This window comes from Dactylosporangium sp. CA-092794 (genome assembly GCF_050948465.1).
In the GTDB taxonomy this organism is placed as follows: Bacteria; Actinomycetota; Actinomycetes; order Mycobacteriales; family Micromonosporaceae; genus Dactylosporangium.
Map to the genome: position 1 here is coordinate 57,672 of NZ_CP192044.1, position 230,686 is coordinate 288,357.

At 71.4% G+C, this 230,686-nt stretch carries 199 protein-coding genes, 2 tRNA genes, 2 pseudogenes and 1 riboswitch (2 of these 204 only partly in view); of the genes and pseudogenes, 121 read left to right on the top strand and 82 right to left on the bottom strand.

Annotated elements, in window-relative coordinates; genetic code table 11:
- The 3 genes from ACQPXD_RS00240 to ACQPXD_RS00250 form a co-directional block, all read right to left on the bottom strand.
- Positions 1-994: the start of a helix-turn-helix domain-containing protein gene (locus tag ACQPXD_RS00240; RefSeq protein WP_432833597.1), read on the bottom strand. 1,721 nt of this gene lie to the left of the window's left edge; the window shows 994 of its 2,715 coding nt (coding positions 1-994); its start codon is at positions 992-994; the stop codon falls past the left edge of the window.
- A gap of 71 nt (positions 995-1,065) precedes the next feature.
- Complete coding sequence (locus ACQPXD_RS00245) at positions 1,066-3,183, bottom strand: MMPL family transporter (protein ID WP_432833599.1); 2,118 nt, start codon at positions 3,181-3,183, stop codon at positions 1,066-1,068.
- 51 nt (positions 3,184-3,234) lie between these two features.
- A complete protein-coding gene (locus ACQPXD_RS00250; RefSeq protein ID WP_432833601.1) occupies positions 3,235-4,608 on the bottom strand; it encodes a hypothetical protein in 1,374 nt (457 codons plus the stop codon).
- A gap of 139 nt (positions 4,609-4,747) precedes the next feature.
- On the opposite strand from ACQPXD_RS00250, the gene ACQPXD_RS00255 reads away from it, so the two are divergent.
- The gene (locus ACQPXD_RS00255) at positions 4,748-5,464 is read left to right on the top strand and encodes a PASTA domain-containing protein (protein WP_432833602.1); all 717 of its coding nucleotides are present in this window, start codon (positions 4,748-4,750) and stop codon (positions 5,462-5,464) included.
- 108 nt (positions 5,465-5,572) lie between these two features.
- Here the strand turns inward: ACQPXD_RS00255 and ACQPXD_RS00260 are convergent, their stop codons facing one another.
- Positions 5,573-5,845, bottom strand: coding sequence for a hypothetical protein (locus ACQPXD_RS00260; protein ID WP_432833604.1), 273 nt, complete (start codon positions 5,843-5,845; stop codon positions 5,573-5,575).
- A 374-nt stretch (positions 5,846-6,219) separates the two neighbouring features.
- Here ACQPXD_RS00260 and ACQPXD_RS00265 point away from each other — a divergent pair, with 374 nt between their 5' ends.
- The 4 genes from ACQPXD_RS00265 (at position 6,220) to ACQPXD_RS00280 (ending at position 8,636) form a co-directional block, all read left to right on the top strand.
- Positions 6,220-7,020 (top strand): helix-turn-helix domain-containing protein, encoded by an 801-nt coding sequence (locus tag ACQPXD_RS00265; RefSeq protein WP_432833605.1) that lies wholly within the window; start codon positions 6,220-6,222, stop codon positions 7,018-7,020.
- Positions 7,020-7,247, top strand: a complete 228-nt coding sequence (locus ACQPXD_RS00270) for a DUF397 domain-containing protein (protein ID WP_432833607.1) — start codon at positions 7,020-7,022, stop codon at positions 7,245-7,247. The genes ACQPXD_RS00265 and ACQPXD_RS00270 overlap by 1 nt, the downstream gene beginning before the upstream one ends.
- Before the next feature lie 175 nt (positions 7,248-7,422).
- Positions 7,423-7,974, top strand: coding sequence for a hypothetical protein (locus ACQPXD_RS00275; protein WP_432833609.1), 552 nt, complete (start codon positions 7,423-7,425; stop codon positions 7,972-7,974).
- A gap of 365 nt (positions 7,975-8,339) precedes the next feature.
- A complete protein-coding gene (locus ACQPXD_RS00280) occupies positions 8,340-8,636 on the top strand; it encodes a hypothetical protein (protein ID WP_432833611.1) in 297 nt (98 codons plus the stop codon).
- Positions 8,637-8,793: 157 nt separating this feature from the next.
- Here the strand turns inward: ACQPXD_RS00280 and ACQPXD_RS00285 are convergent, their stop codons facing one another.
- The 3 genes from ACQPXD_RS00285 to ACQPXD_RS00295 all read right to left on the bottom strand — a co-directional run bounded on the left by ACQPXD_RS00285 (position 8,794) and on the right by ACQPXD_RS00295 (position 10,954).
- Positions 8,794-9,597, bottom strand: coding sequence for a WecB/TagA/CpsF family glycosyltransferase (locus ACQPXD_RS00285; protein ID WP_432844354.1), 804 nt, complete (start codon positions 9,595-9,597; stop codon positions 8,794-8,796).
- A gap of 14 nt (positions 9,598-9,611) precedes the next feature.
- Positions 9,612-10,685 (bottom strand): NAD-dependent epimerase/dehydratase family protein, encoded by a 1,074-nt coding sequence (locus tag ACQPXD_RS00290; RefSeq protein WP_432833613.1) that lies wholly within the window; start codon positions 10,683-10,685, stop codon positions 9,612-9,614.
- A gap of 186 nt (positions 10,686-10,871) precedes the next feature.
- Positions 10,872-10,954: transfer RNA gene (locus ACQPXD_RS00295), tRNA-Leu, on the bottom strand.
- Positions 10,955-11,123: 169 nt separating this feature from the next.
- On the opposite strand from ACQPXD_RS00295, the gene ACQPXD_RS00300 reads away from it, so the two are divergent.
- The 7 genes from ACQPXD_RS00300 to pknB all read left to right on the top strand — a co-directional run bounded on the left by ACQPXD_RS00300 (position 11,124) and on the right by pknB (position 20,450).
- The gene (locus ACQPXD_RS00300) at positions 11,124-11,897 is read left to right on the top strand and encodes an FhaA domain-containing protein (protein ID WP_432833615.1); all 774 of its coding nucleotides are present in this window, start codon (positions 11,124-11,126) and stop codon (positions 11,895-11,897) included.
- A 40-nt stretch (positions 11,898-11,937) separates the two neighbouring features.
- Positions 11,938-12,417 (top strand): FHA domain-containing protein FhaB/FipA, encoded by a 480-nt coding sequence (locus ACQPXD_RS00305; protein WP_432833617.1) that lies wholly within the window; start codon positions 11,938-11,940, stop codon positions 12,415-12,417.
- Complete coding sequence (locus ACQPXD_RS00310; protein ID WP_432833619.1) at positions 12,414-13,835, top strand: BofC C-terminal domain-containing protein; 1,422 nt, start codon at positions 12,414-12,416, stop codon at positions 13,833-13,835. The genes ACQPXD_RS00305 and ACQPXD_RS00310 overlap by 4 nt, the downstream gene beginning before the upstream one ends.
- Positions 13,836-13,897: 62 nt before the next feature.
- Complete coding sequence (locus ACQPXD_RS00315; protein WP_432844356.1) at positions 13,898-15,367, top strand: FtsW/RodA/SpoVE family cell cycle protein; 1,470 nt, start codon at positions 13,898-13,900, stop codon at positions 15,365-15,367.
- The gene (locus tag ACQPXD_RS00320) at positions 15,364-16,884 is read left to right on the top strand and encodes a peptidoglycan D,D-transpeptidase FtsI family protein (RefSeq protein WP_432833621.1); all 1,521 of its coding nucleotides are present in this window, start codon (positions 15,364-15,366) and stop codon (positions 16,882-16,884) included. Before ACQPXD_RS00315 ends, ACQPXD_RS00320 begins: the two co-directional genes overlap by 4 nt.
- A gap of 13 nt (positions 16,885-16,897) precedes the next feature.
- Positions 16,898-18,628, top strand: a complete 1,731-nt coding sequence (locus ACQPXD_RS00325; protein ID WP_432844358.1) for a serine/threonine-protein kinase — start codon at positions 16,898-16,900, stop codon at positions 18,626-18,628.
- Positions 18,629-18,716: 88 nt separating this feature from the next.
- The gene (gene pknB / locus ACQPXD_RS00330; protein ID WP_432844360.1) at positions 18,717-20,450 is read left to right on the top strand and encodes a Stk1 family PASTA domain-containing Ser/Thr kinase; all 1,734 of its coding nucleotides are present in this window, start codon (positions 18,717-18,719) and stop codon (positions 20,448-20,450) included.
- A 722-nt stretch (positions 20,451-21,172) separates the two neighbouring features.
- Here pknB and ACQPXD_RS00335 read toward each other — a convergent pair.
- Positions 21,173-23,320, bottom strand: a complete 2,148-nt coding sequence (locus tag ACQPXD_RS00335) for a (Fe-S)-binding protein (protein ID WP_432833623.1) — start codon at positions 23,318-23,320, stop codon at positions 21,173-21,175.
- Positions 23,321-23,510: 190 nt separating this feature from the next.
- Positions 23,511-23,795: a cell division protein CrgA gene (locus ACQPXD_RS00340; protein WP_432833625.1), complete on the bottom strand. Its 285-nt coding sequence runs from the start codon at positions 23,793-23,795 to the stop codon at positions 23,511-23,513.
- A gap of 189 nt (positions 23,796-23,984) precedes the next feature.
- On the opposite strand from ACQPXD_RS00340, the gene ACQPXD_RS00345 reads away from it, so the two are divergent.
- The 5 genes from ACQPXD_RS00345 to ACQPXD_RS00365 all read left to right on the top strand — a co-directional run bounded on the left by ACQPXD_RS00345 (position 23,985) and on the right by ACQPXD_RS00365 (position 27,551).
- A complete protein-coding gene (locus tag ACQPXD_RS00345) occupies positions 23,985-24,734 on the top strand; it encodes a DUF881 domain-containing protein (RefSeq protein WP_432844362.1) in 750 nt (249 codons plus the stop codon).
- Positions 24,735-24,748: 14 nt separating this feature from the next.
- Positions 24,749-25,732 carry a class E sortase gene (locus ACQPXD_RS00350; protein ID WP_432833627.1) on the top strand — a complete coding sequence of 328 codons (984 nt, stop codon included), beginning with the start codon at positions 24,749-24,751 and terminating at the stop codon, positions 25,730-25,732.
- Between the two features lie 7 nt (positions 25,733-25,739).
- Positions 25,740-26,006, top strand: coding sequence for a hypothetical protein (locus ACQPXD_RS00355; protein WP_432833629.1), 267 nt, complete (start codon positions 25,740-25,742; stop codon positions 26,004-26,006).
- A gap of 8 nt (positions 26,007-26,014) precedes the next feature.
- On the top strand, positions 26,015-26,659 hold the full coding sequence (locus ACQPXD_RS00360) for an aminodeoxychorismate/anthranilate synthase component II (RefSeq protein WP_432833631.1): 645 nt from the start codon (positions 26,015-26,017) through the stop codon (positions 26,657-26,659).
- Between the two features lie 103 nt (positions 26,660-26,762).
- The gene (locus ACQPXD_RS00365; protein WP_432833632.1) at positions 26,763-27,551 is read left to right on the top strand and encodes a hypothetical protein; all 789 of its coding nucleotides are present in this window, start codon (positions 26,763-26,765) and stop codon (positions 27,549-27,551) included.
- Here ACQPXD_RS00365 and ACQPXD_RS00370 read toward each other — a convergent pair.
- A complete protein-coding gene (locus ACQPXD_RS00370) occupies positions 27,484-27,717 on the bottom strand; it encodes a hypothetical protein (RefSeq protein ID WP_432833634.1) in 234 nt (77 codons plus the stop codon). The two genes, ACQPXD_RS00365 and ACQPXD_RS00370, sit on opposite strands and share 68 nt — an antisense overlap.
- 230 nt (positions 27,718-27,947) lie before the next feature.
- Here ACQPXD_RS00370 and ACQPXD_RS00375 point away from each other — a divergent pair, with 230 nt between their 5' ends.
- The 4 genes from ACQPXD_RS00375 (at position 27,948) to ACQPXD_RS00390 (ending at position 32,588) form a co-directional block, all read left to right on the top strand.
- A complete protein-coding gene (locus tag ACQPXD_RS00375; RefSeq protein ID WP_432844364.1) occupies positions 27,948-29,273 on the top strand; it encodes a hemolysin family protein in 1,326 nt (441 codons plus the stop codon).
- Positions 29,270-30,286 (top strand): hemolysin family protein, encoded by a 1,017-nt coding sequence (locus ACQPXD_RS00380; RefSeq protein ID WP_432833636.1) that lies wholly within the window; start codon positions 29,270-29,272, stop codon positions 30,284-30,286. The genes ACQPXD_RS00375 and ACQPXD_RS00380 overlap by 4 nt, the downstream gene beginning before the upstream one ends.
- Positions 30,287-30,515: 229 nt before the next feature.
- Positions 30,516-31,340: a LamG-like jellyroll fold domain-containing protein gene (locus ACQPXD_RS00385; RefSeq protein ID WP_432833638.1), complete on the top strand. Its 825-nt coding sequence runs from the start codon at positions 30,516-30,518 to the stop codon at positions 31,338-31,340.
- Positions 31,341-31,449: 109 nt separating this feature from the next.
- Positions 31,450-31,581, top strand: a riboswitch (cyclic di-AMP (ydaO/yuaA leader).
- Between the two features lie 11 nt (positions 31,582-31,592).
- Positions 31,593-32,588, top strand: coding sequence for an NlpC/P60 family protein (locus ACQPXD_RS00390; RefSeq protein ID WP_432833640.1), 996 nt, complete (start codon positions 31,593-31,595; stop codon positions 32,586-32,588).
- A gap of 33 nt (positions 32,589-32,621) precedes the next feature.
- Here the strand turns inward: ACQPXD_RS00390 and dcd are convergent, their stop codons facing one another.
- Positions 32,622-33,200 (bottom strand): dCTP deaminase, encoded by a 579-nt coding sequence (gene dcd / locus ACQPXD_RS00395; protein WP_432833642.1) that lies wholly within the window; start codon positions 33,198-33,200, stop codon positions 32,622-32,624.
- Positions 33,201-33,274: 74 nt separating this feature from the next.
- Here dcd and ACQPXD_RS00400 point away from each other — a divergent pair, with 74 nt between their 5' ends.
- The 4 genes from ACQPXD_RS00400 to ACQPXD_RS00415 all read left to right on the top strand — a co-directional run bounded on the left by ACQPXD_RS00400 (position 33,275) and on the right by ACQPXD_RS00415 (position 36,494).
- Positions 33,275-33,781 carry a pyridoxamine 5'-phosphate oxidase family protein gene (locus tag ACQPXD_RS00400; RefSeq protein ID WP_432833644.1) on the top strand — a complete coding sequence of 169 codons (507 nt, stop codon included), beginning with the start codon at positions 33,275-33,277 and terminating at the stop codon, positions 33,779-33,781.
- Positions 33,782-33,791: 10 nt separating this feature from the next.
- Positions 33,792-33,862, top strand: a tRNA-Gly gene (locus tag ACQPXD_RS00405).
- A gap of 1,018 nt (positions 33,863-34,880) precedes the next feature.
- A complete protein-coding gene (locus ACQPXD_RS00410; protein WP_432833646.1) occupies positions 34,881-35,354 on the top strand; it encodes a hypothetical protein in 474 nt (157 codons plus the stop codon).
- Positions 35,355-35,819: 465 nt separating this feature from the next.
- Positions 35,820-36,494 carry a nucleotidyl transferase AbiEii/AbiGii toxin family protein gene (locus tag ACQPXD_RS00415; protein WP_432833648.1) on the top strand — a complete coding sequence of 225 codons (675 nt, stop codon included), beginning with the start codon at positions 35,820-35,822 and terminating at the stop codon, positions 36,492-36,494.
- A gap of 1,053 nt (positions 36,495-37,547) precedes the next feature.
- Here the strand turns inward: ACQPXD_RS00415 and ACQPXD_RS00420 are convergent.
- On the bottom strand, positions 37,548-39,149 hold the full coding sequence (locus ACQPXD_RS00420; protein ID WP_432833650.1) for a hypothetical protein: 1,602 nt from the start codon (positions 39,147-39,149) through the stop codon (positions 37,548-37,550).
- A gap of 166 nt (positions 39,150-39,315) precedes the next feature.
- Between ACQPXD_RS00420 and ACQPXD_RS00425 the strand changes: the two genes are divergently transcribed.
- Complete coding sequence (locus ACQPXD_RS00425) at positions 39,316-39,843, top strand: SigE family RNA polymerase sigma factor (RefSeq protein WP_432833652.1); 528 nt, start codon at positions 39,316-39,318, stop codon at positions 39,841-39,843.
- Positions 39,840-40,643 carry a hypothetical protein gene (locus ACQPXD_RS00430; protein WP_432833654.1) on the top strand — a complete coding sequence of 268 codons (804 nt, stop codon included), beginning with the start codon at positions 39,840-39,842 and terminating at the stop codon, positions 40,641-40,643. Before ACQPXD_RS00425 ends, ACQPXD_RS00430 begins: the two co-directional genes overlap by 4 nt.
- A 156-nt stretch (positions 40,644-40,799) precedes the next feature.
- Here ACQPXD_RS00430 and ACQPXD_RS00435 read toward each other — a convergent pair whose 3' ends face one another.
- Positions 40,800-42,728: a DUF6541 family protein gene (locus ACQPXD_RS00435; protein ID WP_432833656.1), complete on the bottom strand. Its 1,929-nt coding sequence runs from the start codon at positions 42,726-42,728 to the stop codon at positions 40,800-40,802.
- Between the two features lie 481 nt (positions 42,729-43,209).
- On the opposite strand from ACQPXD_RS00435, the gene proS reads away from it, so the two are divergent.
- Together proS and proB are read left to right on the top strand one after the other, a co-directional pair.
- Positions 43,210-44,616: a proline--tRNA ligase gene (proS, locus tag ACQPXD_RS00440; protein ID WP_432833658.1), complete on the top strand. Its 1,407-nt coding sequence runs from the start codon at positions 43,210-43,212 to the stop codon at positions 44,614-44,616.
- A gap of 103 nt (positions 44,617-44,719) precedes the next feature.
- On the top strand, positions 44,720-46,027 hold the full coding sequence (gene proB / locus ACQPXD_RS00445; protein ID WP_432833660.1) for a glutamate 5-kinase: 1,308 nt from the start codon (positions 44,720-44,722) through the stop codon (positions 46,025-46,027).
- Between the two features lie 14 nt (positions 46,028-46,041).
- On the opposite strand, the gene ACQPXD_RS00450 is transcribed toward proB, so the two are convergent.
- From ACQPXD_RS00450 to ACQPXD_RS00460, 3 genes are all read right to left on the bottom strand, one after another.
- Positions 46,042-47,451 carry a toll/interleukin-1 receptor domain-containing protein gene (locus ACQPXD_RS00450; protein ID WP_432833662.1) on the bottom strand — a complete coding sequence of 470 codons (1,410 nt, stop codon included), beginning with the start codon at positions 47,449-47,451 and terminating at the stop codon, positions 46,042-46,044.
- Entirely contained in the window at positions 47,448-49,730 is a 2,283-nt protein-coding gene (locus ACQPXD_RS00455; RefSeq protein WP_432833664.1) for a methyltransferase domain-containing protein, read from the bottom strand. Before ACQPXD_RS00455 ends, ACQPXD_RS00450 begins: the two co-directional genes overlap by 4 nt.
- Before the next feature lie 320 nt (positions 49,731-50,050).
- The gene (locus tag ACQPXD_RS00460) at positions 50,051-50,422 is read right to left on the bottom strand and encodes a hypothetical protein (protein WP_432833666.1); all 372 of its coding nucleotides are present in this window, start codon (positions 50,420-50,422) and stop codon (positions 50,051-50,053) included.
- Positions 50,423-50,961: 539 nt separating this feature from the next.
- Between ACQPXD_RS00460 and ACQPXD_RS00465 the strand changes: the two genes are divergently transcribed.
- From ACQPXD_RS00465 to ACQPXD_RS00475, 3 genes are all read left to right on the top strand, one after another.
- Positions 50,962-51,543, top strand: a complete 582-nt coding sequence (locus tag ACQPXD_RS00465; protein ID WP_432833668.1) for a septal ring lytic transglycosylase RlpA family protein — start codon at positions 50,962-50,964, stop codon at positions 51,541-51,543.
- Between the two features lie 65 nt (positions 51,544-51,608).
- Positions 51,609-52,715 carry a PP2C family protein-serine/threonine phosphatase gene (locus ACQPXD_RS00470; protein ID WP_432833670.1) on the top strand — a complete coding sequence of 369 codons (1,107 nt, stop codon included), beginning with the start codon at positions 51,609-51,611 and terminating at the stop codon, positions 52,713-52,715.
- Positions 52,716-53,206: 491 nt separating this feature from the next.
- Entirely contained in the window at positions 53,207-55,060 is a 1,854-nt protein-coding gene (locus ACQPXD_RS00475) for an acyl-CoA dehydrogenase (protein ID WP_432833672.1), read from the top strand.
- A 78-nt stretch (positions 55,061-55,138) separates the two neighbouring features.
- Here ACQPXD_RS00475 and ACQPXD_RS00480 read toward each other — a convergent pair whose 3' ends face one another.
- Complete coding sequence (locus ACQPXD_RS00480; RefSeq protein ID WP_432833674.1) at positions 55,139-55,624, bottom strand: SixA phosphatase family protein; 486 nt, start codon at positions 55,622-55,624, stop codon at positions 55,139-55,141.
- 89 nt (positions 55,625-55,713) lie between these two features.
- Between ACQPXD_RS00480 and ACQPXD_RS00485 the strand changes: the two genes are divergently transcribed.
- A complete protein-coding gene (locus ACQPXD_RS00485; protein WP_432833676.1) occupies positions 55,714-55,974 on the top strand; it encodes a DUF6458 family protein in 261 nt (86 codons plus the stop codon).
- Positions 55,975-56,454: 480 nt separating this feature from the next.
- Here ACQPXD_RS00485 and trhA read toward each other — a convergent pair whose 3' ends face one another.
- A complete protein-coding gene (trhA, locus tag ACQPXD_RS00490) occupies positions 56,455-57,084 on the bottom strand; it encodes a PAQR family membrane homeostasis protein TrhA (RefSeq protein WP_432843523.1) in 630 nt (209 codons plus the stop codon).
- Positions 57,085-57,201: 117 nt separating this feature from the next.
- Here trhA and ACQPXD_RS00495 point away from each other — a divergent pair, with 117 nt between their 5' ends.
- Genes ACQPXD_RS00495 through ACQPXD_RS00505 form a run of 3 tightly spaced genes read left to right on the top strand, consistent with a single transcriptional unit; the run spans position 57,202 to position 59,373 of the window.
- Entirely contained in the window at positions 57,202-57,795 is a 594-nt protein-coding gene (locus ACQPXD_RS00495; RefSeq protein WP_432833678.1) for a 5-oxoprolinase subunit B family protein, read from the top strand.
- On the top strand, positions 57,792-58,652 hold the full coding sequence (locus ACQPXD_RS00500; RefSeq protein ID WP_432833680.1) for a biotin-dependent carboxyltransferase family protein: 861 nt from the start codon (positions 57,792-57,794) through the stop codon (positions 58,650-58,652). Before ACQPXD_RS00495 ends, ACQPXD_RS00500 begins: the two co-directional genes overlap by 4 nt.
- Entirely contained in the window at positions 58,636-59,373 is a 738-nt protein-coding gene (locus tag ACQPXD_RS00505; RefSeq protein ID WP_432833682.1) for a LamB/YcsF family protein, read from the top strand. The genes ACQPXD_RS00500 and ACQPXD_RS00505 overlap by 17 nt, the downstream gene beginning before the upstream one ends.
- On the opposite strand, the gene ACQPXD_RS00510 is transcribed toward ACQPXD_RS00505, so the two are convergent.
- From ACQPXD_RS00510 to ACQPXD_RS00560, 11 genes are all read right to left on the bottom strand, one after another.
- The gene (locus tag ACQPXD_RS00510) at positions 59,365-61,194 is read right to left on the bottom strand and encodes an NHL domain-containing thioredoxin family protein (RefSeq protein WP_432833684.1); all 1,830 of its coding nucleotides are present in this window, start codon (positions 61,192-61,194) and stop codon (positions 59,365-59,367) included. The two genes, ACQPXD_RS00505 and ACQPXD_RS00510, sit on opposite strands and share 9 nt — an antisense overlap.
- 1,323 nt (positions 61,195-62,517) lie before the next feature.
- Positions 62,518-64,059: a recombinase family protein gene (locus ACQPXD_RS00515; RefSeq protein WP_432833686.1), complete on the bottom strand. Its 1,542-nt coding sequence runs from the start codon at positions 64,057-64,059 to the stop codon at positions 62,518-62,520.
- A 44-nt stretch (positions 64,060-64,103) separates the two neighbouring features.
- Positions 64,104-64,253, bottom strand: a complete 150-nt coding sequence (locus ACQPXD_RS00520; protein WP_432844382.1) for a hypothetical protein — start codon at positions 64,251-64,253, stop codon at positions 64,104-64,106.
- Positions 64,250-65,782, bottom strand: a complete 1,533-nt coding sequence (locus ACQPXD_RS00525) for an LppU/SCO3897 family protein (protein ID WP_432833688.1) — start codon at positions 65,780-65,782, stop codon at positions 64,250-64,252. Before ACQPXD_RS00525 ends, ACQPXD_RS00520 begins: the two co-directional genes overlap by 4 nt.
- A 150-nt stretch (positions 65,783-65,932) precedes the next feature.
- Positions 65,933-66,067: a hypothetical protein gene (locus ACQPXD_RS00530; RefSeq protein WP_432833690.1), complete on the bottom strand. Its 135-nt coding sequence runs from the start codon at positions 66,065-66,067 to the stop codon at positions 65,933-65,935.
- Positions 66,068-66,276: 209 nt separating this feature from the next.
- Positions 66,277-67,692 carry a dihydrolipoamide acetyltransferase family protein gene (locus tag ACQPXD_RS00535; RefSeq protein WP_432833692.1) on the bottom strand — a complete coding sequence of 472 codons (1,416 nt, stop codon included), beginning with the start codon at positions 67,690-67,692 and terminating at the stop codon, positions 66,277-66,279.
- A 13-nt stretch (positions 67,693-67,705) separates the two neighbouring features.
- Entirely contained in the window at positions 67,706-68,689 is a 984-nt protein-coding gene (locus ACQPXD_RS00540) for an alpha-ketoacid dehydrogenase subunit beta (protein ID WP_432833694.1), read from the bottom strand.
- Positions 68,689-69,822 carry a pyruvate dehydrogenase (acetyl-transferring) E1 component subunit alpha gene (gene pdhA / locus ACQPXD_RS00545; protein ID WP_432833696.1) on the bottom strand — a complete coding sequence of 378 codons (1,134 nt, stop codon included), beginning with the start codon at positions 69,820-69,822 and terminating at the stop codon, positions 68,689-68,691. Before pdhA ends, ACQPXD_RS00540 begins: the two co-directional genes overlap by 1 nt.
- Before the next feature lie 319 nt (positions 69,823-70,141).
- Positions 70,142-70,369: a hypothetical protein gene (locus tag ACQPXD_RS00550; protein WP_432833698.1), complete on the bottom strand. Its 228-nt coding sequence runs from the start codon at positions 70,367-70,369 to the stop codon at positions 70,142-70,144.
- A gap of 256 nt (positions 70,370-70,625) precedes the next feature.
- Positions 70,626-70,805 carry a hypothetical protein gene (locus ACQPXD_RS00555; protein WP_432833700.1) on the bottom strand — a complete coding sequence of 60 codons (180 nt, stop codon included), beginning with the start codon at positions 70,803-70,805 and terminating at the stop codon, positions 70,626-70,628.
- Positions 70,806-70,818: 13 nt separating this feature from the next.
- The gene (locus tag ACQPXD_RS00560) at positions 70,819-71,076 is read right to left on the bottom strand and encodes a hypothetical protein (protein WP_432833702.1); all 258 of its coding nucleotides are present in this window, start codon (positions 71,074-71,076) and stop codon (positions 70,819-70,821) included.
- A gap of 213 nt (positions 71,077-71,289) precedes the next feature.
- Here ACQPXD_RS00560 and ACQPXD_RS00565 point away from each other — a divergent pair, with 213 nt between their 5' ends.
- The 3 genes from ACQPXD_RS00565 to ACQPXD_RS00575 all read left to right on the top strand — a co-directional run bounded on the left by ACQPXD_RS00565 (position 71,290) and on the right by ACQPXD_RS00575 (position 73,177).
- A complete protein-coding gene (locus ACQPXD_RS00565; RefSeq protein ID WP_432833704.1) occupies positions 71,290-72,090 on the top strand; it encodes a helix-turn-helix domain-containing protein in 801 nt (266 codons plus the stop codon).
- 29 nt (positions 72,091-72,119) lie between these two features.
- Positions 72,120-72,320: a DUF397 domain-containing protein gene (locus ACQPXD_RS00570; RefSeq protein ID WP_432833706.1), complete on the top strand. Its 201-nt coding sequence runs from the start codon at positions 72,120-72,122 to the stop codon at positions 72,318-72,320.
- 335 nt (positions 72,321-72,655) lie between these two features.
- Positions 72,656-73,177 carry a GNAT family N-acetyltransferase gene (locus ACQPXD_RS00575; RefSeq protein WP_432833708.1) on the top strand — a complete coding sequence of 174 codons (522 nt, stop codon included), beginning with the start codon at positions 72,656-72,658 and terminating at the stop codon, positions 73,175-73,177.
- On the opposite strand, the gene ACQPXD_RS00580 is transcribed toward ACQPXD_RS00575, so the two are convergent.
- Complete coding sequence (locus ACQPXD_RS00580) at positions 73,153-73,338, bottom strand: hypothetical protein (protein ID WP_432833710.1); 186 nt, start codon at positions 73,336-73,338, stop codon at positions 73,153-73,155. The two genes, ACQPXD_RS00575 and ACQPXD_RS00580, sit on opposite strands and share 25 nt — an antisense overlap.
- 53 nt (positions 73,339-73,391) lie before the next feature.
- Here ACQPXD_RS00580 and ACQPXD_RS00585 point away from each other — a divergent pair, with 53 nt between their 5' ends.
- A complete protein-coding gene (locus ACQPXD_RS00585) occupies positions 73,392-74,663 on the top strand; it encodes a DUF4192 domain-containing protein (protein WP_432833712.1) in 1,272 nt (423 codons plus the stop codon).
- Positions 74,664-74,771: 108 nt separating this feature from the next.
- On the opposite strand, the gene fdhD is transcribed toward ACQPXD_RS00585, so the two are convergent.
- Positions 74,772-75,626: a formate dehydrogenase accessory sulfurtransferase FdhD gene (gene fdhD / locus ACQPXD_RS00590; protein WP_432843525.1), complete on the bottom strand. Its 855-nt coding sequence runs from the start codon at positions 75,624-75,626 to the stop codon at positions 74,772-74,774.
- 407 nt (positions 75,627-76,033) lie between these two features.
- Between fdhD and mobA the strand changes: the two genes are divergently transcribed.
- The 3 genes from mobA (at position 76,034) to ACQPXD_RS00605 (ending at position 78,807) form a co-directional block, all read left to right on the top strand.
- Complete coding sequence (mobA, locus tag ACQPXD_RS00595; protein ID WP_432833714.1) at positions 76,034-76,975, top strand: molybdenum cofactor guanylyltransferase; 942 nt, start codon at positions 76,034-76,036, stop codon at positions 76,973-76,975.
- Positions 76,972-77,208 (top strand): DUF6457 domain-containing protein, encoded by a 237-nt coding sequence (locus tag ACQPXD_RS00600; protein WP_432833716.1) that lies wholly within the window; start codon positions 76,972-76,974, stop codon positions 77,206-77,208. Before mobA ends, ACQPXD_RS00600 begins: the two co-directional genes overlap by 4 nt.
- Before the next feature lie 501 nt (positions 77,209-77,709).
- Positions 77,710-78,807 carry a T3SS (YopN, CesT) and YbjN peptide-binding chaperone 1 gene (locus ACQPXD_RS00605; protein ID WP_432833718.1) on the top strand — a complete coding sequence of 366 codons (1,098 nt, stop codon included), beginning with the start codon at positions 77,710-77,712 and terminating at the stop codon, positions 78,805-78,807.
- Here ACQPXD_RS00605 and ACQPXD_RS00610 read toward each other — a convergent pair.
- Positions 78,804-80,666, bottom strand: coding sequence for a beta-propeller domain-containing protein (locus ACQPXD_RS00610; RefSeq protein ID WP_432833720.1), 1,863 nt, complete (start codon positions 80,664-80,666; stop codon positions 78,804-78,806). The two genes, ACQPXD_RS00605 and ACQPXD_RS00610, sit on opposite strands and share 4 nt — an antisense overlap.
- 4 nt (positions 80,667-80,670) lie before the next feature.
- On the bottom strand, positions 80,671-81,159 hold the full coding sequence (locus ACQPXD_RS00615) for an Lrp/AsnC family transcriptional regulator (protein ID WP_432833722.1): 489 nt from the start codon (positions 81,157-81,159) through the stop codon (positions 80,671-80,673).
- 86 nt (positions 81,160-81,245) lie between these two features.
- Here ACQPXD_RS00615 and ddaH point away from each other — a divergent pair, with 86 nt between their 5' ends.
- Positions 81,246-82,031: a dimethylargininase gene (ddaH, locus tag ACQPXD_RS00620; RefSeq protein WP_432843527.1), complete on the top strand. Its 786-nt coding sequence runs from the start codon at positions 81,246-81,248 to the stop codon at positions 82,029-82,031.
- A gap of 124 nt (positions 82,032-82,155) precedes the next feature.
- On the opposite strand, the gene ACQPXD_RS00625 is transcribed toward ddaH, so the two are convergent.
- The 6 genes from ACQPXD_RS00625 to ACQPXD_RS00650 form a co-directional block, all read right to left on the bottom strand.
- Positions 82,156-82,656 (bottom strand): hypothetical protein, encoded by a 501-nt coding sequence (locus ACQPXD_RS00625; protein WP_432833724.1) that lies wholly within the window; start codon positions 82,654-82,656, stop codon positions 82,156-82,158.
- Between the two features lie 35 nt (positions 82,657-82,691).
- Entirely contained in the window at positions 82,692-83,321 is a 630-nt protein-coding gene (locus tag ACQPXD_RS00630; protein WP_432833726.1) for a hypothetical protein, read from the bottom strand.
- Between the two features lie 9 nt (positions 83,322-83,330).
- Complete coding sequence (locus ACQPXD_RS00635; protein WP_432833728.1) at positions 83,331-84,692, bottom strand: sensor histidine kinase; 1,362 nt, start codon at positions 84,690-84,692, stop codon at positions 83,331-83,333.
- Positions 84,685-85,371 carry a response regulator transcription factor gene (locus ACQPXD_RS00640; RefSeq protein WP_432833730.1) on the bottom strand — a complete coding sequence of 229 codons (687 nt, stop codon included), beginning with the start codon at positions 85,369-85,371 and terminating at the stop codon, positions 84,685-84,687. Before ACQPXD_RS00640 ends, ACQPXD_RS00635 begins: the two co-directional genes overlap by 8 nt.
- A gap of 52 nt (positions 85,372-85,423) precedes the next feature.
- On the bottom strand, positions 85,424-85,918 hold the full coding sequence (locus ACQPXD_RS00645; protein WP_432833732.1) for a hypothetical protein: 495 nt from the start codon (positions 85,916-85,918) through the stop codon (positions 85,424-85,426).
- 160 nt (positions 85,919-86,078) lie between these two features.
- Positions 86,079-86,651 (bottom strand): hypothetical protein, encoded by a 573-nt coding sequence (locus ACQPXD_RS00650; RefSeq protein WP_432833734.1) that lies wholly within the window; start codon positions 86,649-86,651, stop codon positions 86,079-86,081.
- A 190-nt stretch (positions 86,652-86,841) separates the two neighbouring features.
- Here ACQPXD_RS00650 and ACQPXD_RS00655 point away from each other — a divergent pair, with 190 nt between their 5' ends.
- From ACQPXD_RS00655 to ACQPXD_RS00685, 7 genes are all read left to right on the top strand, one after another.
- The gene (locus ACQPXD_RS00655; RefSeq protein WP_432833736.1) at positions 86,842-88,017 is read left to right on the top strand and encodes an efflux RND transporter periplasmic adaptor subunit; all 1,176 of its coding nucleotides are present in this window, start codon (positions 86,842-86,844) and stop codon (positions 88,015-88,017) included.
- Between the two features lie 11 nt (positions 88,018-88,028).
- Complete coding sequence (locus tag ACQPXD_RS00660) at positions 88,029-88,760, top strand: response regulator transcription factor (protein ID WP_432833738.1); 732 nt, start codon at positions 88,029-88,031, stop codon at positions 88,758-88,760.
- A complete protein-coding gene (locus ACQPXD_RS00665) occupies positions 88,757-90,379 on the top strand; it encodes a sensor histidine kinase (RefSeq protein WP_432833740.1) in 1,623 nt (540 codons plus the stop codon). The genes ACQPXD_RS00660 and ACQPXD_RS00665 overlap by 4 nt, the downstream gene beginning before the upstream one ends.
- Before the next feature lie 36 nt (positions 90,380-90,415).
- The gene (locus ACQPXD_RS00670; RefSeq protein ID WP_432833742.1) at positions 90,416-91,654 is read left to right on the top strand and encodes an efflux RND transporter periplasmic adaptor subunit; all 1,239 of its coding nucleotides are present in this window, start codon (positions 90,416-90,418) and stop codon (positions 91,652-91,654) included.
- Between the two features lie 13 nt (positions 91,655-91,667).
- Entirely contained in the window at positions 91,668-92,387 is a 720-nt protein-coding gene (locus ACQPXD_RS00675) for an ABC transporter ATP-binding protein (RefSeq protein ID WP_432833744.1), read from the top strand.
- Positions 92,384-93,601: an ABC transporter permease gene (locus ACQPXD_RS00680; protein WP_432833746.1), complete on the top strand. Its 1,218-nt coding sequence runs from the start codon at positions 92,384-92,386 to the stop codon at positions 93,599-93,601. Before ACQPXD_RS00675 ends, ACQPXD_RS00680 begins: the two co-directional genes overlap by 4 nt.
- Before the next feature lie 99 nt (positions 93,602-93,700).
- On the top strand, positions 93,701-94,384 hold the full coding sequence (locus ACQPXD_RS00685; protein WP_432833748.1) for a hypothetical protein: 684 nt from the start codon (positions 93,701-93,703) through the stop codon (positions 94,382-94,384).
- 606 nt (positions 94,385-94,990) lie between these two features.
- Here the strand turns inward: ACQPXD_RS00685 and ccsB are convergent.
- Genes ccsB through hemL form a run of 6 tightly spaced genes read right to left on the bottom strand, consistent with a single transcriptional unit; the run spans position 94,991 to position 100,801 of the window.
- Entirely contained in the window at positions 94,991-95,971 is a 981-nt protein-coding gene (gene ccsB / locus ACQPXD_RS00690) for a c-type cytochrome biogenesis protein CcsB (protein ID WP_432833750.1), read from the bottom strand.
- Positions 95,971-97,542: a cytochrome c biogenesis protein ResB gene (gene resB / locus ACQPXD_RS00695; RefSeq protein ID WP_432833752.1), complete on the bottom strand. Its 1,572-nt coding sequence runs from the start codon at positions 97,540-97,542 to the stop codon at positions 95,971-95,973. The genes ccsB and resB overlap by 1 nt, the downstream gene beginning before the upstream one ends.
- Positions 97,542-98,285: a cytochrome c biogenesis CcdA family protein gene (locus ACQPXD_RS00700; RefSeq protein WP_432833754.1), complete on the bottom strand. Its 744-nt coding sequence runs from the start codon at positions 98,283-98,285 to the stop codon at positions 97,542-97,544. Before ACQPXD_RS00700 ends, resB begins: the two co-directional genes overlap by 1 nt.
- Position 98,286: 1 nt before the next feature.
- A complete protein-coding gene (locus ACQPXD_RS00705; protein ID WP_432843529.1) occupies positions 98,287-98,823 on the bottom strand; it encodes a redoxin domain-containing protein in 537 nt (178 codons plus the stop codon).
- Positions 98,824-98,825: 2 nt separating this feature from the next.
- Positions 98,826-99,461: a histidine phosphatase family protein gene (locus ACQPXD_RS00710; protein WP_432843531.1), complete on the bottom strand. Its 636-nt coding sequence runs from the start codon at positions 99,459-99,461 to the stop codon at positions 98,826-98,828.
- A 5-nt stretch (positions 99,462-99,466) separates the two neighbouring features.
- A complete protein-coding gene (hemL, locus tag ACQPXD_RS00715) occupies positions 99,467-100,801 on the bottom strand; it encodes a glutamate-1-semialdehyde 2,1-aminomutase (RefSeq protein ID WP_432833756.1) in 1,335 nt (444 codons plus the stop codon).
- 101 nt (positions 100,802-100,902) lie between these two features.
- Between hemL and ACQPXD_RS00720 the strand changes: the two genes are divergently transcribed.
- Complete coding sequence (locus tag ACQPXD_RS00720; RefSeq protein WP_432833758.1) at positions 100,903-101,244, top strand: STAS domain-containing protein; 342 nt, start codon at positions 100,903-100,905, stop codon at positions 101,242-101,244.
- A gap of 9 nt (positions 101,245-101,253) precedes the next feature.
- Here ACQPXD_RS00720 and ACQPXD_RS00725 read toward each other — a convergent pair whose 3' ends face one another.
- Together ACQPXD_RS00725 and ACQPXD_RS00730 are read right to left on the bottom strand one after the other, a co-directional pair.
- Positions 101,254-101,832, bottom strand: coding sequence for a response regulator (locus ACQPXD_RS00725; protein ID WP_432833760.1), 579 nt, complete (start codon positions 101,830-101,832; stop codon positions 101,254-101,256).
- A 39-nt stretch (positions 101,833-101,871) separates the two neighbouring features.
- Complete coding sequence (locus ACQPXD_RS00730; RefSeq protein WP_432833762.1) at positions 101,872-106,248, bottom strand: HAMP domain-containing protein; 4,377 nt, start codon at positions 106,246-106,248, stop codon at positions 101,872-101,874.
- A 92-nt stretch (positions 106,249-106,340) separates the two neighbouring features.
- On the opposite strand from ACQPXD_RS00730, the gene ACQPXD_RS00735 reads away from it, so the two are divergent.
- Positions 106,341-108,284 (top strand): SpoIIE family protein phosphatase, encoded by a 1,944-nt coding sequence (locus tag ACQPXD_RS00735; protein WP_432833764.1) that lies wholly within the window; start codon positions 106,341-106,343, stop codon positions 108,282-108,284.
- Positions 108,285-108,288: 4 nt separating this feature from the next.
- Here ACQPXD_RS00735 and ACQPXD_RS00740 read toward each other — a convergent pair whose 3' ends face one another.
- The 5 genes from ACQPXD_RS00740 to ACQPXD_RS00760 form a co-directional block, all read right to left on the bottom strand.
- A complete protein-coding gene (locus ACQPXD_RS00740) occupies positions 108,289-109,758 on the bottom strand; it encodes a mannosyltransferase family protein (protein WP_432833766.1) in 1,470 nt (489 codons plus the stop codon).
- Between the two features lie 238 nt (positions 109,759-109,996).
- Complete coding sequence (locus ACQPXD_RS00745) at positions 109,997-110,458, bottom strand: PH domain-containing protein (RefSeq protein ID WP_432833768.1); 462 nt, start codon at positions 110,456-110,458, stop codon at positions 109,997-109,999.
- 16 nt (positions 110,459-110,474) lie between these two features.
- Positions 110,475-111,671 (bottom strand): mannosyltransferase family protein, encoded by a 1,197-nt coding sequence (locus tag ACQPXD_RS00750; protein WP_432833769.1) that lies wholly within the window; start codon positions 111,669-111,671, stop codon positions 110,475-110,477.
- A 10-nt stretch (positions 111,672-111,681) separates the two neighbouring features.
- Complete coding sequence (gene mqnP / locus ACQPXD_RS00755) at positions 111,682-112,602, bottom strand: menaquinone biosynthesis prenyltransferase MqnP (protein WP_432833771.1); 921 nt, start codon at positions 112,600-112,602, stop codon at positions 111,682-111,684.
- On the bottom strand, positions 112,599-114,059 hold the full coding sequence (locus ACQPXD_RS00760) for a menaquinone biosynthesis decarboxylase (RefSeq protein ID WP_432833773.1): 1,461 nt from the start codon (positions 114,057-114,059) through the stop codon (positions 112,599-112,601). The genes mqnP and ACQPXD_RS00760 overlap by 4 nt, the downstream gene beginning before the upstream one ends.
- Before the next feature lie 198 nt (positions 114,060-114,257).
- On the opposite strand from ACQPXD_RS00760, the gene ACQPXD_RS00765 reads away from it, so the two are divergent.
- Both ACQPXD_RS00765 and ACQPXD_RS00770 read left to right on the top strand, forming a co-directional pair.
- Entirely contained in the window at positions 114,258-115,835 is a 1,578-nt protein-coding gene (locus ACQPXD_RS00765; RefSeq protein WP_432833775.1) for an LPXTG cell wall anchor domain-containing protein, read from the top strand.
- 70 nt (positions 115,836-115,905) lie between these two features.
- Positions 115,906-116,538: a UbiX family flavin prenyltransferase gene (locus ACQPXD_RS00770; protein WP_432833777.1), complete on the top strand. Its 633-nt coding sequence runs from the start codon at positions 115,906-115,908 to the stop codon at positions 116,536-116,538.
- On the opposite strand, the gene ACQPXD_RS00775 is transcribed toward ACQPXD_RS00770, so the two are convergent.
- Positions 116,501-116,728: a BldC family transcriptional regulator gene (locus ACQPXD_RS00775; RefSeq protein ID WP_363343122.1), complete on the bottom strand. Its 228-nt coding sequence runs from the start codon at positions 116,726-116,728 to the stop codon at positions 116,501-116,503. The genes ACQPXD_RS00770 and ACQPXD_RS00775 overlap by 38 nt on opposite strands.
- A gap of 185 nt (positions 116,729-116,913) precedes the next feature.
- Between ACQPXD_RS00775 and ACQPXD_RS00780 the strand changes: the two genes are divergently transcribed.
- Positions 116,914-117,360: an Lrp/AsnC family transcriptional regulator gene (locus tag ACQPXD_RS00780; protein ID WP_432833779.1), complete on the top strand. Its 447-nt coding sequence runs from the start codon at positions 116,914-116,916 to the stop codon at positions 117,358-117,360.
- A 5-nt stretch (positions 117,361-117,365) separates the two neighbouring features.
- Here ACQPXD_RS00780 and ACQPXD_RS00785 read toward each other — a convergent pair whose 3' ends face one another.
- The 4 genes from ACQPXD_RS00785 to ACQPXD_RS00800 form a co-directional block, all read right to left on the bottom strand.
- The gene (locus tag ACQPXD_RS00785) at positions 117,366-117,971 is read right to left on the bottom strand and encodes a putative glycolipid-binding domain-containing protein (protein WP_432833781.1); all 606 of its coding nucleotides are present in this window, start codon (positions 117,969-117,971) and stop codon (positions 117,366-117,368) included.
- A gap of 60 nt (positions 117,972-118,031) precedes the next feature.
- Entirely contained in the window at positions 118,032-119,306 is a 1,275-nt protein-coding gene (locus tag ACQPXD_RS00790) for a DEAD/DEAH box helicase (RefSeq protein WP_432843533.1), read from the bottom strand.
- 122 nt (positions 119,307-119,428) lie between these two features.
- A complete protein-coding gene (locus tag ACQPXD_RS00795; RefSeq protein WP_432833783.1) occupies positions 119,429-124,933 on the bottom strand; it encodes a hypothetical protein in 5,505 nt (1,834 codons plus the stop codon).
- A gap of 266 nt (positions 124,934-125,199) precedes the next feature.
- Positions 125,200-126,855, bottom strand: coding sequence for a C40 family peptidase (locus ACQPXD_RS00800; RefSeq protein ID WP_432833785.1), 1,656 nt, complete (start codon positions 126,853-126,855; stop codon positions 125,200-125,202).
- A gap of 195 nt (positions 126,856-127,050) precedes the next feature.
- Here ACQPXD_RS00800 and mqnE point away from each other — a divergent pair, with 195 nt between their 5' ends.
- The gene (mqnE, locus tag ACQPXD_RS00805) at positions 127,051-128,220 is read left to right on the top strand and encodes an aminofutalosine synthase MqnE (RefSeq protein ID WP_432833787.1); all 1,170 of its coding nucleotides are present in this window, start codon (positions 127,051-127,053) and stop codon (positions 128,218-128,220) included.
- Here mqnE and ACQPXD_RS00810 read toward each other — a convergent pair whose 3' ends face one another.
- Complete coding sequence (locus ACQPXD_RS00810) at positions 128,221-129,207, bottom strand: FAD-dependent oxidoreductase (protein WP_432843535.1); 987 nt, start codon at positions 129,205-129,207, stop codon at positions 128,221-128,223.
- Positions 129,208-129,341: 134 nt separating this feature from the next.
- Here ACQPXD_RS00810 and ACQPXD_RS00815 point away from each other — a divergent pair, with 134 nt between their 5' ends.
- Together ACQPXD_RS00815 and ACQPXD_RS00820 are read left to right on the top strand one after the other, a co-directional pair.
- Entirely contained in the window at positions 129,342-130,244 is a 903-nt protein-coding gene (locus ACQPXD_RS00815) for an SCO2521 family protein (protein WP_432833789.1), read from the top strand.
- A gap of 11 nt (positions 130,245-130,255) precedes the next feature.
- Complete coding sequence (locus tag ACQPXD_RS00820; protein WP_432833791.1) at positions 130,256-131,287, top strand: DUF6879 family protein; 1,032 nt, start codon at positions 130,256-130,258, stop codon at positions 131,285-131,287.
- Here the strand turns inward: ACQPXD_RS00820 and ACQPXD_RS00825 are convergent.
- Genes ACQPXD_RS00825 through ACQPXD_RS00835 form a run of 3 tightly spaced genes read right to left on the bottom strand, consistent with a single transcriptional unit; the run spans position 131,284 to position 134,967 of the window.
- A complete protein-coding gene (locus ACQPXD_RS00825) occupies positions 131,284-132,222 on the bottom strand; it encodes an SCO2522 family protein (RefSeq protein ID WP_432833793.1) in 939 nt (312 codons plus the stop codon). The two genes, ACQPXD_RS00820 and ACQPXD_RS00825, sit on opposite strands and share 4 nt — an antisense overlap.
- Positions 132,219-133,136, bottom strand: coding sequence for an SCO2523 family variant P-loop protein (locus ACQPXD_RS00830; RefSeq protein WP_432833795.1), 918 nt, complete (start codon positions 133,134-133,136; stop codon positions 132,219-132,221). The genes ACQPXD_RS00825 and ACQPXD_RS00830 overlap by 4 nt, the downstream gene beginning before the upstream one ends.
- A 1-nt stretch (position 133,137) precedes the next feature.
- Positions 133,138-134,967 carry an SCO2524 family protein gene (locus tag ACQPXD_RS00835; protein ID WP_432833797.1) on the bottom strand — a complete coding sequence of 610 codons (1,830 nt, stop codon included), beginning with the start codon at positions 134,965-134,967 and terminating at the stop codon, positions 133,138-133,140.
- Between the two features lie 359 nt (positions 134,968-135,326).
- On the opposite strand from ACQPXD_RS00835, the gene ACQPXD_RS00840 reads away from it, so the two are divergent.
- From ACQPXD_RS00840 to ACQPXD_RS00865, 6 genes are all read left to right on the top strand, one after another.
- Positions 135,327-136,181, top strand: coding sequence for a methyltransferase domain-containing protein (locus tag ACQPXD_RS00840; protein ID WP_432833799.1), 855 nt, complete (start codon positions 135,327-135,329; stop codon positions 136,179-136,181).
- A 237-nt stretch (positions 136,182-136,418) separates the two neighbouring features.
- Positions 136,419-137,177, top strand: a complete 759-nt coding sequence (locus ACQPXD_RS00845) for an SCO2525 family SAM-dependent methyltransferase (RefSeq protein WP_432833801.1) — start codon at positions 136,419-136,421, stop codon at positions 137,175-137,177.
- Positions 137,178-137,268: 91 nt separating this feature from the next.
- On the top strand, positions 137,269-138,168 hold the full coding sequence (locus tag ACQPXD_RS00850; RefSeq protein ID WP_432833803.1) for a 50S ribosomal protein L11 methyltransferase: 900 nt from the start codon (positions 137,269-137,271) through the stop codon (positions 138,166-138,168).
- Positions 138,169-138,210: 42 nt separating this feature from the next.
- Positions 138,211-142,017 (top strand): P-loop NTPase fold protein, encoded by a 3,807-nt coding sequence (locus ACQPXD_RS00855; RefSeq protein ID WP_432833805.1) that lies wholly within the window; start codon positions 138,211-138,213, stop codon positions 142,015-142,017.
- A gap of 57 nt (positions 142,018-142,074) precedes the next feature.
- A complete protein-coding gene (locus tag ACQPXD_RS00860) occupies positions 142,075-142,344 on the top strand; it encodes a DUF4229 domain-containing protein (protein WP_432833807.1) in 270 nt (89 codons plus the stop codon).
- 49 nt (positions 142,345-142,393) lie between these two features.
- Positions 142,394-143,671: a M14 family metallopeptidase gene (locus ACQPXD_RS00865; protein WP_432833809.1), complete on the top strand. Its 1,278-nt coding sequence runs from the start codon at positions 142,394-142,396 to the stop codon at positions 143,669-143,671.
- A 160-nt stretch (positions 143,672-143,831) separates the two neighbouring features.
- On the opposite strand, the gene ACQPXD_RS00870 is transcribed toward ACQPXD_RS00865, so the two are convergent.
- A complete protein-coding gene (locus ACQPXD_RS00870) occupies positions 143,832-144,584 on the bottom strand; it encodes a VOC family protein (RefSeq protein ID WP_432833811.1) in 753 nt (250 codons plus the stop codon).
- A gap of 71 nt (positions 144,585-144,655) precedes the next feature.
- Positions 144,656-145,504, bottom strand: a complete 849-nt coding sequence (locus tag ACQPXD_RS00875; RefSeq protein ID WP_432833813.1) for a menaquinone biosynthetic enzyme MqnA/MqnD family protein — start codon at positions 145,502-145,504, stop codon at positions 144,656-144,658.
- A gap of 74 nt (positions 145,505-145,578) precedes the next feature.
- Here ACQPXD_RS00875 and ACQPXD_RS00880 point away from each other — a divergent pair, with 74 nt between their 5' ends.
- Together ACQPXD_RS00880 and ACQPXD_RS00885 are read left to right on the top strand one after the other, a co-directional pair.
- On the top strand, positions 145,579-146,454 hold the full coding sequence (locus ACQPXD_RS00880; RefSeq protein WP_432833815.1) for a hypothetical protein: 876 nt from the start codon (positions 145,579-145,581) through the stop codon (positions 146,452-146,454).
- A 69-nt stretch (positions 146,455-146,523) separates the two neighbouring features.
- Positions 146,524-147,291, top strand: coding sequence for a VOC family protein (locus tag ACQPXD_RS00885; protein WP_432833816.1), 768 nt, complete (start codon positions 146,524-146,526; stop codon positions 147,289-147,291).
- Here the strand turns inward: ACQPXD_RS00885 and ACQPXD_RS00890 are convergent.
- Together ACQPXD_RS00890 and ACQPXD_RS00895 are read right to left on the bottom strand one after the other, a co-directional pair.
- Positions 147,257-149,257 carry a HelD family protein gene (locus tag ACQPXD_RS00890; protein ID WP_432833817.1) on the bottom strand — a complete coding sequence of 667 codons (2,001 nt, stop codon included), beginning with the start codon at positions 149,255-149,257 and terminating at the stop codon, positions 147,257-147,259. The genes ACQPXD_RS00885 and ACQPXD_RS00890 overlap by 35 nt on opposite strands.
- Positions 149,258-149,444: 187 nt before the next feature.
- Positions 149,445-150,008, bottom strand: coding sequence for a Uma2 family endonuclease (locus ACQPXD_RS00895; RefSeq protein WP_432833819.1), 564 nt, complete (start codon positions 150,006-150,008; stop codon positions 149,445-149,447).
- A 181-nt stretch (positions 150,009-150,189) separates the two neighbouring features.
- Here ACQPXD_RS00895 and ACQPXD_RS00900 point away from each other — a divergent pair, with 181 nt between their 5' ends.
- On the top strand, positions 150,190-150,327 hold the full coding sequence (locus tag ACQPXD_RS00900; protein WP_432833821.1) for a hypothetical protein: 138 nt from the start codon (positions 150,190-150,192) through the stop codon (positions 150,325-150,327).
- Positions 150,328-150,437: 110 nt separating this feature from the next.
- On the opposite strand, the gene ACQPXD_RS00905 is transcribed toward ACQPXD_RS00900, so the two are convergent.
- Genes ACQPXD_RS00905 through ACQPXD_RS00920 form a run of 4 tightly spaced genes read right to left on the bottom strand, consistent with a single transcriptional unit; the run spans position 150,438 to position 158,579 of the window.
- Positions 150,438-151,625, bottom strand: a complete 1,188-nt coding sequence (locus ACQPXD_RS00905) for a TIGR02679 domain-containing protein (protein ID WP_432833822.1) — start codon at positions 151,623-151,625, stop codon at positions 150,438-150,440.
- Positions 151,600-155,634: a TIGR02680 family protein gene (locus tag ACQPXD_RS00910; RefSeq protein WP_432833824.1), complete on the bottom strand. Its 4,035-nt coding sequence runs from the start codon at positions 155,632-155,634 to the stop codon at positions 151,600-151,602. The genes ACQPXD_RS00905 and ACQPXD_RS00910 overlap by 26 nt, the downstream gene beginning before the upstream one ends.
- Positions 155,635-155,643: 9 nt before the next feature.
- Positions 155,644-156,984 (bottom strand): DUF2398 family protein, encoded by a 1,341-nt coding sequence (locus ACQPXD_RS00915; RefSeq protein ID WP_432833826.1) that lies wholly within the window; start codon positions 156,982-156,984, stop codon positions 155,644-155,646.
- Positions 156,981-158,579: a TIGR02677 family protein gene (locus tag ACQPXD_RS00920; RefSeq protein WP_432833828.1), complete on the bottom strand. Its 1,599-nt coding sequence runs from the start codon at positions 158,577-158,579 to the stop codon at positions 156,981-156,983. Before ACQPXD_RS00920 ends, ACQPXD_RS00915 begins: the two co-directional genes overlap by 4 nt.
- 124 nt (positions 158,580-158,703) lie before the next feature.
- Between ACQPXD_RS00920 and ACQPXD_RS00925 the strand changes: the two genes are divergently transcribed.
- Together ACQPXD_RS00925 and ACQPXD_RS00930 are read left to right on the top strand one after the other, a co-directional pair.
- Positions 158,704-159,876, top strand: a complete 1,173-nt coding sequence (locus ACQPXD_RS00925; RefSeq protein ID WP_432833830.1) for an NAD(P)/FAD-dependent oxidoreductase — start codon at positions 158,704-158,706, stop codon at positions 159,874-159,876.
- A complete protein-coding gene (locus ACQPXD_RS00930) occupies positions 159,873-160,757 on the top strand; it encodes an RNA polymerase sigma-70 factor (protein WP_432833832.1) in 885 nt (294 codons plus the stop codon). The genes ACQPXD_RS00925 and ACQPXD_RS00930 overlap by 4 nt, the downstream gene beginning before the upstream one ends.
- 30 nt (positions 160,758-160,787) lie before the next feature.
- Here ACQPXD_RS00930 and ACQPXD_RS00935 read toward each other — a convergent pair whose 3' ends face one another.
- From ACQPXD_RS00935 to ACQPXD_RS00945, 3 genes are read right to left on the bottom strand one after another with little or no spacing between them, the layout of a single operon-like run.
- Entirely contained in the window at positions 160,788-161,099 is a 312-nt protein-coding gene (locus ACQPXD_RS00935; protein WP_432833834.1) for a type II toxin-antitoxin system PemK/MazF family toxin, read from the bottom strand.
- Between the two features lie 35 nt (positions 161,100-161,134).
- Entirely contained in the window at positions 161,135-161,350 is a 216-nt protein-coding gene (locus tag ACQPXD_RS00940) for a ribbon-helix-helix domain-containing protein (RefSeq protein WP_432833836.1), read from the bottom strand.
- Positions 161,351-161,401: 51 nt separating this feature from the next.
- Positions 161,402-162,292 (bottom strand): hypothetical protein, encoded by an 891-nt coding sequence (locus ACQPXD_RS00945; RefSeq protein ID WP_432833837.1) that lies wholly within the window; start codon positions 162,290-162,292, stop codon positions 161,402-161,404.
- Between the two features lie 246 nt (positions 162,293-162,538).
- Between ACQPXD_RS00945 and paaA the strand changes: the two genes are divergently transcribed.
- The 9 genes from paaA (at position 162,539) to ACQPXD_RS00990 (ending at position 169,444) form a co-directional block, all read left to right on the top strand.
- Positions 162,539-163,558 (top strand): 1,2-phenylacetyl-CoA epoxidase subunit PaaA, encoded by a 1,020-nt coding sequence (paaA, locus tag ACQPXD_RS00950; protein ID WP_432833839.1) that lies wholly within the window; start codon positions 162,539-162,541, stop codon positions 163,556-163,558.
- Positions 163,551-163,829: a 1,2-phenylacetyl-CoA epoxidase subunit PaaB gene (paaB, locus tag ACQPXD_RS00955; protein ID WP_432833841.1), complete on the top strand. Its 279-nt coding sequence runs from the start codon at positions 163,551-163,553 to the stop codon at positions 163,827-163,829. Before paaA ends, paaB begins: the two co-directional genes overlap by 8 nt.
- On the top strand, positions 163,826-164,530 hold the full coding sequence (gene paaC / locus ACQPXD_RS00960) for a 1,2-phenylacetyl-CoA epoxidase subunit PaaC (RefSeq protein ID WP_432833843.1): 705 nt from the start codon (positions 163,826-163,828) through the stop codon (positions 164,528-164,530). Before paaB ends, paaC begins: the two co-directional genes overlap by 4 nt.
- The gene (paaD, locus tag ACQPXD_RS00965; protein ID WP_432843537.1) at positions 164,524-164,976 is read left to right on the top strand and encodes a 1,2-phenylacetyl-CoA epoxidase subunit PaaD; all 453 of its coding nucleotides are present in this window, start codon (positions 164,524-164,526) and stop codon (positions 164,974-164,976) included. The genes paaC and paaD overlap by 7 nt, the downstream gene beginning before the upstream one ends.
- Positions 164,973-166,088 carry a 1,2-phenylacetyl-CoA epoxidase subunit PaaE gene (gene paaE / locus ACQPXD_RS00970; RefSeq protein ID WP_432833845.1) on the top strand — a complete coding sequence of 372 codons (1,116 nt, stop codon included), beginning with the start codon at positions 164,973-164,975 and terminating at the stop codon, positions 166,086-166,088. Before paaD ends, paaE begins: the two co-directional genes overlap by 4 nt.
- Before the next feature lie 64 nt (positions 166,089-166,152).
- Positions 166,153-166,761 (top strand): sigma-70 family RNA polymerase sigma factor, encoded by a 609-nt coding sequence (locus ACQPXD_RS00975; RefSeq protein WP_432833847.1) that lies wholly within the window; start codon positions 166,153-166,155, stop codon positions 166,759-166,761.
- Entirely contained in the window at positions 166,761-167,462 is a 702-nt protein-coding gene (locus ACQPXD_RS00980) for an anti-sigma factor (protein WP_432833849.1), read from the top strand. Before ACQPXD_RS00975 ends, ACQPXD_RS00980 begins: the two co-directional genes overlap by 1 nt.
- Positions 167,463-167,519: 57 nt before the next feature.
- A complete protein-coding gene (mqnC, locus tag ACQPXD_RS00985; protein ID WP_432833851.1) occupies positions 167,520-168,755 on the top strand; it encodes a cyclic dehypoxanthinyl futalosine synthase in 1,236 nt (411 codons plus the stop codon).
- Positions 168,752-169,444 carry a demethylmenaquinone methyltransferase gene (locus tag ACQPXD_RS00990; protein ID WP_432833853.1) on the top strand — a complete coding sequence of 231 codons (693 nt, stop codon included), beginning with the start codon at positions 168,752-168,754 and terminating at the stop codon, positions 169,442-169,444. The genes mqnC and ACQPXD_RS00990 overlap by 4 nt, the downstream gene beginning before the upstream one ends.
- A gap of 844 nt (positions 169,445-170,288) precedes the next feature.
- On the opposite strand, the gene ACQPXD_RS00995 is transcribed toward ACQPXD_RS00990, so the two are convergent.
- Positions 170,289-170,606: a hypothetical protein gene (locus ACQPXD_RS00995; RefSeq protein ID WP_432833855.1), complete on the bottom strand. Its 318-nt coding sequence runs from the start codon at positions 170,604-170,606 to the stop codon at positions 170,289-170,291.
- Positions 170,607-170,880: 274 nt separating this feature from the next.
- Here ACQPXD_RS00995 and ACQPXD_RS01000 point away from each other — a divergent pair, with 274 nt between their 5' ends.
- From ACQPXD_RS01000 to ACQPXD_RS01090, 19 genes and pseudogenes are all read left to right on the top strand, one after another.
- Positions 170,881-172,155, top strand: a complete 1,275-nt coding sequence (locus ACQPXD_RS01000; RefSeq protein ID WP_432843539.1) for a geranylgeranyl reductase family protein — start codon at positions 170,881-170,883, stop codon at positions 172,153-172,155.
- 147 nt (positions 172,156-172,302) lie between these two features.
- Positions 172,303-172,668 (top strand): NADH-quinone oxidoreductase subunit A, encoded by a 366-nt coding sequence (locus tag ACQPXD_RS01005; RefSeq protein WP_432833857.1) that lies wholly within the window; start codon positions 172,303-172,305, stop codon positions 172,666-172,668.
- Between the two features lie 3 nt (positions 172,669-172,671).
- Complete coding sequence (locus tag ACQPXD_RS01010) at positions 172,672-173,358, top strand: NuoB/complex I 20 kDa subunit family protein (protein WP_432833859.1); 687 nt, start codon at positions 172,672-172,674, stop codon at positions 173,356-173,358.
- 74 nt (positions 173,359-173,432) lie between these two features.
- A complete protein-coding gene (locus ACQPXD_RS01015; RefSeq protein WP_432843541.1) occupies positions 173,433-174,053 on the top strand; it encodes an NADH-quinone oxidoreductase subunit C in 621 nt (206 codons plus the stop codon).
- Positions 174,050-175,366, top strand: coding sequence for an NADH-quinone oxidoreductase subunit D (locus tag ACQPXD_RS01020; protein WP_432833861.1), 1,317 nt, complete (start codon positions 174,050-174,052; stop codon positions 175,364-175,366). The genes ACQPXD_RS01015 and ACQPXD_RS01020 overlap by 4 nt, the downstream gene beginning before the upstream one ends.
- Positions 175,366-176,055 (top strand): annotated as a pseudogene (gene nuoE / locus ACQPXD_RS01025) (NADH-quinone oxidoreductase subunit NuoE); the annotation flags it as partial. The gene ACQPXD_RS01020 and the pseudogene nuoE, both read left to right, overlap by 1 nt.
- A 5-nt stretch (positions 176,056-176,060) precedes the next feature.
- Entirely contained in the window at positions 176,061-177,389 is a 1,329-nt protein-coding gene (gene nuoF / locus ACQPXD_RS01030; RefSeq protein ID WP_432833863.1) for an NADH-quinone oxidoreductase subunit NuoF, read from the top strand.
- Positions 177,389-179,869, top strand: coding sequence for an NADH-quinone oxidoreductase subunit G (locus tag ACQPXD_RS01035; RefSeq protein ID WP_432833865.1), 2,481 nt, complete (start codon positions 177,389-177,391; stop codon positions 179,867-179,869). Before nuoF ends, ACQPXD_RS01035 begins: the two co-directional genes overlap by 1 nt.
- Entirely contained in the window at positions 179,866-181,218 is a 1,353-nt protein-coding gene (nuoH, locus tag ACQPXD_RS01040) for an NADH-quinone oxidoreductase subunit NuoH (protein WP_432833867.1), read from the top strand. Before ACQPXD_RS01035 ends, nuoH begins: the two co-directional genes overlap by 4 nt.
- A 1-nt stretch (position 181,219) precedes the next feature.
- Complete coding sequence (gene nuoI, locus ACQPXD_RS01045) at positions 181,220-181,768, top strand: NADH-quinone oxidoreductase subunit NuoI (RefSeq protein ID WP_432833869.1); 549 nt, start codon at positions 181,220-181,222, stop codon at positions 181,766-181,768.
- Positions 181,769-181,782: 14 nt separating this feature from the next.
- On the top strand, positions 181,783-182,553 hold the full coding sequence (locus ACQPXD_RS01050; protein WP_432843543.1) for an NADH-quinone oxidoreductase subunit J: 771 nt from the start codon (positions 181,783-181,785) through the stop codon (positions 182,551-182,553).
- Positions 182,550-182,849, top strand: coding sequence for an NADH-quinone oxidoreductase subunit NuoK (gene nuoK, locus ACQPXD_RS01055; RefSeq protein ID WP_432833871.1), 300 nt, complete (start codon positions 182,550-182,552; stop codon positions 182,847-182,849). The genes ACQPXD_RS01050 and nuoK overlap by 4 nt, the downstream gene beginning before the upstream one ends.
- Positions 182,850-182,859: 10 nt before the next feature.
- The gene (gene nuoL / locus ACQPXD_RS01060) at positions 182,860-184,770 is read left to right on the top strand and encodes an NADH-quinone oxidoreductase subunit L (protein ID WP_432833872.1); all 1,911 of its coding nucleotides are present in this window, start codon (positions 182,860-182,862) and stop codon (positions 184,768-184,770) included.
- Positions 184,767-186,296, top strand: coding sequence for an NADH-quinone oxidoreductase subunit M (locus tag ACQPXD_RS01065; RefSeq protein WP_432833874.1), 1,530 nt, complete (start codon positions 184,767-184,769; stop codon positions 186,294-186,296). The genes nuoL and ACQPXD_RS01065 overlap by 4 nt, the downstream gene beginning before the upstream one ends.
- Positions 186,293-187,828 (top strand): NADH-quinone oxidoreductase subunit NuoN, encoded by a 1,536-nt coding sequence (gene nuoN, locus ACQPXD_RS01070; RefSeq protein ID WP_432833876.1) that lies wholly within the window; start codon positions 186,293-186,295, stop codon positions 187,826-187,828. Before ACQPXD_RS01065 ends, nuoN begins: the two co-directional genes overlap by 4 nt.
- Positions 187,829-187,940: 112 nt before the next feature.
- The gene (locus tag ACQPXD_RS01075) at positions 187,941-188,963 is read left to right on the top strand and encodes a polyprenyl synthetase family protein (RefSeq protein ID WP_432833878.1); all 1,023 of its coding nucleotides are present in this window, start codon (positions 187,941-187,943) and stop codon (positions 188,961-188,963) included.
- 466 nt (positions 188,964-189,429) lie between these two features.
- The gene (locus tag ACQPXD_RS01080) at positions 189,430-190,206 is read left to right on the top strand and encodes an IclR family transcriptional regulator (protein WP_432833880.1); all 777 of its coding nucleotides are present in this window, start codon (positions 189,430-189,432) and stop codon (positions 190,204-190,206) included.
- A 145-nt stretch (positions 190,207-190,351) separates the two neighbouring features.
- Positions 190,352-190,864 (top strand): sigma-70 family RNA polymerase sigma factor, encoded by a 513-nt coding sequence (locus tag ACQPXD_RS01085; RefSeq protein WP_432833882.1) that lies wholly within the window; start codon positions 190,352-190,354, stop codon positions 190,862-190,864.
- 32 nt (positions 190,865-190,896) lie between these two features.
- Complete coding sequence (locus tag ACQPXD_RS01090) at positions 190,897-191,670, top strand: anti-sigma factor family protein (protein WP_432833884.1); 774 nt, start codon at positions 190,897-190,899, stop codon at positions 191,668-191,670.
- A 52-nt stretch (positions 191,671-191,722) separates the two neighbouring features.
- Here the strand turns inward: ACQPXD_RS01090 and rarD are convergent, their stop codons facing one another.
- Positions 191,723-192,670, bottom strand: coding sequence for an EamA family transporter RarD (gene rarD / locus ACQPXD_RS01095; protein WP_432833886.1), 948 nt, complete (start codon positions 192,668-192,670; stop codon positions 191,723-191,725).
- A gap of 186 nt (positions 192,671-192,856) precedes the next feature.
- Positions 192,857-193,204: pseudogene (locus ACQPXD_RS01100) on the bottom strand (phage holin family protein); the annotation flags it as partial.
- Positions 193,205-194,222: 1,018 nt separating this feature from the next.
- Between ACQPXD_RS01100 and ACQPXD_RS01105 the strand changes: the two are divergent.
- Positions 194,223-194,744 (top strand): hypothetical protein, encoded by a 522-nt coding sequence (locus ACQPXD_RS01105; protein ID WP_432833888.1) that lies wholly within the window; start codon positions 194,223-194,225, stop codon positions 194,742-194,744.
- A gap of 42 nt (positions 194,745-194,786) precedes the next feature.
- Here ACQPXD_RS01105 and eccE read toward each other — a convergent pair whose 3' ends face one another.
- Positions 194,787-196,775 (bottom strand): type VII secretion protein EccE, encoded by a 1,989-nt coding sequence (gene eccE, locus ACQPXD_RS01110; RefSeq protein WP_432833890.1) that lies wholly within the window; start codon positions 196,773-196,775, stop codon positions 194,787-194,789.
- A 68-nt stretch (positions 196,776-196,843) separates the two neighbouring features.
- Between eccE and eccB the strand changes: the two genes are divergently transcribed.
- The gene (gene eccB, locus ACQPXD_RS01115; protein WP_432833892.1) at positions 196,844-198,190 is read left to right on the top strand and encodes a type VII secretion protein EccB; all 1,347 of its coding nucleotides are present in this window, start codon (positions 196,844-196,846) and stop codon (positions 198,188-198,190) included.
- A gap of 7 nt (positions 198,191-198,197) precedes the next feature.
- On the opposite strand, the gene ACQPXD_RS01120 is transcribed toward eccB, so the two are convergent.
- Complete coding sequence (locus ACQPXD_RS01120) at positions 198,198-198,995, bottom strand: DNA adenine methylase (RefSeq protein WP_432833894.1); 798 nt, start codon at positions 198,993-198,995, stop codon at positions 198,198-198,200.
- A 138-nt stretch (positions 198,996-199,133) separates the two neighbouring features.
- Between ACQPXD_RS01120 and ACQPXD_RS01125 the strand changes: the two genes are divergently transcribed.
- Positions 199,134-199,457 carry a WXG100 family type VII secretion target gene (locus ACQPXD_RS01125; RefSeq protein ID WP_432833896.1) on the top strand — a complete coding sequence of 108 codons (324 nt, stop codon included), beginning with the start codon at positions 199,134-199,136 and terminating at the stop codon, positions 199,455-199,457.
- A gap of 14 nt (positions 199,458-199,471) precedes the next feature.
- Complete coding sequence (locus ACQPXD_RS01130; protein WP_432833898.1) at positions 199,472-199,777, top strand: WXG100 family type VII secretion target; 306 nt, start codon at positions 199,472-199,474, stop codon at positions 199,775-199,777.
- 315 nt (positions 199,778-200,092) lie between these two features.
- Here ACQPXD_RS01130 and mycP read toward each other — a convergent pair whose 3' ends face one another.
- Positions 200,093-201,328, bottom strand: coding sequence for a type VII secretion-associated serine protease mycosin (mycP, locus tag ACQPXD_RS01135; protein WP_432833900.1), 1,236 nt, complete (start codon positions 201,326-201,328; stop codon positions 200,093-200,095).
- Between the two features lie 210 nt (positions 201,329-201,538).
- Here mycP and ACQPXD_RS01140 point away from each other — a divergent pair, with 210 nt between their 5' ends.
- Both ACQPXD_RS01140 and ACQPXD_RS01145 read left to right on the top strand, forming a co-directional pair.
- Positions 201,539-205,984, top strand: a complete 4,446-nt coding sequence (locus ACQPXD_RS01140) for an SseB family protein (RefSeq protein ID WP_432833902.1) — start codon at positions 201,539-201,541, stop codon at positions 205,982-205,984.
- Positions 205,981-206,346, top strand: coding sequence for a hypothetical protein (locus tag ACQPXD_RS01145; protein WP_432833904.1), 366 nt, complete (start codon positions 205,981-205,983; stop codon positions 206,344-206,346). Before ACQPXD_RS01140 ends, ACQPXD_RS01145 begins: the two co-directional genes overlap by 4 nt.
- 155 nt (positions 206,347-206,501) lie before the next feature.
- Here ACQPXD_RS01145 and ACQPXD_RS01150 read toward each other — a convergent pair whose 3' ends face one another.
- Positions 206,502-207,425, bottom strand: coding sequence for an alpha/beta fold hydrolase (locus tag ACQPXD_RS01150; RefSeq protein ID WP_432833906.1), 924 nt, complete (start codon positions 207,423-207,425; stop codon positions 206,502-206,504).
- 61 nt (positions 207,426-207,486) lie between these two features.
- On the opposite strand from ACQPXD_RS01150, the gene ACQPXD_RS01155 reads away from it, so the two are divergent.
- The 3 genes from ACQPXD_RS01155 (at position 207,487) to ACQPXD_RS01165 (ending at position 212,176) form a co-directional block, all read left to right on the top strand.
- Positions 207,487-208,575 (top strand): C45 family autoproteolytic acyltransferase/hydolase, encoded by a 1,089-nt coding sequence (locus tag ACQPXD_RS01155; RefSeq protein ID WP_432833908.1) that lies wholly within the window; start codon positions 207,487-207,489, stop codon positions 208,573-208,575.
- Between the two features lie 245 nt (positions 208,576-208,820).
- Positions 208,821-210,779, top strand: coding sequence for a DUF1800 domain-containing protein (locus ACQPXD_RS01160; RefSeq protein ID WP_432833910.1), 1,959 nt, complete (start codon positions 208,821-208,823; stop codon positions 210,777-210,779).
- 23 nt (positions 210,780-210,802) lie between these two features.
- Positions 210,803-212,176: a DUF1501 domain-containing protein gene (locus ACQPXD_RS01165; RefSeq protein ID WP_432833912.1), complete on the top strand. Its 1,374-nt coding sequence runs from the start codon at positions 210,803-210,805 to the stop codon at positions 212,174-212,176.
- Positions 212,177-213,077: 901 nt separating this feature from the next.
- On the opposite strand, the gene acs is transcribed toward ACQPXD_RS01165, so the two are convergent.
- The gene (gene acs, locus ACQPXD_RS01170) at positions 213,078-215,042 is read right to left on the bottom strand and encodes an acetate--CoA ligase (protein WP_432833913.1); all 1,965 of its coding nucleotides are present in this window, start codon (positions 215,040-215,042) and stop codon (positions 213,078-213,080) included.
- Between the two features lie 120 nt (positions 215,043-215,162).
- On the opposite strand from acs, the gene ACQPXD_RS01175 reads away from it, so the two are divergent.
- Positions 215,163-215,900 (top strand): oxidoreductase, encoded by a 738-nt coding sequence (locus ACQPXD_RS01175; RefSeq protein WP_432833915.1) that lies wholly within the window; start codon positions 215,163-215,165, stop codon positions 215,898-215,900.
- Between the two features lie 314 nt (positions 215,901-216,214).
- On the opposite strand, the gene ACQPXD_RS01180 is transcribed toward ACQPXD_RS01175, so the two are convergent.
- Positions 216,215-217,048 (bottom strand): HAD family hydrolase, encoded by an 834-nt coding sequence (locus tag ACQPXD_RS01180; RefSeq protein ID WP_432833917.1) that lies wholly within the window; start codon positions 217,046-217,048, stop codon positions 216,215-216,217.
- 720 nt (positions 217,049-217,768) lie between these two features.
- Here ACQPXD_RS01180 and ssd point away from each other — a divergent pair.
- The 7 genes from ssd (at position 217,769) to ACQPXD_RS01215 (ending at position 223,022) form a co-directional block, all read left to right on the top strand.
- On the top strand, positions 217,769-218,845 hold the full coding sequence (gene ssd, locus ACQPXD_RS01185) for a septum site-determining protein Ssd (protein ID WP_432833919.1): 1,077 nt from the start codon (positions 217,769-217,771) through the stop codon (positions 218,843-218,845).
- Positions 218,842-220,161, top strand: a complete 1,320-nt coding sequence (locus ACQPXD_RS01190) for a TadA family conjugal transfer-associated ATPase (RefSeq protein ID WP_432833921.1) — start codon at positions 218,842-218,844, stop codon at positions 220,159-220,161. Before ssd ends, ACQPXD_RS01190 begins: the two co-directional genes overlap by 4 nt.
- A complete protein-coding gene (locus ACQPXD_RS01195) occupies positions 220,158-221,033 on the top strand; it encodes a type II secretion system F family protein (RefSeq protein WP_432833923.1) in 876 nt (291 codons plus the stop codon). Before ACQPXD_RS01190 ends, ACQPXD_RS01195 begins: the two co-directional genes overlap by 4 nt.
- Positions 221,033-221,638: a type II secretion system F family protein gene (locus tag ACQPXD_RS01200; protein ID WP_432833925.1), complete on the top strand. Its 606-nt coding sequence runs from the start codon at positions 221,033-221,035 to the stop codon at positions 221,636-221,638. The genes ACQPXD_RS01195 and ACQPXD_RS01200 overlap by 1 nt, the downstream gene beginning before the upstream one ends.
- 99 nt (positions 221,639-221,737) lie before the next feature.
- Positions 221,738-221,917 (top strand): DUF4244 domain-containing protein, encoded by a 180-nt coding sequence (locus ACQPXD_RS01205; RefSeq protein ID WP_432833927.1) that lies wholly within the window; start codon positions 221,738-221,740, stop codon positions 221,915-221,917.
- A 326-nt stretch (positions 221,918-222,243) separates the two neighbouring features.
- Positions 222,244-222,675, top strand: a complete 432-nt coding sequence (locus tag ACQPXD_RS01210) for a TadE family type IV pilus minor pilin (protein ID WP_432833929.1) — start codon at positions 222,244-222,246, stop codon at positions 222,673-222,675.
- Positions 222,676-222,710: 35 nt separating this feature from the next.
- Positions 222,711-223,022 carry an Rv3654c family TadE-like protein gene (locus ACQPXD_RS01215; RefSeq protein WP_432833931.1) on the top strand — a complete coding sequence of 104 codons (312 nt, stop codon included), beginning with the start codon at positions 222,711-222,713 and terminating at the stop codon, positions 223,020-223,022.
- A gap of 39 nt (positions 223,023-223,061) precedes the next feature.
- Here the strand turns inward: ACQPXD_RS01215 and ACQPXD_RS01220 are convergent, their stop codons facing one another.
- A complete protein-coding gene (locus ACQPXD_RS01220; RefSeq protein ID WP_432833933.1) occupies positions 223,062-225,269 on the bottom strand; it encodes a DEAD/DEAH box helicase in 2,208 nt (735 codons plus the stop codon).
- Between the two features lie 153 nt (positions 225,270-225,422).
- Between ACQPXD_RS01220 and ACQPXD_RS01225 the strand changes: the two genes are divergently transcribed.
- The 6 genes from ACQPXD_RS01225 to topA all read left to right on the top strand — a co-directional run.
- Positions 225,423-225,785 (top strand): STAS domain-containing protein, encoded by a 363-nt coding sequence (locus tag ACQPXD_RS01225; RefSeq protein ID WP_432833935.1) that lies wholly within the window; start codon positions 225,423-225,425, stop codon positions 225,783-225,785.
- 8 nt (positions 225,786-225,793) lie between these two features.
- The gene (locus ACQPXD_RS01230) at positions 225,794-226,270 is read left to right on the top strand and encodes an ATP-binding protein (RefSeq protein WP_432833937.1); all 477 of its coding nucleotides are present in this window, start codon (positions 225,794-225,796) and stop codon (positions 226,268-226,270) included.
- A gap of 209 nt (positions 226,271-226,479) precedes the next feature.
- A complete protein-coding gene (locus ACQPXD_RS01235) occupies positions 226,480-228,837 on the top strand; it encodes a sodium-translocating pyrophosphatase (protein ID WP_432833939.1) in 2,358 nt (785 codons plus the stop codon).
- Between the two features lie 93 nt (positions 228,838-228,930).
- A complete protein-coding gene (locus ACQPXD_RS01240) occupies positions 228,931-229,455 on the top strand; it encodes a hypothetical protein (RefSeq protein WP_432833941.1) in 525 nt (174 codons plus the stop codon).
- Positions 229,446-230,435: a hypothetical protein gene (locus tag ACQPXD_RS01245; RefSeq protein ID WP_432833943.1), complete on the top strand. Its 990-nt coding sequence runs from the start codon at positions 229,446-229,448 to the stop codon at positions 230,433-230,435. Before ACQPXD_RS01240 ends, ACQPXD_RS01245 begins: the two co-directional genes overlap by 10 nt.
- A 243-nt stretch (positions 230,436-230,678) precedes the next feature.
- On the top strand, positions 230,679-230,686 hold the 5' portion of the coding sequence (topA, locus tag ACQPXD_RS01250) for a type I DNA topoisomerase (protein WP_432833944.1). It continues 2,821 nt past the right edge of the window; 8 of the gene's 2,829 nt are visible here — the first part of the coding sequence; its start codon is at positions 230,679-230,681; its stop codon lies off the right edge, out of view.

Here is a 230,686-nt window from a genome sequence, read left to right on the forward strand (position 1 = left end):
CGGCGATCGGGCGGCGGCTGGTCACCAGGATGCGCACCGCCGGGACCCGGGCGCGCAGCCAGAGCAGGGCCTCGATCGCCGCCCGGGGCGAGCGGTCGATGCCGTCGAGGACCAGCAGGGCGGGGCGGGTGGCGTAGCGATCGGCCAGCTCGTCGGCCCTGGCCACGCCGAAGACGGCGGCGACGGCCGAGAAGATGTCGGTGGGCTGGGACACGTTCGTGACGGTCACCGAGACGGCGGTCCAGCCGGCCGTCGCCGCGGCGTGCGCCACCGCGTGGGCGAGACCGGTCTTGCCGACGCCGGCCATGCCGATGAGGGCGATGAGCCCGGCCTGGCCGGGCGACCCCGCCCGTGAGGCCGTCGGGCCGAGTGGCCCCAACGATGAGGGCGTCGGGCCGAGTGGCCCCGGCCGCGAGGGCGTCGGGCCGGGCGCGTCGATGAGGGTGAGCAGCTCGGCGATGTCGGCGTCGCGGCCGATGAGCGGCGGCAGGGTCGGCAACGGCAGCGTCGCCGGTGCGGATTGCGGTTCGGTCGAGCGCGGCCCGGGAGGTCGCGGAGTGCGGGCGGCGGGCACGGCGGGCGGGCCGTGCGGCGGCGGGGTCGGCGGTCGGCCAGGGTTGCGGTCGGTGGGGTGGCCGGTGAAGGTTGCCGCGGCGGGGCGGCGGTGCGGGGTGCCGGCCGTGCCGCGGTCGTGCCGGCCGGTGTTCGTGGGCAGCGGCAGTGGCAGTGGCAGCGGTGGGCGGCCGGCGGCGGCGGTGAGGAACGCCTCGCGGTCGGCGCCCGTCAGGTCCAAGGCGTCGGCGAGCAGGGCCACCGTGTTGCGCTGTGGCCGGGCCACCCGGCCGCGCTCCAGCTCGCGGAGGGTGCGCACGCCCAGGCCGGCGTGGGTGGCGAGCTCGTCCTGGGTCAGTCCCCTTGCCAGGCGGCGGGCGCGCAGGGTGGCGGCGAAGCCGGCTCCGGCGGCTTGCGGATCATGATCCGCATCTGGAGACATGTTGTGGAAGGGTACTGACGGAGTCGGGTCGGAAACAGGCGCGCGTCGGAACCACGACCATTGTCAATATCTCACGTATGGGCGGGTTCGGGCGTTACCGACCGGCGGCGGCGCAGGAACCCCGGGGCCCACCAGTTCCACCGGTCCAGCATGGCCATCAGGGCGGGCAGGAGCAGGCCGCGCACGATCGTCACGTCGATCACGATGGCGACCGTCATGCCGACGCCGATCTCCTTCACCGCGACCAGGCCGCCGACGGCGAAGCCCAGGAAGACGATGCCGATGCAGATCGCGGCGGCGGTGACGACCCGGCCGGAGCGGGTGATGCCGCGCAGGACGGCCCGGTTGGTGTCGGGGCGGAGGTCGTACTCCTCCTTGATCCGCGCCAGCAGGAAGACCTCGTAGTCCATGGACAGGCCGAAGATGAACACGAACAGCAGCACCGGCGTGGTCAGGTCCAGCCCGCCCCACGAGTCGAAGAACAGCGGCACCTGGCCCCAGCCCCACTGGAACAGCACGATCAGCACGCCCAGGGTGGCGGCCAGGGTCAGCAGGTTCATCAGCACGGCCTTGAGCGGGATGACCAGCGAGCCGGTCAGCGCGAACAGCAGCACCAGCGTGACCAGCAGGACGATCAGCGCGGCGGCGGGCAGCCGGGCGGCGAGCGAGGCGCGGTAGTCGACGACCTCGGCGGCCGGGCCGGTGACCCACTTCGGGAACGGGGTGGCTATGGCGCGCACGCCGCGCACCAGGGCGTAGCCCTGCGGGCCGCCGACGTCGCCTTTCGGGGTCAGGTCCAGGATCGTCCAGCCGTTGGGCACGTCCTTGCGCACGTCCTGGCGCATGACGTAGACCTGCAGGTCGCTGTTGATCCGGTTCATCAGCGTGCGGACCTCGGGTCGCTCCGGTCCGGCCTGGATCAGCACGGTGACCTGGTCCGGGGAGTTGTTGAAGAACTCGGACTGCATCGCGTCGTACGCCTGGCGCGCCTCGTTGCTGTGCGGCAGCGCCCGGGCGTCGGAGTTGGCCAGGTTGGCCCCCAGCAGGGGCGCGGCCAGGACCAGCAGGCCGACGGTCACGACCAGGGCGACGCGGGCCGGGTCGCGCTGCGCTCTCGCGGCGAGCGCGGCGAGTACCCCTTCCCGGCTCTTGAACGGCATCCGCCAGGGCAGCCGGAAGCCCTCGCCCAGCGGGCGGATCCGGCGCTTGGCCAGCGCGATCAGCGCCGGGACCAGGGTCAGCGCGGCCAGCGTCGCCAGCGCCACGACCGCGGCTCCGCCGAGCGCGACCGCGGCCAGCAGCGGCTCGGCGAAGGCGGTCAGGCCGGCCATCGTCAGCGTCACCGCCAGGCCGGAGATCGCCACCGCCCGGCCGGCCCGGTCCATGGCCACGACCAGCGCCTCGCCGGGATCGTGGCGCAGCAGCTCCTCGCGGTAGCGGGCGACGATGAGCAGCGAGTAGTCGACCGCCAGGCCGATGCCGAGCAGGGTCACCACGTTGAGCGAGTACTCGCTGACGCTGGTCGCGTGGCTCAGCCCGAGCAGCACCAGGAAAGAGCCGGTGACCCCGGTGATCGCGACGGCCAGCGGGAGCGTGGCGGCGACCACGCCGCCGAAGATCAGCAGCAGCGCGATCAGCAGCGCCGCGAACGCGATGCTCTCGCCGACGGCGAGGTCGCTCACGGACTGGTCGGCGAACGCGCGCTCGGCGAGCTTCGTGCCGCCCACCTTCACGCTGGGCGCGTCGATCTGCTCGAGGCGGGCCCGGACCTGGTCCTCGAGCGCCTCGCGCGGCGCGTCGGCGAGGCCCGGTTCGAGCTCGACCTCCACCTCGACGCTGCGGTTGTCCGCGCCGATCCGGCCGCCGGCACCGGTGTAGAGGTCCTTGACCTCCTTGACCCCGTTCATCCGGCGGATCTGCTGCGCCGCGTTGCTGACGGTGGTGACCAGGCCGGGGTCATACGGGTCACGGCCCTGGACGACGGCGATGACCAGCGAGCCGGTGGGGTCGAGCTCGTCGATGCGGTGCTTGCCGATGGCGGACTCGCTGTCGGGGCGGTTCGTGCTGGTCGTGGCCAGCCGGTCGAACAGGCCGCCGCCGAGGACGGCGCCGGCGATCGTCACCGCCAGCCAGGCGCCGACGACGACCCAGCGATAGCGGTCCATGAGCCCGCCGAGTTTCGCAAACACCGCAGTATGCAAGCACGCCGGGTGTACGGCGGGCCATCCTCCGTCCCGCTGCTACTCGCTGTTCTTGCCGCGCCCCCGGCCCCGGCCGCGGCCGGGCTTGCCCTGCGTCTGGGCCGGCGCCGGGTCGGTGGTCGACTCGGTGGGCCAGAGCGGGGTGACGGCGGCCCGGCCCGAGCCGCTCGCCGAGCCGGTCGTGGCCGCCGGCGCCGCCGGCTCCTCGTCGACGGTGTCCTCGGCGTAGGCGCGGTTGGCGGACTCGGAGGCATAGGTGCGGCCGGTCGGCTCGCCGCCGTAGGCCCGCGCCGGGGCGTAGGCGTCGGACTCCAGGTCCTTGGCCGAGTCGAGCTCCTGCACGGCGCCGACCGAGACCGGCTCCTTCGAGCGCTTCGCCGGCACGGTGGGCGACTCGTCGTCGTCCTTGCCGCGGCGGGACTCGGCGGCGTCGGCCTCGGCCAGGGCGGAGGCCCAGTCGGAATACTCCGAGGCGGCCCGGGCGTCGCGGTCGGCGGCGGCGGCCCGGCGCTCGGCCCGCGAGCGGGCGAGCGAGCCGCGCGGGCCGATCGCCGCGACGATGACGGAGCCGGCGAGGCCGGCCAGGACCGCATACGGCGTGATGACGAGCGCCGACAGGTGCTGGTCGTGCTCGTCGGGCGTGGGCATGGCCAGCAAGTATGCGACGGCGACCAGCAGCGGGCCGATCAGGCCGGAGATCGCGACGCCGACCCGGTTGTCGCCGCGGCGCCCGGCGGGCCAGGCCGCCAGCACGCCGAGGACCAGGGCCGCCGCGAGCATGAGCACGGCGGCGGGCAGGTTGACCATGCCCTTGATCCACACCGCGTCGGTGAACTGCCAGGTGCCGAGCTGGGCGGCGGCCGCGGTGTCGCCCTCGGCGTGCACCACGTCGGCGACGGCGACCACGGCGAGCGTCCACAGCCAGGCCGACGACGCGATGACGTTGGCGGCGACCGCCCGGGCGGCGAGCGCGCCGATGGCCACCAGCAGGCCGACGATCAGGCCGGCGATCGCGTAGCCGCCGGCGGTGAAATACGGCGCGGCGTTGTCCGGCCGCGGCGTGCGGGCCGGGATGGCGACCAGCGGCACGATGATCAGCGAGCCGACGGCGGCCGCGAGCGCGATGACCACCCTCCAGGCGGCGATCAGGGCCTGGCCGCCGACGCTGGCCGGGTTGGCCGGGGTGGGCCCGGCGCCGGCCAGCCGGTCGGCGCAGACCGCGCCGATCACGGTCGAGGACGCGGCGAGCCAGCACACCCAGGCCAGGCTGCTGACCCAGACGGTCGCACTGTTGCCGGTCGGCTGCCACGTGATGATGCCCAGGCCATAGCCCAGACCGAGCTGTGCGGCACCCGCGCCGGCCGCTACGCCGATCGCCGTGAATATTGAGGTTGCCCAGCTTCGTGCGGCCATGCCGCGCAGCGTACGCCCAGCCGTCCACCCCGGCGAGTTGGTGTCGTGGGAATGTCAGGCGGCGTAAAGGTGAGCGTTAGCCATGGCGCGCGGCGGGGCAAGTACGCGGACAAGCCGGACAAGGTGGTGAACTGGACGTATGTCGAACAGCCCTGCCGAAGCTTCCGGCCCGGCCGACGAGACGCAGATCCAGCCGAGCGTGGACGAGACGCGGGTGGTGCCCGGCGGCGATGCAACGCGGGTCGAGCCGGAGGCGCCGCGGTGGACGGCGCGAGCCGGGGTGCCCTCGCCCGGTGACCCGAGGCTGCGGCAGCCCGCGCCCCCGCAGGAGTGGGTGGGGGAGGAAGAAGAGGATCCGTATCAGGGGCGCGCCTGGTACACCCCGGTCGTCGTCGGCGTGGTCGCGGTCGTGCTGGTCGCCGCGCTGAGCGTCGGGCTCTGGCTGATCTACCGGGCGACCGTCAACGGGGAGAACGCGCCGGGCGAGGTGGTGGCGCCGTCCTCGGCGTCCAGCGCTGCGCCGTCGGCGGCCCCGTCGAGCGCGCCGCCCGAGTCGTCGGCGCCGCCGTCCTCGGAGGCGCCGCCCCCGTCCAGCGCCCCGCCGCCCGGCCTGGTCGTGATCCCGCCGCTGCGCGGGGACTCGCTCGCCGAGGCCACGGTGAAGCTGCAGGTGCTCGGGCTGAACGTCGAAGTGCAGCGGCGGCCCGACGACTCCCTGCCGCCGGGCGAGGTGCTGGCGACCGAGCCCGACACGGGTCAGCAGGTGCCGGCCGGCTCCACGGTCACGGTGATCGTCGCGAGCGCGCCGTCGCCCGCGCCCCCGGCTTCCCCGGCGGGCTCGCCTTCGGCCGGCTGACCCCCGGTCGCCGGCCCGGTGCTGGGGGTTGCCGCTGAACCTCGAGCCGGGCGGGGAGGTCGGTTCCCGCCCGGGCGGTCGAGGTCGAGATCTGGGGGCGGCCCGGGGTCAGCTCACGGTGGCGGGCACGCCGGCCCGCGCGGGGGTCGTGGCACGCTGGCCGCGGGCGACGTAGCCCGGCTGCAGGCCCTGGAGCTGGACGAAGATGGAGCGGCGTTCGACGGCGTCGCCGGCCGCGTTGAGCTGGTAGCCGTCCAGCCAGGCCCAGCCGTCGTAGGTCTGCCAGTCGAGCAGTCTGATCACCCGGAACAGCATGGGCTGCGTGAACTGGACGCTCGCGGCCTTCGTCACGCGCAGGACGTCACCGGTCCTCGGTAACACGGTGTGGACTCCCGTTCTTCCGTCGGCTTGTGGGGGAAGGTCGGTTTACGGCACATTCGCGGGTGCAGGGCCGTAACCGCCGACCGGTCCGATCGTTTGTCGCTGCGTCCGCCCGAGACGGATTGATCGGCCAAATGAACAATCCGTGACCCCAGCCACACGCACAGGTTGCCCGAGAACGGTGATCAATGCAACTTGCAAGACGAATATTCCACCGCAGGTATGAGTCGCCGATTGTCGTATCGGTCGCCTTGCGCGGCTTTACGATGTTGCGCTGATCTATACGTAAGTATCTACGTAGGTTCGGCGGCTCGGAGGTGCGACACGTGGCAAGTCGGCGAGGCAGCCCAACCCTCCGCCGTCGCCAGCTCGGGATGGAGCTGCGCCGGCTGAGGGAGGCCGCGCACGTGACCATCGACCACGTCGCCGAGCGGCTGGAATGCTCGGGATCCAAGATCTCCCGGATCGAGACCGGGCAGACCGGGGTCACTCCGCGTGACGTCCGCGACATGCTGGACATCTACGGGGTGGACCCCGAATACGCGGACCAGCTGCTGAAGATCGCGCGGGAGGCGCGACAGAAGGGTTGGTGGCAGCTGTACGGCGACGTGCTCACGAGCGCCTACGTCGGGCTGGAGGCCGCCGCCGACCACATGCGCTCATACGAGGCGCTCGTCGTCCCCGGCCTGCTGCAGACCGAGGAGTACGCCCAGGCCATGATCCAGGCCGCCCGCCCCGACATCGGCGCGATAGATGTCGAGAAGCGGGTGCGTGTCCGGATGGGCAGACAATCGTTACTCACTCAGGATGACCCGATTGATCTCTGGGTGGTGCTGGACGAGGCCGTCCTGCGCCGCCCGGTCGGCGGAAGGGCGGTCATGCGCCGCCAGCTCGAGCACCTGAGCCTGGCGGCGAGCTGGCCGAACGTGACCCTGCAGGTCCTGCCCTTCTCCGCCGGCTCACACGCCGGGATGGACGGGGCGTTCACGATGTTGCTGTACGACGAGTCTGCCGGGCAGAACTTCGTGTTCGCCTCGAACGCGGCCGGCGGCCTCTTTCTCGAGAAGGACGACGAGCTTCAGCGCTACGGATTCATCTTTGACTACTTGCGCGCCAACGCACTCCGTCCGGACGAGTCAGTGTCGATGTTCGTGAAGCTGACAAAGGAGCTGTAGTGGAAATCGAAGCCAAGGGCTTCAGCGTGAACCTCGAGGGTGCCGCTTGGCGCAAGAGCACCCGAAGCGGTCCGTACTCGGACAACTGCGTCGAGGTCGCGTTCGTCGGCGGAGCGGTGGCCCTCCGCGACTCGAAGGACCGGGCCGGGGCGGTGCTGCTGTTCACCCCGGAGGAGTGGCTGGCCTTCGTTGAAGGTACCAAGGACGGGGAGTTCGACCTGGCGTGAACCCACGCCGGAACCTCACCGACCGGCCCGTTTCCGCGGCATAACGCCTGCGGAGCGGGCCGGTCGTTTTTGTCGGCGAGCGTGGCCGTCGGACCGGGACCGTCGTTATAGGTATGAGTGCCGCGAATCGCACCGTATTGCGGCACTTCCCCCGAGTGAGATAAGGCTTCCTACCGTGAACATTGGCCCCGAAAATTTCGGCAACGGATCGTCGAAGACCGACGACCGTTTCTCCGGGCAACTGGGTAGCTACCGTCCGGGCGGTCGCCGGGACGGCCTCGGCGACGGGCCGCTCGACGACCTGTCCCCGCGCAACGGCTCGCCGCTCGACCGGGCGACGATGCCGCTGGACATGACGCCGCCCAAGCTGCCCGAGTCCTCGCTCGTCGCGGACCTCGGACCGCTCACCGGGGGCTCGCTCAGCTCCGGCTCGCTCGGTGGCAGCTCGCTGGGTGCCGGTTCGTTGAGTGGCAGCTCGTTGGGTAGTAGCTCGTTGAGTGGCAGCTCGCTGGGTGGTGGGCCGCTGACCGAGCCGATGTTCGGCCGCGACTCGTGGCTCGACACGCCCAGCGGGTCGATGGCCGACCACCCGCTGCTGCGCGGCCTGCTCATGGAGCTGCCGCCGAAGGGCACCATGCCGCAGCAGGAGTGGCTGGACCGCTGGTTCGAGGCGGCGCGCAGCATCCTGGAGCTGATCTATTCGCAGGAGGCGCGGTCGCTGAAGTGATGCGATGTGCGCACCTGGCTGTCTATCGACAGGTCGAACCGCACCCTGTACAAAGCAGGGAGGACTCGACCTGGGGAGGTCGGACGGGCTCCGGGTGTGCCGATCCGCGACCGGGGCCCGTCATGCACCCCGCGCCGCCCAAACCCTTTGCCCGCGCCGCCTTCGGGGCGCGGGGATGCCTCAAGACCGCCGGCCCGCGGCCGATGTGGGCAGTTGCGCAAGATCAGTGAAATCGGCCGAATGTCCGATTGGTCGCGCCACCTTCGGCGGAGGGGCGTGTCGCAAAGTTGATGGTCGACCGTGAAATGTCCGCTTAGCTTGGGTCGAGTTCGCAGGTGGTAACGGGGGAGGCAAGGGTGGTAGACGTGACCGATCTGATCTTCGCTTTCGTGAGCGGCTTCGGCCTGCTGGCCCTCAGCGTCGGCGCCTTCGGCGTGCTGGACGCCTACAACAAGCGCGGGCTCGGTGAGAAGCGGGTCGACTGGCTGATCGGTCTCTACGCCCTGGGCGTCGTCGCCAACATCGTCGCCTACGTGATGCTCGACCGCTGGTACATCGCCGCGCCGCTGGCGCTCATGCTGTGGCCGGCCGAGCGTGCCTTCGACAAGCGCGGGACCTTCAAGCGCCGCACGGCCAAGGTCGACGCGATCACCGGCCGCTGAAACGTCCGGAACCGTCCGGCCAGTTCGTGAAATATCCGACATTTTCGGATCGCGCCGGCCGAGGTAGCAGCGCCTCGGGGGACGACGAGTACGGCGCGCAGCCCCCGCCGGCCGAGGTCGCAGTGGCCGTCGACGGCCGGGCGAGTCTGCCGGGTGGCTACACGGCGAAGGTCGTGAGCGGTTCCGTCGCCGGGGGCGGCGGGGCGGCGCGCCACAGGCGGGCCTTCTGCGCGCCCAGGCGGGCCAGGTAGTTGGGGTTGAGCAGGATGTACCGGCGCCAGAGGCGCTTCGGCTCCAGGCCCAGCCGCCACAGCCACTCCAGCCCGTTGCGCTGCATCCAGGGCGGCGGGTTCTTCAGGGCGCCGGCGTGGTAGTCGAACGCCGCGCCGACCGCCAGCATGGGCGCGGCGACCAGGGGCTTCATGGCATACACGAAGATTTCCTGGCGCGGGCAGCCCAGGCCCACCATGACCACCCGCGCGCCCGAGGCCTTGATCCGGGCCGCGATCTCCTCGGGCTCGCCCGGCCGGGCCGCGCGGAACTTCGACGGCTCCGCGCCGGCGATCTTCAGGCCCGGGAAGCGGTCGTGCAGCTTGCCGGTCAGCCGGTCCAGGGTGTCCTGGGTCGAGCCGTAGAAGTAGACCGGCAGGCCCTCGGTGGCGCAGGCCTCGAGGACCTTCAGCGTCAGGTCGGGGCCGTAGACGCGGTCGGCGAGGCGGGCCCGGTGGAGCAGGTTGAGCGCCCAGCGCACCGGCTGCCCGTCGGGCGTCACCAGGTCGAACGAGTTGAGCCGGGCGCCGTGGGCCTTGTCCTGCACGCCGGTCATCACGCCGTGCACGGCCAGCGCGGTGACCGCCAGCGGCCGGCCCTCGCGGGCCGCGCTCATCACCTTGTCGACGGCGCTGTCGTAGTCGACGGCGCTGACCTCGACGCCGAGGACGTTCCGCTTGCCCTGGTCAATCACTGGCGCGCGCCTCAGGCTTCCGGGGTCCACTTGTCGACGTTGGCTTCGTAGATTTCCTGGCAGATCATCGGTACGTCGTAGACCTGCTTCCACTCGGGATAGTCCAGCTGGAAGCGCTCGTTGGACCCGATCCACCAGATGTGGTCGCCGACCCGGTTCGCCTCGTGATACTCGGTGATCATCTCGTTGCCGGTGATGCTCCCCGCGAGCGCGAAGGCCTCCAGCATCGAGGTGTTGGAGTGCCGGCCGCCGCCGAGGTTGTAGACGGCCCCCGACCGCGGGCTGCGGAAGAACGCCTCGAAAGCGTTCGTCACGTCGTGGCTGTGGATGGCGTCGCGCACCTGCTTGCCCTTGTAGCCGAACATCCGGTACGTCCGGCGCTCCATGTTGCAGCGCATCACGTATCCGAGGAAACCGTGCAGCTCGGTGGCCGAGTGGGCGGGGCCGGTCAGCGTGCCGCCCCGGAAGCAGGCGGTCTTCATGTCGAAGTAGCGCCCGTACTCCTGCACCATGACGTCCGCGGCCACCTTGGAGGCGCCGAACACGCTGTGCAGGCAGGCGTCGATCGACATGTCCTCCTTGATGCCGCTGAAGTAGGCGTGCCCCGGCTCGAGCTCCCACCGCGTTTCGAGTTCCTGGTACGGCAGCGAGTTGGGCCGGTCGCCGTAGACCTTGTTGGTCGAGCAGTGGATGAACGGCGCGTCGATGCAGTGTTCCCGCACGTTCTGCAGCAGATTGAGCGTGCCGCCGGCGTTCACGTCGAAGTCGGTGAACGGGTCCCGCACCGCCCAGTCGTGCGACGGCTGCGCCGCGGTGTGGATCACCACCGCGATGTCTTTGCCATACCGCCTGAAGATGGCGCCCAGCGCGTCCCGGTCGCGAATGTCCACGTCGTGGTGGGTGTACGACTCGCCGAGGTCACTCGTGAGGCGTACAACGTTCCACGCGGTGGAAGCCTCGGCCCCGAAGAACCGCTTCCGCATGTCGTTGTCGATGCCGACGACATCCAGCCCCAGCGAGGCGAAGTGCCGCACGGCCTCAGACCCAATTAGTCCGGCCGAACCGGTCACGAGTGCAACGCTCACGAGACCGGAGCATACAGTGAGCCCCGAGAAGGCCCTTGGCACCGCGGACCCGCCAGGGAGGCGCGCCAGCGCCGACCGGTGTCTGACGGGAGCAACGGTCGCGCGTTGCACGGACCGGAGTCATTTTTTGTACTGATGGTGTAATACCGAGAGGCCCGGTCCGAACTGGACCAGGCCTCTGACCGGTGGGGAAGGGGGGAGTTGAACCCCCACGCCCTTTCGGGCACACGGACCTGAACCGTGCGCGTCTGCCATTCCGCCACTTCCCCTTGGAGCCCTGAGAAAATACCTCCGTGAGCTCCGGCGCGCCAAAGCATAACTCTGAGCCCGACTCGGCGAAATCACCGGGTAGGCACTAGGCTCTCCTGGGCGCCACGGAAGAGTAGCACGGGCCGACCGGTCAGCTTGCATACGGGCGTGCGACGTCCGGATACCATCATGACCTCGGAACCCGAGGAGGAACCGGTGAGTGTGCTGCAGCGCTTCGAGAAGCGCCTAGAGGGCCTGGTTGAGGGGGCCTTCGCCAAGGTCTTCAAGGGGGTCGTCCACCCCGTGGAGATCCTCAACGCCATGCAACGGGAGGCGGAAGCCCACAAGGCGATTCTGGCCGGCGGGCGCACGCTCGTGCCGAATCGCTACGTGATCGACCTGTCGCCCTACGATCACAGCCGGCTGGCGCCCTACGCGGCCGCGCTCGCGCAGGAGCTCGCCCAGTCGCAGGCGGAGTTCATCGGCGAGCAGGGCTGGACGGTGTATGGCGACGTCATCGTCGAGATCGAGCGCGGCGACGGCCTCGACACCGGCATGTTCCGGGTGACCGCGGAGGTCTACACCGGCGCCGACGTGGCGCCCCCACCCACCCCGGATCCGTATGGCGGCTACAACCAGGGTGGCGGCTACGGGCCTCCGCCCGGCCCCGGCGGCCCGGCGCGCAACGTTCGACTGGTGTCCGGCGACGGGCGAAGCTACCCTCTGTCGATTGGTTCGACCGTGATCGGGCGGGGCGACCAGGCCAACATGCGCCTCCCGGATGTCGGGATCTCGCGTCGTCACGCGCGACTCGACTTCGACGGGGCGCAGGTCGTGCTGACCGATCTCGGCTCTACCAACGGCACGATGGTCAACGGTCAACGCGTCTCCGCGGTCGCGTTGAACCCGGGTGACATGATCCAGCTCGGCACGACCACGCTGACCTACCGCGTGGATGGATGACCGTACTTCACGTAGGCGGATCAGAATGAGCGCGTCGTAGATGGAATTCGTCATCACCGTTGCCCGGTACGGGCTGCTCGTGCTGCTGTGGATCTTCGTGTTCACAGTGGTGGGAGTGATCCGCCGGGATCTGTTCGCGGGCTCGCGTTCGAGCCGGATCGTCGCCGCGCCTCGGGGGGTTGGTGCGGTGTCGGCTCCTGGCCGTCCGGCGAAGGTCAAGCGGGGCAAGACCGCGAACCAGCTCTTCGTCACCGCCGGTGCGCTGGCGGGCACTCGCATCACCCTCGGCGAGGCGCCCATCACCATCGGCCGGGCGGAGGACTCGACGCTGGTGATCACTGACGACTACGCCTCCTCCAAGCACGCCCGCCTCGTGCCGCGCGCCGGCCAGTGGTATCTCGAGGATCTCGGCTCGACCAACGGGACCTACCTCGACAAGACCAAGGTCAGCGCACCGACCCCCGTCCCCCTCGGCGTGCCGATTCGCATCGGCCGCACTTCTCTCGAGTTACGGCCATGACCCTCACCTTGCGCTATGCGGCTCGCAGCGACCGCGGTCTGATTCGGAGTGGCAACCAGGACTCCGTCTACGCCGGACCGCGGCTGCTTGCTGTGGCCGACGGCATGGGCGGCATGGCCGCCGGTGACGTCGCCAGCAACATCGTCATCGCCACTATGGCGCCGCTCGACGAAGACGTGCCCGGCAACGCCATGATCGACACGCTGCGTGGTGCGGTCGATCTGGCGAACCAGCAGATCCGGGATGCGGTCGAGGAGAACCCGGCCATGGAGGGCATGGGTACAACCCTGACCGCCATGCTGTTCTCCGGCACGAAGATGGGCATGGTGCATATCGGCGACTCCCGGGCGTACCTCGTGCGCGACGGCGAGTTCGCCCAGGTCACCAAGGACGACACGTATGTCCAGATGCTCGTCGACGAGGGCCGCATCAGCCTGGAGGAGGCCAACAGCCATCCCCAGCGCTCCCTGCTGACCCGGGCGCTGGACGGCCGCGATGCCGATCCCGAATATTCGGTACGGCAGGTCAAGCCCGGCGATCGCTACCTGCTCTGCAGCGACGGGCTCTCCGGGGTGGTGAGTGCCGAGACCATCGAGGCGACGCTGCGCGAGTACGTCGACCCCAACCAGTGCGCCGGCCGCCTCATCGAGCTGGCCCTGCGCGGCGGTGGCCCCGACAACATCACCGTGATCGTCGCCGACGTGACCGACGAGGACATCGTCGAGGAGCGGCCGATCGTGGGCGGCGCCGCCGCCCAGGACCGGGGCATGGCGACGTCGGCGGACCAGTCGATGTCCTCGGCCCGGGGGGCCGCGCTCGCCGCGCCCCGCCCGCCGGTGCCCGAAGGCGACCCGGACCCGCGCTCCCACGTGAACGCCGCCTCCCGCGACCCCGAGGACGACGAGCGTCGCTCCCGGCGCCACCCGGTGCGCACGGCGGTCCTGCTCGTGGTGCTGCTCGGGCTGCTCGGCGGTGGGCTTTGGTACGGCTGGACGGTGACCCAGTCCCGCTACTACGTGGGCGCCACCGAAGACGGCCGTGTCGCGATCTTCAAGGGCGTGCCCGGCCGGATCGCGTGGCTGAAGCTGAGCACGGTCTACCAGGAGAGCGCCACGCTGCGGGTGGAGGACCTCACGCCGGCCGCCCAGGGCAATGTCCGGCAGGGCATCCAGGTCGACACGCTCGACCAGGCGCAGCGGAAGCTCACGGCGCTGGAGGACCCGGCCGACCCGGCCCGCAAGCAGCTGTGTCCGACGGGGCAGCCCTCCGCCTCGGCCTCGGAGTCCGCCTCGTTGGCGGCCCCACCCGACGGCAGCGCCTCCCCGCCGCCCGGCGGTGATCCGGCCGTGCCGCCGTCGCCGACCGTCGACGCGTCCCTGACCTCCTCGCCGACCCCGACCCCCGTGGCCAGCTGCTGAGACGTGCTGAGGCGAAAAGGAAGCCAGTCGTGACCGCCACTGCCATCCCGGCTCCGTCGCCCATGGGCGGCGGGGCGGGCATTTCCGCACCCGCCCGCCCGCGCACCCGGCGCAACGCCGAGCTGGGGTTGCTGCTCTTCGTCATCGGCATCCTCACCGTCTATGCCGCGGCCATGGAGGGCAACGCGGTCGGCTCCGTCACCCCGGACTTCTGGGTGCAGACGGCGTGTGTCGCCGCCATCTTCGGCGTCGCGCACATCGCGGTGCGCTTCCTCGCCCCCTACGCCGACCCGGTGATCCTGCCGGGCGTCGCGCTCATCAACGGCCTCGGCGTGGCGTTCCTGCGCCGGCTCGACCTGGCCAACACGAAGGCCGCGCAGCGGGCCGACCTCAGCGTGTTCACCGGCGACGGGTTCCGCCAGCTGGGCTGGACCGCCATCGCCGTGTTCGGCGCGATCGCGCTGATGTTCATCGTGCGCGATCACCGGTCGCTGTCGCGCTACGCCTACACGCTGGGCCTCACCGGCATCGTGCTGGTGCTGATCCCCGCCGTGCTGCCGGCGCGGTTCTCGGCGATCAACGGCGCGAAGCTGTGGATCATCCTGCCCGGCTTCACCATCCAGCCCGGCGAGTTCGCCAAGATCTGCCTGTTGGTGTTCTTCGCGTACTACCTGGTCCGCAAGCGCGAGGTGCTGTCCCTGGCGAGCAAGCGGTTCCTCGGCATCGACTTCCCCCGTGGCCGCGACCTCGGGCCGGTGCTGCTGGTCTGGCTGCTCTCGCTCATGGTCCTGGTGTTCGAGAAGGACCTGGGCACCTCGCTGATGTACTTCGGCCTGTTCGTCGTCACGCTCTACGTCGCCACCGAGCGGGTGAGCTGGCTGATCATCGGCATGGGCCTGTTCCTCGGCGGGGCGTTCCTGGCGTACTTCCTGGGCAAGACGGTCGGCGGGCCGTTCCTGAACTTCTCCGAGCGCGCGACCACCTGGCTCGACCCGTTCGGCGACGCGAACGACAAGGGCTACCAGCTGGTCCAGTCGCTGCTCGGGCTCGGCACGGGCGGGCTCACCGGCACCGGCCCGGGCGCCGGCCAGCCGACCAAGGTGCCCGAGGTCCGCACCGACTTCATCTTCTCCGGCATGGGCGAGGAGATCGGCCTGTTCGGGCTGACCGCGCTGCTGGTGGTCTACCTGCTGCTGGTCGAGCGGGGCCTGCGGTCGGCGATCAACGTGCGGGACTCCTTCGGCAAGCTGTTCGCCGGTGGCCTCGCGTTCACGCTGGGGTTGCAGGTGTTCGTCATCGTTGGCGGCATCAGCCAGCTCATCCCGCTGACCGGGCAGACCACGCCGTTCCTCTCGGCGGGCGGCTCGTCACTGGTGGCCAACTGGCTGCTGATCGGCCTGCTGCTGCGCATCTCCGACGCGGGTCGCCGCCCGGCCGGCGGGTCCCCGTCGATCGGCCTCGGCGGCATTGCCGGCGGGGGCGGCGGCGCACCGGTCCAGATCAAAGAGATGCCCACGGAGGTTGTCCGATGAACGCCCCGCTGCGCCGGGTCGGTGTCGTGGTCCTGGTCCTGTTCGCCCTGCTCTTCCTGAACCTGAACTACCGGCAGGTGGTCAAGGCCGACGACTACCGCACCAACTCGCACAACGGGCGGGTCCAGTCGACGGAGTACGAGCGGGCGCGCGGCAAGATCGCCGACTCCAAGGGCACGATCCTCGCCGACGCGCAGGCCACCGGCGACCAGCTGAAGTTCCTGCGGACGTACCCGCTCAAGGACGAGTACGCACATGTGCTGGGCTACAAGCCGGTCAACCTCGGCACGACCGGGCTGGAGAAGCTCAACAACGACTTCCTGATCGGCACCTCGGACAAGCAGGCGGCGGACCGGATCGCCGGCATGTTCACCGGCAAGCAGCCGGCGGGCGGCAACGTGTTGCTGACCCTCTCCAAGGCCACGCAGGACACCGCCTACCAGGCGCTGGGCACCAACAAGCTCAAGGTTCCCAGCGGTGCGATCGTGGCCATGGACCCCACCACCGGCCAGTTGCTGGCCGAGGTCTCGCTGCCGAGCTACGACCCCAACCTGCTCAGCACCCACGACACCGGCGCGGCCCTGGCCAACTACAAGAAGCTCGACGCCGACAAGTCCAAGCCGCTGCTCAACCGGGCGGTGGCGGAGATCTACCCGCCCGGCTCGACCTTCAAGATCATCACCTCGGCGGCGGCGATGACCGCTGACTCGAGCCTCACGCCCGACTCGGTCGTGCAGGGCGGCGAGCTCTACAAGCCGCCGCAGGTGTCGGACTTCCAGATCAAGAACTCGCACACCGGCGTCTGCCCCGACCAGATCACGATGCGCCAGGCGCTGACTGTGTCATGTAACACAGTCTTCGCCCGGATCGGCGTCGAGCGGGTCGGCGCCGACAAGCTCAAGTCGATGGCCCAGGCGTTCGGCTTCGAGCAGGAGCCGCGCCTCGTCGAGGACCAGGACAAGAACTACTGCGGCATCGTGGCCAGCCACACCGGCCCCATGACCGCCGGCTCCGACAACCGCGTCGACCCTCCCGCCGTGGCTCAGTCGAGCATCGGACAGCGCGAGGTGAAGATGTCTCCGCTGCAAGGCGCCATGATTGCGGCGACGGTCGCCAACAACGGCAAAGAGATGCGCCCGTATGTTGTCGACCGGCTGCAGAACGCCGACCTGTCCATCGCCGACCACACCGAACCCAAGACGCTGCGCACCCCGATCACCGCCGATGTGGCCCACGAGCTGCAGGACATGATGTTCAGCGTCGTGTCGTCCGACGACGGTACCGGTAAGAGCGCTCGCATCCCGGGTTTGCAGGTCGGTGGTAAGACCGGTACGGCGCAGGACGGCGAGGACGCGGACGACCACGGCTGGTTCATCGGCTTTGCCCTCAAGGACGGCAAGCCGATCATCGCGGTCGCGGTCTTCCTGGAAAACGCCGGCAAGGGTGGCAGCGCCGAGGCGGCTCGCATCGGTGGCGTGGTCATGAAGGCATACGCGGACGAAAAGGGCATTCGATAATGAGGTGCGCGACATGTTGAGCGCCGGCACCACCCTGGGCGGGCGCTACCGCCTGGACGAGCGCATTGCCGGCGGCGGGATGGGCGACGTGTGGCGGGGCACCGACGAGGTGCTCGGCCGCACGGTGGCGATCAAGGTGCTGCTGCCCGCGCTGCTGGAGGAGCCTGGCTTCGCCGAGCGCTTCCGGGGCGAGGCGCGCACCATGGCCACGATCAACCACCCCGGCGTCGTGGACATCTACGACTACGGCAGCGAGAACGGCACCGCCTTCCTGATCATGGAGTACGTAGAGGGCGACGCGCTCTCCCGCACCCTGTCCCGGGTCGGCCGGCTCACCCCGGCGCGGGCCATGGCGCTCATCGCCCAGGCCGCCGACGCGCTGCAGGCCGCGCACGAGAAGGGCATCGTCCACCGCGACGTGAAGCCCGGCAACCTGCTCGTCCGCCCCAACGGCACGCTCGTGCTCACCGACTTCGGCATCGCCCGCTCGGCCGCCGTGGCGCAGCTCACCGCGGCCGGCTCGGTGCTGGGCACCGCCTCCTACATCTCGCCCGAGCAGGCCTCCGGCGCGCAGGCCACGCCGCTGTCCGACGTGTACGCGCTCGGCGTGGTGGCCTACCAGTGCCTGTCCGGCGTGCGGCCGTTCGAGGGCGAGAACCCGCTCGAGATCGCGATGCGGCACGTGCGCGACCTGCCGCCACAGCTGCCGGTGGACATCCCGCCGCCGGTCGCGCAGCTGGTGGAGCGGTCCATGGCCAAGGACCCGGCGGCCCGCTGGCCGAGCGCCGCGGCGATGGCCCAGGCCGCCCGGCGCGTGTCGGGGCAGCTCGCCGGCGGCACGGCCACCGGCCCCGCCGTGGCGCCGCCGGTCGGCGTGCCGATGGGCCCGCCCGGATCGCCGGCCGGGCCGCGCAACCCGATCTCCGGGCCGCCGATCTCCGGCGGTCCCGTCTCGCCCGGCTACGGCCCGGGGCCGATCTCCGGCGCGCCGATGTCCGGCCCGCCGACCTCCGGCGCGGGCGGCACCCGGATCATGCCCGGCGCGATGCCGGCCGGGTCCGGCGCGGCGGCCGGCCTCGGCGGGCACCAGGCGCGCGGCGCGGCCGGCGTGCCTCCGCCGCCGTCGCGGGGCGACACCGCGACGTTCCTCGGCTCGACCGGCGGCTACCAGCCCCCACCGCCCTCGGGCGGCGGTTCCGGTTCCGGTCCCGGCCGTCCGGGCAAGCGCAACAACAACCTGATGATCATCGGCGTGGCGGCGATCGTGCTGCTGGTGCTGATCGGCGTCGGCGGCATCTACCTGGCCACCAGCGGCAACGACAAGCCGGACAGCAACGTCGGGAACAACGCCACCTCGGCGGCGGCCACGCAGGCCGCCTCGCCCACGCCGGCCAAGGGCACCGGCCGGCCGGTGAACGTGGAATGCAACCCGCTCCAGCCGGCGGACATCTTCGCCAACGAGCTCAAGCGGCGCAACATGACGGTCAACCAGGTCGACCAGCCCACCAAGGGCAGGTTCCCGAACCAGATCGTCAAGGTCGACCCGTGCGGCCGGAACGTCCCCGAGGGCAGCACGATCACGCTGTACGTCAACCGGGGCACGATCGACGAAGAGCCGACCTCGGCGCCGGCCGGCGGCGGCCAGCCGCCCGCTTCGTCGGCACCGGCCGGGCCGGGCCCCGATGCCAGCGTGACGTGCGCGCCGCCGAAGATCCTCGTCAACGGCCAGTGCCTCGGCGCGTGAACATCCCATAACGGCCGGAAAAGATCGGAATGTGTTCTCGTCGCAAGACGTGGCAAGGTAAGAGTCGATGACCGAAGGACGACACGACATGACCGCCCAGCCGCGCCTCCTCGGCGGCCGTTACCAGGTCGGGGAGCTGCTCGGCTATGGCGGTATGGCCGAGGTCCATCGGGGTCGCGACCTGCGGCTCGGCCGCGACGTCGCGATCAAGACGCTGCGCACCGACCTCGCTCGCGACGCCACCTTCCAGCTGCGGTTCCGCCGGGAGGCGCAGAACGCCGCCTCCCTCAACCACCCCGCGATCGTCGCCGTCTACGACACCGGCGAGGAGCGCGGGCCGGCGGGCGAGGAACTGCCGTACATCGTCATGGAGTTCGTCAACGGCCGCACCCTCAAAGAGGTGCTCGCGGCCGAGGGGCGGCTCATGCCCCGGCGGGCTCTGGAGATCACCGCGGACATTTGCGCCGCGCTGGAGTTCAGCCACCGGCACGGGATCATCCACCGCGACATCAAGCCGGGCAACGTGATGCTCACGCAGACCGGCCAGGTCAAGGTGATGGACTTCGGCATCGCCCGGGCGCTGGCCAGCGGCGCGACCACGATGACGCAAACGTCGGCGGTGATCGGCACCGCGCAGTACCTCTCGCCGGAGCAGGCCCGCGGCGAGCCCGTGGACGCCCGCAGCGACGTGTATGCGACCGGTTGCGTGCTGTTCGAGCTGCTCTGCGGCCACCCGCCGTTCGTCGGTGACAACCCGGTCTCGGTGGCGTATCAGCACGTGCGCGAGGATCCGCGGCCGCCGAGCGCCAGCAACCGCGACGTCACGCCCGAGATCGACGCGGTCGTGCTCAAGGCGCTGGCGAAGAACCCGCTCAACCGGTATCAGTCGGCCGGCGAGATGCGCGCCGACGTCATGCGCGCCGCCGCCGGCCGCCCGGTCTCGGCGCCGCCGGTGATGACCGAGGAGGAGATGGCCTCGGTCATGGCGGCGCAGCAGACGACGGCATACCGGCCGTCGCCGACCTCGCGCCAGCCGTCCCGGGCCAACCAGCGGCAGAAGCGCAAGAGCTCCACCGGCTTGGTGGTGGCGCTGACCGCCCTGACACTGGTGGCGGTCGCGGCGCTGTCGATCGGGCTGTACCTGGCCAACCAGGAGCCGCTGGTGCCGGTCCCCGGCATCACCGGGCGCTCCGAGACCGATGCCGCGGCCGCGCTGGGCCAGTCCAAGCTCCGCGGCGACCCGCGGCCCGGCTCGACGGAGAACTGCACGGCGGGCACGGTGCTCACCCAGAGCCCGATCGCCGGCGAGAAGGTCAAGCAGGGCACGCAGGTCGACTACACGGTGTGCGGCGCGCCGTCGAAGGTGGCCGTGCCGGCGCTGACCCGGCTGACCAAGGACGAGGCGAACCGCCAGCTGCAGCAGGCGAACCTCAAGCCGCAGTTCATGGATCGCGACGGGGTCGAGCCGAAGGACGAGGTGACCGGGTCCGAGCCGGAGGCGGGCACGCAGGTGACGCCGGGCTCGACGGTCATCGTCTACATCTCCAGGAACAACCAGGCGGTCCTGCCGAACATCGTCGACAAGACCCCGGCCCAGGCCGAGGCGGCTCTGGAGCAGGCCGGCTTCATGAACCACACCACGACCAACGTGGTGGTCACCGACGACAGCAAGGTCGGCCTGGTGGTGGGCGCGAAGCAGAGCGTCGGCAAGACGTATCTGAAGACGGAGCAGATCGTGCTCCGCATCGGCCAGGCGGACAACAGCAGCCCGACGGCCAACCCCTCCGGCTCGGTCAAGCCGAGCGGCAGCGCGACCCCCTGACATCTGCTACGTTGCGTGCCCTGTGGATAACTGGCTAGTTATCCACAGGGTTGTCCACAGCTCTCCCCGCCCCTGTGCGTTCTGGCGCGCCTTCGAGGCGACCCGTCATGACGCTTCGAGTTGTGCCCGTCACTGAGTGAGCGGCCGATGGCCAGACACGGCTCGGGTCTGCACCCGCCGGTGCCGGTCGTCGTGCTGGCGCATCGGCGACGGCTGCGGTGGCAACCAACCCGCGCGAGCCCTCGCCCGCGTTCCGCCCGGGGCGGTCGGCAACTCCACCGGACACGGGGCATAGCGACTGGAACTCTCCGCGATCATGCCGCAGCCACCGTCCGGATTACACGTTTTCCATGATCGTGGAAGGATTATGTACCCATAGGTACCATATGGTTCCGCGATCATGAAAAACCCGCCGCGCACTAGCGAGCGCCGCATGATCACGGAGAGATTCGTTCGCTCCGGCCGCGGCCGACAGTCACGACGCCTCGGCGGCGTGCCTGCCGGACGGTTGCGATCATCCGACCGGGACCGGCAATTTCCGGCTCGACCGCGCCGAGCGACTTGGCCGTGGCGGCACCGCCCTTCGAGCGAAGCCGATCGAGGGCTGGGCTTGGGGGCTTGGCACCGCGGGCCTGGCAGGGGCGGGGCCGCCCTTTAGGCAGGCCCCGGCCCGGTGTCTGGCGGGAGCAACGGTCTGTCAGTGACGCGGCCCGAGCCAGGAATTATTTCTGGACGGCCCGGAGCAGGACCGATGCCACGTCCACGACCTCGACGTCCTCCGGGGCGGCGCCGGCGGCCTTCTTGCCGGTGACGCCGTCGCCGAGCATCGTCAGGCAGAACGGGCAGGCGACCGCGACCGTCTTGGCGCCGGTCGACAGGGCCTCCTCGACGCGCTCGACGTTGATGCGCTTGCCGATGCGCTCCTCCATCCACATGCGGGCGCCGCCGGCGCCGCAGCAGAAGGAGCGTTCCGCGAAGCGGTCCATTTCTACCAGGCCGGAGTCGTCGCGGGAGGGGCCGGCCACCGCGCCGAGGACCTCGCGGGGTGGGGCGAAGACGCGGTTGTGGCGGCCCAGGTAGCACGGGTCGTGGTAGGTCACCGCGCCGTCGAGCGGCTGGACCGGGGTCAGGCGGCCGGCGCTGACGAGCTGGGCGAGCAGCTGGGTGTGGTGTATGACCTCGTAGTGGCCGCCGAGCTGGCCGTATTCGTTGGAGAGCGTGTTGAAGCAGTGCGGGCAGGTGGCCACGATCCGCTTCACGCCGGCCTCGTTGAGGGTCTCGACGTTCTGCTGGGCGAGCATCTGGAAGACGAACTCGTTGCCGATGCGGCGGGCCGGGTCGCCGGTGCAGGTCTCGCCCTGGCCGAGGATCGCGAACTTCACGCCGGCCTCGTGCAGCAGGGTCGCCACGGCGCGGGTGGTCTTCTTCGCGCGGTCCTCGAAGGCTCCCGCGCAGCCGACCCAGAAGAGGTACTCGTAGTCGCCCTCCTCGACCTCCGCCACGTTGGGGACCTCGAAGCCCAGGCCCTTGGTCCAGTCGTCGCGGGTGGATTGGGCGGCGCCCCACGGGTTGCCCTTGTTCTCCAGGTTGCGCAGCATGACGCCGGCCTCGGTCGGGAAGTTCGACTCGATGAGCAGCTGGTAGCGGCGCATGTCGACGATGTGGTCCACGTGCTCGATGTCCACCGGGCACTGCTCGACGCAGGCGCCGCAGGTGGTGCACGACCACAGCACGTCGGGGTCGATGACGCCCTGCTCGTCGACGCCGCCGATGAGCGGGCGGTCCTTCTCGGCCAGCGCCAGGACGTTGACCTTGGCCAGCGCCTCCTCGGTCGCCGTTTCGCCGCCGGCCAGCAGATACGGCGCCTTGGCGTAGGCGTGGTCGCGCAGGTTGAGGATGAGCAGCTTCGGCGACAGCGGCTTGCCGGTGTTCCAGGCCGGGCACTGCGACTGGCACCGGCCGCACTCGGTGCAGGTGGTGAAGTCGAGCATGCCCTTCCAGCTGAACTGCTCGACCGTGGCGACGCCGAACTGGTCCTTGTCCGGGTCGGCCTCCTCGAAGTCCAGCGGCTTTCCGTTGCTGGTCATCGGGCGCAGCGCGCCCAGGCCGGAGCCTTTGCGGCCGGGGGCGCGCTTGAAGAAGATGTTGAAGAACGCGAGGAACCGGTGCCAGGCGACGCCCATCGTGATGTTGCTGGCGATCACGATGACCCAGGCCATCGAGACGATGATCTTCACCATGGCGATCAGGCTCACCGCGGCCGGCCAGGCCGGCAGCACCGAGCCGAGCGCGTGGCTGAGCGGCGCGGCCCAGACCGGCCACTCCAGCTCGCCGTTGGCGGCCTTGAAGCCGCGGATGAGGAAGCCGCAGATCAGCACCGCGAGGATCGTGTACTCGACGTAGTACGCCTGCCACATCGTCGAGCCGGTGAAGCGGGACCGGCGCTCGGGCTTGCGCGGGAGGTTGCGCAGCCGGATGCCGATCAGCACCAGGATGCCGATGAAGCCGAGCGCCCCGATCCACTCGGTGACCAGGCCGTAGAGGCCCCAGCCGCCGATCAGCGGCAGACCGTTGGACGGCTTGACGGCCTCGAAGTAGGCCTCGAGGACCAGCAGGGAGAGCGTGATGAACGCGACCATCACGAACCAGTGCGCGGCGCCGACCACCGTCCAGCGCAGCATCCGGGTGTGCCCGAGGGTCTCGGCGAGCATGTTCCGCAGCCGCAGGCCCTTGCGGTCACCGCGGGTCGGGTCGGGCTGGCCCAGGCGCACCACGGCGAGCATCCGCCGCACGGTCCGCACGACGAGGACCACCGCCACGACGGTGATCGCCGCCGCGACACAGGTCGCGACGATCTGGACTGCACCCATGCGGAATCCTCCCAGCGATCCGGGGCCGAACCACCTCTCAAGAGACCTTAGTCCCCTTGTTACCCGTGGGTAACGTGAGGTGGGTCGCAGCAAACGCTAGGTCACGGGGCCGGGGGAGACCATCTCCACACCGCAAGTTGTGACACATTCGGCCCCCTCGGCGGACCGAGGGGGCGGACGGCTCAGCGGCTCAGCGCCACTTGGAGAAGACGGCGAGCGACGCCACCAGGAACCCGAAGCCGATGGCGAGGTTCCAGTACTTCAGGTCGGCCAGCGTGGAGAGCCAGTCGACGTCGAAGAAGCCCTGCGTCAGGTAGTAGGACACCAGCCACGCGATGCCGATCACGACGAACGCCACCGCCAGCGCCGGCACCCAGGTGGGGCTCGGGCGGCGCCTGACCGCCGCCGTCTCCTGCGGGCGCAGCTCCGCGGGGGGCGTGTAGACCTTCTTCTTGCGAACTGTCGACTTCGGCACGGCGCTCTCCTGGAGGGGTCGTCTGGCCAACACTATCCATTGACGCCGCCACCTCCGCCAGCGTCGGCCTGAATAATGTTCTGCGACTAGCGTAGTCAAGTCGGCACGCGCGCGTGGGGAGGGGTCGTGGTCGAGTACACATCCGGCGGCTCCTCGTGGTCGCGCGCCGTGCGCCGGCTCGGCCGGGCCATGCTGCCGCGCCGCCGCTCGCGCCGCGGTTTTGCCTGGTCGGTGCTCACGCCCGTGGTGCTGGTGGTGGCCGGGACGCTGTTCTCGCTGAGCGCCAAGACCGCCCAGGGCACCGATCTGCGCGACGATCGCCGGCCGGAGCTGACCAACCTGATCAGCCAGCGCAAGCAGGAGATCGCCGCGGCCCGGGACCGGGCCGCCCGGCTGCGCGCCCAGGTCGACGCCCAGCAGCAGCGCCAGGCCGGCGCCGACGGCCAGGTCGACGCGCAGCGCCGGCGCGGCGACGCGCAGCAGGCCGCCGCCGGGCTGACCGCCGTGCACGGCCCCGGCGTGCGGGTCGTGCTCGACGACGCGCCGCGGCGCGCGGACGGCACCCGGCCGGTCGGCGCCACCCCCGACGATCTGGTCGTCCACCAGCAGGACGTACAGGCCGTGGTCAATGCGCTGTGGTCCGGCGGGGCGGAGGCCATGACGCTGATGGGGGTCCGGGTCATATCGACGAGCGCGGTACGCTGCGTGGGTAACACCCTGCTGCTGGACGGGCAGGTCTATTCGCCACCCTTCGAGATCGCCGCGATCGGCGACCAGACGCGGCTGCAACGCGCACTCGAGACCTCCGCGGGGGTCCGGCTGTTCAGCGAGGCCGCCGAGACCTTCGGGCTCGGCTACCAGGTGACGTTGGAGGCAGACGTGCAGGCCAGGGCATACGACGGCTCGACGGCGCTGCGCGCCGCACGGTCCGGGTCCTGACCGGGGCGGCACCTGTGGAGCACCTTCCCCGCCACCGCGCGCTCGACCAGGACGACATCGCCACCACGGTGATGCCCCGGCTCATCATCGAGGATCCGGGTGACAAGACCGCCGTGATTCCCAAAGTCGCCCCGGAGCCGGCGGAAACCGCCTATATTCCGAAAATTAGTGAGCCTTCCGCGTCCGCCCCTGCCGCGGAACCGAAACTTCCACCGACTCCCCCCACCCCCGACGCCAAGCCGGACGCACCGAAGGGCACCATCGTCGTGCCGCTGCGCCCGGTCCGCACCGAGGAAGGGTACCGGAGCGTGTACTCCGAATATACGAGGACGACGGCCGGCTCGGTCATCCGCGCCATCAGCCGCGGCACGGGCGAGGTGCTGATCACCTTCGGCCTGATCGTCCTGCTGTTCGCGGGCTACGAGGTGTGGGGCAAGTCGGCGATCGTCGACGCGCACCAGGACGAGCTCAACCGGCAGCTCGAGCAGCAGTGGGCCCAGCCGACGGTCGGCCCGACGGCGGCGCCGGCGGTGGTCAAGCCGGCCAACGGCGCCGTGATCGCCTCCGTCCACATCCCCCGGCTGGACAAGAAGTGGGCGGTCGTGCAGGGCGTCACCCCGGCCGACATCCGCTACGCGCCCGGCCACTACCCCGACACGGCCCTGCCCGGGCAGATCGGCAACTTCTCGATGGCCGGCCACCGCACGCCGGCCATCTGGTGGGACCTCGACCAGCTCAAGGCCGGCGATTCGGTCGTCGTCAAGACCGCCGATACCTGGTACGTCTACACCGTCACCGGCCACGAGATCGTCGTGCCGACCGCCGTCCAGGTGGTGGCGCCCGTGCCCGACAAACCGGGCGAAACACCCACCAAAGCGATGCTGACGATGACCACCTGCAACCCGAAGTTCAACAACTACCAGCGGCTCGTCGTGCACGCCGAGCTCACCCGGACGCAGCCGGTCTCCGACGGCGACCCGGCCGAGCTGAAGGGCTGAGCGCGGCATGTATTCCTGGATCTGGCGGCACATCCCGTTTCGGCAGTGGCAGCTCAAGACGCTCGTCTCGGTGGTGCTCGCCGCCGCGTTCGGCGCGCTGCTGTGGTATCAGATCTTCCCGGCCGTCGAGCCGCTCCTGCCGTTCGACGACGTGCAGGTGGAGACCACCGACCCCGGCGCGGACACCACGATCGAGAGCCCGGCCCCGCGGCCGTCGGCCCCGGCCAGCGCGCCGGTCACGGGCACTGTCCCGCCCGCCGTGCTGCCGAGTTAGGCTGAGCCGTGCGCGTCCTCGTCATCGACAACTACGACTCCTTCGTCTTCAACCTGGTGCAGTATCTCGGCCAGCTGGGCGTGGAGTGCGACGTCCGCCGCAACGACGAGATCGACGTGGCCGACGTCGGCGCCATGCGCCCGGCGGGCGTGCTCCTCTCGCCCGGCCCGGGCACGCCGGAGCGGGCCGGGATCTGCATGTCGGTGATTTCGCGGTACTCCGGGGAGCTGCCGATCTTCGGCGTGTGCCTCGGCCACCAGGCGTTCGGCGCCGCCTTCGGGGCGACCGTGACCCGCGCGCCGGAGCTGCTGCACGGCAAGACGTCGCTGGTCACGCACTCGGGCGAGGGCGTGCTGGCCGGCCTGCCGTCGCCGTTCATCGCCACGCGGTACCACTCGCTGGCCGTGGTCGAGTCGACGCTGCCGCCGGAGATCGAGGTGACCGGCCGCACCGAGTCGGGCGTCGTGATGGCGATGCGCCACCGCACCCTGCCGATCGAGGGCGTGCAGTTCCACCCCGAGTCGGTGCTCACCCAGGGCGGTCACCAGATGCTCGCCAACTGGCTGGCCGTGTGCGGGCTGCCGGACGCGCTGGACCGGGCACCGGAGCTGGTCGCCGAGGTCGAGGCCCGCCGGGTCGCGGCCTTCGCCTAGGGCCTAGCTGACGGATCTTGCGGGTTGGTTGGTCGCCGAAGGACCCGTGACGGCAGGCCATGTGGTCCTGCCGCCCGCGGCCCGTGAGCGGGACGGTGACCTCATGCGGACGTCTGCCGTGCCTGACCTGAGCGCGGTGCCGGCGCCCACCGGTCCGCGGTGGAACTGGCTGCACCGCGTGGCCGCGGTAGCCGCACTGCTGTCAGCGGTGTTCATCCCGATCCAGATCGCCGTCTTCCTCGCCTGGCCACCGCCGCTGGACGGCACCGCCGTCGACTGGTTCAGGCTGCTGCGCGAGCACCGGCTCGCCGGCCTGATCGACCTGGACCTGCTGCTCGTCGCCGACAACGTGCTGCTGATGCCGATCCTGCTGGCGTTGTACCTCGCGCTACGGCGCGCGTATCCGTCGGTCATGCTGCTCGCCGTGACGTTGGGCTTCGCCAGCGTCGGGATGTACCTCACGACCAACCCGGCCGTCCAACTCGCGGCGCTGAGCGACCAGTATGCGGCGGCCACGACCGATGCCCAACGGGAGACGGCCACGGCCGCGGGCACCGCGATGCTCGCGATGTGGCAGGGCACGGCGTTCCACGCGGGCTACCTCGTCGGCTCCACCGCGGGCATCCTGCTCGGCGCCGCCATGCTCGGCAGCGGCGTGTTCAGCCGGCTGACGGGGTGGCTGGCGATCGCCGGGAACGTGATGGCGCTCGGCCTGTACGTCCCGGCCGCCGGCGTGTTCATCGCCGTCTTCTCGGTGCTGTTCCTTGAGGCGTGGTACGTGCTGATCGCCGCCCGGCTGTACCGGTTCGGCTTCGCGGTAGGCCCTAGCGCTGCCCGATCACGTTCATCGCCAGGCCCAGGGCGACCAGGACCCCGGCGGCGGTGGCGATGATGCGCAGGCCGCGCAGCCCCTCGACCCAGGCGGCCTTGCGGGCGCCCGGGATCAGCGCCTTCGTGCGCCGGTAGTCGAGGCGGGCCCGCTTGGCTCGCGTGCCGGCGCTGCCGATGGCAATGCCGGCCGCCAGCGCGATACACGCGCCGATCAGCGCCGTCCCCATCAGGTCCTCCTCACCCGGTCGCCCCCGTGCGTCAGTGCCCTGCCGCATCAGCATCAGTGCCGGTCAACTCGGTGCAAAGTCCCCGAAAGTGGGAGGGTGATCCACGTATCCCGATCATCGTCCGGCTCGTTCATATCGGCCCGCGTCGGTGACGCCGGGCGCCGTGGGCGTCGCTTGGGTTCACGTGGAACAATCGGGGCCACACCTGAAGGGACCATCGCGCGAGCGTGCTGACCACACTGTTGCCCCTGCTGGCGTTCGTGCTGCTCACCGCCGCGAACGCGGGCTTCGTCGCCGCCGAGTTCTCGCTCGTGACCGTCGACCGGGCGGAGATCGAGCAGCGGGCCAACGCCGGCGACCGGATGGCCCGCACCGTGCGCCACGCACTGCGCGAGCTGTCGTTCCAGCTCTCCGGCGCGCAGCTGGGCATCACCCTGGCCGGCCTGCTGACCGGCTACCTGGCCGAGCCCGCGCTGTCGCGGCTGTTCGCGCCGCTGGTGCGCCCCGTGGCCGGAAACGTGACCGAGGGGATCGCGCACGCCATCGGCCTGATCGTGGCGACCCTGGTGTCGATGCTGTTCGGCGAGCTGGTGCCGAAGAACGCGGCGCTGGCCAAGCCGATGCCGCTGGCCCTGCGCACGGCCGGGCCGCTGCGCGTGTTCGCCCGGTTCTTCTCGTGGCTGATCGGGCTGCTCAACGGCACCGCCAACTGGGTGGTCCGGCGGCTGGGGGTCGAGCCGCAGGAGGAGCTGGCCAGCGCCCGCTCGCCGGAGGAGCTCGGGCTGCTCGCCGCGATCTCCGCCCAGGCCGGCGCGCTGCCGCGGGAGACCGCGGTGCTGCTGCAGCGCACGATCCGCTTCGGCGACAAGCGAGCGGCGGAGGCGATGACCCCCCGGGTCGACGTCGTGTCGCTGCGCGCCGACGCCACCGTCGCCGACCTGCTGGCCACCTCGGTGCAGACCGGCTACAGCCGCTTCCCGATCTACGTCCAGACGCTCGACCAGGTCACGGGTGTGGTCACGGTCACCGACGCGCTCAGCGTGCCACCGGTGCGCCGGCCGACCACCAAGGTCGCCGCGGTCGCCCGGGAGCCGGTGTTCGTGCCGGAGAGCCTCGACCTCGACGGCGTCCTCGATGCGCTGCGCAAGGGCAACTCCGACGTGGCGATCGTGGTCGACGAGTACGGCGGCACCGACGGCGTCGTGACCGTCGAGGACCTCGTCGAGGAGCTGGTCGGCGAGATCGCCGACGAGCACGACGTCGAGGAGGAGCCGACCACCGCGCACGGCATGCCCGACCTCACCGCGCCGGGCGCGGAGCGGACCGTGCTGGTCGACGGGGTGCTGCGCGAGGACGAGCTCGCCGAGCAGACCGGGTTCCACGTGCCGCCGGGGCCGTATGAGACGCTCGCCGGCTTCCTCATGGCGCGGCTCGGCCACATCCCGACGGTCGGCGAGAGCTGGAACGAGGACGGCTGGGAGTTCACCGTGGTCGAGGTCGACCGGAGGCGCATCGAGCAGGTCCGGGTCGTCCGGCCGGAGGTGCCGGCCGAATGACCCTGCTGCTCACCATCCTGCTGCTGATCGGCAACGCGTTCTTCGTGGCCGGCGAGTTCTCGCTGATCGCCTCCCGGCGCACGGTCATCGAGCCGATGGCGGCGACCTCGCGCCGGGCCCGCACCGCGCTGCGCGCGATGAACGAGATCCCGCTGATGATCGCCGGCGCGCAGCTGGGCGTCACGATCTGCACCCTGGGCCTGGGCGCGCTCGCCGAGCCGGCCCTGGCGCACGGGCTGCAGGAGCCGTTCCACGCGCTGCACCTGCCGGAGCGGCTGGTCCACCCGGTCGCGTTCGGCCTGGCGCTGGTCGTGGTGGTGTACGCACACACCGTCGCCGGCGAGATGGTGCCGAAGAACCTGACGCTGGCCTCGCCGGAGCGGGCGGTGCTGTGGCTGGGCCCGCCGATGTATGCGTTCTGCATGGCCACCAAGCCGCTGCTGGCCGCGATGAAGTGGCTGTCGCGCACGATCCTGTCGCTGTGGCGGATCGAGGCCACCGGGGCGGTGAAGACCGTGTTCACCGCCGAGGAGCTGGCCGGGCTGGCCGCGCAGGCGACGACCGAGGGGTTGCTGGCGCCGGAGGAGCATGCCCGCATCACCGGCGCGCTTGCGCTGTCGCGGCGCACCGCCCGCGACGCGCTGCGGCCCTGGGCGGAGATCACCACGGTCGCGGAGGACGTCTCGCCGGCGTCGCTGGAGGTCCTCGCCACCCGCACGAACCGCTCGCGCTTCCCGGTCGTGGAGCGCGCGAGCCGCCGGGTGCTCGGGTTCGTGCACGTCAAGGACGTGCTCGGGTTCGTCGGGCCGCAGCGGCGGGCGCCGATTCCGGCCGAGCTGATCCGGCCGCTCGGGATCGTTCCGCCGACCCGCACGCTGGCCGAGCTGCTGCTGGCCATGCGCCGGGAGCGTCGCCACATCGTGCTGGTCAGCGACGGGCGGGTGCCGATCGGCGTGGTCACGCTGGATGACGTGCTGACCGCGGTCGTCGGCGAGCCCGTGCACACGGCTTGATCTTTGTTCTTGGCACTTTTGGTTTTGGCACCGCGGACCTGGCAGGGCCGGGGCCGCCCTTGAGGCAGGCCCCGGCCCGGTGTCTGGCGGGAGCAACGGTCGGTGAGTGACGCGGTCCGAGCCATATTCATGCTGGCGGGTTACCGCGGGCCGGAACCGCGGCGGCGGTCGATGGTTCGCGGCATCATGTCCGGTTATGCACCGACGACGACGGTTATGGCTGTGTGCCGTGATCGTGCTGGTTGTCGGGCTGGCCGGCTGGGCGGGGCAGCGATCGGCGTTCTTCGCCGGGCGGGGCCTCGGGGAGCCGGCGACCGGCGTTACGTCGGCGGTGCCCTTCGCGTCCGGCACGGCGCCGGGGATTCCCTCGGGTGGCCCTACGGCCTCGTCGCGGCCGCCGGGTCGGGGTGGGACGGCGGCGGTCCGGTATACCTTCGACGGCGGGCTCGGCGAACCGGTCCGGGACGCCGACGGGCGGCTGGAGCTGCGGGCGCGGCGGGCCGAGGGCGGTGAGCTGGCCGCGGTGGCGCACGACGGCGGACTCGCGGTGCGGTTTCCGGCCCGGTGTGAGCATTACGGTGCGGACAGTTGCGCTCGTGCGATCCTGCAGAGCGGTCCGGCCGGCTTTCTCAATCCCGGCCGCGGATCGTTCGGCTATGGCGCGAGTGTCCTTGTCAAGGCCGATGAGACTTCCAAGGGCGCCAATGTGGTGCAAAAAGGGTTCTCGGTCGGTGACAGTCAGTTCAAGCTGCAGATCGACGGGGTGGCGGGAAGGCCGAGCTGCGTGATTGTCGGCGCCCGTTCGGATGCCATTTTCGTAGCGTTGGCATCGCGGTCCGTCGCTGACGGGCGGTGGCACCGGATCGCGTGTTCGCGCGGTAACACACTGCTCACGGTCGCTGTGGACGGGGCCGAGGAGGGACGCACCGCAATTCCTTCGTCACTGTCCATAGTGAACGAGGATCCGCTGTGTATTGGCGGCAAGGGAACGAGCGCGAACAACGACCAGTTCGTCGGTGTAATCGATGATGTGTACGTCACTCGATACGCGTGACCTTTCCGGACGAATCGGACAAGAATCGCGCACTGACTTGAACCTGGGAACGGCTCACCCTTAACGTGAATCCCCGTCGGCCGGATGTCCGCACCCAGCACGGGCGCACCGGTCGGCGCCGCCGAGTCGATATCGGAGCCGGGGACCCACGCGCACCATCGGGGTGAATCCGCATTTGCGGTAGGGCGACCTTCCCGCCCGAACCCGTCAGCTAACCCGGTAGGCGGCCACGGAAGAAGGAGTAACTCCTCGGTGGAGACCCATCTGAGGTGGACGAGGTGGCCCAGCCGTCCGGTCAGGCTTCTTGTCGCGATCCTCGGCGGCCTGTCCCTCGCCGTCGGGATCACGGGGCTCGCGCACGCGGATCCGACCCCGGCCGAGATCGAGAAGCAGATCGACGACAAGTGGAACGAGATCGAGCCGATCATTGAGCAGCACAACCTGCTCAAGAGCCAGCTCGCCAGCAACCAGACCAAGCAGAAGCAGCTCGAGGCGCAGATCGCGCCCCTGCGCCAGCAGGTCGACGCCGCCTTCGACAAGGTGAGCGCGTTCGCGGTGCTGCAGTACAAGACCGGCCGCGTGTCCAAGCTCGACGCGATGCTCACCACGGGTTCGCCGGACACGTTCATCGACCAGATGACGATGCTCAACATGCTGGCGAAGGACGAGCAGGCGCGGATCCAGGACGTGCTGACGGCCAAGCAGCAGTATGACGCCCAGAAGGGCCCGATCGACCAGCTCGTCGCGCAGCAGGCCGAGCAGGAGGCCGCGCTCGCGAAGCAGGAACAGCAGATCAACGGCGAGATCAAGGCGCTCAACGACATGCGCGTCAAGGCGTATGGCTCGAGCGGCAGCACCGGCAACCTGCGCCCCGTGGCCTGCCCCGTCGAGTACTTCGGCGGCCCGGGCGCGAAGGCGGCCCAGGTGGCGTGCGCGCAGATCGGCAAGCCGTATGTGTTCGGCACCGAGGGCCCGAAGACCTTCGACTGCTCCGGGCTCACGCTGTATTCCTGGAAGCAGGCCGGCTACACGCTGCGGCACTACACGCAGTGGCAGTACTCGGACACCAAGCGCGTATCGCGAGCCGACCTCAAACCCGGCGACCTGGTGTTCTTCTACGGCGACCGACATCACGTCGGGCTGTATGTCGGCGGCGGCTGGATGGTCCACGCACCCAACGCCAGCGAACCGGTACAGATGAAAAAGATCGATTCAGAACCGATCAACGGGTACGGCAGAGTCGCATAGATTGCAGGGGGCGGGCCTACCGGGCCCGCCCTTTCAGCGTGTCGGCCACGTTCGCCAGTTCTGCCACGAGCGGCTCGGCGTGGGCCCGCGCTGCCCTTGGTAGCGCGAGCCGTAGACCGCCGAGCCATACGGGTGCTCGGACGGCGACGACAGCCGGAAGATGCACAGCTGCCCGATCTTCATGCCCGGCCACAGCCGGATCGGCAGGTTCGCCACGTTGGACAGCTCCAGCGTCACGTGCCCGGAGAACCCGGGGTCGATGAACCCAGCCGTCGAGTGCGTCAGCAGGCCGAGCCGCCCGAGACTGGACTTCCCCTCCAGCCGCCCGGCCAGCTGATCCCCGAGCGTGATCACCTCGAGCGTGGACGCGAGCACGAATTCCCCGGGGTGCAGCACGAACGGCTCCCCGTCGTCGACCTCGACCATCGACGTGAGCTCGTCCTGCTGGATCGCCGGATCAATGTGGGTATACAGGTGGTTGTTGAACACCCGGAACCACCGGTCGAGCCGCACGTCGATGCTGGACGGCTGCACCAGCGCCTGGTCGAACGGCTCGAGGCGCAACTGCCCGCCTTCGAGCTCCTTGCTGAGGTCACGGTCCGAAAGCAGCACCCTACGAGGTTACGTTGCGACCCTGGTTGGTGAAATTCGCCTCTATCGTACACATGTACGAGTAGATTTGACCCATGGCATCGTGGGCCCACTTCGCCGCGGCCGAGCCCTCCCTCGCCGCGGCCATCCGCACGCTGATCTGCCAGTACGGCCCGGGCCTGGGCTACCTGGCCACCGTCCGCCCGGACGGCGCTCCGCGCCTCCACCCGGTCTCCCCGGTCATCACCGACGCCGGCCTGTTCTGCTTCGTGCTGCCCTCCCCGAAGCGCCACGACCTGGACCGCGACGGCCGATACGCACTGCACAGCTTCCCGTCGACCGACTCGGACGACGAGGCCTACCTGTCCGGCCGCGCCGTGCCGGTCACCGACGCCCCGCTGACCGCCCACCTGGCCACCACGATGCGCGCCGCCCCGGGCATCGACTGGAGGCTCTACGAGCTGACCGTCGACCTCGCCTTGCTGGTCCACCACGACACACCAACCACCGCCACCCACACGGTCTGGAAGGCCACCCAACCCCACGTGCCACGCCGAAGGCAAAATGGCCCGTGCACGACGCCCGCGGATTCGGTACAGTAGGCGTCGCCTCGCGGGTGTAGTTCAATGGCAGAACATCAGCTTCCCAAGCTGACAGTGAGGGTTCGATTCCCTTCACCCGCTCGATCCTGGGATCCCCTTGTTCGCCGAGAGCGCGAACCTGGGGATCTCGCCATTTTTCCTGGGGCCGAGCCCCAGACCCCACGGTGGGTGGGCGCTCTCCGCCGGGGTGGGCCGGCCTCCGGGGTGGGTTGCTCTCTGGGGTTCGGTCATTGTTCGCAGTTGCCGTGCCGTTGGCGGTCCAGGTTGGTCCACTGTCGGCTGCGCTGCTGATGGTGGGGGCGCCTGGGGGCCATTGCGGCAGGTTTCGTGAGATCACTCCAGGCCGCTCGGGACGGCTCCGCATCGCCAACGCCTTGAACCGGTCGGCGATGACCTTGTCCAGGGTCTCGGCGTCGAGGAGTGCCCCATGCTGGCCGGGCTGCGACAGGATCGCAGGTCGACGCGCGCGATGAGGGCATCGCGGTTCAGCGGGTCGTCGAGATTGGCGGCCGCCGGGCGGGGCTGGAACTCTACCGCGGGGCTGATCACGTCCGCTGGTGTGGTGTATGAGGCTAGCGCCTGATCGTGCTTGGTTGATGTCGGCCGCCGGCGGCCGACGCAGACTGGGTGCCGGTGGCTGCCGGCGGGGGCACGAGCGGTCATCAGCGCCGCCGAGCCGGACGTATGTCTCCGTGATCATGATGCCCGTACTGACCGCACACCGGGTTGCCATGATCCCGGAGACTTTCGGTACACAGGGGTACATCACCACTCCGCGATCATGAAAAACCGTTGGTGTCGATGCAGGGTTGCGCATGATCACGGAGACTTCCGGCCGCTGCGGCGTGCCTCGCGGGCCGCGGCGCCCGACGGGTGGGACGTGATTGCCGATCGCGGCCGCCCCGGGGCGTTGGGGCGCGCAGGCCGGGCACCGCTCGGTCGCCGGCGGGCACGGCGGCCAGCAGCGCCGGTTCCCGGGTGGCGCCGGGCGGTGCCGGGGGAGTGAAGGAGCCGGGAGAAGCGCGGCGCCCCCAGCCACGCTCAAGGCCGCCGACTCCTACATCCAACCGTCGTCTCCAGACTGGCTACGATCCGCGCTGTGCGGCTCCCGGAAGTCATCCCGATCAAGTACATGCCTGACTATCGCACCGACCGCATCGGACGGCATGAAGGCGGACAGTTCTTCGCTGACGTCACTGGCGCGTACCAAGAAGGCGTCACCCTGGGGCGTGATTGGCGTCACCAACAGCGGATCTATGCGGTTCTCCATCGCTTCGACGACAGTGGGCATCACATGGGCTCGGACATATGGTTCGCCGGCGTCAGGGCCGACAGCCCTGCAGTCGTCGAACGAGCCGAACAGGTGCTGTCGGGCTGGCTGTCGAACCTTGGGGCAGTCACCTACTGCAACATCGCCATCCGGCCCTTCCGGGCGGACTTCGACGGCGTCGTCTTTGGGCTCGCTGACGAGACCACCGACGATCCGGACGAGGGCCACGGCGGCCCATGGGCCGAGCTCTACCCTCAACGGCTTGGGTTCCACGAGCCCTGGGACGGCAAGTACGACACCTAAGCGTCCGCCGACCTGACTATTTCAACAGGCTTCCCAATGGCGTGTCTCGTCATGGCTGGTCGTGGACTACCGTGAACATGAGTCACGTGACGATGGAGGTGCAGGGATGAGCAAGCACGGCGCCCGAGCGCCGCTCGGGTCGCGCTACGCGGATCAGCGTCCATACGTCGTCGTGACTGATCTGGGCGAGTTGCGCGGGCCTACCACTGGTGAGGCAAGACTTGATCGGCGGTTGAACTGGTCGGGGCGGGCTGTTGTCTACGACCTCGGTAACCCCCGGCGGTTAGCGAGCATGTACGAGGCAGTACTTCGCGAGGCCACGCACGTTGAGGAACTGCAGATGTGGCTTGACGGGCCGACGTTGCTGCGACTCTGGCCTGATCTCGTGTTGCCACCGCAGGTTCGACAGCTCTGGGAAGCCCAGTTCCCCGATCTGGCCATCACACGGCGGCCAGCTGCCTAGTGATGCACGACAAGGCGCCGACGCATCGACGTCTCGCGGAGATCGGACTGCAGGCTGGCGGACCGCACGGATTCGCCTTGGCCGGCGGTCACGCCGTTGCCGCCCACGGCATCTTGCAGCGGCCGAGCGAGGACGTCGATCTCTTTGCCGACTGGCAACGACGGGCCGACTTTCCTGCCGCGGTTGAGGTCGTCATCGCTGCTTACGTGGCAGCTGGCTACGAGGTGGAGATAGACCACCGCACGGAGACCTTTGCCCGGCTCTACCTCACGGACCCGGCAGAGCGAGGCGAACACCACCGCGTCGAGCTGGTCGCAAACTGGCGCTCGCAGCCGCCCGTGCAGATGGACATCGGCCCGGTATTGCATGCAGACGACGTCATGGCCGGCAAGGTGGACGCCCTGTACAACCGCGCCGCCGCACGCGACTTTCTCGACATCGATGCCGCGATCGCGAGCGAGCGCTACACGCTGGAGCAGTTGTGCGAGCTAGCCGAGGCGGTTGACGCAGGCTTTGACCGAGCAATATTCGAACAGATGCTGCGGTCGATCGTCCGCTTCGATGACGAAGATTTCGCCGAGTATGGCGTCGCACCCGCCGAGGTTTCGGCACTCCGGGAGCGCGTCGACGCATGGCGGGGGCAGCTGTCGAAGGCCCGAGACGCGGCGGGCCATTAGCGGGCCATTAGCCCAGGCGAACGCTGGCCGCTCCAGCCCGCTTGCCGCACGCGCGACCTGGAGGTACATGCGCTCTCCGCAGTTGGGGCGCCCTCGGCGGTGGGGTTGGTCGCTCTCCGCGGTTCGGTCATCGTCCGCAGTCGCGGGTTCGGCTGGGCGGAGGAGGCTCACGGGGCCACTGTGGTCGCCGGCCCGGCGATGCAGTGGCGCGCCTTGGTCAGCGCGGCGCTGATCACGTCCGCTGGTGTGGTGTATGAGGCCAGACTGATCGTGCTGGTTGATATCAGCCGCCGGCGGCCGTCGCACGCTGGGTGCCGGTGGCTGCCGGTGGGGGCACGAGCGATCATCAGCGCCGCCCCGCCGGACATATGTCTCCGTGATCATGATGCTCGCGGTGACCGCACCACGGGTTTGCCCTGATCCCGGAGACTTTCGGTACACAGGGGTACATCACCACTCCGCGATCATGAAAAACCGTTGGTGCCGATGCCGGGTTGCGCATGATCACGGAGACTTCTGGCCGCTGCGCCGTGCCTCGCGGGCTACGGCGCCCGACGGGTGGGACGTGATCGCCGATCGCGGCCGCCCCGGGGCGTTGGGGCGCGCAGGCCGGGCACCGCTCGGTCGCCGGCGGGCACGACGGCCAGCAGCGCCGGTTTCCGGGTGGCGCCGGGCGGTGCCGGGCGGGCGGAGCACGGCGGCCGCGGGCCGGACACCTCCGGACCGCGTGCGACGCGATGACGGGGAGCCATGGCCATGGCTGGCCACTATGCCACGCATCGCCAACTGTGGTTCCCCCCGTTGTTTCGACCGCCGTGCTGGAGGGTGGTCTTCGGTGGTCGACCGGTCGCGGCGGCCGGGTCCGCGCCTGTTACCACGCCGATTCCGGCCGCCGCGACGATCGTCGCGAGTTCGACCGCTGATCTGGTCAACGCAAAGGGAAACGGCAGGGTCTGCGTCACCGCGAGCCCTGCCGTTGCGTTCGAGCGCCTCGACCTACTTGATGGTGAACTGCTCCCAGCTTTGGGCTCGCGCTCAGCCGACCATGAGGTTCTAGCCGGCCGCCGGGGCCGTGGTCAGGGACCAAAGTCCGTGGCCCGCGGGCGACACCCAACCGTTCGCGCTGCGGCTATAGACGTCGATCTGGAGCGCGCCGGCCCGATCGGCCGTGACCTCGACGGACGCCGTGCCGTCGGGGGTCGCGGGGACCGTCTGCTCGGCGCCGCCGTTCACCGTGTAGACGTAGTCGGTGATGGTGCCCGTGTTCGGGCCGGGCGTGAAGTCGACCTGGAACGGTACGCCGATGACCGGATCGGCCGGGCTGGTCACCGACGGTGCGGTGTTGGCGACGATCACCCGGTATGACGTGACCGGCGAGAGGTTGAACGCCCGGTCGAAGCTGCGCACGCTGAGGGTCACGAATCCGCTGTTCGGCGGCGACAAGGTGAGCGTCGAGCCGCCGTCGACCTGGTCGGCGTGCACGACGCCCGGCATCGAGAACGGGTCGATGAACTCGGGCACGCCGTTCGGGCCGATATTGGCGCCGAACCCCGAGAACACGCCGTCCCAGCTGTACTGGTAGCCGTAGACGTCGTCGGCGCCGTTCGGGGCCAGGTTGTAGACGATCGGGTCGCCGCCCGGGTAGCGCGTTGTGTGGCTGGGGTAGTTGGGTGAGGTCACCGTGGGCGCGTTGGCCGGCGCGGTGGCGTCGGTGGTGAAGTAGCACGTCTGCGACCACGGCGAGTCGTCCGTGCCGTCGTTGACCCGCGCCTGCCACGCGTAGGTTGTGTTGTCGGCGAGCGTGCCGGCCGGCGGGGTGGCCGATCCGAAGTATCCGTTCGGTATGAACTGCTGGGTGACTGTAGTCCGCTGGTCGGGGTGGTCGACCGGCCAGATCGCGAACTCGCCGGTGAGGTGCGCATCGTCCGGGTCGGCGTCGTGCACCTGGGCCGCGAGGTCCGGCGTGAGGCCGCTCAGGTACGGATAGGGGGCGCCGGTCGCGCACGGCCGGAGGGCGTTGAACATCGGGCCCGGCGCGGGTGGCGGCGTGTTGTAGCCGAGGTACAGGATCGGCGCGGCCACGCGCCGGCCGAGCGGCACACGATGCTCGAGCGCCTCGGGCAGCCGCACCTCGAACGAGATGTGCGACGGCAGGTCGACGCCCGCGGCGGTCGCCCGGTTGACGAGGTCGATGAGGTCGAGCAGCGGGTAGGTGGTCGGGCACTGGTCGACCGGGCCGAGGGTGCCCAGCTTGAGCAGCTCGCGCGGCGGGTTGCGCCACGTCGGGCGCGCGTTCTCGGTGGTGGCCCAGACCTCGATCTGGCGGTGCGCGCAGTCGGTGGCCTGGGTCTCCGGCACGGCGAGCTTTGCCGACAGAATGTGCTTGCTCAGCACCGCCGCCACGTCGAAGGTCGCGTAGACGCGCGAAACGTGCGGCCGGTTGGTGGCGTCCCGCCAGGCGCCGAGCGGCGCGTCGCCGCTGGGGTTGCGGTAGCTGGTATCGGGATGGGCCGAATCCGTGTAGGCCCAAGAGATCCGGGGAGCGTCGATGTTGGTTTGGCCGGCTTGAGCCGGCGCGGCGGTGCCGAACAGACCGGCAGCCGCGGACAGCACCACGGTGGACACCAGCACACCGAGGCGCGGACGTCGTGACACAGGACCCACGTCCTCCCGTTACCGCAGGCGGCGGATCCTCCTGCGGATCGTGATGATCGTAAATCCTGCTGCCGATCCCGCGCTGTCCCGCTGCGCGTACCACCGCGTGGCGATACGGCGGTTGAAAACGTGTCAACCCGCTGCAGGGCGGTGGCGTGTGAGGGGTATGTACGACGTCAGGGGTGAGCCGGGCGCTGGTGAAGCCGGATACGTCGCCTTCGTGGAGGTGGCGTGGGGCCGGTACCTGGGGGTTGCCCGGCTGCTCACCGGGGACCCGCACCGGGCCGAGGAGCTGCTGCAGGACTGTCTCGTCAAGCTGTACCCGCGCTGGCGGCGTGTGACGCGCGGTGGGGACCCGCACGCGTACCTGCGGCGGATGCTGGTCAACGGCAACGTGAGCCTGTGGCGGCGGGCGCGGCGGGAACGCTTGGTCGCCGAGCCGCCGGACGGTGAGGACGTGCGGGCGGCGCCCGGCGATCCGGATGAGGCGCTGCGCCGTGCGCTGGCCGTGCTGCCGCGCCGGCAGCGGGCCGTGGTCGTGCTGCGCTACTACGCCGACCTGTCCGAGAAAGACGTGGCTGCGGCGCTGGGGTGCGCGCTCGGCACCGTCAAGATTCACCATGCTCGAGCCATGGCCCGGCTGCGTGAGTTGCTGCCGCAGCCGGATCAGCGCAGTGAAGGGGTACGGCGATGACCATCGACACCGACGAGTTGTCCGCCACGCTGGGCCGGCTCGCGAACCGTGACCCTGTGCGGGCCGCTCCGGTCGGCGCGGTGCTGGGCCGGGCCCGCCGGGCGCGGCGCGCGCACACCGCCGTAACGGCCGGCGTGGTGACCGCGCTGGTTGCCGCCGGCGCCACCGCCGGCGGGATCGCCTGGACGGCTCGGGAGGACAAGGCGCCGGTCGTGGCCGGCGGGGACACCCCGGATCTGCGCCTGGCCGCCGCCGTGCGGGCGACCGCGCAGGCCAGCTACCGGTTCACGATGACCTGGACCTGGGACGGTGAGCCGGCGGGGGCACCCCAGGAGGGCGCCTTCGACCCGGCCGGCCCGACCGGGTACCTGCGGGGGACCATCGGGACGCTGTACATCGACCAGCGGGTCGTCGACGGTGACTGGTACACCGGCACCCGCCCCGAGGGCATGGCACTGTTCTGGGTCAAGGAAAAGCCCGGCTTCACCGGCTTCGCCCTGCACGCGGGCACCGAGCTCACGGCCGACCCGAGCGCGCTGCTGAAGGCATTCACCAGCCAGGGCACCGTCACCTATACCGGCCGCACCGGCACTGGCGGCGACGCCGTCGACGTCTACGCGTTCAGCGCGCGGCCGCCGGGCGGGGACGCCGTGCCGACGACCGGCACGATCGAGGTCGGCGTCCAGTCCGGCCGGGTCCGGAAGATCACCTGGAGAGCGCAGGCGGACCGGCGCTGGTACACCGACACCGCCGTGTTCTCCGACTACGGCACCGACGTCGAGGTGGAGCGGCCAATGTAACGCCGGCACGAGCAAGGCCCGGGCCGGGGAGATGGCCCGGGCCTTGAGTGCGAACGCCTACCAGGCGCCGATCTGGGTGCGGTTGGCGATCAGCGGCTGGTTACCGCCCGCCTCGGCGGTGGCGAACCGGCTGTCGGCGTGGGAGTGCAGCGGGGATCAGCCGGCGCCGCTGATGGCGCGGACGTCCCACAGCCAGACGCCGTCGACGAGTTGGCCGGGCGGGCAGTCCGGGGCGACCAGCTTGTCGACCGTGCGGCGCATCACCTCGACGTTGGGGTAGTTGGCCGGGATGACGAGGTTGGTCGCCTTCCAGAACCGGATGTCGGCCCACACGTTGGTGCGCTGCTCGGCGGTCGGCTCCGGGACGGTGCGCTGGCCGCGGACCCAGTTCATGTACATCACGGTCGGGCGGTAGCCGGGGCCGAAGTGGCCGTACTTGTCGCCCGGCACGGTGTCGTTGGGGCCGAGGAAGTAGCCGGCGGTCAGCTTCACCTCGAAGTTGGTCGAGGTCGACCAGGCCATCATCGCGATGTTGTCGTCCCAGCCGCCGGGCAGCGGCGCGACGACCGGGTTGGGCGGCAGCTTCGTGCGCCAGTTGCCGTCGGTGAACAGGGCCGGCGGCGGCGTGCGGCCGTTGACCGGCTGGGGCAGCGGGAAGAGCGGCACCAGCGCGGCCAGCACGGCCACGCTCCACACCACCGCGGGCAGCCGGCGCCGGGCGCGCCCAGGGGCGGGCGAGGCGGGCGGGGCCGCCGGACGGGCCGGTGCGGCGGGCGGGGCCTCGAGGGCCTGGGCGGTGCCGACGAGCGCGGGCACCTTCTCCAGCTCCGGCTCCGGCTCGGGCTCCGGGGTGACCGGGGCCGGGTCCGGCGCGGGGCGCAGCGGCTCGACGATGAGCCGGTCGACGAGCAGCGCCAGGCTCAGGCCGACGACCACGGTCACGATCAGGCCGAGGCGGGTCGGCACGACCGAGTCGAACAGCGGCAGCCGGCTGATCCACCGCCACGGACCGTGGACGTGGGTGTGGTCGACGCCGTTGACCCGGATGATGTCGCCGAGGGACATCACGGCGAACACCGCGCCGGTGATGAACAGCGCGCGGAACAGCCGGTTGCGCCACAGCACGATCACGGCGGCCACCAGCAGCAGCACGAGCGGCCAGCCGAAGAAGCTGTTCTCCTCCGTGGCCGCGTTGCGGTTGAGCCGCACGGCCTCGGCCAGGTCGCCGGCGATCGAGAAGCGGCCGAACGTCACGTACGACAGGGCGTCGAGGTTGATCGCCCGGACGCCGGCGTCGAGGCCGTGGTACGCCTGCGGCCCGAGGAACTGGAAGTGGAGCGGGTATGCCAGCACCACCCCGGCCGCGACCAGGGTCACGCCGAACTTCGGCAGCACGGTGCGTGTCATGCCGGGCAGCTGCCGCCACGGCACGTAGGCGAGCACGAACACGGCCAGCGCGAGGGCGGTGAAGAACACCATCTCCTCGTTGATGCCCGCCTGCAGCACCACCAGCGCGGCCAGCGTCAGGCCCTGGCGCCACGTGCGGCCCGGGTTGCGCATCCGGAACACCACGGCCACGATCAGCGGGATGAGGTACAGCCCGGCGATGTTCGGGTGGCCGGCGCTCTGCGAGATCATGCCGGGCGCGAAGCCGAGGAAGGCGCCGCCGACGGCCCCGGCCAGGCGGCTGCGGCCGAACTCGCGGGTGAGGACGAAATACCACGCGATGGCGGTCCCGGCCAGGGCGAGCGTGGAGAGGATCGCGAACGTGACGCCAGGGCCGAGCCAGAGCGTGATCGGCGTCATCGGCAGCGACAACGTGAGCACGGACGTGTTGGCCATGAGGTTCACGCCCAGGGGGGAGTTGATGTCGTCCGAGAAGAACGGCGACTCGCCCCGCGTGAAGACCTGGCTGGCGTGTGTGAGGAACCACTCGAATTGCATGTGGTCCTGATAGTTGAGATCCAGATAGCGGCCGGTAGGGTCGGCCCAGAGGCGGATCAGCACATAGACCGACCCGACCACGTAGCCTAGGGCGACCAGCACGTCAACGGCCCTGGCCGGAACCCGCACCCGTATCGTCACCCGACGGAGTGTAGGCCAGCGGTCTGACGGGTCAATAATCCAGCAGGTCACTCGCCAGCCATCTGGGCCAGGCAATTGCGCCGCGCGCAGCCGTTGGTGACGCCGCCGTCGTGGAGGGCAGGCGACGCGGTCGCGGCAGAGGCCGTCACGACTCGAGCGCGCCCGCTGCCGGCGCGGTTCGCCGACCGTGCCCCGTGGTCAATCCGGACCGGACACCGGTCGTCCCGGCCCGGCCGGCCCGCGGGCCCCGGGTTGCACGTGCATTTCACCTCGACCGGCTCATCCTGGATCAACCGGGACGAGCAAATGCTTTACGAAGCGGAGGCTGCCGCGACGTAGTCGCAGGTAAAACGCGATCATATCGCGTCGATGTCCGGACTCATCCACCCGACGGTTCCGTCGCCGCCGACGAACGTACCGACTTCGCACGCGCCCAAACCCTCAAGACTCCGAAATGCTGGGCCCGGTATGATACGGCCCCATGAGTAGTGTGCTTACGCCCCAGGCGGTGGACTTCCCTCGCTGGTACCAGGAGGTGGTGGCAAAGGCCGAGTTGGCCGAGCCCGGTCCGGTCCGGGGGTCTCAAGTGATTCGCCCGGTCGGTTTTGCGATCTGGGAACGCATGACCGCCGAGATGGACACCAGAATCAAGGCCGCGGGTGCGCAGAATGTTTCATTTCCGCTGCTGATTCCCGAGTCGTATCTGCGGCGGGAGGCCGAGCACGTCGAGGGTTTCGCCCCGGAACTCGCCGTGGTCACTGTCGGCGGTGGAAAGAAACTCGACGAGCCCGTGGTCATTCGTCCCACGAGTGAGACCGTGTTCGGTGAATACATGGCCAAATGGATTCAGTCGTACCGGGATCTGCCGCTGCTGCTCAATCAATGGTGCAACGTCCTGCGCTGGGAGATGCGCACCAGGCTATTCCTGCGAAGTGCAGAGTTCCTGTGGCAGGAAGGGCACACCGCCCATGCCACCGAAGAGGACGCGAAAAACTACGCTCGACGGATCCTCTACGGCACCTATCGGGACTTCATGACCGAAGTGCTGGCTATACCTGTGCGGGTCGGCCTCAAAACCAACAGGGAGCGGTTCGCCGGTGCGATCCGTACTTACACCTGCGAGGCGATGATGCGCGACGGCAAGGCATTGCAGATGGGCACCTCGCACGAGCTCGGTCAGAATTTCGCCAAGGCCTTCAACATGACCTACCTGTCCGACGCGGACAGGCTCGAGCACTGCTGGACCACGTCGTGGGGAACCTCCACGCGCATGGTGGGCGGGCTGATCATGTGCCACGGCGATGACAACGGGTTGCGCGTGCCTCCCAAGCTTGCGCCGATTCAGGTGCAGGTGACGATCGTGAAGGACGGGCCCGGCATCACGGAGACCGCGACCCGCCTCCACAAAGCCCTGTCGGACGCCGGCATCCGGACGGCTCTCGACGACCGCACCGACACACCATTTGGGCGGCGAGCCGTGCAGGCGGAACTGCGGGGCTACCCGTTGCGTGTCGAGATCGGGCCGAGGGAACTGCAGAACGGCAACGTGATGCTCGCCCGCCGAATCGACGGGCGGAAAGAACCGGTCGCCATCGAAAAGTGTCTGGACGAGGTTCGGGCCGCGCTCGAGACCGATCAGTTGGCGCTGCTCGACGAGTCGGTCCGGCGGACCGAAGAGCGGACCGTCGAGGCCGCCACCCTCAAGGACGCGATCGCCGCCGCGGAATACGGGTGTGCGAAGATCCCGTGGTCGAACGTGGGCGTTGACGGCGAGGAGAAGGCCAACAAGGCCGGTGTATCGGTTCGCTGCCTCACGCGGGAGGACGGAACGCTTCCCGACAGCGAGTCTGAGTCGGACCTGATTGCCTACATGTCCCGGTCGTACTGACGATGGCGACGTGAATGGACCGCAGGTGCCATGCCTGTGCGATCCGGCGCGGGAGTTGCAAATGAGTGTCCGCACTTCACGATGACAGGAGTCGGCTCGATTCATGCGAACCCTAGTGGTCAAGATCGGATCAAGCTCCGTAACTCGGCCGTCAGGACCTGATCCCGTCTTGCTGGCATCCGCCCTCGAAGCTGCGATCACCCTGCGCAGCGAGGGATGGAATGTCGTCCTGGTTTCGTCAGGAGCCGTATCGTCCGGACGAGCTCACTTGTCCCGGGCCGGCTACGACGGCTACACCAGCCGGATCGCGGCGGCCGTTGGCCAGCCATTTCTCATGGCAATCTACGGATCGATATCGGAAATCTCTGGCTCGCGGGTGTGCCAAGTCCTCGTGTCAGAGTCCGATCTTCGGTCCGCGGCCCAGATGGCCACCATCGCGGGGGTGCTCACCGAGGCTCTTTCCGGCGGGATAGTTCCGATTGTCAACGGCAACGACGTGGCGGACCCGCTGGGATCGGACAACGATACGGTGGCCGCCGGCATCGCGATAGCGGTGGGCGCCGACAAGTTGTTGTTGCTGACGGATGTGCCGGGGGTCTATACGGACAAGGAGGGCGGTCGCAGGTATCTGACCGAAATTCCGCTCGGCGAGCTGCACGGGATCATGATTGGTCCGGGCGGGACCGGCCGCGGCGGCATGCGCTCCAAACTGCGCGCGGCAGAACTTGCGGCCTACAACGGCATCGAAACCACCATCGCCGATGCCAAGGCGCGGCACGTGATCGAGAATACGGCGAACGGGCGAGCCGTCGGGACGACCGTCCGGCCGGTCAATGAGCGGCTGCCGAGCGAAAGTCGGTGGATAGCTGGCATCGCGGCCTGCCGCGGATCGCTGATTGTCAACCGGCAGGCCGAGGAGAGCATCAAGGCCGGTTCGAGCCTGTTCGCGTCCGGGGTCAAGAAGGTCCACGGCAACTTTCTGCCGGGCGCGATCGTGGAGATCAACTCGCCGAAGGGAACGATTCTGGCTCGCGGTGTGACCCGGCTGTCTTCCCTGCTGGTGTCGTACATCAGAGCGATGAACACAGAAGAAATCGCGATGGTGCTCACCGCGATCATCGCGCGCTATTTGATTGCCGCGGAGCTGAGCGAACCGACGAAGCTCGACCTGTCGTCGCTGACGCCGTCCGTGCGTGAACGCACGGCGCGTGCTTTCGCCTCCATCGAGTACCTGTCGTTCGACACCTCACGGAGGCTGGCGGTGGAGATACTCTGCCTGTTTCCCAATGTCGTGCTCCAAGGCACGGTCGAGCGACACGACGGGACGTGGGCGAGCTATCTCTACGACCGCTATGTGCGGCTGTCGAGCGATCTCAGCCTGATCGACCGGGCCAAAATTGTCGTGTTCTGACCGGTGGCCGGGCGTCAACTGGACTGATCGCGGCTCGCATAGCCTCGATAGATCGCGGTGCAGAGCCTGCGCAGACCGCCTTCATCGGCAAGGTTCACCCACTGCCGCTTCCTGAGTCCCTCCGGCATCGGCGCGTCATCCAGCCTGACCGGTATCAGGAATATCTCGCCCTCGGGGATCTCCTCCAGGAGCTCCAGGGCTCGGCGTACCTCCTTCTGGATGTACCCACGCTTGTTCACGGACCGCTCTGAGATGCAGACCAACGCAAAGTCGCTCTCGTCCATGGCGCGCCGGATCTCGTGGTCCCAGTCCTGTCCCGGTAGCAGGTCGAACCTGTCCATCCACGGTATGCAGCCGACCGTGCGCAGGAACCGATACAGATCCGCGACGACCTCGAAGTCCTCGCTCGCGTAGCTGAGAAAGACCTTTGCCCCGCCGAGTGAGCCGGGACCGAACTGCACCGACTCGACATCGCTCATCGTCGAGGAATTGAGCAGCTCCGTCGTGTTGTACTCGGCCAGGAAGCCATCGCCGCGGGCGACGAGCACGGCATCGGTGGAGACGCTGTTGACGATGGTCCAGATCGATGACTCGAGATTCGAGTACCCCAGCGTCACCTCCGGACGGGAGGGCCTGCTGACCTGCAGGATTCCGTTGAGGCTCCCAAACAGGCACAGTGACTCGGTGGTGAGGACCGCGGCCGTGTCCTGCAGCAGCGATCGGAACGATCGGGTCGCATAGGTAGCGGCCGCCGCGCCGGTCTTCTGGCCGTAGGCGAGCACCGGGTTTGAGGATCCCGCGAAGATGCGGAGACGGTCCGCCGAGAACGCGTGGTTGTAGCACGCGTGCGAGTTGCGCACGAGTATTGACTGGTCGACGGGGCGGAGCGGTCCGGACTCCGTCTCGGGCGAGAGCGTTATGCCGATGACTCCGACACCCGCGACCGTGACGCCGAGCATCTTCGTCGTGGCATCGATGTCATGCAGCGACAGACCGAACAGATGACGATCGCCCAGGTCGATGGTTCCGCCCGTCTTCGACCCGGCGTGGTACCAGACGATTCCCTCACCCCAGGTGGAGGTGAAGACGGTACCGGTGTCGTGGTCGATCACGGTGTCCCACGCCGGCGCGTTGAACTCGGCCGAGTAGACGGTCTGGCCGGTCTCGAAATCCAGTATCTGCAGACCGCCGTTGAAGTCCTGCTTGACCGCGAGTGCGATGGAGACGATCCCCAGTTTTTCGCTGATCGCCGCTCCCCAGATGGGCATGCTCGCGGGGAACTCGAAGACCTGCTCGAACGACTGGTTCATGACCACGCAGCGGCCGGACACGTCACCCGCCACAATCAGCTCGGCCGAGCCCTCGCTGACCGCGCAGTCGATGACACCCGATCCGATTTCGACTTCTCTGACCGAGTCGATCATGCCGTGCTCCCGTTCGCATCGCGATAGCAGACGGCCAAGTACATTTGACCGTGGTCGGACCTGGTGCGTCCCCGTAGCGCGAAGTCGGTGTCGGCGAGCATCTCAACGTCGCGTCTGCTGGCCATGTCGAGGTGGAGCGCTCGGATGGTTCCGTCGGCCGGCATGGCGAACGGCACGCACTTTACCTTGGCGAAGCCCACCTTCAGCGCCAGGGCGCTGAAGGACGCCTGGCTGATCGCGCCCCGGCGCAGCAGCTCCCGCTGGTGGTCCGAATACATCGCCAAGTAGGAGACATGGGGACATTCGGGGTCCCAGAGACCGAGAATTGCGACTCCCTGCGGGTCGAGCACCCTTCGGCACTCGCCCAGGAAGTCGCTGCGATCGGCGTCGCCGACGTGGTTGAAGGTTCCCATCATGCACGTCAGCAGCTGAAAAGCGCTGGACCGGTATGGCAAGTGGGCGCCGTTGCCCTGGACGAACCGCTGGAACGTGCCGCCGGTGCTTCGGTGGTAGTCGAAACCCTCCCGGCTCACGTCCACGCCGTGGGTCTCGATGCCGAAGTTCGCGAGCAGGGAGGGATACCGGCAGGTGGCGGTGCCGATGTCGAGGGATCGCGTCACGGTGCGGTGATCAACTTCCGCCAGCAGGTTGATGGCCTCAAGGTGCTTCTTCGCGGCATCTTCAACCGGCGAGTTGTCGTACTTGTGGTAGTCGAGCGAGTCGTACTGCAACTGGGTTGCCGCGGCGCGACCGCTGACGAACGCGTCCGCGTTCGCCAGATTCAGGATCGCGGCGCGCCGCCGGTGGTGGTCCTCGTTGGAGATGCCAAGCTCCCGAGCCCGTGCGGTGAGCACCGAATGCAGGCGCGCGTCGGTCTCCGGGAGTCGTGGGACATTCGGTCCCAGGAAGCCGGTGATGGGCGGCAGCTGGCCCAGACCGCCGTTGCCGACGGCGGCCTCAGGATCGGTCTCGGAGCGCCGAATGAGCATTGTCAACCGCTCGAGTGCGTCCCGGTAGGCCGCGTCCCACTGGACTACCGCTTGGTATGCGCGAATCGCACGGTCCGATTGGTCCAGATCCTCGTACAGCCGGCCGAGGTCGTAGAACAACGACGTGTCCACGTCGGTCGGCGGCGGCTGCGTCGCGTGTTTCAAGATTCCGGCCGTGACGCCGGGCAGGCCGAGTTGATCGAAGCATCCGCCCGCGGCCGTCAGCGCGGTCGCATACAGCTCGGGAGCCTCGGCCGCCCGCTGATAGCTGCGGAGCGCATCCCGATGTTCGCCGATCCGCTCGTAGAGCTGCGCGGCCCGGTACACCATGATCGGATTACCGCTTCGCTCGGCAAGCAGGGCGAAATATTTCAGGCCGTCTTGCGGCGCACCCTTGCTGATGAGTTGATCGAGAGTCTGAAACCCGTATTCGAAAGCGCCCGCGTCGTAGATCCGGTCGGCGAAACGGCGGATCGCACTGGGGTCGTGTTGTACCACCGCTGACCAGATGCGCAGTTCAGATACGTCCGGCGAGTGCTTGGCCTGCTGGAACACCTGGATGTAGCCGCCGCCTGAGGCCGCGGCCAGCAGTCGTCCGTCGGCCGAGGCCGCTACCGACCACAGCTCGTTCCGTGAATTCGCCCGCCACAGCACCTCCCCGCGCTGCGTCAACGTCAGCAGCGTGCCGTCGAATCCGGCGACGTAGATGACGCTTCCGGACGTCGCGCAGGCTACGCCGGACAGCGGACCTCGGCTGTGGATCTCCGAGATCGTGAGGGCAGGCTCGCCGGCCAGCGCGGCTTCAAGGTCAATTTCGGCGAACGAACCCTCGCGTAGCCCGACGAGAGCCGTGGCCGCGGCCGACACTCTCGAGACGTTGTACAGCCCGGTCTCGAGCGGGACCAGGACACTGCGATCGGTGGCCACGTCGCGGACAAATATCCCGGTGTCGTATACGGATGCGACAACGCGTCCGGCATCCGTGACCTTGATCCCGTAAATCCCGGAATCGCCCAGCGGCCGGGGAGTTTTCCAGACCAATTCCGCGCTGTTGCTGGTCCGTTGGTATACCTCGATTTCACCGCCCCATGTGCCGTAAGCGGCATACCGGCCGCTGGGTGAAACCGCGACTCCCCACACCGGCGAATTGGCGTCGACCTCGATGATCGGCTGTCCCGAACGGCGACGCCAATGGAAAGCGCCGCCTTGCGGGCTGCGTTCCGCACTGCCGACCGCGATTGTCTCGCCGACCGCGTCGACCGCGACCGACCACACTTCGCCGCGGTTCATTCGCCAAGTATCGATGTGCGCGGTAGGGGAGAGAAGGTGGACTCGCCCGTCGGTGCATCCCCCAACGATGAGGTCGCCGCTATACGTGCAATCCACAGAAATTACTGCGGCATCGTAGTTGAAGGTTCGACAGTCGATCATTGTTGACACCCATCGCCCCTTTTGCCGCAGGGGAGGTTCCAGATTCGATAATGTGTTGTCCAGGATCGGTCATGGACACGGGCGAAACGCGCCGCGGCTCGCGCTGGCAGGCGGCACGCATGGCCTGCTGACGCGGCCATGCGTGCGACTGGTGAAGGCGCCGTGTGTTGACGAGACGACTAGAAGATTGCCGCGCCGGGCTCTGCTATGTCGTCGACGCGCAACGGAGTGGCCTGGTCCTGGTCCTCGGGGCTGTCCGGGTGCGGTGCGCCGAGAACAAGCGCCTCCGACTTGTACGGCCCCATTTCGCGAACACCGAGGTTGATGCACACAATGACGTTCTTTCCGACCAGGTCCTTCTCGTCGATGAGCGCATACTGCCCCACTGATGTCCGCTGGCCCAGGGGCCCGAGGTCCAGCTGAATCACCCGGGCGGGGTTGCGCGTGCCGTCGGCGAGTGGTGCAGCCAGAATGCGGGCGACCCGGAGATCGACGTTTTGGAATTTACCAAACGTGATCTGACTCTTCGGGGGCGTTTCTTTGCTTGACAACTCGGCGTCCTCCTGTTATCTGTGGTTCGGGTTGTACGGGTAAAGGTATCAAATAGTCCGTTTGGTCGCAATGTCCGATTGTGCTCAGGGTCAATCAGAGGACGTTGAGACTTGTCAGTATCTTCAGGTTCCGTCGCGTGCCACCATCGGATGATCGGTTGCCTATGTCGTTGTGCAAGGTGCCGGTTCGGTGGGTGAGTTCCGGCTTTAGCTGTGCACTAAGATACGAGCACTCGCCGGGGCCGCCGGCTCGGGAGATTGCGGTTCATTCGTGCGGCGATTATGTCGGCCTATATTTCGGGCCGGGTGGGTGCGGCGGGGGCGCCGGAGGTGACGGGTCACGCGGCGTCGTCCGAACGGCTCCTTGGTGGGTCGGCCGTTCGGTCAGATCTATGCGGCCAAATCACCACATGCTTCGCGCTTCGGTTGACTGGCGTCCGGGAGTGACCGATACGTTCGGTCACGGCCTTTGCAGTCGACGAAGGGTGTAGACGTTGTCCGGCCGACATTCCGTCGCGAGTCGCCGTCACCTCGTCCCATTGATCGCCGGTCTGGCCGCCGTCGTCGTCCTCGTGGGCGGCGCGGTCGCGACCGTCAACCTCGGCGCCGACACCAAGCCCACCGGTGACATCGAAGCCGATCGCAGCCCGCAGGAGCGCGCCGATCGCGGCCAGCGTCCGTCGCCGTCGGCGCAGCCGAGCCTCGCGCCCTCGGCCGAGGGCGGGTCTGCGCAGGTCAACGCCGTTTCGCCGAGCGCCTCGCCGACCCCGTCGAAGAGCCCGGCCCGCTCGAAGTCGCCGACCAAGACGGCGACCACGACGGCGCCGGCCGGGGTGGCGAGCAGCGGCACGTGCGAGGTGTCCTTCTATGCCGACGGCCAGACGACCGCGAGCGGCGAGGCGTTCGACCCCGACGGGCTGACCGCCGCGCACAAGACCCTGAAGTTCGGCACGATGGTCCGGGTCACGAACCTGGCCAACGGCAAGTCGGTCGACGTCCGCGTCAACGATCGAGGGCCCTTCGTAGCAGGCCGTTGTCTTGATCTTGCTCGCGGCGCCTTCGTGAAGATCGCCTCCATCAGCGCCGGAGTGATCGACGCCAAGTATGAGGTACTCAAGTAAGCCAGACCCGGCCGTTTGATGGAGCGGTCCGGCGGTCGGTTGGTGGCATGCTGTTGGCCGGACCTATGAAACGTCAGTTGCTTCCCGAGGCCCGCGCCGGTGTCGGCGCGGCCTTCGTGCTGCTCTGCCTCGTGCTCGCGGCAGAGGTCGCCGACGGGTTCCGGGCCGACTACGTGGGCCTGCTGGCCGCGGCGCCGTTCCTGGCCGCCGCGTTCGCGTCCTGGCCGGAGGTGCTCGCGGTCGGCAGCGCCTCGACGCTGTTCGCCTTCGTGTTCTGCGCGATCGAGCTCATGCACACCCGGGATCGCGCGCTGGTGCTGATCCTCAACCTCGGCGGGGTGATCGTGGCGAGCGGGATCGCCTCCGCCGTGGGGGCGATCCGGCAGCGGCAGATCGCGCGGTACGCCGAGTTGTCCCGCCTCGCCTCCGTCGCCCAGGGCGCGGTGCTGCGTCCGCTGGGGCCGCAGGTCGGGCCGCTGACCGTGGCCGCGCGGTACATCTCGGCCACCGCCGCCGCGGACATCGGCGGCGACCTGTACGAGGCGCTGGACACGCCCTACGGCGTCCGCATGATCATCGGGGACGTGCGTGGCAAGGGCCTCGATGCGGTCCGCCTGGCGAGCATCGTCCTGGGCTCATACCGCCACGTGGCCTTCGAGCGAGCCGACCTGCGGGCGATCGTCGCCGACCTCGACCGGGCCGTGGCCCGTTCGCTGGGCGACGAGGACTTCGTGACGGCGGCGCTGATCGAGGAGCGCGGCGGGACGCTGACGATCGTCAACTGCGGCCACCCCGCGCCGCTGCTGCTGCGGCGGGGCCGGGTGATCGCGCTGGACCCGCCGTCCAACGCACCGCCGCTGGGCTTCATGCCGGTGGTCAAGCCGCGGGTCGAGCGCCTGGAGCCGGGTGACCGGCTGCTGTTCTTCACCGACGGGCTGGCCGAGGCGCGCCGCGACGGGCAGTTCTTCCCAACGGCCGAGCGGGCGCAGCGGCTGCTGGGCCACGGCACGGTGGCGGACGGGCTGAAGTCGCTGGAGAGCGCGCTGCTGGAGTGGGTGCGCAACCGGCTCGACGATGACATCGCCTTGGTGCTGGTGGAGTACCAGGGGGTCAAGCCGCCGGCGCCGGTCCCCAGCTGGGAGATCGGCGGTGCCGGGGTCGCCTCGTCATAGCGCCGCTCGGGTTTGTTCTTGGCACCGCGGACCTGGCAGGGCCCGGCCGCCCGTTCAGGGCAGGCCGGGCCCGGTGTCTCACGGGAGGAACGGTCGTGCGTTGCACGGACCGGAGTCAAAAATCTCTACACCGGACGCGGCCGGGGGATGATCAGGCGGCGCATGGGAGCGCGGTGGCGGCCGGTGTAGAAGCGGGGGTACTTCGGGGCGAACATCGAGCCCATGAGACGGACGATCATCGCGCGGCCTCCTCTTGACGGCGAGTAACCGGTCAACGACCGCGCCATACCGGAGTGACGGCAGGACTGCTCCGCAACTACTCCCATTTCGGACTCTTCGGACCTGGGTGTGGCCTGCTTCACTCGACGGGGCCACTTGTCGACCTTACTGGCGAGTAATAAGGTTGCTGTTACCGACTGGTAACCTCGGTCGGCCATGCTCCACTGGCGCGTTAGAACATCCGCGAACCTACGGACGGGGGCCACTCCGCGATGACCCACTACAAGAGCAACGTGCGGGACCTTGAGTTCAACCTCTTCGAGGTCTTCGGTGTCGACAAGGTCCTGGGTCAGGGCCCCTACGCCGACATCGACGTGGACACCGCGCGCAGCTTCCTGGCCGAGATGGACCGGATGGCGCGCGAGAACCTGGCGGCCAGCTATGCCGACGGGGACCGCAACCCGCCGGTGTTCGACCCGGCCACGCACTCGGTGCGCCTGCCCGAGACGTTCCGCCGGTCGTTCGAGACGTTCATGGCGGCCGAGTTCTGGCGGCTCGACCTGCCGGCGGAACTGGACGGGACGCCGGCGCCGCGGGCGCTGTGGTGGGCCCTCGCCGAGATGGTGCTCGGTTCGAACGCTCCGATCTGGATGTACGCGTCCGGCCCCTCCTTCGCCAACACCCTGCGGGTGGAGGGCACCGAGGAGCAGCGGCGCTGGGCGAAGATCATGGTCGACAAGCAGTGGGCCTCCACGATGGTGCTGACCGAGCCCGACGCCGGCTCCGACGTCGGCGCCGGGCGCACCAGGGCGGTCCCGCAGCCCGACGGGTCCTGGCACATCGAGGGCGTCAAGCGGTTCATCACCAGCGGTGAGCACGACCTCGCCGAGAACATCGTCCACTACGTGCTGGCCCGGCCGGTCGACACGCCCGGCGCCGGCGGCCCGGGGACCAAGGGCCTCTCGCTGTTCATCGTGCCGAAGTTCCACTTCGACCCCGAGACGGGCGAGCTCAAGGACCGCAACGGCGTGTTCGTGACGAACGTCGAGCACAAGATGGGCATCAAGGTGTCCACCACGTGCGAGGTGACCTTCGGCGGCCACGGCGTGCCGGCCAAGGGCTGGCTGCTCGGCGACGTGCACGAGGGCATCCGGCAGATGTTCCTGATCATCGAGTACGCCCGGATGATGGTCGGCACCAAGGCCATCGCGACGCTGTCGACCGGCTACCTCAACGCCCTCGAATACGCCAAGAGCCGCGTCCAGGGCGCCGACCTGATCGTCAACGACAAGGCCGCGCCCCGGGTCACGATCATCAACCACCCGGACGTGCGCCGGTCGCTGCTGACCCAGAAGTCGTACGCCGAGGGCCTGCGCGCCCTGGTCCTGTACACGGCGTCCTGGCAGGACAAGGTGGCGCTGGCCGAGGCGGCCGGCGACGAGCCGGCGGCGAAGCTCGCCAAGCGGGTCAACGACCTGCTGCTCCCGCTGGTGAAGGGCGTCGGCTCGGAGCGCGCCTACGAGCTGCTGGGCAGCGAGTCGCTGCAGACCTTCGGCGGCTCCGGCTTCCTGCAGGACTACCCGCTCGAGCAGTACGTGCGCGACTCGAAGATCGACACCCTCTACGAGGGCACGACCGCGATCCAGAGCCTCGACCTCGTGTTCCGCAAGATCGTGCGGGACCAGGGCAAGGCGCTGCTCACCGTCGCCGGCGAGATCCAGCAGTTCCTCGAGGCCGAGGCCGGCAACGGCCAGCTCAAGCTGGAGCGGGTGGCGCTGGGCAAGGCGCTGGCCGAGGTGCAGCAGATCCTGGGCGTGCTGACCGGCTGGCTGGGCGAGGCCCAGGCCGGCGAGCCGCAGGCGCTCTACAAGGTGGGCCTGAACACCCGCCGCTTCCTGCTCGACCTCGGCGACGTCGTGGTGGGCTGGCTGCTGCAGCGGCAGGCCGACATCGCGCTGAAGGCGCTGGCCGGCGAGGTGTCGCCCGCGGACAAGGCCTTCTACGAGGGCAAGGTCGCGGCCGCGAAGTTCTTCGCGCACGAGATCCTGCCGCGGGTCGGCGCCGACCGGCGGATCGTCGAGTCGACGACGCTCGACGCGATGCAGCTGGATGAGGCCGCCTTCTAGGCCCTTCCAGGCCTTCTAGGTCGAAAGGGTGGAGGGCAACGGCGCCCTCCACCCTTTCGTTGTGCCTCGTTCTGGTCGTCAGCCTCGGGCCGTGTGCTGATCGACCAGCGGGGCCTCGGCCTCGGCGAGGTCGCGCCAGGTGGTGTCGAAGCGGTGGACCGCGATGCCGGACGTGGCCAGGGCGCGGTCGCGGAGCGCGCTGGGCGCCAGCAGATCGGATAAATCCGTAACTGTGGGATTGTGGCCGACCAGGAGGAGGGTCGCCACCGCCGGGTCGGTCTGCTGCAGCAGGTCCAGGGTGTCGGCCGCGGGGCCGACGTAGATGCGCTGCTCGTAGATCGCCGGGGTCTCGGCCAGGCCGAGGTCCTCCAGCGTTTCGCGGGTGCGCACGGCCGTCGAGCAGAGTACGGCGTCGGGGGCCAGCGCGGCCCCGCGCAGCCACTCCCCGGCGGCCCGGGCGTCGCGGTGGCCGCGCGCGGTCAGCGGCCGCTCGATGTCGGTGGCGTATTCGTCCGGGTCGGCGGCCTTCGCGTGGCGGAGCAGGATGAGCGTGCGCACGGTCATGGGGACAAGCGTGCCCGATTGAAGGATGTCGCGCGTGGGTAACCCTGCCTCGGACAGGTTTACCCAAACAGACAGCCGGGAGGCCTTCGATGGGTATCGGCGGAAGTATTCTCCTGATCGTCGTCGGCGCGATCCTGACGTTCGGGCTCAAGGACACTGATCTTGGGCCGTTCAACCTCGACACGATCGGTTGGATCCTCCAGATCGCCGGGCTCGTGGGCCTGGTGCTGACGCTCTACTTCTGGAACTCGCGCCGGCGCACGGTCGTGACCCCGGCGCCGCCGGCGGGCGGCACCGTGATCCCGCCGACCACCGACGAGGTGGTCGAGCGCCGCGAGCGCCGCTACTGACACTCACCGCGCCGGCGCCGCGACGCCCCGCCCGCGCCGCGGCGCTGGCGTGGTGTGTCAGGCCAGCGCCTGATCGACCCCTCGGCGCCGGCCCCTCGGCCCGGCCGGGCGGCGACCAGAAGTCTCCGTGATCATGATGTCCGCGGTGACCGCGCCAGGGGTTTGCCATGATCCCGGAGACTTCTGGTACACGGGGGTACATCAGCGCTCCGTGATCATGAAAAACCGTTGGTGTCAGTGCTGGGTTGCGCATGATCGCGGAGACTTACGGTCGCTGCGCCGTGCAGCGCCCGACCGTGCTCACCCTGGGACGCGCGGATCGGGCACCACGTGGCCGCCGGCGGGCATCGCGGCCGGCGCGACCAGTTCGGCCGCCGGTCGAGTCGCACCTCGCCGCCGGTGGGCCCGTGAAGCTCCGCCGGGTCGGCAACTACGACGCAAGGCCGCTGATCGCGCTGACAGCCTCCGTCGTGAAGGCGGTCAGTGGGCGTAGAGGGCGAAGTAGATGGCGATGTGGTGGCAGATGGCGGCGACCAGCGTGCAGGCGTGGAAGAACTCGTGGTGGCCGAAGACGGTTGGCCACGGGTTCGGGCGGCGCAGGGCGTAGAAGACCGCGCCGACCGTGTAGAAGGCGCCGCCGGCCAAGGTCAGCACCAAAGCGGTCACGCCGCCCGCGTGCAGGATGTCGGGGAGGACCGCGATCGCTACCCAGCCCAGCGCGATGTACAGCGGCGCGGACAGCCAGCGGCGTTTGCTCATCGCGCTCCACTGCTTCATCCCCACGCCCAGGACCGCGCCGCCCCAGACCGTGGCCAGGATCGCGATGCGGGTGTTGCCGGTGAGCAGCAGGACGCTGAACGGGGTGTAGGTGCCCGCGATGAAGACGAAGATCATTGAGTGGTCGAGGCGGCGCATGACCTTGTACCACCGCTCGGTCCACACGCGGCGGTGGTAGAGCGCGCTCGTGCCGAACAGTGCCACCACCGAGATGCTGTAGACCAGGCAGCTGACGAACGGGGCCCAGCCGGGGCGGGCCGCGGCGAGCGAGCACAGCACGATCCCACACACGACGGCCACGCCCGCCGCGTATGCGTGCAACCAGCCCCGCATGCGGGGTTTGCCGAGGTCAACCGGGCGCAGACGGGTTTCGGTCCTCACGGTCACGCCGTCTAGGTTACGGTACCGTAAGTTACTGGCAAGTATCGGGATGGCGTCTATCGTGACGGGGTGCAGCTACGCCGCGTCGGCGCCGACGCGCTCCTGATCGAGGTCGACAATCCGCTCGACTGGTTCGCCGCGCTCGACGCCGAGCGGGGCGCCGGGCGGCTGGCGGTGGTCGACATCGTGCCCGGAGCACGCACGGTCCTGCTCGACGGGGTGTCCGACCCGGTCCGGCTGGCGGCGCGGCTGCGCGACTGGTCGATCGATCCCGCGGCGGTACCGCACGAGCCGCCGATCGTCGTCGACGTGCGCTTCGACGGCGTCGACCTGCCGTTCGTCGCCGAGCACGCCATCACCACGGTCGACGCGGTCGTCGGCGCGCTCACCGGCACCGAGCTGACCGTCGCGTTCTGCGGGTTCGCGCCGGGCTTCGCCTACCTGCGCGGGCTGCCCTGGAGCGTGCCGCGGCTGGAGGAACCGCGCACCCAGGTCCCGGCCGGCTCGGTCGCGCTCGCCGCCGAGTTCGCCGGCATCTACCCCACGCCGTCGCCGGGCGGCTGGCGGATCGTCGGGCACAGCGACGCCGACCTGTTCGACGTCGACAAGAAGCCGCCCGCCCTGCTCACGCCGGGCCGCAGCGTCCGGTTCCGGGCCGCATGATCGCCGCGGTGCTGATGGTCGAGGCCTCGGGGCCCTTGACCACCGTGCAGGATCTGGGCCGGCCCGGATACGCCCACCTCGGCGTGCCCCGCTCCGGCGCGCTCGACCGGCCCGCACTGCTCGTGGGCAATCGGCTGGTCGGCAACCCGCCGGACGCGGCCGGGCTGGAGATCACGCTCGGGCCGTTCGTGGCGATCGCCGGCGCGGCCGGCACGGTCGCGCTCACCGGGGCCGCCGCCCCGCTGCGGGTGGGCGGGCGGCCGGCGCCGCTCAACGCGCCGGTGCCGGTGCGGGCGGGCGAGCGGATCGAGGTGGGGCGGGCGACGCTGGGGCTGCGGGCGTACCTCGCCGTGGCCGGCGGGCTGGCCGCCACGCCGGTGCTGTCCAGCCGCTCCACCGACACGCTGTCGCTGCTCGGCCCGCCCGTGGTGCGGGCCGGCGACCGGCTGCCGCTCGGGCCGGCGACCGGCGATCCGGCCGCGGTGGACGTGGCACCCCGGGCCGCGCTCGGCGGGCCGATCGTCCTGCGGATCACGTGGGGGCCACGCGCCGACCGGTTCACCGATGCCCGGGCGCTCGCCTCAGGGGAGTACCAAGTCCGAAGCGAGAGCAACCGGGTCGGGGCCCGGCTGGACGGACGGGCCCTGACCCGCGCGGACGCCGGGGAACTGCCCAGCGAGGGCATCGTGCTCGGCGCGGTGCAGGTCCCGGCCAACGGCCAGCCGCTGGTCTTCCTGGCCGACCATCCCACCACCGGCGGGTATCCGGTGGTCGCCGTCGTCGACGCCGCCGACCTGCCGCTGCTCGCGCAGGCCCGGCCGGGAGATAGCGTTCGGTTTCGTGGACCTCAACAGTGACCTCGGCGAGGGCTTCGGGGTGTGGCGCCTCGGCGACGACGAAGCCCTGCTGTCGATCGTGACGAGCGCCAACGTGGCCTGCGGCTTCCACGCGGGCGACCCGTCCACCATGCGCCGGGTGAGCGCGCTGGCCGGCGAGCGAGGCGTGCTGGTGGGGGCGCAGGTGAGTTACCGCGACCTGGCCGGCTTCGGCCGCCGGCGGATCGACGTGCCGCCGGACGAGCTCGCCGACGAGCTGCGCTACCAGATCGGCGCGCTGTCGGCGTTCGGGCCGGTCGCCTACGTCAAGCCGCACGGCGCGCTCTACAACGCCGCCGCCGTCGACGAGGAGCCGGCCTCCGCGGTCGTGGCGGCCGCCGCCGCGGCCGGCCGCCCGCCGGTGCTCTGCCAGCCCGGCTCGGTCCTGGCCCAGCTCGCCGCGGAGGAGGGACTGCGGGTGGTGGCCGAGGGGTTCGCCGACCGCGGATACCTCCCCGACGGCCGGCTCGTCCCCCGCACCCGGCCGGGCGCCCTGGTCACCGACGTGGCCGCGGTGGCCGCGCGGGCGGTGCGGATGGCGGTGGACGGCGTGGTCGAGGCGGTCGACGGGGCGGCGATCCCGATGCACGTGGAGTCGCTGTGCGTGCACGGCGACACGCTGGGCGCGGTCGAGATGGCCCGCGCGGTGCGCGCGGCGCTGGTGGAGGCCGGTGTCGAGGTCGCCCCGTTCGTCTCAGTCTGAGGCGTCCATGCCCCGCAGGATGAGGGGCAGCCGCGCGGCGCCGTCGCCGGTCACCCGGATCGGCACGCCCCAGTCCTGCCGGGTCAGGTGGCAGGCCGGGAACTCCGCGTCGACGTCGCAGGTGGCCGCCTGGGCGACGACCTGGAGCACCCCCTCGGTGACCTCGGCGGAGAGGACCAGCCGGCGGCGCAGGTCGGTGCTCACGCCGGCGCCCTGCAGTAGCAGCTCCGGCGGCGACGCGGACACCTCCAGCCGGGTCGACGGGCCGAACGACTCGTCGAGCTTCTGGCCGGGCGCCGGCTCGAAGATCAGGTCGAGCTCCACCGCGCCGGGGGCCAGCATGGTGGGCGGGCGCTCGGTGCGGTGCCGCACGCCGGCCACGTCGACGCCCGCCGCGGCCAGGGTACCCGCGCCCAGCCGGACCAGCCGGTGCGCGCCGGACTCGACCACGACGACGTCGCCGTCGGCGGTCAGCACCAGGTCGCTGGGCTCGCGCAGCCCGTCGGCGACGGTCGAGACCTGCCCGTCCGCGACCCGGCGCACCGCGCCGTTGTAGGTGTCGGCGACGAGCACGCTGCCGTCGGCGAGCGCCAGCACGCCCAGCGGGTGCTGCAGCAGGGCGAGCTCCGCCGGGCCGTCCACGTGCCCGAAGTCGAACAGGCCCCGGCCCACGGCGGTGTGCATCTCGCCGCTGCCGACCCAGCGCACGGCCGAGGACTCGCTGTCGGCGATCCACAGCCGCTCGCCGCCGGGCGCGGCGGACAGGCCGGACGGCTGGGCCATCCAGACCTCGGGCAGCGGGCCGTCCTTGAGCGCCTCGACGGTGGTGCCCGCGTAGACGCCGGCGGTGCGCTTGATCGGGTCGAACCACCACAGCTGGTGGATGCCGGCCATGGCCACGATGACCTTGCCGTCGTACCAGGCCACGTCCCAGGGCGAGGACAGGTCCACGGCCAGCGAGTCGTGCGCGTCGAAGTCCACGGTGCCGCGCCACTGCCGTCCACTGCCGGCCACGGTGCGCACCTCGCCGGTGCCGAGCGTCAGGCCGCGCAGCAGGTGGTTGACGGTGTCGGCGACCACGACGTCGTAGCCGGCGACCTCCGCGACGTCCGGCGGGAGCAGACAGAGCCCGCCCGGCTCGGAGAACTCGGGCTCGGTGCCGTCCTTGCGGCCCCGCCGGCCGGTGCCGATGCGGCGCACGAGCGTCTCGTTGTCGGCGTCGAGCTCCACCAGCGACTGATGGGTGGAGTCCGCGACCAGGAAGTGGCCGCCGGGCAACGCCAGGGCCTTGCCGGGAAACCGCAGCGGTGTCGAGTCCGGATGTGGTACGGCATGAGGCGAGTCGCCCCGGCGCAGCGTCCCTCGCGCCTCGTGCACCCGGACCAGCTCCTCGACCAGCCGGGCGAGCCCCTCGGCGTGGCCCTCGCCGGCCATGTTGGCCACCACGTAGCCCTCCGGGTCGAGCACCGTGAGGGTCGGCCAGGCCTTCGCGGTGTACTGCTGCCACATCCCGAGCTCGGGATCGTCCAGCACCGGGTGGTCGACCCCGTAGCGCTCGACGGCGGCGGCGAGCGCGTCCGCGTCCTTCTCGTGCTCGAACTTCGGGCTGTGCACGCCGATCGTCACCAGCACGTCGGCGTAGCGCTCCTCCAGCGGCCGCAGCTCGTCGAGGACATGGAGGCAGTTGATGCAGCAGAAGGTCCAAAAGTGAAGCAAGACGCAGTGACCTTTGAGCTGCGCCAAGGTGAGTTCACGGCCGCCGGTGTTCAGCCATGCGCGACCGCGAAGCTCAGGTGCGCGGACCCGGGGGGAAAGGTTCACCGAGAAAGCGTGCCACGCCGGCGCCGAAGCCTTTGCGCGGGTCAGCGGCGAGCCGGTCAGCCGCAGCGGAAGCAACCCCAAGAGTTGAACCGCGGAGCGTCTCGGCGTCCACGTGCGCCATGGTCCGCGACTGGTTGGTCTGGGCCTGACGTGCAGCCGGTCGGCTGATCGCCCAATAGCCCGGCCGCTCGGGTCGGGCCTGCCGAGGCGAGGTCGCGGAGCCGACAAAATGGCCCGGCAGCGCGGGCCGGCGAGGTGCTGAGTGCAACGTCCGCCGCCGATGGCTGATAGCCGTCCGTGTGCATGCCAGACTGATGCGGTGATGGACTCGTTCGAACGAAAGGCCGCAGAGATCAAGGCCGAACTCAACAGGTACCGAAAGTTGGACCGGCTGACGTGCGACTGTTCGCAACCCAACAGCACCATCGCGATCGTGTACGCGAGCCAGGATGGGCAGATGTGGCTGTGGACCCCCGGAGGGCGCGGGCCAGCCAACTACCCTGGGCAGAGCGACGAAGGGTCGATCACACCGCAGCGTTACTTGCCGCAAGCTACGCCGTTGCCGCGCAGTCCTGGGGATGTCGCCTATACGGCCGTCTCATCGTGCCCCCGTTGCCGTAAGGGCCGTCTCCTGATTCCCGGCGTCGGCTTCATCCATCAGGTCCCACTCGGTGCGCCGACGTGGGCGCGCGTGACAGAGTAGCGGAGGACTGCGCTAGTGTCCTCGAAGAACTCCATGCCTGACCGGGATCGGCGAACCTGACCCGCATGCCTTGGCCGCTGCGGGACTGAACCCCAAAAGGGGTTGGTTCGCCGTGCTCGCGTTGGAGCGGCTTCTTTCAGCTGGACCCTGGGCGCTAATCGTTGTCGCGCTTATCTATGCCGTACCTCGGCTCGTCATCGCCTTGGTCGCCCTGTTCAGGGTGCCCCCGGACAAGCTGCCGGCCGTACTCCGTGCGTTGGCGGAGCTGTTCAATATTCGGCGCCGCCCCTGATCGCGCTGGTGGCTGGGGGCCGGTCGGCTCGCTACCGCTCGACTAGGGCGGCCGGGTTGAGAGCGACGACAGGCACGCCGTAGAGCGCAAAGCTCGGAAGCGTCGCCGTAGTGACGAGGACGTCGGCGACGGTCAGCGCGTCGAGAGCAAGTCGTCGACATCAGCGCTGGCGCCGAGGGTGTCACGGCGTAGCCGAGGGCGGCCGACTCGCGGGCAGGCGACGTACATACGGTCGGGAGTAACGTTGCACATCGCGGAACCTCCAGCATTCTGCAAGGGTTCGGCCTGCGGTGAAGTCGCATGTTCGAGGTCTGCCTATTTGAGTCGATTACGCGTCTGCGGGCTCGGGCTCGTCGGCCCAAGCGAAACGAAGGCGCGAAGCCGGGTCGAATCGGAAGCCACGGCGGCCGTTTGCGGGCAGGACATAAACGGCGTCGAGGGCCAGGGCGAGGAGGTCACGGCGGTCCTCGGTGGTCGCCGTCTCCCACGTGGCGCGACTGACTTCGGGGTCAATCAGGGCGCCGATGTTCGCCTCGGGGAGCGGGTATTCGGCGAGGTTTCGGCGCAGACCCTCGACGCGGGCGCCTAGCTGTTCGTGTAGGCGATCCCAGCGCTTAACGGCGTCAGGGCCGTCAAACTCGCCGCGCAGATAGCGGGCGTCTTCGAGGTCGGCTAGACGAGCGGTCGCGTCGTTGAGCGCGGTTTGGATTGTTGCGCGCTCGCGGATGACCTCGGGATTGTGTCTGGCGATCCACCGCTCGGCGATGCGATCAAGGAGTTCGTCGCCCGGTTTCAAGGCCGCGAGGCATCGAATGAAGGCTTCCGCGACAGCCTTGTCCACGGCTGCGATGAACGCCTGCGAGTAGACCCCACAGAGACGGCCGAGGCGCCGGGCCTGGCACACGTACGACCTGCCGGATGCCGACATGCGGTTCTTGCAGCCTGAGCAGCGTAGAAAACCGGTCAGAAGATGCGAGGTTTCGGCGCGCACGCCACGAGGGCGCCCCGACTTGTCGGCCGCAGTGCGGGCCTTCAGGATGCGGACGATCTGCAACTGCTCGGCGGGGGTGATGATGCCTCGGCCGATTTCGACCGTTTCGCCCGTCTCGGGGTTACGCCAGGGGACGACCTTCGCGGTGTACTTGCCATCGCGTTTGACCGTCTGAGGCAGGAGGCCAGCGAAAGCGGGCGCTTTGACGAGTTGCGAAAGCGTCCCGACGTTCCAGGCCCCGCCGCGCGGCGACGGGATTTCGCGCGTGTTGAGGTCGCGGGCAATGCGGACGAGCGGCTCGCCGGAGATGGCGCGCTCGGCGATCTCCCGGGCGGTTGGCGCGGTGTGCGGGTCGTGATCGAGCCGGTTGTCGGTGCCGATCATGAGGCCGTAAGGCGATTGTCCGCCGATCCATCGGCCCATGCTGCGAAGGTGCGCCTTCGCCGAGGCGACGCGGAGCCCGATGTTCGCGGACTCACTGCGGGCGACCTCGGAGAGCAGTGCGAGCACGAGCCGCGATTGCGGCTGCGAGGTGTCGAGGCCATCTTGTACGAAGACGATTCGACCTCCGGCCTTCTCGACGTCATCGAGGACTTGGCCGGCCTGGCCCATGCCTCGGCGCGAGAGGCGGTCGACCTTCCAGACGATCAGGGTTCCGACGGTGCCTGTCGTGAGCGCGGAAATCGCTGCGTCGAAGCCCTTACGGTCGACGGGCTTAAACCCAGACCGGCCACGGTCGATGTGGACAGAGCGCACTTCAAGACCGTTTCGCGCGGCCCAGGCCCGGCAGTCCGCCTCTTGGCGCTCGATCGCGGTCTTGCCCTCGCGGTCGAGTGACAGGCGGAGGTATAGGTCGGCTAGGTGTTCATGGTGCGACATGGCGGGGACGCTACGGTCCCCGCGCGCCGAGTTGCAAGATTCTTCTAGGAAAACGAGAAGTCGAGCAAGACGATCTTGCCGCGCAGGTCGGCGAGGCGCAGGTCCTTGCCGCCGGTGTTGAGCCAGCCGCGTCCGCGCAGCTCGGGGGCGCGGACGCGGGCCTTGAGCAGTGGTGAGCCGGACAGCTCGGTCACTTCTGGCTCGCCGGGCGGAGGCAGAGGACCTGCTCCTTCTGCCCCTTGTGTTGCAGCACGATGTACGGCTGAGCGGCGTCCGAGCAGCTCTCCGGCTTGTCGACCCTGGAGACGATCCGGAACGCGTCCTCGTCGGAGCAGCCGGCCTTGGTCGCCGAGTCGCCGTCCTGCTTGACGCAGGAGTTGACCGCGAAGCTCGTGCCGCCGGCGTCGCTCAGGGCCACGACGATGGCGGTGCCGGCCACCGCGAGCAGGAACACGGCCACCACGATGACGAGGCCGACGAGCAGGCCGCGCCGGCTCTTGGCGGGCGGCTCGGGGGTCGGCACCGGGGCGTCGCCCTCGGTCGGGAACGCGGGCGGGTTGTCGCCCGGCATCGTCACGAGGTCGCCGTACCGCGGCCCGCTGCCCTGGTACGTGCCGCTCGCCGACGGTGCCGAGGTCTGGTACGTGCCGGTCGCCGGCGGCGCGGAGGTCTGGTACGTGCCGGTCGCCGGCGGCGCGGAGGTCTGGTACGTGCCGGTCGCCGGCGGCGCCGACGTCTGATATGTCCCGGTAGCGGGGGGTGCCGAGGTTTGGTACGCGCCGACGGACGGCGGCGGACCCGCCTGGTAGCCGCTCATGGCCGGCGGGGCGGAGGCCTGGTAAGCGCTCGTCGCCGGCGGCGCGGACGCCTGGTAGAGGCCGGTGGCGGGCGGCGCGGAGCTGGGCGGCGCCGAGGTGGGCGCGCCGGCCGGGCCGGCGGGCGGGACGGACACCTGCGCCCGGGCCTGGTACGTGCGCGACGCCGGGCCCGGATCCGACGGGATCTGGCCCAGGCTCGGCGGGGCGGGCACGCCGGGCACCGGCGAGGCGGGCACGCCGGGGATGGGATGGGCCGGCACGTCGGGCACGACCGGGCCGGGCACCTGTGCGGAGCCGGACGGCGGCCCGGAGACCTGGGCCGAGCCGGTAGGAACCTGGGCGGATCCGGTGGGGACGCGGGCGCTGCCGGTGGGGACGCGGGCCGAGCCCGAGGCGGATCCGGGGGCGCCGGCGCCCGAGGACGGTGCCGCGTTGGGAGCCGGCTGGGCGGCCCACGGGCTCGCCTCCGGAGCGGCCGCCGGGCTCGCCGACGCCTGCGGGGTGAAGCCGGGGAAGCTGCCGGGCGGACCGGGCGGCGTGATCTGGCCGGGCACCGATGCCTTGCCCGAGGCGCCGGGCACCGACGCGGAGCCGGAGACCGATGCCGATCCGGAGGCCGGCGTGCTCGCGCCCGCGGCGGAGGTGCCGTAGGTGGCCGGCGGGGCCGAGGGCACGCGCGGCGGGAGGGGGCCGGCCGGCGGGAACGGGCCCGGGCGGGCCGGCTCGGCGTCGCCGGTTTCCTGCGGCTGACCTGGGGGCTGGGGGGTGGGCGGTGGGGGCGTCGCGGGCGATGACGGGACAGGGACCGAAGCGGTCGCGCGGACGGCCGGGGCCCGGCCGACCGGCGGGGTGCTCGCCGCACTCTCGTCCGGCTGCTCGGACGGGTGCTGCTGGTCGGGCGTCATGCGTGCCTCCTGTAGGTCTGACCCCTGCGACCGTAGTCGACCCGGGAGAGACATGGCAGAGCCGGTCCCGAGGTTCGTCGCATAGAGCACCGCCCCGGTCCGGGGAGGGAGCGGACCGGGGCGGCCTGGGGGTGTGCCTACGGGCAGGGATTAACTGCGGTTGATCATGGCGTGGAGTTCGTCGCGCAGGGCGGACGACGGGTTCTTGGCGATGGCGCGCTCGATGGCGTCCATCCGGCGGGCGGCGGTGCGGCGGGCCTTGAAGCGCTCGAAGAAGGTACTCACGGCGGTGCTCCTCTGGACGGTATGTAAGGACGGCTATGTTTCCCATCCATTACACGGCGCCCGGGAGATCCATTGCCAGCGAATATGAAGTGATCCGGCCCACCCGCCGACGAATCGTCGGTCGATTGGCAGGATGAACACCCTGTTCGTCGGCCATATGACAGTGGCCCCGCGCTCAGCGCGGGGCCACCGGGTGCGGATTGGCCTGGTCAGCCCCAGGCGAGCAGGGCGGCCTCGGGGTCGTCGAGGAACGCGCCGACGTCGCGCAGGAACTTGGAGCCGAGCTCGCCGTCGATGATGCGGTGGTCGAACGACAGCCCGAGCGTCGTCACCTGCCGGACCTTGACCTTGCCCTTGTGGACCCACGGCTGCTCGCGGACGGCGCCGAAGCACAGGATCGCCGCCTCGCCCGGCGGCAGGATCGGGGTGCCGGTGTCGACGCCGAAGACGCCGACGCTGGTGATCGTGAACGTGCCGCCGGCCATGTCGGCCGGCGGGGTCTTGCCCTCCCGGGCGGTGCCGACCAGCGCCGACATCGCGTCGGCCAGCTCCCGCGTGGTCAGGTCCTGGGCGTCCTTGATGTTCGGCACGATCAGGCCGCGCTGGGTGGCGGCGGCGATGCCCAGGTTGACGTAGTGCTTGACCACGATCTCGTCGCCGGCCCAGGTCGAGTTGACCATCGGATACCGCCGCAGGCCCAGCAGCGCGGCCTTGGCCACCATGAGCAGGGGCGAGACGCGCACGTCCCGCCAGTCGCGGTGGGCCTTGAGCCGCTCCAGCGCCTTCATCGACCGGGTGACGTCGACCGTGAGGAACTCGGTCACGTGCGGCGCGGTGAACGCGCTGGCCACCATGTTCTCGGCGGTCAGCTTGCGCACGCCCTTGACCGGGATGCGCTCCTCGCGCTCGCCGGGTCGCCGCGGCGCGACCACGGCCCGGGGCGCCGCCGCCGGTGCGGATTGCGCGGTCAGCACGTCGTCGCGGGTGATCGAGCCGCCGGGGCCGGTGCCGTCGATGCCGGTGAGGTCGACGCCCAGGTCGCGGGCGAGCTTGCGGACCGGCGGCTTGGCCAGCACGCCGGCGCCCGCGCGCGGTGCCACGGCCGGCGGCGCCGCCGGGGGCGCGGGCGGCTGGGGCGCCGGCTCGCGCGGTACCGCTGCGGGCTCTTGAACCGGCGCGGGCGCCGCGGCCGACCGCGGACGCCGCTTGGCCGCGGTGGTCCGGGGGCCGTAACCCACCAGCACCGCCGTGCGGCCCCCCGGAGCGGGACCACCGATCATGCCGGGCTCGACCGGCCCGTCGCCGGCCACCTCGACCGCGGCGAGCGACGCGGCCGACGGCGCGGGCACGTCGGGCGTCTCGGGCAGGTCGCCCGCGCCGGGGTCGGTGTCGATGGCGATGATCGGCTGGCCGACCTCCACCATCGTGCCTTCGTCGTGGAAGATCCGGGTCACCTTGCCGGCCCACTTCGCCGGGATCTCGACCGCCGCCTTCGCGGTCTCCACCTCGACGATCGGCTGGTTGAGCGCGATCACGTCGCCGACGCCCACCAGCCACTTGAGGATCTCGCCTTCGGTGAGGCCCTCGCCCAGGTCGGGCAGGTTGAACTCCTTGACCCTGGTCATGTGGCGCGGCCCCCTAGAACCCGAACGAGCGGTCGACGGCGTCGAGCACCCGGTCGAGGTCCGGCAGGTACTCCTCCTCCAGGCGCGCGGCCGGATAAGGCGTGTCGAAGCCGGTGACCCGCAGGACCGGGGCCTCCAGCGAGTAGAAGCACTCCTCGGTGATCCGGGCGGCGAGCTCCGCGCCGATGCCGACGTTGCCGGGCGCCTCGTGGACGACGACCGCGCGGCCGGTGCGGCGCACCGACTCGTACACCGGGCGCATGTCCAGCGGCGAGAGCGTGCGCAGGTCGATGACCTCCAGCGAGCGGCCGTCCTCCTCGGCGGCGGCGGCCGCGTCGAGGGCGGTGCGCACCATCGGGCCGTAGGCGAGCACGGTGACGTCGGTGCCGGGGCGGGCGACGCGCGACGCGTGCAGCGGCAGGCTCGCGCTGTCGACGTTGACCGGGCCCTTCTCCCAGTAGCGGCGCTTGGGCTCCAGGAAGATGATCGGGTCGTCGGACTCGATCGACTGCTGGATCATCCAGTAGGCGTCGTCCGGGTTGGCGCACGTGACGACCTTGAGGCCGGCCGTGTGCGAGAAGTAGGCCTCCGGCGACTCCGAGTGGTGCTCGACCGCGCCGATGCCGCCGCCGAAGGGGATCCGGATGACGATCGGCAGGCTGACCTTGCCCTGTGAGCGATAGTGGATCTTCGCCACCTGCGAGACGATCTGGTCATAGGCCGGGTAGACGAAGCCGTCGAACTGGATCTCGCAGACCGGACGGTACCCCCGGATCGCCAGGCCGACCGCGGTGCCGATGATGCCGGACTCGGCCAGCGGCGTGTCGATCACCCGCTCGTCGCCGAAGTCCTTCTGCAGCCCGTCGGTGATGCGGAAGACGCCGCCGAGCTTGCCGACGTCCTCGCCCATGATCAGGACCTTGTCGTCGCGCTCCATGGCGCGGCGCAGGCCGTTGTTGAGCGCCTTGCCGAGGGTCAGGTTCTCCGCGGCGGCCATCAGTGCCCACTCCCCTCGAACGACGCAAGGTACTTGGCGAACTGTTCCTTCTGCTCCGCGAGCTCGGGGGAGCCGTGCGGATACACATGGTCGAACAGCTTCAGCGGGTCGGGGTTGGGCATGTTGAGCACCCGCTGCCGCAGGTCGGCGGCGGCCACCCGGGCCTCCTCGTCGATCGCGGCGAAGTAGTCGTCCCCGGCCATGCCCTGCTTGGTCAGGAAGGTGCGCAGGCGCTTGATCGGGTCCTTGGCCTGCCAGGCCTCGACCTCGCTGGCGATGCGGTAGCGGGTCGGGTCGTCGGAGGTGGTGTGGGCGCCCATGCGGTAGGTGTACGCCTCGATCAGGGCCGGTCCCTGGCCGTGCCGGGCGTCGTCGAGCGCCTTGCGGGTCACCGCGTAGCAGGCCAGCACGTCGTTGCCGTCGACGCGCAGGCCGGGGAAGCCGAAGCCGCTGGCCCGGTGGTAGAGCGGCACCCGGGTCTGGCGCTCCAGCGGCTCGGAGATCGCATACTGGTTGTTCTGGCAGAAGAAGACCAGCGGCGCGTTGAACACCGAGGCCCAGATGAACGCCTCGTTGACGTCGCCCTGGCTGGTGGCGCCGTCGCCGAAGTACGCGATGACCGCCTCGCCGTCGTCGGAGCCGACCTTGCCGTCCTTGACCACGCCCATGGCGTAGCCGGTGGCGTGCAGCGTCTGGGCGCCGATGACGATCGTGTACATGTTGAACTTGAACTCGTTGGGGTCCCAGGCACCCTGGTCGACGCCGCGGAACAGGCTCAGCGGCATGATCGGGTCGATGCCGCGGCAGTAGAGGACGCCGTGTTCGCGGTACGTCGGGAAGGCCATGTCCTGCGCCCGCAGTGCCCGGCCCGAGCCGACCTGGGCCGCCTCCTGGCCCAGCAGACTCGCCCAGATGCCCAGCTCACCCTGGCGCTGCAGGGCGGTCGCCTCGGCGTCGAGCTTCCGGACCACGACGAGGTCGTGGTAGAGCGAGCGGTACTCATCGTCGGTGAAGTCGACCGCGTAGCCGGGGTGGTCGACCCGGTCTCCGTCGGGGGTGAGTAGCTGCACGAACGCGGGTTCAGGCGCGGCCCGTGTTCCTGACGCCCGGGCCTTTACTTCGCCCTTCGCCATCCGTTTCTCCCTGTCGTCTCTCGCGTCGGCAGCGGGGGTGACCCTGCCGCGCGGCGGGGGGTGGCTGCCGCGCGGCGACCCTGTGGGGTCGGCACGTGGCAATTGGGCATGACCGCGGCCATGCCCGGGAGCCGGCCCCAGGATCTCTGCCTCGCAGGGTATGCGGAGGCTACGGCCCCGTTGCCGGTGTGTGTCCAGCATCGCAGAAGGCGTGTCGATCGACACCCTGGAGTCCGGCATGCCCGCCGGGCTAATCCCGAAAAATCCCCCTAGGATGGGCATCCCTTTTGGGGAAACGTCGCGTTAGTCCGGGTGCCATCTAGGGTTTGGAGCATCCGTTGTCGTCCGACGTGCGCAACCATCGGCCCTTCTCGCCGAATCGGCGCCCGCTGCTGATCTCCGCGCTCCTGGTGCTGCTCACCTCGGTGCCGACGATGATCGTCGTGGCCGCGGGCAGCGCGACGCTGGACAGTGCGCCGCCGACGCGGGCCCCGGCCGTCGCCGACCCCGAGCCCGGCCCGGTCGTGGTGGACTCGTCGCCGCCCACCGACCGCCATTCCCTGGGCGCCGCGCCGACCGCGCCTCAGCCGCCGTTGCCGCGGATCTCGCCGCGACCCTCCGGGGGCTCGGGAGCCGGCGGCGACCTTCCGCGGCCCAGCGCATCGGGCCGGCCGCCTCGGGGTCCGTCCTCGGCGGCCTCTGGCTCGTCGGGGTCCTCGGCGTCCTCGGGGTCCTCGGCGGCGGAGGCGTCTCCGCCGGAGGTGCCGATCCAGGATCGGGCCTGGCCGGGCTGGCGGAGTGAGCTAGCGACCGGCGCGAGTGTTGGAGTTGCGGGTGACCACCGCCCACGCCGTGGCGAAGGGTTTGCAGGGCCACGCCTCGCAGCCGGCCGTGCAGCCCTGCGCGTGACGGCCGACGAGTGGCTGGTGCCGCTCGACCCGGCGCCGCGCGTCGGTGATGGCGTGGTCGTAGATAACGGGCATTGAGACTCGCTCCTCAGACGCCCTGGGCCGCGGGCGCGGTCCACAGCAGGCGGGCGTTGTAAAGCTGCTGCGCGGTGGCCAGCGCCGCCTCGGCCGAGCGGAAGACCGCGACCTCGGTCTTGCCGTTGCCGAGCCGCCAGCTGAGAACGGCCTGATCCGGCAGCTCATGCCCCCAGGCGACGACCTGGGGATGGTCGTCGTCGAGCGGATCGGCGACAATGCCGAAGAGCCGTGGCGCGCCCTCGAGCAGGAGCGTGTCGTCCTCGAACACCACTCTCTCCCTCCGGCCGAGGAGCGATCTGACGGCTCCAGAATGCACGTGCAGGTTTCGCGCGGCAATACGTCGGCCCGAAGTTGAGTAGAGCAAGCCAATCGCTCATACATGGAGGCGCTTGCGCACCACCCCGGTAACGGACACACTCGTCTTGAGTAATGGAGGTGAGCGGTGTCCAGCGCCCAGAGCCCCACGTTCCCTAGATTCCAGTTGGGCAAGCAGCTGCGTGAGTTGCGCGAGCGCGCCCGGCTCACCACGGAGGACGTAGGGCTGCAACTGGACTGCTCACCCAGCACGATCAGCCGTATGGAGGGCGGGAAGGTCGGAATCCGCCGCAGCACGCTGGAGAAGCTGCTCGAGATTTACGACGTTCGCGACGCGGAGCAGATCAGCACATTGGTCGTGCTGGCCAAGGAGGGCAAGACCCGAGGCTGGTTCGCCCGTTACGGTGATCTGCCGGCGAGCTACTCGCGGTACATCGGCCTGGAGTCCAGCGCGATCGAGATGCGCGACTACGAGGCCCTCGTGGTGCCGGGCATGCTGCAGACCGAGGAGTACACGCGCGCCCTGCTCGCCGCCTCGCCCGGCGAGTCCGAGGACGCCGTCGAGGCGCACGTCAAGGCCCGCCGCGAGCGGCAGCACCTGCTCAACCGCCCCGACCAGCCATTGCAGTTCATCACGGTCCTGGACGAGAGCGTCATCCGGCGCAGCATCGGCGGACCCGACGTCATGCGGTCGCAGCTCAAGCACCTGGCCGACATGGGCCGGGCGAGGAACGTGACGATCCAGATCCTGCCCTTCTCCGGAGGGGCGTATGCCGGCATGGCCGGGTCGTTCGCGATTCTCAAGTTCCAAGATGCACCAAGCGTCGTGTATGCCGAGGCCATGACCGGGGACATCTACCCGGCCGCCGATGATGTGCAGCGGTACCACGACGTGTTCGAAAATCTGCGAGCTGCCGCGCTCAGTCCACTCGAGTCCATCAAGTTGATCGAGGATCTCCCGTTCTGAGCCCGGCCCGGACCCAAAGGAGTGCGCAGATGGCTGCGCTGAACGAGCGGTGGCACAAGCCCACCCGAAGCGGCAACAACGGACAGTGCGTCGAGGCGCGGTTCGTCGACGGCGTCGTCGAGGTCCGCAACTCCAACGCCCCGGACGCGGGTCTGGTGCGCTTCACCCGCGCGGAATGGGACACCTTCATCGTGGCGGTCGACCAGGACGGCGAATTCCGCCTTCCGTAAACTGATCTTCGGCCCCCGCATCGGAGTTTCTGCATCGGAGTTCCCGGGTCGGGGGTTTTCGCATGGGGGGTTCTTGCATCGGGGGTTTTCGCATCGGGGGTTTTTGCAAACGACGAAGGGGCGGCCCCGACCGGCCGTCCCTTCGTCGTAGCTGCGAGCTGTTTTTGATGTTAACGCTCATTTCCCGGCGCCGGTACCGTGCGGTTCCAGTCCGCGTGATGTTGTTCAGCCCGCGCGTGATGTTGCAAAAGTTGCGAATCGGGCCGGGGAGCAATCCCGCGATGTGGGTGTCGCCGGGGCGGGTGACGGAGTAACTATGAGTTATGACCACTCAGGTGTCTCCGGCCGCGCCGGTCGCGGCCCTGACGATCCGGGCGTACCGACCCACTGATCACCGGGAGTGCCGGCTGCTGTGGGCGGAGCTGACGGCGGCCGACGCGGTGCTCTACGGCGGCCGATCGGGTGACGACTCGGGGGCGGCGTTCGAGGAGTACCTCACGCGGCTCGATCTGTCCGGGATGTGGGTGGCCTCCGACGCGGGCGGGGCCGTGGTCGGCATGGTCGGCCTGGTGCTCGACGGGCGCGGTGGCGAGGTGGAGCCGCTGGTGGTGGCCACGGCGCGGCGCGGCGAGGGGATCGGGCGGGCGCTGCTGGCGCACGTGGCGGACCAGGCGCGGCGGCGGGGGCTGGGGCAGTTGACCATCTCGCCAGCGGCCCGCAACACCGATGCCATTCGATGCTTGCATGCGGCGGGTTACGACGCGCTGGCGCGGGTGACGCTCGCCATCGACCTCAATCGGAAGGGGTCGGTGTGGCGGGATGGGATCGATCTCTACGATCTGCGTTTCCGCTGCTGATCCTTTTGTTTCTGATCCTCGTTGATTTGCTTTTGTTTGGCTTCGTCTTCGTCTTCCGCCTTGGTTTCGTCTTCGGCCTTGGCTTCGGCCTTGACTTGTCGGCTGTAGCTTGTCGGCGCGGTTTTCGCCAGGCCTGTGGATGGCCGGCCCGGGTTATCCACAGCCGAAAACCGCTCGTTCCCCGCGCCCGGCCCGGCGGGCGAGGCTCCTTCCCATGCGTTCCCGAATGCTCCTGCGCGGCCCGGCCGAGCTCCTCTCCGCCATGCCCTACCTGCTGGGCTTCCACCCGTCCGACAGCCTCGTCGCCCTGGGCCTGCGCGGCTCCGGCCTGCACCTGCAGCTGCGCGGCGACCTGCCCGACGACCGCGAGGCCGCGGAGACGCTCGCCGAGCACTACGCCCGGCTGTTCCGCCGCAACGGCATCGACGGCGCGCTGCTGATCGGCTACGGCCCGCCCGAGCGGGCCGAGCCCTTCCTCCACGCGGTCGGCGCCGCGCTCGCCGGCTGCGGCATCCCGCTGCTCGACATGCTGCGCACGCACGACGGGCGATACTGGTCGCTGCTGTGCGAGGCCGCCGAATGCTGCCCGCCGGAAGGCCGGCCGTTCGACCCGCAGACCTCGGTCGCCGCCGCCGAGGCCATCGTCGCCGGGATGGTCGCGCTGCCCGACCGCGACGCGGTGGCGTCCGGCTTCGCGGGCCCATCCGGCCCGGCCCTGGCCGCGATGGAGGACGCCGGCAACCGGGCCAACCTGCGCGTGCTGCGCCTGGTCTCGGGCCGCGACCCGGCCGGGGTCCGCACCGCGGCCGTCGCCGCCGGCCGTGCGGCGCTCGAGTCGGCCCTGGCCGGCTGCACCGCCGAGCGCCGGCTCACCGACGACGAGGTGGCCTGGCTGCAGGTCCTGCTGCACGTGGTCGACTTCCGCGACCGCGCCTGGGAGCGCCTGGACCGCGACCTGCGCCGCGGCGGCGACGCGGCCGAGGCCCACCGCCGCCTGTGGACCGACCTGGTCCGCCGCTGCGAGCCGGCCTCGGCCGCCCCGGCGGCGGTGCTGCTGTCGTATCTGTCCTGGCGCACCGGCAACGGCATGCTCGCGACCATCGCGCTCGACCGCGCCCTCAACGCCGACCCCGGCTACTCGGCGGCCGGCCTCATGGCGGAGATCCTGGGCCGCGGCCTGTCTCCCGACCAGGTGCCCCCGATCTCGCAGACCCGCCGCCGGCGCCGCCCACCGGGCCGCCCCCGCCGCACCGCCACCCGCCCGGGCCGCCGCCCCGACCCGGTCCGCCCCGGCGCCACTCCTCCTCGGCCCGGTGGCGGGCCCGAACCCAGGGTTGAGTCACCGAGGGTTGTCGATCCGCCGCTCGCGCCGGAGCCGCCCTTGGTGCTCGAGCCGCCGCTCGTCGTCAAGCCCCGGCTGGCCGTCGATCCGCCGCTGCTCCCGCGCCCGTCGCCGCAGGACGGTCGCGGTGCTTCGCCGCCTTGAGTGGTCTGGCTGGTCAGGCGGGCGCGGGGCTTCGCCGCCTCGGGTGGCCTGGCTGGTCAGACGGGGGTGGTGCTTCGCCGCCTTGGCCGTCCTGAATGGCCTGGCTGGTCAGCCGCGGGCCGCGACGGAGGGCCGGGCCGGCGACGGGAGGCCGGGCGAGGGCAGGTCCTGGACGCGGTGGGTGCCGGCGTAGACGTTGAAGGTCTGACCGCGCAGGAAGCCGACCAGCGTGAGGCCGGCCTCGGCGGCCAGGTCGACGGCGAGCGTGCTCGGCGCCGAGACTGCGGCCAGCATCGGGATGCCGGCCATCCAGGCCTTCTGGCAGAGCTCGAAGCTGGCCCGGCCGCTGACCATGAGGATGTGGCCGGCCAGCGGGAGGCGCTCCTGGCGCACGGCCCAGCCGATCACCTTGTCGACCGCGTTGTGCCGGCCCACGTCCTCGCGGAGGCAGACCAGTTCGCCGTCGGGCGTGAACAGCCCGGCCGCGTGCAGGCCGCCGGTGGTCTCGAAGGCCCGCTGCCGGCGGCGCAGCGCGTCGGGCAGCGCCGCGAGCACGCCCGGCGCGACGCTCACCAGGTCACCGCTCACGTCAAACGCGGACCGCGTGCGGACCGCCTCGATGCTCGCCTTGCCGCACACGCCGCAGGAGGAGGTGGTGTAGAAGTTCCGCGCGGCCGGCCCGCCGTCGGGCATAGGCACGCCGGGCGCGAGCTTGACGTCCACGACGTTGTACGAGTTGGGCTCCTCGTCGCCGGCGCACAGCTTGGCGGTCAGCACGTCCGAGGTCCGCTGGATGATGCCTTCGGTGAGCAGAAACCCGATGGCCAGGTCCAGGTCGTCGCCGGGGGTGCGCATGGTGACCGCGAGCGGGCCCCCGACCCGGATCTCCAACGGTTCCTCGGCCGCGAGCGTGTCCGGCCCGATCCGCGCCTGCACCACCCCGCCCCCCGCTGGCGATGCCAGTCCCGCCCCTGCCGCCCCTGCGGCCCGGGCATCGGCGACGGCCTGAGGGTCTGCGGCGACGTGGCTGCCCTCGGCGGCCTGGGCCTGTGGGGCTGCCTGGGCCTCCGCGGCGGCGTGGCCGCGTTTGGCGGCTTGGGCCTGCGCGGCGACGTGGCTGCCGTCGGCGGTGTGGGCCTGCGGGGTGGCGTGGGCGTCTGGGGTCACCGGGGCATCTGGTGCCGTCTGGGCATGCCGGGAGCTGGGGGCTGTCGGGGTGGTCGGGGAGTTTGCGGCGGCTGGGGCGGCCGGAATGTCCGGAAATGTAGGGATGGTGACGCGGACGATCGTGCGGCGTTGCGTGACGCGGCCCATAGGGCGCCCTTCTCCCGGATCGGTTCGCGGTTCTCGCTCGACGGTAAGTTCTGTTTGTGCGTGACGGCCACCTGGAACCGGGTTCGGGTCGGCTTGCGGCCGTGATCCTGGCCGGCGGGCGGGCTCGACGACTCGGCGGGCGGGACAAGCCGATGGTGGCGGTCGGCGGGGTGCCCATGCTCGGGCGGGTGCTGGCCGCGGTCGCCGAGGTCGGGGCGGCGCCTGTTGTCGTGGTCGGCCCGGCGCGGGACGGACTGCCGGCGGGTGTCAGGTTCGTGCGGGAGGAGCCGCCCGGCGGCGGCCCTGTTGCCGCGGCCGCCGCCGGGATCGAGCTGCTGACCGCCGGCGACTTGCCCGCCGCCGGCGAATCGCTGACCGCCGGCGACTTGCCCGCCGCCGGCGAATCGCTGACCGCCCGCGACTTGCCCGCCGCCGGCGAATCGCTGACCGCCGGCGACGCGGGTGAATCCGCTGAGCTCCGCGCCGCTGCGGTGGCGGGTGACGGCGCTGCGGTGGCGGGTGGTGGTGCTGTGGGCGGTGGGTTCGGGCTGTCGGCCGGTGGTGGCGTGGGTGTGTCCGTGGGCCTGGGTGCGGCGGCGGGCTTGGGTGCGGCGGCGGGCTTGGGCGCGGCGGCGGGGGCGGTGGGTGTCGGCGGTGTTGCGGGCGGTGGGCGCGGGGGTGGGCTTGTGGCGTTGCTGGCCGCTGACCTGCCGCTGCTTACCGGGGAGGCGCTGCGGAGGCTGGTGGGTGCGATGGGGGCGGGAGATCAGGACGGAGCGGTGTTCGTCGACGGGGACGGGCGGCGGCAACTGCTGTGCGGTGTGTGGCGGGTCGGCTCGTTGGCCGGTGCCGTCCGGGGGTTGAGCGGGGTGGACGGGGTTTCCGTGCGGGCGCTGGTGGACGGGTTGCGCGTGCGGGAGGTGCCGTGGGCGGGGGAGCGGCCGCCCTACTTCGACTGCGATACCGACGAGGACCTGCGACAGGTGGAGATGCCGTGAGTGAGAACGCGCTCGAAGGGTGGCTGGCCGAGGTGGCCGAGGTGCTCGGGGTCGAGGCGATCGGCGAGGAGGAGCGGGATGCCGTGCTCGGGCTGGCGCGGGACGTGGCCCACAACGTGGCTCGGCCCGGGGCGCCGTTGACCGCATTCCTGCTCGGGATAGCGGTCGGGCGCGGGGCGGATCTGCAGCGCACGCGGGAAGAGCTTGGCCGGTTGGCCGCTCGCGCCGGGTGACCGGCCACCCGCAGCGGCACGCGGAAGAGCGTGCCGCCGGGTGACCGGGCGCCCGCAGTGGCACGCGGAAGAGCGTGCGGGTCTGTCACGGCCGGTCATCGGCGCCAACCCCCGGGCGCACCATCCGATCTGCACGGCCGGGGCCGGACGTATGTCTCCGTGATCATGATGTCTGCGGTGGCCGTGCTGCGGGTTTGCCATGATCCCGGAGACTTTGAGTACACGGGTGTACATCACCACTCCGTGATCATGAAAAACCGTTGGTGTCAGTGCCGGTTCGGCATGATCGCGGAGACTTCCTGCCGCCGCGCCGCGCCGTGGTCGGCGGCCGGTCGCGGCCGGCTGAGTGGCCAATGCGCAGGGCGGGCCGGAATGCGGCGGGTCGGCGCGGCACCAAGGTCACCCGCGTCTGGGTGAAGGGGTGTGACGGGTGATCGGCTACCCGCTCCGAGTGAGCGATCGTCTCTGGATAGGGTGAGGGTGGGGGATAGGGAGGCGATCATGGCTGGTGACCCGGACGACGCCGCGTCGTACGAGACCGCGCTCTTCGACGACGAGGACCCCGCCGGTGGCAACCTCAAGGAAAAGGTCGCCGAGGCGTGGCGGGACTTCGCGCGGCATCTGGTGGACGGGCTGCGCGGGCTCGAGCCTGGCACGACGCTCGACCTCACGCTCGATCCCACGGCGTCCGGGACCGGTGACGCTGTGTACTCGGTTCAGGTTACCGGGGAGGACGGCGACCAGCTCGCGGCCACGGCGGTGAGCAATGCCGACCTGCCGACGGCGTACCGGCTCGACCGGACGGTCATCGCGGAGGTCGTGGCGCTCGGGTGGTCGCCGCCGGGAGTGGTGGCCGGGTCGGGCGAGTCGTTCGGGCTGCGGGTCGGTAAGGGCGAGTCGACCCAGCTGAGCCGCCTGATCACGCGCACCCTGCGGGACATCTACGGCGCGCCGCACCCCGCCTTCCTCACGTACCTCGCGCACGACGCCGAAGGGCGGGTCGCGCCGCTGCCCGCGCTCGGGGTGGCGCGCTCGCTCGCCTCGCTGGTCGACGGGGACGGGGACGGGGTCGTCGACGTCGTGTCGCCGGTGTCCGGCGGCGGGCTGCCGGCGATCACCGAGGCGATCGACGAGCTGACGCTGCACGAGAAGGTGACCACCGTCGTTGCGCGGCTCATGAAGACCGCGCCCGAGGAGTTGCCGATCGACCCCGACGGGGACATCGGCATCCGGTCGGGGTCGGCGATGGTGTTTGTGCGGGTCCGTGACAACCCGCCGCTGGTCGACGTGTTCTCGCCGATTCTCACCGAGGTCGAGCCGACCGAGCGCCTCTACGTCAAGCTGTCCGAGCTGACCAACCGGATGCCGATCGGCCGGCTGTACTGCACCAACGACACCGTCTGGGCCAGCGTGCCGGTGTTCGGCCGCGACTTCCAGCCGACCCACCTCATGCTCGCCGTGCAGGTGATGACCGGGCTGGCCGACGAGCTCGACGACCGCCTGCACGGGGAGTTCGGCGGCAAGCGGTTCTTCGGCGAGGGCGACAAGCCCAAGCAGGCCATCACCGGCGACGGCGAGCGGACGGGGATGTACCTCTAGGCGAAGGGCAGCCACGCCTGCCGGGCCAGCGTCGACAGGTCGCTGGCCTGCAGGCCCTGGTCGGACACGGTCCACAGGGTGCCGCCGATGATCAGGGAGCGCTGGATTCCGCCGCTGCCGGCCGGATGGGTGATGGTCCCGGCCTGGCCGATCGATGTGTCGGACACCGACAGGGCGAGGGCCTGCGCGGTTTTGCCGGCATTGAGCGGTACCACCAGCAAACCGGTCGCCGGCCAATAGAGGAACGCGTGCGGGTCGAACTCCGCGGGTGAGCCGGCACCGGGCACCTGGAACTGCGACAGGCGGGCCGGCCTGGCCATGTCGTGGACGTCGAACAGCGAGACCTGCAGGCCCTGCACGCGGCCCCGGTCCGAGGCCTCCTGGCCGACGCCGATGAGCCGGCCGTCGCCGGCCGGGTGCAGATACGCGGAGTACCCCGTGATCTTCAGCTCGCCGACCGCCCGGGGCGCGGACGGGTCGCTCAGGTCCAGCGTGTAGAGCGGGTCGGTCTGGCGGAACGTGACCACGTATCCGGCGGTACCGATGAAGCGGACAGAGTAGATCCGTTCACCCTTGCCCAGGCCGCCGACCCGCCCCGTCTCGGCCAGGGCGCCGCCGCGCTGTTCGAGCACGTAGACGGTCGAGGCGTCACTCTCCGTCGTGGCCACCCGCAGCCGGCCGTCCCACTCCGACAGGGAGTACTGGTTGAGCAGCCAGCCGGGCACCTCGCCGCCGGCGACGTAGCGGGGGCGGGCGGCGCCCGCGATCGCGAACTTGAACAGCTGCGTGCGCTGCGGCACGACCACGCCGCTGCCGCGCTTGATCAGCGGGCCGGGGCCGGCTACGGGGGTGCGCCAGCGCTGGTCGTTGGCGACGTAGAGGCTCGGGCCGTTGGCGTAGACGATGCCGCCGTCGGCGACGACCGAGACCGGGTCGCCGTCGCCGAGCGCGGGCGCGGCCAGGTCGAACGTGGCGATCGTGAGCATCGAGGTGCCCGAGTACACCTCCGGACGGCTCACCGCCGTGCAGTCAACCTGGCCCTCGCTCTCCTTGCCGGCCGCGTCCGTCGTCGTCCACCGGGGCAGCCAGGCGGAGATCGGCGCGGCGGCGACGGCGGCGCGGTTGGCCGCGAGCCGGGTGTCGTTGTCGGCGTCGGGGGACTGCTCGGGGAGCTCGAACTGCGGGGCGGAGCGGACCACGACCCGGGCGACGCTGCCGATCTGCCGCGCGTCGACGAGGAGGCCGTCGATGCGGTAGCGCCCGGCGACCTTGGGCGGCCCGGCCAGGTCGACCAGCGTGAGCTGCGTGCCCGGCTGGCGCCGGTCGCGGTAGTCGTAGCCCAGGACGAGCGCCCGGTCGCCCGAGAGCAGCAGCGTGCCGTCGAAGATCGTGCGGCGGACGGCCTCGAGGGCCAGCGTGCCGGTGATCTTTCGAGAGGCCGCGTCGACGACCGTCAGCGTGCCGTCCGGGGCGATGGTGACGATCCGCTTGCCGTCGGTCTTGACCAGATCCGGCTCGTCGACGCCGGCCTCGTGCGTATTGGTGCCGGAGTAGTCCACGCCGGCCCCGGCGGCGCTCTTGGCGTCGCTCGCGGTGGCGGCCCGGTTGTCGGCCGGCGCGGGCACGGCGCCGACCTTGAGGTCGGTTTCGCCAAGTGCCCACGGGCCGACCGCCTCCTGGGCCGCGGCGCGCAGATCCTTGAGCAGGTCGTCGCAGGAGTCGAAGGCGGCGAGCCGGAGCGCCGGTGCCGGCCCGGCATCAGCCGATTTATCGGATTTATCCGATTTGATGGTACCGGCGGTGCAGCCCGACAGGGCCAGCAGCACGAGGGCGCTCAGCGTCACGGCGGCGCGATTCATGGCTCTAGGACGGCGCGGCGCCCCCTGCGGTTCCCGGCTGCTCCACCATTCGCGGCGCGAGCGTTTCCACCAGCCTCGACAGCACGATCATGCTGCGCGTCGAGGTCACGAAGGGCTCGGCGCGCAGCCGCTCGAGCGCCTCCTCCAGCCCGGCCATGTCGACCGCCCGCAGGTGCACGAGCGCGTCGGCCTCGCCCGAGATCGTGTAGGCGCCGACGACCGCCGGATGGCGCTTGGCCGCGGCCCGGATCTGCTGCGGCGACGTGCGGCCGGTGCAGAAGAGCTCGACGAACGCCTCCGTCGTCCAGCCGACCGCGCCGGGGTCGATGAGGGCGGTATAGCCGCGGATCACTCCACTGGATCGGAGCCGGTCGACGCGGCGCTTCACGGCCGGGGCGGAAAGCGCGACCTTCTCGCCGATCTCCGCATACGATGAGCGGGCGTCCTCCTGCAGGTACGCAATGATTCGCTGGTCAGTGACGTCGAGGCGCAACGAATCCCTCCTCAAAAGCAACTTTTCTCGCTGTTTTGTGTAACACACGTTATCTACGGTTTGATCTCGTGACGAGGTCATATCTGATGTCGCCACCGGAGCACTTCGCGGTGGAGTACGCGATCAATCCCTGGATGGACATCACCGCGCCGGTCGATGCCGAACTGGCCCTCAAGCAGTGGGAAGGCCTGCGGGAGGCGCTGGTCCGGCTGGGCCACGAAGTGCACGTGCTGCCGCCCGAGATCGGCCTGCCCGACATGGTCTACGCGGCCAACGGCGCCTTCTCGGTCGACGGCGTCGTCTACGGCGCGCGGTTCAAGTACCCGCAGCGCACCGCCGAGGCCTCAGCCCACCGCCGCTTCTACGACCGGCTCGGCTGGCGGTACATCACGCCGGCCGCGACCAACGAGGGCGAGGGCGACTTCACCTACCTGCCCAAGGCGCTCGGCGGCCTGGTGCTGGCCGGCCACGGCTTCCGCACCGAGGTCGGCGCCCACGCCGAGGCCCAGGAGGCGCTCGGCCGGCCGGTGATCTCGCTGCGCCTGACCGACCCGCGGATCTACCACCTCGACGTGGCGCTCGCCCCGCTGGACGACGAGAACGTCGCCTACTACCCGGGCGCCTTCTCGGAGTCGTCGCGGACGGTGCTGCGCCGGCTCTTCCCGCACGCGATCCTGGCCACCGAGGAGGACGCGCTCGCGTTCGGCCTCAACCTGGTCTCCGACGGGCACAACGTGGTGCTCAACGCCGAGGCGACCGGCCTCGCGGCCCAATTGCGGGCGGCGGGCTACACGCCGGTGCCGGTCGAGCTCACGGAGCTGAAGAAGGGCGGCGGCAGCGTCAAGTGTTGCGTCGCCGAGTTGCGCTCATGACTCGTTAAATCGTGAAATGTACGAAAAGTCCGGCGACGGAGTCGCCGGACTTTTCGATGGAACCGCTGTTGCAGATAGAGATGCCGCCGTGGTGCGCAGGGGCAGCGATCTCAGCGGGCCAGGGTCAGGACGCAGTGCCGGTCGGTGCCCCGGTCGGTGAACCGCCGCTGGAGCGGACCACGACCCACTTCGCGGTGTACTGCACCGCCCCCGGTGAAGCGGTGCCCGCGTTGGCCGGCGCGGTGCCGGCCACGGTCAGTTCCGCCCCGGCCTGCAGAGCGTTGGGCTGTAGCGTGTGCCGCTTGTCGTACACCTTCAGGTTGGCCGGCAGCTGCCACGTGCGGGTGTAGCCGTCCGACGAGCGGACCGTGACCTGCGTCGAGGTCAGTCGCGTCGCCGAGCCGTTCTGCAGCGCCACCCGGATCGGGCCGTTCTTGGTCTGCACCAGGCCTTCGCCGTGCAGCACGCCCGAGAGCATGTCGTGGCCGTGGTCCGGCGCTGACGTGGTCGGCTCGGGCGTGGGGGGAGCGGGCGTGGGCTGCGCCGATGCCGTCGCGGGCGGCAGTCCGCCGACCACGGCGAGCGTGACGGTAGCGCACAGCATGCCTATCCGCGAGCGTCTCATGGGGTTACCTCCTCGGAATCGCGCAGATCAGCGCACTACCTCCGATCCCTTGTGGCAAACCTGACATAAGGGGTGCCGAGTGCCCGGAACGCATCGCCGGGGCGCTCGTGGCCGTCGGTCGAGTGGCCCAGCGCGTCGGCCGGGTCCTGGCACATCGCGACGTGCGAGGCCTGCGCGCCGAGCGCCGCCAGCGGCCAGAAGAGCAGGTGGATGAGCAGGCCCAGGACTTTGATGGCGATCACGTCGGCGACGTGCCGGCCGGTGTACTCGTGGCGGTACCAGCTGCGGACCATGCGCCAGTAGGGCTGCGTGTCGACCTGCACGCCGTCGCGGTCGACGACCGGGCCGTGCTCGTAGCCGACGCCGCGCACGATGACCGCGATCGCCTTGAGGTTGAGCAGGCGGCGGACCGGGACGCTGAGCACGGTCACCACGCCGCCGAGCCACCAGCCGGGCTGGTCCAGCTGCGCGAGCAGCAGAAACAGGGCCACGTGCAGCGCCGCGAGCGGCACGCCGACCCAGCGCAGCGCGACCCCGAGCGTGAAGACGCCCACCGGGTCGGCGCCCACCCGGCGCAGCCGCTGCCAGGACTGCACCTGGACCAGCAGGATGCCCAGCGCCGCGCCCGCGCCGCCCAGCCCCGTGACCACCCACCAGGCATGCATAGAAATGCATCATGTCACGGGGTGCAGCCGGAACGTCACGGTAAATTTGGCGCCGCCCTCGGGGGCGTGCCCGGCGTCGATCCGGGCGCCCAGCCGCCGGGACAGCCGCGCCGCCAGCGCCAGCCCGAGGCCGCTGCCCACCTTGCGCACGCCCTGGTACCGCCGCGACAGCGCCCCGCGCTCGAACGCGACCGCGAGGTCCTCGTCGGTGAAGCCCGGCCCGCCGTCGCGCACCTCCAGCCAGGCTGACGACGGCCCGGTGTAGAGGGCCAGGACCAGTGGCGCCCCCTCCGGGACCACCCGCAGCGCGTTCTCCAGCAGGCCGTCGATGATCTGCCGGATCCGTCCCGGGTCGGTGCGCACCGGCACCGGGAACGGCGGCAGCTCGGTGCGCAGCACCAGCCCGGCCGCCGCGACCCGCCCGCCCCACGCCTCGGCGGTCGCCGCCAGCAGCCGCGTGAGGTCCACGTCGACCATCTCGATCGGCAGGTCGGCCGCCTCCAGCCGGGCCAGCACCAGCAGATCGGCGATGAGCCGGTCGAGCCGCTCGGCCTCGTCCAGCATCGTCTGGCCGGCCCGCTGGGCGCCGTCGGTGCCGACCACGCCGTCGGCGAGCGCCTCGGCGTAGCCGCGCAGCGTGGTCAGCGGCGTGCGCAGCTCGTGCGACACCGACAGCAGGAACTCCCGCTCCCGGCCTTCGCTGGTGGCCAGCGCCTCGGTCAGCGCGTTGACCGCGTGCGCGAGGTCGGCGACCTCGGTCGGGCCGTCGGGGTCGAGCCGCACGCTGCGGTCGCCCGCGCTCAGCCGGGTCGCGGCGGCGGCGACCGTGCGGATCGGCCGGGAGATCCGCCGGGCCAGCAGCGGGCCGGCGATCAGCCCGGCGGCGAGCCCGGCCAGCAGGGCGATCCACAGCTGGCCGAAGAACCGGGCCAGGATGCCGCCGGGCGGCGGCTCGGTGAGCACGACGCCGTTGCCGTCCTTGCCGATGGCGCGCCCGGCGAGCAGGCGCAGCTGCCCGCCGACCGAGCCCAGCCGGGGGGCGACGTCGATGCCGGCGGCGATCTGCTTCACCACGCCGGGCGGCAGGCCGTCGCGGTCGGGCGTGCCGGCCCTGATGAGGTACACGGTCAGCCCGCGATCGCTCAGCCGCTTGGCGATGGCCTCCTCGTCGGCGGCGTTGCGCGGGGTGTTGGCGAACCGGGGCCGCAGCAGCTCGGCGGCGAACGCGGTGTCGTCGGCGAGGCGCTTGCGGGCGTCGCGGTTGGCCTGCGTGCCGGTCAGCGGGATGCCGACGACGGCGGTCACCAGCACCGACACGACCGCCACGACGCAGGTGACGATCACCGTGCGGCCCGCGAGCGACCTAAGCATCGGCGGTGTACCCCACGCCGCGCACGGTGCGGATCACGCCCGCGGCGTCGCCGAGCTTGCCGCGCACCTGGGCGACGTGGACGTCGACGGTGCGGGTGCCGGTGTGTGCGGCGTACCCCCAAACGGAACTGAGCAGCTCCTCCCGCGTGAACACCCGGCCCGGCCGCCCCATGAGGTGCGCCAGCAGGGAGAACTCGGTGGAGGTCAGTGGCACCGGCTCGCCGCCGACCAGGCACTCGCGCCGCGCCGGGTCGATGGTGATCGGGCCGACGGTGCGGACCTGCTCCGCGCCGGGCGGCGGCCCCTGGGTCCGGCGCAGCACCGCCTTGACCCGGGAGACCAGCTCGCGCGGGCTGAACGGCTTGGTGACGTAGTCGTCGCCGCCGAGCTCCAGCCCGAGGATGCGGTCGATCTCGTCGTCGCGGGCGGTCAGGAACAGCACCGGCGTCCAGTCGCCGGCCTCGCGCAGCCGCCGGCAGACCTCCGTGCCGTCCATGCCGGGCAGCGCGATGTCGAGCACGCACGCGACCGGCCGCAGCCGGCGCGCCGCGGCGAGGCCGGCCGCGCCGTCGTGCTCGACGTGCACGCCGAAGCCGTCGCGGGCGAGGTACATCCGCAGCAGGTCGGCGATCGGCCGCTCGTCCTCGACGACGAGCACGAGGCCCTTGCCCTGATCCACCGCCTCATTCTGACGGCAAACGGGTGCGGGCCGTGTTCGGAGAACGTTCGGGTCAGGCGAGACTGAGCGTGCGGCCGGCCGCCCGGGCCGGGAGCGCGGCCGCCCGGGCCGGCTCGATGACTCCCCACGGCGTGCGGAAGGCCTGGCGGAGGGCCTCGTCGAGGCGCCACATCTCGGCCGCGCTGCCGGGGCGCACCCACAGGTTCTCGCGCACACCGTCGATGGCGGTGAGGCCGAGCTGCAGCCCGGCCCGGCCGGGCTCGGGCGTCCAGGTGACGTCGGCGAGCTGGTGCAGGTCGGCGTTGAGGTGCAGCCCGACCCGGCGCAGCAGCCCGGACTCGCAGGTCACGACGAGCCGGCTGCGGGTCAGCATGAGCACGTTGCGGCGCCCGCTGCGGGTCGTGCACCGGGCGACGACGGCGACCGCGTCGCGGTTACCGGCGCAGGAGCGCAGCACCGGCACGTGCCGCGCGACCGTGCCGCCCGGCAGCTTCGCCAGCGCGGTGGCGGGCAGGAACGTCCGTGAGAAGGTGTCCAGCGCTTCCATACCGTGCGCAACGACCTGCCCCGCGCAGCGACACGCGTCTCCGGCGTCGATCTCGCAGCCGCTGCATACCGGACACTCCCACAATGTCCGGATTATGCGTGAGCGCGACTGCAAGATCGACGCACAGAGGGTGCGACGCCGACGCACCCAGGGAGTGAAGTCAGCTGGCCGACGGCTGTGGGTTGGGCTTGAGCGCCGCACACGCCTGGATCGCCGCCGCCACCTTGGCGTCGGAGGTGTCGAGCTGGTTCGTCGAGCCGGTGACCGTCACGCCGTGGTCGTTGAGACAGTTGCGGTAGGCCGCGTCCCGCCCGCCGCCGTTGCCGCCGCCGCGGTTGCCACCGCTGGGGAACGCCGTCGGCCGCAGCGAGGCGCACGCCTGCTGCGCCTTCTCCCAGGTCTGCTGGTCGACACCGTTGGGCGCCTCGGAGCCGAAGAAGCCGCCGAAGCCGCCGCCACCGGGACCGCCACCGCGGAACTCGCCGCTGCCCGACGGGCGGGGCCGGCCGGACGGGAAGGCGGTCGCCATGCCCGAGGGCCGGGCCGTCGGGCGGTTCGAGGCGTTGAACTGCGGGAGGTCGACACCGTTGTTCCGCAGGCACGACGCGTAGTCGGTGCCGCCGGAGGCCCCGCCGGCGGCCGGCGCCTCGGCGTTGTCGGAGGAGCCGCAGGCGGCGGCGAAGAGGGCCGCCGCGGCGAGCGCGAGCACGGCGCCGCCGATCCGCTTGTTCATCACATGTGTGATGCAACGGTGCGAACCTCGACGGTAAGTCGACCGAACCTCAAAATTCGCTCACAACCGGGCGGGGTGATCCGCCCGCGTATGCGGCGAATTGCCGGGCACCTCTCGGGGGTACCCGCTCTCAGGGAACTTTGAGGTCGGGCCTAGGTGGTCGGGAGGAGAACCGGCTGAACTATCGACCATGAAGGTCTGGTGGCTGGCCGGAGGCGCCGCCGTGCTCGCGGCCGCGGCCGTGACGGTGGTCGTGCTCACCGGCGACGACAAGCCGGCTCCGGTGCAGGTCAGCACCGCGAAGGTGGTCCGCGGCGCGGTGAGTACCACGGTGTCCGCCTCGGGCACGGTGCAGGCGCAGGCGAGCCGCAGCCTCGGCTTCACCTCCAGCGGCACGCTCACCGAGCTCGACGTCAAGGCGGGCGACGTGGTCGCCGCCGGCGCGGTGCTCGCCAAGATCGACGACTCGAGCGCGCAGGACGCCGTCGACCAGGCCTCCGAGAGCGTCTCCAACGCCCAGGACGCGCTGGACAAGGCCGAGACGGCGCACGACACGGCGGTGGCCCTGCCGGTCACGGCGCCTACGACCGCGGCACCTACGACCGCGGCCCCGCAGACGTCGTCCTCGTCTCCGGCCCGCGCCGCCGGCGGGGGTGGCTCCCAAACCGGCGGATCACAAGGCCAGGCCGGTTCCGGACAAAATACCACTTCCGGACAAAACACCACGCAGAACTACGCGCAGAACCGGGCCAACCAGATCCAGCAGACCAGCGACAACCTGATGAGCGCCCAGCAGCGGCTCAACAACGCCAAGCTCACCCTGACCCAGGCCAACGCCAAGCTGGCCGGCACCGTCATCACCGCGCCGGTCGGCGGCAAGGTGCTCGCGGTCAACGGCACGGTCGGCAGTCAGGCCGGCTCCAGCGTGATCACGCTGGCCGGCACCGGCGACGTGTCGGTCAAGGCGGAGTTCACCGAGGCCGAGGTGGCGGATCTGAAGGTCGGCCAGACCACGAAGATCACGCTGCCGGACAATGCCAGCGCGAAGTTCGACGGCAAGGTCATCCAGATTGATCCGGCCGGCACGGTGTCGAACCGCCTGGTCCGCTACGCGGCGCTGATCTCGTTCGACAAGGTGCCCGATACGCTGCTGTACGGCCAGAGCGCTACTGTCGCTGTAGTCACCGCGTCCGTGGACAACGTCCTGTTCGTGCCGTCCACGGCCGTGCACGGCGGCTCCGTGACGGTGCGGGTCAACGGCAAGGATGAGCAGCGGCCCGTCCAGACCGGGTTGCGCGGCGACGTCAACACCGAGATCAAGAGCGGACTTGCCGAAGGCGACGAGATCGTTACGGCGGGTCAGTGACGATGGAGCCGATGCCCGTAACCGCGTCCCAGGCGACCGAACGCCAGCCCAAGGTCCTCGTCGTGGACGACGAGGCCAGCATCCGCGCGCTGCTGTCCGCCACACTGCGGCTCACCGGCTTCGAGGTGCGGGTGGCCACCGGCGGCCGGGAGGCGCTGGCCGCTGCCGCTGAGTACTGCCCCGACCTGGTCGTTCTCGACGTGATGATGCCCGACCTGAACGGCTTCGAGGTCGCCCAGCGGCTACGCACCAGCGGCCGGCCGGTGCCGGTGCTGTTCCTGACCGCGCGGGACTCGGTCGAGGACCGCATCTCCGGGCTGACCGTCGGCGCCGACGACTACGTCGCCAAGCCGTTCAGCCTCGAGGAGGTGGTGCTGCGCATCCGCGCGATCCTGCGTCGCAGCCTCGGCGAGCAGCAGCAGCTGGTCGACGGCGGGGTGCTGCGCTACGCCGACCTCGAGATGGACGAGGACGCCCACGAGGTGCGCCGCGGCGGCAACCGGGTGGACCTCTCGCCGACCGAGTTCAACCTGCTGCGGTACCTGCTGACCAACGCCGGCCGGGTGGTGAGCAAGGCGCAGATTCTCGACCGGGTGTGGAACTACGACTTCGGCGGGGACGGGCGGATCGTGGAGTCCTACGTGTATTACCTCCGCCGCAAGATCGACAAGTGGGACCCGCCGCTCATCCACACCGTGCGCGGGGTCGGCTACGCGCTGCGATTGCCGAGATCCGAGGCGTGAAGCTGCGGCCCTGGCGGCACTGGACGGTCCGGACCAGGATCGTGGTCTCCGTCGTGTCGATCTCCGCGGTCGCGCTCATCGCCGCCAACGTCATCGGCGTGCTGTTCCTCAACTGGTACCTCATGCAGCGCATCGACCGGCAGCTGAACGACGGCGGCCGGCTGCCCCGGCCGCAGGCGGCCCCGTCGGTGGCGCCCAGCATGCCGACCAACTTCCAGCGCCGCGACGGCGAGTTCTCGCCGGGCCCCGACTTCCAGGTGTACCGCTTCGACTCCACCGGCCGGCTGACCGCCCCGGATCCCGACAAGGTCCTGCTCGACCCCAAGCTGTTCGGCGACCTCAAGACCCGGGCGGCGGCCGGCACGCCGTTCACCGTCGACGGGCCGAAGTCGCAGTGGCGGGTCCGGGTGTTCCAGCCCACCTTCCCGGCGAACGATCGGGGCTACGCGGCGCTGGCCATCTCGATGGCCGACGTCAAGCAGACCCGGGACCAGATGATCCAGTACACCTCCGGGGTCAGCCTCGCCCTGCTGCTGCTCGTGGGCATGGCCACCGCCACCCTGGTCCGGGTCGGCCTGGCGCCGCTGACCCGCATGGAGGACGCCGCGGTCGACATCGCCGGCGGCAACCTGTCGCGGCGCGTGGACGACGCCGACCCGCACACCGAGTCGGGCCGGCTGGGCATCGCGCTCAACACCATGATGACCCGCATCGAGGGCGCGGTCCAGGAGAGCGCCGGCTCGGAGCGGCGGCTGCGGCAGTTCCTCGCCGACGCCGCACACGAGCTGCGCACGCCGCTCACCAGCGTGCAGGGTTTCGCGGAGTTGTACCGCCGGGGCGGCGCCCCGCCCGGCCCCGCCCTCGACGAGGCGATGGAGTGCATCGAGGCCGAGGTCAGCCGGATGCGCCTGCTCGTCAACGACCTGCTCACGCTGGCCCGCCTCGACGAGGAGCGCCCGCTGCAGCAGGCCCCGGTCGACCTGCTCGCCGTCGCCGCCGACACGGTGCGCGACGCGCACGTGCGGGTGCCGACCCGGTTCGTGCAACTGGCCGCCCTCGACGAGCGGTCGATGACGTTCGAGCCGGTGACCGTTGAAGGCGACGAGGCCCGCCTGCGCCAGGTCGTGGCCAACCTGGTCAGCAACGCGCTGCAGCACACGGCCGAGGACACCCGGATCGTGGTCCGGGTGGGCCGGCCCGGGCCGCCGAAGATGCTGCCGATCGCGACCGTCGGCCCGGCGCTGCCCGCGGGCGTGCCGCTGGCCGCCGTCGAGGTCGCCGACACCGGGCCCGGCATGAATCCGCAGGACGCGGTGCGGGTCTTCGAGCGGCTGTACCGCGCCGAGGGCTCCCGCTCCCGCCGCTACGGCGGCGCCGGCCTCGGCCTGTCGATCGTGGCCTCGATCGTGCAGGCGCACGGCGGCCGGGTCGAGCTGTGGACGGCTCCCGGGCAGGGGGCCACGTTCCGGGTGTTGCTGCCCGCGCTGGAGATGCCGGAGTTCGGCGACGACGAGGAAGAGTGCGTCGACGAAGAGGCTGGCATCGACCCGGGCGAGCTGGCGGACGAATCCGCTGAAACTCGGGCAACCGGATTCCGAGGCAACTCCGAGGTTCGCTGAGGGTCGCTCCGAGCGACGGCCACGACGATTCCCCTCATGCGTTTGTCGCTGCCGTCCGTGCGCCGGCCACGGTTCAACTCCGTGACCCTCGTGAACTCCGTGCTCGTGGTCGCCGCCGCCGGTGGGGCCTTCTGGGCGTACCAGATCGTGAGCGGTCCGGCCGCGTCGGCCGACGCGGGCACGACGACCACGCGCAGCCGGGTCGTCGCCGCCACGCAGGGCACGGTGTCGCAGACGGTCTCCGCGTCCGGCTCGGTGGCCAGCGCCGCCACGGCGAACGCCAACTTCGCCACCTCCGGCACGGTGACCGAGGTCGACGTGAAGGTCGGCGACGTGGTCACCAAGGGCCAGGTGCTGGCCAAGGTGGACCCGACGGCGGCCCAGGCCGCGCTGAACACCGCGCAGGCCAATCTCACCGCGGCGAAGGCGGCGCTCACCCGCGACGAGAACAACAGCGCCGACGACGCGACGATCGCCTCCGCCGAGGCGCAGGTCGCCACCGCCCAGTCCAACGTCACCTCGGCGCAGGCGACGGTGAACGGCACGATCCTCACCGCGCCGATCGCCGGCACGGTCACCGCGGTCAGCGGCGCGGTCGGCTCCTCCTCGTCCGGATCCGGTTCATCGGGCTCATCGGGGTCGTCCGGAGCCGGCGGCGGCAGCTCGTCGGGCTCGGGTTCCAGCTCCTCCGGCTCGAGCTCCGGCAGCGGCTTCATCCAGCTCGCGGACCTGAGCAAGCTGCAGGTCGACGCGAGCTTCGCCGAGGCGGACGCGACCAAGCTCAAGGGCGGGCAGACCGCCAACATCACCTGGAGTGCGCTGTCCGGCACGCGGGCGACGGGGAAGGTCAGCACCATCTCTCCCACGGCCACGACCAGCAACAACGTCAACAGCTACGCCGTGGTGATCACGCTGGACTCGCTTCCCGAAGGGGTACGGCTGGGGCAGAGCACGACCGCCGTCGTCACCGTCGCCGAGGCGCAGAACGTGGTGCGCATCCCGAGCACGGCGGTGCGCACGGCGGGCGGCCAGCACACGGTCACGGTGCAGGTCAACGGGCAGAACGAGGACCGGCAGGTGGAGGTCGGCATCACCGGCGGCGGCTTCGTCGAGGTCAAGTCCGGCCTCGCCGCCGGTGACCAGGTCGTGGTCACCACGACCACGACCACCTCGACCAACGCCCCGGCCAACCAGTTCCCGGGCGGGGCGGGCGGCTTCACCGGCGGCGGGGGCTTCAATGGTGGCGGCGGCGGCACCGTTCGGCGGGGCAACTGACATGAGTTTGCAGATGACTGAAGCCGGCCTCGCGCCGCGGCCGGGTGTGAAGCCGGTCCTGGACATTCGCAACGTCACGAAGACCTACGGCCAGGGCGAGACCGAGGTGCACGCGCTGCGCGGCGTGACGCTCACCGTCGAGCGCGGCGACTACGTCGCCATCATGGGCTCATCCGGCTCCGGCAAGTCGACCCTGATGAACATCCTGGGCTGCCTCGACATCCCGACCACCGGGCGGTATCTGCTCGACGGTGTCGATGTCAGCCGGCTCAACGACCGCCAGCTCGCCCTCGTGCGCAACCGGCGGATCGGGTTCGTCTTCCAGGCGTTCAACCTCATCGCCCGGACCACCGCCCTGGCCAACGTCGAGCTGCCGCTCGCCTACGCCGGCGTGAAGTCGGCCGAGCGGCGCCGCCGAGCCCGGGCGGCGCTGGCCATGGTCGGCCTGGCCGAGCGCGAGGACCACGAGCCCAACCAGCTCTCCGGCGGCCAGCAGCAGCGCGTCGCGGTCGCCCGGGCGCTGGTCACGGCGCCGGCCCTGGTGCTCGCCGACGAGCCGACGGGCAACCTCGACACCCAGTCCACCGGCGACGTGCTGGCCGTGTTCGACCGGCTGAGCCACTCGGGCCGGACCATCGTGCTGATCACCCACGAGCCGGACGTCGCCGAGCGGGCGAAGCGACTGATCCGGCTGGTCGACGGACGCATCGTCCAGGATGAGCGGCTCAAGTGAACATCTTCGAGACCATCCGCTTCGCGCTGCGCGCGATCACCGCCAACAAGCTGCGCTCGAGCCTCACCGTGCTGGGCATCCTGATCGGCGTCGCGGCCGTCATCCTGCTGGTCGCGGTCGGCAACGGCTCCGCGCAGGCGGTGCAGAACCAGATCGAGTCGCTGGGCACCAACACGCTGACCGTGACCGCCGGCGCCGGCGGCGGGGCCCGCGGCGCCGCCGGGACGCAGAACACGGCGCTGACCATGGACCTCGTGCCGGCGCTGTCCAACAAGGACGACGCGCCAGACGTCAAGAGCGTGTCGCCGGTGGTGACCAGCTCGCTTTCGGCGACCTACGAGGGCACCGACCACACGATCCCGAGTTTCGTCGGCACCTATCCCGGGTACGTCGGCGCCTCGAACTTCAAGGTCGCCAAGGGCTCGCTGTTCACCGACGACGACGTCAAGGACTCGCGCAAGGTGGTCGTGATCGGCTCGACCGTCGCCGAGGAGCTCTTCGGCAACGTCGACCCGCTGTCCAAGCAGATCACCGTCTCCGGCAAGCTCTTCACCGTCGTCGGCGTGCTCGCGGAGAAGGGCGGCGCCGGGTTCAACGACCCCAACGACGTCGCCATGGCGCCGGTGAGCGCGGTGCAGGAGTCGCTGACCGGCTACGGCTCGCTCAACCAGCTCCTGGTCCAGGCGACCTCGCCGGACGCGGTCTCCGAGGCGCAGGCCGAGATCACCGCGATCCTCGACGAGAAGCTCAACGTCAGCGGGTCGTCGACGACCTCGGCGTACCGCATCCTCAACCAGTCGCAGCTGCTGGAGACCCGGGCCAACACCGCGGAGACCTTCACCCTGCTGCTCGGCGCCGTGGCCGGCATCAGCCTGCTCGTCGGCGGCATCGGCATCACCAACATCATGATGGTGACGGTCACCGAGCGCACCCGCGAGATCGGCATCCGCAAGGCGCTCGGCGCCCCGCGGCGCACCATCCTCACCCAGTTCCTGGTGGAGGCCACGGTGCTCAGCGTGATCGGCGGACTCCTCGGCGTGCTGGCCGCGGTCGTCGGCAGCCAGTTCACCATCGTCAGCATCAAGCCGATCATCGTGCCGAGCTCGGTCGCCCTCGCGCTGGGCTTCTCCGTCGCGATCGGCCTGTTCTTCGGCAGCTACCCGGCCAGCCGGGCGGCGGGGCTCCGTCCCATCGAGGCCCTTCGTTATGAGTAGGTTTCACCGCTGTGCCGGTGGGTCCTGGTTGCGGTGCCCGACCCCCGACGGGCATCGCAACCCGGTCCCACCCGCACGGCAGTCGACGAGGAGTTTTCCGTGACCCACGCCGCTTCGCCCTTCCGCCGTCCGGACGCGCAGCCGTCGTCCGGCGGTGACGGGTCCTCGCCTTACAGCCGGCCGTCGGACTCGTCGGCCGATACGGACGTCCTGCCCGTGGTGACCACCATTTCGGATATTTCGGAAATAGACGACGGGGATCTGCTCTCCGAACCGCCGCTCGACGACGACCTCAACGAGCGGATCGCCAAGTCCGGCCCGCGCCGCCTGGCCAACCGCGCCACGTTCGTGCTGGCCGGGCTGGCCCTCATCGTCGTCGGCTTCGTGGCCGGCGCCCAGGTCCAGAAGAGCTACGGCACCGCCCCCGCCGCCGCCGGCCCCGGCGGCGTCAACCCGGCCGCGCTGGCCAGCGCCTTCGCCAACCGCGGGGCCGGCCAGGGCTTCCAGGGCGGCGGCAATGGCGGCGCCGGCGGCACGGGGACGGGGACGGGGACGGGCGGCAGCGCCCGCGGCGGCGTGACGGGCACGGTGAAGCTGGTCGACGGGACCACGGTGTACATCGAGACCGCCGACGGCAGCACGGTGATCGTGAAGACCACCGACAAGACGACGGTGTCGGCGCCCGGCGCGCTGAAGGACCTGACCGCCGGCTCGACCGTGACGGTCCAGGGCCAGAATTCCGACGGCACGGTCGACGCCACCGCGATCACCAAGACGAAGTAGCCTCGCCGGCGTGCGCCGCTTCGGGGTCAGGGACCGGATCGCCGGCCTGGACCCCGTCCACGACCACGACCACGACCACGAAGAGTCCAGCCGGGACAAGCCACCGCGCGAGTCCTGATGAGCCGCCCACGTGCGGCCGAGCGTGGCCGTGGCCGTGCCGGCGCTCCGTAGCCCGGCTCGAGCAGTAGCGGGTCGCCGCCGAGCCCCATACCGAACGTCCGCCGGACCGTGACGGTGCCGTCGCGGCCAGCCGGTCGGCACCATCGCGGCGCGGTCGGGTGGGTTGCGTGCCGCCGTCCCCGGGCCGCTGGAGACCGACTGCGCAGCCGGTCGGCGACCGGCCCGCCTTATCCCGCCTTATGTCTCCGGGATCATGCTCGACCGGCCGTGCGCACCACGCGTTTTTCATGATCGTGGAGTGGTTGTGTACCCATAGGTACCGTATGTCTCCGCGATCATGAAAAACGCGGGCGTTCGCGTGGAGGCGTGCATGATCGCGGAGTGTTGTTGCCCGCTCAATCCGACATATGACCTGTCGGGGTATAAATCCGAAAAGTCGTGGCGCGGAGCGCCCGACTTTTCGGACGGCGGCGGGATCGAGTGGGGCTACACGCCGGCGTAGGAGTGCAGGCCGTTGGCGAAGAGGTTGACGCCGAACAGGTTGATCAGCATCGTGGCCCAGCCGACGACGGCGATCCACGAGGTCAGGCGGCGGCTCACGCTCGGGGTCGACCGCGCGTGCAAGTAGCAGGCGTAGACGACCCAGGCGATGAAGGACCAGACCTCCTTCGGGTCCCAGTTCCAGTAGCGGCCCCAGGCGGCCTCGGCCCAGATGGCGCCGGCGATGACGCCGAAGGTCCAGATCGGGAAGGCGAAGGCGTGGATGCGGAACGTGACCCGCTCCAGGGTCGCGGCCTGCGGGAGGCGCTCGCCGAGGGAGTACGGGAAGCGGGTCTTGCCCGCGTCGTAGCCGGAGCGGATCAGGTGCATCGCCGCGGCCACGAAGCCGACCAGGAAGATGCCCGATGCGGTCGAGGCGGCGCCGACGTGGATGACCAGCCAGTACGAGTGCAGCGCCGGCACCAGCGGGCCGACCGGCACGTAGAGCGTCATGCCGGCGATCGCCAGCAGGATCGAGGCGACCAGCGTCACGAACAGACCGAGGTGGCGCAGCGTCCGCCAGCGGACCAGCACGACCAGCCAGGCCGTCACGCCGACCAAGGTCGCCGTCATGACGAACTCGTACATGTTGCCCCACGGCGCGCGGTCGGCCGCGATGCCGCGGGTCACGAGCGCGCCGATGTGGGCGGCGTAGCCGAGGACGGTCAGGATGACCGCGGCGACGCCGGCCCGGTGGCCGCCGGACGATGCTGACGCCGGCGTTTCCGACATTTCCGGATTTTCCGGAAAGTAGGAGATCGAGGGGCCGGTGTCGGCGCCGACCAGGGCCGGGACGGCCGCCGGGGTGGCCGCCGCGCGGGCGATGATGCTGCGGCCGCCGAAGGCGTACTCGATGGCGTAGGCCATCATCGCGACGACGTAACACAGGATCGTGACGACCAGCAGCTGGTTCGACAACTCACCCATCACACAACCTCCTCAACGTCCTCAGTCTGCGGCACCTGCTCGGGCACGCTCACGGCGGGGGAGGCGGCGCGCACGATCTCGGCGAACTCCTCGGCGAAGCCGGGGTAGTCGCTGCGCGGCAGGCCGCCCGCCGTGATGCCGGTGGGCGCGATGCGGAAGAAGATCCGGCGGCGCTTGCCGCTCAGCGAGCCGAGCAGTCCGACCAGCAGCGCGATGGCGCCGCCGAGAACGATCGGCTGGCCCGGGTCGTGCCGGACCGAGATGCTGATCCACTGCTGCGTCCCGACGAACTGCACGGTCGTGCCGTCCGGCAGGGTGCCCGTCTGGCCGGGCTTGAGCATGAGCGGATCGCCGAACTTCACCAGCCGGCCCGCCGCGATCTGCCGGGTGTCCAGGGTGTACACGCTCAGGGGCGCGCCCGCGTCGAACCCGAGCACCCCGCGGTACGGCTGCAACATCAGCCGCGGATCGTTCTCGGCCGGGAAGGCCGACGAGTTCGCCGACGGGTCGGCCGGGAGCGTGGGCAGGTAGATGCCGGAGAAGCCGATCTGTGCCTTGTCGTCGCGGGTCTTCGTCTCCGGGTTGATGTTGACGTCCGGGAACGTGGCGACGCCCTCGCTGGTCAGCAGCCCGTCGCGGGGCAGGAACGGCGCGACGTTGGTCGAGGACCGGCCGTACTTGTCGGTGTACTTGAGGATCGGCGCGTAGCCGTGGCCGAGCAGCGAGACGTTGGCGCCGTCCAGCCGCAGCGGGTCGTTGACCTCCAGCCGCCGCTCGGTCCTGGTCCCGTGCTCGGTAACCCCCACTCTGGCCTGATACGTCACCGGCTGGCCGTTGGGCAGGTAGGTCGCGGTGAACTTGTCCAGCCGCAGGCAGAAGCGGGGCAGGTCGTTCTCGCCGACCTGGGCGCCGAGCGCGTGCTCGTCGTAGTTGAGCAGCGTGTTGCAGAAGGCGAAGTCGTCGCCCTGGACCAGCAGGCGGTTGCCGTGCCAGCCGAACCACGACCCGTAGGCCACGCCGATGAGCAGCGACAGCAGCGCGAAGTGGAAGACCAGGTTGCCGGTCTCCTTGAGGTACCCCTTCTCGGCCGAGATCTCGGTGATGTCCCCGTCCTGCCGCACGACCGTGCGGAAGCGCCGCCGCTTGAGCACGCCCCGGATGCGTTCGGCGGTCTCGGGGGGCGCCTCGCCGGGCACGGTGGCGTGCTCCGCCAGCCGGTCGAGGCGCTTCGGTGCCTTTGGGGGTACCCGCACCAGCGCCGCGATGTGCCCACGGAACCGCGGCACCAGGCAGCCGACCAGCGAGACGAACAGCAGCAGGTAGATCGCGGAGAACCAGGGCGAGCCGTAGACGTCGAAGCAGGAGAGCCGGTCGAGCGTCGGGCCCCACTGCTTGTGCGTGTCGAGGTACGCCCGCACCTTCTCCGGCGAGACGTTGCGCTGCGGCAGCACCGAGCCCGGGATCGCGGCCACGGCGAGCAGGAGCAGCAGGACGAGCGCCGTGCGCATGCTGGTGAGCTGGCGCCAGGCGCGGCGGCCGACCGCCACGGCCGTGTGGTAGGCCCAGCGCATCAGATCGGCACCGATCCGGGCCCGATGTTGGCCTGCAACGCGATCATGAGGGAACTCCAGACGCCGGTGACCAGGGCCAGCCCGACCAGCACGAGCAGCGCGCCGCCGATGCGGGTCACCCAGCGGCTGTTGCGGCGGATGAACTTGATCACCCCGATGAGCCGCTGGAAGCCCAGCCCGACGGCGATGAACGGCAGGCCGATGCCCAGCGAGTACGCGACGGCCAGGGTAACCGCCCGGGCCTGCGAGCCGCTGGTCGAGCCGAGCGCGATGACGGCGCCGAGCGTCGGGCCGGTGCACGGCGCCCAGGACAGGGCGAAGACCATGCCGAACACCGGCGCGCCGACCAGGCCGGCGGCCGGCAGCCGCTGGACGCGCCACTGCCGTTCCAGGCCGGGCACCAGGCCCATGAAGGCCAGGCCGAGCACGATCACGACCCCGCCGACCACCGCCTCGATCAGCCGGCGGTGCACCATCAGCGACATGGCCGCCTGCGTGGCGAGCACGATGAGCCCGATGAACACCGCGGCGAAGCCGGCGATGAACAGCCCGACGCCGGCGAGCACCCGCCCGCGGCGCTGCCCCGAGTCGAGGTCGGCGCCGGCCAGGCCGGTGACGTAGGACAGGTAGCCCGGCACCAGCGGCAGAATGCACGGCGACAGGAAGCTGGCCAGGCCCGCCAGGACGGCGATCGCCACCGCGCCCAGCAGGGGCCCGCTCGCGGCGACGGTGCCGGCGTCCACGTCAGGCCTTTTCGGCCAGCAGCTCGCGGACCACCGGTTCGAGCAGTGCCTGGTCGACCTCGGAGCGCATGACCGCGGCGATCCGGCCGGAGCGGTCGATGACCAGCGTGGCCGGGATCGAGTTGGGCGGCACGTCGAAGTCCAGCGCCAGCGAGGCGGAGGGGTCGAAGATGCTGCCGTACGTCGGCTTGATGTCGGCCAGGTAGGCGTTGGCCGGGTCGCGCTGGTCGTGCACGTTGACGCCGATGAAGGTCACGCCCTGGTCCTTGGTCGCGGCCAGGACCTTCTCCAGCTCGGGTGCCTCGGTGCGGCAGGGCGGGCAGTACGACGCCCAGAAGTTGACCACCACGACCTGGCCCTTGTGCGCGGACAGGTCGAAGCTGCCGCCGCCCATCAGGTCGCCGCGCATGGCGGGTGCGGAGACCCGGTCCTGCGCCGCGATCTTGCGGCTGCCCATCGCGTTCTTCGGCGCGCCGCTACTGCAGGCGGCGAGCGCCAGCAGGGTCACGGTCAGCACGGCGGCGAGCAGGCGGCGCATCCTCACGCCCCCTTCGCGTCGCGCGCCGTGGCCGAGAGCGCGATGAGGTGGGCGGCTGGCTCGGAGTACCCAATCCCGACGATCTTGGTGTCGTCGAAGTGGAAGCTCGTGAAGCTGGCCAGCCCGCACTCCCGCCGCCGCGGGTCGTGCCACAGCCGCTTCTTCTCCACGTGCCGGCGCAGCGTCCAGATCGGCAGCTGGTGCGAGACACACACAGCCTCGTGCCCCTCGGCCGCCTCGCGGGCCGCCATCAGCGCGGCGAACATGCGCGCGGCGATCACCGTGTAGGGCTCGCCCCACGACGGGGTGCGCGGGTCGCGCAGCACCCACCAGTTGCGCGGGTCGCGCAGCGCGCCGTCGCCCACGCCGACCCGCTTGCCCTCGAAGAAGTTGGCGCTCTCGATCAGCCGCTCGTCGACCGCGATCGGCAGCCCGAGCTGCTCGGCGAAGGGCGCGGCGGTCTGCTGCGCGCGCTCCAGGGGGCTCGCCACCAGGTGCGTGACGTCCCGGCCGGCCATCGCCTCGGCCGCGGCCTTGGCCATCTGCACGCCGAGCTCGGAGAGGTGGTAGCCGGGCAGCCGCCCGTAGAGGACCTTCTCCGGGTTGTACACCTCGCCGTGGCGCAGCACATGGACGATGGTCTTCACGGGGCCACCTGCGCGGCCGCGGCCCGGGCCGCGTGCGGCAGTGCCGCCTCGATCACCGACAGCGCCTCGTCGTCGATCGCCGTGGAGACGAACCACGCCTCGTAGGCGCTGGGCGGCAGGTAGACGCTGCGGGAGAGCATCTCGTGGAAGAACGCCCGGAAGGCGGCCACGTTCTGCGTCTGGGCGTCGGCGAACGCGTGCACCGGCCGGTCGGTGAAGAAGATCGAGAACATGTTGCCCGCGGTCGACAGCACGTGCCGTACCCCCGCGGCGGCCAGCGCGTCGGAGGCCAGCTTGCTCACCGTCGCCGCGGTCGCGTCCAGGCGGTCGTAGACCTCCGGAGTGGCCAGGCGCAGCGTCGTCAGGCCCGCGGCGCAGGCCAGCGGGTTTCCGGACAGGGTGCCGGCCTGGTACACCGGGCCGGCCGGGGCCAGCCGCGCCATGATCTCGGCCCGGCCGCCGAACGCCGCGGCGGGCAGGCCGCCGCCCATGACCTTGCCGAAGGTGAAGAGGTCGGCGTCCACCGGCTCGAGCCCGGCCCAGCCGGAGCGGCTGACCCGGAAGCCGGTCATCACCTCGTCGACGACGAGCAGCGCGCCGTGGCGGTGGGCCAGCTCCGCGAGCCGGGCGTTGAACCCGTCGCGCGGCGCGACGACGCCCATGTTGCCGGCCGCGGCCTCGGTGATGATCGCGGCGATCCGGTCGCCGTGCGCCTCGAACGCCGCCTCGACGGCGGCGATGTCGTTGTAGGGCAGCACCAGCGTGTCGGCGGCGGTCGCGCCGGTCACGCCCGGCGTGTCGGGCAGCGCGAGCGTGGCCACGCCGGAGCCGGCCGCGACCAGCAGCGCGTCGACGTGCCCGTGGTAGCAGCCGGCGAACTTGATGATTTTGGAGCGGCCGGTGTACCCCCGGGCGAGCCGCAGCGCGCTCATCGTCGCCTCGGTGCCCGAGTTGACCAGGCGGACCTGGTCGACCGGGGTCCGCGCGACGATCTCCGCGGCGAGGTCGACCTCGCCGGGGGTGGGCGTGCCGAAGCTCGTGCCGCGCGCCGCCGCGGCGGTCACCGCCGCCACGACCTCGGGGTGCGCGTGGCCGAGGATCAGCGGCCCCCAGGAGCAGACGAGGTCGACATACCGCCGCCCGTCGGCGTCGGTCAGCCAGCAGCCGGAGCCGCCGACCATGAAGCGCGGGGTGCCACCGACCGCGCGGAACGCGCGGACAGGTGAATTCACCCCACCCGGCACGATGGCCTGAGCGCGGTCGAACAGGTCCTGCGAGGCCGGCGCGTCACCCGGATACGGGCCGAGGCCGGCGGCGTCAACATCGGTCACAGCCAGCCCATTCTGACAGCCCCTCGGGTTCACTCCCGCGCCGCCCTGGACGGCGTGTGCCCGACGCCACTGTGTGCGCCGATCCCATATAGGCTGAGGCGGTGGATCGCCCCGATCTCTCCGGTTCAGTGGGTCTCTCGGTCTCGGTGCGCCGCGCCGCGACCGAGACCGTCGTTTCGCTGTCCGGTGAGATCGACATGTCGACGGTGCCGCGCCTGGCCGCCGCCGTGGACGAGGTCCTGAGCGAGCCGACGCCGCGGGTGGTGCTGGACATGGCCGGGGTCACGTTCTGCGACTCCCAGGGCCTCGGCACGCTGGTCGTGCTGAGCCGCAAGGCCACCCTGACGCAGAGCTACCTGGTGCTCGTCAACGTTGGCGCCTTCCTGATCCGGGTCCTGGACATCACCGGCCTGCGCAACGCGCTGATGATCCAAGAGGCGTAACGCCACCGGTCAGAGCTTGGCCCGGGCCCGGGCCAGCGTGGCCATCGCCTTCTCCACCTGCTCGCGGCCCAGCTCGCCGTCGGCGGCCAGGGCGGCCTTGAGCAGCGCCTGGGCCTCGTCGACGGCCACTCCCGCGGCGCGCAGCTCGGTCTCGCGGGCGCGCACCAGGTCGGACTGCGCGGCCAGCTGCTGGGTCATCGTCCAGAGCTCGACGAAGACAGAGACCTTGGCGCGCAGTACCCATGGATCGAACGGCTTGGTGAGGTAGTCCACCGCGCCGGCCGCGTAGCCACGCAGGGCGAGATGCGAGTCCCGGTCCGCGGCCGTCAGGAAGATGATCGGCACGTGGCGGGTCCGCTCCCGGCGCTTGATGTGCCGGGCCGTCTCGAAGCCGTCCATCGTCGGCATCTGCGCGTCGAGCAGGATCAGCGCGAAGTCGTCGATGAGCAGCCGTTTCAGGGCGTCCTCGCCGCTGTCGGCGCCGACGGTCTGCACCGGAAGGCCCTGCAGGATCGCCTCCAGGGCGAGCAGGTTGTCCCGCCGGTCGTCGACGAGCAGCACCTTCGCGGGACGGTCCGGTCCAGTCAACGGTGCCGCTCCCTTCGCTGATCACTCCGCATCGGAAACCTACACCGCGCGGCCCTCCCCGTTTACCCAGGCGGCCATCACGTCAAGCAATTCATCGAGATCGACCGGCTTGGTGATGTAGTCGCTCGCGCCGGCGGCCAGCGACGACTCCCGGTCGCCGGGCATCGCCTTCGCGGTCAGGAACACCACCGGCAGGTCCGCGAAGCGGCGGTTGCGCCGGATCGCCCGGGTGGTCTCGTTGCCGTCCTGGTCGGGCATCATCGCGTCCATCAGCACGATGTCCACGCCGGGGTGCTCGGAGAGGATCCGCACGCCGTCGGCGCCGTTGTCGGCGTAGAGCACCGTCATCCCGTGCAGCTCGAGCGCGCTGGTGAGGGCGAAGACGTTGCGCACGTCGTCGTCGACGATGAGCACGGTCGCGCCGTCGAGCTCGTGCGCGGTGGCGGTCGAGCGCCGGTCCGGCGACGGCAGCGAGCGCAGCATCGGCGGCGGCCCGGGCAGCGGGCGGACGGGCGCCGGCAGCGACTGCGGCTGGGCCGGCACCGGGTGGATGCCCGGCGTCACCTCGGTCGCGATCACGTCCGGCAGGTAGAGCGTGAACGTGGCGCCGCGGCCGAGCTGCGAGGTGACCCCGATCGCGCCGCCGAGCAGCCGGGCCAGCTCGCGGCTGATCGACAGGCCCAGGCCGGTGCCGCCGTACTTGCGGCTGGTCGTGCCGTCGGCCTGCTGGAACGCCTCGAAGATCAGCGCCACCTTGTCGTCGGAGATGCCGATGCCGGTGTCGGAGACCGCGAACTGGATCACCCGGCGGGCGCCGGCCAGCGTCGGCGTGGTGAACTCCAGGCCGTCCGGCACCACCCCGATGCTCAGCGTCACCGAGCCGTGGTCGGTGAACTTCACCGCGTTGGACACCAGGTTGCGCAGGATCTGCTGGAGCCGCTGCGGGTCGGTCACGATCATCGGCGGCAGCGCCGGGTCGGCCGCCACCGTGAACTCCAGGCCCTTGTCCTCGGCCTGCGGGGCGAAGGCCTGCTCGACGTACGAGCGGATCTCCTCGAACGACACCTCGCCGGGCTCCACGTCCATCCGGCCGGCCTCGATCTTCGACAGGTCGAGGATGTCGTCGATCAGCGCCAGCAGGTCGGAGCCGGCGTTGTGGATGGTGGCCGCGAACTCGATCTGCCGGGGCGTCAGGTTGGTGTCCGGGTTGTCGGCGAGCAGCCGGGACAGCAGCAGCATGGAGTTGAGCGGGGTCCGCAGCTCGTGGCTCATGTTGGCCAGGAACTCCGACTTGTACTGCGACGCCTGCGCCAGCTGCAGCGCCTTCTCCTCCAGGCCGAGGCGGGCCATCTCGATCTCGCGGTTCTGCTTCTCGATGTTGCCCTTCTGCTCCGACAGCAGCGTCGCCTTCTCCTCCAGTTCGGCGTTGGTGCGCTGCAGCTCGGCCGACTGGTCCTGCAGCTCCAGCGCCAGCCGCTGGGACTGCGACAGCAGCTCCTCGGTGCGCCGGTTGGCCAGGATCGTCCGGAGCGCCACGCCGATCGTCACCACGAGCCGGTCGAGGAACGCCAGGTGCAGGTCGTTGAACGGCGAGACGCTGCCGAACTCGATCACGCCCAGCGGCTCGCCCTCGAACAGCACCGGCAGCACGACCAGGTCGGCCGGCGGCGTCTCGGCCAGCCCGGAGCGGACCAGCAGCCGGCTGTCCGGCGCGGCCTTCACCCGGATCGCCCGGCGCGACAGCGACGCCTGGCCGACAAGCCCCTCGCCGGGGGCGAAGCTGACCTCGGTGCCGGGGGCGACGTAGCCGTACGACGCCTCCAGGCGCAGCCGCAGCCCGCTGTCGGCGTCGGCGCCGGACAGGAAGAACGCGCCGATGTGCGCGTCGACCAGCGGGGTCACCTCGGTCATGATCATGCGGCAGACCTCGCCGAGGTCGCGCTGACCCTGCAGCAGGCCGCCGACGCGGGCCAGGTTGGAGTCGAGCCAGCCCTGCTCGGCGTTCTTCTTCGTGGTCTCGCGCAGGGTCACGATCATCTGGTTGATGTTGTCCTTGAGCTCGGCCACCTCGCCGAGCGCCTCGACGGCGATGCGCTGGGTCAGGTCGCCGCGGGTCACCGCCGTGGACACCTGCGAGATGGCGCGCAGCTGGGTGGTCAGCGTCGAGGCCAGCTGGTTGACGTTCTCGGTCAGGTCGCGCCAGGTGCCGGAGACGCCCTTGACCTGGGCCTGGCCGCCGAGCTTGCCCTCCGAGCCGACCTCGCGGGCCACGCGGGTGACCTCGTCGGCGAAGCTGGAGAGCTGGTCGACCATGGTGTTGACGGTGGACTTGAGCTCGAGGATCTCGCCGTGCGCGTCGACGGTGATCTTCTGCGACAGGTCGCCGCGGGCCACCGCCGTGGTGACCTGGGCGATGTTGCGGACCTGGCTGGTCAGGTTGGACGCCATCGAGTTGACGTTGTCGGTGAGGTCGCGCCAGGTGCCGGAGACGCCCTTGACCTGGGCCTGGCCGCCGAGCTTGCCTTCGGTGCCCACCTCGCGGGCCACGCGCGTGACCTCGTCGGCGAAGCTGGAGAGCTGGTCGACCATGGTGTTGACGGTGCTCTTGAGCTCCAGGATCTCGCCCTGCGCGTCAACCGTGATCTTCTGCGACAGGTCGCCGCGGGCCACCGCCGTGGCGACCTGCGAGATGTTGCGGACCTGGGCGGTCAGGTTGGACGCCATGAAGTTGACGTTGTCGGTGAGGTCGCGCCACGTGCCCGCCACCCCGCGCACCTGGGCCTGGCCGCCGAGCTTGCCTTCGGTGCCCACCTCGCGGGCGACCCGGGTGACCTCGTCGGCGAAGGAGGAGAGCTGGTCGACCATCGTGTTGACCGTGGCCTTGAGCTCGAGGATCTCGCCGCGGGCGTCGACGGTGATCTTCTGGGAGAGGTCGCCGCGGGCGACGGCGGTGGAGACCTGGGCGATGTTGCGGACCTGGCTGGTGAGGTTGGAGGCCATGAAGTTGACGTTGTCGGTGAGGTCGCGCCAGGTGCCGGCGACGCCGGTGACCTGGGCTTGGCCGCCGAGTTTGCCTTCGGTACCGACCTCGCGGGCCACGCGCGTGACCTCGTCGGCGAACGAGGAGAGCTGGTCGACCATGATGTTGACGGTCGACTTGAGCTCGAGGATCTCGCCGCGGGCGTCGACGGTGATCTTCTGGGAGAGGTCGCCGCGGGCGACGGCGGTGGAGACCTGGGCGATATTGCGGACCTGGCTGGTGAGGTTGGAGGCCATGAAGTTGACGTTGTCGGTGAGGTCGCGCCAGGTGCCGGCGACGCCGGTGACCTGGGCTTGGCCGCCGAGTTTGCCTTCGGTACCGACCTCGCGGGCCACGCGCGTGACCTCGTCGGCGAACGAGGAGAGCTGATCCACCATCGTGTTGACGGTGTCCTTGAGCTCGAGGATCTCGCCCTGCGCCGCCACCGTGATCTTCTGCGACAGGTCGCCCCGGGCCACGGCGGTGGCCACCTGGGCGATGTTGCGGACCTGGCTGGTGAGGTTGGACGCCATCGAGTTGACGTTGTCGGTGAGGTCCTTCCACGTGCCGGCCACGCCCGGCACGTCGGCCTGGCCGCCGAGTTTGCCTTCGGTGCCGACCTCGCGGGCCACCCGGGTCACCTGCTCGGCGAAGATCCGCAGTGTGTCGACGAGCGAGTTGATCGTCTCGGACAGCTCGGCGATCTCGCCCTTGGCGCTCACCGTGATCTTCTGCGACAGGTCGCCGCGGGCCACCGCCGTCGCCGCCGTAGAGATCGAGCGCACCTGGCCGGTCAGATTGGCCGCCATCGAGTTCACCGAGTCGGTGAGGTCGCGCCAGGTGCCGGCGACGCCGGTGACCTGGGCCTGGCCGCCGAGTTTGCCTTCGGTGCCGACCTCGCGGGCCACCCGGGTCACCTCGTCGGCGAAGGACGAGAGCTGGTCGACCATCGTGTTGACCGTGCGGCCGATGGTGAGGAACTCGCCGCGCAGCGGCCGGCCGTCGATCTCCAGCGCCAGCTTCTGCGACAGGTCGCCTTCGGCCACCGCCACGATCACGCGGGCGATCTCCGTGGTCGGGCGGCCCAGGTCGTCGATGAGCGAGTTGACCGCGTGGATGCGGTCCAGCCAGGCGCCCTCGAAGCCCTCCTCGTCGAGCCGCTCGGTCATCCGCCCGTCGCGCCCGACGACCCGGCTGATGCGCAGCAGCTCGCTGGTGTGCCGCTGTTTCATCTCCGCGAGCCGGTTGAAGCGCTCGACCACCTCGCCCGGCAGGCCGTCGCGCCGGTTGAGCCGGATCTTCAGGTCGCCCACGGTGAGCCGGTCCAGCGCCGTGGACAACTCTTCCAGCAGCAAGGTCTCGGGACTCTTCTGGGTGACTTCTTCGACTGTGGTCATATCGTCTCCACCGGTCTCGGGGGCAGGCGGTGTCCACCCATCGTCGTCCTTCAGGTTGGATTGTTACCACCGTTCAGTGGAGACTGCGATATGTGACAACCCAGACCGTCCGGAGGATCAGGCTCCCGGCCGACCATAGCTCTCCCGGTCTGGCCCGCGAGGCGATCCGGACGATCACGCACGAACGGGACCTCGGCGCCGTTCTCGACGAGGCATTGCTCCTGGTCACCGAGCTGACCACAAACAGTGTCGTGCACGCCGGCACCGAGGTCGACCTGGAGATCACGGCCGGCGACGGCTCGCTCACGGTCGCCGTGGTGGACTTCCGGCCCGGCACGGTCACGCCGAGCTTCCCCGACAACTCCTCCGCCGAGATCCCCGAGCGCGGCCGCGGCCTGCTCCTCGTCGAGCAGCTCGCCACCGCGTGGGGGACGCTGCACTTCGCCGGCGGCAAGGGCGTGTGGTTCCGCCTCGACCGGCCCTCGACGGTCGGCCCCCGGCCCGGCCTGCCCGCGCTCGACCTGCCCTCCGCGGTCGACGCGCTGACCTGGTCCGGGCGCGGCACCTCGCTGGAGGACATCGCCGAGGAGCTGCTGCAGCGGCTGTGCCTGGCGATCGGCGCCCAGGGCGCGGCGCTCACCGTCGACGAGGGCGACGGGCCGCGCACCGCCGCCGCGTTCGGCCGCAGCGGCGGCTCGACCGACGCCGGCCGGCGCCTGCCGCTGCGCGTCGCCCGCCCGTGGCGCGCCGAGCTGCTCGTGTCCGGCGGCACCGACAGTCCCCTCGCCCGCCCGCTCACCGCCCTGGCCGCCGACCGTCTCACGCTGCTGGTCGAGAACCACCGGCTGCGCCAGGCCGACGCCGAGCGGCGCACCTGGCTCACGTTCCTCGCCGAGGCCAGCGAGCTGCTCGCGCAGTCCCTCGACGTCGAGCTGACGCTGGCGCTGATCCCGCGGCTGGTGGTGCCGCGCCTGGGCGTGTGGTGCGCGATCCACGCCGCCGACCCGGGCGGGGAGCTGCGCCTGGCCGCCGCCGCCCACGCCGACGAGAGCATGGTCGCCGGCCTCCTCGACGCACTGGCCGAGGCCGGGCCGCAGCTCAAGGAGGCGATGGGGACCGATGCGGTGGTACCGCTCGGGCCGCCCCTGGAGGGTTACGTCGTCGCACTCATCGCCCGCGGCCAGCACCTCGGCACGCTGACCGTCGGCGGCAACCGCGACACCTGGCAGCGGGCCGAGGAGGTGGCGGTGGTCGAGGACGTGGCCCGCCGGGCCGCGCTCGCCATCGACAACGCCAACATCCACGCCGAGCGGCGCAGCGTCGCGCACGCCCTGCAGCGCTCACTGCTGCCGCCGCAGCTGCCCAAGGCCGAAGGGGTGGAGTTCGGCGCCGAGTACGTGCCCACCGGCGAGGGCGTCGAGGTCGGCGGCGACTTCTACGACGTGGTGCCGCTCTCCGCCCGGCGCTGGCTGGTGGTGGTCGGCGACGTCTCCGGCAAGGGCGTGCAGGCCGCGACCGTGACCGGCCTGGTCCGCGACGTGACCCGGGTGCTGGTCCGCGACGGCCGGCCGCTGCCCGAGGTGCTGCTGCGGCTCAACGAGACCCTGCTGGAGCGGGGCGGGGGCCGCTTCTGCACGCTGTGCCTGGCCCAGGTGCTGCGCCGGGACGACGGCCGGCTCGACGTCACGCTGCACCTGGCCGGCCACGACCAGCCGGTCCTGCTGCGCGCGGACGGGCGGACCGAGCTCGTGGGCGCCTGCGGTACCGCCCTGGGCCTGCTCGACAGCATCAACACCCCGCGCACCCAGGTCTCCCTCGACCCCGGCGACACCCTGATCTTCTTCACCGACGGGGTCACCGAGCGGCGCCGCGGCATCGACCTGTTCGGCGTGGAACGGCTCCAGGCCGAGGCGGCCAACCTGGCCGGCTTCCCGGCCGACGTGGTCGTGGCCCGGCTGCGGGCCCGCACGCTGAGCTACTCGGCCGAGCCGCCGCGCGACGACATCGCCATCTTCGCGGTCCGCAACGACGCCTGAGCCCTCACGCCACCCAGCCCGAGTGGAGGAAGTGCGCGGCGAGCACCCCTTGCGCGGTCAGAAACACGAGGAGCACGACCCGCTCCAGCGACGGTTTCGCGCCGAGCCGGCCGAGCAGCATGAACGCGGGGAATATCTCCAGCCCGATGCGCGAGGCGGAGTAGAGCGGATACGGGATGTCCCCGGTGTACCGACTCGGAAAGCTGATCATGAAGACCAGCAGCGCGGCGCCGAACAACGGGAGCACGAGCTGGTCGCGCCGCATCCGCCACGGCCCGGCGAGGGCGAGCACGAGCAGGACCAGCGCGAACATCACCGTCGCCAGCTCCAGGACGTTGTGCGTCCAGATCTCGGTGAACGGCCTGCCCGGCGCCCGGGCGGCGTCGATGGGCGCCTGCCACGGCCAGGCGAGGTGGCGGCCCCAGTGCGCGGCCTGGGTGTGCGAGAAGGCCAGCGGATCGCCGTAGGCGAACCGGTCCACGATCATCACCGCACCGAGCCCGGCGGGGATGAGCAGCCCGGCGACGATCTCCCACCGCGGAACCACGCTCCGGCGGACGCGGATGTACTCGAAGACGAACGCGCCCAGCAGCAGGATGCCGGCCGACCGGGTGGCCGCGGCCAGGCCGCCCAGGGCGCCGGCCCACCACCAGCGCTCGCGGCGCAGGCAGTAGACGGTCGCCGCGGCCAGGGCGATGAACAGCCCTTCGTTGTAGGCGGCGCTGAGGAAGAAGCCGGTCGGGAACGCCACCAGGTAGAAGATCGTGCGGCCGGCCGCGGCCTCGCCGAGCTCGCGCTCGGCGAGGCGGAACAGCACGATGAGCGCGGCGAGCAGGGCGGCGTTGGCGACCAGCAGCGCCGCCGCCCACGAACGGCCCAGGGTCAGCGGCGTGCACAGCCTGATCAGCGCCGGGTACAGCGGGAAGAACGCGGCCGGCGAGGCGTCCGCGGTGCGCTGGTAGCCGTGCTCGGCGATCGCGGTGAACCAGGGCGAGTCGTACTGCGTCGCCCAGAGCCGCGCGACCGCCTTGGCGCCGCCCCGCGGCCGCGGATCGCCGATCCAGGCGAACACCGAGACCGCCGCCAGCCCCGCCCTGCTCGCCGCGAAGACCCCCAAGCCGCAGAGCAGCGCCCGTCGCCACGGCCGATCGACCGACGTGCCAGCGGGCCTTGGGTACGGGTATGGCTGTGGGTGCGGGTGCGGTTCGCGGTCGCTCCGGGCGGACGTCGAGACGGTCGCCGGGGCGGCTCGGGTCGCGGTCAGGGCGCGCCGGCTGTCGCGCCCGGTGCGCCGCCAGGGCGCGTCGACCCGCGTGGCGGTGCCGCGCGGGTGGGGGCGGGGTTCGCCGTTGCCGCGGGCGAACAGCGAGACGGTCGCGGGGGCCGCCTTGGCCGCGGTCAGGGCCCGCCGGCCGCGGCGCACGGCGCGCCGCCAGGGCGCGTCAACCCGAGCGCCGGTGCGCCGCCAGGGCATGTCGGCCCGAGCGATGATGCGCCGCCAGGGCATGTCGGCCCGAGCGCGGGTGCGGCTCCGGGGCTGTTCGATCCCAGCGGTCGCGGCGGCGACGCCGGTCTCGGTTGCGGCGGCGGTCTCGGTTGCGGCGCTGGCTCGCCTGGCGCCGAGCCGGGCGAGTGCCAAGACGGCGGCTTGGGCGGCCTTGGACGTGGTCGTGGCGCCCCGGGCGCGGCGCCGGGGGCGCCGGCGGGGGCGGTCAGCCGCTCCCACCGGCCGTCCGCAGGCGGGCGAGCTCGTCGGCGACGTCGGCCGGGCGGGCGTTGAGGTCATAGGCGCTGAGCAGGTAGAGCGTGTCGCCCGTGTCGATCTCGAGGAACTCGCTGCGCAGGCCGGCCCGGGACCGCGCCTCGATGCGGATCCGCTCGATCTGCGGCCACTCCAGCCGGCGGTGGCCCGCGTAACCGGCGACGACGGTGACGCCGGCCGGGTCGGCGGCGAGGCGGACCGGGGCGATGAGGTCGCGCAGCGCGTAGCCGCCGGCCACCGCGGCGGCGACCAGGGCCGCCGTCAGCGCCGGCCGGTCCCCGGCGAAGAACACCGCGGCGAGCACCAGCACCACCGTGACGGCGCACTTGAGCGCCGCGAAGCCGGGCGACACCCGCCAGCGCGCGCTGGTCGGCGACGCCGCCGGCTGCTCGGAGAAGGCACCGCTGCGCATCTGCACACCCCTACGATTACGCGACCCAGCCGCCCCGCACGAAGTAAGCGGCAAGAATCGCCTGCAGCATGAAGAACAGGGCGAGCGCGATCCGATCGATCACCGGCCGCGCGCCGAGCCGACCCAGCAGCATGAACGCCGGGAACACCTCGAGGCCCAGCCGCGAGGCGGAGTACAGCGGATACGGCTGGTGCGACGACGGGAAGCTGATCATCAGCAGGGTCAGCGCCACCCCGAGCAGCGGCAGCACCCACTGGTCGCGCCGCACCCGCCACGGGCCGGCGAACATCAGCACCAGCAGGGCGATGACCAGCAGCACCGTCGCCAGCTCCAGCAGGTTGTGCACCCACAGGTCGCTGAAGCCGTATTGCAGGTGGGTCCCCTGGACCAGGGACTTGAACCCGCGCAGCACCGGTGCCCACGGCCAGTCCAGGTGCCGCCCCCAGTAGCGCTGGGCGTGCAGGAACGCGAACGGCTCGCCGTAGGCCCGCAGGGAAAACGCGGCCACGCCGGCCACCCCGACCGGGAACAGCAGGATCGCCAGCGCCGAGCGGTTGAGCCGGAACCGGTGGACCCGGACCCACTCGTAGACGAACGCGCCCGCGAGCAGCACCCCCGCCGAGCGGGTGAACACGGCCAGACCGCCGAACGCGCCGGCCCACCACCAGTACTGTTTTCGCAGGCAGTAGATGCAGGCCGCCATCAGGCCGATGAACAGGCCCTCGTTGTAGGCGGCGGTGAGGAAGAAGCCGGTCGGGAAGGCGACCAGGTAGAAGACCGTGCGGCCGGCGACCGCGCGGTCGAACTCGTGCTCGGTCAGCCGGAACAGCACGACCAGCGCGCCGAACATCGCCACGTTGGCCACCAGCAGCGCGGCGATCCAGTCCTTGCCCAGGCACAGCGGCGTCAGCGCGCGGATGAGCAGCGGATACAGCGGGAAGAACGCCGCCGGGGCCTTGTCCGGATCCGGGTAGTAGCCCTGTTGCGCGATGTGGCGGAACCACACCGAGTCCCATTGGGCCGCCCATTGGGCCGTGATGGACGTGACCGTGACGTTGGGCCGCTTCTCGCCGATCCAGGCGAACGCCGACACCGCGGCCAGCCCGGCCTTGCTCGCCACGAAGATCCCGAGCCCGGACAGCAGCGCCCGCCGCCACGGCCGGTCGGCCGGCGACCGGCCCGCCTCCGCCGCGTCCGTCTCCGCAATGGTCAATGCCGACATGTCAGGGCCTCAGTCCCCCGCGGATGATCAGGTCGAGCAGGGCGAACACGAACAGCGCGATGCCGACGAACCCGTTGGCGGTGAAGAACGCCCGGTTGACCCGGGACAGGTCGCCCGGGCGCACGATCGCGTGCTCGTAGACGAACGCCGCGGCGGTCACCAGCAGCCCGATCCACCACAGCCAGCCCAGCCCGACCAGGTAGCCGAACCAGACGAACAGCGCGAACGTGACGACGTGCACCGCCGTGGACAGCCGCAGCGCGAACGGGACGCCATAGCGGGCCGGCACCGAGTGCACGCCGATCTCCCGGTCGATCTCGGTGTCCTGGCAGGCGTAGATCAGGTCGAAGCCGCCGATCCACAGCCCGACCGCGGCGCCGAGGACCCAGGCCGGGCCGGAGCCGCGCAGGTCGCCGGTGACCGCCAGCCACGCGCCGACCGGCCCGACCAGCTGGGCCAGGCCGAGGAGCGCGTGCGGCCAGTTGGTGAAGCGCTTGCCATACGGATAGACCACCAGCGGCACCACCGCGAGCGGCGAGAGCGCCAGGCAGAGCGGGTTGAGCAGGGCCGCCGCGCCGAGGAACACGACCAGGGCGACGGCCGCGCCGGTCCACGCCGTGCGCACGCTCACCGCCCCGGTGACCAGCTCGCGGCGGGCGGTGCGCGGGTTTCGCGCGTCGATGCGCCGGTCGATGATCCGGTTGGCGGCCATCGCGAACGTGCGGGCGCCGACCATGGCCACCGTCACCAGCAGCAGGTCGAGCCAGCCGACCCGCGGGTGGCCGCCGGAGCGCGCTCCCGTCGTGGTCATCACCGTGAGGGCGGCCAGGTAGGCAAACGGCAGCGCGAACACGGAGTGCTCGATCGCCACCAGCCGCAGGAACGCCTTGACCCGGCTCGGTGGTGCCTCAGCGATCGTCACTTGAACCCATACTCTCTCCAGCGCTTGTCGACCCGCGCGACGACCTCGGGCGACATGACCAGCTCATCCGGCCAGCCGCGATGGTAGCCCTCGGCGGGAGTCTTGCGCGTCGCGTCCAGGCCCGCCTTGCCGCCCCAGAACTGCTGGTAGGAGGCGTGGTCCAGGTGATCGACCGGGCCTTGCGTCAGCAGCAGGTCGTGGGCGTAGTCGACGTTGCCGAAGGCGCGGAAGGCCACCTCGGCGTAGTCGTGCACGTCACAGTCCTCGTCGACGACCACGACCAGCTTCGACAGCGACAGCAGGTGAGCGCCCCAGATGGCGCTCATCACCTTCTGCGCGTGCTTCGGGTAGCGCTTGCGGATCGACACGATCACGCAGTTGTGGAACACCCCCGCGGCCGGCATGTCGTAGTCGACGATGTCCGGGATCAGCAGCTTGAGCAGCGGCAGGAAGATGCGTTCGGTCGCCTTGCCCAGGCCGTGGTCCTCCTGCGGCGGCTTCGACGTGATGATCGAGTGGTAGGTCGGCTGGCGGCGCATCGTCATGCACTCCACGTGCAGCACCGGGAAGTCCTCGACCGGCGTGTAGAAGCCGGTGTGGTCCCCGAACGGCCCCTCGGGCAGCCGCTCGCCGGGCTCCAGATAGCCCTCCAGCACGATCTGCGCGTTGGCCGGCACCTGCAGCGGCACCGTGAGGCAGTCGACCATCTCGACCCGCTCGCCCCGCAGGAAGCCAGCGAAGAGATACTCATCGATGTCGGACGGCAGCGGCGCGCTCGCCGTGTAGCAGACCACGGGGTCGGCGCCGATCGCGATCGCCACCGGCAGCCGCTGCCCGAGCCGCTCGGCGACCGCATGGTGCGCGGTCGAGTCCTTGTGGATCTGCCAGTGCATGCCGAGGGTGTTGTGGCTGTGCTGCTGCAGCCGATAGAGCCCCAGGTTGCGCTTGCCGGTCTCGGGGTGCTTGGTGTGGGTCAGGCCGAAGTTGTGGTAGATCCCGCCGTCGCCGGGCCACACCTGCAGCCCGGGCAGCCGGTTGAGGTCGACCTGGTCGCCCTTGTAGACGACCTCCTGGCACGGCGCGCTCTTCACGTGCTTGGGCGGCACCGACTTGAGCTGCATGAGCTTGCCGATGCCGTCGCGGATCCCGGCCCACCCGACCGGCAGCTCGGGCTTGACCAGCTCGCCGATGCGCTGCCCGACCTCGTCGAGCCGCTCGACGCCGAGCGCCATGGCCGTGCGCCGCTCGGTGCCGAACAGATTGATCGCGACCGGCATGTCGCCCCGGGTGGGCTGCTCGAACAGTAGCGCCGGCCCGCCCGCCCGCACGGTGCGGGTGACGACCTCGCTGATCTCCAGGTGCGGGTCGACGGGGGCGCTCACCCGGTGCAGCTCGCCCGCCTGCTCCAGAGCGGCGAGGAAGTCGTTGAGGTCTGCATAGGGAAAGCCGCGAGCCATGCCGTCATCCTCGCAACCGGGTACGACACTTTTCCCGCCGCCCTCCCCGTCCGGGCTCGGTCGTAGCGCTGAGTAATCGTTTCGCGCTCCCCCGAACGGCCCCCGAAGAGCGGCCGTTCGGGGCGCGAACGGGATCGTGAGCGACTTTCGGGTTCACTAGGCTCCCGGCCGTACCCTCCCCGGATCTTTAGGATGCGCATGAGTCGATCCCTCGCCACCAGGGCCAAACGCCTTGGTGGCATCGCCTCCGCGGCGGCGATCGCGTTCGCGCTCGCGCCGGCGCTGCCCGTCCGGGCGGAGCCGTCCGCGAGCATGTTCGCCGCCGTGGACAGCCCCATCAACGTCGGTATCGGCACCAATACCACCGCGTTCGTCTCGCTCTCCGTGACCGGGGCGGTCAAGGCGTCGCTCACCATCTCCACGGCCCGGCTGGAGGTCGCCGTCCTGACGACGGACTACGAGGGCTGTGTGACCAGCGGCACCACGATCACCTGCCAGCTGCCCGACGGCACCTACTCGGGCCTGCGGATTCCGCTGCACCTCAAGGCCGCGGACGGCGCCAAGGTGGGCGACACCGGCGGTTTCGACGTACAGCCGCACGCCGACAACGCCGCGAGCGTGTCCGGCAGCGGCGCCACGGTGACCATCGCCGACGGCCCCGACCTCGTCGCCGACGACCCGGTGGCCCCCGACCAGACGGCCAAGCCGGGCGACGTGGTGTGGCTGCCGGCCACGCTGCGCAACCTGGGCAGCCAGCCGGCCAGGACGCCCGGGTTCACGTTCTTCCTGCAACACGGGCTGGTCCCGGCGCCGTATGACGGCTGCACCTACCTCGAGTCCACGTTCAGCACCGAGGTCAACTGCCCGGTCGGCGAGGCGCTCGACCCCGGCGACGGGCTCACCTTCGTCACCGAGAGCGCCGACGGCAGCCGGCACCCGGGCCTGATGGCCACCGTCGCGGCCGACGCCGACGGCCGGTTGGGGGCCACATTCTTCGCCGACAGCAGGCCGGCGGCGATGCGGTCGGCGGCGCAGGCCAAGAAGGCGTCGGGCGGCCGGAAGTACTCCGCCGCCGCGGCGGCCGAGCCGCAGCACGACCTCAACGGCTACAACAACGCCGCCAGCCGGACCTGGAACGTCGACAACTTCGTCGACGTGGCCTCGATCGGGGCCACGGCCACCGGGCAGGCCGGCGACACGGTGAAGGTGACCATCGGCGTCAAGAACGTCGGCCGGGCGTCGATCGAGGCCAGCCACGTCTACGGCGAGTACTACGGCGAGCCGTCGTGGGCGTACTTCTTCACGGTCCCCGACGGCACGAGCGTGGTCAACGTGCCCGGCGGCTGCCAGGCGGTGTGGCATCCGGGCGACGACGAGGGGCTGCAGCCGAACACGCCCGCGCGGCCGCTCTATGCGTGCCTCGTCCGCGGTGCGTACTTCACCCCCGGGCAGGCACCAACCTCGGAGTTCGACCTGAGGATCACCAAAGTGATCCCCAACGCCACCGGCATCGTGTCGTTCAACGACCCGGCGTCGCGGCAGGCGCCGGAGCGCACCGACGACAATGCGGCCAACGACGTGGCCCAGGTTGTGATCAACCCGACCGCCGCCGCCGGCGGCGGATCCGGCACCGGCTTCCTGCCCGTGACCGGGGCGCAGACCGCCATGGTGGCCGGGGTCGGCGCGGCGCTGCTGGCCGGCGGCGCGGTGCTGTTCGTCATGGCGCGCCGGCGCCGGGTGGTGCTCGTCACGCCGCGGGACGGCGAGGCCGAGTAGCGCAGGAAAGCGCTGGTCGGGGGCGGCTCCCGAGCGGGGGCCGCCCCCGCCTGCATGGCAGAGTTGGGGCGTGGATCAGCGCAGGCCCTGGATCGTCGGGGTGTCGGGGGCGTCCGGGACGCCATATGCGGCGGCCGTGCTGCGGGCGCTGTTCGACGCCGGCGAGGCCGTCGACCTCGTCGTGTCGCGCGCGGCGCGGCTCACCGTCCTCGACGAGACCGGCGTGTCGTTCCGCGACGGGCACTGGAAGGACGACCTCGCCGCCTGGCTAGGGCGGCCGATCGAGGGCGCCGACGTGGTGCACTGGCCGGCCGGCGATCTGGCCGCCGGGCCCAGCAGCGGGTCCTACCCGGCCAAGGGCATGCTGGTGGTGCCGGCCAGCACCGCCGCCTGCGCCGGCATCGCCATCGGGCTGTCCAAGGACCTCCTGCAGCGCGCCGCCGAGGTGAACCTCAAGGAGCGCCGCCCGGTCGTGGTCGTGCCCCGCGAGACCCCGGTCACCCGAAGTCACCTGGAGCACCTCATTGCCCTCCACGACGCGGGCGCGGTGATCCTGCCGGCGAGCCCCGGCTTTTATACAGCTGGCGCCGCGGCCACGGCCGCCCAGCTGGTCGACTTCGTCGCCGGTAAGGTGCTCGACGCCGCCGGCGTATCGCACAGCCTGTTCACTCGTTGGTCGGGTGAGCTCGGCCATTCCCGTTAGAGGTGTCATCCAGGGTTTCGTCGCCCTCGAGCAACGCCCTCACCTCGGACTCCCGGAACCGCCGGTGTCCACCCGGGGTTCGGATGCTACTGATCCGGCCGGCCGCCGCCCAGCGTGTCACCGTTTTCGGATCGACGCGAAACAAGGCAGCGACCTCACCGGGCGTCAGCAGACGATCTCCCGTCTCCACGGCCCCTCCTTTACCCTGGGTGGCTCGCCGGGCTCGCGCACCCCCATGCTGCGAAGCTGAAAGCGCGAGTCATCCTGGGATGTACGCCCATTACAGCACCGCTCACGTGCCGTGTCCGGGAAACGAGGAAAACGCACTTCTGGGTAATTAGCTGTGTTAAAAGCCGGACCGTTAGGCTTGTCGCGATGGACGCGATCGATCGCCAACTTATCGACCTCCTCCGGGACAACGCCCGGCTTCCATACGCCGAGCTCGCCCGGAAGGTCGGCCTCTCCGCCCCGGCCGTGCACGAACGGGTCGGAAAGCTCGAATCGTCCGGGGTGATCCGCGGCTACCGCGCCGAAGTCGAGCCCGAGACGCTGGGCCTGCCGCTCACCGCGGTCATCGGCATCGTCCAGGACAGCAGCGGTGACACCGACTCCGTGCTCGAGGCGCTGCGCGACCGCCAGGAGATCGAGTCCTGTTACTTCATGGCCGGCGAGGAATCGTTTCTGTGCAAGGCGAGGGTGAAAACCATCGGCGATCTGGAACGGCTCATCGTCGACCTGAACCGGGTCAAGGGCGTGGCTCGGACCCGCACGACCATCGCGCTTTCCACGAAATGGGAGGGGCGGGTGCAGCCGGCGGGCTGAGCGCATCACGCCAGCGTCGCCAGGCCGGGGTACTCCGCCACGTACCCGTCGTCGGTGAGCTCCAGCTCGGCGGTGAAGGTTTCCGAGCGATACCGCACGCGCCGCGGCCCGAGCACCTCATAGCTCTGGTCGAGCGGGAGGACGGCGAGGCTTGGTAGGAGTACCCATGCGGCCTCTATCGTGACGATCGTGCCGGGCTGGGCCTTCTGCAGGCCGAGGCGGCGCACCGGCAGCGTGTTGGTCAGCGGCGAGTTGTAGAGGTCGACGTCGAGCACCGCGTGCAGCCGGTCCGGCTCCTCGATGCCCGATATCGGCGCGGTCGGCAGGACCCGCCCCAGGTCACCCTGCTCGCTGGTGGTCACCCGCCAGCGCCCGGCGGCGCGCTCCATGCGCAGCGTGCGCAGCCAGCCGGCACCCTCGACGGCGACCTCCAGCCGGGTGCTCGCCCATCCCTCGTCCGTATACAGCTCGTAGCGGCAGGAATACAGCGCGTGGTCCGCGGCGAACGCAACACCCTTGGCGCGCAGGCCTCGCCTGTCGTCCAGGGTGACGAACTCGCCGCCGGTGGTGTCGGTCCGTTGCCAGGCGAACGCCCGCGGTAGCACGGTCATCTCCGGACCGTATCCGACCGCGGGCGTTTCCGTGGGACGGCGTCGCGTGTGATCGATCGGTTACCGGTTGCGCGGTGGCCGCGGGCCACCCGGCCGGCGGCGTCCGGGCGCGGGCGCGGCGTTGTTGTGCGGGATGCGCACCGGCACGCCGCTGGGCTGCCGCGCGCCGGTCACCTCGGCCAGCGCCGGATCGCCCGCGCGGACGCGCAGCTCGTTGGGGGTGACGCCGGCCTTGGCCAGCAGTGCCGCGGCCCGCCGCCGCTGCCGCGGCAGCACCAGCGTCACGACCGTGCCGGCCGCGCCGGCCCGCGCCGTGCGCCCGGCCCGGTGCAGGTAGTCCTTCTGGTCCCGCGGGAGGTCGACGTGCACGACCAGCGACACGTCGTCGATGTGGATGCCGCGCGCCGCGACGTCGGTGGCGACCAGGACGTCCACCGTGCCCTCGCGGAACTCGGCCAGCGTGCGGGTGCGCACCCGCTGGGTCTTGCCGCCGTGCAGCGCGCCGGCCCGCACGCCCACCCGGGCGAACTGCTCCACGAGCTCGTCGACGGCGGCCTGGGTCTTGACGAACAGGATCGTCCGGCCCTGGCGCGCCGCGATCGAGGCGGCCACGGCCAACTTGTCGTGCGGCGGCACGAGCAGGACGTGGTGGTCCATCGAGCTCACCGACGCCACCGGAGGCTCGATCGAGTGCGTCACCGGGTCGACCAGGAACCGCGCGACCAGCGCGTCGACGTCCTTGTCCAGGGTGGCCGAGAACAGCAGCCGCTGCCCGCCCGCGGGCGTCTGGGCCATGATCTCGGTGACCTCGGGCAGGAAGCCCATGTCGGCCATCTGGTCGGCCTCGTCGAGCACGGTGATCTCGACCGCGTCGAGCCGGCAGGCGCCGCGCTTGACCAGGTCACCGAGCCGGCCCGGGGTGGCCACGAGCACGTCGACGCCGCGCTCGAGCGACCAGATCTGCCGGTCGTAGGGCACGCCGCCGACCGCGGTCTTGCAGAACAGCCCGAGCGTCTTGGCCAGCGGGGTCAGCGCGTCGTTGACTTGCATCGCGAGCTCCCGCGTCGGCACCAGCACCAGCGCCTTGGGCGCGTGCGGCCGGGAGCGGCCCGCGGCGGCCAGCCGGGTGAGCATGGGCAGCCCAAAGGCGAGCGTCTTGCCCGAGCCGGTGCGCCCACGGCCCAGCACGTCGCGGCCCGCGAGCACGTCGGGCACGGTCGCGGACTGGATCGGGAACGGTTCCGTGATGCCCTGGTTGGCCAGTGCGCGGACCAACTTGTTGGGCAGACCGAGACCGGCGAACCCCGGCCCGGCGGTGGTGTTGTCAGTGAAAATGGAGGGGTACGAGCTGGGGTCAGCGAGCAGCAAGGAGCTGGGACCTTCCGATTGGAGAACGCTTAACAATATCCGATCTCCGACGTCAGGTCCCAGCGGCCGTGTCGCGGCTCACGTTGTTGCTATTTCTTCTGCGGTAAGTCGCTGAAGACGCTGTCCATGAAGTCCCGCGCGAGCGTGACGGCGAAGTACCCGCCGGCGATCAACACCACCACGATCACCGCGATGATGATGATCACCCGGAGGTTGCCGGACCGCTGGGGCGCCTCGTCGTCGTCCGACTCTTCGGTGCCTTGACTGAGGATGTGCCCGGTGAGCGAGCCCGAATTCTCCAGGGAGCTGCCTCCGACGGCCGGCGGGTCGCTGGACGACCCGCCATAGATGGTGCCCTCGGAGGACCGCTGCTTGCGGGCCCACGTTCCGTAGCTTTCGGCGGCGGGGGATACCGCCACCGGCTCTTCGGCTAATTCGCCCTCCTCGTCGGGCGGGGGGATCGCGGGCGGCTGCTGGTGCTCGGGCGCGGGCTGGGCCGGCCCGCCCGTCGATGGGTAGACGCTGCCCGGAGCGCGGTTGGCCGGAGGCGGGAACTCGTCTCGCCCAGGCCCGTTCGACGGCTGATGCCATCCCGGATTTGGTACTTCATGATCGTCGCTTTCCGTTCGAGGAGCACCCGGCATCGGGGGCGGAGCCCACGGGTCCACGGGCTGCGGCGCGCCGGACCAGCCTTGCGCCGCTCCCGGCGGCGTGGACGTCGGCGGCTGCCCCCACCCTTGCGGCGCCGGTGGCGTCGAGGTCGGCGGCTGCCCCCAGCCCTGTGGTGCGGGCGGTGTTGAGGTCGGTGGTTGCCCCCATCCTTGCGGCGCCGGTGGCGTCGAGGTCGGCGGCTGCCCCCAGCCCTGTGGTGCGGGCGGTGTTGAGGTCGGTGGTTGCCCCCATCCTTGCGGCGCCGGTGGCGTCGAGGTCGGCGGCTGCCCCCAGCCCTGTGGTGCGGGCGGTGTTGAGGTCGGTGGTTGCCCCCATCCTTGCGGCGCCGGTGGCGCGGATGCGGGTGGGGTGGACGTTGGTGGCTGGCCCCAGCCTTGCTGGGCCGGCGGCGTTGAGGTCGGTGGCTGGCCCCAGCCCTGCGGCGCTGGCGGCGTCGAGGTCGGCGGCTGGCCCCAGCCCTGGGCGGGCGGGGTCGATGCCGGCGGCTGCCCCCAGCCCGGCTGCGCGGGCGGGACCGAGGCCGGCGGTGGAGTCCACCCCTGGGCCGGTGGCTGGCCCCAACCCGGCTGGCCCTGCGCCGGCGGCGGGTTCCAGCCCGGCTGACCCGGCTGACCTTGGGCGGGCGGCGGGTTCCAGCCCGGCTGGGCCGGCGGCACGGAACCGGGCGGCGGCGCCCACCCCTGCTGCGGCTGCGGCGGCGGGTTGGCGCCCGGCTGCCAGCCCTGGGCCGGCGGCACGGAACCTTGCGGGTTCCAGCCCGGCTGCGGCGGCGCGGGCGGCTGGCCCCAGCCCGGCTGCCCCGGCTGCGGCTGCTGCCAGCCCTGGGCCGGCGGGGCCGACTGGGGCTGCTGCCAGCCCGGCTGTCCCGGGTAGCCGGGCTGTCCGGGTTGCGGGGGGTAGCCCGGCCGCATCGGCTGTCCGGGCTGGGCACCGTACACCGGCTGCCCCGGGTATCCCGGCTGGCCCGGCTGTCCTTGGTAGCCCGGCTGCCCCGGCGCCGGATAGCCCGGCTGTCCGGGTTGTCCGGCTTGTGGCGGGTATCCCGGCTGGCCCGGTTGTCCGGCTTGCGGTGGGTATCCCGGCTGGCCCGGCTGCCCGGCTTGTGGCGGGTAGCCCGGGTGACCCGGCTGTGCGGGTTGGCCCGGCTGCCACGGTTGGCCTGGTTGGCCCGGTTGCCCGGGCACCGGCGGCGGATTCCAGCCCGGCTGACCCTGCGGCGGCGCCCAGCCGGGACGGCCCTGCGGCGGGTTCCACCCGGGTTGTCCCTGCGGTCGGCCACCCTGCCACGGCGCGCCGGACGACTGGTCGGCCGGCCCGTCGTCATGCCCCCACGGATGCTCGGCGGACGGCGTCGTGTACGCGGGCGCCGACGGCGTGCTGTCGGCCGGCAGCGGCGGCGGCTCCTCCGCCGAGACGCTCGCCGCACCGAACGGCGGCGCCGGCGTAGCGTCCGGGATGCCGTACACCGGCGCCTGCGGCACCTCGGCCTCGGGCTCCGCACCCCCCGGCAGCGGCGGCGGCCCCACCGCACCGAATGCCGGTGCCGGCTGCGAGTCCGGGACACCGTAAGCGGCCGGCGGCGCGCTGGTCGGCAGCGCTGGCGGCGTCACGGCGCCGAACGCGGGAGCCGGCTGGGCGTCGGGCACGCCGTAGGCCGGCGCGGCGCCGGGTAGCGGCGGTGGCGTGGCGCCCGGCAGCGGCGGCGCGCTGGTTGGTAGCGCTGGCGGGGCCACGGCGCCGAACGCGGGAGCCGGCTGGGCGTCGGGCACGCCGTAGGCCGGCGCGGCGCCGGGCAGGGGCGGTGGCGTGGCGCCCGGCAGCGGCGGCGCGCTGGTCGGCAGCGGTGGCGGGGCCACGGCGCCGAATGCCGGCGCCGGCTGGGCGTCGGGCACGCCGTAGGCCGGCGCGGGGCCGGGTAGCGGCGGTGGCGTGGCGCCCGGCAGGGGTGGCGGGGTGGAGCCCGGCAGGGGCGGCGGCGTCGCGCCGGCCACGGGCTGCGGCGTGAAACCGGGCAGCGGCGGGGGCGTGGAGCCAGGCAGGGGTGGCGGCGTGGCTCCGGGCAGCGGCGGTGGCGTTGCACCCGGCAAGGGCGGCGGCTGCACGGCGTCCGGTGCACCGTAGGGGGGCACCGAGGTCGGCAGCGGCGGCGGTTGCACGGCGCCGAATGCCGGGGCCGGTTGGGCGTCCGGGATGCCGTATGCCGGGGCGCCGGAGGTCGGCGGCGTTGCGGTGCCCGGGGCCTGGAACGGGCCGGGCCCGAACGGCGACGGCGACGGGAACGGCCGGGGCGGCGGCTGCGGGTGGGGGAACGGGTCGGGCGTCGGGCCCGGGCGCGGGGTCGGCTCCGGCTCGGGGATCGGCTCGGGCTCGGGGGCCGGCGGGAACGGCTGCGGGATCGGCTCGGGGGCCGGCGCCGGCGGGAACGGGCCGGGCTCGGGCTGCGGACCCGGCTCCGGGTGCGGGAACGGCGAGGGCTCTGGCCCGGGAAGCGGCCGGCCCGGGTCGTCGTCGCCGGGCGCCTGCTCAGCGCCGGACGACTCGCCGGCGGAGGCACCCGCGCGGTACACCCGCGGCGTCGAGGCGGCGCGGGCGGCCTGTGCGGCCTCCTCGGCGCTGACTCTGTGCAGGCCCGGCACCGAGGCGCTGGCCCGGGCCCCGGCAATCACGCCCCCGGCCACGGCGCTCAGGTCTGGCCCGGCGTCGGGCGAGCCGTTGCCGGGCGCGGCGGAAGCGGCGGGCGCCAGATCCGGCCGGGCCGGTGGGCTGAGCTCGGGGTTCGGCGGCGGGTACGTGCCCGGCAGCGCCGGTACGACCGGCGGCTCCGCGGCCGCGGACGGCTCGGGCGCCGCGGGCCGGGCCGGTGCCGGCCGGATCGCGAACGGGTGGACGACCGCCGGAGGCTCGACTGCCGCCGGCTCGCTCTCCGGTGCCTCCGAGTCGGACTCGGCAACCTCGGCCGGCGGCGGCGCCTGACCACCGGCGGCGGGCTCCCACGGCGAACTCATGGCCGGCTCGTATGCGGGCGGCTCCCCGGCCGGATCGAACGACGGCGCGGGCTCGCTAAGCGGCCCGTAGGACGACGACGGCGCGCTCTGGGGCACCCCGTAGGAGGGCGCCGGCTCGCTGGGCGGCCCGTAGGACGACGACGGCGCGCTCGGGGGCAGGCCATACGACGGCGCGGGCTCGCTGGGCGGTCCGTAGGACGACGACGGCGCGCTCTGGGGCACCCCGTAGGAGGGCGCCGGCTCGCTGGGCGGCGCGTAGGAGGACGAAGGGGGGCCGTAGGACGGCGGGGGCTCGCTGGGCGGGCCGTATGACGGGGACGGGTCGTTGGCCGGCACCTGGTAGGCGGCCGGGGCCGGGACGGCGGGCGGTTCCGGGGCCGGTGGCTCGGCCGCGGCGGGCGGCGCGTCGGGAGCCGCCGGGGACGTCCACGGCCTGGCGAACGCGTCCCACGACGACTCCAGCGGCGGGCGCGGGGTGCGCAGCCGGCTGGGCAGCGGGGGCGGCGGAGGCGAAGCGGGCGCGGCCGGCGGGGCCGAGGCGGAGACGGCCGCGGCCGAAGCCGGCGCGGCGGGCGGGATCGGCGGCACCGAGGTGGGCGCGGCGGGCGGGATCGGCGGCGCCGCGGTGGGTGCGGCGGGCGGGGGCGGCACGGAGGTGGGCGCGGCGGGCGGGATCGAGGCGGCCGGCGGCTGGAGCGGAGGCTGTGGGTCGGAGAGCGTCCGGACCACGCCCGAAGGTGGGTCGATGCCCGGGATGGAGAAGTCGCCGCGGCGGTAGGTGCCGGCCTCGTGGCGTAGCTCCGGGACCTCGCCCTCGGGGGAGCTGATCGTGGAGACCGTCGCGCGGCCCACCACCGGAGCGGAAGGGTCGGAAGCATCGTCGTCCGCGGCCTCGGAACCCGCGCCAGGGGACAGCGAGTCGCCCGGGCCGTGGTCGTCGCGCTCGGAGGGCTCGAGATCCGGTTCCTCGGGGGCCGCGGCCGGGGCGAAGCCGACCAGCGGGGCCGGTCCGAACGGGGCCGCCAGGCCGCCCGAGTCCTCACCCTCGGCGCGTTCCGCGATCGGGGCGACCGGGAGGGGGGTCGGGTCGGTGGGTGGCGGGCCGTAGACGCCGAGCGACGGCTCGAGGCTCGGCAGCTGATAGGCAGGGGCCTCGTCGACCGCCGCGGCGATCACCTGCTCGTCCGGCTCGGTGAACGCCGAGGCCGGCGCCGGGGCGAAGTCCGCAGGCGGGGCGAAGTCCGCAGGCGGGGCGAGGTCCGCTGGCGGGGCGAGGTCCGCTGGCGGGGCGAGGTCCGCTGGCGGGGTGAGGTCCGAAGAAGGTGGCGCCGGGGTCTCCGAGGCCGGCGCCGTGCCGGAGAACGACGCGCGGTCGGGGGCCGGGGGGAGGTCCGAAGGCGAGGCTTGGTCCGATGCCGGCGGGAGGTAAGCAGGAGCGCCCGCGAGGTTTGCAGCGGGCGCGGAGGTGGAGAGGGCCGCGGGCACGGCCGGCGGGGGGCCAACCGGAGCGCTGTCCGGAACGCTGTCCGAGGTCGGGGCGGGGGAGTCGGCGAAGGCGGCCATCAGCGCCGCCATCTCGGGGTCGTCCTCATCGTCCGAGGAGGAGGAAGCGGCGGAGCCGGGAGCGTCGAACGGGTTGGCGCCGGGCCACAGGGCGCCGTCGAGCGGGGTCGGTGGAAGTTCGAAGGCCTGGTCCGGCAGTTGCTCGTCGGTCGGCTCCGGCGGTAGCTCCGCGCCCACCGGGGGCGGGGGCGGCAGCGGTGGCAGGTCGGCGCTGTCCTCCGGTGCCGGTGGCTCGGTGCCCGTGGGCGTGCCGCCCGACGGCGCCGGGGCGCCGAACGGTGCGGAGGTGCCTAGCGACGGGCCGGTCGGCACCGTCTCGCCGCGTGCGCTGTCCCGCGTCTCCCGCTCGTCCATCGCTGTCCTCCATGAACCGGTGCCCTACGCGAGCATCATCGCGCGCCCGGCGGCTCCCCTTTCCGCCAGGCAACGGGTCCACGGTGCCACATCGAGTCACGCAGCGCTGGGTCGGAGTGCGTCGGGTTTCGGAACCCGGGCGATTCCACCTGGCCGATCCACCCGCGTCTCCGCGTGGCCGATCCACCACCGGACACTACCCATTATTCCCGCCCGAAACGGACGGCCACCAGTCCGAACCGGCGGCCCGTCCCGAGCGCAGGGGGCTACTGCCCGGCGGAAGCGCTCGCCGGCTGGGCCGAGGTGCTGGCCCCGGCGTTGGCCGACGTCTCGACCGCCGCCGGGCTCGAGCTCGCCGGCTTGCTCGACGGCTGCTGGGTCGGCTCCCGCGTGGGCGCCGAGGTCGTCGGGTCGGGCGACGGCGGCTGCTGCGACGGCGGAGTGGTCGGCGGCGTCGAGGGCGGCGTAGTCGGCGGAGTGGAAGGCGGCGTCGACGGTGGGGTAGAGGGTGGGGTCGACGGCGGCGTGGAGGGCGGCGTCGACGGCGACGGCGACGTGGAGTTGGACGGCGACGGGGAAGCCGAGTTCGACGGGGAGGTCGTGGTGCCACCGCCGCCCGGGGCCGTCGTCGTGACGATCGGCGGCCCGGTGTAGCCGGGTCCCGGCACGGCGTCGAAGATGCGGGTCGCGCCGAAGAGGCGGGACCAGCGGACTTCCGCGATCTTGACCTTCTGGCCGCTCGTCGGGGCATTGACCATCTTGCCGCCGCCGATGTAGATGCCCATGTGGTAGATCGTGCGCCAGTCGCTCATGTCGGTGGCGAAGTACACCAGGTCGCCGGGCAGCAGCAGGTCGCCCGGGCTGTTGCGGGTCGCCTGGATCGCGTGCGTGCCGTGGTACATGTCCGCGGCGACCCGCGGGACGTGCACGCCGACCTGGGCATAGGCCCAGTACGCCAAGCCGGAGCAGTCGAACGTGTCGGGGCCTTCGTCGCCCCAGACGTACCAGGCGATATTGACCTTGCTGAGCGCGAAGTTGAGCGCCTGGACGGCCTTCGGGTTGGCCACCATGCCGTCGATGGTCGGGCTGTCGACCAGGTTGGGGCTCAGCGCCTGCTCGGCCGCGTCCTGCTCGGCCTCGAGCTGCAGGACCAGGTTGTCGTTCTCGGCGCGGACCTGCAGGTAGTGGTTGTTCTGCGCCTGGAAGTCGGTGTCGATGGGCGTGTAGGTGTCCTGCGCCTGCTGCAAGGACTGCTGGGCGGCCTGGACCTCGCGCTGGGCGGCGGTCTGGGTCTCCTGGGCGCGCAGCAGGTCACGGGCCGCCTCCTGGCCGCCCGGCTGGTCGCCGAGGCCCGGCGCGAGGAGGCCGAACTTGTGCAGGTCGCTGGCGTAGCCGTCGAGCGGGCCGAGGCCGGCGGCGCGCTTGTAGGCCTCCGCGGCGGCGTTGTCGGCCTTCTCCTTGAGATCCTGCACGTTGGCGGTCGCGGCGGTGAGCTTGGCCTGGGCGTCGGTCAGCGCATTCTGCGCGGTGTCGAGGTCGAGCGATGCCCGGTTGCGTTTCTCGCCGAGTTGCGCGACGGCGATCTCTAGCTGCGCCAGCTCGGCCGCCTTCGGGCCCTGCGCCGTGGTGGTCGTGGCCGGCGGCGCGGTGGTCGCGCCCTGGCCGGGCAGCACCAGCTCGCCGGCGGCGATCGGGCGGGAGCCGGTGTCCGGGAGGATGTCCGTGCCGGGGTCGCCATACGCCGGCCGGGCGATCAGCGAGCACAGCATCGTGCAGACCACGGTGGCGGTCACCACTGGGCCGCGGCTCAGGCGCAGCGACGGCATGCGCCTGCGCCCGAGCGTGCTCGGGGTTGTCCGTGCGGGTGGCGACACCGGATCTTCCACCGGATACGCCGCTCGCAGCACCAGCCCGCCGTTCATCGCCACCGTCCCCAGTCGGGAGCCACGCCAATGGTCGATCGTTGTCGATCGATCAGTCGGTCTGCCGCCCGACCGTGTTTCTGCCTCACTTTTCTTACCGCACGCAGCGGTCGCCCGTCGAGTGTCGATCAATGTCAGCTTCGTCAGGCGCGGGTGAATGCAGGGGGAACGCGAGGTCCGACGTACGCTGGCGGCGTGGATGCTGGTTTGAAGCGCGAACTCGAGGCCAAGGTCACCGCCGGCGAGCGGCTGAGCAGGGAGGACGGCGTCGCGCTCTACGAGAGCGACGACCTGGTCTGGCTCGGTCGGCTGGCCCACCAGGTGCGCACCGAGAAGAACGGCGACCGGGTGATGTTCAACGTCAACCGGCACCTCAACCTCACCAACGTCTGCTCGGCCAGCTGCGCGTATTGCTCCTTCCAGCGCAAGCCGGGCGAAAAGGACGCATACACGATGCGCATCCACGAGGCGGTGGCCAAGGCGAAGGAAATGGAGGACGAGCAGCTCACCGAGCTGCACATCGTCAACGGCCTCCACCCGACGCTGCCGTGGAAGTACTACCCCAAGGTGCTGCGCGAGCTGAAGGGCGCCTTGCCGGGGGTGAACCTCAAGGCGTTCACCGCGACCGAGATCCAGTGGTTCGAGAAGATCTCCGGCCTGCCCGCCGACGAGATCCTCGACGAGCTCATGGACGCCGGGCTGGAGTCGCTCACCGGCGGCGGCGCGGAGATCTTCGACTGGGAGGTCCGCCAGCACATCGTCGACCACGCCACGCACTGGGAGGACTGGTCGCGCATCCACCGCCTGGCGCACAGCAAGGGCCTGCGCACGCCGTCCACCATGCTCTACGGCCACATCGAGGAGCCCCGCCACCGCGTCGACCACGTGCTGCGGCTGCGCGAGCTGCAGGACGAGACGGGCGGCTTCCAGGTCTTCATCCCGCTGCGCTACCAGCACGACTTCGTCGACTCGGCGGACGGCAAGATCCGCAACCGGCTGCAGGCCCGCACCAAGATGGCCCTGCCGGCCGAGAGCCTCAAGACCTTCGCCGTCTCCCGCCTGCTGTTCGACAACGTGCCGCACGTCAAGTGCTTCTGGGTGATGCACGGCCTGTCGGTGGCGCAGCTCTCGCTGAACTTCGGCGTCGACGACCTCGACGGCTCGGTGGTGGAGTACAAGATCACCCACGACGCCGACAGCTACGGCACGCCGAACACGATGCACCGCGAGGACCTGCTGCAGCTGATCTGGGACGCGGGCTTCCAGCCGGTCGAGCGCAACACCCGCTACGAGATCGTCCGGGAGTACGACAAGCCGACCCCGCTCGCGCAGCGGCGCAGCGAGCCCCAGCAGGTGTGGGCCTAGCTAACCGTCCAGTGCGCGGACGACCGCGGCGACCTCTTCCGCGCACCCCCAGGAGGCGGTGACGCCGGCGCCGCCGTGGCCGTAGTTGTGCACCACGTCCACGCCGTCGGCGGTCCGCTCGTGCTCGAGCCGGATCGCCGGCCGTCCGGGCCGCACGCCGACGCGGTGCTCGATCGGCCGCAGCCCGCCCACCCGCGGGTCGATCAGCGCGCAGCGGCGCTGGATAGCCTCCGCGACCCGCATATCCACCACCGGATCGCCGACGCCGTCCTCGATGCTGCCGCCGAGGACCAGCAGGTCGCCGTGGGGCAGCAGATACGTCGGCTCGGGTGTTTCGTCGTGTTCGGCGAAAAACCGATCAAGACCCGGATTTGGTACCACCACGAGCTGACCGCGCACCGGCAGCAGCGTGTCGTCGCCGGTGAGCGGCCCGGCGCCGAGCCCGGTGCAGTTGACGATGATCCGCCCGGCCGCGAGATCGGGATCGAATCGATCGATCTCCCCGCCGCGGATCGGCACGCCCAGATCCGCCAACCGGCCCTGCAGATATTTCAGGTACACCGGCATGTCGACGATCGGTGCTTCGTACCACCAACCATTGCTGAATTCGCCGAGCTCTTCCGCGGTGGCCTCGCGAAAGCCCTTCAGCCCGCGGGCCCATTCCGGCACCGGGGCCGGCTCGCGCGCCGCCTCGAGCCCGAGCAGGCAGCGCACGCCGGTGAGGGCACCCGGCTCGGCCAGCGACTCGAGCACCACCCGGGTCCGCTCGCTCCAGCGGATGACGCGATCATCATCGGCCAGGTACGGACCCCAGAGGGCGCCGGCGGAGCATGATGTCGACCGGTGCGGTGGCTCACGCGAAATGATCTCGACGGGGTAGCCGGATTCTGCCAGCCGAATGGCCGAGGTCATTCCGGATACGCCCGCGCCTATCACCAGTACGGGCCGAGGCTGAGGCATATGCCGACAGTAAGCCAATCGAGTCATCAAGTGAATACGGGCAGTTGCATAGACCCGCTCTGATGAGGTGGAATCGAATGCTACAACCGCACGTCACACGTGAAGGGGACGAAGCTTTGCCCGAGTTGCCCCTTCTTGCGGTTGGTGAAGTACATACCGCGTTGCTGCAGAGTTCGGCCGCGCTGCCGGTGAACCTGGCCGAGGATCTGGTCCGCCAGCCCGGCGGGGAGCGCGTCCGCCGGTCGCTGCGACCGATCGCGCACGTCGCCTCGCCCGACGTGCTCACCGGCGTCGACTGCCGGCTGCCGAGCCGGAGCGGCACCAGGAGCCGCGCGGTCGGTACCGTCGCCGGACGGGTGTCGATCACCGGAGGCCACCTGGTCCAGGGCTCCGCCCGGTTCCGGCTCTCCGCCGGGGCGCAGGGGCGGCGGCTGGGCTGGTCGCACTACCTCGCCCGGCCCGGCCACGTCGAGCTGATCGGCAAGGGCGACGCGCAGGACCTGGCCGACGGGCTCGTCGCCGAGGAGCGCGACCCGCAGACGCTGGACCTGGGCTCGATCGCGGCCCGGCTGCTCAACGCGGTGCAGCGCTCGGACCTCCTCGATCGCCGCGCGCCGATGAAGGCGGCGCGCACGACGCTGCGCTGGGTCGCGCTGCCGGCCGCCGACGCCGCCGAGGCCGGCGCGCGGTTCGCGATCGAGCGCCGGGGCCTGCGCACGCTGGTCGTGCGCTGCGACCCGGCCGACTTCGCCGACGTCGGAGACTTCTGCGACGACGTGGCCGTGCACGACTGGCTGCTCGCCACGCTCCTGCACGTCGTGGAGGCCGGCCCCAGCGGCGACCACGGCGCACGCATCGAGCGGCTGCGGCCCGCCGTAGAACACCTGCTGCACCTGTGGATGCCCCAGGCGCGGCTCACCGACGCGATCTCGGGGCTCTGGGACAGCCTCGAACGCCGACCCGGATTGGCACGGCAATGGCGCTCGTGTGTCGACCGCATCAGGGATCAGCTCACGCTCGGCACGCTGGAGACGCTCGTCCAGCGGGCACGGGGTGAGCCGTAGGGGGAGGGCAGATGATCGAGGGGGAGCCGCGGCGGCAGCTGGACGTGGTGCCGCAGCCGCGCGTATGGAGGAGGCTCGCCGGTTCCGTGGGGATCGGCGTGTTCGCTTACCTGCTGACCAACGTCTGGATCGAGCACATCGACGAGAAACAGATCTGGGTGATCACCCTGTCGCTGCTGCTCGGCGGGATGGTGTTCCTGACACAGTTCCTGCACGAGTCGGACGGCCGGATGGGCGCCCTCGAGCGGGCCGAGGCCCGGCACGCGTCCGTCGTCGAGGGGCTGGTCGACGACCGGCTCACCCGGATCAGCGACGAGGTCAAGCACGGGTTCACGAAGATCAACGAGGCCACCGAGCTGTTCGGGCTGGTCGAGGCGTCGGCGCTGCGGACCGATGCGATGACCCAGCTGGTACGCCACGCGACCCAGATACCCGCGGACGCGCCGCCCCTGGTGCTGCAGTTCGCGCAGGCCGAGATCGGCCGGACGTCGGAGTTCCTCAAGGAGCTCAGCGAGGGCGGCAACGTCACCTACGAGGGCGAGGACCGCGAGTGGATGCTCACGCTGGCCCGCACCTGCCGGCGCAGCATCGACGCCACCAGCCTGACCACGGTCGACGCCCGGGGCGGCGGCTTCGTCGACGGCGGCCTGTGGTCCAGTGACCTGGGCCAGCGCTACCTGGAGATCCAGCGCGACGCGATCCAGCGCGGGGTGAAGGTGCGCCGGGTGTTCATCATGGACCGCGCCACCCTGGTCGGCGACCCGACCTTCCTGGAGATCTGCAAGCTCCAGCACGACCTGGGCATCGAGGTGCGGGTGCTGGACACGACGGCGATCCCGGGCACCCGCCGCAGCTCGCTGTTCGACTTCATCCTCTTCGACGACACGATCAGCTACGAGATGACCCCGGCGTCCAGCATCGACGGTTCGGTACGACCGGCGATCGTCAACACCCGCCTGGAGCTGCGCGCCGCCCGGGTGCGCGACCGCATCGACCGCTTCAGGGACCTCTGGCACCATGCGAGCAGGGTCGACGGTGGCTAGACGAAGAGGTACCCGAGACGCTCGACGACATCGAGGGGCAACGGCAGGTCCTCGGCCGCCGCGCGAGCCACGATCGCCTCGTTGACCTGGCGGTCCACGGCGACCTGGCTCAGGATCGTGCGGACGGCGTGCTCGGTCGGCAGGAAGCGCGGGCCGAGCACGGAGAGGGTGCGGTAGGCGCTGAAGGGCGCCGCCTTCGGATTCAGCCGGATGACGGCCGGCAGTTGGGCCCAGTCCCGCGGGAACGGCTCCGGCCACTCCCGGGGCTGGGCCACCGCCTCCCCGTTGTGGCGCAGCAGCCCGAGCCGCAGCAGCTGCCAGATCGCGGCCAGGTAGGCGCACGACCACTTGCCCCGGCCGCGCAGCTCGACGTCGACGAAGACGGAGTGGCGGGCGGTGCCGTTCTCCGCCGGTGGCCCCCACGGGCGCAGCGAGTTCATCGCCGAGCCGGGCTGCGGCGAGCGCTGACCGTTGCTCAGCCAGCCGCTGTCCTTGGCCGGCGGCCGGGAGCCGTTGGTGTCCGGCGGCGGGTCGGCCACGATCCGCTCCTGGACGAGCTCGGCCAGCGCGACGCCGTCGGCCTCGGCGCAGCCGGACTCGCGTGCCAGGTAGTCGATGTGCAGCCCGGCCGCATCGGCGGCGGCGATCACCTGGGGCAGCACGTCGCGCGGGGCGAGCGTGGGGCCGAAGTAGTCGTCCATGAGGAAGCAGGTGCTGATCCGCGGGCGCCGCTCGCCGAACTCGGCGGCGAGCACCGAGCGCGCCGCCTCGACCCAGGGCGCCACCCGGGCGAAGTAGCGCGGCAGGCGGGTCTCGTCGCCGCGGAAGTCCTCGAAATACAGATGGCCGAGCTCGATCGACACGTGAGCGAGCGGGACCGCCGCCGGGCGCGGGTCGGCGGTCGCCTCCCGGAACGCCGTCGTGGGGCCGGTCACAGCGGCTCCCAGGCCCGGTCGTCGTGCAGCTTCTCGGCCAGGTCGGTGAAGGCGGCGACCGTCTCGCGGTTGGCTGTCTGCCGCCGGCGCACGTCGTCGTCGGAGATCAGCTGCTCGCGGAACTGCAGGACCGGGTCGAGCGGGACGCTGCCGAGCATCGCGGTGCGGCCCAGCCCGAGCCGGCCGGCCAGCACGTGCAGGGAGGCGTTGCAGTCCTCCAGCCAGGCCACCTGCGCCGCGCGCAGGCCGGACAGCGACGGCGAGTCGGGCTGGACGACCGCGGTGCGCACGAACCGGATCGAGCGGCGCAGGTCACCCTCCTCGTGGCGCTGCTCCTTGCCGGCGGAGATGATGCCCTTGTCGCCGAAGACCAGGTCGTGGGTGGCCCGGATGTGCTGGTGGGTCCAGCGGTGGAAGACCAGCCAGCGGGTCGTGATGTGCCGCAGCTGCTGCAGGGCGGTCGCGGCGAGCACGGTCTCCACCGCATACGAGCGCCCGGCGCTCAGGTCGACCAGGACGACGTCGTACTGCTCCTCGAGCGACAGGAACAGGTCGGCGCAGCGCGCGACCGTCTCGTCGGAGGTGGGGAACTCCCCGCCGGCTCGGTCGCCGGGGAACAGCGCCAGCCGGCCCGAGCCCGGCGGCTGGCGGCGCAGCGTATCGCCCTCGGACTCGGCCCACACGTCGACGGAATACGGCCGGTCGGTGCGGCCCAGCAGGTAGGAGTGCAGGCCGGTGCCGGGCAGGCCGGTCACCAGCCGCTCGATCTGGAAGACCGTGCCGGCGGTGGGCGAGCCGAAGTCAAAGTCCAGGTAACAGGCGTCCCGGCCGCTGAGCGCGGTGCGGTACACGATGTTGCTGCTGGTCACCGAGCGCCCGGTACCACCCTTGTCGGAGACGGCGAAGACGAGCATGTCAGAACACCTCGGCGCCGTCGTGGCGGGCGGCGGCGATCCGGTCGAGGCTGACCAGCACCTGCTCGGCCAGCGACTTCGCGGTGCCGGGCAGCCGCTCCAGCATCTCGTGCGCGCGGATCAGCAGACCGTCGACGTCCTGCAGCTCCTCCCGCATCGACGGGCCGGAGGCCGAGACCCGCATCAGCTCGCGGTCGTAGAGGTGGTCGGCCTCGGCCAGCAGGTGCCGGGCCTGCTCGATGAGCTCCGGGCTGGGCAGCGGAGCGTCCCGGATCAGCTCGGTCGCGGCGATGACGCAGCCGACGACCCGCTCGGTGTAGTACCAGGACGGGCGGTCGTCCGGCGGCGTGAGCGACGGATACACCTGCTGGGGGCTGTCCCACAGGCCGACGCCGCGCGTGCGGCGCGGCAGCAGGTGCTCCGACCACACGTCGTCGGCGAGCTCGGTGAGCGCCGCGCGGGTCTCGACCGTGCTGGACAGCAGCGCCACGCGCAGGATCTGGCGCAGCAGCTGGGTCGAGAAGTCGGTGAGCAGCCAGCGCAGCCGGGGACCGCCGCCGATGCCCTCGCTGCCCTCCAGCTCGAAGGCGTAGCCGGGGTCGTGCAGCTGGATCGCCGGGTCGGACTCGTTCGTCGGGCGGCGGGTGATCCGGGCCCGCTGCGCGAGCTCCCGCAGCACCTCGCCGACCCGGACGGTGTCGCCCTCGGTCGGCGTGGTGTTGGCGAAGTCGAGCACCACGATCGAGGCGACCAGCAGGCTCAGGTAGTCCGACCGCGCGCCGTCGAGCGTGGTCCAGGGCATGTCCTCCAGCGGCCAGCGTGCGCTACCGAAGCGGGCCAGCCGCGACCAGTACGACAACGTCAGGTCATACCTGATCTGCAGTGCCCGGGCCAGCCGGTTCTGCTCCTCGTCGAGGAGGGTGAGCATGCGGGTGCGGCGGGAGAACAGGTGCGCGATCGCGTCCAGGGCGACGACGGTGAAGTACAGATACGGCGCCCGCTCGGAGTAGCCCTCCGGCTGGCGGATGCCCTTCGCGCTGGTCGTGATCGCCGGCGCCTCCAGGGCGACGCCCCATGACCAGCCGCACTCGAACAGCTTGTTGGGGTTGGCCAGCTCGTCGGAGGTGGAGATGCCGATGGTCATGTCCCGCAGACCGGCCCGGATGTCCTCCAGCTGGGACCGGAACGCGGCGCGCACCCGGCTCGGCGCCTGGCCGCCCTGATTGATCGTGTCGAGCAGCAGCTCGCCGAACTCGTGCTCGGCGTCGAAGACGTTGATCGTGAAGCCGCGCAGCAGGCCGACCATCGCGGCGGTCAGCCGGCGGTTGGCCAGGGCCTCCACGTCCTCGATGTCGCTGAGCAGGTCCGAGCGCTGCACGGAGCGGCGATACACCCGGGCGAAACCGATGACCGCCAGCGACAACCGGATCGAGATGGCGAACGAGTCGACCACGTCCAGCCGGCGCTGGTCGGTGACCGGCGTTCCTTCGGCGGAGGTGAAGTAGCTGCCACCACCGAACGTCGGCATGCCATCGTCGTCGGAGTAGGTCCCGAGATACTCCCGGATGATCTTCAGCAGCGTCCGCGGGATCTCGATGCTGTCACCCAGCGGCCGTAACGACTGCTCGAGGTCGGGCGCGGTCCGGTCGGGTTGATCGATGCCGAAGGCGTCGTCGCTGGTCGCCGGGCCGAGCACGCACAGCAGTTGCTCGGCGTCGCTGATGGAATTGCGGTCGGAGCGCCCGCCCCAGACCCAGCTGTGTTTCGGATAGGAGTACTTGGCAACGGCCCGCCAGGTGTCGATGAGCTGTCGCCGCGGCTGGATCCTCATGGGCCCCCATCCGTTGCTCAGTGCTTGGCCTCTCCCGCCCGCCTGAGAATATCGGCTCGACCGTCATCGCATCAACGAGCCTTTCCAGCGTATGCCGAACATCGTCGAGGTTCACCGAAACGCGTCGGTTTCGGGACCGTATTCCCGCGGCCCGAAACGGCCCATTCCAATTGGCCGGATGATCGCCGGCCGGCGGGCGGTCCGGGCGGCGACCGTCCGGCTGTGCGCCATCCGCGAACTCAGACGTACCGGCCGGTCAGGCCCGCCGCCCGCACGCCCGCTGGTGGTGGGATCGGTTCGGGCGTGGGATCGTGATCCGGCGGTGTGCGCACGTGGCGCGGCGACGGGCGGGGTGGACGATGAGCGGCGATGCAGGCGATTCCCGAGCCCCCGGCGCGGCCGGTCCGCCGAAAGCGTTCACTTCCTACGACGTGCAGATGAGCCTCTACGACCGCTCGCGCGTGGAGTTGTTCGCCCGGGCGCTGCGGGCCGTGGTGCGGCCGGGCGCGGTGGTGGCCGATTGCGGCAGCGGGACCGGCATACTCGGCATGATTGCCGCCCGGGAAGGTGCGGCGCGGGTCTACTGTGTGGAACAGAGCGCGGAATACGTCGACATCCTGACGGAGAACGTCCGGCGCAATGATCTGACCGATCGAATAGCGATCATACACGCCGACGCCGCCCGGGTTGAGCTGCCGGAACGGGTGGACGTGATCGTGGCGGAGGTGCTCAGCGCCGGCTTCTTCTACGAACCGCAACTGCAAATTATGAACAATGTCCGGCGTTTCCTGCGCTCCGGTGGGAAGATGGTCCCGCGGCGCGTGGACAACTTCGTCGAGTTGATCGAAGCACAGGAGGATATGTACGGATTCACATTTACCGCGGAGCCCCGCTGGAAAGCGCTCGACGACCTCGCTCTGACCGATCGGGTGAGTTACCTCCGCACGGACTTCGACGTTCACAACTCCGTGGAGATAGCTGCGGAGGTGGTGACGACCGGCCGTCGGGCCGGGCGGGCCAACGCGCTGCGGATCTCCTACGAGATCGGCCTGGCGCCCGGGGTGATCGGGGCGACGCCGACGGAGTTCCTGCTCAACCCCCAGATCATCTTTTTGGATGAACCGGTTGACGTCCGCGTCGGGCAACGTGTGGTAGTGGCGTTGCGGTACGAAGCGGGCAGCAATCCACGGTTCTGCAAGATCATATTGTCGTGACCGGGGCGCGATCTGCTCACCGTCGGACGCAAGCCGACGATAGTGCAAGCTTTCGCACCCGTTCGAGACGTGGGAATGTCTGGTTGTATGATCGAGTGAGTTGGATGTCGATGTACACTGAGCCGTCGCTGGCGCAGAGCCCGGCAGGCTCGCGCCGACCGGCGTTCCCGCGATGCCAACTATCGTTGTCGCCTGTGGGGAGCCGGTAGGATGCCAGCTGCGGGTCGTGACGCATTGATGCTCGCCGTTGCGGGCGCTACCAATGCCGACTACCCCTGGGATACCTTCGACTCCGAGTGGTATCTACATCATAACTATTTGTCGATGCATCCGGATGATCGGGTGGTCATCACCCGGGTCGCCGACTTCTTCGGCTCCAGGGTCAACGGGCGGCGCCTGCGCGGGGTGGATGTCGGTGCCGGCACCAATCTCTATCCGGCCATGGCGATGCTGCCGCTGACCTCGAGCATTACGTTCTGGGAATACTCGGCCGCCAACGTCCGGTGGCTGCAGCACGGGGTGCGCCCGTCCACGGAACTGCGGTTGTGGGAGCAGTATTGGGACGTGCTGTCCGGCGCCAGTCCGGTGTATCGGACGATGCGCCGGCCGCGGGCGCGACTGTTCGAGCAGAGCATCGTCACGCACGGAAACATCTTCGACCTGCCCGAGGCCGAGTGGGACGTCGGCACGATGTTCTTCGTCGCCGAGTCGATCACCGCCGTGCCGGCCGAGTTCGAGCGGGCGCTGCTGTCGTTCATCCGGTCGCTGAAACCCGACGCGCCGTTTGCCGCCGCCTTCATCCGGAACTCGCCCGGGTACACCGTGGGTGATCAGCAGTTTCCGGCCGTGGCGATCACCGAACACGAAGTCCGGGCGGTGTTGCGGACCATTGTCGAGGACCTGTCGATCGAGCCGATCGCCTGCGGTGAGGCATTCCGCGACGGATGGGACGGCATGGTGCTCGCCACCGGCGTCCGCGGGCGACGCCGGTTCTGAGCACCCCGCGCGCTACGCGCGGCGGCCATGACCGGACCCGACCCCGCATTTGACCCCAACGTTGGCCCTAGGAGAAGCAGGAAGACCGCCCGTGGCCCCCACTGAATCGACCGGTACCGAGCTCAAGGCCGCCACCGACAAGCCGTTCAACACCTACGAAGTCCAGGCGTGCCTTTACGACGAGGAGCGGGTGCATCTGCTGCGCGCCGCGATCGAGCAGACGGTCAAGCCCGGTGACGTCGTCGTCGATGCCGGTAGCGGTACCGGGCTGCTCGGCCTGTTCGCGGCCAAGGCGGGCGCCGCCCGTGTCTACTGTGTCGAGCTCAATCCCGAGTTCGTCGAGGTGATCCAGGAAAACGCGGTCCGCAACGGGCTCAGCGACCGGATCATCGTCGTGCCGGCCGACGCCGTCACCTACGTGCCGCCGGAGCCGATCGACGTGATCATCAGCGAGGTGATCAGCGCCGGGTTCTTCTACGAGCCGCAGCTGCAGATCCTGGGCAACCTCAGCCGGTTCCTGCGCGAGGGCGGCCGGGTCGTGCCGGCGTCGATGAACAACGACGTCGGGCTGATCGCCGCGCAGGACGAGATCTACGGGCTGCGGATGAACTTCGACGCCCGCTTCCAGGACCTCGCCGGCGACGAGCCGATGACCACCAGCGAGTCGTATCTCGCGACGGACTTCGCCGCTCCGGCCGGCCCGGGCATCGACGGCGAGGCCACCGTCCGGGCCTTGCGCAGCGGTGCGGCCAACGCCCTGCGGATCAGCTACAGCATCGTTTTCGCGCCGGGCATCGAATCCGACAAACCCACGGACTTCCTGATGAACCCGCAGATCATCTACCTGGCGGAGCCGGTGGAACTGCAGGCCGGCACCACGTACCGGATCCGGCTGCGGTACGAGGCGAGCGAGTCGCCGCTGCAGTGCGCGATCGATATCACCGCCGCGAGCGACGCCGAACGGCTGAACGATCTGGTCGTCGCAGCGTAGTTGATCCGATACTGAGGGCCGCCTATGCGGAGGGGGGCCCTCGTGACGGTCGCCGACGAGCACGCCGCGTCGCCGCCATGGCTCTATCCGAAGCCGGGCGGCGTCGGTGCCCTCGTGGGCTGGAGCCGGCCGGATGGCACCCCGAGGCTGGCGTCGTCCGGCACCGATGCCACGGTCCGGCTCTGGGACCCGGAAGAGGGCCGGCCCCTCGGTGCGCCGGTCGGCGGCCACAATGCCTCCGTGCTGCGCCTGGCGGCCCTCGTCTGGCCGGGCGGCACGATCGTCGCCTCGGCCGACGAGGACGGCGCGATCCTCGTGTGGGACGCCACCGCCGACGCGCTCGTGCGGCTGGCCCGCTGCGCCCATGAGCGCTGGGTACAGTCGCTGGCACTGTGGACGGACGCCGACGGCAGCCCGCGCCTGGCGTCGGCCAGCGCCGACGGCACGCTGCGGCTGTGGGACCCCCGCACCGGCTCGCCCATCGGTGACCCGCTGATCGAGCACGACGCCCGCCTGGCCGCCGTCACGGTGTGGCCGGGCCCCGACGGGTTACGCCTCGCGGTCGGCGACGACACCGGCGACATCGGCGTGTGGGACCTCGACCAACGCGGCCGCGTCGCCGCGCCGCCGATGCGCCACCCCGGCGGGCTGTGGACGCTGACCAGCTGGCACGACGACCACGGATCGCGGATCGCCTCGGCCGGTCACGACGGCGCCATCTGCGTCTGGGATCCGGACAGCGGTCAGCGGCTCACGACCATGGCCGGGCACGCCAACTGGGTACCCACGCTGCTGAACTGGACCGCGCCCGACGGCCGGCGCCGCGTGGTGTCCACGGGAACGGACGGCACCGTCCGGCAGTGGGACGCCGGCACCGGGGAGCCGCTCGGCGCGCCGATACCCAGCTTCGGCGCCTCGATGGGCACCGTCGCGCTGTGGACGGCCCGCTCGGGCGCCCCGCGGCTGGCCTTCGTCGGCGGCGACGGCGCCATCCACAGCCGCGACGCCCTCTCCGGCGCGGCGGCCGCACCGCCGCTGGTCGGCCACGTCGCCGGCATGTGGACCCTGACGAGCTGGCGCGACGAGAGCGGCACCTGGCTCGCCTGCGGCGGCGACGACGGCGTCATCGAGATCTGGAGCGCCGACACCGGCCGGCCCAGCGGCGAGGCCCTGACCGGCCACACCGCCGGCGTCTGGGGCCTGGCCAGCTGGAGCGCGGGCGGCATCCGGCACTTCGCCTCCACCGGCGACGACGGCACCGTCCGCACCTGGGATCTCGGCTCCCGCCGCCAGACCGGGCCGTCGCTGACCGGCCACGCCGGCTGGGTTCCCTGCCTCACCACCTGGCACCGCGCCGACGGCCGCACGCTGCTGGTGACCACCGGCATCGACGGCACCGTCCGGCGCTGGGATCCGGCGTCCCACACCCAGTTCGGCCCGCCCATCCAGAGCCACGCCGGCTGGGTCCTCGTCGCCGTCACCTGGGAGGGCCCGGCCGGCCCGCGCATCGCCAGCGGCGGCGACGACGGCCTGATCAGGTTGTGGGACGCCGAAACCGGCGAGCCGGCCGGCCCGCCGCTGGCCGGCCACACCGACTGGGTCCGGGCCCTGGTGATCCACCGGTTCGACGGGCGTACCGTGCTGATCTCGGCCGGCTACGACCGCAACATCTGCCTGTGGGACGCCGACACCGGCGAACCGCTCGGCCCGCCGCTGGCCGGCCACCTCGGCCAGGTCGCCGCCCTCGCCGCCTGGACCGCGCCGAACGGCCGGGCCCGGCTCGCCTCCGCCGGCTGGGACGGCCTGATCCACATCTGGGACCTGGAGTCGCGCCGCCAGCTCGGTGAGCCGCTCGCCGGGCACGTCGCCGGCGTGTGGTCGCTGACCAGCTGGCACGACGCCACCTTCGGGGTCCGCCTGGCATCGGCCGGTCACGACGGCACGGTGCGGCTGTGGGATCCCGAGCGGGGCCACGCCGTCCGCACCGTCGAGATCGGCCCCACCGAGCTGTGGGGCCTGTCCGACGCGCCGACCAGCGTCGACGTCGTGGGCCGGCAGATCATGGCCGACGCGATCGCCGACCAGCTGCGCCGTCCGGACCGGGGCAGCGGGTCGCCGACCCTCGCCGCCGAGGGCCCGACCGTCATCGGCGTCGAAGGCCCGTGGGGCAGCGGCAAGAGCACGCTGATGAACCTCGTCCGGCGGGCGCTCCAGCCCGCCGCGACCGCGCCGCCGGCCCCGGGGCCGCGCACGGCGGCGCGGCACATCACCGTCGACGCCGCGTTCCGCCAGATCCGCCGGTACCGCCTCGAGCGGGCCAACCGCTCCCGCACTCCCGCCGGGCCCGCCAGCGGGGTCGTCACCGCCTGGTTCAATCCATGGGCCTATCAGTCGGGGGCGCAGGTCTGGGCCGGGCTCACGCGCGAGATCATCTCGGCCGCCGCACCGGTGCTGTTCCCGACCGAACCGGAGCGCGAGCGGTACTGGCTCAACCGCAACCTCGACCGGGTCGACCGCTACGCGCTCAAACGATCCCTGCAGGTCCGGACCCGCTCGCCGATCTTCCGCCTGACGATCGTCGCGCTGGTCGCCCCCGCGGTCGTCGCGGTCGCCGAGCTCGACACCCCCGTGCGGCTGTTCGGCCACGCCGTCTCGCCGATCCTGCTCGCCCTCGGCGTCGCCGTGCTGACCATGCTCGCCGGTGTGGTGCACACTCTGCACCGCCGCCGGTTCGGCCGGGCCGTCGACTACCTGCCCAGCGACTTCCTCGACGGGCCGGTCACCGAGGGGGAGTCGCCGGCCGCCGGGACGGACGACACCGCCCAGGGCGCCGCCGACCCGCTGCGCCACGCCCGGGAGGGCGCGCTGTACCTGCATCAACACGACGTCGGGGAGCTCATCGACGATCTCGCGGCCAAGGGGTACGACCTGGTCGTCTTCGTCGACGACGTCGACCGGTGCCGCCCGGGCACGATCGCGGAGGTCTTCGAGGCGCTCAACCTCTTCCTGTCCAACGTCTCGGCCCGGGACGGCCTGCGCGCGCACTTCGTCGTCGGGCTGGACAGCTCGATCGTCGCCAAGCACCTCGACGCGACGTACGGGACACTCGCCGCGTCCCCCGTCGGGCTGCACGGCGACGACCCGTCGCCCGGCTGGGCGTTCCTGCGCAAGCTCATCCAGCTGCCGGTCCCGGTGCCCCAGGTGCCCGACGAGGGGGTCCGGCGGCTCGTCGACGCGATCACCGGGCCCGAGCAGGCGCCGCCGGCCGGCGACCGGCGCTCCCCGGCCGCGGCCGCGACCGGCGGATCGCCGTCGCAGGCGCCGAGCGCGGCGCCCCCGCCGGCCGCCTCGGCGACCGCGGCCCGACCGAGCCGGCGGCCCATCCCGGCGCAGCGGGCCCCGGTCGACACCTGGACCTGGCGATCCGCCGAACGGCACCCGGACGTGCGCGCACTGCTGCTGGAGCGCCTCGCCGCGCAGCCGGCCCGGTCGATCCGGGAGGGCAAGCGGCTGATCAACGTCTGGCAGTTCTACGCCAGGGTCATGGACGCCACCGCGCCGGCGCTCAAGCCGGCCGATCTCGTGCGCCGCTCGCGCCTGCTGATCATCGTCGCGGAGATCGTGACCCGGTGGCCGGCCCTGCACCACGCCCTCACCGCGACCGTGGACGGCAGGCGCGGCCTGCAGCTGCTCGCGGCGGCCGTCGGCGACGACGCGGACTGGCAGCTGGCCCGGGCGCGGCTCGGGCTGTCCGGCGCCGCGCACAACGGCGCCCTGGCCGGCCTGCGTGACCTGTTGCGCCGGCACGACGGGGAGGAGCTGGCCGGGCTCGCGGCGCAGCTCATGTGAGCCACCGGCGGGGCCGGGCAGAGCCGGGGCTACGCTGGGTGGACCATGTCACCGTTTTTGAAGTACACGCTGGCCCGGCTCGGGCTGTTCGGGCTCGTTGCGCTCGCCGTGCTCGTCGCGCCGATCGACGTCAGCGTGCCGCTCAAGTTGATGATCGCGATCCTGGTCTCCGCCGGCCTGGCCTTCTTCCTGCTCAAGGGGCTGCGCGAGGAGGCGTCCGTGCAGGCCGTCGGGATGGCCGAGCGACGGTCGGAAAAGCGCGAACGGCTGCGTGCCGCCCTCAACGGGGATGATGATGAGGGCGAAAGCGCCACCAAAGCGGACTAAAGCCACTTAAACCTTGGATGGTGCTTGATCGCTCTTCCAAGGGGGCTTGATGGGTCGCAGGGTCCGTCCGTTGCTGGCGCTCGCGGTCGTCGGGGTGGTGACGCTGGTCGCGGTGCCGAACGCCGGCGCTAGTCCGACAAATCCGATTTATCAGCAAAAATCGGCGCAGTACGTCATCGGCGGGGTCGCCACCGGCGCCGACCGGAACCGGATCGGCGGTACCGGGGCGGCCATCGACGCCGTCGAGGACGGGCGGGCCACCGTGACGGCCACGCCCGACGAGGCGCGGCGCATCGCGGGCCTGGGCTACCGGGTCACCCGCGCGGAGACCGAGGGCTTCCCGGCCGCCGACGCCGGCTACCACGACTACGCCGAGATGATGGCCGAGCTGGACAAGGCGGCCAAGGCGTACCCGAAGATCATGCGGAAGCTGAGCCTCGGCAAGTCGTACGAGGGCCGCGACATGCCGCTGATCAAGATCTCGGACAACGTCACCGTGGACGAGAACGAGCCCGAGATCCTCTACGACGCCCACCAGCACGCGCGCGAGCACATCACCGTGGAGATGGCGCTCTACCTGGTCCGGCTGTTCACCGAGGGGTACAACAAGGACCCGCGGATCACCAGCCTGGTCAACGGGCGGGAGATCTGGATCGTGCCGGACATGAACCCCGACGGCGGCGAGTACGACATCGCCGGCGGCCGCTACCACAACTGGCGCAAGAACCGGCAGCCGGTCAGCGGCGGCGCGTTCCGCGGCATCGACCTCAACCGCAACTGGGGCTACCAGTGGGGCTGCTGCGACGGCTCGTCGCCGGTCTCGTCGTCGGAGACCTACCGCGGCCCGGAGGCGTTCGCCGCGCCGGAGATCCAGCATCTGCGCGACTTCGTGCTGAGCCGGCGCATCGGCGGCGTCCAGCAGATCCGGGCCGCCATCGATTTCCATTCGTACTCCGAGCTGGTGCTCTGGCCGTTCGGGTTCACGATGCGCCCGACCGCGCCGGGGCTGGGCGCCGACCAGCAGCAGACGTTCGCCGCGATCGGCGGGCAGATGGCCAAGAGCAACGGCTACACGCCCGAGCAGTCCAGCAGCCTGTACATCACCGACGGCTCGATCATCGACTGGCTCTGGGCGACGCAGGGTGTCTGGGCCTTCACCCTCGAGATGTACCCGAACTCCCCCGGCAAGGGCGGCTTCTACCCGTCGGCGAGCGTGATCGCCGCGCAGACGGCCCGCAACAAGGACGCGTCGCTGCTGCTCGCCGACTACGCCGACTGCCCCTACCGCGCCATCGCCAAGCAGCGGCAGTACTGCTATCGCGGCTAGCGCCTGTTTCATAGCTGGGGTGGGTGCGAGGCGGAGTCCAGGTTTCGTCCAGTGGTGGCCCGCGGAAGCCAGGCTACCGGTGTTGTAACCGGGCTTTCGCGGGACGCCGCTGGGCGAGACCTGGGCCCGACGCAGCCCCGCCGCAGCCATGAAACAGGCGCTAGAGCAGCCAGTCGTCGGAGAGCTCGATCACGGCGAAGTGGCCGCCGGTCGGGTCCGTCAGGCGCGCGTAGTAGCCGGCCGAGGCCGGGAGTGGGCGACGGGCCACCGAGCCGCCGAGCTCGGTGGCCCGCTCGCACGCGTCGGCGCAGTCGGCGACCATGAAGCAGACCGTCCAGTGGTCCGGCGTGCCGGCCGGGAAGCGGGCGTCGATCGGCACCAGGCCGCCGACGGTGTCGTTGTTGTGGTGGAGCTCGAAGTAGGGCTCGCCCTCGCTGTCGGCCTGGACCAGGTGCCAGCCGAACACGTCCTTGTAGAAGGCGCCGGCGCGGTCCAGGTCGGTCGAGGCCAGCTCGTACCAGCAGATGGCGCCCGGCTCGAAGGAGACCTGGGCGCCGACGAACCGGCTGCGCAGCCAGGTGCCGAAGAGCGCACCGCCGGCGTCGGCGAAGGTGGCGGCGGTGCCGAGGTCGCGCAGGCTGGCCGGCGGCACGCGCACCGCGCCGCCGGCCCGTTCGACGGTGCTCGCGGTGCCGGCCGGGTCGTCGGTGGAGATCGAGACCAGCCAGGCCGCCCGCCCGTCGGGGCGGCCCTGGCGCAGGCCGGCGGCGGCCCGGCCGCCCAGCGTGAAGTGCCCGTCGTCGTTGCGGCCCCAGCCGAAGAGCCCGGCGTAGAACTCGGCGGCGGTCGCCGGGTCGGGGCTGAACAGCTCCGCCCAGCACGGTGTTCCGGGTGCGTACCCCCGCACTCGCATGGCCCGTTCCTCTCCGTCTCTGCCTGCGCCGATCGTGCCATCCGGCGGAGCATTGGGGAACCGCCGGAAGATCACCCTTCGAAGAAGGCGGGCCCGCCCGGCGGCAGCGGGGGCACGGCGCCCCGCTCGGCGGCCCGGCGGGCGAACTCGCGCATGCCCGCGACCTGCCGCTCGCCGAGGGAGAAGTCTAGGGCGCGGAAGTAGGTGGCCAGGCTCTGCGCCGACAGCGTCTCCCAGCGCGCCGCGGCCGCGGCCACCTCGTCGAGCTCGGTCAGGCACAGCTCGCGCGAGCGCAGGAAACCCTCGTGCACGTCCTTGACCAGGCCCGGGTGCGCCTCGGCGAAGTCGCGGCGGGCGGCCCACGCGGCGAACACCATGGGCAGGCCGGTCCACTCCCGCCAGGCCTGGCCGAGGTCGGTGACCTGCCAGCCGTGCTGCGGTGCGTCGTGCATCGCGCGCAGGGCCACGTCACCGATGATCACGGCGGCGTCCGCCTCGTCGAGCATGCGGGCCAGGTCGGGCGGGCTGCCGAAGTACTCCGGGCGCACGCCGACGTGCGACTCGAGGTACATCTGCGCGAGCAGGACGCCGGTGCGCGAAGTGGCGCCGAGCGCTACGCGGCGGCCGTCCAGCGCCTCCAGCGGTACCGTCGAAACCAAATTGACGGACAGCACCGGACCGTCGCTGCCGACCGCGAGGCCGGGCAGGAGCAGCAGATCGTTGGCGTTTCGGAGGTACTCCACCAGCGAGATCGGCCCGATGTCGAGGTCACCGGCCACCAGGGCGGCGTTGAGCCGCTCCGGCGAGTCCTTGAACAGGTCGACGTCGATCAGCGCGCCGGACCGCATCAGGCCCCAGTAGATCGGCAGGCAGTTCAGGAACTGGATATGGCCGACGCGGGGCCGTTGCAGTGCAGACACAACGCCCATGTTGCCCCAGCCGCGCCCGGTCACGCGGGCGGGGCGGCGATTGTCACAGCCGGTACCCTCGTGGGATGCGACGCCCCCTCGCTGTGCTCGGCGCTGCTCTCGCGGCGACCCTGCTGCTCGCCGGGTGCGGGCCCGGCGCCACCAAGGGCCACGTGCCCGCGGCGTCGACCGTGAGCGACTCGCCGGCCGCCGAGGCCGAGGGCCCCGCGGCGAGCCCGAGCGTGGCGCCGTCACCCGCGTTCAGCGGACCGCTGTTCACCCCGACCCAGCCGGTGACGATGAATGTGAAGGGGTACTGGTCGTGGGCCTACTACGACCACAAGACCGACACGATGTACGGGTCGACGCCGTACACGACCAGTGACACCGCGTCGATGGCCAAGGCGTGGGTGGCCGCCGACTGGCTGCGCCGCCAGGGCGAGCAGAACAAGCAGCCCGGCAGCACCGCGCTCGCCGAGCTCAGCCGCATGATCCGCGACTCCGAGACGGAGAACACGTTCAAGTACCACGTCCAGAACGGCAACCTCACCTCGATCAAGCGGATGATCTCGCTCTGCGGCCTCACCGAGACTAAGGGCACCCAGAACTCGTGGAGCCTGACCCAGATGTCCGCCCGCGACGTGGCCCGGCTGGCCAAGTGCATCGGCGACGGCCGCGCGGCCGGCCCGAAGTGGACCGCCTGGCTGCTCAACGAGATGCGCAACGTGCGCGGCCCGGGCCGCTTCGGCCCGATCGAGGTGCTCCCGGCGGACGTGCAGAAGACCACCGCGATCAAGAACGGCTGGCTGGCCCGCGACGACGGGCAGTGGCACATCGCCTGCATGGCCGTGGGCGACGGCTGGAGCCTGGGGATCATGGCGCACTACCCCAGCTCGCTGGGCAAGGACTACGGCACCAAGACCTGTCGCGAAGTTACGAAGCAGCTACTGACCCGGCACTGACCTTTCGGACGATCAAGCCGTCCAAATTTCTGCGTAGTGTGTGCCCACCTGCGCAGAGAGGACGAACGGGTGCGAGTACGAGGCTACGCTCCCGCGACACCGTGCTGGTCGGTCCTGAGCAGCGGCGATCCGGCCGCCGCGGCGGACTTCTACTGCGGCCTGCTCGGCTGGACGACCACCCCGACCGACGGCGGCGGCACCGCCTTCCTGCTGCGTGACCTGGTCGTCGCCGGCCTGGCGCCGGCTCCGGCCGGCCGAGCGGCCTGGCTGACCTACGTCGCCACCGACGCCGTCGAGGCGACCGCCGAACTGGTCACCGCGGCCGGCGGCGCCGTGCTGGCGCCCCCGGCCGACGCCGGCGACCGCGGCCGCGCCGCCCTGTTCGCCGACGACGCCGGTGCGCCCTTCGGGGCCTGGCAGCGCGGCCGGTTCGCCGGCGCCCAGGTCGTCGACGAGCCGGGCGCGATCTGCTGGAGCGAGGTCGTCACCCGCGACCTGGGCGCCACGGTGGCCTTCTACGGCAAGGTCTTCGGCTGGACCGAGCAGGCCGGCACGTCCGACGCGATCCACGACTACCACGAATGGCTCTCCACCAACCGCGTGGTCGGCGGCATCAGCGAGATGGACGCGGCCTACCCGGCCGGCACCCCGCAGCACTGGCGCACGATCCTGTCGATCGACGACTGCGCCGGCACCATCGCCCGCGCGGGCGAGCTGGGCGGCCGCGTCCTGGCGGGCCCGGTGGACGCCGGCATCGGCTTCGCCGCCCACATCATGGACCCGACCGGCGGCGCGTTCCTGGTCATCGAGATGCTGCCGGAGCTGCGACTTCCGTGAGCTGCGCCGGCAGCGGCTCGGTGTGCAGGACGCTGAGCCGGGACACGGCGCGGGTGAGCACCACGTAGAGCCGGTGCAGGCCGCGCGGCTCGGCGGACACGATCTGCGCCGGTTCGATCACGATGACGTGGTCGTACTCCAGACCCTTCGCGATGCTCGCCGGCACCAGACTGAGCCGGTCGTCGATCTGTTCGGCCAGCGCGGCTCTCATCTGGTCCACCTGGTGGTCCGCGGCGATCACGCCGACCGATCCCGGGTACGTCAGCGCGCTGCCGACCTCGGCGACCACGGCCGCGGCGAGATCGTCGACGGCGAGGACGGTCAACTCGCCGTCGCGGCGCAGCGAGACGGCCGGCGGCACGTCGACGGCGAGCGCGGGCAGCAGCCTGTTGGCGAGCTTGACGACGGCGTCGGGCACGCGGAAGCCGACGCTGAGCGGTACCACCCCCGCCTCGGGCTTGCCGAGGTGCGCGAGCGACTCGCGCCAGTCGGTCGCGGCCCACGGGGCGGTGCCCTGGGCGAGGTCGCCGAGCAGCGTGATCGACCCGTGCGTGCTGCGCCGGGCGACGGCCCGGCACTGCATCGGCGAGAGATCCTGCGCCTCGTCGAGCACGATGTGCCCGACGCTGGCCTGGCGCTCCAGCAGCCCGGCCGCCTCGTCGACGAGCACGAGGTCGGCCGCCGACCATTTGACGGCGCGCGCGGTACGGGCGGGCTTCGCCCAGACGATCGCGGCCCGCTCCTCGGCGGTCAGGATGCCCTCCGCGGCCTGGGCCAGCGTCTCGGGGTCGCGCAGCAGGTCGAAGACCAGCCCCTCCGGGGTCACCGCCGGCCAGGCCGCGTCGAGCACCTCGACCACGGACCGGGCCTTGCCCATCCGGCGGGCCCAGCTCTCCGGCGGCGACTCCCCCGACTTGGCCTCGGCCTGCCGCTGCAGCAGCGACACGATCCGCGCCCGGGCCCGCTCCCGGCCCAGCGCGTAGGGCGGGTCCTCCCGCCGCACGTCGTCGATCACCCGGCGCAGCGCCTCGACGCTGACCCGCCAGCGGTACGCGCCGTCGGACACCTGCAGCGGCTCCTCGGGCCGGGCCAGCCGCGCCCACAGCGCCCGGTGCAGGACCTGCGCCATCCGCGGGTCGTGCTTGACCACCTGCGCCTCGACCGGGTCGACCGCGCGGACCGGCACCCGGGCGATCAGGTCCTCGATCGTGGACTGCCGCACCTCCAGCTCGCCCAGGGCCGGCAGCACCGCCGCGATGTAGCCGAGGAACGCCTGGTTGGGCCCCACGATGAGCACCCCGGCCCGGCGCAGCCGCTCGCGGTGCAGGTACAGCAGATATGCGGCGCGGTGCAGCCCGACCGCGGTCTTGCCGGTCCCCGGCGCGCCCTGCACGCAGATCGAGGTCTCCAGGTCGGCGCGGACCAGGACGTCCTGCTCGGGCTGGATGGTGGCGACGATGTCGCGCATCGGCCCCACGCGGGGCCGCTCGATCTCGTCGAGCAGGATCTGGCTGGTGGCCTGCTCCTCGCCGCGGCCGAGGTGCTCGTCCTCGAAGCTGGTGAGGTCGCCCTTGACGAACCCGAAGCGGCGGCGGGTGTCGACGTCCTGCGGGTCGCGGGCGCTGGCCTGGTAGAACCGGCGGGACAGCGGCGCCCGCCAGTCGAGCACCATGGGCTCGCCGGCGGCGTCGGTGACGTGGCGGCGCCCGATGTGGTAGCGGTGCTCGTCGAGGTCGAGCCGGCCGAAGAACAGCGGTGTGTCGGGGTTGTCGGCGAGGTCGGCGATGCGCCGGGCGAGCGCCCGGCCGAGCGTTTCGGCGGCGAACGGGTCTCCGGCGACCTGGTCGCCGGTGCTGTAGAGGTCCTCGGCATGCTCGCGCATGCGCCGCAGCGCCTGCCGCGAGGCGTCGAGGTGAGCCCGCTCGGCGGCGAGCTCGGCTGTAAGGCTTTCTTCGGTTGCGGGCACGGTGATCCTCTTCGAGGGCGTCGGCTCGCTCGCGTATCCAGGCTGCGATTCCTGGCGCGTGGGGACGTCCGCTGCGGTGCCTACCTCACCGCGGCCGTCAAGCGGCCAACCATGTTACGCCACACCCCAGGCACTTCCACCGAATTTCCCGGTCGTCAGGGTCCCGCTCCGCCACGATGATCGTCGGCTACCAGTCCAGCAACGTGTTCGGATCGATCTGAAAGCTGAAAGGCCCGTCGAACGTCAGTGTCTGGCCTCCGGCCGCGACCGCATGCGGCACGTAGTGATCACCCTCAAGGCGGAACAGCCGTAACGTCACCGATTCGAAGTCGGCCAGGTCTGGCTCCACCAGCAGATACCAGCCGATTCTTGCCACAGCATAGAAGTGCATTTTCTGCACCCGGTCGGTCGACGCATTGCTGGGTGAGACGATCTCGCCGATCAGAACGACCTCCGCGGCATCAATAATCCCGCTCTTCGGGTCAGGGCTGGCCACCACCAGGTCCGGTATGACGATCCGGCTGCTGCCCAAGCGGACGTTGGCCGCTTCGTATGCCCTGAGTCCTGCCGCCCGGGCCGCCGGACGGATCACCGCCATCAGCAGAAAAGAGATGTCCTGATGAGGAAGGCTTGGCGCCGGGCTCACCCACAAACCTCCGTCGATCAGCTCGACCCGATTCGGCGTCTCACCGAGCGCGAGGTATTCGTCCTCGCTCCAGGGCCCGACGTGCTCGAGCACGGCCACGCTCATACGACTCACCTCCTGGCTGGTGCCAAAACAAAGTCTGCCATGCGGACGGTTCCGGCGACGATGCCCGGGCGCGACGGGCCTGGTCGGACCGTGAACCGCTGCCGGCCGCGCTTGTCGGCTGAGTCGCCGGTCGGCACCGAATCGGCTCGGTCCCGACCGGTGGCCCGGCTCCGGACGGGGCTTGCGTCGGCTCGCGGAGAGCAGGTCGGACTCGACCAGAATCGAGAACGTCGACACGCTCAAAGCCGCCGCCTCGGGTGCCGCCGGCCTCGGCCTCAATGTCTTCGACCACACCTTCGACGAGATGGCCCGACACTAACGATGTGATCGCGTTGACCGCAACGTCGTGGCTGTGTCATGGCGATCCGCGATCCTGCTCATCGCCGGGTGACAAGTCGGGTCAGTGGAACCGGTGGTATCGGGCGCTGGTCAGGACAGGTCGCGCAGCAGCAGTGGGAGGATGCGCTCCTCCATGACGGCGCGACCGGTGGCGATCATCGTGTCTGCGAGTGCCGGGTCCCACGGCGAGGCGGCCGGACTGCCGATCAGCGGGACGCCGCCCGCCGCGTGGGCCGCGTAGGTGGCGGTGTCCATGCGCCACGGCACGGCGTTCGGGTAGCGGGCGAGTGCGGTACCGGTAAGGCGGACGCCCGTCCAGTCGAGGTCGTTGCGCCACCGGATCACCGTGTCCGGGCCGCCGGCCCGCAGCAGTGCGTGAACGGCCGTTGACGGCACGCCTTCGGTGCAGATCAGGGGGCGTGACGTCGCGGCGACGGCCGCCCGCAGTACCGCCGGATTCTCGCAGACGAAGACCTCCGGGCACGTCAACGTGATCGGAGCGAGCCGCAGTTGGTGCAGGGTCACGCGCACGGGGACCTGGGCGGCGGCCGCGTCGGTCAGCCACGAGCCGAGCAGGCCGCCGGTGGCCGGGACGTTCAGCACCAGGACCTGGCTGGCGAGGTCGTCGGGCACGACGCCGACCAGATCCCACAGTGCGCGCTCCTCCTCGGCGCCGGCCGGCACGGGCACCTCGTGCCAGGCCGCGAGGGCGCGCAGCGTCAGGCCGCGCAAGGGGCCGTCGGCGAGCGCCTTGGTGTCGCCGAGCAGCCGCTCGGCGAACGCCGGCATCGGCTCCTCGGCGGCGGGAAGGGCGTCGAGGACGGTGACGACCGCCTGGAAGTCGATGCCGCCGCGGGCGATCCGGGTCAGGGTGCCGTCGCGGCTCATCCCGTCGATCCAGTCCTGGTACCACGGTGACCCGGCGTGGCGGCTGCCGGCCGCCCGCGTCAGCAGCGCGTCACGTTCGACAGCCGCACGTCGGCGCTCGCCGGGCCGGTCGCGCAGCGGGCCGAGGACCGTGGCGAGGCCGGCGCCGTGGGTGGCCCGCAGGTGCGCGTCCACGTCGTCCAGGCGCACGGTGAGGCGGGATACGCCGATCGGGCGGTACACCCCGGTGATGCCGATGACGACCAGCCGTTCGTCGTCGCTCGGCGTGGTGATCGACACGCTGCCGTCGAGGCTGCCGCCGGTCCGTTCCAGGCTGCGGCGGGCCGCGCCGAGGAGCCGCCGCCAGCCCGGGTCGGTCGCCGGGTCAGTCGTTGGCGAGTGCGGGTGCATGTCGGGTCTCCGGCGAGCCCAACGCCCGCGCCAGCGTGCCGTCGAAGTCGGCGATGTTCATCGCGCCGTCCCAGACCAGCAGCACGGCGGAGACCGTGTGGTCGACCGCGGAGTGGGACAGGTCGTAGTGCGCGGCGCCGGTCACCCCCGGATGGGTGGCCCACAGGTCGTACCCGGTCATGAACAGGTCCAGATCGAACTGCTTGGCCAGCGACATCAGCTCGCCGCGGCCGTTGTCGTCGACGCCGGCGAACGCCTCGTCGAGGCCGAGCAGGCGGGGCGCGTCGGGTCGGGCCGAGCCGAAAAGGGCGTTCGCGGCGGCGAACAGCGGCAGGTGCAGCGACACGGACTGCTCGCCGCCGGAGAGCTGGCTGTGCCGGGCGCGGGTCAGCGGTTCGGTGGTACCGCCGGGCCGGTGCAGGGTGAACGCGAACTCCCGCCACTGCCGGTAGTCGAGCACCTCGGCCAGCAGCTCCCGGTAGGACTTCTCCGGGGCGGTGGATCGGGCGGTCTTGATCCGGCCGGCGAAGTGACGCCGCATCGAGGTCAGCTGCGCCGGTCCGAGCCGTGCCGGGTCCCGTTCCAGCAGCTTGCAGATCTCGCGCTGCTCGACGTCGAGGTCGTCGGAGAGCCGCCAGCCGACGCCGACCGTGAGCCCGGAGGACATGCGCCGGGCCCGCATCTGCGCGTCCATGGCGGCGACCAGGTCGCGCGCCTCGATCGTTCGCCGGTGGATCTGCCCCGCGAGCTGGCCCAGGAGCGCGTCTTCGAATACCCGCTGCTCGGCGTCGGTGAGCAGCTGTTCCTGGTCGCGGCGGTCCGCCGCGATGCGCTGCGCGAACCGGGCGACCGGCGTCAGTCCCTGCTCGTCGGCGACCCGCACGACGATCACGCCGTCGTCGGTGTCCCACTCCGGCCGATGGTCGAGGCCGGCCGCCGGTAGCTGTGCCTGCAACTCGCCGAGTGCCGTGGTGAGGCGCGTGGCGCTCTGCTTCAGCGAGGTCTCGGTCGGGGTCAGCTCCCGGGTGGCGGTGAGCACCGCCTCGTGCAGGGCGACGACTGCCGGGTCGAGCTCGTCCGCCGTGGTGTCGACGGCGGGCCACTGCAGGTGCGTCGGGCAGCGGATCAGCCCCAAGAGGTCGGGCCGGGCATACGGTCGCAGCCGCAGCGCGTCCTGGCGCGCCTCGCGCAGCGCGGTGGCGACGGCCTGCCGCCCGAGCTCAACCCTGGCCTGCACGGCAGAGCGCTGCTCGACCGCCTCCGTGTACGCGTCGCGGGCCACGACCAGGGCGGCCTCCGCAGCGGCGATGTCCTCGCCCGCCTTGGCGACGTCGGCCAGGATCTGCTGTGCCTCCGCACCGATGGCGTCGCGCAGGGTGCGCAACTCCTCGTCCTTCTCCGTGTGCCGGCGGGTGGCGGTGGTGGCCGCGGCCCGCGCGGCCGCGAGTCGTTCGACCGCTTCCTCGTGCCGGTCGCCGGCCTCGGCGGACCGGTCGGCGGCGGTGGCCGCGGCCTGGTATGCGGCCTCGAGGCGCAGCCCGGCCCGTTCGAACCGGGTGACCGCCTCGGCGACGGCTTCGAGCTGCGCGACGGGCAGGGAACGCTCGGCGACGGTTCGCTGCAGTGCCATTCCGGCCGAGGCCCGCACCGCGATCGCGGCATCGAGACGCCCGGCCGCCTCGACGGCCGCTTCCCGGCGGACCGCGAGCGCGGCGGCCGTCCGGTCGTGGTCGCGCCGGGCCGCCCGCAGCCGGTCGAGGGTCGGCAGCGCCTTGCCGGCGCGGTCCGCCTGGTCGATGACGTCGAGCAGCTCGGCGCGCGCACCGTCGAGCCGGATCAGGTCGGATTCGAGGACGTGCAGCCGACGGTCGCAGTCCGCGAGCCGCGCGGCGCGCCGCGCGGCACGTGCGGTGGCCCCGATGTACTCGCACCGGTCCTTGCTCAGCCGGCCGGTGCCGTGCGCCTGCGCCCACCGACCGGCGGTGTCGACGCCCGAACGGGTGGACAGGTCGCCGAGCGCGATCGATGCCAGTACCGCGTCGATCCGTGCCGCGGTAACGAACTCCTGGGTCTCCGCGACGAGCACGTCGGCCAGGTTGGGGCCGTCGACCGGCGGGCCGGCGCTGAGGTAGGCGTCCTCGACGCCGGTGCTGAGGGCGTCGGCGGTAGCTTCGGCGGACGGATACAGCCAGGCGTCGAGAAGTCCCGCGGCGTGCAGCGCCGCCTCGATGCCGGCTGCTTCGGCCTCCGGTACGTGATCGGTGAAGCGGACCAGGCGCCACAGCGGCGCGCCGGGACGGCCGTTGCGGTGCGCCGGGCGGGTCGTGGATGGCGGCGGGGCGTCGTCGTGCTCGGCGGCGATCCGCTCGCGCTCGGTGGTGACGTCGTCGTGCTCGGACTCGACCGCGGCGCGCTCCACGGCCAGCGCGGCCAGAGTGTCCCGGCGGGTGGCGAGCGGCGCGGCCACGGCCTCGGCGTAAACATCTTTGAGCGGCGCCTGGTCGATGGCGTCGATGAGCGCGTCCGCCACGTCCGGCACGGTCAGCTGCGTGAGCAGCGACGTCCATTGAGCGGCCCAGGTACGCAGGCCGTCGGCCAGCGCGGTGTGTTCCGCCTCCACGGCGGTGGCCGCCTGCGACTCGGCAAGCGTGGCGTCGTCCAACGCGGCCCGTGCGGCGCGGTCGGCTTCGGCGGTGCGCTCATGGTCGCGGTCGGCCTGGGCGAGCCGGGCCACGTGCTCGCGCACGGTGCGCAGATCGTCCCGGCGGGCGGTCGACCGGGCGGCGAGCCGGGCCGGCAGCCCGTCGACGTCGGCGGCACCCTCGCCCCAGTCGATGCCGGCGAGGTAGGCGTCGGCGGCGACCTCGTCAGCCAGCCGGCTCACCAGCGCCTGACTGTCACGGGCGGCGACAGCCGCCCGTTCCCGATCGCCCCGTCGGCGCTGCTCGGTGTCCTCCTCGACGTGCACGGCCGTTCCGGCGTCACGGGCGTTGCCGGCGAGGTCGTGAACGTGCCGTTCAAGGTCGGCGAGCTGTTCGTGTGACCGGTACGCGGCGGAGCTCTTCAGCCGGTCGAGATGCGCCCGCAGCCGGCCGGGCTCGGTCTCGGCGGTCTGGAGCGTCTGATGCGCGGTCCGTACCGATGCCTCGGCCGCCCCGGCCGCCGCCTCGGCTCGGGCCAGTTCTCCGGTGCGCCGCTCGGCGTCCGCGCGCCGCGTGGTCAGCGCGTCGGCGGCGGCGCGGGCGTGGGTGCGCAGGTAAGTGGCATACACGCCGAGGAACGCCGACGTGGCGCCGTCCGCCGCGACCAGTCCTTCCAGTGTGCGGGCCACCGCCTCCATGTCGTCGAACGATCGGGCGGCCTCGGTGAGCAGGTGGTCCTCGACGGGCCGGAGGCCGCGCTGGAGGGTGCGGGACAGCTCGGCCGGGTTGAGGTCCTTCGCCAACTGCGGCTTGCGCAAGGTCAGCACCAGGTCCAGCAGTTGCTCGTAGCGGGCCGCGCCGAGACCGAACAGCTTCGCGTCGACCAGCTGGCGGTACTCCTCCGTCGAGTCGCGGACCGCGTCGACGCCGAGCTGCTCGATCAGGTCCTTGCGAGAGATCGGCCGGTCCTCGGCATCCAGCAGAGAAAGGTCGACGCCGACGCGGCCGTCGGCGACGAAGTGCCACCGGGTGACCCGGTCGTTGTGCCGGTGCGCGCGCAGGCCGATGCCGATTGTCACGAACGACGTCCCGTCGCTGAACTCCATCCAGACGTACGCGTGCGCGGTCTCCTGCCCGCGGTACAGCAGGTTCGACTTCATCGTGCGGTCCTCGCCGGCGAACGGGTTGAGCCGCCGCGGCTCGATCCGTCCGTCGAGCACGAACGGGAACAGCACCTCCAGGGCCTTGGTCTTGCCGGACCCGTTCGGCCCCCGCAGCACCAGCCAGCCGTCGACGAAGATGAACTCCTCGTCGCGGTAGTCCCAAAGGTTGATGATCCCGGCGCGGGTCGGGGTAAATCGGGTCATTGAGTCTTCCTAGAAAAGGGTCCGTTGGCGCACCCGGGCGACCGTCCCGCGGTATCTGCCGATCAGCGGCCTGACCAGCACCCCGCCCGGCATCGGCGTCAGCGCGCCGAACCTGGTCAGCAGCTCGACCGCTTCGACGCGGAGACGGTCCGGGTCGGCGTGCCAGGCGGCCCCGAAGGCCGAGCCGTACCGCTGCAGGATCGCCGCGACGGCTTCGCGCAGGAAACTGTCCGTTACGAACGGCAGCCGTGCGGGCTCGGTCTCGGCGTCGTCGGTGCCGCCCGCATTCTCCGGGTCGCCGGTGTACTCAAGATCGCTGACAAAGCTCGGGGCCGCCGCCGGCAGTCCGGCGTCCGCGGCGGCCACGAGCGCGGCCTGCCGCTCGCGAGGATCCGGCGCCGGCATCCGCCTGGCCCGGCGACCGTCCGGATCCAGCGCCCGCTCGGCCAGGTCCACCGCGAGCAGCACCGCGGCCTGTGCCACGGAACCGGTGCCCGGGAACCGTTCCACGGAGAACCCGAGCGTGTCGACGAGCAGCACGCCCTCCGCGCGCCGCTCGACCCGCAGGCCGGTCAGCCGGTGCAGGTCGGTGGGCAGCACGGTGCCGCGCAGATGGTTCGCGACCGCAGGGTCGATGTCGCTGAAGTACACGATCGGCGACTCGACAACGGCTCGACGCGCGGCCTGCGCCGCCGCCCGCCGCTCGGCGTTGCCGCTCGTGCTCGCCGAGCGTTCCAGCAGTGCGGTCACGGTATCGACGTGCTGCAGCACCCGCGGCGGGTGGAACAGGGCCACCAGCGCGTCGCGGGCGATGTCGTAGAGCGCCTCGCCGGCCGTGGGGTCGCTGGCCCACGACGCACTCGACCCGTCGGCCAGCCGGAGCACCCCGCGCTCCTCCAGCCAAGCGACCGCGTCGACGAATGCGCGCCGGTCGGCGCCCGAGTCCGGGTCGAGCCCGAGGCCGCCGATCCGGTTCGCATCGGCGGACACGGCGTCGGCGAGCTCGCTCACCGTGGTCTGGATGCCGGCCCGGCCCAATGCCGCCAGGCACAGCGCGAGGTACGCGTAGCGCTGCCGGTCGAACGGGCGGCCGTTGTGAGTGGTGGCCGGCCGGTCAGGGGTGAGCTGGTCGGCGGTCCGCACCAGCCGGGCGCTCGACCCGTGCAGCTCCAGCCGGTACCCGAATGCCTCCGCGAGGTCGCGACGCAACTCCGCGGCGAACCGCCGGACCCGGATGAGCGCCCGCTCGTCCGGATACGCCGCGGTGATCAGCGGGTGGCGCAGGACAAGCCGTACCGCTCGCTGATAATCGGCCAGGTCCAGTTCGGAAACCTCCGCCGCGAACCTCACGACACGCTCGCCAGCTCGGCCGCCGGTTCAGCCCGCTTCGCGACCGTGTGCTCCGCGGGCGACACGCTCAGCGCGTATCCGTCCAGATGCAGCCGCCCCGTGGTCGTCACCACGGTGGTGAAGCGGCCCGGGGCCGGCGTCAGCGTGAGCCGCACCCCGTAGGCCGCCGCGGCCAGCGGTGCGTCGGAGCGTCCGGCCACCCGGGCCGCCAGCGCCACATCCAGCAGCCGGCGCAACACCGCCGTCTGCGGTTCGTCGAGCGGCGGTACATCGGCGGCAAGGTCCTCGCCGGCATGCTGCTCCACGAGCCGCGCCGCGGCCGCCACGCTGCGGCGTTCCTCGGCGAGCTGGCGTTCCCTCAGCCGGTCGCGCTGCCCGTGCGACCGCTCGAGCCTGGCCGGTCGGCCGTTGCCCTGTCCGGGGGCCCGGCCGAACTGCACGAGCGTGCGGGACAGCTCGACCGGCGGCGCCTCCCACCACGACACGCGGGTCGGTATGAGGTCCGGATCGGCATGGGCGACGCCGACGTGGCGGGGTGCGCCAAGACCGAAGACCACGTCGAACAGGGCGTGCGCGACGTCGACGGAGCCGACGCGGGCGAACCACGCGGCGAGGTGACGCAGCTGCGACTCGCGGCTGACCCCACCGCGGCGCGCTTCCGTGACTCGCCGAAGCAAGGCCAGCACGTCACCGATCGCCGCTATCGTCGCACCAGCGAGCCGGTCCGCCTCGCTGAGCACGCCGTCGCCCTGGGGCGCGAGCCACGAGCGAAGACCGGCCCAGCGGCGACGCCAGTCGTCCAGCCGCTCGGCCGGGGTGGCGAACAGCCGCTCGTCCGCCTCTGCGGCCGCCTCCACCATGCGGTCCAGCCCGGTGGCCTCCACCTCGAGGACCGCCTCGCGCAGCCGTGGCGTGTAGCGCTGAAGCTCGTCGTGGAAATCGCGCAAGTGCGTCAGCAGCGCGTCCTTGTGCGCGAGGAACGCCTCGGGGCGTACGTCCGGCGTGCGACTGAGGTCACCCAGCATGTGGTAGAAGCGGGCGGCGCGTTCGGCGATGTCGGCGAGCGCGCGGTCCAGCCGGCTGAGCTTGCGATACACCTCTTCCGCGTCGCGATCGGCGTTCGCCACGGCCAGCGCCTTGAGGTCGGCGAGCAGGTCGGCGAAGACCAGCCGGGACAGGGCACTGTCGCCGACACCGGCGGCGAGCACCGACTCGACCGCGCGGTGCGCGCGGTAACCGGCCTCGGTGAACTGATACACCGAGTGACGGTTGCGATACTCCGCCAGCGTCGCCGCGCGGGCGCCGTCCTGCCCTCGGTCCAGCACACCCCAGTCGACCAGCGCGTCGAGGAGTCGCGGCAGCTCCAGCCCGGCGGGTTCCGGACACTCGGGGTAGGTTGCCGCCAGCCCCGCCATCGCGGACGCCACCTCGGATGTGTGCAGGACCACCTGGTAGCTGGAGCGGGCGGCGTCGAGGGACCGCAGGACCCACAGGTAAGCCGTCCGGTTGTCAGCCGTGACGTAGCTGAAGAGCCGCATCCGGTCGTCCAGACCGAAGTCGTCCAGTCCGAACGACGGCGGGTTCGGCTGCGCCATCGGGACCCCCTCGAATCGACCGACCAAACCTAGTCGAGACGCTCGTGAGAGACCAGTCCGACAACCCGAAAGGTTGGCTGCCTCATGCATGTCACAACGAAAGCCGGGGCGGTGTCTTGAGGGCATGACTGGAATGACGAATGTGGTCGTGGTCGGCGGCGGGTACGCCGGAGTCATGGCCGCCAACCGCCTGACGCAGCGCGACGATGTGACCGTGACCCTGGTCAACGCGCGCCCGGCCTTCGTCGAGCGGGTTCGGCTGCACCAACTGGTGGGCGGGTCCGACGACGCGGTGGTCGACTACCGAAAGATCCTGGCCGGCCGCGTCCGGCTGGTGGTCGGCACGGTGACCCGGATCGACGCGGCCGGGCGCCGGGTGACGCTGGCGGACGGCGGCACGGTGGGCTACGACTATCTGATCTACGCGGTGGGCAGCGACAGCGCCGACCCGGGTGTACCCGGGGCGGCCGAGTTCGCCTACCCGCTGGCGACCCTGGAGCAGGCGCAGCGGCTGCGCCCGGCCCTCGACGCGGCGCCCGCGACGGCCCCGGTGTCGGTGGTCGGCGCCGGCCCGCTCGGCATCGAGGTCGCCGCCGAGCTCGCGGAGCTGGGCCGGAGCGTGACGCTGGTCTGCGGCGGCGTGCTCGGCCCGTACCTGCACCCGCGGGGCCGCCGCGCGGTGGCCAGGGCGCTGGCCAGGCTCGGCGTGACCGTGCTCGACGGCCCCGGCACGGCGGTGACGGCGGTGACGGCCGGCGCCGTGCGGCTCGGCGACGGCCGCGAGGTGCCGAGCGCGGTGACGATCTGGGCCGCCGGCTTCGCCGTGCCGGACCTGGCCGCGCGCAGCGGGCTGAGCACCGACGCCCTGGGCCGGCTGCGCACCGACGAGACGCTGACCAGCGTGGACGACAAGCGCATCGTCGCGACCGGGGACGCGGCGGCCCCGTCCGACCTGCCGCTGCGGATGAGCTGCCAGGCCGCGCTGCCGCTCGGTTCGCACGCCGCCGACACGGTGCTCAGCCGGATCGCGGGGCAGCGACCGGCGGACCTCACCAAGGGGACCGCCGGCATGTGTATCAGCCTGGGCCGCCGGGCCGCCGTGTTCCAGCTCGCCCACCGCGACGACACCGCGACGAGCCTCCACCTGAGCGGGCGCCTCACCGCGATGGTCAAGGAGGCCGCCTGCCAGAGCCCCATCAAGCAGATGTCGGCCGAGGCGCGCAAACCCGGCTCGCACACCTGGCCGATCAAGGACGTCAAGCGCAAGCAGCGTCTGCCGTTGATGGACCACGTATGAGCGAGCACGCCACCGAGACGTTCCTCGCCCACCGCAACCTGCTGTTCACGGTCGCCTACGAGCTGCTCGGCTCGGCCGCCGACGCCGAGGACGTGCTGCAGGAGACCTGGCTGCGGTGGGTCAAGGTCGACGTGGGCCGGGTGCGTGACCAGCGCGCATACCTGGTGCGGATCACGACCCGGCAGTCGCTCAACCGGCTGCGCACCATGCGGCGGCGCAAGGAGGCGTACGTCGGCCCGTGGCTGCCGGAGCCGCTGCTGACCGCGCCGGACGTCGCCGAGGACGTCGAGCTCGCCGAGAGCCTGTCGATGGCGATGATGCTCGTGCTGGAGACCCTGACACCCACGGAGCGCGCCGTCTTCGTGCTGCGCGAGGCGTTCGACCTGGGCTACGACGACATCGCCGCCGCGGTGGGCAAGACCCCCGCGGCGGTCCGCCAGATCGCCCACCGCGCCCGCCAGCACGTCGACGCCCGCCGCCCCCGCCAGGTCGTTTCGGCCGGCGAGACCCGGGCGGCGCTGGAGTCGCTCCAGCGCGCCCTGGAAACCGGCGACCCGCAGGCCCTGCTGGACGTGCTCGCCCCCGACGTCGTCCTGGTCAGCGACGGCGGCGGCGTCAAGCACGCCGCCCTACGCCCGATCATCGGCGCCGAGAAGCTGGTGCGCTTCTTCGTCGGCGCCTACGGCAAGACCGAGGGCACCATCACGGCCGCCCTCAGCCTGGTCAACGGCAACCCGGCCCTCGTCGTCCGCCTGAACGGCGAGATCGACGGCATCATGGCGGCCCGCGTCGAGAACGCCCGCGTCATCGGCATCTACTACGTCCGCAACCCGGCAAAACTGTCCCGCGTCGAGTCCCAAACCCCACTCACCCTCCGATAAGCACCAGGTCCGTGGGGGCTGTGAGCCCGGCTACAGGTCGAGGTGCAGGCGGAGCGCTTCGTCGACTTGGCGCAGCAACGGTGGGGGAAGCGTGCCGAGTCGCTGGGCGACGCGCGTGACGTCGATCGAGCGGACCTGTTCGGCCTGGCCCTTCGACTCGATGGTCAGGCCGATCATCGGATCGGCCGGCAGGAGCACCTGGAAGGGATAGACACGCGCGGTGTTGCTGGTGACCGGCACGATGGTGACGACACCGCGACTTCGCGAGACGGCGCTGTGGTTGGCCGCGTTGTTGCTGACGATGATCACGGGCCGGCGCTTGGCGGCCTCCGAGCCGATCACCGGGCTGAGGTCAGCCAGGAAGACGTCGCCGCGTCTCAACGCACGCCGTCGCCGGTCACGGCATCCCAGAGGTCGGCCTCGCCGCTGGCCACCCATTCTTCGTTGGCCGCCGCATAATCCATGGCGAGGTTGCGATGGCGAAGCATCTGGACAGCCTCGTGCATTGCGGCCGAACGGGTCGTGCCGTGGTCGCGGGCGTAGCGATCCACGAAGTCGATGTCGTCCTCCGGGAGGCTCACGCTAACCTTCATATCCCTATCCTACCGGCGTCCTACCGCCGTTACTACCGTCGGTGGGGCGGGTCAGGCCTGGAGTTGGTGGGTTACGGACTCGCAGATGTCGGCGCCGTAGTCCTGGCCCTTGGTGGCTGGGTACACCGTCAGGACGCTCAGGACCCAGTCGGTGCCGATGGCCAGGCAGTTCACGTGCCATTTTCCGTCGCTGCGGGCGATCCAGCCGTTCTTCACGGCGGTGCCGGCCTGGTCGGGCTGGGGCAGGGCCGGGGTGATGCCGAACTTCTGGTCCTTGGCCACGTTGCGCATCTCGTTGAGGACCCAGTCGGTCCACTGCGGGCCGGCCGCGCGGCCGTCGCCGATGCAGGCGCCCATGCGGGCGGCGTCGCGGGCCGAGACCAGCGTGCTGGCCCAGTCGATGTAGTACTTCGAGTCGGTCAGGCCGCAGATCTGGACCAGGCGGGAGATGCTGGCCGACTTGCCGTCGAGGCCCCAGAAGTACGACGCGGCGTTGTTGTCGCTGTTGCGGATCATGGTGCTGAGCTGGGAGAGGTTCGACTTGCTCGGGCTGGGGGTGCGGCGCAGGTAGTCCGACGCGAGCCAGGCCTTGATCATCGAGGCGGTCCGCTGGGCGGTGTTCGCGTTGGGGGAGCCGGCCATGGCGCCGGTACGGCGGTCCAGCACCGTCCAGGACCAGAACCCGGTCGCGTTGACGGCCACCGGGGCGGGGTGCAGCAGCGCCGGTGGCAAGGTGGGCGCGGTCGGGGCGGCCGGCGCCGCCTTGCGGGTCGGGGCCTCGCTGGCGGCCGGGCTCTCGCTATCCTGTAGCGCCGAGGCCGGCGCGGCGGCGTCCGAGTGCGTGTTGAGGCTGAGCAGGTCGCTGCCCCAGATGAACGGCACGCCGACCAGCACAACGGCGACGAGCAGGACGAACACGATAAATCCGACGCGCTTACGCATGAGGTCGGTGGTCCCTCCCTGGGCGGTCGGCGCCAATTCCACCGGCCGCCGGTCATGAGCAGGTGTTGCCGGCGTTAACAGGTCGTAAGCGATCGCGGTTCACCCGGCATGGGTGAAATTTCCGGATCAGTCTCTCCTCAAACCGGACAGGCCGCGACCGGGACGCGCTCAAAAGTCCCTGGTAGTTGGCTCGATGCCGGGTGACACCTGCTTGCCGGGCCTGCTGGAGGCGGTAACACTGGACAGGTGTACGGCAACGACTTCGCCCCGCTCCTCGAGCAGGTCGACAGCGCCGGGCGGGACCTGCACGCGGCCTCCCGGCGCACCGTCGAGGCCGACGGTGAGCTGCGGGAATACTTCGACGCGATCGTCGCGGCCGACCAGAAGGTCGAGCCGCGCGACTGGATGCCCGCGGGCTACCGCAAAACCCTGATCCGCCAGATCGCCCAGCACGCGCACTCCGAGATCATCGGCATGCAGCCCGAGGCCAACTGGATCTCTCGCGCGCCCTCGCTCAAGCGCAAGGCGATCCTGCTGGCCAAGGTGCAGGACGAGGCCGGGCACGGGCTGTATCTCTACGCGGCGGCCGAGACGCTCGGGATCTCCCGCGCGGAGCTGGTCGAGCTGCTGCTGGAGGGCCGCCAGAAGTACAGCTCGATCTTCAACTATCCGACCCTGACCTGGGCCGACATCGGGGCGATCGGCTGGCTGGTGGACGGCGCCGCGATCGTCAACCAGGTGCCGCTGTGCCGCTGCTCCTACGGGCCGTATGCGCGGGCCATGATCCGCATCTGCAAGGAGGAGTCCTTCCACCAGCGGCAGGGGTACGAAATCCTCAACACCCTGGCCCAGGGCACCCCCGCGCAGCGGGAGATGGCGCAGGAGGCGGTGAACCGCTGGTGGTATCCGTCGCTGGCGATGTTCGGGCCGCCCGACGGCGAGTCGACGCACTCGGAGCGCTCCATGGCCTGGAAGATCAAGCGGTTCTCCAACGACGAGCTGCGGCAGCGGTTCGTGGACATGTGCGTGCAGCAGGCCGGCGTGCTCGGGCTGCGGATTCCCGATCCGGGGCTGCGCTGGAGCGCCGAGCGCGGGTCGTACGACTACACCCGGCCCGACTACGACGAGCTCATGCGCGTGATCAATGGAGACGGGCCCTGCAACCGCCGACGCATGGCGCACCGCCGGCGCGCTCACGAGGAGGGCGCGTGGGTGCGCGAGGCCGCCCGGGCGCACGCCGGGAAGCGGGCGGTGACCCATGTCTGAGCCGTTGTGGGAGGTTTTCGTACGCCCACGCCGCGGCCTTTCGCACGCGCACGTCGGCTCGCTGCACGCGCCCGACGCCGAGATGGCGGTGCGCAACGCCCGCGACGTCTACACGCGCCGGCAGGAGGGCGTGTCGATCTGGGTCGTGCCGGCCGCGGCGATCACCGCGAGCAGCCCGGACGAGAAGGACGCGTTCTTCGATCCGGCCGCCGACAAGGTGTACCGCCACCCGACCTTCTACACCGTCCCGGAAGGTGCGGAGCACATATGACGGTGTTCGAGTCCGTGCTCGCCCTCGGCGACGACGCGCTCATCGCGGCGCAGCGCCTGGCCGAGTGGTGCTCGCGCGCGCCGGAGGTGGAGGAGGACATCGCGCTGACCAACATCGCGCTCGACCAGCTCGGCGCCGCGCGGCTGCTGCTGACCTACGCGGGTGAGCTGGAGGGGCGCGGGCGCGACGAGGACGACCTGGCGTTCCTGCGCGACGACCGCGAGTTCCGCAACGCGCTGCTGGTCGAGCTGGACAACGGCGACTTCGCGCTCACCATCGGCAAGCTGCTGTTGCTTTCGGTGTACCAGCGGCTGCGCTACGAGCGGCTGAGCGCCGGCGACGACCCGCGGCTGGCCGGGATCGCGGGGAAGGCGCGCAAGGAGTCCACCTATCACGCCGAGCACGCGGCGCTGTGGACGGTCCGCCTCGGCGACGGCACCGAGGAGTCGCACCGGCGCATGCGGGCCGCGCTCGACGCGCTGTGGCCCTACACGCACGAGCTGTTCGAGGGCGAGCCGGCCGAACTGCGCCCGGCCTGGCTGGCCGAGGTCGGCGCGGTGCTGGAGCGGGCGACGCTGACCCGGCCGGCCGACGGCTGGGCGCCGACCGGCGGGCGGCGCGGGGTACACACCGAGGAGCTTTCCAAACTGCTGGCCGAGATGCAGGTGCTGCATCGGGCGCACCCCGGGGCGACCTGGTGAGCGCCCGGGCGATCGCGGCGGCCGTGCGCGACCCCGAGCTGCGCGTGGTCACCATCGAGGAGCTGGGGATCCTGCGCGGGGTCGCGGAGCGTGACGACCGCGTGACGGTGACGATCTCGCCGACCTACTCCGGCTGCCCGGCGATGGACGCCATCCGGGCCGACGTCACCGCCGCGCTGCATGCGGAGGGGTATCGCGACGTCACGGTCGACATCGACCTCCGCCAGGTGTGGACAACGGATTGGATCACCGAGGCGGGGCGGGCCAAACTGGCCGAATCGGGCATCGCGCCGCCCGGCCCGGTAAGGGTCGCGCTGACCGTGCGCTGCCCCGGCTGCGGCTCGCCCGACACCGAGCAGCTCTCGCGGTTCGGCTCCACGGCGTGCAAGGCTCTGTGGCGCTGCCGCGCCTGCGGCGAGCCGTTCGAGCAGGTAAAGGCGATATGACGGTCTCTTCGATCCGCCGGCCCGCCAAGCGCCGGCCGATGTTCCACCGCCTCGCCGTCGTCGACGTCGAGCGGCTGACCGACGACGCGGTCGCGGTCACCTTCGACGTGCCGGCCGCGCGGCGGGAGGTCTTCGCGTTCCGCGCGGGCCAGCACCTCACCGTCCGGCGGCACGCCGAGGACGGCACGGAGGTCCGCCGGTCGTACTCCATCTGCTCCACCCCGGCGGCGCTGCGCGACGAGGGCGTGCTGCGGATCGGCATCAAGCGGGTCGCCGGCGGCGCGTTCTCCACGTTCGCGCTGTCCCGGCTCGCCCCCGGCGACGAGGTCGACGTGCTGCCGCCGCTCGGGCACTTCACCACCGCGTTCGACCCGGGCCGGGCCCGGCACTACGCGGCCGTGGCGGCGGGCTCGGGGATCACGCCGGTGCTGTCGCTCGCCGCCACCGCGCTGCAGAGCGAGCCCGAGAGCCGGTTCACGCTGGTGTACGGCAACCGCGCGGCCGGCACGGTGATGTTCGCCGAGGAGCTGGCCGACCTCAAGGACCGCTACCCGCAGCGGCTGCACGTGATGCACGTGCTCTCCCGGGAGGCGCAGGAGTCGCCGCTGCTGTCCGGGCGGCTCGACGAGGCGCGGATCGGCGCGATCCTCGACGCGCTGCTGCCGCCGGGCAGCGTCGACGAGTGGTTCCTGTGCGGGCCGCACGGCATGGTCCTCGACGCGAAGGTGGCGCTCAGCGTGCACGGGGTCGTCGATTCGGCGGTACACACGGAGCTTTTCCACGTCGACGACGCCCCACCGGCGGCGCGCCCGGCCCCCGCTGAGCAGCCCGAGCAGGGGGCCGAAGTCACCGTCCGGCTCGACGGGCGGGAGACGACCTTCACGATGGCGCACGACGAGCGGATCCTCGACGCGGCGACGCGGGTCCGGCCGGAGCTGCCGTACAGCTGCAAGGGCGGCGTCTGCTCGACCTGCCGGGCCCGGATCGTGGAGGGCCGGGTGGAGATGGCCCGAAATTTCGCATTGGAGCCCGGCGAGCTCGCCGCCGGATATGTCCTGACCTGTCAGGCGATGCCGATCACCGACCGTGTTGTGGTGGACTTCGATGCATGACCGGTAGCGATCGGCTTCGGATGGTCGGACCCATCCGGATCGGCGGCGGCGCCGAATGAGCGACATGAGACCCGAACCGGAGCCGCCCGCCCAGCGGCTGGTGGCCGTCCCGCCGCCGCAGCAGCGCCCGCCCGACGCCAATGACCTGCTGGCCCGGGTCGCCCGCGGCGACGAGCGGGCCTTCGCCGAGCTCTACGACCTGGTGTCGGCCCGGGTGTACGGCCTGATCCGGCGGGTCCTGCGCGACCCCGCCCAGTCCGAGGAGGTCACCCAGGAGGTGATGGTCGAGGTCTGGCGTACCGCCGGACGCTTCGACGCCTCCCGCGGCTCCGCCACCGCCTGGGTGTTCACGATCGCCCACCGCCGCGCCGTGGACCGGGTGCGCGCCGAGCAGGCGGGCGTGGAGCGGGTCAAGCGGGTCGCCGCGGTCAGCGCCGAGACGCCCTACGACGACGTGGTCGAGGCGGCGACCGCCCGCATCGAGCAGCAGCAGGTGCGCCGGTGCCTGGACGGGCTCACCGAGCTCCAGCGGGAGGCGATCACGCTGGCCTACTACGGGGGCAACAGTTATCGCGAGGTCGCGGATCTGCTTGGTACCCCGCTGCCGACGATCAAGACGCGCATGCGCGACGGGCTGATCCGGATGCGGGACTGCCTGGGGGTGACGTTCTGATGCCCGGGACCGTGGACATTCACGCGCTGGCCGGCGCCTACGCGCTGGACGCGGTGGACGACCTGGAGCGCGCCGCGTTCGACCGGCACCTGCGCGACTGCCCGTCGTGCGCCGCCGAGGTCGCCGAGCTGCGCGAGACCGCGGCCTGGCTGGCCCAGCCGGTCGCCGAGGCGCCGCCGGCCCGGCTGCGGGAGTCGGTGCTGGAGCAGATCGCGCGTACCCCCCAGGAACGAGCCCGGCCCAACGCGGCCGCGCCCGGGCGTGCGGGCCGCAACCGGCTGCGGCGCTGGGCCGTTTCGGCGGCCGCCGCGGTGGTGCTGGTGGCCGGCGCGAGCGTCGGCACCTGGGCCGTCGTGCAGCAGCGGTACGCAAGCGACAACGCCCAGGTCGACGCGGTGCTGGCGGCGGCCGACGCCCGGCTGGTCAGCGCCTCGATGCGCGGCGGCCGGGTGACGGTGGTGGTCTCGCCCTCGCGCAACGCGGCCGTCGCGGTGCTCGACGGCTTGTCCGCTCCAGGCGACGGCAAGATCTACCAGCTGTGGATGATCGGTACTACTCCCCGGGACGTCGGCAAGACCCCCTCCGGCACCGGGCGGTTTTTTATCCGCGGTGTGGACCCTGTTTTCGGCCTCAGCCTGGAGCCGGCGGGAGGGTCGAAAGAGCCCACCAACCCTGTCGGGGATCCGCTGGTTCTGCGGTAGCTCGTGATCCTGGGCACGCCCGCTCGCCGCCCGCCCCGCGCTGGGTACGCTCTGGGTGTGACGACTCCGGTGATCAGCGAGATTCTGCAGCGTGCCGCCGACGGCGGGCGGATCGGCCCGGACGAGGCGCTCCTGCTCTACACGGACGCGCCGTTCCACGAGCTGGGCGAGGCCGCCGACGCCGTGCGCCGGCGGCGCTACCCGGACAACATCGTCACGTACATCATCGAACGCAACATCAACTACACGAACGTCTGCGTGACCGCGTGCAAGTTCTGCGCCTTCTACCGGGCGCCGAAGCACGCCGAGGGCTGGACCCACGACACCGATGAGATCCTGCGCCGCTGCGCCGAGGCGGTCGACCTCGGCGCGACGCAGGTGATGCTGCAGGGCGGGCACCACCCGGACTACGGCGTGGAGTACTACGAGTCGATGTTCTCGGCCGTGCACACCGCCTTCCCCGAGCTGGTCATCCACTCGATCGGCCCGTCCGAGGTGCTGCACATGGCCAAGGTCTCGGGCGTCTCGATCACCGACGCGATCACCCGGATCAAGGCCGCGGGCCTCGCCTCGATCGCCGGCGCCGGCGCGGAGATGCTGCCCGACCGGCCGCGGCAGGCGATCGCGCCGCTGAAGGAGTCCGGCGCGCGCTGGCTGGAGGTCATGGCGGCGGCGCACCGGCTGGGCGTGTCGTCGACCGCGACGATGATGATGGGCACCGGCGAGACCAACGCGGAGCGCATCGAGCACCTGCGGCTGATCCGCGACGTGCAGGACCTGGCGGTCGCCAACGGCTACTCGGTGGCGGCCGACCTCGCCGGCACCGTGGGCGGGTTCCGGTCGTTCATCCCGTGGACCTACCAGCCGGAGAACAACCACCTCAAGGGCCGCACGCAGGCGACCAGCCTGGAGTACCTGCGGCTGGTCGCCGTCGCCCGGCTCTTCTTCGACAACATCGCTCACCTGCAGTCGTCGTGGCTGACCACGGGCAAGGACGTCGGTCAGGTCTCGCTGCACCAGGGCGTCGACGACCTCGGCTCGATCATGCTGGAGGAGAACGTGATCTCCTCCGCCGGCGCCCGGCACCGCTCGCGCCTCACCGAGCTGGTCGGGATGATCCGCGGCGCGGACCGCATTCCGGCGCAGCGCGACACGCAGTACCGCCACCTCACGGTGCACTGGACCGAGGCCGACGACCCGACCGACGAGCGCGTGCAGTCGCACTTCTCGTCGATCGCCATTCCCGGCGGCGGCACCGGCCGCTCCCTGCCGCTGACGCCGGTGACCTCGTGACCCGCGCGTCGCTGGACAAGGAGCCGCGCGAGGTCGCGGCGATGTTCGACGGCGTGGCCCGCCGCTACGACGTCACCAACACCGTCCTGTCGGGCGGCCGCGACCGCATGTGGCGCCGCGAGACCCGCCTCGCCCTGGGCCTCAAGCCCGGCGAGAAGGTCCTCGACCTGGGCGCCGGCACCGGCGTGTCGACGCTGGAGCTGTCCCGCTCGGGCGCGTATGCGGTCGGCGCGGACATCTCGGTCGGCATGCTCCAGGCCGGCCGGGCCAAGCGCCCGGAGGTGCCGCTGCTCGCCTCCGACGCCCTGCACCTGCCCTTCGCCGACGAGACGTTCGACGCGGTCACCATCTCCTTCGCGCTGCGCAACATCGCCGACACGGACGCGGCCCTGCGCGAGATGGCCCGCGTGACCAAGCCGGGCGGCCGCCTGGTGATCTGCGAGTTCTCCACCCCGACGTGGCGGCCGTTCCGCTCCGTCTACCAGGGCTACCTGGTGGGCGCGCTGCCGCAGGTGGCGAAGCGCGTCTCCAGCAACCCCGACGCCTACGTCTACCTGGCCGAGTCGATCCGCGCCTGGCCGGACCAGGCCGGGCTGGCGGCCCGCATCGGCGAGCACGGCTGGCGCAAGGTCGCGTGGCGCAACCTGACCGGCGGCGTGGTGGCCTTGCACCGCGGCTTCCGCACCTGACGCCCCGCCGCCGCCGGCGCCCGGGCTGGATCGGCGCCGGTCTCCCGCTCCGGCCGGTCCGGCGGCGCGGCTTCGCTCGACGGGCAGCGCTGGTCTCCCGGCCCGGGTGGTCCGGCGGCGCGGCTTCGCTCGACGGGCAGCGCTGGTCTCCCGGCCCGGGTGGTCCGGCGGCGCGGCCTCGCCCGACGGGCAGCGCTGGTCTCCCGGCCCGGGTGGTCCGGCGGCGCGGCCTCGCCCGACGGGCAGCGTCGGGCTCCTGCTCCGGGTGGTCCGGCGGCGCGGCTTCGCTCGACGGACAGCGTCGGGCTCCCGGTCCGGGTGGTCCGGCGGCGCGGCCTGGTTCGACGGGCAGCGCCGGGTGGGGCGGCGTGGTGGTCGGTCGGCTGGTCTGCGCGGACCCGGCCGAGTCACCGTGCGCCTCGCCGCCGAAGTCGCTCCTGCCGCCCAACCCGAGCAAATAGGATTTATGACCCGCCAGGCGAAATATCCGGTAAGTCGTGACGCCGCCAGGCGTCGTGACTTACCGGATGCACCTACCAGCCGCAGTGGGAGCGGACGAATCTCTCCGTGATCATGCGACTGTCGTCGGCGCACGGCGGGTTTCCCGTGATCGCGGAGACATAAGGTACCTATGAGTACATAGACTCTCCGTGATCATGGAAAACCCGCGAAACGGGCCGCGGCTACGGCATGATCGCGGAAGGTTTTGGTCGCGGCGCCCGGTCGCCGGTGCTGGGTATTCGGCCGAAACGGATATCGGGCCTGTCGGGGTATAAATCGGATATGTCCGGACACGGAGTGTCTGGACATATCTGTAGGCGATCGCCGCTGGGGCGGGCTGCGGTCAGGGGTAGCGGGTTGGGGTCAGGTGGTCGAGTAGGGCGCGGATCTCGCGGCCGACCGTGACGGGGCGGCGCTGCAGGTCGGTTGGTGAGTAGGTCGCCAGCGTCCAGCCCGAGGCCCGCAGTCGCAGCCGCGCCCGGTCGACCGGGTCCGTGTAGGAAGACGAGCCGAAGTCCACGACCAGGCGCGCGGACGGGAAGACCACGTCGCCCACCATGATCGGGCCCCAGGCGTCGGCGACCGGGGCGTCCGGCCGCCAGGACCACAGGCCGGCGCGGCGCAGCAGGCGGGTCGCCAGGTGTCGAGATGCGGTGTCCACAGTGACCCAGGATCGTCGAGACGGTGACGCTGTGTCGATGGCCAGATGGCGCCTGTGGACAGGGTCACCCGAGTCGGGTGGTATGGCCGCCGTGGTGACCGTACGGGTGAAAAATTAGGGTCGCCTTACCGACAGGTCAGCACTTCACGGTTCTAGACTGCTCCACGGACGACTTTGTGAAGACTTTCACGAACCCGGGACGGGACGCAAAGTCGCACGCAAGCTGAGCGGAAGCTGAACGAAGCAGCGGCACAAGGTGGGAGGTGTGACGGTGGTGACCGACACCGGAAAAGACGCGGACGTCATCGTCGTCGGCGCCGGGCCGGGCGGGTCGTCCGCGGCGTTCCACCTCGCCCGGCACGGGCTGCGGGTGCTGCTGCTGGAGAAGACGGAGTTCCCGCGCGAGAAGGTGTGCGGCGACGGGCTCACGCCCCGCGCGGTGAAACAGCTGATCAAGATGGGCATCGACACCACCGCGGAGAAGGGCTGGCTGCACAACCGCGGCCTGCGCGTGATCGGCGGCGGCGTGCGCCTCGAGCTCGACTGGCCCGATCTCGCGAGCTTCCCCGACTACGGGCTGACCCGCACCCGGATGGACTTCGACCACATGCTCGCCACGGCCGCGACCGACGCGGGCGCCGTGCTGCGCAGCGGGACCAACGTCACCGGGCCGATCCTCGACCGCACCGGGCGGGTCGTCGGCGTGACCGCCACCGGGGCCGAGCGGGAGCCGCTGGAGTTCCGCGCGCCGCTGGTCATCGCCGCCGACGGCGTGTCGGGGCGGCTCGCGCTCGCGCTGGGCATCGCCAAGCGCGATGATCGGCCGATGGGCGTGGCCGTCCGGCAGTATTTCCGCAGTGAGACGCGTCACGACGACGACTACCTCGAGTCGTGGCTGGAGCTGCGCAGCCGCGAGTCCGGCGACAAGCTCCTGCCGGGATATGGCTGGATCTTCGGCCTCGGCGACGGCCGGGTCAACGTCGGCTTGGGCGTGCTGAACAGCAGCGTCGCCTACGGCAAGACCAACTACAAGACGCTGCTCGCCGACTGGCTGGACAACACGCCGGCCGACTGGGGCCTGTCCGACCCGGCCAACGCCGACGGCAAGCCTCAGGGCGCGGCGCTGCCGATGGGGTTCAACCGGGTGCCGCACTACTCCCGGGGCGTTCTCCTCGTCGGCGACACCGGTGGCATGGTCAACCCCTTCAACGGCGAGGGGATCGCCTACGCCATGGAGTCCGGCGAGCTGGCGGCGGAGATCGCCGTCCAGGCGCTGGCCCGCCCGCAGGGCACCGCGCGCGAGCGCGTGCTCGCCAACTACCCCACCGAGCTCAAGGCCCGCTACGGCGGTTACTACCGGCTCGGCAACGTGTTCGTGAAGCTGATCGGCAACCCGCAGGTCATGCGGATCGCCACCAAGCACGGCATGCCACACCCGACCCTCATGCGGTTCGTGCTGAAGCTCCTCGCCAATCTCACCGACCCTCGGGGCGGCGACGCGATGGACCGCGTGATCAACGCGATGACCCGGCTGGCGCCGGCGGCTTGACCCCCAAAGACACTGGCCAAGGCCACATTTGGGGTAGCCCCGGACGATGCCGTCCACGTATTACCGAATAGTGTTAAACCGCATACGCAAAGAGTGGTCCCCGGAGCTGACCGCCCCGCGGGCTCGCCGAAAGGACGGAGCAGCACGATGTCGCTCGCGCCGTACGTACCGATTCTCGGGCTCTTCGCCCTAGCCGCCGCTTTCGCGCTGTTCTCGGTGGCGGTCGCGCCGTTCGTCGGGCCGCGCCGATTCAACAAAGCCAAGCTCGACGCCTACGAGTGCGGCATCGAGCCGACCCCGCAGCCCGTCGGGGGCGGCAAGTTCCCGGTCAAGTTCTATCTGACCGCGATGCTGTTCATCGTCTTCGACATCGAGATCATTTTCCTGTACCCGTGGGCCGTGAACTTCGACGCGCTCGGCCTGTTCGGGTTCGTGGAGATGGTGCTGTTCATCGTCACCGTGTTCGTCGCGTTCGCCTACGTCTGGCGCCGCGGCGGCCTGGATTGGGACTGAGTTATGGGCATCGAGGAAAAGGTACCGACCGGCGTCCTGCTGACCACCGTCGAGAAGCTGGTCAACTGGTCGCGAAAGGCCAGCTTCTGGCCGGCCACGTTCGGCCTGGCCTGCTGCGCCATCGAGATGATGGCGACCGGCGCGGCGCGTTATGACCTGGCGCGCTTCGGCATGGAGGTCTTCCGGGCGAGTCCCCGCCAGGCCGACCTGATGATCGTCGCCGGCCGCGTGAGCCAGAAGATGGCCCCCGTGCTCCGCCAGATCTACGACCAGATGCCCGAGCCCAAGTGGGTGCTCTCGATGGGCGTCTGCGCCTCGAGCGGCGGCATGTTCAACAACTACGCGATCGTGCAGGGCGTGGACCACATCGTCCCCGTCGACATGTATCTGCCCGGCTGCCCGCCGCGGCCGGAGATGCTGATCGACGCCATCCTGCGCCTGCACGACAAGGTCATGGCCGAGTCGCTGGGCGACCGGCGCCGCCGCGCGATCGAGGCGCGGGTCGAGCGCGAGGGCGCGCCCGTGGTGGCGCCCGGCGCGATGCCGTCGAGCTACCGCTTCGACAAGGCCAAGCGCGCCGAGTGGACCAAGGCCGCCGCCGCGGGTCGCGAGGAGCAACTGCGCATCCAGAAGTGGATGGAAGAGCGCGCGAGCCTGGCGAACCCCGCAACCAAGGGGGGCAACAAGTGACTGAAGTAGAGCCGGTCGGCGCCCAGCTCGGCGCCGCGGCCCAGACGCCGCCGTCGGGCGGCGCGGGGCGCGGCATGTTCGGCGTCCAGGGCACCGGCGACACCTCGGGCTTCGGTGGCCTGCGCCGCCGGCGCCGGGCCGACCTCGACTCGCCGCGGCCGTTCGGCGGCGACTTCGACGAGGTCGTCGACGCGCTGGAGGAGGCCTACCCCGGCTTCCACGACGCGATCGAGCGGATCGTGGTCGACCGCGGCGAGCTCACGCTGTACATCGTGCCGGAGCGCATCGCCGAGGTCTGCCAGTCGCTGCGTGACGACCCCGCGCTGCGCTTCGAGCTGTGCTCGTCGGTGTCCGGCGCGGACTACCTCGGCTCCGACGGCCGGCGGCTGCACGCGGTGTACCACCTCACCTCGATGACCTTCCGCCGCCGCATCCGGCTGGAGTGCGCGGTCACCGCCGAGGACCCGCACCTGCCCAGCGTCACGCAGGTCTACCCGACCGCCGACTGGCAGGAGCGGGAGACCTACGACATGTTCGGCATCGTCTTCGACGGCCACCCGAACCTGACCCGGATCCTCATGCCGGACGACTGGGAGGGCTTCCCGCAGCGGAAGGACTACCCGCTCGGCGGCGTGCCGGTCGAGTACAAGGGTGCGGAGATCCCGCCGCCGGACCAGCGGAGGAGTTACCTGTGACCACCGACTACGCGGCCGCCCGCGAAACCACCGAGGGCAAGGTCTTCACCGTCACCGGCGGCGACTGGGACACGGTCGTCAACGAGGTCGGCTCCGAGGAGCGCATCGTCGTCAACATGGGGCCGCAGCACCCCTCCACGCACGGCGTGCTGCGCCTGGTGCTCGAGCTCGAGGGCGAGACGGTCATCGAGGCGAGGACCGTCATCGGGTACCTCCACACGGGCATCGAGAAGAACCTCGAGTTCCGCAACTGGACCCAGGGCACGACGTTCGTGACCCGCATGGACTACCTCGCGCCGATGTTCAACGAGACCGGCTACTGCCTGGCGGTCGAGAAGCTGCTCGGCATCGAGGACCAGATCACGCAGCGGGCCAAGACGATCCGCGTCCTGATGATGGAGCTCAACCGGATCTCCTCCCACCTGGTCTGGCTCGCCACGACCGGCATGGAGCTCGGCGCCCTGTCGATGATGATCTACGGGTTCCGCGAGCGCGAGTACATCCTGGACATCTTCGAGCTGGTCTCCGGCCTGCGGATGAACCACGCGTATGTCCGCCCGGGCGGCCTGGCCCAGGACCTGACGGACGAGGCCGCGGCGAAGATCCGCGAGCTGCTCGGCTGGATGCCGGACCGCATCGACATGTACGAGGACCTGCTCTCGGGCAACACGATCTGGCGCGAGCGCACCCAGGGTGTGGCCGTGCTCGACGTGACCGGGTGCGTGGCCCTGGGCATCACCGGGCCGGTGCTGCGCTCCGCCGGGCTGGCCTGGGACCTGCGCAAGACCCAGCCGTACGCCGGCTACGAGACCTACGACTTCGAGGTCCCGACCGAGCAGACCGCCGACGCGTGGGGCCGGTACAAGGTGCGGCTCAACGAGATGCGCCAGTCGCTGCGGATCGTCCAGCAGGCGATGGACCGGCTGGAGCCGGGCCCGATCATGATCGCCGACAAGAAGATCTCGTGGCCGGCGCAGCTCGCGATCGGCGGCGACGGCCTGGGCAACTCCCTGGAGCACGTCGCGAAGATCATGGGCCAGTCGATGGAGGCCCTGATCCACCACTTCAAGCTGGTGACCGAGGGCTTCCGGGTGCCGCCCGGCCAGGTGTACGTGCCGATCGAGGCGCCCCGCGGCGAGCTCGGCGTGCACGCGGTCTCCGACGGCGGCACGCGCCCCTTCCGCGTGCACTACCGGGAGCCCAGCTTCGTCAACCTGCAGGCGATCCCGGCGATGGCGGAGGGCGGCCTGCTCGCCGACGTCATCGTGGGTGGCGCCTCGCTCGACCCCGTCATGGGTGGGTGTGATCGTTAATGGTGTTCAGTGAGGTCACGCGCGAGCGCGCGCGTCAGATCGTCGCGCGCTACCCCGAGGGTCGCTCGCGCTCCGCCCTGCTGCCCCTGCTGCACCTGGTGCAGTCGGAGGAGGGGTTCGTCTCCCCGGACGGCATCGCCTTCTGCTCCGAGATCCTGGGGATCACCAAGGCCCAGGTCGGCGCGGTCGCGACGTTCTACACCATGTACAAGCGCAAGCCGACCGGCGACTGGCTGGTGAGCGTCTGCACCAACACCATGTGCGGCGTGCTCGGCGGCGACCGGGCGTACCAGGCCCTGAGCGACTACCTCGAGGTCGGGCACGACGAGACGACGACCGACGGCAAGATCACCCTCGAGCACGCCGAGTGCCTGGCCGCCTGCGACTACGCGCCGGTCATGACGGTCAACTACGAGTTCTTCGACCAGGTGACCGACGACAGCGCGCTGGAGCTGGTCAAGCAGCTGCAGAACGGCGAGCGCCCGCAGCCCTCCCGGGGCACCCGGCTCTGCACGCTCAAGGAGATGGCGGTGCAGCTCGCGGGCTTCGCCGACGACCGGGGCGACGAGGTCATCGCCGACGGGCCGGCCGGAGCGCCGACGCTCGCGGGCAACCGGCTCGCCGAGCGCTTCGGGATCGCGGTGCCGGGCTTCGACCCGGAGACGCCCATCGCCAAGAAGGACGAGGCGAAGTAATGACCACCTCCCTGCAGTACCAGCCCTCGCAGGAGTCGCTGTCGAAGCTCACTCCGGTGCTCACCAAGCGCTGGCTGTCGCCCGACGCGTGGAAGATCGACGTGTACGAGCGCCTCGACGGCTACACCGCGCTGCGCAAGGCGTTCAGCTCGCACCCGGACGACCTGATCCAGCTGGTGAAGGACTCCGGCCTGCGCGGCCGCGGCGGCGCCGGCTTCCCGACCGGCATGAAGTGGGGCTTCATCCCGCAGAACGACGGCAAGCCGCACTACCTGGTCGTCAACGCCGACGAGGGCGAGCCGGGCACCTGCAAGGACCTGCCGCTGATGATGGCCGACCCGCACGCGCTGGTCGAGGGCGTCATCATCGCGTCGTACGCCATCCGGGCCAACTTCGCCGCCATCTACATCCGCGGTGAGGCGGTGCACGCCGCCCGCCGGCTGCGCGCCGCGGTCGAGCAGGCCTACGCCAAGGGCTACCTCGGCACCGACATCCTGGGCAGCGGCTTCGACCTCGACCTGGTCGTGCACAGCGGCGCCGGGGCCTACATCTGCGGCGAGGAGACGGCGCTGCTGGACTCGCTGGAGGGCTACCGCGGCCAGCCCCGGCTGCGCCCGCCGTTCCCGGCGACCCACGGCCTCTACGCCTCCCCGACGGTCGTCAACAACGTCGAGACGATCGCCAGCGTGCCCTACATCGTGCTCGGCGGCGCCGCCTGGTTCCGCAGCATGGGCACGGAGAAGTCCCCGGGCCCGAAGATCTACTCGATCTCCGGCCGGGTCAACCACCCCGGGCAGTACGAGTGCGGCCTCGGCGTCACGCTGCGCCAGCTCATCGACCTGGCCGGCGGGATGCAGCCCGGCCACCGGCTGAAGTTCTGGACGCCGGGCGGCTCCTCGACGCCGATGCTCACCGACGAGCACCTCGACATCCCGCTGGACTTCGAGGGCATGGCCGGGGCCGGCACGATGCTCGGCACCACCGCCGTGCAGGTCTTCTCCGACCAGGACGACATCGTCTACGCGACCTACCGGTGGATCGCCTTCTACCACCACGAGTCGTGCGGCAAGTGCACGCCGTGCCGCGAGGGCAACTACTGGATGGTCCGCATCCTGCACCGCATCCTCGCCGGCCAGGGCACCCACCAGGACCTCGACACGCTGCTGGACGCCTGCGACAACCTGCTGGGCCGCTCGTTCTGCGCGCTCGGCGACGGCGCGACCAGCCCGGTGACGTCCTCGATCAAGTACTTCAAGCAGGACTACCTGGACTACATCGAGGGCCGCAAGGCGCCGATGTTCCACGGTGAGCTGGTAGGAGCGCACTGATGACCGATGTGGTTCCCAAGACCGATCTGGTCAAGCTGACCATCGATGGCGTCGAGGTCGAGGTGCCCAAGGGCACGCTCGTCATCCGCGCCGCCGAGCAGATCGGCACCTCGATCCCGCGGTTCTGCGACCACCCGCTGCTGGCCCCGGCCGGCGCCTGCCGGCAGTGCCTGGTCGACATCGAGGGCCAGCGCAAGCCGGTGGCCTCCTGCACGCAGCCGGTGGCCGAGGGCATGGTCGTGCGGACCCAGGTGACCTCCGAGGTGGCCAAGAAGGCCCAGGAGGGAATCATGGAGTTCCTCCTGATCAACCACCCGCTCGACTGCCCGGTCTGCGACAAGGGCGGCGAGTGCCCGCTGCAGAACCAGGCGATGAGCAACGGTCAGGCCGAGTCCCGGTTCGTCGAGCACAAGCGGGAGTACCCGAAGCCGCTGCCGATCAGCACGCAGGTGCTGCTCGACCGCGAGCGGTGCGTGCTGTGCCAGCGCTGCACCCGCTTCTCCGACGAGATCGCCGGCGACAAGTTCATCGACCTGATGGAGCGCTCGTCCAACGAGCAGATCGGCGTGTTCCGCGGCGACCCCGACTCGCCCGAGGACGACGCGCCGTTCAACAGCTACTTCTCCGGCAACACCATCCAGATCTGCCCGGTCGGCGCGCTGACCAGCTCGCAGTACCGCTTCCGGGCCCGCCCCTTCGACCTGGTCTCCACGCCGAACGCCTGCGAGCACTGCGCGGCCGGCTGCGACCAGCGGGCGGACCACCGCCGGGGCAAGGTCATGCGCCGCCTGGCCGGCGACGACCCGGCGGTCAACGAGGAGTGGAACTGCGACAAGGGGCGCTTCGCGTTCCAGTACGTCACCGCCACCGACCGGCTGACCACCCCGCTGGTGCGCGACGCCAAGACCGGCGAGCTGCGCACGGCGAGCTGGCCCGAGGCGCTCTCGGTGGCCGCGGCCGGCCTGGCCGCCGCGAAGGACAACGGCGGCGTCGGGGTGCTGGCCGGCGGCCGGCTCACCGTCGAGGACGCCTACGCCTACTCGAAGTTCGCCCGGGTCGCGCTCGGCACCAACGACATCGACTTCCGGGCCCGGCCGCTGTCGGCGGAGGAGACCGAGTTCCTGGGCTCCCACGTCGTCGGGCGGGCAGGTGGGGAGTTCGGGGTCACCTACGCCGACATCGAGCGCGCCCCCGCGGTCGCCTTCGTCGGGCTGGAGCCCGAGGAGGAGTGCCCGATCATCTTCCTGCGGGCCCGCAAGGCGTACCTCAAGCGCGGCCTGGCCAGCTACGCGGTGGCGCCCTTCGTCAGCCGCGGCTTCGAGAAGCTCGGCGCGACGGTCATCCTCACCGCCCCGGGCGCGGAGGCGGCGGTGCTCGGCGAGTCCGAGCAGCTGCGCGAGGCGCTCTCGGCCGAGGACGCGATCCTCTTCGTCGGCGAGCGGCTGGCGAGCGTGCCCGGCGGCCTGTCCGCCGCGGCCCGGCTGGCCGAGGCCACCGGTGCCCGGCTCGCCTGGGTGCCGCGCCGGGCCGGCGACCGGGGCGCGGTCGAGGCCGGCGTCCTGCCGACCCTGCTGCCCGGCGGCCGCCAGGTCTTCGACCCGGCCGCGCGCAGCGAGGTCGCGGCGGCCTGGGGCCTCGACGCGGGCGTGCTGCCCAGCGCCTCCGGCCGCGACACCGACGGCATCGTCACGGCGGCCCGCGAGGGCCGGCTGGGCGCGCTGGTTGTCGGCGGCGTCGACCCGGCCGACCTGGCCGACCCGATCGCCGCCGAGGAAGCCCTGGACAACGTCGGCTTCCTGGTCAGCCTCGAGCTGCGGATGAGCGCCGTCGCCAAGCGCGCCGACGTCGTCCTGCCGGTCGCGCCGGCGGCGGAGAAGTCCGGGTCGTACGTCAACTGGGAGGGCCGGGTCCGCCCGTTCGGCATCGTGCTCAAGACCCAGGCGATGAGCGACGGCCGGGTGCTGGACACCCTGGGCCGCGAGCTCGGCGCGCAGCTCGGGGTCGCCTCCGTCGAGGCGGTCCGGGCGCAGCTGGCGGCGCTCGCCCAGCTGCCGCTGCCGGGCACCGCCACGGTGGGCACGGTCGGCGCCGGCAACCCGAGCCTGGTGCGCGGCACCGCGCCGGACGTCGCACCGGCCGAGATCGCCAGGCCGGCCGGCGGCCAGGCGATCCTCGCCTCCTGGCACCACCTGATCGACAGCGGCTCGCTGCAGGACGGGGACGGCCACCTGGCCGGCACCGCCCGCCCCGCGGTGGTCCGGATCTCCAAGAGCACCGCGGCCGACCTGGGCGTGGTCGACGGGGACCCGGTGACGGTGGGCACCGAGCGGGGCGCGATCACCCTGCCGGCCCTGGTCACCGACATGGTCGACGGGGTTGTGTGGATCCCGACGAACTCACCGGGCTCGACGCTGCGCCGCACGCTCGGCGTGACCGAGGGCGCCCTGGTCGAGATCAGCACTGGGGGTAGCGCGAAATGACGCCAATTGCCTACGGCAACCTCGACCAGTTCGGCAAGGACCCCTGGTGGCTGGTGCTCGCGAAGGTCATCGTGATCTTCGCGTTCCTGGTCGTCATGACGCTCTTCGCCATCTGGTACGAGCGCCGGGTCGTCGCCCGGATGCAGGTCCGGCCCGGCCCGAACCGCAACGGCCCCTTCGGCCTGCTGCAGTCGCTCGCCGACGGCCTGAAGCTGGCCTTCAAGGAAGACATCATGCCGCGCCTGGCGGACAAGGTGGTCTTCTTCTTCGCGCCGGTGATCTCCACCATCTGCGCGTTCACGGCCTTCTCGGTGATCCCGTTCGGCCCGACGGTGTCGGTCTTCGGCACGCACACGCCGCTGCAGCTGACTGATATTCCGGTGGCGGTACTGCTGGTGCTCGCCTGCTCCTCGATGGGCATCTACGGCGTGGTGCTGGGCGGCTGGGCCTCCGGGTCGACGTACCCGCTGCTCGGCGGCCTCCGCTCGAGCGCCCAGATGATCTCGTACGAGGTCGCGATGGGCCTGTCGATCGTGTCGGTCTTCCTGGTGTCGGGCTCGATGTCCACCTCGCAGATCGTCGCGGCGCAGGCCGGCAACGGCACGGCGAACGTGTTCGGCATGACCTGGCACCTGCCCGCGTGGTACGCCATCCTGCTCATCCCGAGCTTCCTGATCTACTTCACGTCGGCGGTCGGCGAGACCAACCGCGCGCCCTTCGACCTGCCCGAGGCCGAGTCCGAGCTGGTCGGTGGCTTCCACACCGAGTACTCGTCGCTGAAGTTCGCGCTGTTCTTCCTCGCCGAGTACGTCAACATGGTCACCGTCTCCGGCCTGTGCACGACGCTGTTCCTGGGCGGCTGGCGCGCCCCGTGGCCGATCTCGCTCTGGGACGGCGCCAACCAGGGCTGGTGGCCGGTGCTGTGGTTCACCATCAAGGTGCTGCTGATCCTGTTCGTCTTCGTGTGGCTGCGCGGCACGCTGCCCCGGCTGCGCTACGACCAGTTCATGCGCTTCGGCTGGAAGGTCCTCATCCCGGCCAACCTGGTCTGGATCCTGGCCCTGTCGGGCATCCGCGTGGTGCAGAAGCACGACGAGCTCAGCACGGGCCAGCGCACCGGCGTGATCGTCGGCGTGGCCGCGCTGGTGGTGCTGGTGTTCGTGCTGGTCGCCTTCCAGCGCGCCCGCCGCCAGCCGCTGGCCGACCTGCCCCAGCCGAGCCCGGGCGGCCGGGTCGGCGGCGCCGACGGCTTCCCGTTGCCGCCGCTGAACCTCGAGGTGCCGCCCAGCCCGCGGGTCAAGCGCGTGATCGTCGAGCGGGAAACCGTCCCGACCGGCAAGGAGAACTGACGTGTCTATTGGTGGAACCCTCAAGGGGTTCGGGGTCACCTTCTCGCACATGTTCAAGAAGGTGGTCACCGAGGAGTACCCGGAGCAGCGCAAGCCGCCTGCCCCGCGGTACCACGGCCGGCACATTCTCAACCGGTGGCCGGACGGGCTGGAGAAGTGCATCGGCTGCGAGCTGTGCGCGTGGGCGTGCCCCGCGGACGCGATCTACGTCGAGGGCGCCGACAACACCGACGAGGCGCGGTTCTCGCCGGGCGAGCGCTACGCCCAGACGTACCAGATCAATTACGCCCGCTGCATCTTCTGCGGGCTGTGCATCGAGGCGTGCCCGACCCGCTCGCTGACCATGAGCAACGAGTACGAGCTGGCCCGCGACAACCGCCGCGACCTGATCTTCACCAAGGAGCAGCTGCTCGCGCCGCTGCTGCCGGGGATGGAGCGCCCGCCGCACGACATGCGGCTGGGCGACACCGACAAGGACTACTACGTCGGCGCGCTGGAGAACCCCGGCACCTCGGCCGGGGCGGAGCGCTACAAGGGGGTGCACTCGTGACCGCCAACGGCACCCTGGCGCTGCAGACGCTGGCCGCGGGCGCCGGCGAGGTGAAGGGCGGCGAGGCCGTCACCTTCTGGATCCTCGCTCCGCTCGCCGTGCTCGGCGCGATCGGCATGGTCTGGGCCCGCAACGCGGTGCACTCCGCGCTGTCGCTGATCATCACGATGATGAGCCTGGGCGTGTTCTACGTCCTGCAGGCCGGCCCGTTCATCGGCATGGTGCAGATCATCGTCTACACCGGCGCCATCATGATGCTGTTCCTGTTCGTGCTGATGCTCGTCGGCCGCGACTCCTCGGACTCGCTGATCGAGACGCTGCGCGGGCAGCGGATGGCGGCCATGGTGCTGGGCCTGGGCCTGGCGCTGCTGCTGGGCATCGGGCTCTACCGAGCCCTCGGCGGCATGGAGCCGAAGGGCCTGGCCGACGCCAACGCGGCCGGCAACGTGATCGGCATCTCCCGGCTGCTCTTCACCAAGTACGTCTGGGTCTTCGAGGTCACCTCGGCCCTGCTGATCACCGCCGCGGTCGGCGCGATGATCCTGGCGCACATCGAGAAGCGCAAGGAAGACAAGGTCAGCCAGCCGGAGCGCATGGTGGCCCGGTTCCGCCCGGGCAACTACCCGGCGCCCAAGCCCGGCCCCGGTGTCTTCGCCGGCTCCGACTCGGTGGCGACCCCGGCCCGGCTGCCCGACGGCACTCCGTCCGACCGCAGCATCTCCAAGATCCTCCCGACCCGGGAGTTGACGTCCGCCGACGTCGCACCAAAGGGGACCGAGAAGTGACTCCGACGTACTACATCGTCCTGGCGGCGATCCTGTTCACGATCGGCGCGGTGGGCGTGCTGATCCGCCGGAACGCGATCGTGCTGTTCATGTGCATCGAGTTGATGCTGAACTCGGCCAACCTCGCGCTGGTCACGTTCAGCCGGATCAACGGCACGCTCGACGGGCAGATCATGGCGTTCTTCGTCATGGTCGTGGCGGCGGCCGAGGTCGTCGTCGGCCTGGCGATCATCATGTCGATCTTCCGTACTCGACGCTCGGCCAGCGTCGACGACGCGAACCTGCTGAAGTACTAAGGAGCGGGTGGTGGAACCAATCGCCTACTCGGCGGCGACCGGGTGGCTGGGCTCGTTCTGGCTGCTCCCGACGATCCCGCTGGCCAGCGCGGCAGTGCTGCTGCTGCTCGGCAAGCGGGCCGACCGCTGGGGTCACTGGCTCGGCGTGCTGAGCGTCGCCGTGGCATTCGTGCTGGGGCTGACGTACTTCTTCACGCTGCGGGGCCTTGAGAACCGCAACGGCGTCGAGCTGAAGCTGTGGGACTACATCGGCGTCGGAAACTTCCACGTCGACATGGGCCTGCTGTTCGACCCGCTGTCGGCGATGTTCGTGCTGCTCATCACCGGCGTCGGCGCGCTGATCCACCTCTACGCGGTGGGCTACATGGAGCACGACCCGGGCCGGCGCAAGTTCTTCGGGTACTTCAACCTGTTCATCGCCGCGATGCTGTTGCTGGTCCTCGGCAACAACTACGTGATGCTGTACTTCGGCTGGGAGGGCGTCGGCCTCGCGTCCTACCTGCTGATCTCCTTCTGGTACCTGCGCCCGAGCGCGGCGACGGCCGGCAAGAAGGCGTTCCTGATGAACCGGGTCGGCGACGCCGGCCTGGCCATCGCGATCTTCATGATGTTCGCGTACTTCGGCACGGTGAATTACGCCGAGGTGTTCAACAGCGTGCACGGCCTGAGCCAGGGCACGGTCCTGGTCATGGCGCTCCTGCTGCTGCTCGGCGCGGCCGGCAAGTCCGGCCAGTTCCCGCTGCAGGCGTGGTTGCCCGACGCGATGGAGGGCCCGACCCCGGTCTCGGCCCTGATCCACGCGGCGACGATGGTGACCGCGGGCGTCTACCTGATCGCCCGCTCGCACCCGATCTTCGACGCCTCGCCGGACGCGCAGACCGTGGTGGTCTCCGTCGGCGCGCTGACGCTGCTGATCGGCTGCATCATCGGCTGCGCCAAGGACGACATCAAGCGGGTCCTGGCCTGGTCGACGGTGAGCCAGATCGGCTACATGTTCCTGGGCGTCGGGCTCGGCGGCGCGGCCTACGCGCTCGCGCTGATCCACCTGCTGGCGCACGGCTTCTTCAAGGCCGGCATGTTCCTCGGTGCCGGCTCGGTCATGCACGGCATGCACGACCAGACCGACATCCGGCGCTTCGGCGGGCTCTGGAAGTACATGAGGATCACCTGGGTCACGTTCGGCCTGGGCTGGCTCGCGATCATCGGCATCCCGCCGCTGTCCGGCTTCTTCTCCAAGGAGCCGATCATCACCGCGGCGTTCGAGCGGGCGGGCTGGACTGGCTGGCTCTACGGCGGCGCGGCGCTGCTCGGTGCCGGCCTGACCGCCTTCTACATGACCCGGCTGTTCATCCTCACCTTCCACGGCCCGGAGCGCTGGACCGAGGACATCAAGCACCCGCACGAGTCGCCGTCGGTCATGACGATCCCGCTCATCGTGCTGGCGGTCGGCTCGGTCGCGGCCGGTGGCCTGCTGGCCACCTCGGTGCCCGACTGGCTGACCCCGCTCTACGGCTCCGAGCACCCCGAGCCGGCGCGCCACCTCAACGAGGTGCTCATGAGCGTCATCGGCGTCGTGGTCGTGCTGATCGGCGGCGGCCTGTCCTGGGCCCTGTTCCGCCGGGGCACCGCCCTGCAGGAGCAGCCGGCCGGCCCGCTGGTGACCGCCGCGCGCAACAACCTCTACACCGACTCGTTCAACGAGATCGTGTTCGAGGCACCGGGCCGCTACCTGACCCGAGCCCTGGTCTACCTCGACAACCGCGGCATCGACGGGCTGGTCAACGGCCTGGCGGCGGGCGTCGGCGGCGGGTCGGGCCGATTGCGCCGGGCCCAGACCGGGTTCGTGCGCTCCTACGCCCTTTCCATCCTCGGAGGTGCGGTGCTCGTGGTGGCCGCCACGCTTGCGGTGAGGTTCGGATGAGCCACTTCCCCTACCTGACCGTCCTCACGGCCGCGCCGCTCGTCGGCGCGGCGGGGGTCGCGCTGCTGCCCAAGGACCGGCCCGAACTCGTCAAGCGCGCCGCGCTGGGCTGGTCGGTGCTGGTCCTGGCGCTCGGCGTCGGCATGTGGACGCAGTTCAAGCCCGATGGCGCGCGGTTCCAGCTGCGCGACTCGTGGACCTGGATCCCGCAGTGGGGCGCGAAGTTCACCTTTGCCATCGACGGCATAGCCCTGGTCATGATCGCGCTGATCGCGCTGCTGGTGCCGCTGGTCATCCTGGCCTCCTGGCACGACGCGGAGCACAGCAAACGGTCGGTGCCGGCGTACTTCGCGCTGCTGCTGGCGCTGGAGTGCACGATGATCGGCGTCTTCGCCGCGCAGGACGTGTTCCTGTTCTACGTGTTCTTCGAGGTCATGCTCGTGCCGATGTACTTCCTCATCGGCTCCTACGGCGGGCAGCACAAGCAGTACGCGGCGGTGAAGTTCTTCCTCTACTCGCTGCTCGGCGGCCTGTTCATGCTGGCCGCGCTGGTGGGCCTGTGGGTGCTGGGCGGGCAGACCTTCGACTGGCAGACGCTGGTCAACGCCGACTTCTCGGTCAACACCGAGCGCTGGCTGTTCCTCGGGTTCTTCGTCGCGTTCGCGATCAAGGCGCCGTTCTTCCCGTTCCACACCTGGCTGCCCGACGCCGGTGGCGCGGCCCCGGCCGGTGCCGCGGCCCTGCTCGTCGGGGTGCTGGACAAGGTCGGGACGTTCGGGATTCTGCGGTACTGCATCCCGCTCTTCCCGCGCGCCTCGAGGGACTTCGCCTGGCTCGGGCTCACGCTCGCGCTGATCGGCATCATCTACGGCGCGCTGGTCGCGATCGGGCAGAAGGACCTCAAGCGGCTCGTGTCGTACACCTCGATCGCCCACTTCGGCTTCATCGGCATCGGCGTCTTCGCGTTCACCACGCAGGCCGGCACCGGGGCGGTCCTCTACATGGTCAACCACGGCCTGGCGACCGGCCTGCTGTTCCTGGTCGTCGGCATGCTGGTGGCCCGGCGGGGCAGCGCGCTGGTGACCGACTTCGGCGGCGCGGGCAAGGCGCTGCCGGTGCTGGCCGGGGTGTTCTTCATCGCCGGTCTGGCGTCGCTCGCGCTGCCCGGCACCTCGCCCTTCGTCTCCGAGTTCCTGGTGCTCATCGGCACGTTCACGGTGAACAAGACGGTCGCGATCATCGCGACCGCCGGCATCATCCTCGCCGCCGGATACGTGCTGTGGATGATCCAGCGCACCACCCAGGGCACCCCGAACCCGAAGCTCGCCGAGATCAAGGCCATGGGCCGCGACCTCTCGCTGCGCGAGGCCGTCGTCGTGGCCCCGCTGATCGCCCTGATCCTGCTGCTCGGCTTCTACCCGAAGCCGCTCACCGATGTGATCAACCCGGCGGTGAAGGCGACCATGCAGGACGTCGGCAAGACCGACCCGAAAGCCACCGTGGGTACCGTGGAGGCCGGCAAGTGAACGACAAACTCCAACTGCCGCACCTGGACTACGCGGCGCTCGCCCCGATGCTGATCCTCTTCGGCGTCGCCTGCGTCGGGGTGCTCGTCGAGGGCTTCGTGCCCCGCCGGGTGCGCCACCGGGTCCAGCTCACGCTGGCGCTGGCCGGGCTCGTCGCCGCGCTCGTCATGGTGATCCGCCAGGGCGACAAGCCGGTGATCACCGCGGCGACCTCGGTCGCCATCGATAAGCCGGGCCTGTTCCTGTCGGCCGGGATCATCGTGCTGGGCATCGTCGCGCTGCTGCTGATCGGCGAGCGGACGCTGGAGCCGGGCGGTGCGTTCGTGGCCCAGGCCGCGGTCACCGCCAATACCGACCGCGACCGCGAGCAGGCGACCCGCACCGGCGGCGCGACCGAGGTCTTCCCGCTGGCGATGTTCGCCCTGGGCGGCATGCTGCTGTTCACCACGGCCAACGACCTGCTGACCATGTTCGTCGCGCTCGAGGTCTTCTCGCTGCCGCTCTACCTGCTCTGCGCGCTGGCCCGCCGCCGGCGGCTGCTGTCGCAGGAGGCCGCGATGAAGTACTTCCTGCTCGGCTCCTTCGCCTCGGCGTTCTTCCTGTTCGGTACCGCCCTGGTCTACGGCTACGCCGGCCAGGTCGACTTCAAGTCGATCGCGACGGCGGTCCGCACCGGCGGCAACGACGACACCCTGCTCTACATCGGCCTGGCGATGCTCGCGATCGGCCTGCTGTTCAAGGCCGCCGCGGTGCCGTTCCACGTGTGGACGCCCGACGTGTACCAGGGCGCGCCGACCCCGATCACCGCGCTCATGGCGGCGTGCACCAAGGTGGCCGCGTTCGGCGGGCTGCTGCGGCTGGTCTACGTCGGCTTCGAGGGCACCAAGGTGACGATCCAGCCGGTGCTCGGCACGGTCGCGGTGCTCACCATGATCATCGGTGCCATCCTGGCGGTCACCCAGACCGACATCAAGCGCCTCCTCGCCTACTCCTCGATCGCGAACGCCGGCTACGTGCTCATCGGCGTGATCTCGCTCAACGACCGGGGCCTGTCCAGCTCGATGTTCTACCTGGTGGCCTACGGCTTCACCGTGCTGGCCGCGTTCGGCGTGGTCACCCTGGTGCGCGACGCCGACGGAGAGGCCACCCACCTCTCGCGCTGGGCCGGGCTGGGCCGCCGCTCGCCGCTTTACGCCTCGCTCTTCACCTTCATCCTGCTGGCCTTCGCCGGCCTGCCCCTGACCAGCGGATTCACCGCCAAGGTGGGCGTCTTCGCGGCGGGCATCGACGGTAACCAGACCTGGCTGGTGATCGCCGGCGTGGTGAGCTCCGCCATCCTGGCCTTCCCTTATCTGCGGGTCGTCGTCATGATGTGGCTGTCCGAGCCGGGCGAGACGACGCCGGCCGTGTCCATCCCGGGCGCCATGACGGCGGCCGCGTTGGTCATCGGCACGGTCGCGACGCTCGTGCTGGGCGTCGCTCCGGGGCCGTTGCTCGAGGTGACGCAGAACGCGGGGCGGTTCCTCAGTTAGCTCGTCCGGCAGGTAGCACGTCGTATCGGCAGGGACGTCCCCCGTGGTCCAGCCACGCGGGGACGTCCCTGTATCAGCAGTCCGAAGTACGTATGGCATCGTTGGAGCTGTGGTGAGTACGGGAACCGTGCAGTCGAGCGCCTCGGTCGGGCTGACCATCGCCGATCCGGAGCTGGAGCGCAGCGTCATGGCGATCCTCCGGGACGTCGAGGCGGTGCTGATCGACTCCGTGCACAGCGCGAACCCGCTGGTCACCGAGGCGGCCCGGCACCTGGTCGACGCCGGCGGCAAGCGCGTGCGGCCGCTGCTGGTCGGCCTGGCCGCGCAGTTCGGCGACCCCACCTCGCGCGACGTGGTGACCGCCGGCGCGGTTGTCGAGCTGACCCACCTGGCCACCCTCTACCACGACGACGTCATGGACGAGGCCCCGGTGCGCCGCGGCGCGCCCAGCGCCAACTCGCGCTGGGGCAACGCGCTGGCCATCCTGGTCGGCGACTACCTGTTCTCCCGGGCCGCCGACCTGGCCGCCGAGCTCGGCGTGGAGGCGGTGAAGATCCAGGCGAGCACGTTCTCCCGGCTGGTGCACGGCCAGATCGACGAGACCGCCGGTCCGCTGGACGGCGAGGACGCGATCCGCCACTACCTGCGCGTGCTCAAGCACAAGACCGGCTCGCTGATCTCGACCAGCGCCCGGTTCGGCGCGATGTTCGGCGGCTGCCCGCCGGAGCAGGTGGAGGCCCTGGCGACCTTCGCCGAGACGTTCGGCATCGCCTTCCAGCTCTCCGACGACCTCATCGACATCGCCAGCGACGGCACCCAGTCGGGCAAGACGCCCGGCACCGACCTGCGCGAGGGCGTGCCGACGCTGCCGGTGCTCTACGCGCTGGCCTCCACGGACGACGACGCGGCCGCCGTCCGCCTGCGCGACATCCTTTCCGCCGGCCCGGTGACCGACGACGCCCTGCACGCCGAGGCCCTCGGCCTGCTGCGCGAGTCGGCGGCGCTCAAGCAGGCCCGGGAGACGGTCCGCGGCTACGCCGACAGCGCCCGGGCGTCGCTCGCCGTGCTGCCCGAGGTGCCGGCCCGCATGGCGCTGGAGTCGCTCTGCGACTTCATCGCCGACCGCACCAACTGACGCGGCGCCGCGCCGGTTTCCGTTCCATACCCCCACCGTCGACTCCGGTCAATGTCGTGCACACCGGGCGTCCGCCGGTTTTTTGGCGTTGGTACCGATTGCGGGGATTTCCGCGCGCAAGGTGCACGTTGCTCAATGCCACCTGGCGCGGTACCCCAGCCGACGACAAGTCGCGACGACGCGATAACAGCCAGGAGCGAGCCGTGAAGACAACGCTTCGAAGTACTCGGTCGAATGGTCATTACTTACTCAGGTGTACCGGTGGGTAATCGACGGCTACTCATATTGTCCGGCGTGTCGCGCACGGTCCTTCACGATCTGGGTGTCCAGTATGGTGCATTCATCGCTATGTGCAGCGGGCTGATATCCCCCCACCTCGCGATACAAATGATCAGATTGTTCCCTCGACCCTCTCCGATTTCATATGGTGTGACTCCAGTTACTGCTGCGGCTGGGGAGGGCGGCGGTGCGGGATCCACAAGCCGAACCCTCGGATCTCATCCGGAGCGTTTCGAGGGCCCTACGAGTGCTGGAGGCGGTCGGTCAGTCGCCACGCGGCCTGACCGTGAAGCAGATCGCGCGGCGATGTGACTTCACCGTCGCCACGACCTATCACCTGGTGCGCACGCTCGCGTACGAGGGCTACGTCATCCGCCGCGAGAACGGCACCTATGTCGTCGGCCTGGAAATCGCCGACCGATATCGGGAGCTCGTGCTCGCCTTCCGCGGACCGAGCGCGGTCATCGACCGGCTGCGCCGCGCCGCCGCCGAGACCGGCTACAGCCACTACCTGGGCCGGTTCGTGGGCGGGCGGGTCGCGGTGACGGCCATGGCGGAGGGGCCGCGCACGCCGCCGCAGGACGAGCTCGTGCCCGGCTACGACGAGGCCGCGCACGCCACGGCGCTGGGCAAGGCGCTGCTCGCCACGATGAGCGCCGACCAGCGGTGGCGGTTCCTCAAGGAGTACGGCATGCGCGCCTACACCTCGGCCACCCTCACCTCGCCGGAGGCGCTCGACTCCGACCTGGCCGCCGGCGAGCGCCGCGGCATGCAGATCGAGATCGGTCAGTTCCGCCAGGGCCTGGCCTGCGCCGCCGTCATGGTCGTCAACGACCGTGACCAGGACCGCCGGGTCGTGCTGGCCTGCGCGCTGCCGCCCGCCGAGCTGATGTCCTCGGCCAAGGTCGTCCGCACCCGCCTGCTCGCCACCGCCCACCATCTGGCAACCGCGCTCGCCGAGTAGGAACATCAGTCGCAGGGCTCTTTGCCGGGGCCCCGCGCGGCGACGGCGCAGGTCATGTCGCATCGGTGACATGTGGGCCGGAGCTGAACCTCTCTGCGTATTAGTGCGTAGAAGCTGGTGGAAGGGATCGGAAACATACCGAGGCGTGAGTAGAGACGATGCTGACCTGCTGAAGGCGCTCCATGCGGAGCATGGCGACGCGCTGTTCGCGCATGCCCTGCGACTGACCGGCGACCGCCAACGGGCCGAGGACCTGGTGCAGGAGACCCTGCTGCGGGCCTGGCAACACCCCGAGGCGCTCGACCCGGCCCGTGGCTCGGTCCGTGCCTGGCTGTTCACCACCGCCAGGAACCTCGCCATCGACGCGTGGCGGCGACGCTCCGCACGGGTGGGCGAGGTCTTCACCGACCAACTGCCGGAGACACCGGTGACGGTCGACGAGACCGAGCGGGCGGTGGAGTCCTGGGTCATCGCCGAGGCGTTGACCCACCTGTCCCGACCGCACCGCGAGGTCCTGGTGGAGTGCTTCTACCAGGGTCGCTCCGTCGCCGAGGCGGCAGAGCGCTTGGGCGTGCCCGCCGGCACGGTCAAGTCGCGGACCTACTACGCACTGCGTTCGCTGAAAGTCGTATTGGAGGAGTTGGGGGTGACGCAATGAGGTGTGAACACCTCCATGACTCGGCTGTCTACGTGCTGGGGGCGTTGTCGCCGCCCGAGCGCGAGGCATACGAGCGGCATCTCGCCGGTTGTGCGGAGTGCCGTGCGGAGGTGGCGGAGTTCTCCGACCTGCCGGGCCTGCTCGGCCGGCTGGATCCGGAGGTCGCCGCGCGGATTGCCCTGGCGTCAGACCCGCCCGATCTCGATGCTTCGCCGGTCGCCTCCGGCGCCGAGCGCTGGGCCGGCCCGACCGTCGCGCCCGGCGGGGACGAGGCCGCCGTGTGGGCCGGACCGACCTTTGCGGCTTCCGGGGGTACCCCCGGGAAAGTCAACGGCGCCGCCGTGGACCCCCTCCTGCCGCGGGTGCTCGACCGGGCCCGCAGCGTGCGGCGCACCGAGCGCCGCCGCCGTCGCTGGCGCACGGCCGGCACGGCGCTCGTGGCGGCGTTCCTGGGCGTCGTCGCGGTCATCGGCGTGCGGGCCGCCGGCGTCGGGCAGCCGGACTACGTCGCCATGCAGGAGGTCGCCGCGACCGTGCCGGTGACGGCGTCGCTCGCGCTGTCCTCGGACGACGAGGGGACGCTGGTGCGGATGCGCTGCGCCTACAAGGAGGGCCAGGGTTCGTCCACGCCGTGGACCTACAAGCTGGTCGTCGTGCCCCGCTCGGGCCAGCCCGAGGAGATCGACACCTGGAGCGCCCGCTCCGGCGACGAGCTCCAACTCACCGCCCACACCGCCATCCCCCGGACAAATATCGTGCGGATCGAGATCCGCAAGGGCGACGGCACTCCGCTGCTAGAGTCCTAGACTCTGCTCGCTTTCTTGGTTTTTGGTCTTTTGGTCTTTGGTTTTCGGCGCTCTACTCACTCACCGTGACGGGGGCGGCCGCCGCAACTCCCTCCGCGGCGGCCGCCCCGTCGCGTTCTGCCCGGTTCCTCCGGGAAACTCGCAAGGCATCCCAGGTGAAGATCACCAGGGCACACCAGACGATCGCGAACCCGGCCAAGCGCCCCGGCGGCAGCGGCTCGCCGAACACCGTCACGCCCAGAACCAGCTGGATCGTCGGCGTCAGGTACTGCATGATGCCGAGCCCGGTCAGCGGCACGCGGTTGGCGGCCTCGGCGAAGAGCAGCAGCGGCACCGCGGTGAGCAGCCCGCTGCCGGCCAGCATGACCGAGTGCGACACCGACACCGTGCCGAACGTGGACTGATGGTGCGCGGTCAGCCACGCCAGGTAGCCCAGGGCGGGCAGCGTCAACACGGCCGACTCGATGAACAGCCCCTCCGCGGCGGGCGGCCCGAGCCGCTTCTTGACCAGCCCGTAGCAGCCGAACGAGGCGGCGAGGGTGAGCGCGATCCAGGGTAGCCGCCCGTAGTCGACGCTGAGCACGACGACGGCGACCGCGCCGACGCCGAGCGCCACCCACTGGGCCGTGCGGAGGCGCTCCCGCAGGACGACCACGCCGAGCAGGACGACGAAGAGCGGATTGATGAAGTACCCCAGCGACGCCTCGATGACCCGGTCCGTCGTCACGGCGAAGATGTAGACGCCCCAGTTCACCGCGATGAACACCGCGGCGACGGTCATGCCGGCGAGCAGCCTCCGGTCGCGCAGCAACGCACGGAGGCGCCGCCACCGCCGCATGACCGCCAGCAGCAGCGCCACGACGATGAGCGACCAGACGATCCGGTGCGCGAGCACCTCGACCGCCCCGGCCGGCCGCAGCGCGTGGAAGTACAGCGGGAAGACGCCCCAGAGCGTGTTGGCGAGCAGGGCGGAGAGATATCCACGGCGCAGCGGGTCCACGCCGTACACGCTAAGGCAGCCCGCCGGTAAGGGGCAGGCGGTCGCCCACCCCTCACGGGATGGCGTTGGTCACCGGTAGTTCTGGTACCCGCCGCCGTACTGCTGCCGTGGCGGCGGCTGCCGACGGTCGTAGTCGTAGTCCCGCCGCTTACGATCCTTGTCCCCCCGGTCCGGGATCAGGAAGTTGATCAGCCAGCTGACCACCCCGATGAACAGCGCCCCGAGCACGGCCGTAGGCCAGAACTTGTCGACGTGAAACTCCAGCCCGATCGCGTCCGCGATCGTGCTGGTGAGCAGCAACAGCGCCCCGTTGACCACGAGCGACACCAGCCCGAGCGTCAACACGTACGCCCAACACCCGATCGTCTTGATGATCGGCCGCAGCACCGCGTTGACAATCCCGAAGATCGCCGCAACCGCGACCAGCGTGAGCACCTTGCGCCCGGTATCGCCACCCACGGTGATGCCGGAGATCACCAACGTAGCCAGCCAAAGCGTGAACGCACTCACGGCAAGCCGGATGAGGATTCCCATGCCGGAGATGGTGTCATGCCGCCGCCAGCCCGGAACAGCCCGCTATCACCCCTTCTTCCCCCGATCGTTAGCTCCGGGTTCCCCCGATCGTCCACCCGCCCCACCGCCCCCTCGCGCCCCGTTCCCAGCCCGCCCTGTTCCTAGCCCGCCCCGACTCCACCTTCGAGGCCGACTCCGCTCCATGTCCCCGCGCGCCCGTGCCCCGCCCCGGCGCCGCTGCCGGCTCGCCCCCGGCGCCGCTCCCGGCTCCGCCCGCGGCTCGGGGTCACGTTCCCAGGCGTGGTGCACGAGATGGCCAGCGCTTGATCGTCATGGTCGATGTCAGGTCAGGCGGCGCCGGGTGAATGTCTCCGTGATCATGATGTGCGCGGCGGCCGCACCACGGTTTTTCATGATCCCGGAGACTTTCGGTACACAGGTGTACATGGACTCTCCGTGATCATGAAAAACCCGTGGTGTCGCAGCGGGTACGGCATGATCACGGAGACTTCCGGTCGCCCCGCGCCGTGCTCCACGGCGAGCAGCGCCCGCAGTGTGAGACCTGCGTCGCGGATCGTGTCCGCCCGTGGCTTTGGGGACGCGCGTGCCGGCCATCGCGTCCGCCGGCGGGCACGGCGGCGGTCGGCGGGCACGGCGGCGCTGGTAGTGCCGGCGCCCGGGTGACGCTGACCGCTGACCGCTGACCGCTGACCGCTGACCGCTGACCGCTGACCGCTGACCGCTGCGGATGCGGGGGTGCGGGGTGGCACGGCGGCTGCGGACCGGGCCCCCGGCCGCAGGGGGCCGGGCCCCCTGCCGCAGGTGGAGCACCGCGGCCGCACCACGGCAGCGGTGGTCCCGGCCTCGCGGGCAGCGCAAGCCACGGCTGGTGCGGCGTGGCACGGTGGCTGCTGGCCGGCCAACTCGGCGGCGGGTGGAGCACCGCGGCTGCGGTGGTCCCGGCCACGGCCGGGCGGCGGCTTCGCTTCGAGGCCAGCCCCGGCCTTGCCCACGGCTGCGTTCCGGCTGGGCCCTAGCCTTGCCTGCGGCTGCGCGCTGGCTTTGCCTGCGGCTGCGCGCTGGCTTTGCCTGCGGCTGCGCGCTGGCTTTGCCTGCGGCTGCGCGCTGGCTTTGCCTGCGGCTGCGCGCTGGCTTTGCCTGCGGCTGCGCGCTGGCTTTGCCTGCGGCTGCGCGCTGGCTTTGCCTGCGGCTGCGCGCTGGCTTTGCCTGCGGCTGCGCGCCGGCTTTGCCTGCGGCTGCGCGCTGGCTTTGCCTGCGGCTGCGCGCTGGCTTTGCCTGCGGCTGCGCGCTGGCTTTGCCTGCGGCTGCGCGCTGGCTTTGCCTGCGGCTGCGCGCTGGCTTTGCCTGCGGCTGCGCGCTGGCTTTGCCTGCGGCTGCGCGCTGGCTTTGCCTGCGGCTGCGCGTCGGCTTTGCTCTCGGCTGGGTGCCCTCCCGGCTCGGTGCCGTGCCCTCCCGGCTGGATGCCGGCTCGGCCGGTGGCGCGGCGTTGGCTTCGTTCTCGGCTAGGGTCGGCCTCCCTTCGCGGCGCGGGCTCGGTTAGGTTCGGACTTCCGTCGTCGGATTCGGGGCACAACCACCGGTGTCAGCGGGACGGCTTGCCGATTAGCTGGTGTTCGATTGGCGTTGCGGACATGTGGGCCCAGCGGACGGTTCGTCGGTTGATCACGATGCCGAGCATTTCGCCGGAGATTCGGCTCAGCGAGCGGCGGGCGGAGCCCAGGCCCAGGGCGTCGCCGGCCAGGGCGGCCTCGTGCGGGCTCAGCGGCTGCAGCAGGGCCAGGTCGGAGCGGGCCAGCAGGTCGGTGTCGGCGCTGGTGAGGTCGTCGCGGATGTGGAGCACCGTGCGCCAGGCCGACTCCGGGATCGGGTTGGCCCGGGCCGGCGTCGGACCGACGTCCAGCACCAGCAGTTGCGGGCGCGTGGCGCTGGGTGGCGGCGGATCGCCGAGACGGCCGGGGGGCAGCACCGTCAGTGGCTCGGCATACCCCACTCCCCGCTGGAACGGCTCCCACGCCTGCGGCCGGGCCGACTGCACCGCGACGTGGGCGCCCGTGGCCAGCGCGCGCACAATCACGAGCTGGGCGCAGCGCAACCCGCCGATCAGGGCCGCGCGGGTCGGCGTCGGCCGGAACAGCCGGACCACGACCGGGCCGCCGTGCCGGTTCACTCCCAGCATCAGCCCCTCGCCGCCGACGGCCGGCTCGATCGCGGCCAGGCGCGGCGCGCCCACGGCGGCCGGACTGCCCCCGCCGATGACCAGCCCGTCATGGCCCTCCACCAGCCCGGCGAGCATCGCGTCGGCACCGGGTGCGCCCCCACCGAGCGGAAGCGTGGCGGCCAACCCGTCGAGCTGCGCGCCGTCGAGCCGGGTCACTTGCGCCCCAAGGCCGTCGAACAGCTCCTGCAACGCCGTCGTGGCCTGAGCGAGCGCCGCCGCCGACGGAGCCGCCAGCCGAACCACGAGCTCCGCCCGCACCACGTCGCCGCCCGCTCGCACCACGTCGCCGCCCGTCGGCTCAACTTCCGTGCCCGCCGGCTTCGGAGCCCCGCCCATCTGGACCGCGGCCCTACCCGCCCGTGCCGGTGGCCTGTCCGTCGGCTCCCTGGTTGCGGCGGCCGCGGTGCCGTGTGTGGCGCGGCTGGGCGCTGGCTGGGCACCGGCGGGCGCGGCGGACTGGGTGCGGGTGGAAGCGGTGGGCTGGGCGGCGGTCAGGGAGACCGTGGTCGCCGTCGTGGGCAGGTTGAGCAACCGGCTCATCGGCGGGCCGTCGTCCGGCCAGCGGCGCAGGCGGAACGTCGCCTGATGCAGGCCGCCGGCGCGGAGGGCCGTCCAGGTCTCCTCGAGCGGCTGGGACGGGTCGTGGTGGGCCGCCTCGGCGATCGCCGCCAGTGCGGAGGCGGCCGAGAGCGGACGGGCCGGCAGCCCGGCCTTGGTCAGCACGCGACAGGCACGGCGGACCGCGACGGTCAGGGACTGCTCCAGGTCGGGGCGCTGGTATCCGCCCGCGCGGCGGACCCTGACGGCGACCAGAACGCGCTGGTGGGCCAGGATGCGGCCGTCGGTCAGCTGGCGATACGACGTGGCGGACGGGGTCGGCGACCGTGACGGCGGACTGGCGGCGGTGACCAGGAGCTGGACCCGGACCTCCGGGACGTCGCGGGCCGGGGCCGGGAGCAGGGCGCTCAGCGGGGGCAGCGGTGGCGACGCGGTGCCGAGGAGCTTGGACGGGTCGCCGACGCGGACGATCGCGGTCAGGCCGTCGGTGTCCTCGAGGACGCCCACGTCGGCGTCGTCGATCTCCAGCGTCGACGTCGACGCGCCCGGGCGGACCAGAGCCAGCAGGCCGGCTGGGCCGGCATTGAGGGACAGGATGCGGCGGCGGGCCAGGTAGGTCGCGCCGTCGGCGAGCCAGCGGGCCAGTGACCGGTGCCGGACCTGGGCCACGGCGAGGACCAAGGCCAGCGCGGCCAAGGGCAGGGCGGCGAACGCCCACGCCGAGCCGGTGGCCCAGGCCGCGACCGCGAGCACGATCGCGGTCTGGACCAGGACGATTCGCGTCCGCGCCCTCATATCGCCCCCCGCCGATGGAATGACGGGGCTTATCGTATGGCGCCGGTACGACATATTTTGGGGGGCCGATGGCGTCGCGGCAGGATCAGCTGCAGTCGTACCAGTTCATGGTCCAACGGGTCGTCGCCGCCCTCGTGATGCGCGAGACCGACCCCGCTCAGCCGCCGTTCCGGCGGGTCGCCGGGGCGACGCTGGTCGGGGTGCTGCTGGCGGCGCTCGGGGTGGGCGGCGCGGGGGCGCTCGCGGTGCTGCGCCCCGGGAGTTCTGGCAAATGGCGCAACGACAAGGCGGTCATCGTCGAGCGGGAGTCCGGAGCGCTGTTCGTCTACCGCGACGAGGTGCTGCATCCGGTACTGAACCAGGCATCCGCCCTGCTCGTCGTGAACTCGCCCGGCGCGCCGACCGTGGTCGTCTCCCGCTCGGCGCTGGCCGGGGCGCCCCGGGGCGAGGCGCTCGGCATTCCGGGCGCCCCCGCCTCGCTGCCGGCCGCCGGCAGTCTGCGCACCGGGGCGTGGACGGTCTGCTCAATTTCGGATGGATCGGTACTCTTCGTTGGCGGCGGGCCTGCGGACGGTACCCCATTGGCAGAAAAGGGTCTCCTGGTCAACGGACCGGGGCCGCAGACCTATCTGCTCTGGCGTGGGCACAAACATCTCATTCGCGAGCCGGGCGCGGCGCTGCCGGCCCTGGTGTGGTCGGCGCGCCCTCAGGTCGCGGTCTCGCAGGCGCTGCTGCACGCGATCCCCTCGGGCACCGACCTGGTCACGCCGGCCGTGCCGGATCGCGGCAAGGCGGTGCCGGGCGGCAAGATCGGGGAGCTGTACGGCGTGACGACCGGCGCCCGCACCGACGCCTTTCTGCTCACCGCGAACGGCCTTGCCTCGGTGACGCCGCTGCAGGCCGCGCTGCTGCTGGCCGCGCCGGGAACGGCGAGCGTGCAGGGCGGCGGGCAGCTGGTGCCGCTCAGCGCGGCCGAGTTCTCGGCGCTGGTGAAGGGCCGGCCGGTCCAACCGTTCGCACCCGATCCCGGCGGAGACGGCGCGCTGCCCGCCGCGCCACCGGAGCTTGACGACAGCCGTCCGCACGAGGTGTGTACCGCCGGTGCCATCACGGTCGGCGCACACCTACCCGAGCTCTCGCGGGCGTTGCGGACCGCCTCGGCCACGGCGGACGGTGCCGTGCTGGCGGACCGGATCGTCATACCGCCCGGGTCGGGTGCCCTGGTCCGCACCGAGACGGGCGTGGTCGAGCTGGTCACCGACCTCGGCCGGCGGCACGCCGTGCCCGTCCCCGACGCACTCGGTGCGCTCGGGTATGCCGGTCGGCCGCTCGTCGCCGTGCCCAGCCAGGTGGTGGCGCTGCTGCCCGCCGGGCCGGCGCTCGATCCGGCCGCCGCGGTGCAGGTCGCTCCGTAGTTCGGATTCAGTAGTTGGTGATCACCAGGTCGACGCTGGCGCGGGCGGCGGCGCGGAGGTTGATGTCGCGGCGGGTCGCCATCCGGGTGGTACGGAAGCCGGCGTAGATGCGCCGGGTCGCCTCGGTGTCGCTGTTCGTGAGCGTCAGCAGCACGCCGCGGGCGGAGGCGGCGTGCATCTCGGCCGCCAGCCGTTCGTGGTCGGTGTCACGGAACTGACCTGGGGTGTACCGCTTGAAATCGGCGAAGCCGCCCTCCGGCAGATAGGGCGGATCGAGGAACACCCAGTCGCCGGCCCCCGCCTCGCGCAGTGCATCGGCGAAGTCGCATTGCCGCAGGTCGACGCCGGCGAGGGCGGTGGAGGCCTCGAGCAGTGTTTCGCGGCGATAGTACGGCCTGTCGTACGCTCCGTAGGGCACGTTGAACCGGCCGTGACGGTTGACCCGCCACAGGCCGCGGAAGGCCGTCTTGTTCAGGTAGATCACCCGCGCGGCCCGCTCGATGGTGCCGAGCGTGGCCGGGTCCTGGCGGCGCACGAGCTCGAACCGCTCGGGCGTGTTCGGCATGGCGTCCAGGTGCGCCATCACCGCCTCCGGCTCGGCGGCGACCGCCTGGAAGCAGGCGACGAGCTCCGGGTTGGCGTCGGACAGCACGGCCTTGGCCGGGCGCAGCTCGAAGAAGACGGCGGCGCTGCCCATGAACGGTTCCCAGTAGCGGCCGGTATACGGCGGGGCCGCGGCCACCAGCTGCGCGGCGGAGCGGGTCTTGCCGCCGGCCCACTTGATGAACGACCGGACCTCCGCCATGCCCGACATCTTAAGGGCCGAAATGCCGGAAGTTATCCACAGGGCGACATCCAGTCTGGTGCCCGATCGTCCGCGGCCTATACGGTCGAGACGCACCGCGCTCCAACGTCCACTATCGAGAAACGGGGGTGATCGCCAGTGGCTCAGACGACGCAGGCCCAGCAGGCCGAGCTCAATTCGGCGGCTCAGCGGTTCGAGCAGGTCAACGGAGAACTGCAAGGCATGCTCAACACGCTGATGCGGGAATTGGAAGTCACGCGCGCGGGCTGGCAGGGTGCCGGCGGGCGGTCATTCGAGGCGGTGAAGGTCGCCTTCCACAGCGATCAGGAAGTGCTCAACCGAAATCTGCTGGAGACGGCCGAGGGCATCCGCACAGCGGGCCGAAACTACGACGCCACGGACACCGAAGCGGCGGGCGCGATTCGCCGCGTCGGCCGCACCGACCTGACCGCGCTCGGCTGACCGAAGGAAATCTCATGGACGACACGCTGGTCGTTGACTTCGGCGCGCTGGAGCACGCGAGCCACTCCATTCAGTCCGCGCTCAACACGCTGCACTCCCGGCTCGACGAGGTCTCCCAGCTGGGCAAGCGGCTGACCGCGGGCTGGCAGGGCGACGCCCGCGATGCCTATGCAATTCGGCAGGCCAACTGGGAGCGCGCCGGGGTCGATCTGGCCCAGGTGCTGCGCGACATCAAGGTGGGCGTTGACGAGTCGATGCGGCGATATCTGGAGACCGAGCAGCGCAATACGCATCTGTTCCCGGGTGGGAGCGGCGCCTGAGTCGTTCACCGCGCGTGGCGCGCTTTCCCCGGACCGCCCCCGGGGAGAGCGCGCCGCTGTGTCCGTTTGGGGGAAAGCGCCGGGCGTCAAACGCAGCCACGGAGCCTGGTTCGCGGTGATCCGCAGCTTTCTCGGGACGCCGCCATCTCAGCGACAACAATGCTTCTACGCGCGAGATAGCTTGCGCCCCCAGCCGCTGTCCGCTGGGCCGTCCGTCACCGGAACACACCCGGCGTCGGGCGATTACGTTGCCCGGCCCATTGCGCCGCTAAAGCTCGCTTCCCCGATTCGTAGAACGACTACCAAAATGTCCGTTTAGTCGTATGGTAGTGCGGGCGGTTCTGGGTTCGGCGTTGTGGGTTGGGGGAGGCGGAGCAGGCCGGGGCGCCATCGCCGGCGGCGGCCGTGGGGGAGCGTCGTTGCGATCACGAGGGCGACGGTCATCGCGGCCAGGGTTGACAGGGCCAGCGTGATCGTGCGGCGGCGGGCGGACCCCTGCTCGGGTGCCCCGGTGTCGTGGGCGGCTTGGGCCAGGGGCTGCGCCGCGGGTGCGGGGGAGGCGTCGATGCGTTCGGTGAGGGCGCGGTAGGGGTTGAGCACGCCGGCGCCGTAGCCGGGGCCGGCATGGCCGCCGTCGGCGGTGGCGGTCAACTGGGTCGCTACCTGGGCGGCGGTGAGGTCGGGGCGGTACTGGCGCAGGAGAGCGGCGGTGGCCGACACGAACGGGGCCGCGAAGCTCGTGCCGTCCATGATCGTCCAGCCGTCCGGTGTTGCGGTTGTCACAATTTGGGTGCCGGGGGCTACCAGGTCGACGTACGAGCCGGTTTGGGAACTCGGCACTCGCTGGCCGTCGGGGGCGATCGCGCCGACGCCCACCACGCCGTCGTAGGCGGCCGGGTAGGGGGTCTTGTTGCCCTGCTCGGCGCCGTTGCCGACGGCGGCCACCAGGACCACGTCGTGGTCCAGGGCATAGCGGACGGCGTCGCGGACCACGGGGTCGTCGCGGTAGGTCACCAGGGAGAGGTTGATCACTCGGGCGCCTCGCGCGACCGCGTCGCGGATGGCGGTCGCCAGGCCGGTCGGGGTGCCACGGCGAGCCGATGACGTGCCGTCGTCGCTCTCCGTTAGTTCGCTGACGCGCAGGGTCAGGATCGTGGCGGCCGGGGCCAGGCCCCGGAAGGGTGATCCGGAGGTCGGGCGGGCGGCGATGATGCCGGCCACCCCGGTGCCGTGGCCGACGCAGTCCAGGGCCGAGCCGCCCGCGTCGAGCTGGTCGGGGCCGGCCAGCACGGCGCCCTGCAGCTGGGCGTTCCGGCCGTCCACACCCGAGTCGATCACCGCCACCACGATGCCGTGGCCGTCGGCCAGGGCGTTCAGCCGATTTTGGTCGTACCGCTGCTGGGGCCACGGCACGCCGGAGGGGGCGCGGACGGGGGCGCGGGAAGGTCCGGGGCAGGTCGCGGGCGCCCTGGCGGCGGCCGGGCCAGCGGCCAGACCCGCCGAGAGGCCCAGCAAAACCCCCAAAATGGACATCGCGTACCTGCGCGACATGGCCCATATGCTATGTGGTCAGATATCGATGGGTTGCCCCGTCGAGCAGTCCGGACGGGTGCCGCGTATGAGACAGCGCTGTGAGGGTCGCGGCTTGGATCGCTATGCTGGCCCGAGCGCTTGCCCGCGTCGCACCCCTCGAATTGTCCTGGCCGTATAGGTTAGGTTTCGGCGACGCGGCGGTTTGCGAGCCCGAAGAGGGGGTGGCCGTTGAGCGAGTGGGAGCCGGCCACCGAGGCCGAGGTCGCCATGCGTGACGCGCTGCGCGCGAACGACCAGGAGCAGTACTTCCGCATCCTGGCGCGCGCCGACGTCCTGCTGCCGGTCGCGCCCGACAACCCCTCCAGCGGCGAGGGCGGCTGGGGGACCTGGACCACCGACGGGCGCACGCACGTGCTGGCGTTCACGTCGGCGGCGGCGCTGCACGAGTGCCTCGCGGGCCACCCGGGCACCCATCGCCGGGTGCCGTTCCATGATCTTGCCGGGATCTGGCCCAACGTCGAGTGGTGGCTGGCGGTCAACCCCGGCCTGCCGATCGAGGGCTACCTGCCGTCGTGGTTCGTGACGCAGATCAGCCGCGGTGACGTGCGCCTGCCCGGCCGCACCCTGGGGGCGCGGGCGCGCATCGAGCAGGCGTCCCGGACGCGGGCGACCGCACAGGTACCGCTGCGGAGCGTGCCGAACCAGCCCGCCCCCACGCCGATCGAGCGCCAGCGGATGCGGGAGAGCCAGGGCGGGTTCGCGCCGCCGCCCCCGAGCGTCCCGCCGCCGGCCGCCGCCCCGCCGTCCGTGCCTCCCGCGGCCCCGGCACCGCCCGTGCCGCCGTCGTCCCTGCCGCCGTCGTCCGGCGCGCCGTCCCCGGGTCGGCCGGGGCCGCTGCCGCCGCGGCGTGACGTGCCGCCGCCCGACGTGGCGCCCCCTGGGGCTTTCCTGCCGACTCGCGCGGATCGCCCGATTCGGTTCGAGTCGACCATGGGTCGGTCCGCTTATCAGGCGCCGCCGCCGCATTCCGGCCCGGCGCCCAGCGGCGGCGAGGGCGGGAAGCCCACCCCCGGTTATCAGGCAACTCCGCCGTATTCCGGGTCGGCGCCCAGCGCCGGCGGCGAGGGCGGGAAGCCCACCTCCGGCGCGCCGACCTCCGGGGGCGGCGCGGTGCGCGGGCGGGCCGCCTTCCCCGGCGCCGCCGGGCGTGGACTGTTCGACGAGTTCGACCGGCGGTCGCTCGACGTGCCCGGTGAGCGGGAGCTGTTCTCCGGCCTGGACCGGGAGCCGGGATCGCGCGGGGACCTGCCGACCCGGCCGCAGAACGGCACCCCGGGCTACCCGCCGGCCGGCGGGAGCGAGCCGGGCCTGCCGTCGCGGGCCCCGGGAGCGACGTCCGGCCTGCCTTCGCGGCCCGTAGGGGGCGCGTCCGGACTGCCGACGCGGCCCGTGGGCGGGAGCGAGCCGGGCGTGCCGCCGCGGCCCTACGGTGGCGACTCCGGGCTGCCTCAGCGCCCGGCGGGCGCTGCTTCCGGGCTGCCCCAGCGCCCGGCGGGCGGTGCCTCCGGGCTGTCGCAGCGGCCCTCCGAGGGGTTGTCGACGCGGCCGAGCGAGATGCTGTCGCGGCCGAGCGAGGGGCTTCCGTCACGCCCGTCCGAGGCCTTGTCCTCGCGGCCGAGCGAGGGCTTGTCGTCGCGCCCTTCCGAGGGCTTGTCGTCGCGGCCAGGCGAAGGGCTGCCGTCGCGGCCAGGCGAAGGGCTGCCGTCGCGGCCGGTCGGCGGCTCGGAGCAGGGATTCGGCGCTGAGGCTGCTGAGGCTGGGGCCGCCGATCCGCGGCGGTGGCCGCGGCGGGAGCCGGCGCGCAGCCTGGGCGAAGTATTCACGGAGCATGCGGATCCGGTCATTCCGGCCGCCTGGCAGCCGCCGCCGCACCTGCCGGCGTCCGGGTCGCCGCTGCCGACCCGCCAGCCGCAGGCCGAGCCCCCGGCGGCCTACCAGCCGCCCGCGGCCTATCAGCCGCCGAGCGCATATCAGCCGCCGGCCGCCTACCAGCCCGGTTCGAGGCCGGGCGACGGGGAGCCGGCGCCGTATCGCGGCGGTGAGTCGCTGCCGCAGCGCCCGACGTCGGGTGAGCCGTATCGCGGTGGTGAGACGTTGCCGCAGCGACCCACGTCGGGCGAGCCGTATCGCGGCGGCGAAACGCTGCCACAACGGCCGACGTCGGGTGAGCCGTATCGCGGCGGTGAGACGTTGCCGCAGCGACCCACGTCGGGTGAGCCGTATCGCGGCGGTGAGACGTTGCCGCAGCGACCCACGTCGGGTGAGCCGTATCGCGGCGGTGAGTCGCTGCCGCAGCGACCCACGTCGGGTGAGCCGTATCAGGGTGAGGTGCTGCCGCCGCGGCCGTCGTTCGGTGAGTCGTATCGGGGCGAGGACCCGGTGCGGCGGGGGTTCACGTCCGGGGCGCCGAGCGAGGACACGCAGCCGATTCAGTCGCGGTGGGCCGGGTTGGCCGACGCGCCGGTGAGCCCGGCGAGCGAGGCAATGGAGGACGAGGGCCCGGCGGGCGGTGCGCCGTTCGGGGACGTGGCCGCCGGGGCGCGCAGCGCCGGGTTTGGGCGGTCCGATCTCGACGAGCATCCGTTCTTCGCCGACGAGCCCGATCTGAGCGGGTCGGATCTGAGCGGGTCCGATCTGGGTGGGTCCGATCTGGGCGCGGCGCCGAGGCCGGCCGACCGTGATCCGTATGCGGCGCTGCAATCGGTCGATCGCGATCCGTATACGGAGCCGCAGGCGGCCGATCGCGATCCGTATGCGGCGCTGCAATCGGTCGATCGCGATCCGTACGCGGAGCCCCAGGCGGCCGATCGCGATCCGTATGCGGGGCTGCGGCCGTTCGAGCGCCATCTGGATGCGACGGCGGAGCCGGCCGAGCGTGATCTGGTCAGCGAGCCCGCGCCGGAGCCGGTCGCTGTGCCGGAGCCGCCGGTGGTGCCGGAGCCGTCCGGGTTCTTCAGCGGGCGGGCCGAGGTTCAGTCGTCGTTCTTCCCGGAGACGGCCGAACCGCCGCGGTCGTTCTTCGACGACGACTCCCCGGCGCAGCCGGAGGAGCCGCGGTCGTTCTTCGGCGGCCAGCAGGAGGAACAGCAGCCGTTCAACGCGTTCGCCGACTCGCATGCCGATTCGGACGAGGCGCCGATTCGTGATCCGTATGCGGCGCTGGCCGACCTGCGGTCCGAGCCCGACGGTGACGAGCCGGAGCCGGGGCAGTTGTCGTTCGCCTCCGGTGCTGACGTGTTCGCCGACGGCGTCGGGCACGACGAGCAGCCGGCGGCGGAGCGGGACGAGAAGGAGAACACCGGGTCGTTCTTCCTGCCGGGGCTGGCCCGCGACGGCGGGCGCTCGGCCGAGGAGCCGTCGCCGGGGCTGCGGTCGTTCTTCGAGGACGGCGCGGCCGAGCGGCCGGACTTCCAGGCCGCCGCGGCCGAGGTGCCGGTCCCCGCGCCGGGCGAGGCCGAGCCGGCGTTCACGTGGTCGTACGAGAGCCAGGAGCAGTCGGCGCCGACCACCTACCACGTCGAGCCGAGCCGCGAGCCCACGCATGAGCCGGTGTACGAGCCGGAGATCGTCGACGACGCGCCGGTGCGCCCACGCGGGGAGATCGTCGACGCTGAGGTGGTCGCGGCCCCGGCCCCGCCGGTCAAGGTGGTCGACCCCGACTTCCGGCCGGCGAACACGGTCGAGCGGGATCTGTACGAGGCGGTGCAGGGCAACAGCACCGACCGGTTCCTCTCGACGCTGCTGCTGGCCAAGGTGCTGGTCCCGTTCTGGACCGGCGACGGACCGGTCGATCCGGCGAACTGGCGCACCGAGCACATGAACGGGCTGCCGCACCTCGTGGTGTTTACGTCGCAGGAGCTCCTGGCGCAGCGGCTCGGGCCGGACGCGTCGGGCAGCTGGATCAAATTCTCCCGACTGATCCGGCACTGGCCGCCGGGCGACCAGCTGGCGTTCGCGATCAATCCCGAGTCGCCGGCCGGGGCGGTACTTCCGGGGACGGAGGTCGTGCAGCTGGCGACCTGGGCGACGGAGCTCGGGCTCGGCGTCGACGACCCGGACGACCAGCCGGTCGAGGCCGTCAAGCCGGAGCCGCAGCCGGCGCCCCGGCCCTCGTACGCGCCGCCGGAGTCCGGGCGGCAGCAAGTCATGCAGAAGCCGGTGTCGCCGGAGCAGCTGTCGCACTACCTGGAGCGCAACTACGACCGGGTGTCCGGGTTCGTCCACCGGGCCCACGAGGTGGCCCACCTGCACACGCCGGAGCAGCTGTACAACGCGCTCGGGCTCGGCTACGCGGGCTCGTCGTTCAAGCCGGACGCCGAGGAGGCGTACGTGCTGCGCTGGATCGCCTACCGCGGCGACCTCTACCGGATTCCCTACGGCGGGCCGTCGCACGAGGCGATGCGCGCCATGGAGGGCTGGGTCATCGAGCGTCCGCCGTTCCGCGGCAACGGCTTCGCGCCGAGCGAGACCGGCGACGTGATCGCCGAGTTCAAGGTCGACAGCGCGCGGCTGCCCCACGACTCCGAGCTGTGGCGGATGCGCCGGGACGGCCGGCAGGAGCTCATCGCCCGGCTCGACGCCGACGGGCCGACCTGGCGCAAGGTCGGCTCGTGATCCGCGACGGCTACGCGGCCCGGTGGCGGGGCGCGGAGTACGAGGCCAGCCCCGACGGCGACGACGTGCGCCTCTACCGGCCGGACGCGAGCGACGGCTTCGAGGAGGTCCGGCCCGGCCGGTACCGCCGGATCGTGCACCGCAACGACGTCGATGACCTGGTCTACGTGCGGACCACCTGCTTCTGGCGGGAGCAGCCGTTCATCGTGCTCGGCGAGCACGACGGCTGGCTGCGCGTCGAGTACACGGGCGGTCGCGCGCCGGTCGCCGCCGAGCTCGGCCTCGAGGAGTTCGACTACGGCGTGTACCAGGGCTGGGCGCCGCGAGCCGAGGTCAGCGAGCTGCGCGAACATCGGGTGTAGGCGCGCCGGCCGCTGCGGCTGCGATGCGCAACCCGGCGTGCTGTTGGTTCTTGGCACCGCGGACCTGGCAGGGCCCGGCCGCCCGTTCAGGGCAGGCCGGGTCCGTTGTCTGACGGGAGCAACGGTCGTCAGTCGCACGGACCGGAGTCAATGATTTATCCGGTTTTGGCCCATCTGATGATCTCCCCGCTGACCACCTCGGGCTGTTCGAGGTGCGGGAAGTGCGCGGCGTTGGGCAGCAGGCGCCACTCATATTCGCCCGTCACGTAGCGTCCCGAGCCTTGCGCGGTCCGTGGCAGGACCGCCGGGTCGAGCGCGCCGTGCAGTTGCAGCGTGGGGGCGGTCACGGGCTGTTGCAGATGTTTCACGAAGCGGTACCCCTGCAGGCGCAGCGCCGAGCGGACCGCCCACCGGTAGGTCTCCATCGCGCAGAACGACGCCTGCGGGATGCGCATCGCCGCCCGGCAGCACGCTTCGTAGTCGCGGTATTCCTCGCGCGTGATCCAGTCCGGGGCGCCCCAGCGGCGCAGGTAATATCCCACCAGGGCGGCGTCGTTCCTGGTCAGCACGTGCTCGAAGCGCGGCACCTGGAAGCGCAGCACCGGCTTGGCCGCGGCCAGCTGGCCGCGTGGGTCCGAGATCAGTCCGGCGCGCAGCCGCAGTGGGTGTGCGGCGCCCATCGTGACCAGCGCGCGCACCATCTTCGGGTGGAAAGCGGCGGTGGCCCAGCCGATCATGCCGCCGTAGCCGCCGCCGACCAGGATCGCGCTGCGCTCGCCCAGCGCGCGGATCAGGCCGGCCGCGTCGCCGGCCATCGTGTAGCCGTCGTAGCCGCGCGGCGGCTTGTCGCTCGCGCCGTAGCCGCGCAGGTCCACGGCGACGGCCCGGAATCCCGCACCGGCCAGCGCCGGAAGTTGGTTGTGCCAGGCGTACCAGAACTCCGGAAAGCCGTGCAGGAACAGCACCAGAGGCCCGGTGCCCGCCTCCACCACGTGGAAGCGCGTTCCGTTCGCGCTGACGAAACGGTGCGACCACGGCCCGTCGATCATGACGCAACTGTCGTCTACCGGGGGGTTCATGCCGTCAGCGTAGGGCCAAGTGGGTCGAAAACACCCCGACTGAGGCGATAGCTTTCTCCGTATGGACCTGCCGCTACCGATGATCTCCGTATCTGGCACGCCCCGTGAGTGTGGCATCGCGTACGGTATCGCGGCCGCCGACCTCATCGCCGCGAACACCGCGAACTATATGGCCCGGTTCTCCACTTCTGCGGGCCTCGACGCAGAGCGCGTGCACGGTTACGGTGCGCTGTTCCGGGCGGCCTCGCACCGCCACGCGCCGCGGGTCGCGGCTATGCTCGACGGCGTAGCCGAGGGCTCCGGCGTCCCGGTCGAGGAGATATATGCGCTCAACGGCCGCACCGAGCTGATCTACACCGCCGAGCCGCACGAGTGCACGGCGATCGGGGTGCTTGGCGAGCGCAGCGCGAGCGGCCACACCCTGCTCGCGCAAAACTGGGACTGGCATCCCGACCAGCGGCCGTTCGCGCTGCTGCTGGCCACCACCGACGAGCTCGGCCGGCAGGTGGTCGCCCTCACCGAGGCCGGCATGCTGGCCAAGGCCGGGCTCAACGACGCCGGCCTGGGCGTCTGCGTCAACATGCTGGGCACCAGGCTCGACCGCCCCGACGGCGGCGCGCCCTACCACGTGCTCCTGCGCGCCGCGCTGGAGGCGCGACACCTCGCCGCGGCGATCAAGGCCGTCTGCGCGACGCCGCGTGGCGCGAGCATCAACCTCCTCGTGGGTCAGTCTTTTCCCGGGGGTACTCCGGGAGAGGCGATCGATCTCGAGGTGGCGCCCGGCGACGTCGGATTCCTGCACCCCGTCGACGGCGTGCTCACGCACACCAACCACTTCGAGACGGCGCTGTCCGCCCACGACACGCTCAAGGCCATCGGCGGCTCGTCGTTCTTCCGCGCCGCGCGGGCGCGCCGGCTGCTCGGCGCCGGGCCGATCGGCGAGGACCGGGTGCGGGCGGTGCTGCGCGACCACGGCGGCCACCCGCAGTCGATCTGCCGGCACGACGAGCCCGGGCTCGCCCAGGCCGACCGCAGCGAGACGCTCTGCTCGCTCGTGCTCGATCTCGACGAACGGCGCATGTCGATCGCCGCCGGGCCGCCGTGCACGGCCGGCGCGTACCACGACGTCTGGCTCGGTAAAACGGTATAAATAGGACGTTGGGGGAGATGCAGCGCAGGCTTAAATGTCTCTGTGCTGATGTCCGGCCCACCTGTCCCTCGGTAGGCGTGTTTGTACAGCTCAAGGACGAGATTCGGGCCGCCGGTGACCTTGCGTCACCGGCGCTGCCTTAAGTCCCGATCAGGGCGCTTCAGTCGTGGGTTGAGCGGCTTCTGACCAGCCACTACCTTCCGCTAACAACACGCGCGCCCCACACGCCTGATCGGGACCTGTAGATGAACGAGCGTTACGACCCGTACGTCGACTCGTACTACGAGGCCGGCTACGCGGACCAGACCGGTCGTTACGGCCGGCCGGCCTACGGCTCGATGCCCGCCGATCGGGGTGGCTCCGGCCCGCACTTCTACGACCCGAGCGTGATGCCGGGCGGCCGCGGCCGCGGACCGCTGCCCGACCTGGACGAGGACGACGACTACGACGACGCGCCGTCGAGCTGGCGCCGCCGGACGGCGATGATCGCCATCGGCGGCGGAGCGGCCGCCCTCATCGGCGGCGGCGCGTATGCGGTCACCCAGTTCTTCGGCGCCGGCACGCACCCGACCGGCGGGACCCCCGACGCCGCCGAGTCGCCCGCCGACACCGCCCCGCCCGCCTACGTCGACCAGAACCAGAGCCTGATGAACGGCCAGGCCGGCCTGGGCATCCGCAAGAACACCCCGACCACCGGGTCCTCCTTCGGCACACCCGCCGACGCCGCCAAGAACGCGGTCGTGACCGCCAGCACTGTGCTGCCGAAGCAGGACCCGGTCCGCCACCTCGCCAGCCGGCTCACGTTCGGGCCGAACGCCAAGGTCATCGCCGACATCAACAAGCTGGGCGTCAACGGCTGGATCGACAAGCAGCTCAAGCCGGAGACCATCCCGCTGACCCGCGGCGAGCAGAAGGCCGACGCCGAGCTCGTCACGTGGAACATGTCGTACGAGCAGTTGAAGGCCCAGCGCGACGACCTCGACAAGAAGGGCGTCCACGCCGACGACCAGAACGTGAAGTACGCCATCGCCAAACAGCTGTTCTCCGACCGGCAGCTCTTCGAGATGATGGTCGACTTCTTCGGCGACTACCTGCACGTGGCCGCGTTCCACGACGGCAACGAGCTGACCCGGGCCGCGTTCGAGCGCGACGTCATCCGCAAGTACGCGCTGGGCAACTACGTCGACATGTTCGTCGCCGCGAACAAGCACCCGGCGCTGCTGCGCTACCTCGACCAGCAGGACTCCACCAAGGACCGGATCAACGAGAACCTGGCCCGGGAGAACCTGGAGCTCTACACGGTCGGCGCGTTCAACGGCTACAACGAGACCGACGTACGCCAGGCCGCCATGCTGCAGACCGGCCGCAGCATCCGCGACAACCAGTACGTATACCGGCCCGAGCAGCACTACGTCGGCCCAGTGAAGATCATGGGCTTCTCGCACCCCAACGGCGACGCGGCCGGCGGCGAGGCGGTGCAGGAGGCGTACTTCCGGTACCTCGCGCTGCACCCGAACACCGCCCGCTACATGGCGCAGAACCTGGCGACCCGGTTCGTCTCCGACGTGCCGCCGAAGACGCTCGTCGACGCCATGGCCAAGACGTATCTGGACAAGCAGAGCAACATTCCGGCGGTGCTCATGACCATGCTCAGCCGGACCGAGTTCTGGGCCTCGGTGGGGCAGAAGGTGCGCCGGCCCGGCGAGTACCTCACCGCCACCTACCGGGCCCTGGACATCGGCGCCGACGCGCCGGCCGGGTTCACCTCGAACAACACGAACGTGAGCCCGATGGTCCAGGGCCTCGGCGAGATCATGCGCAAGCTGGAGGAGTTCGGGCACGCGCCGATGGAGCTGCCGACGCCGAACGGGTACGCGGACGTGTACGTCGCCTGGACCTCCGCCGGGACCATGGTCAACCAGTGGAACGACGCCTACACCGCGATCACCGGCGGGCGCCGCCAGTTCACCTGGACCAAGCCCGAGGCGCTCATCGCCAACCCGCCGGCGACCGCGGGCGCCTACCTCGACGCGCTCACCAAGAAGCTCATCAACGTGACCCTGGACAACGATCGCAAGACCGCGATCCTGCACATCGTCAGCCCGACGATGACCGCGAGCACCCCGGTGGACGCCACATTCAACGGCGGCATCGCGGCGGTCGTGCGCGCGATCTTCGCCACTCCCCACCACCACCTGCGGTAGGCGGCACAACCATGGAGAAGCCAGTGCGGAAGCGCAAGTCGCTCCACCCGGAGTGCCCGGACCTGCTGCGGCTCGGCCCGAACCGGTTCGAGGCCGCGCTGCGCGCCGAGGCGGCGGCGGTGCAGGAGGAGCAGAAGGACGTCCGGGATCGGTACCTCGACCTGTCGCGCCAGGAGGACGCGCAGGACGAGGGGCGCGGCGTGACCCGCCGCCGCTTCTTCGTCGGCGCCGCGGCCACCACGACGGCGCTCGCCACCAGCCAGTTCCTGACCACGCACGCGTCCTTCGCGGCCACCCCGACCGGCACCCTGATCCACGTCTTCCTCTACGGCGGCGCCGACGGGCTCTCCCTGTTCGCGCCGATGGACGATGCGGTACTCAACCGGATCCGGCCCAGCTTCACGCTGCCGACGAACACCTCGATCCCGCTCGAGCGCGGCTTCGGCCTCAACGAGTCGTTCGCGCCGCTCAAGAAGTACCTGGACGCCGGGCAGCTGGCGTTCATCCCGGCGGTGAGCGACCGGCGCCTCGACCGCAGCCACTTCGCCGCCCAGGACGTCTGCCAGCTCGGCGGCCTGCCGGCCGAGACCGGCGGCATGGGCTGGCTCACGAACCTGGCCGACAAGCTCGGCCCCGGCACCGCCTTCCGCGCGGTCGGCATCGGCTCGACCCTGCCGCGCTCGCTGGTCGGCGGGGGCGGCGCACTCGCGCTCAACAGCGTGGCGTCGCTCAACGTCAACGGCGACGGCAAGTACCGCCAGCCGACGGTCGACGCGATCAAGGCCCTCTTCACCGGGATCAACCACCCGATCGAGGCCCCGGTCAAGGCGGGCATCGACGCGCTGACGCTGGCCAGCAAGCTCGCGCAGCAGGGGTACACCCCGGCGAACAACGCCAAGTACACCGGCGTGGGCAACGCCTTCCGCGAGCTGGCCCAGCTCATCAAGGGCGGCGCGAACGTGCGCATCGCCACGATCGGCATGGGCGGCTGGGACACCCACGAGAACCAGGGCACCCGCGGCGGATACCTGGCCCAGCACTTCGCCGAGCTGGCCGCGGGCATGGCGGCGTTCTTCGACGACCTCGGCCCCGACCTAGCCGGCAACGTCACCGTCATGGTCTCCAGCGAGTTCGGCCGCCGTGTCGCCGAGAACGGCGGCGGCACCGACCACGGCCACGGCGGCGGCGTGGTCGTCCTGTCCGGCAAGAAGCTGGCCGGCAAGCTCCTGGGCACCTGGAACGGCCTGGACACCCTGGTCAACGGCGACCTGCCGGAGATGAACAACATGTTCTCGGTGTTCGGCTCGGTGGCCCAGGGCCGCTTCGGCCTGACGGACGCCGAGGTCGGCCAGATCTTCCCGCGCCAGACCTACACCCCGGTCAAGATCTACGCGTAGCCCCACCTACGCGTTCCCGAAGGGCGGCCTCGGTCCCGGGGGCCGCCCTTCTCCTAGCCGCACTCCTGCCGCTTTAGCCAGATTTGCGCCACTTCGATCGCTTGGCGCCCACCGCCCCTGCGACCGTAAGTCTCCACGATCATGCAGGAGCCTCGTCGCAAACGCGTGTTTTTCATGATCTAGGAGAGAAAGCGTACTCATAGGTACACAACCCCTCCGTGATCATGAAAATCACGCGGTGCCACTAACGAGTCGACCATGATCACGGAGACTTATGGCCGCCGAGCCTAGTGCCATCGCCAGCCCGCCGACCGCCAGCGCTGGCCGGGTGGAGCGCGATGCTTGCTGGCCGCGGATCTGGGCCCGAGCTGACGGCCGCGGGATCCGGGGCCGCGCTGATGGCCGCGGGATCTTGGGACGCGCGCGTCGGGTGGCAGGGCCCGGGGCGGCGCCGCCGGGGGCGCGGTGGTGCGGCCAGCGTCGCCGACACGGCGGTGACTGCGGTTTGGCGGCGCGTGACGGTTGACACCCACGGCATCAGCGTCGCGCGCCGAGCGGCGCGGCCTGGGGCTCTCAGGCGCTCGGTGACCGGGAGCCGCGGCGGTTGGCGGTGTCTGCGGTCCTCGCGGTAGGTCCTGGCGGGCCCCACGCCAGCTGCGCTCTCGACCGCTGAGGGCTGTCTCTCCGGGCCTCGGCTGGCGTGCCGCCTCTCCGCCCCCGGCCCGGCTTGGGGGCCGCCCGCACCCGGACCCCCGGCCTGGCTCGGCCCGGCCTGGCTCGGCCCGGCCTGGCTCGGCCCGGCCTGGCTCGGCCCGGCCCGGCCCGGAGGGTCGGCCCCCGGACCGGCGGAGGTCGTCTCGCCGCTGGCCCGGCCGGGTGGCCGGGCCGGCGGTCGTGAAGGTCAGTCCTCGGACTTGCCGGACTGCAGGCCCGAGGCGATGAGGTCCATCACCGTCGAGTCCTGGAGCGTGGTCACGTCGCCCAGGCTGCGGTTCTCGGCGACGTCGCGCAGGAGGCGGCGCATGATCTTGCCCGAGCGGGTTTTCGGCAGCTCCGGGACGAGCATGATCTGGCGGGGCTTGGCGATCGGGCCCAGGGTCTTGGCGACGTGGTTGCGCAGCTCATGGATCAGGGCCTCGCCCGCGTCGCCGTCGGTGTCGACGCCGCCGCGCGGGATGGTGAAGGCCACGATCGCCTGGCCGGTGGTCGGGTCGGTGGCGCCCACGACCGCGGCCTCGGCCACCTTCGGGTGGCTGACCAGGGCCGACTCGACCTCCGTGGTGGAGATGTTGTGGCCGGAGACGAGCATCACGTCGTCGACGCGGCCGAGCAGCCACAGGTCGCCGTCGGTGTCCTTCTTGGCACCGTCGCCGGCGAAATACATGCTGTCGAAGCGCGACCAGTAGGTCTCCTTGAAGCGCTGGTCGTCGCCCCAGATGGTGCGCAGCATCGACGGCCACGGCTCGCGCAGGACCAGGTAACCGCCGCCGCCGTTGGGCACCGACTCGCCCTGGTCGTCGACGACGTCGGCGGAGATGCCGGGCAGGGGGCGCATGGCGCTGCCGGGCTTGGTCGCGGTCACGCCGGGCAGCGGGGAGATCATGATCGCGCCGGTCTCGGTCTGCCACCACGTGTCGACGATGGGGCAGCGGTCGCCGCCGATGTGTTCGCGATACCACATCCAGGCCTCGGGGTTGATCGGCTCGCCGACCGAGCCGAGCAGGCGCAGCGAGGACAGGTCGAACCCGGCCGGGATGTCGTCGCCCCACTTCATGAAGGTGCGGATCGCGGTCGGCGCCGTGTAGAGGATCGTGACCTGATACTTCTGCACGATCTCCCAGAACCGGCCGCGGTGCGGGGTGTCGGGCGTGCCCTCATACATGACCTGGGTGGCGCCGTTGGACAGCGGGCCGTAGACGATGTAGCTGTGGCCGGTGACCCAGCCGATGTCCGCGGTGCACCAGTAGACATCCGTGTCGGGCTTGAGGTCGAACACGGCGTGGTGGGTGAAGCTCGCCTGGGTCAGGTAGCCGCCCGTGGTGTGCAGGATGCCCTTGGGCTTGGCCGTCGTGCCCGACGTGTAGAGGATGAACAGCGGGTGCTCGGCGTCGAAGGCCTGCGCGGCGTGCTCTGGGGAGGCGGTCTCCACGGTCTCGTGCCACCACAGGTCGCGCTCGGCGTCCCACTCGACGTCCTGCCCGGTGCGGCGCACGACCAGCACCTTCTGCACGCTGGGCGTCTTGGCCACGGCCTCGTCGACGATCGACTTGAGCCCGCTGGGCTTGCCCCGGCGGAAGCCGCCGTCGGCGGTGATGACCAGCTTGGCGCTCGCGTCGTCGATGCGGCCGCCGAGCGCGTCGGCGGAGAAGCCGCCAAAGACGACGGAGTGCGTGGCGCCGATGCGCGCGCAGGCCAGCATGGCGACCGCGGCCTCGGGGATCATCGGCAGGTAGATCGCGACCCGGTCGCCGGCGGTGACGCCCAGGTCGGTCAGCGCGTTGGCGGCCTGGCAGACCAGGCGGTGCAGGTCGGCATAGGTGATCGTGCGGGTGTCACCGGGCTCGCCCTCGAAGTGGATCGCGACCTTGGCGCCGCGGCCGGCCTCGATGTGGCGGTCGAGGCAGTTGTACGCCACATTCAGCTGCCCGCCCACGAACCACTTCGCGAACGGCGGATTGGACCAGTCGAGCACCTGATCCCACTCCTTGGCCCAGCTCAGCCGGTGTGCCTGCTGCTCCCAGAACGCGAGACGGTCCGCCCGGGCCTCGGCGTAGGCCCCCTCGGTGAGGTTGGCGGCGGCGGCGAAATCGGCAGGCGGGGGGAACTGCCGTGTCTCGTTGAGAAGGTTTTCCAAGGTTTCGCTCATCGGTGATGGCTCCTCGCTGCGGTCCAGCTCTCGCAAGCAGGCTAGTTCGGGGGTACGACAGAAAAGAAGCGGGCTTTTCTCTAAACCTTCTTCACAGTAGTGGCACGATACCGTCTCAACGTGCCGTCAGACCTGCTCGCCCCGCTGCTTGACCTCGCCGATGTCGCCCCCGCCCTGGACCGCGCTCGGGCGGCGGTCGACGCCGCCATGCGCCACCGCGCCCTGCGCCGCTCCGGCGGCCAGGTCGCCGCGGAGGTGGCGCTGCGCACCTCGGTGGCCAGCGCCGCGCTCGACACGCACGGCTTCGATCTGGAGGGCGTGCGCGCCGGCGTGGTCACCGACCCCGTCGTGCACGGCGCATTGCGCGCCACGGCCGCCCTGGACGGGCTGACGGCCACCTGGACGCGCGCACCCCGGCAGGCGCTGGCCAGGCTGCACACGCTGGCCGCGCGGGACGTGGTGGGCCCGGACGAGCTGGGCCGGCCGGTCGACCCGCAGGCGGCGCCCCGGCTGGACGCGCTGGCCGGCCTGGTCACGGGCGGCACCAGCGCTCCCGTGCTGTTGCAGGCGGCGGTGGTACACGCGGAACTGCTGGCCCTGAAGGCCTTCGCCGGACCCAACGGTGTCGTCGCGCGGGCCGCCGCCCGGCTGACCCTGGTGGCCGGCGGCCTAGACCCGCGCGGGCTGCTCGCGATGGATGTGGGTCACCGCGGCCGCGAGCCGGAGTACGTCGGGTCGGCCAACGCCTTTGCCACCGGTACCCCCGATGGAATCCGATCATGGCTTCGGCACTATGCGGCGGCGGCCGAGCGGGCCGCGGAGGAGCTCACCGAGGTGTGCGAGTCGATCACACAGTGAACGGCGCCTCAATGGGAAGGAGGCGCCGTCACACACGTCCGACCGGGTTACCAGGCGTGCACATCAAGTCCGTTTGCAGCGGTCCTCGCGGATCCGCTGTAACGCGCCTACCGCGGCTGGTCGCTCGTGGGTGCCCGGTGGCCGTGCACGAGATCCGACTCGCTTCTCCCGTCCGACCTCGCACTTTCCTTTCTACGCCGGGCTCGGCTCGATCGGAACCCCTGCCCCGCAGAATGTGACTGCTGTGGTCCGCGTGGCCCCTGTTGGCTCAGGTGACCCGCGACTTCAGGCCCGGGGTGGTCGGGGCCTTGGGCTCAGGTGGCCGGTGCGGCGGCGAGCTGGGCGGCGCGGGCGCGGCGGTAGCGGCTGTAGAGCGCGATGCCGATCGCCAGCGCCGCGCCGAGCCCGATCGCCGCCGCGGCCACCGGCACGGCCGGGCGCTCGCGCAGCCGCCGGCTCAGCGGGATCGGGTGGCGGAACTCGAGCGCCGGCCAGCCGCGCTCGGCCGCGATGCGCCGCAGCCCGCGGTCGGGGTTGACCGCGGTCGGGTGCCCGACCAGGCTGAGCAGCCCGGCGTCGGTGACGGAGTCGCTGTAGGCGAAGCACGCGGACAGGTCGTAGTCGCGCTCGGTGGCCAGCTCCTTGGCCGCGACCACCTTGTTGGGCCCGGCCGCATAGAAGTCGATCTCGCCGGTGTAGCAGCCGTCCTCGCCAACGTTCATGCGCGTGGCAATGATGTCGGTGATGCCCAGCTGCTCGCCGATAGGTCGGACCATCTCCTCGCCGGAGGACGAGACGAGGACCACATCCCGGCCCGCCGCGCGGTGCTCCTGGATGAGCGCCACGGCCTCGGCGTAGATATACGGGCTGATCAGCTCTTCCAGCGTTTCCCGCACGATCTGGCGGACCTGCTCGGCGCGCCAGCCCTTGACCAGCGCGGCCAGATAATCCCTGGTGCGGCCCATGGTCTGCTCGTCGGAGCCGCCGCCCACCCGGAATATCAGCTGCGCGTAGGCGCCTTTGATGACATCGCGGCGGCTGATCAGGCCGTCTCGATAGAACGGTCGACCGAACGCCAAGGCGCTTGACTTGGCGATCACCGTTTTGTCCAGGTCGAAAAACGCGGCGCTACGCCCCACGGCGGGCAAGTGTAGCGTTGCGGGGCGACCTGTGGAGTCCTGAGTTGACACAAGACGGTCCAAAGCCCGACTGGATCACGCTCGGCTCGCAACCGGTCACGCCGGAGTTACCTCAGAGTGAAATATTGATTGGCGTCCTGGGCGTGTTGAAGGCCGGTCCTACTCGACGTATGGCGGTCGACTCAGGCATGCTTATGTTTGCGACGAGGTTTCACGTCCTCAAGACTGAGACCCGTTATTGACCCTCGGCGGTTGCACCCCCCGTGACCGCTGAGCGGGTTCGGCTCGACCCCCCCGGAGCCGAACCCCCCGGCGACCCCCGTCACCCCCCGGCGGGGGTCGTCCCCTCTGTAGCCAACTTCGGCCGTCGCGGCCCGGTCAGGGCCTATCTGCGCAGGTTGCCGGACTTCAGCCACATGGCCTTCGGGCACTGGCTGCTGACTTTCATCACTATCGACGCAAGTTAGCCAGCATTGACGCCCGATGCTTTGTTGAAACTTCACCAACTGGGGTGCACGCCCCAACTTTTTTTTGATTCGGTACTCCCGGATGCCTCGCCCGTCCTGGGGCGATTTGTCGGGGTTTACATAGCAGATCGACTTCCTCCGTGGGAGTTATCCACAAGCGGCAGGTTATCCACAGTTCAGGCCTCGGCGGCCAGCAGTCGGACGCCGGATGACGTCAAGGTGAGCGCTGTTCGCCGAACCGCTCGCGACCGTGGAGCCTGCCGTGCACCGACCATTGCTCGTCACCGACGATCCCGCACTGCTGCAGGAGATCGTCACGCTCGCCGCCGGGCTCGCGCTCGACCTCGACGTCGTGCCCGGGCCCGAGCCGGCCCGCCGCCGATATCCCACCGCCCCGCTGGTGCTCATCGGCGACGAGGTGGCCCCGGCGTGTGCCCGGGCCCGGCTGCCGAGGCGCTCCGGGGTGCTGCTCGTCGCCCGCAGTCATGGGATGGCTCGGCTCACCGCGCTCGCCGAGGCGGTCGGCGCCGGCGATGTCGTGCGGTTCCCCACGGGGGCGGGGTACCTCGTCGGGCGGCTGTTGAACCCGACGGCCCCGGCCGCCCTCGCGACCGCGGTGCGCGGGCGGATCGTCGCCGTCGTCGGCGGTCGCGGCGGTGCGGGCGCGACCGTGCTCGCCGCCGGCCTGGCCATCACCGCCGGCCGGATCGGCCTGCGTTCGCTGCTCGTCGACGCCGACCCGCTCGGCGGCGGCGTCGACCTGGTCCTGGGCTGGGAGGACGTGTCCGGGCTGCGCTGGCCCGCGCTGTCGGCAACCAGCGGCGCGGTCGACCCGCCCGCGCTGGTCAACGCCCTGCCCAGCCGCGGCGCCGTGGCCGTGCTGTCCTGCGGCGGCGACGCGCAGGTCACGCTGCCGCACGAGGCGATGGCGACCGCACTGGATGCCGGCAGCCGGGGCCGCGACCTGGTCGTCGCCGACCTGCCCCGCCGGCTCGACGAGGCCGCCGTGCTCGCGCTGCAAGCCGCCGACCGGGTGCTGCTGGTCGTGCCGGCCGAGTTGCGCGCCTGCGCCGCGGCCGGGCGGGTCGCCGCGACGCTCGCCCCGCACACCGACGCCGTGCAGGTCGTGGTGCGCGTCCCGGCGCCCGGCCGGCTGCGGGCCCGGCACGTCGCCCGTTCGCTGGGCCTGCCGGTGGCCGGCACGCTGCGCGCGGAGCGCGGGCTGCCGCGGCGGCTGGAGCGTGGCGCGCCGCCGGCCGCCCGCGGGCGGGGCCCGCTCGCCGCGCTGTGCCGGCGCATCCTCGGCGACGTCGGCCTCCGGCGGGGAGCGGCGGCATGAGGGCCGCGCGCACCGCCCCGCCGCGCAACCGGGCGGCCGTTCCGCCCGAGCCCGGGCCCGTTGCGGCGGAGGAGGCGCCGGCACTGGGCGCCGATGCCGTAGCGCTGGCCGGGTTCTCGACCGACCTCGCCGACCGGGTGCGGGCCCGGCTGGCCCACGTCGATGCGGAGGCGAGCCAGGAGACGGTCATCGCCGCGATCCAGGCCGAGCCGGATGGGGCGCTGCTCGGCCGTAGCGTGCTCAAAAAGCTCGCCACGCAGATCGTCGGCGAGATGACGGGCGCCGGGCCGCTGGCGTCGCTGCTGGCCGACCCCGCCATCACCGACGTGCTGGTCAACCGCGACATCGTCTGGATCGACCGGGGCAGCGGGCTGCTGCGGGTGGCGGGCAAGCTCAACGATCCGGCGGACGTGCGCAAGTTCGCCCAGCGAATGGCGTCCAACGCGGGGCGCCGGCTCGACGACGCCAGCCCGTTCGTGGACGTGCGGCTCCCCGACGGCACCCGCATGCACGCGGTGCTCGAGCCCGTGGGGCCGGGCGGGCCGTATCTGTCGCTGCGCACCACGCGGCCGCAGGCGTTCACCTTCGACGAGCTGGTTCGGTGCGGCACGTTCGACCCCGGCGCGGCGGAGTTGCTGCTGGCCGTGGTGCGGGCACGGTTGCCGTACCTGGTGACCGGCGGCACCGGCACCGGCAAGACCACGGTGCTGGCGACGCTGTTGTCGGCGGTGCCGCACCGGGAGCGGCTGGTCGTCGTCGAGGACGCCGCCGAGCTGCAGCCGCGGCACCCGCACGTGGTGACGCTGCAGGCCCGGACGCCCAACGTGGAGGGCGCGGGCGCGGTGACGCTGCGCGACCTGGTGCGGCAGGCGCTGCGGATGCGGCCCGACCGGCTCATCGTCGGCGAGTGCCGGGGCGCCGAGATCGTCGATCTGCTCGGCGCGCTCAACACCGGCCACGAGGGCGGTGCGGCGACGCTGCACGCCAACTCGCCGGCCGACGTGCCGGCCCGCCTGGAGGCATTGGGGCTGCTGGGCGAGGTGTCCCGCGCGGCCCTGCACGCCATGGTGATCTCGGCGCTGCGGGTCGTCGTGCACCTGCGGCGCGCACCCGACGGCCGGCGCGAGCTCACCGAGATCTGCGTGCTCTCGGCCCACCCCGACCGGCACACGGCCGTGGTGGCGACGGCGTGGCGGCGCGGCACCGGGCCCGGCCCGGCCGCCGCGGAGCTCGATGCGCTGCTCGTCGGGCGCGGCGTGAACCCGCCTCGGCCGCAGACGAAGTGGCAGTACACGCCGGGCAGGGGCTGGGGATGAGCGCCGTCGATCTGGCCATCGCCGCCGGCGTGGCCCTGACCGCCGGCTGGGTCTGGTTCTGGCTGCACCGCCGCGGCCCGCGGGCGCGGCTGGCCCGCCTGACCCGCACCGCCCGCATCGGCGCCGCGACCGCGAGCGCCGCCTCGGGCACCCGCCCGACCGCCGGCAACGGCATGCAGCGTCGCCGTTTGGCGGAGCGCGCGGGACGGGCGCTGCTGCGTCGTCCGGTGGCGGCCGTCGGTGCCGTGATGGCGCTCAACGCCGGGGTGGCGGTGCTGTTCGCTGGTCCGGTGGCGGCCGTCGTCGCGGCGCTTTACACCCTGATGGCCCTCGTCGCCGCCCGCCGGGCCCTGCTCCGGCGCGACGGCGAGCGGGCGGTGGCCGCGCTGCTCGACACGATCGACGCGACCGCCGAGGGGCTGCGCGCCGGCACGATCCCGGACGCCGCCGCGGCCGCCGGGGAACTGTTGCCGGCCCCGCCGACCCCGCCCGCCGGGTCAGGGCCGGGACGGTCGGCCGAGGCGGCGCAGGTGGCGCGGGCGCGGGTCAGGGCGGCGTATCGGCTGAGCGAGAGCCTGGGCGTGCCGTTGGCGGACCTGCTGGACCGGGTGGACGCCGATCTACGGACCGGGCAGGCGCTGCGCGGCGGGGTCGCCGCCCAGCTCTCCGCGGCCCAGGCCACTGCTGGGGTGCTGCTGGCGTTGCCCGTGGCCGGGCTGTGGGTGGGCGCCGCGCTCGGCACCCACCCGGCGCACCAGCTGCTGCACACCCCGCTCGGCGCCGCCTGCGCGGTCGTCGCGGTCGCCCTGCAGTGCGGCGGGTTCCTGTGGACCGGCCGGATGGTCCACGCCGTTACCGCGGAGGTGCACTGATGCGGGCATGGGTGCGCTGGTCGGCGGCGGTGCTGGCCGGGCTGAGTATTGCGCTGGCGATCCGGGGCGCCGGGGGCCTGGCGGCCGGGGTGGCGACCGTGGCCGGGTGCGGGATGCTGCTGCGCCGGGTCGAGTCGTCGCGGGCCCGCCGGGAACGGGTGACGGCCCGCTCCGACCTGCCGTTCGCGGCCGACCTGCTGGCCGCCGCGCTGCGGTCCGGCGCGCCGCCGGACCGGGCCGCGCTCGCGGTCGGTGAGGTGCTGGGCGGGCCGGTCGGGCTGCGGCTGCGGCGGGCCGGCCGGGCGCTGCGCCTGGGTACCGCTCCCGAGACGGCCTGGGCGCACCTGTCCGACCTGCCGGGCGGGGCCCGGTTCGCCCGGGCGGCGACGCGCAGCGCCGAGCACGGCATCGCGCTGACCCGGACCCTCGACCGGCAGGCGGCCGACCTGCGCACGGCCAAGGCGGCCGCCGCGGAGGCCGCGGTCCGCCGGGTCGGCGTGCTCGCGGTGCTGCCGGTCGGCCTGTGCTTCCTGCCCGCGTTTGTGCTGGCCGGCGTCGTGCCGGTGGTGATTGCCGTGATCCGCGACGTGTTCGTCGCGCTGTGAGCCCGAAGGAGCGCTTGAGCCTGAAGGAGCGCTGTGAGACCGAAGGAGCGCTGTGAGACCGAAGGAGTTCTGTCCGTGATGCAGTGGAGGAATCTACCCGTGTATGTCAAGAAGTCCCGCCGCTGGCCCGTCCACCGGCGGGAACAGGGCTCGATCAGCGTCGAGTACGCGATGGTCATGGTCGTCGCCGTCGTGCTCGCCGGCATCCTGCTGGCGATCGTGTCCTCGGACGCGATGCGCGCCCACCTGACCGCGCTCGTCATGCGGAGCATCGGATGAGCGCCCGCCGACGAAGAGGCACCGGCACGCTCGGCCGGACGCCGTCCCGGGACCGCAAGCAGGCCCCGCGCCCGTCGTCCCCCGCGCACCGCCGGCCCACCACCCCACCGCCGGCGCTTCCGTCGCACACCCGGCGCGAGGAGCGACCGGCACCGGCCCGGTCACACGCCTGGCGAACCGACCCGCCGGCGGCGGTTCGGTCGGTCGCTGGGCGGGACGAGTCGCTGGTGTCGGTCGGGTCGCATGCCAGGCGGGACGAGCCGCCGGCACCGGCCCGGGGCTCGGGCGGCACGGTTTTTGTATCGAGGGCGGCGAAGGGCGCCGGCATGGGGCCGCTCGCCGTGCTGCCCAAAGATGAGGTCGAGAGCAAGGCGAGGCGCGACAGCGGCCGGACGACGCATTGCGCGCGGCATCGGCAGGACCGGGAGCGCGGGGCGGCCGCGATCGAGGTGGCGTTCGTGCTGCCGGTGATCGCGTTGTTCCTGCTCGGGCTCATGACGGCCTACACGGCGCTGTTCGCGAAGCTGGACTGCACGTATGTCGCCGGCACCATTGCCCGGGCGGTGGCGCGCGGTGAGGCGGCGCCGGCGGTCGGCTCGGAGATCCTGCCCGAGGGCAGCGAGGTGAACGTCGAGCACGACGGAGAGCTGGTGCGGGTGACGGTGCGCATGCGGGTGCACCTGCTGATGCTCTCCGGCCTGATGGTCGAGGAGCGTGCGGTGGCGATGGCCGAACCCGAGCCGGGGGACGGGCCATGAGGCGATGGCGCCGCGGGGAGCGGGGATCGGCCTCGGTGATCACGCTTGGCGCCGGGGTGGCCCTGACGGTGCTCGCCGCCGGGATGCTCACCGTGGCCGGGGCGCTCGTCGCCCGGTATCGGGCGGGCAACGCCGCCGATTCGGGGGCGCTGGCGGGGGCGCTGTTCGCCTTCGACGGAGAGGTGGCGGCCTGCGCGGCGGCCGGGCGGCTGGTGGGCGAGAACGGCGCGTGGCTGGTGGCCTGCGCGGTGGCCGGGCCGATCGTCACGGTGAGCGTCGACGTGCGGACGAGCTCCGGGCTCACCGTTCACGCCACCGCGCGGGCCGGGCCGGTCATGGCCGGCTGAGGCCGAGAACGAGGGGGCGCCGTTGGTGAGCTGAGCGGCCTAGCCGCGGGATAGGTGGGAGAGGACCAAGGAGAGGAGGCGGGCGGCCTCGGGCTTGTTCAGCGGGTTGTTGCCGTTGCCGCATTTCGGGGACTGCACGCACGACGGGCAGCCGTGTTCGCAGCGGCACGTGGTGATGGCGCGGTGGGTCGCGGTCAGCCAGGTCGCGGCGGTGGCGTAGGCGCGTTCGGCGAAGCCGGCGCCGCCTGGGTGGCCGTCGTAGACGAAGATCGTGGGCAAGCCGGTGTCGGCGTGGGCGGCGGTGGAGAGGCCGCCGATGTCCCAGCGGTCGCAGGTGGCCACGAGCGGGAGGAGGCCGATCGCGGCGTGCTCCGCGGCGTGGAGGGCGCCGGGCCACTCGACGTCGGGGATCCCGGCCGCGTCCAGGGCCTCGGGGTCGATGGTCCACCAGACGGCGACCGTGCGCAGGATGCGCTCGGGTAGGTCGAGGGGGCAGGTCTCGATCACCTCGCCGGAGACCAGGCGGCGGCGCTGGTAGCTGACCACCTGGTTGGTGACCTCGACCTCGCCCAGGCTGAGCGTTACCGGGCCGGTGGCGCGGCTCTCGCGCACCGAGAGCACCGTCATCGACGTGACGTCGCGGGGGTGGGTGCTCCAGTCCGGGTCCTCGGCGTGGACCAGGGCGGCCGAGTCGGCGAGGTCGAGCTTGTCGACGACGTAGGTGGCGCCCTGGTGCAGGTACACCGCGCCGGTGTGGACCTGGTGGTGGGCGGAGCCGGTGTCGACCGTGCCCAGGAGCCGGCCGGTGGCCGACTCGACGACGGCGATCGGGCCGCCGCCGGCGCCGCGGAGGTCGACGTCGGGGCGGTCGCGCTCGGTCCAGTACCAGCCCGAGGGGCGGCGGCGGAGCATGCCGGCGGCGACCAGGGTGTCCAGCAGATCTGCCGCGCCGGGGCCGAAGAGGGGGAGGTCGGCCTCGGTCAGCGGCAGCTCGGCGGCGGCGCAGCACAGCTGCGGAGCCAGGACGTGAGGGTTGGCCGGGTCGAAGACGGTGGCCTCGACCGAGCGGCCGAAGAGGGCCTCGGGGTGGTGCACGAGATACGTGTCGAGGGGGTCGTCGCGGGCGACCAGGGTGCAGGTCGCGGACCGGCCGGCGCGGCCCGCGCGGCCGGCCTGCTGCCACAGGGAAGCGAGGGTGCCGGGGTAGCCGGACATGATGACGGCGTCGAGGCCGGTCAGGTCGACGCCCAGCTCGAGCGCGTTGGTGGAGGCCAGGCCGAGCAGCCGGCCGTCCATGAGGTCGCGCTCCAGCGCGCGGCGGTCCTCGCGCAGGTAGCCCGCCCGGTAGGCGGCGACGCGGGAGCCGAGGCCGGGGACCGCGCTGTCGAGGCGGTGGCGGGCCATCGTCGCGACGAGCTCCGCCCCTTTACGGGAGCGGACGAAGGCCAGTGTGGGTACCCCCGCGGAAACCGACTCGGCCAGCAGGGTAGCGGTGTCGGTGAGGGCGGAGCGGCGCGGGCCGTCGTCGGTGAGCAGCGGGGGCTCCCACAGGTTGAACGTGATCTCGCCGCGCGGGGAGGCGTCCTCGGTGAACGCGGTCATGGGCAGGCCGGTGAGCCGCTCGCCGGAGGCCGCCGGGTCGCCCGACGTCGCGGACGCCAGCACGAAGCACGGCTGCGCGCGGTAGCGGACGGCCAGCCGGCGCAGGCGGCGCAGCACGTGGGCGACGTGCGAGCCGAAGATGCCGCGGTAGGCGTGGCATTCGTCGACCACGACGTAGCGCAGGCCGCGCAGGAACCGGGCCCAGGCGGCGTGGCCGGGCAGGATGCCGTGGTGGAGCATGTCGGGGTTGGTGAGCACCACCCGGGCGTGCTGGCGGACCCAGTCGCGCTCCTCGCGGGAGGTGTCGCCGTCGAACGTGGCCGGATACAGGCCCGGCAGGCCGAGGTCGGTGAGCGAGCGCAGCTGGTCGGCGGCGAGGGCCTTGGTCGGTGCGATGTAGAGCACCGTGGCCCGCTGGTCGGTCAGCAGCCGCGACAGCGCGGGCAGCTGGTAGGCCAGCGACTTGCCGGAGCCGGTGCCGGTCGCGACCACGGTGTGGACGCCCTGCCAGGCGGCCGTGGCGGCCTCGGCCTGGTGGCGCCAGGGGGCGAAGCGGAACGCCGCGCGGAGCGGCTCCGGCACCCACTCGGGCCAGGGGACGACGACGCCCTCGCGGCGCGGGAGCGTTTCGGTGTGGAGCAGCACGCTCAGCACTGTAAAACAGATGTTCGAAACCTGGTGCGCGGTACACGCGCGCGGGATATGGGAAAGGGGGTGGAGCGTCGCCTGAGCGGGGCGTCGATGGTTAGATGCCCGTGGAGGGCATGCACATTTCGGCCGCCAGAGGAGGAGGTCCGCATGGAGCTGTCGCTGTCGACGTACGACTCCGGCGACCACACGGTGCTCGAAGTCGGCGGTGAGGTGGACGTCTACACCGCCCCACGGCTGCGCGAGAAGCTCGTCGAGCTCGTCGAGCAGGGTTCCCGGCACGTCGTCGTCGACCTCAGCCGGGTGGAGTTTCTCGACTCGACCGGGCTCGGCGTGCTGGTCGGCGCCCTCAAGCGGCTCCGCGCGGTCAACGGCTCGTTCGGGCTGGTGTGCGCGCACGAGCGGCTGCTCAAGATCTTCCGGATCACCGCCCTGGACCGGGTGTTCTCGCTGTATGACACCGTGGCCGCCGCGACCGCCGCGACCGGCGCGGGCACCGAACCCCCGGCATAGGTAGGTCCATGCCCACGGTACGACTCTCCTTCTCGCCGGCGCCCGCCCACGTCCGCACGGCGCGCCTCGTCGGCGTGGCCGTCGCGCGGCGGGCGGGCGTGGCCGAGGAACTGCTCGAGGAGGTCCGGCTGGCGATCGGCGAGGCGTGCTCCCGCGCGGTCGCGCTGCACCGCTCGCACGGCCTCGACGACCTGGTCGACGTCGCCATGGCCGACGGCGACCGGTTCACCGTCCGGGTGGTCGACCGCGCGGCCAACGGCGCGATGGTCACCCGCGCACCGCAGGACGAGGCCGTCGTCCTGCTGTCCGATCCGGCGCTGCCGCTGACCGCCCCGCCGGACCTGCTGGCGGAGGAGGCGGTCGCCGCGCGGATGGGCCTGGCGCTGCTGGCCGGGCTCGTGGACGATCTCAACGTGTCCGAATTATCCGAAGGTGTCGGCACCGAGGTCCGGATGTCCTGGCCACTGGAGCGCCCCGGCGATTGATGATCATCGCCGATCGACCGAGTGCGATTTGTGCAATCGCGCAAGTCGGTGTGACCACGACCACGCAGGGCGGCTAGAGTACGGCGATCGTGTATGACGGCCCTGGTCATTGGGTACCTCGGTCGCTCAGCACGGGCTCCCCGCGTGGAGAACCGCCGCCGGCCTGACCGCTCGCGGCGCTGTCATGTGTCGGTACAGGAGGACAACGAATGTCCAATTCACTCGCCGCTGCCGGCGAGATTTCCCTTTCCGGGAGCAACCTGAGCTATATCGTGGTCGCGCTCGTCATCGCCTTCGTGGCGTTGGGCTTCGCCGCGGTGCTGGTCAGGGCGGTCCTCGCGACCGGCCGGGGCACCCCGAAGATGCAGGAGATCGCCGGGGCGGTACAGGAGGGCGCGACCGCGTACCTCGTGCGGCAGTTCAAGACCCTCGGCATCTTCGTGGTCATCGCGGTGGTGCTGCTGTTCCTGCTTCCGGTGAACGACTCCGGAGCCAACGAAACCTTGATCAAGATCGGCCGGTCGGCGTTCTTCATCGTCGGCGCGGTCTTCTCGGCCTTCATCGGTGGCGCCGGTATGGCGCTGGCCACCCGCGCCAACCTGCGCGTCGCGGCGGCGGCCCGGGAGGACGGCGGCCGGGAGAAGGCGATGCAGATCGCGTTCCGCACCGGTGGCGTGGTCGGCTTCCTCACCGTGGGCCTGGGACTGTTCGGCGCGGCCCTGGTGGTGCTCATCTTCAAGGGCGACGCGCCCATCGTGCTCGAGGGCTTCGGCTTCGGCGCGGCCCTGCTGGCGATGTTCATGCGGGTCGGCGGCGGCATCTTCACCAAGGCCGCCGACGTCGGCGCCGACCTGGTCGGCAAGGTTGAGCAGGGCATCCCCGAGGATGACCCGCGCAACGCGGCGACCATCGCCGACAACGTGGGCGACAACGTCGGCGACTGCGCCGGCATGGCCGCCGACCTGTTCGAGTCCTACGCCGTGACCCTGGTCGCGGCGCTGATCCTGGGCCGGGCCGCGTTCGGCGAGCACGGCCTCGTGTTCCCGCTGATCGTGTCGACCATCGGCGTGATCATCGCGTTCCTGGGCGTTGCGCTCACCCGCCTGCGCAAGTCCGACCGCAACGGCCTGGTCGCGATCAACCGGGCGTTCTACATCTCCGCGATCGCCTCGGCGGTGCTGGTCAGCATCGCCGCGCTGTTCTACCTGCCGACCAGCTGGAGCAAGCTGCTCGGCGACGGCTGGCGGGCCACGCTCAACCTGGGTGACGGTGACAACCCGCCGTTCGGCCCGCACGTCACCGCCATCATCGCCGTGATCATCGGCATCGCGCTGGCCGCGATCATCCAGGCGCTCACGGGGTACTTCACCGAGACCGAGCGCCGTCCGGTCAGGGACATCGGCAAGAGCGCGCTCACCGGCCCCGCCACGGTGGTGCTCGCCGGCGTCAGCGTCGGCTTCGAGTCGGCCGTCTACTCGGCCATCGTCATCGGCGCGGGCGTCTTCGGTGCCTTCCTGCTCGGTGGCGGTTCGATCACCCTCTCGCTGTTCGCGGTCGCCATGGCCGGCACCGGCCTGCTCACCACCGTCGGTGTCATCGTCGCCATGGACACCTTCGGCCCGATCAGCGACAACGCGCAGGGCATCGCGGAGATGTCCGGCGACATCGACGAGCGCGGCGCCCGCACGCTGACCGAGCTCGACGCGGTCGGCAACACCACCAAGGCGATCACCAAGGGCATCGCGATCGCCACCGCGGTGCTCGCCGCCACCGCCCTGTTCGGCTCGTACACCGACACCATGCGCAACGCGCTGGCCGATGCCGGGTCGAAGCTGTCCACCGACGCGTTGCTCAACGTCGCCAACCCGAGCAACCTCGTCGGCCTGCTCATCGGGGCCGCGGTCGTGTTCCTGTTCTCCGGCCTCGCGATCAACGCCGTGGCCCGCTCCGCGGGCGCCGTCGTGTTCGAGGTCCGGCGGCAGTTCCGCGAGTTCCCGGGCATTATGGACGGCTCGCAGCGGCCGGAGTACGGCAAGGTCGTCGACATCTGCACCCGCGACGCCCAGCGTGAGCTGATCACGCCGGGCCTGCTCGCGGTCATGGCGCCGATCGCGGTCGGCTTCGGCCTCGGCGTCGGCCCGCTGGCGGCGTACCTGGCCGGCGCGATCGGCACCGGCACGCTCATGGCGGTGTTCCTGTCCAACTCCGGTGGGGCCTGGGACAACGCGAAGAAGCTGGTCGAGGACGGCGTCCATGGCGGCAAGGGCTCGCCCGCGCATGCCGCGACGGTCATCGGCGACACCGTCGGTGACCCGTTCAAGGACACCGCCGGCCCGGCCATCAACCCGCTGCTCAAGGTCATGAACCTGGTCTCCCTGCTCATCGCCCCGGCCGTGGTCACGGTTACGGTCGGCGACGGCAGCCGGGTGTTCCGGTTCGTGATCGCGATCGCCGCGGTGCTCGTCATCGCCGGTGCGGTGGTGCTGAGCAAGCGCAAGCCGGTCGCCGTCGACGCCGGCAACGGCGCCGCCTCGCAGGAGGAGGCGCCGGAGAAGGTCACCGCCTGACCCGATCCACGCGCGACACCGCGACGCTCCGGCCGGATTCCGGCCGGAGCGTCGTGTTTTCTCGAACAGACGATCGGATCTACGCTGCTTGTCATGCGCGCCGCCCGCCTCCTCGTCGCCGCCCTCCTCTGCTGCGCGGCGGCCGGGTGCGGCGGCGACGGGGTCGAGCCGCGGCAGTGGGCCCGGTCGGTGTGCACCGCGCTCACCCCGTGGCGGGCCGAGATCGCCGACCTGACCGCGAAGGCGCAGCAGCAGTTGCAGGCGGCCCGCACGCCGGCCGAGACCAAGACCAACATCGTGGAGCTGCTGGACGGCGCCGAGTCCGCCAGCGAGAAGGCCCGGGCCGGCGTCGACGGCGCCGGCGTGCCCGACGTCGAGGACGGCAAGAAGGTCGCCGAGCAGTTCACCGCGTCGCTGTCCAAGGCCCGCGACGCCTACGGCAACGCCAAACGCACCGTGTCCGAGCTGCCCACGGCCGACGGGAAGGCCTTCTATGCGGCGGTCGGCAAGGCGTTCACGACGCTCAAGGACGACTACGAGCGCAGCGCGATCGACCCGGCCCACACCGGCCCGGCCGACCTGCAGCGGGCGTTCGACGAGGTGCCCGAGTGCCGGTGACGCCGGCCCGCGGCCGGCAACTGTCGCTGTTCGGGGTCGAGGCGCGCCCGCCCGCGCCGATCGACCTGGAGGGCCTGCTCGCCGGCGCCGGCCAGGTCGGCCGGATGGGCGGCACCGGCCGGGTGTCGATCGTGGTCGACGACGCCTGGCGCTGCGCCGTGCTGCGCACCGAGCTGGAGGGGCGCGGCCTGGTGGTGACCTGCGAGCCGGCCGAGGAGGAGCGCTGGGCGCTGCGCACGGCCTACTCCGCCGCGCTGGCCCCGCTCGCCGCGCGCTGGCTCGACGAGGACGGCCTCAAGCTGTGCCCACCCGGGCTGGCGCTGGACGGGCGGCGGCTGCGGCTGTGGGTCGCGGCCGCGGGCGACTACGACGGCCCCCGCGCCTACCTGCTGCGCCTCGCGCCGCGTCCCCGCCCCGCACCGGTCGATCCGGATATTAGCGAAGATTCCGGATATGGTACCGCGGAAGCTTTCTTCGAGTCCGAGGTCGACTTGACCCCACAAAGTCCCCCAAACGGGTCGAACGGCGAAGCCCTCCACATGATCAAACGGCCACGGCGCGACGACCGGCCGAATGTCAGAAAGCGCAAGAGCGAGAGTAAAATCACAGCCTTCGATCCGGGCCCCGACGAGTTCGCCGATGCCGAGGACTTCTTCGGCGACGTAGCGACCGACGAGTGGCCCGATTCGGGAGTGGGCGACCTGCCCACCGTCGTGCTCGATCCGGTGACGGAGCCGCGGCCGGATCCGGCCGCGGCGCCCGACCCGCCGGAGCGGGAGGCCGGCATCGACCGGCAGGTGGCGGACAACTGGATCGCCGTCGGCGACGCATTGCTGGCGGTCGGACTCCCGGCCGTCCTGGTCGCCGCGGAATCGGGCGGCCCCGCGTATCGCATCGTCGGCCCCCGCCGCATCACCCGCCTCGCGGAGCTGGTCGGCGAGCCCCCGGCGGAAGCGCCGGCGGGCGTCTGGCCGGGCTGACCATTCGGGGCGGATCCGCGTTCCGCAGGGGTGGAAACGCGACCGCCGAGCTGCCGACAAACCCCCACAAACACCGCAGCGGTTGCGACACGTTCGCAAGATCGGGCAGGTCGTGGTTGTGCATGGGTGTACCGTGGCGCCGATCGGCGTGTCGCGAGCCGACCGCCGGGGCGTCCCATTGCGCAACTCGGCGCGAAGGCGCGCGTTACGTTTGACGTCTGTCCGTCCGCACCGGGGAGAACTGTGCCGAA

Bases quoted from the DNA above. Each gene is read 5' to 3' on its own strand.
- ACQPXD_RS00305 (WP_432833617.1), top strand. From the start codon at position 11,938: ATGGAATTCGTCATCACCGTTGCCCGGTACGGGCTGCTCGTGCTGCTG.
- paaB (WP_432833841.1), top strand. From the start codon at position 163,551: ATGTCTGAGCCGTTGTGGGAGGTTTTCGTACGCCCACGCCGCGGCCTT.
- paaC (WP_432833843.1), top strand. From the start codon at position 163,826: ATGACGGTGTTCGAGTCCGTGCTCGCCCTCGGCGACGACGCGCTCATC.
- ACQPXD_RS01035 (WP_432833865.1), top strand. From the start codon at position 177,389: ATGACCGATGTGGTTCCCAAGACCGATCTGGTCAAGCTGACCATCGAT.
- ACQPXD_RS00745 (WP_432833768.1), bottom strand. From the start codon at position 110,458: ATGCGCAGCGGTGCCTTCTCCGAGCAGCCGGCGGCGTCGCCGACCAGC.
- pknB (WP_432844360.1), top strand. From the start codon at position 18,717: ATGACCGCCCAGCCGCGCCTCCTCGGCGGCCGTTACCAGGTCGGGGAG.
- ACQPXD_RS00800 (WP_432833785.1), bottom strand. From the start codon at position 126,855: ATGAACGGCGGGCTGGTGCTGCGAGCGGCGTATCCGGTGGAAGATCCG.
- eccE (WP_432833890.1), bottom strand. From the start codon at position 196,775: ATGAGGGCGCGGACGCGAATCGTCCTGGTCCAGACCGCGATCGTGCTC.
- ACQPXD_RS00345 (WP_432844362.1), top strand. From the start codon at position 23,985: ATGCTGCCGCGCCGCCGCTCGCGCCGCGGTTTTGCCTGGTCGGTGCTC.
- ACQPXD_RS00765 (WP_432833775.1), top strand. From the start codon at position 114,258: ATGAGTCGATCCCTCGCCACCAGGGCCAAACGCCTTGGTGGCATCGCC.
- ACQPXD_RS00300 (WP_432833615.1), top strand. From the start codon at position 11,124: ATGACCTCGGAACCCGAGGAGGAACCGGTGAGTGTGCTGCAGCGCTTC.
- ACQPXD_RS00945 (WP_432833837.1), bottom strand. From the start codon at position 162,292: ATGCGTAAGCGCGTCGGATTTATCGTGTTCGTCCTGCTCGTCGCCGTT.
- ACQPXD_RS00810 (WP_432843535.1), bottom strand. From the start codon at position 129,207: ATGACTCGATTGGCTTACTGTCGGCATATGCCTCAGCCTCGGCCCGTA.
- ACQPXD_RS00515 (WP_432833686.1), bottom strand. From the start codon at position 64,059: ATGTCGCACCATGAACACCTAGCCGACCTATACCTCCGCCTGTCACTC.
- ACQPXD_RS00365 (WP_432833632.1), top strand. From the start codon at position 26,763: ATGCGGACGTCTGCCGTGCCTGACCTGAGCGCGGTGCCGGCGCCCACC.
- ccsB (WP_432833750.1), bottom strand. From the start codon at position 95,971: ATGGGTGAGTTGTCGAACCAGCTGCTGGTCGTCACGATCCTGTGTTAC.
- proS (WP_432833658.1), top strand. From the start codon at position 43,210: ATGAGTAGTGTGCTTACGCCCCAGGCGGTGGACTTCCCTCGCTGGTAC.
- ACQPXD_RS00655 (WP_432833736.1), top strand. From the start codon at position 86,842: ATGAAGGTCTGGTGGCTGGCCGGAGGCGCCGCCGTGCTCGCGGCCGCG.
- ACQPXD_RS00315 (WP_432844356.1), top strand. From the start codon at position 13,898: ATGGGCGGCGGGGCGGGCATTTCCGCACCCGCCCGCCCGCGCACCCGG.
- ACQPXD_RS00830 (WP_432833795.1), bottom strand. From the start codon at position 133,136: ATGCTCGTCTTCGCCGTCTCCGACAAGGGTGGTACCGGGCGCTCGGTG.
- ACQPXD_RS00670 (WP_432833742.1), top strand. From the start codon at position 90,416: ATGCGTTTGTCGCTGCCGTCCGTGCGCCGGCCACGGTTCAACTCCGTG.
- ACQPXD_RS00500 (WP_432833680.1), top strand. From the start codon at position 57,792: ATGATCGCCGCGGTGCTGATGGTCGAGGCCTCGGGGCCCTTGACCACC.
- ACQPXD_RS00840 (WP_432833799.1), top strand. From the start codon at position 135,327: ATGAGCGGCGATGCAGGCGATTCCCGAGCCCCCGGCGCGGCCGGTCCG.
- ACQPXD_RS00480 (WP_432833674.1), bottom strand. From the start codon at position 55,624: ATGACCGTGCGCACGCTCATCCTGCTCCGCCACGCGAAGGCCGCCGAC.
- ACQPXD_RS00320 (WP_432833621.1), top strand. From the start codon at position 15,364: ATGAACGCCCCGCTGCGCCGGGTCGGTGTCGTGGTCCTGGTCCTGTTC.
- ACQPXD_RS00820 (WP_432833791.1), top strand. From the start codon at position 130,256: ATGATCGAGGGGGAGCCGCGGCGGCAGCTGGACGTGGTGCCGCAGCCG.
- ACQPXD_RS00895 (WP_432833819.1), bottom strand. From the start codon at position 150,008: ATGAGCGTGGCCGTGCTCGAGCACGTCGGGCCCTGGAGCGAGGACGAA.
- ACQPXD_RS01235 (WP_432833939.1), top strand. From the start codon at position 226,480: ATGTCCAATTCACTCGCCGCTGCCGGCGAGATTTCCCTTTCCGGGAGC.
- nuoF (WP_432833863.1), top strand. From the start codon at position 176,061: ATGACCACCTCCCTGCAGTACCAGCCCTCGCAGGAGTCGCTGTCGAAG.
- ACQPXD_RS00880 (WP_432833815.1), top strand. From the start codon at position 145,579: ATGCGACGCCCCCTCGCTGTGCTCGGCGCTGCTCTCGCGGCGACCCTG.
- ACQPXD_RS01010 (WP_432833859.1), top strand. From the start codon at position 172,672: ATGGGCATCGAGGAAAAGGTACCGACCGGCGTCCTGCTGACCACCGTC.
- ACQPXD_RS00730 (WP_432833762.1), bottom strand. From the start codon at position 106,248: ATGACCACAGTCGAAGAAGTCACCCAGAAGAGTCCCGAGACCTTGCTG.
- paaE (WP_432833845.1), top strand. From the start codon at position 164,973: ATGACGGTCTCTTCGATCCGCCGGCCCGCCAAGCGCCGGCCGATGTTC.
- ACQPXD_RS00630 (WP_432833726.1), bottom strand. From the start codon at position 83,321: ATGCATGCCTGGTGGGTGGTCACGGGGCTGGGCGGCGCGGGCGCGGCG.
- ACQPXD_RS00610 (WP_432833720.1), bottom strand. From the start codon at position 80,666: ATGAATCGCGCCGCCGTGACGCTGAGCGCCCTCGTGCTGCTGGCCCTG.
- ACQPXD_RS01120 (WP_432833894.1), bottom strand. From the start codon at position 198,995: ATGGCGGAGGTCCGGTCGTTCATCAAGTGGGCCGGCGGCAAGACCCGC.
- ACQPXD_RS00760 (WP_432833773.1), bottom strand. From the start codon at position 114,059: ATGGCTCGCGGCTTTCCCTATGCAGACCTCAACGACTTCCTCGCCGCT.
- ACQPXD_RS00335 (WP_432833623.1), bottom strand. From the start codon at position 23,320: ATGGGTGCAGTCCAGATCGTCGCGACCTGTGTCGCGGCGGCGATCACC.
- ACQPXD_RS00400 (WP_432833644.1), top strand. From the start codon at position 33,275: ATGGCATCGTGGGCCCACTTCGCCGCGGCCGAGCCCTCCCTCGCCGCG.
- ACQPXD_RS01210 (WP_432833929.1), top strand. From the start codon at position 222,244: ATGGGGCCGCTCGCCGTGCTGCCCAAAGATGAGGTCGAGAGCAAGGCG.
- proB (WP_432833660.1), top strand. From the start codon at position 44,720: ATGCGAACCCTAGTGGTCAAGATCGGATCAAGCTCCGTAACTCGGCCG.
- ACQPXD_RS00250 (WP_432833601.1), bottom strand. From the start codon at position 4,608: ATGGCCGCACGAAGCTGGGCAACCTCAATATTCACGGCGATCGGCGTA.
- ACQPXD_RS00705 (WP_432843529.1), bottom strand. From the start codon at position 98,823: ATGCGCCGCCTGCTCGCCGCCGTGCTGACCGTGACCCTGCTGGCGCTC.
- ACQPXD_RS01150 (WP_432833906.1), bottom strand. From the start codon at position 207,425: ATGAACCCCCCGGTAGACGACAGTTGCGTCATGATCGACGGGCCGTGG.
- ACQPXD_RS00675 (WP_432833744.1), top strand. From the start codon at position 91,668: ATGACTGAAGCCGGCCTCGCGCCGCGGCCGGGTGTGAAGCCGGTCCTG.
- ACQPXD_RS00430 (WP_432833654.1), top strand. From the start codon at position 39,840: ATGACCATCGACACCGACGAGTTGTCCGCCACGCTGGGCCGGCTCGCG.
- ACQPXD_RS00525 (WP_432833688.1), bottom strand. From the start codon at position 65,782: ATGACGCCCGACCAGCAGCACCCGTCCGAGCAGCCGGACGAGAGTGCG.
- ACQPXD_RS00645 (WP_432833732.1), bottom strand. From the start codon at position 85,918: ATGGAAGCGCTGGACACCTTCTCACGGACGTTCCTGCCCGCCACCGCG.
- ACQPXD_RS00910 (WP_432833824.1), bottom strand. From the start codon at position 155,634: ATGACCCGATTTACCCCGACCCGCGCCGGGATCATCAACCTTTGGGAC.
- ACQPXD_RS00310 (WP_432833619.1), top strand. From the start codon at position 12,414: ATGACCCTCACCTTGCGCTATGCGGCTCGCAGCGACCGCGGTCTGATT.
- ACQPXD_RS00425 (WP_432833652.1), top strand. From the start codon at position 39,316: ATGTACGACGTCAGGGGTGAGCCGGGCGCTGGTGAAGCCGGATACGTC.
- ACQPXD_RS00450 (WP_432833662.1), bottom strand. From the start codon at position 47,451: ATGATCGACTCGGTCAGAGAAGTCGAAATCGGATCGGGTGTCATCGAC.
- ACQPXD_RS00540 (WP_432833694.1), bottom strand. From the start codon at position 68,689: ATGGCCGCCGCGGAGAACCTGACCCTCGGCAAGGCGCTCAACAACGGC.
- ACQPXD_RS00660 (WP_432833738.1), top strand. From the start codon at position 88,029: ATGCCCGTAACCGCGTCCCAGGCGACCGAACGCCAGCCCAAGGTCCTC.
- pdhA (WP_432833696.1), bottom strand. From the start codon at position 69,822: ATGGCGAAGGGCGAAGTAAAGGCCCGGGCGTCAGGAACACGGGCCGCG.
- ACQPXD_RS00535 (WP_432833692.1), bottom strand. From the start codon at position 67,692: ATGACCAGGGTCAAGGAGTTCAACCTGCCCGACCTGGGCGAGGGCCTC.
- ACQPXD_RS00325 (WP_432844358.1), top strand. From the start codon at position 16,898: ATGTTGAGCGCCGGCACCACCCTGGGCGGGCGCTACCGCCTGGACGAG.
- ACQPXD_RS01015 (WP_432843541.1), top strand. From the start codon at position 173,433: ATGTTCGGCGTCCAGGGCACCGGCGACACCTCGGGCTTCGGTGGCCTG.
- ACQPXD_RS00785 (WP_432833781.1), bottom strand. From the start codon at position 117,971: ATGACCGTGCTACCGCGGGCGTTCGCCTGGCAACGGACCGACACCACC.
- ACQPXD_RS01225 (WP_432833935.1), top strand. From the start codon at position 225,423: ATGGAGCTGTCGCTGTCGACGTACGACTCCGGCGACCACACGGTGCTC.
- ACQPXD_RS00940 (WP_432833836.1), bottom strand. From the start codon at position 161,350: ATGAAGGTTAGCGTGAGCCTCCCGGAGGACGACATCGACTTCGTGGAT.
- ACQPXD_RS00650 (WP_432833734.1), bottom strand. From the start codon at position 86,651: ATGAACAAGCGGATCGGCGGCGCCGTGCTCGCGCTCGCCGCGGCGGCC.
- ACQPXD_RS00415 (WP_432833648.1), top strand. From the start codon at position 35,820: ATGCACGACAAGGCGCCGACGCATCGACGTCTCGCGGAGATCGGACTG.
- ACQPXD_RS00485 (WP_432833676.1), top strand. From the start codon at position 55,714: ATGGGTATCGGCGGAAGTATTCTCCTGATCGTCGTCGGCGCGATCCTG.
- ACQPXD_RS00780 (WP_432833779.1), top strand. From the start codon at position 116,914: ATGGACGCGATCGATCGCCAACTTATCGACCTCCTCCGGGACAACGCC.
- ACQPXD_RS00845 (WP_432833801.1), top strand. From the start codon at position 136,419: ATGCTCGCCGTTGCGGGCGCTACCAATGCCGACTACCCCTGGGATACC.
- eccB (WP_432833892.1), top strand. From the start codon at position 196,844: ATGGCGTCGCGGCAGGATCAGCTGCAGTCGTACCAGTTCATGGTCCAA.
- ddaH (WP_432843527.1), top strand. From the start codon at position 81,246: ATGTCGCCACCGGAGCACTTCGCGGTGGAGTACGCGATCAATCCCTGG.
- ACQPXD_RS00555 (WP_432833700.1), bottom strand. From the start codon at position 70,805: ATGCCCGTTATCTACGACCACGCCATCACCGACGCGCGGCGCCGGGTC.
- resB (WP_432833752.1), bottom strand. From the start codon at position 97,542: ATGCGCTGGGCCTACCACACGGCCGTGGCGGTCGGCCGCCGCGCCTGG.
- ACQPXD_RS00920 (WP_432833828.1), bottom strand. From the start codon at position 158,579: ATGGCGCAGCCGAACCCGCCGTCGTTCGGACTGGACGACTTCGGTCTG.
- ACQPXD_RS00905 (WP_432833822.1), bottom strand. From the start codon at position 151,625: ATGCACCCGCACTCGCCAACGACTGACCCGGCGACCGACCCGGGCTGG.
- ACQPXD_RS00355 (WP_432833629.1), top strand. From the start codon at position 25,740: ATGTATTCCTGGATCTGGCGGCACATCCCGTTTCGGCAGTGGCAGCTC.
- ACQPXD_RS00870 (WP_432833811.1), bottom strand. From the start codon at position 144,584: ATGCGAGTGCGGGGGTACGCACCCGGAACACCGTGCTGGGCGGAGCTG.
- ACQPXD_RS01130 (WP_432833898.1), top strand. From the start codon at position 199,472: ATGGACGACACGCTGGTCGTTGACTTCGGCGCGCTGGAGCACGCGAGC.
- ACQPXD_RS01230 (WP_432833937.1), top strand. From the start codon at position 225,794: ATGCCCACGGTACGACTCTCCTTCTCGCCGGCGCCCGCCCACGTCCGC.
- ACQPXD_RS00865 (WP_432833809.1), top strand. From the start codon at position 142,394: ATGGGTCGCAGGGTCCGTCCGTTGCTGGCGCTCGCGGTCGTCGGGGTG.
- ACQPXD_RS00265 (WP_432833605.1), top strand. From the start codon at position 6,220: ATGGAGCTGCGCCGGCTGAGGGAGGCCGCGCACGTGACCATCGACCAC.
- ACQPXD_RS00475 (WP_432833672.1), top strand. From the start codon at position 53,207: ATGACCCACTACAAGAGCAACGTGCGGGACCTTGAGTTCAACCTCTTC.
- ACQPXD_RS00795 (WP_432833783.1), bottom strand. From the start codon at position 124,933: ATGGACGAGCGGGAGACGCGGGACAGCGCACGCGGCGAGACGGTGCCG.
- ACQPXD_RS00605 (WP_432833718.1), top strand. From the start codon at position 77,710: ATGGCTGGTGACCCGGACGACGCCGCGTCGTACGAGACCGCGCTCTTC.
- mycP (WP_432833900.1), bottom strand. From the start codon at position 201,328: ATGTCGCGCAGGTACGCGATGTCCATTTTGGGGGTTTTGCTGGGCCTC.
- ACQPXD_RS00975 (WP_432833847.1), top strand. From the start codon at position 166,153: ATGAGACCCGAACCGGAGCCGCCCGCCCAGCGGCTGGTGGCCGTCCCG.
- ACQPXD_RS00585 (WP_432833712.1), top strand. From the start codon at position 73,392: ATGCGTTCCCGAATGCTCCTGCGCGGCCCGGCCGAGCTCCTCTCCGCC.
- ACQPXD_RS00570 (WP_432833706.1), top strand. From the start codon at position 72,120: ATGGCTGCGCTGAACGAGCGGTGGCACAAGCCCACCCGAAGCGGCAAC.
- ACQPXD_RS01005 (WP_432833857.1), top strand. From the start codon at position 172,303: ATGTCGCTCGCGCCGTACGTACCGATTCTCGGGCTCTTCGCCCTAGCC.
- ACQPXD_RS00835 (WP_432833797.1), bottom strand. From the start codon at position 134,967: ATGAGGATCCAGCCGCGGCGACAGCTCATCGACACCTGGCGGGCCGTT.
- ACQPXD_RS01160 (WP_432833910.1), top strand. From the start codon at position 208,821: ATGAACGAGCGTTACGACCCGTACGTCGACTCGTACTACGAGGCCGGC.
- ACQPXD_RS00455 (WP_432833664.1), bottom strand. From the start codon at position 49,730: ATGAACCGCGGCGAAGTGTGGTCGGTCGCGGTCGACGCGGTCGGCGAG.
- nuoH (WP_432833867.1), top strand. From the start codon at position 179,866: ATGACGCCAATTGCCTACGGCAACCTCGACCAGTTCGGCAAGGACCCC.
- ACQPXD_RS00635 (WP_432833728.1), bottom strand. From the start codon at position 84,692: ATGCTTAGGTCGCTCGCGGGCCGCACGGTGATCGTCACCTGCGTCGTG.
- ACQPXD_RS00980 (WP_432833849.1), top strand. From the start codon at position 166,761: ATGCCCGGGACCGTGGACATTCACGCGCTGGCCGGCGCCTACGCGCTG.
- ACQPXD_RS00255 (WP_432833602.1), top strand. From the start codon at position 4,748: ATGTCGAACAGCCCTGCCGAAGCTTCCGGCCCGGCCGACGAGACGCAG.
- ACQPXD_RS01155 (WP_432833908.1), top strand. From the start codon at position 207,487: ATGGACCTGCCGCTACCGATGATCTCCGTATCTGGCACGCCCCGTGAG.
- ACQPXD_RS00380 (WP_432833636.1), top strand. From the start codon at position 29,270: ATGACCCTGCTGCTCACCATCCTGCTGCTGATCGGCAACGCGTTCTTC.
- ACQPXD_RS00925 (WP_432833830.1), top strand. From the start codon at position 158,704: ATGACTGGAATGACGAATGTGGTCGTGGTCGGCGGCGGGTACGCCGGA.
- ACQPXD_RS00625 (WP_432833724.1), bottom strand. From the start codon at position 82,656: ATGAGACGCTCGCGGATAGGCATGCTGTGCGCTACCGTCACGCTCGCC.
- ACQPXD_RS01195 (WP_432833923.1), top strand. From the start codon at position 220,158: ATGAGCGCCGTCGATCTGGCCATCGCCGCCGGCGTGGCCCTGACCGCC.
- acs (WP_432833913.1), bottom strand. From the start codon at position 215,042: ATGAGCGAAACCTTGGAAAACCTTCTCAACGAGACACGGCAGTTCCCC.
- trhA (WP_432843523.1), bottom strand. From the start codon at position 57,084: ATGCGGGGCTGGTTGCACGCATACGCGGCGGGCGTGGCCGTCGTGTGT.
- ACQPXD_RS00370 (WP_432833634.1), bottom strand. From the start codon at position 27,717: ATGGGGACGGCGCTGATCGGCGCGTGTATCGCGCTGGCGGCCGGCATT.
- ACQPXD_RS01190 (WP_432833921.1), top strand. From the start codon at position 218,842: ATGAGGGCCGCGCGCACCGCCCCGCCGCGCAACCGGGCGGCCGTTCCG.
- ACQPXD_RS00470 (WP_432833670.1), top strand. From the start codon at position 51,609: ATGAAACGTCAGTTGCTTCCCGAGGCCCGCGCCGGTGTCGGCGCGGCC.
- ACQPXD_RS00740 (WP_432833766.1), bottom strand. From the start codon at position 109,758: ATGCCCTGGCGGCGCACCGGCGCTCGGGTTGACGCGCCCTGGCGGCGC.
- ACQPXD_RS01240 (WP_432833941.1), top strand. From the start codon at position 228,931: ATGCGCGCCGCCCGCCTCCTCGTCGCCGCCCTCCTCTGCTGCGCGGCG.
- ACQPXD_RS01200 (WP_432833925.1), top strand. From the start codon at position 221,033: ATGCGGGCATGGGTGCGCTGGTCGGCGGCGGTGCTGGCCGGGCTGAGT.
- ACQPXD_RS00930 (WP_432833832.1), top strand. From the start codon at position 159,873: ATGAGCGAGCACGCCACCGAGACGTTCCTCGCCCACCGCAACCTGCTG.
- ACQPXD_RS01065 (WP_432833874.1), top strand. From the start codon at position 184,767: ATGAGCCACTTCCCCTACCTGACCGTCCTCACGGCCGCGCCGCTCGTC.